The 229230-nt window shown below is 71.3% G+C and carries 199 protein-coding genes and 1 pseudogene (1 of these 200 only partly in view); 124 read left to right on the top strand and 76 right to left on the bottom strand.

The genetic code is table 11. From position 1 onward, the window contains the following. Both ACYVLJ_RS12880 and ACYVLJ_RS12875 read left to right on the top strand, forming a co-directional pair. Positions 1-601, top strand: partial view of a coiled-coil domain-containing protein gene (locus tag ACYVLJ_RS12880; protein WP_460438802.1) — the 3' end only. Its footprint begins 3854 nt before the window's first position; the window shows 601 of its 4455 coding nt (coding positions 3855-4455); its start codon lies beyond the left edge, outside the window; the stop codon is at positions 599-601. Between the two features lie 38 nt (positions 602-639). Then, positions 640-1431: an LLM class oxidoreductase gene (locus tag ACYVLJ_RS12875; RefSeq protein ID WP_460438801.1), complete on the top strand. Its 792-nt coding sequence runs from the start codon at positions 640-642 to the stop codon at positions 1429-1431. Here ACYVLJ_RS12875 and ACYVLJ_RS12870 read toward each other — a convergent pair. Beyond that, positions 1428-1907: a YybH family protein gene (locus tag ACYVLJ_RS12870; RefSeq protein WP_460438800.1), complete on the bottom strand. Its 480-nt coding sequence runs from the start codon at positions 1905-1907 to the stop codon at positions 1428-1430. The two genes, ACYVLJ_RS12875 and ACYVLJ_RS12870, sit on opposite strands and share 4 nt — an antisense overlap. Positions 1908-1946: 39 nt before the next feature. Between ACYVLJ_RS12870 and ACYVLJ_RS12865 the strand changes: the two genes are divergently transcribed. Continuing rightward, on the top strand, positions 1947-2291 hold the full coding sequence (locus ACYVLJ_RS12865; RefSeq protein ID WP_451975510.1) for an ArsR/SmtB family transcription factor: 345 nt from the start codon (positions 1947-1949) through the stop codon (positions 2289-2291). Here ACYVLJ_RS12865 and ACYVLJ_RS12860 read toward each other — a convergent pair. Continuing rightward, positions 2272-2916, bottom strand: a complete 645-nt coding sequence (locus ACYVLJ_RS12860; RefSeq protein WP_451975513.1) for a LysE family translocator — start codon at positions 2914-2916, stop codon at positions 2272-2274. The two genes, ACYVLJ_RS12865 and ACYVLJ_RS12860, sit on opposite strands and share 20 nt — an antisense overlap. Positions 2917-2987: 71 nt before the next feature. Here ACYVLJ_RS12860 and ACYVLJ_RS12855 point away from each other — a divergent pair, with 71 nt between their 5' ends. From ACYVLJ_RS12855 to ACYVLJ_RS12830, 6 genes are all read left to right on the top strand, one after another. Beyond that, on the top strand, positions 2988-4169 hold the full coding sequence (locus ACYVLJ_RS12855; RefSeq protein ID WP_460438799.1) for a winged helix DNA-binding domain-containing protein: 1182 nt from the start codon (positions 2988-2990) through the stop codon (positions 4167-4169). Between the two features lie 527 nt (positions 4170-4696). Next, the gene (gene gap / locus ACYVLJ_RS12850) at positions 4697-5701 is read left to right on the top strand and encodes a type I glyceraldehyde-3-phosphate dehydrogenase (protein WP_308671042.1); all 1005 of its coding nucleotides are present in this window, start codon (positions 4697-4699) and stop codon (positions 5699-5701) included. 5 nt (positions 5702-5706) lie between these two features. Then, positions 5707-6921 carry a phosphoglycerate kinase gene (locus ACYVLJ_RS12845; protein ID WP_451975518.1) on the top strand — a complete coding sequence of 405 codons (1215 nt, stop codon included), beginning with the start codon at positions 5707-5709 and terminating at the stop codon, positions 6919-6921. Then, positions 6921-7706: a triose-phosphate isomerase family protein gene (gene tpiA / locus ACYVLJ_RS12840; RefSeq protein WP_460438798.1), complete on the top strand. Its 786-nt coding sequence runs from the start codon at positions 6921-6923 to the stop codon at positions 7704-7706. Before ACYVLJ_RS12845 ends, tpiA begins: the two co-directional genes overlap by 1 nt. Positions 7707-7833: 127 nt before the next feature. Continuing rightward, positions 7834-8064, top strand: coding sequence for a preprotein translocase subunit SecG (gene secG / locus ACYVLJ_RS12835; RefSeq protein ID WP_451975524.1), 231 nt, complete (start codon positions 7834-7836; stop codon positions 8062-8064). A 107-nt stretch (positions 8065-8171) separates the two neighbouring features. Beyond that, on the top strand, positions 8172-8516 hold the full coding sequence (locus ACYVLJ_RS12830) for an RNA polymerase-binding protein RbpA (RefSeq protein WP_364446706.1): 345 nt from the start codon (positions 8172-8174) through the stop codon (positions 8514-8516). A gap of 210 nt (positions 8517-8726) precedes the next feature. Here ACYVLJ_RS12830 and ACYVLJ_RS12825 read toward each other — a convergent pair whose 3' ends face one another. Together ACYVLJ_RS12825 and ACYVLJ_RS12820 are read right to left on the bottom strand one after the other, a co-directional pair. After that, positions 8727-9926 carry a sensor histidine kinase gene (locus tag ACYVLJ_RS12825; RefSeq protein WP_451975527.1) on the bottom strand — a complete coding sequence of 400 codons (1200 nt, stop codon included), beginning with the start codon at positions 9924-9926 and terminating at the stop codon, positions 8727-8729. A 291-nt stretch (positions 9927-10217) separates the two neighbouring features. Further along, positions 10218-11309, bottom strand: a complete 1092-nt coding sequence (locus tag ACYVLJ_RS12820; protein WP_460438797.1) for an FAD-dependent oxidoreductase — start codon at positions 11307-11309, stop codon at positions 10218-10220. A 125-nt stretch (positions 11310-11434) separates the two neighbouring features. Here ACYVLJ_RS12820 and ACYVLJ_RS12815 point away from each other — a divergent pair, with 125 nt between their 5' ends. Beyond that, a complete protein-coding gene (locus ACYVLJ_RS12815; protein ID WP_460438796.1) occupies positions 11435-12004 on the top strand; it encodes a TetR/AcrR family transcriptional regulator in 570 nt (189 codons plus the stop codon). Between the two features lie 39 nt (positions 12005-12043). Here the strand turns inward: ACYVLJ_RS12815 and pgl are convergent, their stop codons facing one another. Genes pgl through tkt form a run of 6 tightly spaced genes read right to left on the bottom strand, consistent with a single transcriptional unit; the run spans position 12044 to position 20216 of the window. Further along, positions 12044-12823, bottom strand: a complete 780-nt coding sequence (gene pgl / locus ACYVLJ_RS12810; protein WP_460438795.1) for a 6-phosphogluconolactonase — start codon at positions 12821-12823, stop codon at positions 12044-12046. Continuing rightward, positions 12820-13842, bottom strand: a complete 1023-nt coding sequence (gene opcA, locus ACYVLJ_RS12805; RefSeq protein WP_451975538.1) for a glucose-6-phosphate dehydrogenase assembly protein OpcA — start codon at positions 13840-13842, stop codon at positions 12820-12822. The genes pgl and opcA overlap by 4 nt, the downstream gene beginning before the upstream one ends. Continuing rightward, the gene (gene zwf / locus ACYVLJ_RS12800) at positions 13839-15362 is read right to left on the bottom strand and encodes a glucose-6-phosphate dehydrogenase (protein WP_460438794.1); all 1524 of its coding nucleotides are present in this window, start codon (positions 15360-15362) and stop codon (positions 13839-13841) included. The genes opcA and zwf overlap by 4 nt, the downstream gene beginning before the upstream one ends. Continuing rightward, on the bottom strand, positions 15359-16981 hold the full coding sequence (locus tag ACYVLJ_RS12795; RefSeq protein WP_460438793.1) for a glucose-6-phosphate isomerase: 1623 nt from the start codon (positions 16979-16981) through the stop codon (positions 15359-15361). Before ACYVLJ_RS12795 ends, zwf begins: the two co-directional genes overlap by 4 nt. 8 nt (positions 16982-16989) lie before the next feature. Next, positions 16990-18102, bottom strand: a complete 1113-nt coding sequence (gene tal / locus ACYVLJ_RS12790) for a transaldolase (protein ID WP_460438792.1) — start codon at positions 18100-18102, stop codon at positions 16990-16992. Positions 18103-18116: 14 nt separating this feature from the next. Then, a complete protein-coding gene (tkt, locus tag ACYVLJ_RS12785; protein ID WP_460438791.1) occupies positions 18117-20216 on the bottom strand; it encodes a transketolase family protein in 2100 nt (699 codons plus the stop codon). Positions 20217-20500: 284 nt separating this feature from the next. Between tkt and ACYVLJ_RS12780 the strand changes: the two genes are divergently transcribed. The 4 genes from ACYVLJ_RS12780 (at position 20501) to ACYVLJ_RS12765 (ending at position 25020) form a co-directional block, all read left to right on the top strand. Next, entirely contained in the window at positions 20501-21481 is a 981-nt protein-coding gene (locus ACYVLJ_RS12780) for a heme o synthase (protein WP_354849658.1), read from the top strand. A 51-nt stretch (positions 21482-21532) separates the two neighbouring features. Next, positions 21533-22150: a hypothetical protein gene (locus ACYVLJ_RS12775; protein WP_460438790.1), complete on the top strand. Its 618-nt coding sequence runs from the start codon at positions 21533-21535 to the stop codon at positions 22148-22150. A 61-nt stretch (positions 22151-22211) separates the two neighbouring features. Then, a complete protein-coding gene (locus ACYVLJ_RS12770) occupies positions 22212-24443 on the top strand; it encodes a HelD family protein (protein WP_460438789.1) in 2232 nt (743 codons plus the stop codon). Positions 24444-24453: 10 nt separating this feature from the next. Further along, positions 24454-25020 carry an FKBP-type peptidyl-prolyl cis-trans isomerase gene (locus ACYVLJ_RS12765; RefSeq protein WP_451975557.1) on the top strand — a complete coding sequence of 189 codons (567 nt, stop codon included), beginning with the start codon at positions 24454-24456 and terminating at the stop codon, positions 25018-25020. A gap of 58 nt (positions 25021-25078) precedes the next feature. Here the strand turns inward: ACYVLJ_RS12765 and ACYVLJ_RS12760 are convergent, their stop codons facing one another. After that, the gene (locus ACYVLJ_RS12760; RefSeq protein WP_460438788.1) at positions 25079-26047 is read right to left on the bottom strand and encodes a quinone oxidoreductase family protein; all 969 of its coding nucleotides are present in this window, start codon (positions 26045-26047) and stop codon (positions 25079-25081) included. A 92-nt stretch (positions 26048-26139) separates the two neighbouring features. Between ACYVLJ_RS12760 and ACYVLJ_RS12755 the strand changes: the two genes are divergently transcribed. Together ACYVLJ_RS12755 and ACYVLJ_RS12750 are read left to right on the top strand one after the other, a co-directional pair. Continuing rightward, positions 26140-26439: a hypothetical protein gene (locus ACYVLJ_RS12755; RefSeq protein WP_451975563.1), complete on the top strand. Its 300-nt coding sequence runs from the start codon at positions 26140-26142 to the stop codon at positions 26437-26439. Further along, on the top strand, positions 26436-27296 hold the full coding sequence (locus ACYVLJ_RS12750) for an ATP-grasp domain-containing protein (protein ID WP_460438787.1): 861 nt from the start codon (positions 26436-26438) through the stop codon (positions 27294-27296). Before ACYVLJ_RS12755 ends, ACYVLJ_RS12750 begins: the two co-directional genes overlap by 4 nt. Here ACYVLJ_RS12750 and ACYVLJ_RS12745 read toward each other — a convergent pair whose 3' ends face one another. Continuing rightward, entirely contained in the window at positions 27297-27458 is a 162-nt protein-coding gene (locus tag ACYVLJ_RS12745) for a hypothetical protein (protein ID WP_460438786.1), read from the bottom strand. 196 nt (positions 27459-27654) lie between these two features. Between ACYVLJ_RS12745 and ACYVLJ_RS12740 the strand changes: the two genes are divergently transcribed. Continuing rightward, the gene (locus ACYVLJ_RS12740) at positions 27655-28878 is read left to right on the top strand and encodes a hypothetical protein (protein WP_460439127.1); all 1224 of its coding nucleotides are present in this window, start codon (positions 27655-27657) and stop codon (positions 28876-28878) included. 209 nt (positions 28879-29087) lie between these two features. Here the strand turns inward: ACYVLJ_RS12740 and ACYVLJ_RS12735 are convergent, their stop codons facing one another. From ACYVLJ_RS12735 to mptB, 5 genes are all read right to left on the bottom strand, one after another. Further along, positions 29088-30005 (bottom strand): acyl-CoA desaturase, encoded by a 918-nt coding sequence (locus ACYVLJ_RS12735; RefSeq protein ID WP_460438785.1) that lies wholly within the window; start codon positions 30003-30005, stop codon positions 29088-29090. Between the two features lie 75 nt (positions 30006-30080). Then, complete coding sequence (locus ACYVLJ_RS12730) at positions 30081-31040, bottom strand: COX15/CtaA family protein (RefSeq protein ID WP_460438784.1); 960 nt, start codon at positions 31038-31040, stop codon at positions 30081-30083. A gap of 98 nt (positions 31041-31138) precedes the next feature. Then, positions 31139-31924: an ABC-2 transporter permease gene (locus tag ACYVLJ_RS12725; protein WP_460438783.1), complete on the bottom strand. Its 786-nt coding sequence runs from the start codon at positions 31922-31924 to the stop codon at positions 31139-31141. Continuing rightward, positions 31921-32847: an ABC transporter ATP-binding protein gene (locus ACYVLJ_RS12720; protein ID WP_451975588.1), complete on the bottom strand. Its 927-nt coding sequence runs from the start codon at positions 32845-32847 to the stop codon at positions 31921-31923. Before ACYVLJ_RS12720 ends, ACYVLJ_RS12725 begins: the two co-directional genes overlap by 4 nt. Positions 32848-32853: 6 nt before the next feature. Continuing rightward, complete coding sequence (gene mptB, locus ACYVLJ_RS12715; RefSeq protein ID WP_460438782.1) at positions 32854-34581, bottom strand: polyprenol phosphomannose-dependent alpha 1,6 mannosyltransferase MptB; 1728 nt, start codon at positions 34579-34581, stop codon at positions 32854-32856. 63 nt (positions 34582-34644) lie between these two features. On the opposite strand from mptB, the gene ACYVLJ_RS12710 reads away from it, so the two are divergent. The 7 genes from ACYVLJ_RS12710 to ACYVLJ_RS12680 are packed head-to-tail and all read left to right on the top strand — an operon-like array spanning position 34645 to position 41010. Continuing rightward, positions 34645-35424: a helix-turn-helix transcriptional regulator gene (locus ACYVLJ_RS12710; RefSeq protein ID WP_451976175.1), complete on the top strand. Its 780-nt coding sequence runs from the start codon at positions 34645-34647 to the stop codon at positions 35422-35424. After that, positions 35421-36869, top strand: a complete 1449-nt coding sequence (sufB, locus tag ACYVLJ_RS12705; RefSeq protein ID WP_451975590.1) for a Fe-S cluster assembly protein SufB — start codon at positions 35421-35423, stop codon at positions 36867-36869. The genes ACYVLJ_RS12710 and sufB overlap by 4 nt, the downstream gene beginning before the upstream one ends. A gap of 2 nt (positions 36870-36871) precedes the next feature. Then, the gene (sufD, locus tag ACYVLJ_RS12700; RefSeq protein WP_451975593.1) at positions 36872-38044 is read left to right on the top strand and encodes a Fe-S cluster assembly protein SufD; all 1173 of its coding nucleotides are present in this window, start codon (positions 36872-36874) and stop codon (positions 38042-38044) included. 27 nt (positions 38045-38071) lie between these two features. Beyond that, complete coding sequence (sufC, locus tag ACYVLJ_RS12695) at positions 38072-38842, top strand: Fe-S cluster assembly ATPase SufC (RefSeq protein WP_451975596.1); 771 nt, start codon at positions 38072-38074, stop codon at positions 38840-38842. Positions 38843-38882: 40 nt separating this feature from the next. Further along, positions 38883-40172, top strand: coding sequence for a cysteine desulfurase (locus ACYVLJ_RS12690; RefSeq protein WP_460438781.1), 1290 nt, complete (start codon positions 38883-38885; stop codon positions 40170-40172). After that, positions 40169-40618, top strand: coding sequence for a Fe-S cluster assembly sulfur transfer protein SufU (gene sufU / locus ACYVLJ_RS12685; protein WP_451975602.1), 450 nt, complete (start codon positions 40169-40171; stop codon positions 40616-40618). The genes ACYVLJ_RS12690 and sufU overlap by 4 nt, the downstream gene beginning before the upstream one ends. Continuing rightward, entirely contained in the window at positions 40615-41010 is a 396-nt protein-coding gene (locus ACYVLJ_RS12680) for a metal-sulfur cluster assembly factor (RefSeq protein WP_449666424.1), read from the top strand. Before sufU ends, ACYVLJ_RS12680 begins: the two co-directional genes overlap by 4 nt. Here ACYVLJ_RS12680 and ACYVLJ_RS12675 read toward each other — a convergent pair. Further along, on the bottom strand, positions 41000-41794 hold the full coding sequence (locus ACYVLJ_RS12675; protein WP_460438780.1) for a DUF4184 family protein: 795 nt from the start codon (positions 41792-41794) through the stop codon (positions 41000-41002). The two genes, ACYVLJ_RS12680 and ACYVLJ_RS12675, sit on opposite strands and share 11 nt — an antisense overlap. A 17-nt stretch (positions 41795-41811) precedes the next feature. Between ACYVLJ_RS12675 and ACYVLJ_RS12670 the strand changes: the two genes are divergently transcribed. After that, complete coding sequence (locus ACYVLJ_RS12670) at positions 41812-42147, top strand: YnfA family protein (protein ID WP_460438779.1); 336 nt, start codon at positions 41812-41814, stop codon at positions 42145-42147. Here the strand turns inward: ACYVLJ_RS12670 and ACYVLJ_RS12665 are convergent. Next, positions 42136-44082 carry an ABC1 kinase family protein gene (locus ACYVLJ_RS12665; protein ID WP_460438778.1) on the bottom strand — a complete coding sequence of 649 codons (1947 nt, stop codon included), beginning with the start codon at positions 44080-44082 and terminating at the stop codon, positions 42136-42138. The genes ACYVLJ_RS12670 and ACYVLJ_RS12665 overlap by 12 nt on opposite strands. 168 nt (positions 44083-44250) lie before the next feature. Here ACYVLJ_RS12665 and ACYVLJ_RS12660 point away from each other — a divergent pair, with 168 nt between their 5' ends. The 3 genes from ACYVLJ_RS12660 (at position 44251) to ACYVLJ_RS12650 (ending at position 46761) form a co-directional block, all read left to right on the top strand. After that, a complete protein-coding gene (locus tag ACYVLJ_RS12660; protein ID WP_451975616.1) occupies positions 44251-44784 on the top strand; it encodes a snapalysin family zinc-dependent metalloprotease in 534 nt (177 codons plus the stop codon). 106 nt (positions 44785-44890) lie between these two features. Next, on the top strand, positions 44891-46117 hold the full coding sequence (locus ACYVLJ_RS12655) for a sensor histidine kinase (RefSeq protein WP_460438777.1): 1227 nt from the start codon (positions 44891-44893) through the stop codon (positions 46115-46117). Continuing rightward, positions 46114-46761, top strand: coding sequence for a transcriptional regulator (locus ACYVLJ_RS12650; protein ID WP_460438776.1), 648 nt, complete (start codon positions 46114-46116; stop codon positions 46759-46761). The genes ACYVLJ_RS12655 and ACYVLJ_RS12650 overlap by 4 nt, the downstream gene beginning before the upstream one ends. A 24-nt stretch (positions 46762-46785) precedes the next feature. Here the strand turns inward: ACYVLJ_RS12650 and ACYVLJ_RS12645 are convergent, their stop codons facing one another. From ACYVLJ_RS12645 to cysD, 3 genes are all read right to left on the bottom strand, one after another. After that, the gene (locus tag ACYVLJ_RS12645) at positions 46786-46935 is read right to left on the bottom strand and encodes a hypothetical protein (RefSeq protein ID WP_460438775.1); all 150 of its coding nucleotides are present in this window, start codon (positions 46933-46935) and stop codon (positions 46786-46788) included. A gap of 64 nt (positions 46936-46999) precedes the next feature. Then, on the bottom strand, positions 47000-48808 hold the full coding sequence (gene cysC, locus ACYVLJ_RS12640; protein ID WP_460438774.1) for a bifunctional sulfate adenylyltransferase subunit 1/adenylyl-sulfate kinase: 1809 nt from the start codon (positions 48806-48808) through the stop codon (positions 47000-47002). Next, positions 48808-49737 carry a sulfate adenylyltransferase subunit CysD gene (gene cysD, locus ACYVLJ_RS12635; RefSeq protein WP_460438773.1) on the bottom strand — a complete coding sequence of 310 codons (930 nt, stop codon included), beginning with the start codon at positions 49735-49737 and terminating at the stop codon, positions 48808-48810. The genes cysC and cysD overlap by 1 nt, the downstream gene beginning before the upstream one ends. Positions 49738-49776: 39 nt before the next feature. On the opposite strand from cysD, the gene ACYVLJ_RS12630 reads away from it, so the two are divergent. From ACYVLJ_RS12630 to ACYVLJ_RS12615, 4 genes are read left to right on the top strand one after another with little or no spacing between them, the layout of a single operon-like run. Beyond that, positions 49777-50256 carry a nuclear transport factor 2 family protein gene (locus ACYVLJ_RS12630; RefSeq protein WP_460438772.1) on the top strand — a complete coding sequence of 160 codons (480 nt, stop codon included), beginning with the start codon at positions 49777-49779 and terminating at the stop codon, positions 50254-50256. Further along, complete coding sequence (locus tag ACYVLJ_RS12625; RefSeq protein WP_451975630.1) at positions 50253-51443, top strand: hypothetical protein; 1191 nt, start codon at positions 50253-50255, stop codon at positions 51441-51443. The genes ACYVLJ_RS12630 and ACYVLJ_RS12625 overlap by 4 nt, the downstream gene beginning before the upstream one ends. After that, positions 51440-52228 carry an SDR family oxidoreductase gene (locus tag ACYVLJ_RS12620; RefSeq protein ID WP_460438771.1) on the top strand — a complete coding sequence of 263 codons (789 nt, stop codon included), beginning with the start codon at positions 51440-51442 and terminating at the stop codon, positions 52226-52228. The genes ACYVLJ_RS12625 and ACYVLJ_RS12620 overlap by 4 nt, the downstream gene beginning before the upstream one ends. Positions 52229-52236: 8 nt before the next feature. Beyond that, entirely contained in the window at positions 52237-53394 is a 1158-nt protein-coding gene (locus ACYVLJ_RS12615; protein WP_460438770.1) for a sulfotransferase family protein, read from the top strand. Here the strand turns inward: ACYVLJ_RS12615 and ACYVLJ_RS12610 are convergent. Then, complete coding sequence (locus ACYVLJ_RS12610; RefSeq protein WP_460438769.1) at positions 53391-55055, bottom strand: GGDEF domain-containing protein; 1665 nt, start codon at positions 55053-55055, stop codon at positions 53391-53393. The genes ACYVLJ_RS12615 and ACYVLJ_RS12610 overlap by 4 nt on opposite strands. Before the next feature lie 145 nt (positions 55056-55200). Between ACYVLJ_RS12610 and ACYVLJ_RS12605 the strand changes: the two genes are divergently transcribed. The 7 genes from ACYVLJ_RS12605 (at position 55201) to ACYVLJ_RS12575 (ending at position 64049) form a co-directional block, all read left to right on the top strand. Further along, positions 55201-55548 carry an ArsR/SmtB family transcription factor gene (locus ACYVLJ_RS12605; protein WP_460438768.1) on the top strand — a complete coding sequence of 116 codons (348 nt, stop codon included), beginning with the start codon at positions 55201-55203 and terminating at the stop codon, positions 55546-55548. Continuing rightward, entirely contained in the window at positions 55545-56177 is a 633-nt protein-coding gene (locus ACYVLJ_RS12600; RefSeq protein ID WP_460438767.1) for an SRPBCC family protein, read from the top strand. The genes ACYVLJ_RS12605 and ACYVLJ_RS12600 overlap by 4 nt, the downstream gene beginning before the upstream one ends. A 275-nt stretch (positions 56178-56452) precedes the next feature. Then, positions 56453-58024, top strand: a complete 1572-nt coding sequence (locus tag ACYVLJ_RS12595) for a deoxyguanosinetriphosphate triphosphohydrolase family protein (RefSeq protein ID WP_451975646.1) — start codon at positions 56453-56455, stop codon at positions 58022-58024. 228 nt (positions 58025-58252) lie between these two features. After that, entirely contained in the window at positions 58253-61123 is a 2871-nt protein-coding gene (locus ACYVLJ_RS12590; protein WP_460438766.1) for a S8 family serine peptidase, read from the top strand. A 71-nt stretch (positions 61124-61194) separates the two neighbouring features. Beyond that, positions 61195-61866 (top strand): acVLRF1 family peptidyl-tRNA hydrolase, encoded by a 672-nt coding sequence (locus ACYVLJ_RS12585; RefSeq protein ID WP_451975652.1) that lies wholly within the window; start codon positions 61195-61197, stop codon positions 61864-61866. Between the two features lie 167 nt (positions 61867-62033). Continuing rightward, the gene (locus ACYVLJ_RS12580) at positions 62034-63662 is read left to right on the top strand and encodes an ABC-F family ATP-binding cassette domain-containing protein (protein WP_451975655.1); all 1629 of its coding nucleotides are present in this window, start codon (positions 62034-62036) and stop codon (positions 63660-63662) included. A 177-nt stretch (positions 63663-63839) separates the two neighbouring features. Next, a complete protein-coding gene (locus tag ACYVLJ_RS12575; RefSeq protein ID WP_003071237.1) occupies positions 63840-64049 on the top strand; it encodes a helix-turn-helix domain-containing protein in 210 nt (69 codons plus the stop codon). On the opposite strand, the gene ACYVLJ_RS12570 is transcribed toward ACYVLJ_RS12575, so the two are convergent. Both ACYVLJ_RS12570 and ACYVLJ_RS12565 read right to left on the bottom strand, forming a co-directional pair. Beyond that, on the bottom strand, positions 64036-65388 hold the full coding sequence (locus ACYVLJ_RS12570; protein WP_460438765.1) for a glycosyltransferase 87 family protein: 1353 nt from the start codon (positions 65386-65388) through the stop codon (positions 64036-64038). The two genes, ACYVLJ_RS12575 and ACYVLJ_RS12570, sit on opposite strands and share 14 nt — an antisense overlap. 293 nt (positions 65389-65681) lie before the next feature. Then, a complete protein-coding gene (locus ACYVLJ_RS12565; RefSeq protein WP_460438764.1) occupies positions 65682-66533 on the bottom strand; it encodes an LLM class oxidoreductase in 852 nt (283 codons plus the stop codon). Positions 66534-66604: 71 nt separating this feature from the next. On the opposite strand from ACYVLJ_RS12565, the gene ACYVLJ_RS12560 reads away from it, so the two are divergent. Then, entirely contained in the window at positions 66605-67036 is a 432-nt protein-coding gene (locus tag ACYVLJ_RS12560; RefSeq protein ID WP_451975664.1) for a MarR family winged helix-turn-helix transcriptional regulator, read from the top strand. A gap of 97 nt (positions 67037-67133) precedes the next feature. Then, positions 67134-69002 carry an ABC transporter ATP-binding protein gene (locus tag ACYVLJ_RS12555; protein WP_460438763.1) on the top strand — a complete coding sequence of 623 codons (1869 nt, stop codon included), beginning with the start codon at positions 67134-67136 and terminating at the stop codon, positions 69000-69002. Between the two features lie 115 nt (positions 69003-69117). Here the strand turns inward: ACYVLJ_RS12555 and ACYVLJ_RS12550 are convergent, their stop codons facing one another. Then, positions 69118-70284: a serine hydrolase domain-containing protein gene (locus ACYVLJ_RS12550; protein ID WP_460438762.1), complete on the bottom strand. Its 1167-nt coding sequence runs from the start codon at positions 70282-70284 to the stop codon at positions 69118-69120. A gap of 114 nt (positions 70285-70398) precedes the next feature. Next, a complete protein-coding gene (locus ACYVLJ_RS12545; RefSeq protein WP_451975672.1) occupies positions 70399-71127 on the bottom strand; it encodes an SIS domain-containing protein in 729 nt (242 codons plus the stop codon). Between the two features lie 116 nt (positions 71128-71243). Here ACYVLJ_RS12545 and ACYVLJ_RS12540 point away from each other — a divergent pair, with 116 nt between their 5' ends. From ACYVLJ_RS12540 to ACYVLJ_RS12520, 5 genes are all read left to right on the top strand, one after another. Further along, positions 71244-71933, top strand: coding sequence for an alpha/beta hydrolase (locus tag ACYVLJ_RS12540; RefSeq protein WP_451975675.1), 690 nt, complete (start codon positions 71244-71246; stop codon positions 71931-71933). A gap of 93 nt (positions 71934-72026) precedes the next feature. Continuing rightward, the gene (locus ACYVLJ_RS12535; RefSeq protein ID WP_451975677.1) at positions 72027-73280 is read left to right on the top strand and encodes a class I SAM-dependent methyltransferase; all 1254 of its coding nucleotides are present in this window, start codon (positions 72027-72029) and stop codon (positions 73278-73280) included. Positions 73281-73407: 127 nt separating this feature from the next. After that, positions 73408-74601: an LCP family protein gene (locus ACYVLJ_RS12530; protein WP_451975680.1), complete on the top strand. Its 1194-nt coding sequence runs from the start codon at positions 73408-73410 to the stop codon at positions 74599-74601. Positions 74602-74642: 41 nt separating this feature from the next. Then, positions 74643-75176 carry a GNAT family N-acetyltransferase gene (locus ACYVLJ_RS12525; protein ID WP_460438761.1) on the top strand — a complete coding sequence of 178 codons (534 nt, stop codon included), beginning with the start codon at positions 74643-74645 and terminating at the stop codon, positions 75174-75176. Next, positions 75173-75694: a GNAT family N-acetyltransferase gene (locus ACYVLJ_RS12520; protein ID WP_460438760.1), complete on the top strand. Its 522-nt coding sequence runs from the start codon at positions 75173-75175 to the stop codon at positions 75692-75694. The genes ACYVLJ_RS12525 and ACYVLJ_RS12520 overlap by 4 nt, the downstream gene beginning before the upstream one ends. A 203-nt stretch (positions 75695-75897) precedes the next feature. Here the strand turns inward: ACYVLJ_RS12520 and ACYVLJ_RS12515 are convergent, their stop codons facing one another. The 7 genes from ACYVLJ_RS12515 to ACYVLJ_RS12485 all read right to left on the bottom strand — a co-directional run bounded on the left by ACYVLJ_RS12515 (position 75898) and on the right by ACYVLJ_RS12485 (position 85948). Then, a complete protein-coding gene (locus ACYVLJ_RS12515) occupies positions 75898-76359 on the bottom strand; it encodes a peroxiredoxin (RefSeq protein ID WP_460438759.1) in 462 nt (153 codons plus the stop codon). Between the two features lie 81 nt (positions 76360-76440). Next, positions 76441-78258 carry a putative bifunctional diguanylate cyclase/phosphodiesterase gene (locus tag ACYVLJ_RS12510; RefSeq protein WP_460439126.1) on the bottom strand — a complete coding sequence of 606 codons (1818 nt, stop codon included), beginning with the start codon at positions 78256-78258 and terminating at the stop codon, positions 76441-76443. A gap of 236 nt (positions 78259-78494) precedes the next feature. Then, positions 78495-79955 (bottom strand): cytochrome P450, encoded by a 1461-nt coding sequence (locus ACYVLJ_RS12505; RefSeq protein WP_460438758.1) that lies wholly within the window; start codon positions 79953-79955, stop codon positions 78495-78497. 151 nt (positions 79956-80106) lie between these two features. Then, on the bottom strand, positions 80107-81180 hold the full coding sequence (locus ACYVLJ_RS12500) for a ribonucleotide-diphosphate reductase subunit beta (protein ID WP_451975698.1): 1074 nt from the start codon (positions 81178-81180) through the stop codon (positions 80107-80109). Between the two features lie 16 nt (positions 81181-81196). Further along, entirely contained in the window at positions 81197-84085 is a 2889-nt protein-coding gene (locus ACYVLJ_RS12495) for a ribonucleoside-diphosphate reductase subunit alpha (RefSeq protein WP_460438757.1), read from the bottom strand. Positions 84086-84521: 436 nt separating this feature from the next. Further along, the gene (locus tag ACYVLJ_RS12490; protein WP_460438756.1) at positions 84522-85121 is read right to left on the bottom strand and encodes an acetoacetate decarboxylase family protein; all 600 of its coding nucleotides are present in this window, start codon (positions 85119-85121) and stop codon (positions 84522-84524) included. Then, a complete protein-coding gene (locus tag ACYVLJ_RS12485; RefSeq protein ID WP_451975706.1) occupies positions 85118-85948 on the bottom strand; it encodes an enoyl-CoA hydratase-related protein in 831 nt (276 codons plus the stop codon). Before ACYVLJ_RS12485 ends, ACYVLJ_RS12490 begins: the two co-directional genes overlap by 4 nt. Before the next feature lie 141 nt (positions 85949-86089). Here ACYVLJ_RS12485 and ACYVLJ_RS12480 point away from each other — a divergent pair, with 141 nt between their 5' ends. The 11 genes from ACYVLJ_RS12480 (at position 86090) to ACYVLJ_RS12430 (ending at position 98775) form a co-directional block, all read left to right on the top strand. Further along, the gene (locus ACYVLJ_RS12480) at positions 86090-86881 is read left to right on the top strand and encodes a TIGR03084 family protein (protein ID WP_460438755.1); all 792 of its coding nucleotides are present in this window, start codon (positions 86090-86092) and stop codon (positions 86879-86881) included. Next, the gene (locus ACYVLJ_RS12475; protein WP_460438754.1) at positions 86878-88566 is read left to right on the top strand and encodes an acyclic terpene utilization AtuA family protein; all 1689 of its coding nucleotides are present in this window, start codon (positions 86878-86880) and stop codon (positions 88564-88566) included. Before ACYVLJ_RS12480 ends, ACYVLJ_RS12475 begins: the two co-directional genes overlap by 4 nt. Beyond that, complete coding sequence (locus ACYVLJ_RS12470; RefSeq protein ID WP_451975714.1) at positions 88563-89711, top strand: acyl-CoA dehydrogenase family protein; 1149 nt, start codon at positions 88563-88565, stop codon at positions 89709-89711. Before ACYVLJ_RS12475 ends, ACYVLJ_RS12470 begins: the two co-directional genes overlap by 4 nt. Next, positions 89708-91306, top strand: a complete 1599-nt coding sequence (locus ACYVLJ_RS12465) for an acyl-CoA carboxylase subunit beta (protein ID WP_460438753.1) — start codon at positions 89708-89710, stop codon at positions 91304-91306. The genes ACYVLJ_RS12470 and ACYVLJ_RS12465 overlap by 4 nt, the downstream gene beginning before the upstream one ends. Before the next feature lie 7 nt (positions 91307-91313). Beyond that, the gene (locus ACYVLJ_RS12460) at positions 91314-93263 is read left to right on the top strand and encodes an acetyl/propionyl/methylcrotonyl-CoA carboxylase subunit alpha (RefSeq protein ID WP_460438752.1); all 1950 of its coding nucleotides are present in this window, start codon (positions 91314-91316) and stop codon (positions 93261-93263) included. Continuing rightward, positions 93260-94426 carry an acyl-CoA dehydrogenase family protein gene (locus ACYVLJ_RS12455; protein ID WP_460438751.1) on the top strand — a complete coding sequence of 389 codons (1167 nt, stop codon included), beginning with the start codon at positions 93260-93262 and terminating at the stop codon, positions 94424-94426. Before ACYVLJ_RS12460 ends, ACYVLJ_RS12455 begins: the two co-directional genes overlap by 4 nt. Before the next feature lie 10 nt (positions 94427-94436). Then, positions 94437-95270 (top strand): SDR family oxidoreductase, encoded by an 834-nt coding sequence (locus ACYVLJ_RS12450; RefSeq protein WP_460438750.1) that lies wholly within the window; start codon positions 94437-94439, stop codon positions 95268-95270. Then, positions 95267-95863: a TetR/AcrR family transcriptional regulator gene (locus ACYVLJ_RS12445; RefSeq protein WP_451975728.1), complete on the top strand. Its 597-nt coding sequence runs from the start codon at positions 95267-95269 to the stop codon at positions 95861-95863. Before ACYVLJ_RS12450 ends, ACYVLJ_RS12445 begins: the two co-directional genes overlap by 4 nt. Positions 95864-96046: 183 nt before the next feature. Further along, the gene (locus tag ACYVLJ_RS12440; protein WP_460438749.1) at positions 96047-96304 is read left to right on the top strand and encodes a hypothetical protein; all 258 of its coding nucleotides are present in this window, start codon (positions 96047-96049) and stop codon (positions 96302-96304) included. Between the two features lie 86 nt (positions 96305-96390). After that, the gene (gene murJ / locus ACYVLJ_RS12435) at positions 96391-98172 is read left to right on the top strand and encodes a murein biosynthesis integral membrane protein MurJ (RefSeq protein ID WP_451975734.1); all 1782 of its coding nucleotides are present in this window, start codon (positions 96391-96393) and stop codon (positions 98170-98172) included. A gap of 120 nt (positions 98173-98292) precedes the next feature. After that, a complete protein-coding gene (locus ACYVLJ_RS12430) occupies positions 98293-98775 on the top strand; it encodes a hypothetical protein (RefSeq protein ID WP_460438748.1) in 483 nt (160 codons plus the stop codon). On the opposite strand, the gene ACYVLJ_RS12425 is transcribed toward ACYVLJ_RS12430, so the two are convergent. Both ACYVLJ_RS12425 and ACYVLJ_RS12420 read right to left on the bottom strand, forming a co-directional pair. Beyond that, complete coding sequence (locus ACYVLJ_RS12425; RefSeq protein WP_460438747.1) at positions 98733-100100, bottom strand: purine-cytosine permease family protein; 1368 nt, start codon at positions 100098-100100, stop codon at positions 98733-98735. The genes ACYVLJ_RS12430 and ACYVLJ_RS12425 overlap by 43 nt on opposite strands. Positions 100101-100251: 151 nt before the next feature. Continuing rightward, positions 100252-101202: a chitinase gene (locus ACYVLJ_RS12420; protein ID WP_460439125.1), complete on the bottom strand. Its 951-nt coding sequence runs from the start codon at positions 101200-101202 to the stop codon at positions 100252-100254. Between the two features lie 338 nt (positions 101203-101540). On the opposite strand from ACYVLJ_RS12420, the gene ACYVLJ_RS12415 reads away from it, so the two are divergent. Both ACYVLJ_RS12415 and ACYVLJ_RS12410 read left to right on the top strand, forming a co-directional pair. Then, a complete protein-coding gene (locus tag ACYVLJ_RS12415; protein ID WP_460438746.1) occupies positions 101541-102812 on the top strand; it encodes a GGDEF domain-containing protein in 1272 nt (423 codons plus the stop codon). Between the two features lie 98 nt (positions 102813-102910). Beyond that, positions 102911-103390: a hypothetical protein gene (locus tag ACYVLJ_RS12410; protein ID WP_460438745.1), complete on the top strand. Its 480-nt coding sequence runs from the start codon at positions 102911-102913 to the stop codon at positions 103388-103390. Here ACYVLJ_RS12410 and ACYVLJ_RS12405 read toward each other — a convergent pair. Together ACYVLJ_RS12405 and ACYVLJ_RS12400 are read right to left on the bottom strand one after the other, a co-directional pair. Next, entirely contained in the window at positions 103384-104349 is a 966-nt protein-coding gene (locus tag ACYVLJ_RS12405; protein ID WP_460438744.1) for an isopenicillin N synthase family dioxygenase, read from the bottom strand. The genes ACYVLJ_RS12410 and ACYVLJ_RS12405 overlap by 7 nt on opposite strands. A 66-nt stretch (positions 104350-104415) precedes the next feature. After that, complete coding sequence (locus ACYVLJ_RS12400) at positions 104416-104874, bottom strand: nucleoside deaminase (protein WP_451975751.1); 459 nt, start codon at positions 104872-104874, stop codon at positions 104416-104418. Positions 104875-104976: 102 nt separating this feature from the next. Here ACYVLJ_RS12400 and ACYVLJ_RS12395 point away from each other — a divergent pair, with 102 nt between their 5' ends. Then, positions 104977-105933, top strand: a complete 957-nt coding sequence (locus tag ACYVLJ_RS12395; RefSeq protein ID WP_451975754.1) for a helix-turn-helix transcriptional regulator — start codon at positions 104977-104979, stop codon at positions 105931-105933. Here the strand turns inward: ACYVLJ_RS12395 and ACYVLJ_RS12390 are convergent. Beyond that, the gene (locus tag ACYVLJ_RS12390; protein WP_460438743.1) at positions 105930-107018 is read right to left on the bottom strand and encodes a winged helix DNA-binding domain-containing protein; all 1089 of its coding nucleotides are present in this window, start codon (positions 107016-107018) and stop codon (positions 105930-105932) included. The genes ACYVLJ_RS12395 and ACYVLJ_RS12390 overlap by 4 nt on opposite strands. Beyond that, positions 107015-107569, bottom strand: coding sequence for a DinB family protein (locus ACYVLJ_RS12385; RefSeq protein WP_460438742.1), 555 nt, complete (start codon positions 107567-107569; stop codon positions 107015-107017). The genes ACYVLJ_RS12390 and ACYVLJ_RS12385 overlap by 4 nt, the downstream gene beginning before the upstream one ends. A 61-nt stretch (positions 107570-107630) precedes the next feature. Between ACYVLJ_RS12385 and ACYVLJ_RS12380 the strand changes: the two genes are divergently transcribed. Continuing rightward, on the top strand, positions 107631-108551 hold the full coding sequence (locus tag ACYVLJ_RS12380; RefSeq protein WP_460438741.1) for a helix-turn-helix transcriptional regulator: 921 nt from the start codon (positions 107631-107633) through the stop codon (positions 108549-108551). Here ACYVLJ_RS12380 and ACYVLJ_RS12375 read toward each other — a convergent pair. Next, entirely contained in the window at positions 108545-109330 is a 786-nt protein-coding gene (locus ACYVLJ_RS12375; protein WP_460438740.1) for a pentapeptide repeat-containing protein, read from the bottom strand. The two genes, ACYVLJ_RS12380 and ACYVLJ_RS12375, sit on opposite strands and share 7 nt — an antisense overlap. A gap of 57 nt (positions 109331-109387) precedes the next feature. Then, the gene (locus ACYVLJ_RS12370; protein ID WP_460438739.1) at positions 109388-110017 is read right to left on the bottom strand and encodes a TetR/AcrR family transcriptional regulator; all 630 of its coding nucleotides are present in this window, start codon (positions 110015-110017) and stop codon (positions 109388-109390) included. 1375 nt (positions 110018-111392) lie between these two features. Here ACYVLJ_RS12370 and ACYVLJ_RS12365 point away from each other — a divergent pair. Then, entirely contained in the window at positions 111393-112070 is a 678-nt protein-coding gene (locus tag ACYVLJ_RS12365) for a GntR family transcriptional regulator (protein WP_460438738.1), read from the top strand. On the opposite strand, the gene ACYVLJ_RS12360 is transcribed toward ACYVLJ_RS12365, so the two are convergent. The 5 genes from ACYVLJ_RS12360 to ACYVLJ_RS12340 are packed head-to-tail and all read right to left on the bottom strand — an operon-like array spanning position 112071 to position 117816. After that, positions 112071-113207 (bottom strand): ABC transporter ATP-binding protein, encoded by a 1137-nt coding sequence (locus ACYVLJ_RS12360; RefSeq protein ID WP_460438737.1) that lies wholly within the window; start codon positions 113205-113207, stop codon positions 112071-112073. A gap of 7 nt (positions 113208-113214) precedes the next feature. Further along, complete coding sequence (locus ACYVLJ_RS12355) at positions 113215-114966, bottom strand: ABC transporter permease (protein WP_460438736.1); 1752 nt, start codon at positions 114964-114966, stop codon at positions 113215-113217. A 23-nt stretch (positions 114967-114989) separates the two neighbouring features. Further along, positions 114990-116051, bottom strand: a complete 1062-nt coding sequence (locus ACYVLJ_RS12350) for an ABC transporter substrate-binding protein (RefSeq protein ID WP_460438735.1) — start codon at positions 116049-116051, stop codon at positions 114990-114992. A gap of 5 nt (positions 116052-116056) precedes the next feature. Then, on the bottom strand, positions 116057-116905 hold the full coding sequence (locus ACYVLJ_RS12345) for an amidohydrolase family protein (RefSeq protein ID WP_460438734.1): 849 nt from the start codon (positions 116903-116905) through the stop codon (positions 116057-116059). Between the two features lie 32 nt (positions 116906-116937). Continuing rightward, positions 116938-117816 (bottom strand): substrate-binding domain-containing protein, encoded by an 879-nt coding sequence (locus ACYVLJ_RS12340; protein ID WP_460438733.1) that lies wholly within the window; start codon positions 117814-117816, stop codon positions 116938-116940. Between the two features lie 320 nt (positions 117817-118136). Here ACYVLJ_RS12340 and ACYVLJ_RS12335 point away from each other — a divergent pair, with 320 nt between their 5' ends. The 8 genes from ACYVLJ_RS12335 to ACYVLJ_RS12300 are packed head-to-tail and all read left to right on the top strand — an operon-like array spanning position 118137 to position 125514. After that, positions 118137-118691 carry an SRPBCC family protein gene (locus ACYVLJ_RS12335; RefSeq protein WP_460438732.1) on the top strand — a complete coding sequence of 185 codons (555 nt, stop codon included), beginning with the start codon at positions 118137-118139 and terminating at the stop codon, positions 118689-118691. After that, on the top strand, positions 118675-119535 hold the full coding sequence (locus ACYVLJ_RS12330; RefSeq protein ID WP_460438731.1) for an HpcH/HpaI aldolase family protein: 861 nt from the start codon (positions 118675-118677) through the stop codon (positions 119533-119535). The genes ACYVLJ_RS12335 and ACYVLJ_RS12330 overlap by 17 nt, the downstream gene beginning before the upstream one ends. Further along, complete coding sequence (locus ACYVLJ_RS12325) at positions 119532-120572, top strand: amidohydrolase family protein (RefSeq protein WP_460438730.1); 1041 nt, start codon at positions 119532-119534, stop codon at positions 120570-120572. The genes ACYVLJ_RS12330 and ACYVLJ_RS12325 overlap by 4 nt, the downstream gene beginning before the upstream one ends. Further along, entirely contained in the window at positions 120569-122212 is a 1644-nt protein-coding gene (locus ACYVLJ_RS12320; protein WP_460438729.1) for a thiamine pyrophosphate-binding protein, read from the top strand. The genes ACYVLJ_RS12325 and ACYVLJ_RS12320 overlap by 4 nt, the downstream gene beginning before the upstream one ends. Before the next feature lies 1 nt (position 122213). Then, entirely contained in the window at positions 122214-123017 is an 804-nt protein-coding gene (locus ACYVLJ_RS12315; protein ID WP_460438728.1) for a hypothetical protein, read from the top strand. 10 nt (positions 123018-123027) lie between these two features. Beyond that, positions 123028-123984 (top strand): substrate-binding domain-containing protein, encoded by a 957-nt coding sequence (locus ACYVLJ_RS12310; RefSeq protein WP_460438727.1) that lies wholly within the window; start codon positions 123028-123030, stop codon positions 123982-123984. A 10-nt stretch (positions 123985-123994) separates the two neighbouring features. Next, a complete protein-coding gene (locus ACYVLJ_RS12305; protein WP_460438726.1) occupies positions 123995-124843 on the top strand; it encodes an amidohydrolase family protein in 849 nt (282 codons plus the stop codon). Next, positions 124840-125514 (top strand): GntR family transcriptional regulator, encoded by a 675-nt coding sequence (locus tag ACYVLJ_RS12300; RefSeq protein ID WP_460438725.1) that lies wholly within the window; start codon positions 124840-124842, stop codon positions 125512-125514. The genes ACYVLJ_RS12305 and ACYVLJ_RS12300 overlap by 4 nt, the downstream gene beginning before the upstream one ends. Positions 125515-125892: 378 nt before the next feature. On the opposite strand, the gene hxlB is transcribed toward ACYVLJ_RS12300, so the two are convergent. The 9 genes from hxlB to ACYVLJ_RS12255 are packed head-to-tail and all read right to left on the bottom strand — an operon-like array spanning position 125893 to position 134232. Further along, on the bottom strand, positions 125893-126420 hold the full coding sequence (hxlB, locus tag ACYVLJ_RS12295) for a phosphoheptose isomerase family protein (RefSeq protein ID WP_460438724.1): 528 nt from the start codon (positions 126418-126420) through the stop codon (positions 125893-125895). Next, positions 126417-127427, bottom strand: a complete 1011-nt coding sequence (locus ACYVLJ_RS12290; protein WP_460438723.1) for a zinc-dependent alcohol dehydrogenase — start codon at positions 127425-127427, stop codon at positions 126417-126419. Before ACYVLJ_RS12290 ends, hxlB begins: the two co-directional genes overlap by 4 nt. An 11-nt stretch (positions 127428-127438) precedes the next feature. Further along, complete coding sequence (locus ACYVLJ_RS12285) at positions 127439-128218, bottom strand: SDR family NAD(P)-dependent oxidoreductase (RefSeq protein ID WP_460438722.1); 780 nt, start codon at positions 128216-128218, stop codon at positions 127439-127441. Beyond that, positions 128215-129237: an NAD(P)-dependent alcohol dehydrogenase gene (locus ACYVLJ_RS12280; RefSeq protein ID WP_460438721.1), complete on the bottom strand. Its 1023-nt coding sequence runs from the start codon at positions 129235-129237 to the stop codon at positions 128215-128217. The genes ACYVLJ_RS12285 and ACYVLJ_RS12280 overlap by 4 nt, the downstream gene beginning before the upstream one ends. Continuing rightward, positions 129234-129875, bottom strand: a complete 642-nt coding sequence (locus ACYVLJ_RS12275; protein WP_460438720.1) for a beta/alpha barrel domain-containing protein — start codon at positions 129873-129875, stop codon at positions 129234-129236. Before ACYVLJ_RS12275 ends, ACYVLJ_RS12280 begins: the two co-directional genes overlap by 4 nt. Beyond that, positions 129872-131341 carry a xylulokinase gene (locus ACYVLJ_RS12270; protein ID WP_460438719.1) on the bottom strand — a complete coding sequence of 490 codons (1470 nt, stop codon included), beginning with the start codon at positions 131339-131341 and terminating at the stop codon, positions 129872-129874. Before ACYVLJ_RS12270 ends, ACYVLJ_RS12275 begins: the two co-directional genes overlap by 4 nt. A 58-nt stretch (positions 131342-131399) precedes the next feature. Then, positions 131400-132392, bottom strand: a complete 993-nt coding sequence (locus tag ACYVLJ_RS12265; RefSeq protein ID WP_460438718.1) for an ABC transporter substrate-binding protein — start codon at positions 132390-132392, stop codon at positions 131400-131402. 14 nt (positions 132393-132406) lie between these two features. Beyond that, a complete protein-coding gene (locus tag ACYVLJ_RS12260) occupies positions 132407-133459 on the bottom strand; it encodes an ABC transporter permease (RefSeq protein WP_460438717.1) in 1053 nt (350 codons plus the stop codon). Continuing rightward, a complete protein-coding gene (locus ACYVLJ_RS12255; RefSeq protein WP_460438716.1) occupies positions 133456-134232 on the bottom strand; it encodes a sugar ABC transporter ATP-binding protein in 777 nt (258 codons plus the stop codon). Before ACYVLJ_RS12255 ends, ACYVLJ_RS12260 begins: the two co-directional genes overlap by 4 nt. A 171-nt stretch (positions 134233-134403) precedes the next feature. Here ACYVLJ_RS12255 and ACYVLJ_RS12250 point away from each other — a divergent pair, with 171 nt between their 5' ends. The 11 genes and pseudogenes from ACYVLJ_RS12250 to ACYVLJ_RS12200 all read left to right on the top strand — a co-directional run bounded on the left by ACYVLJ_RS12250 (position 134404) and on the right by ACYVLJ_RS12200 (position 146483). Next, entirely contained in the window at positions 134404-135363 is a 960-nt protein-coding gene (locus ACYVLJ_RS12250) for a sugar-binding transcriptional regulator (protein ID WP_460438715.1), read from the top strand. A gap of 373 nt (positions 135364-135736) precedes the next feature. Further along, positions 135737-135982 (top strand): hypothetical protein, encoded by a 246-nt coding sequence (locus ACYVLJ_RS12245; RefSeq protein ID WP_460438714.1) that lies wholly within the window; start codon positions 135737-135739, stop codon positions 135980-135982. 911 nt (positions 135983-136893) lie between these two features. After that, positions 136894-137250, top strand: coding sequence for an FAD-dependent oxidoreductase (locus tag ACYVLJ_RS12240; protein ID WP_460438713.1), 357 nt, complete (start codon positions 136894-136896; stop codon positions 137248-137250). Positions 137251-137478: 228 nt separating this feature from the next. After that, positions 137479-138003, top strand: a complete 525-nt coding sequence (locus tag ACYVLJ_RS12235; RefSeq protein WP_460438712.1) for a hypothetical protein — start codon at positions 137479-137481, stop codon at positions 138001-138003. A gap of 126 nt (positions 138004-138129) precedes the next feature. Continuing rightward, positions 138130-138336, top strand: a pseudogene (locus ACYVLJ_RS12230) (helix-turn-helix domain-containing protein); the annotation flags it as partial. Between the two features lie 6 nt (positions 138337-138342). Continuing rightward, positions 138343-138909, top strand: coding sequence for a hypothetical protein (locus ACYVLJ_RS12225; protein WP_460439139.1), 567 nt, complete (start codon positions 138343-138345; stop codon positions 138907-138909). A 129-nt stretch (positions 138910-139038) separates the two neighbouring features. Then, complete coding sequence (locus ACYVLJ_RS12220; protein WP_460438711.1) at positions 139039-141324, top strand: hypothetical protein; 2286 nt, start codon at positions 139039-139041, stop codon at positions 141322-141324. A gap of 45 nt (positions 141325-141369) precedes the next feature. Then, entirely contained in the window at positions 141370-142029 is a 660-nt protein-coding gene (locus ACYVLJ_RS12215) for a DUF6338 family protein (RefSeq protein WP_460438710.1), read from the top strand. Between the two features lie 135 nt (positions 142030-142164). After that, positions 142165-145698: a CHAT domain-containing protein gene (locus ACYVLJ_RS12210; protein WP_460438709.1), complete on the top strand. Its 3534-nt coding sequence runs from the start codon at positions 142165-142167 to the stop codon at positions 145696-145698. A 231-nt stretch (positions 145699-145929) separates the two neighbouring features. Further along, a complete protein-coding gene (locus tag ACYVLJ_RS12205) occupies positions 145930-146112 on the top strand; it encodes a hypothetical protein (RefSeq protein ID WP_460438708.1) in 183 nt (60 codons plus the stop codon). Next, the gene (locus ACYVLJ_RS12200; RefSeq protein ID WP_460438707.1) at positions 146109-146483 is read left to right on the top strand and encodes a hypothetical protein; all 375 of its coding nucleotides are present in this window, start codon (positions 146109-146111) and stop codon (positions 146481-146483) included. The genes ACYVLJ_RS12205 and ACYVLJ_RS12200 overlap by 4 nt, the downstream gene beginning before the upstream one ends. A 31-nt stretch (positions 146484-146514) precedes the next feature. Here the strand turns inward: ACYVLJ_RS12200 and ACYVLJ_RS12195 are convergent, their stop codons facing one another. Beyond that, complete coding sequence (locus ACYVLJ_RS12195; RefSeq protein ID WP_460438706.1) at positions 146515-148707, bottom strand: CaiB/BaiF CoA-transferase family protein; 2193 nt, start codon at positions 148705-148707, stop codon at positions 146515-146517. Positions 148708-148777: 70 nt separating this feature from the next. Between ACYVLJ_RS12195 and ACYVLJ_RS12190 the strand changes: the two genes are divergently transcribed. Beyond that, entirely contained in the window at positions 148778-149659 is an 882-nt protein-coding gene (locus ACYVLJ_RS12190) for a Clp protease/crotonase-like domain-containing protein (protein ID WP_460438705.1), read from the top strand. Here ACYVLJ_RS12190 and ACYVLJ_RS12185 read toward each other — a convergent pair. Continuing rightward, positions 149646-150395 (bottom strand): SDR family NAD(P)-dependent oxidoreductase, encoded by a 750-nt coding sequence (locus ACYVLJ_RS12185; protein ID WP_460438704.1) that lies wholly within the window; start codon positions 150393-150395, stop codon positions 149646-149648. The two genes, ACYVLJ_RS12190 and ACYVLJ_RS12185, sit on opposite strands and share 14 nt — an antisense overlap. Positions 150396-150493: 98 nt before the next feature. On the opposite strand from ACYVLJ_RS12185, the gene ACYVLJ_RS12180 reads away from it, so the two are divergent. The 17 genes from ACYVLJ_RS12180 to ACYVLJ_RS12100 all read left to right on the top strand — a co-directional run bounded on the left by ACYVLJ_RS12180 (position 150494) and on the right by ACYVLJ_RS12100 (position 167883). Continuing rightward, a complete protein-coding gene (locus ACYVLJ_RS12180; RefSeq protein ID WP_460438703.1) occupies positions 150494-151444 on the top strand; it encodes a PDR/VanB family oxidoreductase in 951 nt (316 codons plus the stop codon). Between the two features lie 9 nt (positions 151445-151453). Then, on the top strand, positions 151454-152959 hold the full coding sequence (locus ACYVLJ_RS12175; RefSeq protein ID WP_460438702.1) for a class I adenylate-forming enzyme family protein: 1506 nt from the start codon (positions 151454-151456) through the stop codon (positions 152957-152959). Then, on the top strand, positions 152959-153765 hold the full coding sequence (locus ACYVLJ_RS12170; protein WP_460438701.1) for an enoyl-CoA hydratase-related protein: 807 nt from the start codon (positions 152959-152961) through the stop codon (positions 153763-153765). The genes ACYVLJ_RS12175 and ACYVLJ_RS12170 overlap by 1 nt, the downstream gene beginning before the upstream one ends. Before the next feature lies 1 nt (position 153766). After that, entirely contained in the window at positions 153767-154963 is a 1197-nt protein-coding gene (locus tag ACYVLJ_RS12165) for an NAD(P)/FAD-dependent oxidoreductase (RefSeq protein WP_460438700.1), read from the top strand. A 76-nt stretch (positions 154964-155039) separates the two neighbouring features. Continuing rightward, on the top strand, positions 155040-156209 hold the full coding sequence (locus ACYVLJ_RS12160) for an aromatic ring-hydroxylating oxygenase subunit alpha (protein ID WP_460438699.1): 1170 nt from the start codon (positions 155040-155042) through the stop codon (positions 156207-156209). Further along, the gene (locus ACYVLJ_RS12155; RefSeq protein WP_460438698.1) at positions 156206-157081 is read left to right on the top strand and encodes a GNAT family N-acetyltransferase; all 876 of its coding nucleotides are present in this window, start codon (positions 156206-156208) and stop codon (positions 157079-157081) included. The genes ACYVLJ_RS12160 and ACYVLJ_RS12155 overlap by 4 nt, the downstream gene beginning before the upstream one ends. A 20-nt stretch (positions 157082-157101) precedes the next feature. After that, positions 157102-158598, top strand: a complete 1497-nt coding sequence (locus ACYVLJ_RS12150) for an aldehyde dehydrogenase family protein (RefSeq protein WP_460438697.1) — start codon at positions 157102-157104, stop codon at positions 158596-158598. Next, complete coding sequence (locus ACYVLJ_RS12145; RefSeq protein ID WP_460438696.1) at positions 158595-158810, top strand: ferredoxin; 216 nt, start codon at positions 158595-158597, stop codon at positions 158808-158810. Before ACYVLJ_RS12150 ends, ACYVLJ_RS12145 begins: the two co-directional genes overlap by 4 nt. Beyond that, a complete protein-coding gene (locus ACYVLJ_RS12140; protein ID WP_460438695.1) occupies positions 158807-160024 on the top strand; it encodes a cytochrome P450 in 1218 nt (405 codons plus the stop codon). Before ACYVLJ_RS12145 ends, ACYVLJ_RS12140 begins: the two co-directional genes overlap by 4 nt. A 26-nt stretch (positions 160025-160050) precedes the next feature. Next, the gene (locus ACYVLJ_RS12135; protein WP_460438694.1) at positions 160051-160440 is read left to right on the top strand and encodes an SCP2 sterol-binding domain-containing protein; all 390 of its coding nucleotides are present in this window, start codon (positions 160051-160053) and stop codon (positions 160438-160440) included. After that, positions 160437-161549, top strand: coding sequence for an NDMA-dependent alcohol dehydrogenase (locus ACYVLJ_RS12130; RefSeq protein ID WP_460438693.1), 1113 nt, complete (start codon positions 160437-160439; stop codon positions 161547-161549). The genes ACYVLJ_RS12135 and ACYVLJ_RS12130 overlap by 4 nt, the downstream gene beginning before the upstream one ends. A gap of 10 nt (positions 161550-161559) precedes the next feature. Then, complete coding sequence (locus ACYVLJ_RS12125; protein WP_460438692.1) at positions 161560-163161, top strand: FAD-dependent oxidoreductase; 1602 nt, start codon at positions 161560-161562, stop codon at positions 163159-163161. Beyond that, entirely contained in the window at positions 163161-164597 is a 1437-nt protein-coding gene (locus ACYVLJ_RS12120) for an acetyl-CoA acetyltransferase (RefSeq protein ID WP_460438691.1), read from the top strand. The genes ACYVLJ_RS12125 and ACYVLJ_RS12120 overlap by 1 nt, the downstream gene beginning before the upstream one ends. Positions 164598-164607: 10 nt before the next feature. Further along, positions 164608-164898, top strand: a complete 291-nt coding sequence (locus ACYVLJ_RS12115; RefSeq protein ID WP_460438690.1) for a hypothetical protein — start codon at positions 164608-164610, stop codon at positions 164896-164898. Beyond that, positions 164895-165305 carry a Zn-ribbon domain-containing OB-fold protein gene (locus ACYVLJ_RS12110; RefSeq protein ID WP_460438689.1) on the top strand — a complete coding sequence of 137 codons (411 nt, stop codon included), beginning with the start codon at positions 164895-164897 and terminating at the stop codon, positions 165303-165305. The genes ACYVLJ_RS12115 and ACYVLJ_RS12110 overlap by 4 nt, the downstream gene beginning before the upstream one ends. Continuing rightward, on the top strand, positions 165302-166459 hold the full coding sequence (locus tag ACYVLJ_RS12105) for a beta-ketoacyl-[acyl-carrier-protein] synthase family protein (protein ID WP_460438688.1): 1158 nt from the start codon (positions 165302-165304) through the stop codon (positions 166457-166459). The genes ACYVLJ_RS12110 and ACYVLJ_RS12105 overlap by 4 nt, the downstream gene beginning before the upstream one ends. Positions 166460-166467: 8 nt before the next feature. After that, positions 166468-167883, top strand: coding sequence for an aldehyde dehydrogenase (locus tag ACYVLJ_RS12100; RefSeq protein WP_460438687.1), 1416 nt, complete (start codon positions 166468-166470; stop codon positions 167881-167883). Here the strand turns inward: ACYVLJ_RS12100 and ACYVLJ_RS12095 are convergent, their stop codons facing one another. Beyond that, positions 167884-168549, bottom strand: coding sequence for a TetR family transcriptional regulator (locus ACYVLJ_RS12095; protein WP_460438686.1), 666 nt, complete (start codon positions 168547-168549; stop codon positions 167884-167886). A 144-nt stretch (positions 168550-168693) separates the two neighbouring features. Between ACYVLJ_RS12095 and ACYVLJ_RS12090 the strand changes: the two genes are divergently transcribed. Beyond that, entirely contained in the window at positions 168694-169341 is a 648-nt protein-coding gene (locus tag ACYVLJ_RS12090; protein ID WP_460438685.1) for a PaaI family thioesterase, read from the top strand. Here ACYVLJ_RS12090 and ACYVLJ_RS12085 read toward each other — a convergent pair. The 4 genes from ACYVLJ_RS12085 to ACYVLJ_RS12070 are packed head-to-tail and all read right to left on the bottom strand — an operon-like array spanning position 169338 to position 173216. Continuing rightward, positions 169338-170744 (bottom strand): alpha/beta hydrolase family protein, encoded by a 1407-nt coding sequence (locus ACYVLJ_RS12085; protein ID WP_460438684.1) that lies wholly within the window; start codon positions 170742-170744, stop codon positions 169338-169340. The two genes, ACYVLJ_RS12090 and ACYVLJ_RS12085, sit on opposite strands and share 4 nt — an antisense overlap. A gap of 58 nt (positions 170745-170802) precedes the next feature. Next, the gene (locus tag ACYVLJ_RS12080; RefSeq protein WP_460438683.1) at positions 170803-171462 is read right to left on the bottom strand and encodes a TetR/AcrR family transcriptional regulator; all 660 of its coding nucleotides are present in this window, start codon (positions 171460-171462) and stop codon (positions 170803-170805) included. Between the two features lie 34 nt (positions 171463-171496). Then, positions 171497-172252, bottom strand: coding sequence for a 3-hydroxyacyl-CoA dehydrogenase (locus tag ACYVLJ_RS12075; RefSeq protein ID WP_460438682.1), 756 nt, complete (start codon positions 172250-172252; stop codon positions 171497-171499). Continuing rightward, entirely contained in the window at positions 172239-173216 is a 978-nt protein-coding gene (locus ACYVLJ_RS12070; RefSeq protein WP_460438681.1) for an NAD(P)H-dependent flavin oxidoreductase, read from the bottom strand. The genes ACYVLJ_RS12075 and ACYVLJ_RS12070 overlap by 14 nt, the downstream gene beginning before the upstream one ends. Positions 173217-173357: 141 nt before the next feature. Here ACYVLJ_RS12070 and ACYVLJ_RS12065 point away from each other — a divergent pair, with 141 nt between their 5' ends. The 21 genes from ACYVLJ_RS12065 to ACYVLJ_RS11965 all read left to right on the top strand — a co-directional run bounded on the left by ACYVLJ_RS12065 (position 173358) and on the right by ACYVLJ_RS11965 (position 196533). Beyond that, positions 173358-174524 (top strand): thiolase family protein, encoded by a 1167-nt coding sequence (locus ACYVLJ_RS12065; RefSeq protein ID WP_460438680.1) that lies wholly within the window; start codon positions 173358-173360, stop codon positions 174522-174524. Between the two features lie 8 nt (positions 174525-174532). Next, entirely contained in the window at positions 174533-175690 is a 1158-nt protein-coding gene (locus tag ACYVLJ_RS12060; RefSeq protein WP_460438679.1) for an acyl-CoA dehydrogenase family protein, read from the top strand. A gap of 1 nt (position 175691) precedes the next feature. Next, the gene (locus ACYVLJ_RS12055) at positions 175692-176702 is read left to right on the top strand and encodes a CaiB/BaiF CoA transferase family protein (protein WP_460438678.1); all 1011 of its coding nucleotides are present in this window, start codon (positions 175692-175694) and stop codon (positions 176700-176702) included. A 12-nt stretch (positions 176703-176714) separates the two neighbouring features. Further along, the gene (locus tag ACYVLJ_RS12050) at positions 176715-176912 is read left to right on the top strand and encodes a hypothetical protein (protein WP_460438677.1); all 198 of its coding nucleotides are present in this window, start codon (positions 176715-176717) and stop codon (positions 176910-176912) included. Between the two features lie 70 nt (positions 176913-176982). Then, positions 176983-177855 (top strand): acyl-CoA dehydrogenase family protein, encoded by an 873-nt coding sequence (locus tag ACYVLJ_RS12045; protein ID WP_460438676.1) that lies wholly within the window; start codon positions 176983-176985, stop codon positions 177853-177855. Next, a complete protein-coding gene (locus ACYVLJ_RS12040) occupies positions 177852-178862 on the top strand; it encodes a phosphotransferase family protein (protein ID WP_460438675.1) in 1011 nt (336 codons plus the stop codon). The genes ACYVLJ_RS12045 and ACYVLJ_RS12040 overlap by 4 nt, the downstream gene beginning before the upstream one ends. A 94-nt stretch (positions 178863-178956) precedes the next feature. Beyond that, positions 178957-179511 (top strand): RNA polymerase sigma factor, encoded by a 555-nt coding sequence (locus tag ACYVLJ_RS12035; RefSeq protein ID WP_460438674.1) that lies wholly within the window; start codon positions 178957-178959, stop codon positions 179509-179511. A 149-nt stretch (positions 179512-179660) separates the two neighbouring features. Beyond that, complete coding sequence (locus ACYVLJ_RS12030; RefSeq protein ID WP_460438673.1) at positions 179661-180575, top strand: MlaE family ABC transporter permease; 915 nt, start codon at positions 179661-179663, stop codon at positions 180573-180575. Between the two features lie 13 nt (positions 180576-180588). Further along, positions 180589-181398 carry an ABC transporter permease gene (locus ACYVLJ_RS12025; protein WP_460438672.1) on the top strand — a complete coding sequence of 270 codons (810 nt, stop codon included), beginning with the start codon at positions 180589-180591 and terminating at the stop codon, positions 181396-181398. A gap of 28 nt (positions 181399-181426) precedes the next feature. Then, on the top strand, positions 181427-182242 hold the full coding sequence (locus tag ACYVLJ_RS12020; protein ID WP_460438671.1) for an ABC transporter ATP-binding protein: 816 nt from the start codon (positions 181427-181429) through the stop codon (positions 182240-182242). A gap of 2 nt (positions 182243-182244) precedes the next feature. After that, positions 182245-183486, top strand: a complete 1242-nt coding sequence (locus ACYVLJ_RS12015) for an MlaD family protein (protein WP_460438670.1) — start codon at positions 182245-182247, stop codon at positions 183484-183486. Next, positions 183483-184778: an MlaD family protein gene (locus ACYVLJ_RS12010; RefSeq protein WP_460438669.1), complete on the top strand. Its 1296-nt coding sequence runs from the start codon at positions 183483-183485 to the stop codon at positions 184776-184778. The genes ACYVLJ_RS12015 and ACYVLJ_RS12010 overlap by 4 nt, the downstream gene beginning before the upstream one ends. Continuing rightward, the gene (locus ACYVLJ_RS12005; RefSeq protein WP_460438668.1) at positions 184778-186061 is read left to right on the top strand and encodes an MlaD family protein; all 1284 of its coding nucleotides are present in this window, start codon (positions 184778-184780) and stop codon (positions 186059-186061) included. The genes ACYVLJ_RS12010 and ACYVLJ_RS12005 overlap by 1 nt, the downstream gene beginning before the upstream one ends. A 1-nt stretch (position 186062) precedes the next feature. After that, complete coding sequence (locus ACYVLJ_RS12000) at positions 186063-187364, top strand: Mce/MlaD family protein (RefSeq protein ID WP_460438667.1); 1302 nt, start codon at positions 186063-186065, stop codon at positions 187362-187364. Next, the gene (locus tag ACYVLJ_RS11995) at positions 187361-188629 is read left to right on the top strand and encodes an MlaD family protein (protein WP_460438666.1); all 1269 of its coding nucleotides are present in this window, start codon (positions 187361-187363) and stop codon (positions 188627-188629) included. The genes ACYVLJ_RS12000 and ACYVLJ_RS11995 overlap by 4 nt, the downstream gene beginning before the upstream one ends. Next, entirely contained in the window at positions 188629-189936 is a 1308-nt protein-coding gene (locus ACYVLJ_RS11990) for an MlaD family protein (RefSeq protein ID WP_460438665.1), read from the top strand. Before ACYVLJ_RS11995 ends, ACYVLJ_RS11990 begins: the two co-directional genes overlap by 1 nt. After that, positions 189933-192218: an RND transporter family protein gene (locus tag ACYVLJ_RS11985; RefSeq protein ID WP_460438664.1), complete on the top strand. Its 2286-nt coding sequence runs from the start codon at positions 189933-189935 to the stop codon at positions 192216-192218. Before ACYVLJ_RS11990 ends, ACYVLJ_RS11985 begins: the two co-directional genes overlap by 4 nt. Continuing rightward, positions 192215-193264: a peptidylprolyl isomerase gene (locus ACYVLJ_RS11980; protein WP_460438663.1), complete on the top strand. Its 1050-nt coding sequence runs from the start codon at positions 192215-192217 to the stop codon at positions 193262-193264. The genes ACYVLJ_RS11985 and ACYVLJ_RS11980 overlap by 4 nt, the downstream gene beginning before the upstream one ends. Then, positions 193261-193452, top strand: coding sequence for a hypothetical protein (locus ACYVLJ_RS11975; protein ID WP_460438662.1), 192 nt, complete (start codon positions 193261-193263; stop codon positions 193450-193452). The genes ACYVLJ_RS11980 and ACYVLJ_RS11975 overlap by 4 nt, the downstream gene beginning before the upstream one ends. 173 nt (positions 193453-193625) lie before the next feature. Further along, the gene (locus ACYVLJ_RS11970) at positions 193626-194006 is read left to right on the top strand and encodes a hypothetical protein (RefSeq protein ID WP_460438661.1); all 381 of its coding nucleotides are present in this window, start codon (positions 193626-193628) and stop codon (positions 194004-194006) included. Between the two features lie 115 nt (positions 194007-194121). Further along, positions 194122-196533: a CaiB/BaiF CoA-transferase family protein gene (locus ACYVLJ_RS11965; protein WP_460438660.1), complete on the top strand. Its 2412-nt coding sequence runs from the start codon at positions 194122-194124 to the stop codon at positions 196531-196533. On the opposite strand, the gene ACYVLJ_RS11960 is transcribed toward ACYVLJ_RS11965, so the two are convergent. Further along, positions 196482-198485 carry a tyrosine-type recombinase/integrase gene (locus tag ACYVLJ_RS11960; protein ID WP_460438659.1) on the bottom strand — a complete coding sequence of 668 codons (2004 nt, stop codon included), beginning with the start codon at positions 198483-198485 and terminating at the stop codon, positions 196482-196484. The two genes, ACYVLJ_RS11965 and ACYVLJ_RS11960, sit on opposite strands and share 52 nt — an antisense overlap. On the opposite strand from ACYVLJ_RS11960, the gene ACYVLJ_RS11955 reads away from it, so the two are divergent. Further along, positions 198416-198973, top strand: coding sequence for a kinase (locus tag ACYVLJ_RS11955; protein WP_460438658.1), 558 nt, complete (start codon positions 198416-198418; stop codon positions 198971-198973). The genes ACYVLJ_RS11960 and ACYVLJ_RS11955 overlap by 70 nt on opposite strands. A 421-nt stretch (positions 198974-199394) precedes the next feature. Here ACYVLJ_RS11955 and ACYVLJ_RS11950 read toward each other — a convergent pair whose 3' ends face one another. After that, entirely contained in the window at positions 199395-200000 is a 606-nt protein-coding gene (locus ACYVLJ_RS11950) for a hypothetical protein (protein WP_460438657.1), read from the bottom strand. 264 nt (positions 200001-200264) lie between these two features. Between ACYVLJ_RS11950 and ACYVLJ_RS11945 the strand changes: the two genes are divergently transcribed. After that, positions 200265-200999 (top strand): transposase, encoded by a 735-nt coding sequence (locus ACYVLJ_RS11945; protein ID WP_460438656.1) that lies wholly within the window; start codon positions 200265-200267, stop codon positions 200997-200999. Positions 201000-201078: 79 nt separating this feature from the next. Here the strand turns inward: ACYVLJ_RS11945 and ACYVLJ_RS11940 are convergent, their stop codons facing one another. Beyond that, positions 201079-203334 (bottom strand): FUSC family protein, encoded by a 2256-nt coding sequence (locus tag ACYVLJ_RS11940; RefSeq protein ID WP_460438655.1) that lies wholly within the window; start codon positions 203332-203334, stop codon positions 201079-201081. Between the two features lie 844 nt (positions 203335-204178). Here ACYVLJ_RS11940 and ACYVLJ_RS11935 point away from each other — a divergent pair. Continuing rightward, a complete protein-coding gene (locus tag ACYVLJ_RS11935; protein WP_460438654.1) occupies positions 204179-206104 on the top strand; it encodes a putative Ig domain-containing protein in 1926 nt (641 codons plus the stop codon). 54 nt (positions 206105-206158) lie between these two features. Here ACYVLJ_RS11935 and ACYVLJ_RS11930 read toward each other — a convergent pair whose 3' ends face one another. The 10 genes from ACYVLJ_RS11930 to ACYVLJ_RS11885 form a co-directional block, all read right to left on the bottom strand. Beyond that, positions 206159-207805: a M16 family metallopeptidase gene (locus ACYVLJ_RS11930; RefSeq protein ID WP_460438653.1), complete on the bottom strand. Its 1647-nt coding sequence runs from the start codon at positions 207803-207805 to the stop codon at positions 206159-206161. 3 nt (positions 207806-207808) lie between these two features. After that, a complete protein-coding gene (locus tag ACYVLJ_RS11925; RefSeq protein ID WP_460438652.1) occupies positions 207809-208756 on the bottom strand; it encodes a hypothetical protein in 948 nt (315 codons plus the stop codon). A gap of 129 nt (positions 208757-208885) precedes the next feature. Beyond that, complete coding sequence (locus ACYVLJ_RS11920; protein WP_460438651.1) at positions 208886-210649, bottom strand: hypothetical protein; 1764 nt, start codon at positions 210647-210649, stop codon at positions 208886-208888. Continuing rightward, positions 210642-215840 (bottom strand): hypothetical protein, encoded by a 5199-nt coding sequence (locus ACYVLJ_RS11915; RefSeq protein ID WP_460438650.1) that lies wholly within the window; start codon positions 215838-215840, stop codon positions 210642-210644. The genes ACYVLJ_RS11920 and ACYVLJ_RS11915 overlap by 8 nt, the downstream gene beginning before the upstream one ends. After that, positions 215837-219172 carry a hypothetical protein gene (locus tag ACYVLJ_RS11910; protein WP_460438649.1) on the bottom strand — a complete coding sequence of 1112 codons (3336 nt, stop codon included), beginning with the start codon at positions 219170-219172 and terminating at the stop codon, positions 215837-215839. The genes ACYVLJ_RS11915 and ACYVLJ_RS11910 overlap by 4 nt, the downstream gene beginning before the upstream one ends. Next, the gene (locus ACYVLJ_RS11905; RefSeq protein WP_460438648.1) at positions 219169-220335 is read right to left on the bottom strand and encodes a Kelch repeat-containing protein; all 1167 of its coding nucleotides are present in this window, start codon (positions 220333-220335) and stop codon (positions 219169-219171) included. The genes ACYVLJ_RS11910 and ACYVLJ_RS11905 overlap by 4 nt, the downstream gene beginning before the upstream one ends. A 20-nt stretch (positions 220336-220355) precedes the next feature. After that, entirely contained in the window at positions 220356-224888 is a 4533-nt protein-coding gene (locus ACYVLJ_RS11900) for a DUF6603 domain-containing protein (RefSeq protein WP_460438647.1), read from the bottom strand. 39 nt (positions 224889-224927) lie between these two features. Next, positions 224928-226859: a S8 family serine peptidase gene (locus ACYVLJ_RS11895; RefSeq protein ID WP_460438646.1), complete on the bottom strand. Its 1932-nt coding sequence runs from the start codon at positions 226857-226859 to the stop codon at positions 224928-224930. Next, a complete protein-coding gene (locus ACYVLJ_RS11890; RefSeq protein ID WP_460438645.1) occupies positions 226856-228802 on the bottom strand; it encodes a S8/S53 family peptidase in 1947 nt (648 codons plus the stop codon). Before ACYVLJ_RS11890 ends, ACYVLJ_RS11895 begins: the two co-directional genes overlap by 4 nt. Further along, the coding region (locus ACYVLJ_RS11885; protein WP_460438644.1) for a Kelch repeat-containing protein at positions 228799-229230 on the bottom strand (432 nt) is incomplete at its 5' end. The genes ACYVLJ_RS11890 and ACYVLJ_RS11885, both read right to left, overlap by 4 nt.

Genomic DNA, 229230 nt, shown 5'->3' with positions numbered 1-229230 from the left:
CGAGGCGGCCGTCGGCAAGACCGCGGACGGCCGCGACGTCAAGCGCGACGGGCTTTCCCTGGTGCTGCGCGGGGTCCGGGCCGCGGCGCCCAAGGGTTTCCGCGTCGACATGCTCAAGCCGGACTCGGTGCTGCGGACCGAACGCCAGCGCGTCTCGGAGATCCGCGACGTCTTCTCCGGCGGCCAGCAGCTGACCGCGGCGATCATCCTCTACTGCACGCTGGCGGCGTTGCGCGCGAACAACCGCGGCAAGGTCCGCAACCGGCACTCCGGCGTGCTGTTCCTGGACAACCCGATCGGCCGCGCGTCCGCCGGGTACCTCCTGGAACTGCAGCGCGCGGTCGCCGAGGCGCTGGGCGTGCAGCTGATCTACACGACGGGCCTGTTCGACGCGGGCGCGCTGTCGGAGTTCCCGCTGATCGTGCGGCTGCGCAACGACGCCGACCTGCGCGCCGGCCGCAAGTACCTGTCCGTGGACTCGACGATCCGCAACTCCCTGGAGGACCTGGGCGAACCCGACGGCGTCGCCCGGCTCTCGGCGACGCGCATGTTCTCGCGGCCCGCGGAGCAGGATTCCGCCGAGGACGAACAACCGGCCTGACGCGGAACACGGCGGCGGCCCCGGCGGTTGACGCGCGCATGACGAAGCTGGGGCCGCTGGGGGCCACCCACACCGCACTGGACACCGAAGCCGCCGTGGCGACCGCGGCCGAGCTGGAGGAGCTGGGCTACGCCACGTTGTGGCTGCCCGGCGGCCAGGGCAACAACCTGCCGCGCATCGCCGAGGTCGTCCGCGGGACTTCGCGGATCCAGGTCGCGAGCGGGATCCTGTCGGTCGACCGGGTGCCGTCGGCGGAGGTCGCCTCGACGTACGCGGACCTGCCCGCCGGCCGGTTCGTCGTCGGTCTCGGCGGTGCGCACGGCGCGCGTCCGCTGGCGACGATGAACGACTACCTCGACGAGCTCGAGGAGACGGTCCCCGCGTCGGCGCGGGTCCTGTCGGCGCTGGGACCGCGGATGCTGGGCCTGGCCCGCGACCGCGCGTCCGGCGCGTACCCGTACTTGGTGACGACGGACTACGTCGCGTCCGCGCGGGAGATCCTGGGCACGGGACCGCAGCTTTCGGTGCTGCTGAACGTGGTGGCGGAGCCGGATCCGGCGCGCGTGCGCGAGGTCGTCCGGGGCGGCTCGCTGAAGTTCCTGGCCGGCGTGCCGGGCTACGCGGCCAACTTCCGCCGGATGGGCTTCACCGACGCGGACGTGGCGGAGTTGTCCGACCGGCTCGTCGACGGCCTGACGGTGTGGGGCGACTTCGACGCCGTCGTGGCGCGGCTGCGGGAGTTCCGGGCTGCGGGGGCCGACCAGGTGGTCGTCCCGCTGTCGGACCTGCCGCGCGAGTGGTGGCCGGGCCTGGTCGAGGCCCTCGCCTAGCGGATCGCGGCCTGGTAGGCGGCGAGGGCTTCGGCGTCGTCGATGCTGCCGTGGTGGTGGACCTGCACCCAGCGGCCCGCTTCGTAGGCGAAGCACCGCGTCGTCCGGATGCTCAGCGGGACGGGTTCGGTCACGCGGTACTCGCCGGTCTCGCGGCCGGCGAAGACCGCGTGGCCGTCACCGGAGTACTCGACGATGTCGCCGAAGGTGACCGTGACGCGCGCCGGGCCGGTGAAGACGCGCTCGTACAACGCGGTGATGGCGTCACCGCCGCGGAGGATGCCGCCGAGCGGGTTGTTCAGCTGGGCCAGGGGATCGGTCGTCCAGACGCGGCGGAACGCGTCGAGATCGCGCTGGTTGAAGGCGTAGTAGAACGACTCGAGGGCGGCCAGCGCGCCTTCGCGGCCGGGGGCGGTGGCGGCGTCCAGGCGGTTGCGGGCTTGACGGCCGAAGCTGACGTCGAGATGCAGGGGCACGACGGCTCCTCGGTAAAGTGTTCGATGGAGGTCGACCAGATGAGTGTACGACAATCATCGAACACTGCGCGGGCCCGCGGGCTCACGCACGTGCTGCCCGGGGAGGTGCCGCTCCAGGACGCCCTCGCCGCGGTCGCCGACCCGGTGCGCCGCAGCATCCTGCGCGAGCTGGCGGCCGTCCCGGAGTGGACGAAGGCGTGCGGCACGTTCGACCTGCCGGTGACGAAGGCGACCCGCAGCCACCACTTCGCGGTGCTGCGCGCGGCGGGCCTGATCGAGCAGCGCGACGAAGGCCCCCGGCGCCTGAACCGCCTGCGCCGCCCCGAATTCGACGCGGCTTTCCCCGGGTTGCTGGACCTGGTGCTCAGTCACCCCGGCCGGTGAAGGCCAGCCCGGTGCCGAGGCCGATCATCACCAGGCCGCCGGTGCCGCCCACCATCTCCAGTCGGCGCGGCGAGCGGGCGAACCACGCGCGTGCCGTGCCCGCGACCAGGGCCCAGGCGCTGTCGGTGGCCAGCGCGATCGCGGGCAGGCACAGGCCGAGCAGCAGCATCTGCGCCGGCACCGACCCGGCCGCCGGGTCGACGAACTGGGGCAGCAGCGCGGCGAGGAACACGATCGACTTCGGGTTCGCGAAGCCGACGACGAAGCCGTCACGCAGGACGGTCACGACGCGGCCCGGCGTCGCGCGCACCCGGGCGGCCATGGCTTCGGTGAGCTTCCGCCGGTGCCGGAACGCCTGGATCCCCAGGTACACCAGGTAGAGCGCGCCGGCGATCTTGATCGCGGTGAACACCGCGGCCGACGTCGTGACGAGCGCGCCGAGGCCGAACGCGACCGCGACGACCTGCGTGTACACGCCCGCGGAGTTGCCGACGACGGTGAGCAGCGCGTCGCGCCGGCCGACCGTGAGCGCGCGGCTGATCGTGAACAGCACGCTCGGCCCGGGGACGACGACCATGAGGAACGTCAGGGCGGCGAAGGCCGCGAAGTGCGCACCGGAGACCATGCCGCGAGCGTAAAGCCGCCCCGGGCAGGCGACCAGCGGTTTTTGTCGGTGCCGGATGGTATCAACGGCGGGTGCCTCCTCCGACGATCAGCATCGAGCAGCGCCGGGCCCGCCTCGGCGTCCGCCACCACCTGGCCGCCCCCGCGGCGACGGTGGCCGACGCGGTCGCGGGTGTCGTCGCGCTGCACGCGACCGACCCGGCGACCGTCCACCTCTCGGCGTGCGCGCGGCTCGCGTCGCCCGCGGTGACGGCCCTCGAAGGCGCGTTGTACGACGACCGCACCCTGCTGCGGCTGCTGGGCATGCGCCGCACGGTGTTCGTCACCGGCCTGGACACCGCGGCCGTCGTCCAGGCCGGGTGTTCCGCGGACATCGCCGTCAAGCAGCGGAAGCTCCTGGAGCAGCACCTCGGGAAGCAAGGGCACCCGGAGAACGTGCCGGAGCCGGGGAAGTGGCTGGCGGACGTCGAAGAGGCGGTCGAGGCGGCCCTGCGCAAGCGCGGCTCGGCGACCGCGCAGCAGCTGAGCGAAGACGAACCCCGGTTGCGCCAGCAGTTGCGGATGGCGCCCGGAAAGCCGTACGAGGCGATCGGGAACGTCACGAGCCGGGTGCTGTTCCTCCTCGCGGCCGACGGCCGGATCGTGCGCGGGCGGCCGCGGGGGAGCTGGATCAGCAGCCAGTACGTCTGGCACCCCCTGGACGAGTGGGCGCCGGGGTTGCCTTCGTGGGACGCGGAGGAGGCGCGGGCGGAGCTGGCCCGGCGCTGGCTGCGCGCGTACGGCCCGGCGCCGGTGGCCGACCTGCGCTGGTGGACGGGCTGGACGGCGGGCCAGACGAAGAAGGCGCTGGCGGCGTTGCCGGTTGCCGAGGTAGACCTCGGCGGCGTCCCGGGTGTGGTGTCGGCGGACGACCTCGAGCCGGTGGCGGCACCCCCGCCGTGGGTGGCGTTTCTGCCCGCCCTCGACCCGACCCCGATGGGCTGGCAGGACCGCGACTGGTTCCTGGGCCCGCACCGCCCGGCCCTGTTCGACCGCAGCGGCAACATCGGCCCGACGGTCTGGCTGAACGGCCGCATCGTGGGCGGCTGGGCCCAGCGTCCGTCGGGCGAGATCGCGTTCCGCCTGCTGGAGGACGTGGGCGCGGAGGCCGAGCAGAGGGTGGCGGCGGAGGCGGACCGGTGCGCGGCCTGGTTCGGTGAGGTCCGGGTGACGCCGCGGTTCCGCACTCCGTTGGAGCGTGAGCTGGCAGGGTGAGGTGCCGGGGCCTGGTTCGGTGAGGTCCGGGTGACGCCGCGGTTCCGCTGGAGCGTGAGCTGGCAGGGTAAGTGCCGCGGCCGGCCGGGGAAGCGCGGCTGGCGCAACCGGCTCGTTCCCGTAACCGGCCCGGGCCCCCGGTTCGGCGGTCGCTGGATCGGTCGAGTCATGGACCTCACGCCCGCGCCGGAGCGCGCCCGGCGCGGCCCGCGAATGCTGTCGAAGCCCTCCAAAACCGGACCGTGGCTGAATCGTTCCAGTCGCCAAATCCGGTCCCGCATCGCCGCCGCGGGCACCCGGCGTGGCCAGCCGGAATGGGGAGACCGAAGAGCCGGCTGGTCCACCGTGGTCCACCCGCGAAGACCCCGGCGGACCCACCCGGCTTCTTAATCGATTCTTGACCCGTTCGCCAAGTGGTGGAAGTCTCGTCAGGGCAGTCAGGGACGCGCATGCCCGCACGCTAGGGTGACCGCGAGCCCGCAAGTCACGGCCGGGTCGCCCGGCCGATCCTCAGAGGAGTGGCAGCAGTGACCGTTCGCGTAGGTGTCAACGGCTTCGGCCGCATCGGCCGCAACTTCTTCCGCGCCGTGCAGGCCAGCGGCCACGACATCGAGGTGGTCGCGTTCAACGACCTCGGCGACGTCGCGACCATGGCCCACCTGCTGAAGTACGACTCCATCCTGGGCCGGTTCCCGGGTGAGGTCAGCGTCAGCGACGAGGGCATCGTCGTCGACGGCAAGACCATCAAGGCCCTCGCCGAGCGCGACCCGGCCAACCTGCCCTGGGGCGACCTGGGCGTGGACGTCGTCGTCGAGTCGACCGGCTTCTTCACCAACGCCGACGCCGCCAAGGCGCACATCGCCGGCGGGGCCAAGAAGGTCATCATCTCCGCGCCCGCCAAGGGCGAGGACCTCACCATCGTGCTCGGCGTCAACGACGACAAGTACGACGGCTCGCAGGTCATCATCTCCAACGCCTCCTGCACCACCAACTGCCTCGGCCCGCTGGCCAAGGTGCTGCACGACGCGTTCGGCATCGAGCAGGGCCTGATGACCACCGTGCACGCCTACACGCAGGACCAGAACCTGCAGGACGCGCCGCACAAGGACCTCCGCCGCGCCCGCGCCGCCGCGCTGAGCGTCGTCCCGACCTCGACCGGTGCCGCCAAGGCCATCGGCCTGGTCCTGCCGGAGCTGCAGGGCAAGCTGGACGGCTACGCGCTGCGCGTCCCGGTGCCGACCGGCTCGGCCACCGACCTCACCGTCACCCTGACCAAGGCCGCCACGGTCGAGGAGATCAACGCCGCCTACAAGGCCGCCGCCGAGGGCCCGCTGGCCGGCATCCTCCGCTACAACGAGGACCCGATCGTCTCGGCCGACATCGTCACCGACCCGGCGTCCTGCATCTACGACGCGCCGCTGACCAAGGTCATCGGCAACCAGGTCAAGGTCGTCGGCTGGTACGACAACGAGTGGGGCTACTCCAACCGCCTCGCCGACCTGGTCAAGCTCGTCGGTACGAAGATCTCCTGAACCCGATGAGCGTCAAGAACCTCGACGACCTGCTGGGCGAGGGCGTTCAGGGCCGGTACGTACTCGTGCGGTCCGACCTGAACGTCCCGCTCGACGGGGACCGCATCACCGACGACGGCCGGGTCCGCGCCGCGCTGCCGACGATCAAGAAGCTCGCCGGCGCGGGCGCGAAGGTCGTCGTCACCGCGCACCTCGGCCGCCCGAAGGGCGAGCCGGACCCGAAGTACACCCTCGCGCCCGTCGCCAAGCGGCTCTCCGAGCTGCTCGGCGCCGAGGTCCCGCTGGCCGGTGACCTGGTCGGCGAGTCCGCGAAGGCGCTGACCGGCGGCCTGGCCGACGGCGGTGTCGTCCTGCTGGAGAACGTGCGCTTCGACGCGCGCGAGACCAGCAAGGACGCCGTGGACCGCTCCGAGCTGGCCGCCGAGCTGGGCGCGCTCGTCCCCGGCGGCGCGTTCGTCTCCGACGGCTTCGGCGTCGTCCACCGCAAGCAGGCTTCGGTCTACGAGGTCGCGTCGGTGCTCCCGGCGTACGCCGGTGGCCTGGTGCTGGCCGAGCTGGACGTGCTGAAGAAGCTGACCGACGACGTCAAGCGGCCCTACGTGGTCGTGCTCGGCGGCGCGAAGGTGTCCGACAAGCTCGGCGTCATCGCGAACCTGCTGACCAAGGTCGACCGGCTGCTCATCGGCGGCGGCATGGCGTACACCTTCCTCAAGGCCCAGGGCCACGAGGTCGGCCAGTCGCTGCTGCAGGCCGACCAGCTCGACCAGGTGAAGGGCTTCCTCGCCGAGGCCGAGAAGCGCGGCGTCGAGCTGGTCCTGCCGGTCGACGTGCTCGCCGCGACCGAGTTCTCGGCCGACGCCGAGCACGAGGTCGTCGACGCCACCGCGATCCCGGCCGACCGCCAGGGCCTCGACATCGGCCCGCGCTCGCGTGAGCTGTTCGCGAGCAAGCTGGCCGACGCCAAGACCGTGTTCTGGAACGGTCCGATGGGCGTGTTCGAGTTCGAGGCCTTCTCCGGCGGCACCCGCGCCGTCGCGGAAGCGCTCGTGAAGAGCGACGCGTTCACGGTGGTCGGCGGCGGCGACTCGGCCGCCGCGGTGCGGCAGCTGGGCCTGCCCGAGGACGGCTTCTCGCACATCTCCACCGGTGGCGGCGCCTCGCTGGAGTACCTCGAGGGCAAGGAACTGCCGGGCGTGACCGCCCTGGAGGAGAAGAACTAGTGGCACGCAAGCCGTTCATCGCCGGCAACTGGAAGATGAACCTGAACCACCTCGAGGCCATCGCGCTGGTCCAGAAGATCGCCTTCGCGCTGCCGGAGAAGTACTACGCGAAGGTCGACGTGGCGGTGCTGCCGCCGTTCACCGACATCCGCAGCGTGCAGACCCTGGTCGACGGCGACAAGCTGTCGCTCACCTACGGCGCCCAGGACCTCGCGCCGCAGGACTCCGGCGCCTACACCGGTGACATCTCGGGCCTGATGCTGGCGAAGCTGGGCTGCAAGTACGTCGCGGTCGGGCACTCGGAGCGGCGCGAATACCACGCCGAGACCGACGAGCTGGTCAACAAGAAGGTCAAGGCCGCGCTCAAGCACGGCATCACGCCGATCCTCTGCATCGGGGAGAAGCTCGAGGTCCGCGAGGCCGGCGAGCACATCCACCACACCACGACGCAGCTGATCGAGGGCCTGAAGGGCCTCAAGGCCGAGCAGGTCTCCGGCGTGGTGATCGCGTACGAGCCGGTCTGGGCGATCGGCACCGGCAAGGTCGCGTCGTCGGCCGACGCCGAAGAGGTCTGCAAGGCCATCCGCGCCACCCTCCAGGAGAAGTACGGCGACGACGTCGCTTCGTCCGTCCGGGTGCTCTACGGGGGATCGGTCAAATCGGGCAACATCAGCGAACTGGTGGGCTGCGAGAACATCGACGGTGCCCTGGTCGGCGGAGCGAGCCTCGACGGCGAGGAGTTCACGAAACTCTGCGCACTCGCCGCGGGCGGGCCGCTGCCCTGATCGAGGCCACGACCGGGTAGCCTGTGTATCCGGTCCGTCACACAGCAGTGGACGAGTCCAGGGGTACGGTGGTGGTCGGAAACGACCATGCCGTGCCCCTGCATTCTCCTAGAGCCCAGAGGATGACATGAAGCTGTTCCTGCAAATCCTGTTGATCATCTCCAGCGTCCTGCTGGTGGTCGCCGTGCTGCTGCACCGTGGCCGGGGCGGTGGCCTGTCGTCGCTGTTCGGCGGCGGGATGCAGTCGAGCCTGGCCGGGTCGAGCGTGGCCGAGAAGAACCTCGACCGGATCACCCTGCTGCTGGGCGCGGTCTGGCTGATCAGCATCGTGGGCCTGGGTCTGCTGCTCAAGGTGTGAGGCGTCCGGCGCCCCGCCGTCGATCGCGACCGGGTCACGACGGCAGGGCGCAGCGATTCGGCGTGCCTATTGGGGGGCGCGCCGCCGATTCCTAGGTGTGAGGATTCATGGTTGGCGGTAACGCGATTCGAGGCACCCGGGTGGGTGCCGGTCCTACGGGCGAATCGGAACGGGGTGAGTCGGCGCCGCGGCGCCGCGTGGCCTACTGGTGTGCCAACGGGCACGAAGCCCGGCCGTCGTTCGCGCTCGACGCGGAGATCCCGGACGAGTGGGACTGCCCCCGCTGCGGTCTCCCCGGCGGGCAGGACGAGAAGAACCCGCCGGCCGCGCCGCGGACCGAGCCCTACAAGACGCACCTGGCGTACGTGAAGGAGCGTCGCAGCGACGCCGACGGCGAGGCCATCCTGGCCGAAGCCCTCGAGCGCCTGCGTCAGCGCCGGGAGATCATCTAAGCGTCCCCAGCCCGAAAGCCACCCCGGGACACCTCGGGGTGGCTTTTCGTGCGCTCGAACGGGCATCACCCGTGATCAGAGGGGCATCACCTGTGATTGGCGAGGCATCACCCGTGATCAGAGGGGCATCACCGTGATGCCCGCTCAATCACGCGTGATGCCCGTCCAATCACACGTGATGCCCCGTCAGTCACACGTGATGCCCCGAGGTCAGCGGTCCAGCGGGTAGCGGGCTCGCACGCGGAACCCGCCGTCCTTCATGCCGGACGTCTCGAAGCTTCCGCCCAGCAGGCGCGCGCGCTCCGCCAGGCCCGTCAGGCCGTGGCCACCCGAGGGCAGGGCCTCCGCCGGCCGGCTGGCCCGCTCGTTGCGGACCTCGATCTTGAGCGCTCCGTGCTCACCCTGGATGCGGATCGTCGCCGTCGCACCCGGGGCGTGCTTGTGGACGTTCGTCAGGCACTCCTGCACCGTCCGGTAGGCCGCCGCCGACACCTGGTTCGGCAGGGCCTCCGGCAGGTGCTCCACGGACAGGTGCACCGGCACCTCGGACGTGCGGATCAGCCGGTCGAGGTCGTTGATGCCCGGGCGCGGGCCGTCGTCGTCCGCGCCCGCGCGCAGCACGCTCAGCAGCGAACGCAGCTCCTCGAGCGTTCGCTTCGACAGCGTCCGGATGACCTGCGCGGTCTCCTGCGCGCGGTCGTCGGCCGTCTGGGCCTGCAGGGCGCCGGCCTGCATCGCGATCAGCGTGATCTGGTGCGAGACGACGTCGTGCATCTCGCGGGCCAGCCGGGCGCGCTCCTCGGCGCGGACGGCGTCGGCGTGGAAGCGGCGCTCGCGGTCGCGGCTCGTGGCCAGCTCGGCGAGCTTGTTCGACACCTCGGCCCGGGCCCCGATGAGCAGGCCGATCGCGATCGGCATGCCGGCGACGAGGACGCCGTAGATGCCGTCGAGGATGTGTTCGCGCCAGCTGAGCTGGGCGAAGTCCTCCAGTGGCCACTGGACGAACCGGCAGATCCAGACCAGCGCCGCGCCGACCCAGACCTGCCAGTGCAGCTGGCGGCGGGTGGCGAGCATGCCGAGCGTGATCATCGACGCGAGCTGGGCCCAGCCGGCCAGGAAGCCGGGGACCGCGACGAGCACGGCGAGGAACGGGAACTTCCGGCGGAACACCACCGCGAGGCAGGCGGCGCCGGAGAGCCAGATCGAATACGGCTGGGCCTTCTCGGGGATCACCAGCCAGACGTCGAGCACGGCCAGGATGACCGCGGCCGCCTCGATGGCGAACTTGACCACAGCCGGGCGGGGGACCGAGCCGAAGATGCTCAGACCGCGCCTTCGCACCCGCTCGGCGGCCGATGGCCCCGAGCCGGCGATCGAGATGCCTGGAATCGAGAGTCCCTCTGTACTCATCGCTGGCGACCCCATTCGTCTTGTGGACTTGGTGGTGAGATGCGCTCAGGGCCCGATCGGGACGCGCAGCGCCAGACAAATGTGCGGATGCTAACGAGGTCGCGTACGAAGACGGTAAGTTTCACCCGTTGTCGGAGTTCGGGCGTCCGAATTCCGCAGTCTTCTGCTCCGTCCGGGGGATACCCACGGAGTGGCGCTACTGAGAGTGGGAGGGCTGCTCCTCAGGGTGCACCCGGACGACCACATCGTGGGAATCATGTTACCCACGTGTGGCCGTCCGGCGGTAGATCGTCAGGCGGCCATCGACCGGAGATCGTCGCTGAGCAGGTCGTGCAGGCCCGAGGCGCACGCCTTCGCGGTCTCGATCGACCGCGGCAGCATCCCGGCTTCGTAAGCCCGGACGGCCTCCTCGACGCTCGAGGACGTCGCCAATGCCGTGGCGAGCTCGGTGCCGTCCAGCATCGCGAGGTTCGCGCCGACGCCCAGCGGCGGCATCAGGTGCGCCGCGTCGCCGAGCAGCGTGAGCCCGGGCGTGTGGGTCCAGGCGTGCGGCACCGGCAGGACGTACAGGGGCCGGTGCGTGAACCCGCCGTCCTGTTCGTCGACGAAGCCGAGCACCCGTGGGTGCCAGCCCGCGTAGCGCTCCAGCAGGTGCGCGCGGACGGCGGCGGGGTCGGCGAAGTCGAGGCCCGCGGCCCAGTCTTCGGCGGCGTAGAAGATGGCGTAGCAGCGGATGTGGCCACCGCTGGTGCGCTGCGCGACGATCGCCTTGCCGTCGATCTTCGTCATCAGCGTCCCCTGGCCGGTCAGTGCGGCCAGTTCCGGGTGACGGCGGTCGGCGTCGTCGAGCCCGAACTCGACGAACGTGACGCCGCTGTACTCGGGCCGGACGCCGGTGAGGGCGCGGCGGACCCGCGACCACGCGCCGTCCGCGCCGACGACCAGGTCGAAGTCCTGGGTGGCGCCGTCGGCGAAGGTCAGCTGCCCGCTCGTGGTGACGTCGGTGATCGACCGGCCCCACCGGACGGTGCCGGGGGCAAGGGAGCCGAGCAGGATCCCGCGGAGCTGGCCGCGGTCGATCTCGGGCCGGAAGTCGTCGCCCTCGGCGGGCATCTCTTCGAAGACGGCTTCCGCGGTGCGCGGGTCGAGCGCGCGCATCTGCTGGCCTTCCGGCCGGGCGAGCGCGCGGAACTCGTCGAGCAGGCCGGCCGTGCGGAGGGCGACCTGGCCGGTGTCGCCGTGCATGTCGAGCGTGCCGCCTTGGGGGCGGGCATCGGCCGAAGCCTCCTGCTCGAAGACGGTGACGTCGATGTCGTGGAGCTGCAGGACGCGGGCGCAGGCGAGTCCGCCGAGGCCGGCGCCGACGATGGCGATGGAGTTCATGGCTTCCCCCGGGAAGTTCGGGGCCGCCGGCTCTTCCGGCGGCCTGAACCCAGAAAAACACAGTGACTCAAAAAGTGCAATGACTAAACTTTTGAAGTGAGTCCACCATCACGTAGGCTGGGTCCATGACCGAAGTGATGGGACGCCGTGAGCGCAAGAAGGCGCAGACCCGCCAGGCCCTGGCCGACGCGGCGCTCGCGCTGTTCCTCGAACGCGGCTACGACGCGGTGGGGGTGAAGGACGTCGCCGATGCCGCGGACGTCTCGGTGACGACGTTGTTCAAGTACTTCCCGAGCAAGGAAGCCCTGTTGTTCGACCAGGACGACGACATCGAGGCGGCCCTGGTCGAGGCGGTGCGCGGCCGGCCGCCGGGGCACACGATCGTGGACGCCCTGCGCGAGCACACCCTGCGGGACATCTCCGACGGCGGCCCGGACGAGGAGTTCCTGCGCCTCATCGAGAGCACCCCGGCGCTGCGCGAGTACGGCCGCCGGATGTGGCTGCGCCACGAGACGGCCTTGGCCCGGGCGATCGCCGAAGAGACGGGCGCTGCGGCCGACGACGTCTCGTGCGCGGCACTGGCCCGCTTCGCGCTGTCCTCGCGGGACTTGATCCTGGCTCAGGAGAACCGCCTGAAGGCGGCGGAGGAGATCTTCGGCCGCCTCGGCCGCGGTTGGCAGCCGGAAAAGCAGTGAAGGCCCCCTGCCGGAGCAGAGGGCCTTCACCGGACCGGCTCAAGCCGTCGGGGGCTGGTACACCTTCGTCAGCTTGCCCGCCGCGGTGCGGTCGAGCAGCCACAGCGTGCGGCGGTGGCCCCGGGCCCCGGCGACCGGGAGCTGGACTTCGCCCGCTCCCGCCAGGGCCAGCGTCACCGCGTCCGCCTTCGCTTCGCCCGCCGTCATCAGCCAGATGTCGCGGGCCTGGCGGATCGCCGGCAGGGTCAGGGAAATCCGGGTCGGCGGCGGCTTGGGGCAGTTGCGCACCGCCACCACCGACCGGTCGGTTTCGTACACCGCCGGCGACTCCGGGAACACCGACGCCGTGTGTCCTTCACCGCCCAGCCCCAGCAGCATGATGTCGAACGACGGGACGTCGCCGTGGTCCTCCGGCCCCGCGTTCGACGCCAGCACCTCGGCGTAGGCCGCGGCCGCCGCGTCGACGTCGTCGCCGAACTCGCCGTCCGACGCCGCCATCGCGTGGACCCGCTTCGGGTCGAGCGGGACGTGGTCGAGCAGGGCCTCGCGGGCCTGCTTCTCGTTCCGCTCGTCCGAATCGGCCGGGACGAACCGCTCGTCACCCCAGTAGATGTCCAGGCGCGACCAGTCGATCGCGTCCCGGGCCGACGACGCCTGGAGCTCGGCCAGCACCGCGATGCCCGTGCCGCCGCCGGTGAGCACCAGCGACGCCGAGCCCTTGGCGGCCTGGACGTCCACCAGCCGCGTGACCAGCCGGGCGGCCGCGGCGGCCGCCAGCAGGTCCTGGTTCGCGTAGACGACGACCTCGGTCTTGCTCATTTCTTGGCCTTGGCGGAAACGGGAGCCGGCTTCTTGGCCGCCTCGTCCGCGGCCGGGGTGGTGACGTCGGGCTTGGCCGGCGCGCCGGTCTTCCCGTTCGTCCCGGACGTGAACTTGCCGAGGCCGTGCAGCGCCGCTTCGTACACCTCGTCGGGGTCGAGCCGGCGCAGCTCCTCGATCAGGCAGTCCTGCGTGGTCCGCCGCTGCAGGGCGATCCGCCGGGTCGGCTGGCCCGGCTGGGTCAGCGTGCCGACGCGGCCGTCCGGCCGGTGCAGCTCCACCGGGCCCGAGCGCCGGTCCAGCGTCACCGAGATGATGCCCGCCGCGCCCGAGCTCTTGACCCGCTTGACCGGCACCTTCAGGTACTCGGCCAGCCAGGCGGCCAGCAGCTCGGTGGACGGCGAGTCGGCCTCGCCGGTCACGGTCGCGCCGGTGACCTTCTCGAACGGCGGCAGGTCCAGCGCCGACACCAGCTGCGCCCGCCAGCGGGTCAGCCGGGTCCACGCCAGGTCGGTGTCGCCCGCGGCGTACACCTTCGCCCGCGTGGTCAGCGCCTTGACCGGGTTCTTCTCCGCGGCCGAGTCGGTGATCCGGCGCTGGGCCAGCTCGCCGAGCGGGTCCTTCTCCGGGTCCTTCGGGCCGGTGCCCGGCCACCAGGCGACGATCGGCGCGTCCGGCAGCAGCAGCGGCACCACCGCGCTCTGGCCCTGGGCGGCCAGCGGGCCGTAGAGCCGCAGCACGATGACCTCGCTCGCGCCGGCGTCGCCGCCGACCCGGATCTGGCCGTCGATCCGTGGCGCCGCGGTGCGCGCGCCCTTGGCCACCACGATCACCCGCGAAGGGTGCTCCCGGCTCGCGCCGTTGGCGGCTTCTATGGCGTCTTCGAGGTTGGCGTCGTCGTCGGCGACGATCACCAGCGTCAGGACCCGCCCGAGCGCGACTTGCCCGCCCTGTTCGCGGATCTCCACCAGCTTCTTGTTGAGCGCCGAAGTCGTGGTGGACGGCAGGTCGATGATCACGGGCGCCTCCATTTCCGGCCGGTGCGCTCCAGCATTTCGTCGGCGGACGGCGGGCCCCACGTGCCCGGCGGGTACTGCTCCGGAGAGCCTCCCTTGGCCCAGTGCTCCAGCACCGGGTCCAGGATCTTCCAGGACAGCTCGACTTCTTCGTTGACCGGGAACAGCGACGGCTCGCCGAGCAGGACGTCGAGGATCAGGCGCTCATAGGCCTCGGGGGAGGACTCGGTGAACGCGTGCCCGTAGCCGAAGTCCATCGTGACGTCGCGGACCTCCATCGTGGTCCCCGGCACCTTCGAGCCGAACCGCAGCGTGATGCCCTCGTCCGGCTGCACCCGGATGACCAGGGCGTTCTGCCCCAGCTCCTCGGTGGACGTCGAGTCGAACGGCAGGTGCGGCGCCCGCTTGAACACGATGGCGATCTCGGTGACGCGGCGGCCGAGCCGCTTGCCGGTGCGCAGGTAGAACGGCACCCCGGCCCAGCGGCGGCTCTGCACCTCGAGGGTCACCGCGGCGTAGGTCTCGGTCTTCGAGTCCTTCGCGAAGCCCTCTTCCTGCAGCAGGCCGGGCACCTTCGTGCCGCCCTGCCAGCCGCCCGTGTACTGGCCGCGCGCGGTCGTCTTGTCCAGCGGCTCCACCGGCTTGGTGCCCGAGAGCACCTTGATCTTCTCCGCGCGCAGGGCCCGCGGCTCGAACGACAGCGGCTCCTCCATCGCGGTGAAGGCCAGCAGCTGCAGCAGGTGGTTCTGGATGACGTCGCGCGCGGCGCCGATGCCGTCGTAGTACCCCGCGCGGCCGCCGAGGCCGATGTCCTCGGCCATGGTGATCTGCACGTGGTCGACGTAGTTGGCGTTCCAGATCGGCTCGAACAGCTGGTTCGCGAAGCGCAGCGCCAGGATGTTCTGCACCGTCTCCTTTCCGAGGTAGTGGTCGATGCGGAACACCGACTCCTCGGGGAAGACGTCGTTGACGATCGCGTTCAGCTCTTCGGCGCTCTTCAGGTCGTGCCCGAAGGGCTTCTCGATGACCACGCGCCGCCAGGTGTTCTCGTCGGCGTGGGCCAGGCCCGAGCGGGCCAGCTGCTTGGTCACCACCGGGAACGCGCCCGGCGGGATCGACAGGTAGAACGCCGTGTTGCCGCCGGTGCCGCGTTCCTTGTCGAGGTCCTTGACCGTCTGCGCGAGCCGGTCGAAGGCGTCGTCGTCGTCGAAGGTGCCCTGGACGAACCGGATGCCTTCGGCGAGCCGGTTCCACACCGACTCCTTGAACGGCGTCCGCGCGTGCTCCTTGACCGAGTCGTGCACGAGCTCGCCGAAGTCCTGGTGCTCCCAGTCGCGCCGGGCGAACCCGACGAGCGAGAAGCCGGCGGGCAGCAGCCCGCGGTTGGCCAGGTCGTAGATGGCGGGCATCAGCTTCTTGCGGGCCAGGTCGCCGGTGACCCCGAAGATCACCAGGCTGGACGGCCCGGCGATCCGCGGGAGCCGCTTGTCCCGCGGGTCGCGAAGGGGGTTGGTCCACGTCATGCGGTGACCTCCTGTACCGCGCGGACGACCGCCGCGAGGCCCGCGGCCCGGTCGGTCAGGTGCAGGCGCAGCACCGGGCGGCCGTGCTCGGCGAGCACCTGCCCGTCGCCCAAGGCCTGCGCGTGCTGCAGCTGGCCCAGCGTGTAGGGCCGCTCCGGCACTTCGAGGTCCTGCTCGACGGCGCCGGTGAGCTGCAGGAAGACGCCGTTCTGGTGCCCGCCCTTGTGGTACTGGCCGGTCGAGTGCAGGAACCGCGGGCCCCAGCCGAACGTCGTCTGCAGGCCGGTGCGCTTGGCGATTTCGCCGCGCAGCAGGGCCGTCGACGCGTCGTCGAGGCGGTCGAGGTAGGCCTGCACCGCGATGTAGCCCGCTTCCGGCGCCGAAGCGAAGAACGCGCGCAGCACGTCGGTCAGGCTGCCCTCGGTGGAAACCCCGGCGGAGCCGAAGATCTCGACCGGACCGTCCACGTTGGACGGTTCCTCGCCGCCCTTCAGCTTCTCCGGGTCGTCCAGCAGCGCGCGGGCCGCCTTCTTGGCCGCCTCGACGTCCGGCTGGTCGAACGGGTTGATCCCGAGCAGCCGCCCGGCCAGCGCCGTGGCGAACTCCCAGAGCAGGAACTGCGCGCCGAGCGAGCCGGTGACGGCGATCTTCGCCGCGCCCTGCGGGCTGCCGACCGCGGTGGGCGTGGCGTCGGACTTGGCGTCGGCGAAGCCGGGCGCCTCCGGGCCTTCGACCGCGACCGGCAGCAGGCCGGTGCCCTGTTTGCCGGTGGACTCCGCGATCAGCTGCTCGGCCCAGTCCGGGAAGCCCTTGATGCCGGAGCCGGTGTCGGCCAGCACGACCTTCTCGGCGCCCGTCTCGTGCGCGGCGGCCCACGCGGCGGCCAACTTGACCGCCGGGTTGTCGGCCGAGTCCGCGGCGAGCTCGTCGGCCACCGAGGCGGCCTGGTCGAGCAGCCGGGCGACGTCCGCGCCGGCGAGACCGGCCGGGACGAGCCCGAACGCGGTCAGCGCCGAGTAGCGGCCGCCGACGTGCGGGTCGGCGAGGAAGGTCTTGCGGTAACCCTCCTTTTCGGACAGTTCCTGGAACGGCGAGCCCGGGTCCGTGACGACCACGATCCGCCGGGCCGCGTCGATCCCCGCGTCGGTGAACGCCTTCGCGAAGATCCGCCGGTGGCTGTCGGTCTCGACGGTGCCGCCCGACTTCGACGACACCACGATCACGGTGCGCTCGAGGTCACCCGCCAACGCGTCGGCGACCTGGCCGGGGTCGGTCGTGTCGAGCACGGTCAGCGCGACGTCGTCGGTGCCGGTGATGACCTCCGGCGCCAGCGACGAGCCGCCCATGCCGGCCAGCACGACCCGGTCGACGCCCTCGGACCGCAGCTCGGTCCGCAGCGCCTCGATCTCGCCGATCAGCGGCCGCGACGACTTGTGCAACGTCGTCCAGGACAGCCGGATCGACGCCTCGGGCTCGGCGTCCGGCCCCCAGAGCGTCGCGTCCTGCGCCGCCAGCTTCGACGCGACCTGGTCGGTGACCAGCTGCTCGACCAGCGGCGCGGCGCGCTCCGCCAGTGCGGCGTCCACGATCTCGACGCCGGTCTTCTCACCTGTCGTCATGTCGTGCTTCAGCCCTTCGCCTTCTCGAGCTGCCCCTGCACGGTCTCCAGAAGCTCGGTCCACGACTTCTCGAACTTCTCGACGCCCTCGTTCTCCAGCACCAGGAACACGTCGCGGATGTCGATGCCGACGGCCTCGAGCTTGTCGAAGACCTCCTGCGCCTCGGCGGCGCGGCCGCTGACCTGGTCGCCGGTGATCTCGGCGTGCTCCGCGACCGCGTCCAGGGTCTTCTCCGGCATCGTGTTGACGGTGTCCTTCACCACGAGCTGGTCGACGTAGAGCGTGGGGGAGTAGTCCGGGTTCTTGACGCCGGTCGACGCCCACAGCGGGCGCTGCGCGTTCGCGCCTTCGGCCGCGAGGGCCTTCCAGCGGTCCGTGGCGGACAGCTCCTCGAAGGCCGCGTACGCGAGCCGGGCGTTGGCGACTGCCGCCTTGCCGCGCAGGGCCTTGGCCTCGTCGGTGCCGATCTCGTCGAGGCGCCTGTCGATCTCGGTGTCCACGCGGGAGACGAAGAACGACGCGACGGAGTGAATGCCACGCAGGTCGTGGCCGTTGGCCTTCGCCTGCTCCAAGCCGGCGAAGTAGGCCTCGATGACCTTCTTGTACCGCTCGACGGAGAAGATCAGCGTGACGTTGACGCTGATGCCCTCGGCCAGGGTCCTGGTGATGGCCGGCAGGCCCTCTTCGGTGGCCGGGATCTTGATCAGCACGTTCGGCCGGTCCACGGTCTTCCACAGGTCCTGCGCCTCGACGACCGTCTTGTCGGTGTCCTTGGCCAGGCGCGGGTCGACCTCGATGGAGACGCGGCCGTCGACGCCGTTCGTGGCGGTGTAGACGTCGCGGAACAGGTCCGCGGCATTGCGCACGTCGGTCGTGGTCAGGTCGCGGATCGTGGCCTCGACGTCGGCGCCCTGGGCGGCTAGTTCGCGGGTCCGCTCGTCGTAGGCGTCGCCCTTCGACATCGCGTTGGCGAAGATCGTCGGGTTGGTCGTGACGCCGACGACGTGCTTGTCGCGGATCAGCGCGGCGAGGTTGCCGGTGTTCAGGCGTTCCCGCGAGAGGTCGTCCAGCCAGATCGATACGCCCGCTTCGGACAGCTGCGCGAGCTTGTCGGTGCTCATTACTGTCATCCCCTTCAGTTCTTGGTGTTGGCGATCGAGCGGCGCGCGGCCTCGACGACTGCTTCCGCGGTGAACCCGAACTCACGGAACAGTGTGGCGGCATCGGCGGAGGCGCCGAAGTGCTCGATCGAAACGTTCACCCCGGCGTCACCGGTGAAGCGGTGCCACGACTGGGCGATGCCCGCCTCGACGGACACGCGGGCCTTCACACCGGCCGGGATGACGGATTCGCGGTAGGCCGCGTCCTGTGCGTCGAACCACTCGACGCACGGCATGGACACGACGCGCGCCTTGACGCCGTCGGCGTCCAGGGTCTTCTTGGCCTCGACCGCCAGCTGGACCTCGGAGCCGGTGGCGATGAGGACCACGTCCGGGGTGCCGTCGCTGTCAGCCAGGACGTACCCGCCCTTGGCGACGCCTTCGGCGCTGGTGCCCTCGAGCACCGGCACGTTCTGGCGGGTCAGCGCCAGGCCCGACGGGTGGTGGACGTCCTCCAGGACGGCCTTCCACGCGTACGCGGTCTCGTTGGCGTCCGCCGGGCGGACGACGTTGAGGCCCGGGATCGCGCGCAGCGCGGAGAGCTGCTCGATCGGCTGGTGCGTCGGGCCGTCCTCGCCGAGGCCGATCGAGTCGTGCGTCCACACGTAGGTGACCGGCGCCTTCATCAGCGCGGCCAGCCGGACCGGCGGGCGCATGTAGTCGGAGAAGATGAGGAACGTCGCGCCGTACGGGCGGGTGCCGCCGTGCAGCGCGATCCCGTTGAGGATCGAGCCCATGGCGTGCTCGCGGACGCCGAAGTGCAGCGTCCGGCCGTACGGGTTGGCCTGCCACATGTCGGTGGCGGCCTTCTCGGGACCGAACGAGTCGGCGCCCTTCATCGTGGTGTTGTTGCTCTCGGCCAGGTCGGCCGAGCCGCCCCACAGCTCCGGCAGCGGGTCGGCGAGCGCGTTCAGCACCTCACCGGAAGCCTTGCGGGTCGCGATGCCCTTGGCGTCCGGCTCCCACTTCGGCAGGTTGTCGGCGAAGCCCTCCGGCAGCGAGCGGGTGGCCATGCGGTCCGCCAGCTTCTTGCGCTCCGGGTTGGCCGCGCCCCACGCTTCGAACTTCTTGGTCCACTCGGCGTGCTCGGCCTTGCCGCGCTCGAGCGCCTGGCGCGTGTGCTTGATGACGTCGTCCTCGACCTGGAACGACTGCTCCGGGTCGAAGCCGAGGATCTTCTTCACCGCGGCGACCTCTTCGGCGCCCAGCGCGGCGCCGTGCGCCTTGCCCGTGCCCATCTTCTTCGGGGCCGGGTAGCCGATGACGGTCCGCAGCGCGATGAACGACGGCCGCTGCGTCTCGGCCTTGGCGGCCTTGATGGCCTCCTCGATCGCGACGACGTCCTCGCCGCCCTCGACGACCTGGGTGTGCCAGCCGTAGGCCTCGTAGCGCTTGACCGTGTCCTCGGACAGCGCGATGTTCGTGTCGTCCTCGATCGAGATCTTGTTGTCGTCGTAGAAGACGATCAGGTTCCCCAGCTCCTGGCGGCCCGCGATCGACGAGGCCTCGGAGGTGACGCCCTCTTCGATGTCGCCGTCGGAGGCGATCACGAAGATGTGGTGGTCGAAGATGCTCTCGCCGGGCGCCGCGTCCGGGTCGAGCAGGCCGCGCTCGCGGCGGGCGGCCATCGCCATGCCCACGGCGTTGGCCAGGCCCTGCCCGAGCGGGCCGGTGGTGGTCTCGACGCCGTCGGTGTGCCGGTACTCCGGGTGGCCCGGCGTCTTGGAGCCCCACTTGCGCAGCTGCTTGAGGTCCTCGAGCTCGAGGCCGTAGCCGGCGAGGTACAGCTGGATGTAGAGGGTCAGGCTCGAGTGCCCGGCCGACAGCACGAAGCGGTCGCGGCCCGGCCAGTTCTGGTCGTTCGGGTCGTGACGCAGCGTGCGCTGGAAGAGCGTGTAGGCCAGCGGCGCCAGGCTCATCGCGGTGCCGGGGTGGCCACTGCCACAGTTTTCGACGGCGTCGGCCGCGAGCACCCGGACGGTGTCCACGGCGCGGGTGTCGGTCTCGGTCCAGTCGGCGGGCACGTTGCGCCGGAGGAGTGGGTTGTTCTCGCTGGTAGGGGCGGTTTCGGACACTGAACTCCAACTCCCGGTCATTCTGGTTGCGGCTGGTCTTCCTCGTTCCGGTTACCCGTACGCGCGGCTACCTATCTCAATCGATCCCGAAGGGACGATATTCCTGCTCGCGGCCATGCGCAGGGGCAATCGCGGCCCGTCGCGGCCAGCCTAGTGCTTGGACGCGTCGAGGACCCGCGATCACCCACGGGATTCACCACGTCTAACATCGTTCGAGGGTTCAGACCGGCGCTCCACCACGGCCTTCCGGCACGGACCCGCCCGAACCTGACGCAGGGAGTGAAATGTCGTTGGTGAACGCTGCGCACGGACGCAGTGAAGACACCAGCGCCGTGCACCCGACCGGTGAACGACCGCACGGTGACCGGCGAAGCATCCGCCGGGTCGTGGGCGCCTACGCCGCCCTCGCGAAGCCCCGGGTGATCGAGCTCCTCCTGGTGACCACCATCCCGGCGATGTTCCTCGCCGGCCGTCAGATCCCCTCGCCGTGGCTGGTCCTGGCCACGCTGGTCGGCGGGACGATGGCCGCGGGCAGCGCGAACGCGCTCAACTGCGTGATCGACGCGGACATCGACAAGGTGATGAACCGCACGAAGCGGCGTCCCCTGGTGAAGGACTCGGTGCCCCGCCGCGGCGCGCTGATCTTCGGCCTGGTCATGGGCGTCGCCTCGGCCGCCGTGCTGTACCTCACGGTGAACCTGCTTTCGGCGATCCTGGCCGTGGCCACGATCCTCTTCTACATCTTCGTCTACACGCTCGGCCTCAAGCGGCGCACGTCGCAGAACGTGGTCTGGGGCGGCGCGGCCGGCTGCATGCCGGTGGTCATCGGCTGGGCCGCGGTCACCGGCACCGTGCAGTGGCCGGCGTTCGTGATGTTCGGCGTCATCTTCTTCTGGACCCCGCCGCACACCTGGGCCCTGGGCATGAAGTACCGCGACGACTACGAGCGCGCGGGCGTCCCGATGCTCCCGGTGGTCGCCACGGCCCAGCACGTCGCGCGCCAGATCGTCATCTACTCGTGGGTGATGGTGGCCTGGACGCTGCTGCTGCTCCCGGTGACGTCGTGGCTGTACGGCACGTTCGCCATCCTGGCCGGCGGCTGGTTCCTCTTCTACGCGCACAGCCTGCAGGCAGCGGTGCGGCGCGGCGAGGAGACCAAGCCGATGGCGCTGTTCCACCGCTCGAACACGTACCTGATGATCGTGTTCGTGGCCCTGGCGGTGGACTCGGCGATCGGCCTGCCCACCCTCGGCCTGCCGTTCTGAGCCCGGCTGGTCACCCGAGCGGGTGGCCGAGGTGCTCCGGAACCCCTTGAGATGATCAGGAAAATCGCGCTCGGCGCGGTCGTGGTCGTCACCCTCGGCCTGCTGGTGCTCCTGGGCCGCGGCCGGGTCGAGCTGGACCAGAACCGGCTGCTCGGCACCGGCTGCGCCATCCCGTCCCGGATCACCGCGATCCCGTCCGCACCGGAGGCGGCCCCGGGCGGCGGCGGGCTGCGGGTCGCCGAGGCGGGCGCGGGCACGGTGCTGGAGAACACGAGCACCCAGTTCGCCTACCGGATCCCGGTGACCGCCGGCTCGGCCCGCGTCGAGGTGCCGGTGCTGGGCCCGGGGGAGCGCACCGGAGTCGACGCCGCCGGCCCGGTGACCCTCGGCCCGGTGGTCTGGCTGACCCCGGAGAGCATGGGCGGCCTCACGCCGGTCACGGCGACCCCGGTGCCGGGCGGCGTCCGCTACACGTCGGCGAACTGCCGGGCCCTGACCAGCCGCGGCGGCGCGGTGCTCTACCGCACGGAAACCGGCCAGCTGACGGGCAGCGACCGGCTGCCCCCGGCGAGCGTGTCGTGCGCACCGGGGGAGCGGGAGCTGCCGGTCCCCCTCCGGCGTGGCTTGCGGGCCGAGGTCTACCCCTACTGCGCCCTCGGGCCGGAATGATCGCGGGGCCGGGGTCGTTAGACTTGACCGGCTCTTTTCCCTTGAGGTGAAAGCAGGATCCTTGTCTTCGGACGGCTTCTCCGCCGAGCTCGCCCGCGAGCAGGCGTACGTGACCACCCTCTACACGAAGCTCGACGCCGAGCGCCTCGACGCCCAGCGCCGTCTCGACGAGACCTTGCGGCAGACCGGCGGCACCCCGCAGGCCCGCACCGAGCGCGACGTCGCCACCACGCTCTACACCGACCGGCTCGCCCAGCTGGGCTCCGTCGAGCAGGGGCTCGCCTTCGGCCGGCTCGACTTCGTCCCCGAGAGCGCCGAGGAGACCACCTACATCGGGCGGCTCGGGCTGTTCGACGAGGACGACGACTACAAGCCGCTGCTCGTCGACTGGCGGGCGCCCGTCGCGCGGCCGTTCTACCTCGCCACCGCCGCGTCGCCCGAGGGCGTGCGACGGCGGCGGCACCTGCGGTCGCTGACCCGCAAGGTCACCGGGTTCGACGACGAGATCCTCGACCTCACCGCCGCCGACCAGGGCCAGGACCTCGGCCTGGCCGGCGAGGCCGCGCTGCTCGCCGCGCTGGAGCAGCGCCGCACCGGTGAGATGAGCGACATCGTCGCGACCATCCAGGCCGAGCAGGACCGCATCATCCGCGCTCCGCTCGGGGGCGTCATGGTCGTGCAGGGCGGGCCGGGCACCGGCAAGACCGCCGTCGCGCTGCACCGCGCCGCCTACCTGCTCTACACGCACCGCCAGCAGCTCACCACGCGCGGCGTGCTCGTCGTCGGGCCCAACAGCACCTTCCTGCGCTACATCGGCCAGGTCCTGCCCTCGCTCGGCGAGACCGGCGTGCTGCTCGCCACGATCGGGCAGCTCTACCCGGGCCTGGACGCCGACGGCGCCGAGTCGCGCGAAGCGACCGAGATCAAGGGCCGGCTGGTGATGGCCGAGGTGCTCGCCAACGCCGTCCGGGACCGCCAGCGCGTGCCCGAACCGGTCATGGAGATCGACTACGAGCACGACGTGCTGCGCCTGGACCGCAAGACGTGCACGGACGCCCGCACCCGGGCCCGCCGCTCGCGGCGCCCGCACAACCCGGCGCGGCGGCTGTTCGTCTCCGACGTCCTCGACGCGCTGACCCGCCAGGCCGCCCGGAAGCTGGGGGAGGACCTCCTCGACGGGCAGGACGTCGCCGACATCCGTGCCGAGCTGGCCGCCGACGAGCACGTCGCCGCCGCCCTGAACGAGCTGTGGCCCGTGCTGACGCCCGAGAGCGTGCTCGACGACCTGTTCGCCGACCGCGAACGCCTCGCCAAGGCGGCCGGGAAGCTGCTGTCCGCCGAGGACCGGGCCCGGCTCGAGAGCGGGCGCGACGCGAAGTGGACGCCGGCGGACGTGCCCCTGCTCGACGAGCTGGCCGAGCTGATCGGCGTCGACGACACCGAGGCCCGCGTCGAGCGCAAACGCCGTGAGCGTGAGGACCGCGCGTACGCCGAGGGCGTGCTCGACATCCTCGAGCAGGACGAAGAGATCATCGACGAGGAGCTGCTGCGCGTCTCCGACGTCCTCGACGCCGAGCTGTTCGCCGAGCGCCAGGTCGCGCGCAGCGAGCTGACCGCGGCCCAGCGCGCGGCGCAGGACCGGACGTGGACGTTCGGGCACGTGATCGTCGACGAGGCCCAGGAGCTTTCGGCGATGGACTGGCGGCTGCTGATGCGCCGGTCGCCGAACCGGTCGATGACGCTGGTCGGCGACGTCGCCCAGACCGGGGCGGCCGGCGGTGCGCGGTCGTGGGGCGAAGTCCTCTCGTCGTACGTCGAAGACCGGTGGCGCCTGGAAGAGCTGACCGTGAACTACCGCACGCCCGCGGAGATCATGGCCGTCGCGGCCCGGGTTCTCGCCGAGGTCGATCCGGCGTTGTCGGCGCCGTCCTCGGTGCGGGAGACGGGCGTTCCGCCGTGGTCCGTGCGCGCCACCACGGCGGAGCTGCCCGGGCTGGCCTCCGCCGAACTGTCCGCTGTGGACGGTGGGACGGTCGCGGTCCTGGTGCCCGCCGGCCGGCTCGACGAGGTGTCCGGGCTGCTGGCGTCGTTCGACGAACGGCTGAGCGTGCTGACCGTCGAGCGTGCGAAGGGCCTGGAGTTCGACTCGGTGGTGCTGGTCGCGCCGGACGAGATCGTGGCGGGCTCGCCGCGCGGGCTCAACGACCTGTACGTCGCCCTGACGCGGGCGACCCGGCGGCTCGGCGTGGTCCGGACCGGTGACGAGGTTCCGGCACTCTCCGTGCTTGGCTAGTCTGCGCGGCATGCAGAAAATCGGGAAGATCGTGGTCGTCGCCGCGGCGGCGCTGTCGCTGGCCGCGTGCGGCCAGGACGCCAAGACCGAGACGGCCGCCCCGGCGGGGCCGCCGGTCCCGTCGTCGGCCGCCGCCCAGGCGACCCAGAGCAAGGGCCGCGAGTGCACGGCGGACGACATCAAGACCACGGGGAAGTTCGGCGAGAAGCCCGAAATCACCATTCCCGACAGCTGCGACCCGCCGAAGAAGCTGATCACCAAGGACCTGTCCGAGGGCACCGGCAACGGCGCGAAGGCCGGCCAGAAGCTGAAGATGAACTACCTGCTGGTGACGTGGTCGGACAAGAAGGTCCTGGACAACTCCTACGACCGCGGCGAGACGTTCGACCTGAACCTCGGCGCGGGCGAGGTCATCCCGGGCTGGGACCAGGGCCTGGCCGGCATCAAGCAGGGCGGCCGCCGGCTGCTGATCATCCCGCCGGACCTCGCCTACGGCCAGGGCGGCCGCGGCATCCAGCCGAACGAGACGCTGGTCTTCGTCACCGACGCCGTCTCGGTCCCGACCGACAAGGGCTGAGCCCCGGTCCGTGAAGGCCGCTGTCGAGGGACGTCCTCGACAGCGGCCTTCACGGCGTTCAGGGGATGAGCAGGAGCTTGCCGGTGGTGCGGCGGCCCTGCAGGTCCTCGTGGGCCCTGCGGGCGTCGGCGAGCGGGTACTTGCCACCGATCCGGACGGTCAGCCGGCCCGCCAGGATGGCGTCGAACAGCTCCTTCGAGCGCCAGTCGATCTCTTCGCGGGTGCGCGTGTAGTGCGCCGACGTCGGGCGCGTCAGGTACAGCGAGCCGCCCGAGTTGAGGCGCTGCGGGTCGATCGGCGGCACCGGGCCGCTGGACGCGCCGAACAGGGCGAGCAGGCCGCGGATCTTGAGGCTGGCGAGGCTGCCGTCGACGGTGTCCTTGCCGACGCCGTCGTAGACCACGTCGACGCCCTCGCCGCCGGTCAGCTCGCGGGTGATCTTGGCGAAGTCTTCGCGGTCGTAGCGGATGACCTCGTCGGCGCCGGCCTCGCGGGCGAGCTTCTCCTTCTCCTCGGTCGAGACGGTGCCGATCACGCGGGCGCCGCGCGCCTTCGCCAGCTGCACCAGCAGCAGGCCGACCCCGCCCGCGGCGGCGTGCACCAGGACGTCCTGGCCGGGCTTGACCTCGAACGTCGACGCGACGAGGTAGTGCGCGGTCATGCCCTGCAGCATGATCGCGGCGGCCGTCTCGAGGGAGACGCCTTCGGGCACCTTCACGGCCATCGACGCGGGGAGGATCTTGCGTGCCGCGTAGCTGCCGAGCGACCCCTGCCAGGCGACGCGGTCGCCGGGCGCGAAGCCCGAGCCGGGGCCGGCCTCCAGGACCGTGCCCGCGCCCTCGAGGCCGAGCACGACCGGCAGCTCCATCGGGTAGATGCCCTGGCGCTGGTAGGTGTCGATGTAGTTGACGCCGGCCGCGGCGACCTCGACCAGCAGCTCGCCGGCCTGCGGGGCCTGGACGTCCACTTCGGCCGGTTCGAGCACTTCCGGGCCGCCGGTCTTCGTCACCTGCACTGCGGTGGGCATGCGTCCTCCTCGGGTCGGGTTCTCCCTCGCACAACTATGGCCGACGCCACGCTGTTCCGCGTTCCGGCCGGTCTTCCGTTAACGTTCCGGACGTGTCTGATTCCGAAGAGACTGTTTCGCCGACCAGCGCCCAGCTGGGCGCGGCGCGCAAGTTCGTGAAGGCGCACGGCAAGCCGTCCCGCGCGGTGGTGGAGAACATCGGCCGGGCGGGCGCCCGCGTGGTGCTGGTCGGCGCCGACGGCGCGCTCGGCGACGTCGTGGTGCCCTCGGTCGCGACGGGCGAAGCCCTGGTCGAGCAGGTCGAGGACCTCGAAGCGGCGTCGTGGGACGCGGAGACGGTGAAGGCGACGAAGATCGGCGCGGAGCACCGCCGCAAGATGGCGGGCCGGTGACCCGCAGCGCGATCCTGGTCAGCTGCGCGGAGCTCCCTTCCGGCGACGGCGACGACGACGCCGTCGTTCCTGCCCTGGAATCGCTGGGCTTTGCGGTGTCGTGGGCACCCTGGGACTCTTCGGCCGACTTCGCCGCGGCGGACGCGGTGATCCTGCGCGCGACCTGGGACTACGCGTCCCGCCGTGCGGAGTTCCTTTCGTGGTGTGAGTCGGTCCCGGCGCTGTTCAATTCGGCGGCGGTGGTCCGGTGGAACACGGACAAGTCGTACCTGACCGAGCTGCTCGACGCGGGTCTCGCGGTGGTCCCGACGTCGCTGGTCGCGCCGGGTGACACCGCCCGGTTCCCGGCCACCGACTTCGTGGTCAAGCCCTCGGTGGGCGCGGGCTCCCGAGGGGCGGCCCGCTTCGCCGCGGGTGCGGACGCGTCCGAGCACCTCGCCGCTCTGCACGCCGAAGGCCACACGGCGCTGGTCCAGCCGTACCAGTCCAGTGTGGACACCTCGGGCGAGCTGGCCTTGGTGTACCTGGGCGGAACTTACTCGCACGCGTTCTCGAAGGGCGCGATGCTCGGGTCCACAATGGATTCATCGGGCCTGTACCTGTCGGAGAAGCTGGCCGCGGCCTCCCCGCCGGCGGACGCGGTGGCGCTGGCGGAGGACGTCCTGGACGCGTCGACGGCGCTGCTGGGGATCCTGCGCGCCGAACTGCTGTACGCCCGGGTGGACCTGGTCCGCGGCGCGGACGGCAAGCCGTTGCTGCTGGAGCTGGAGCTGACAGAGCCCTCACTGGGCTTCCGCCAGACAGACCCAGGAGCGGCGACGAGGTTCGCCTCGGCGGTGCGGCAGCAGCTGGCGTAGTCAACGCACGGCCCGCTCTGTGACGGCCAGCGCGAGGGCGACCGCCGCGCCGATCAGGGTCACGGTGATCGAGCCGGTGAGCACGTAGAGCCCGCCGACGCCGGTCATGGCGACTTTGACCAGCTGCCGTGTGCCCGTTCTGCCGCCGGTCTCCTTGGGCATTGCTGCGCTCCTCTGCTTCGTGTGTACTAGTACACCTCGGGGTCAATGGTGACCTCGGTGTCCGTTGCCGGGAACGATCTTTTGTTTCCGGCAATGGTTTCTCGATGCCGAGGGGTTGTTTCCGCTCACCGCGCCGTTGTCCCGGCTTGTTCGATCGTTGCCGGACGCCACAGCGGAGTGGAGGACCGTCTTGACGATGCAGTGGGATCGTGCATTTGTTGCCGACGACGAAGCGAATTCCGCAGTCGAGTCCGCATTGCGCTGGCTGGCCAGGCGCAAGGACGGCGAGCCGCTTCGGTTTCTGCGGTATGCGATCGAAGACTCGACGAGCGGCTCCGCGACCGCGCTCGGCTGCTTGGCCGCACCGACCGCGTCCCTGGTCCCGGGTACGTCGGAAACCCGCGCGCTGGCGATCTGGGGACTCATCGTCCAGGAGGTCGGCAAGATCGGTTCCGGCGACGACTCCCGGCGGCGTAACACCCTGAAGGCGGCTTTCCGAATGACACCGGTTCCCACTCCGGACGCGGTGTGGAAGGGCACCCTCGAGGACCGTTTCCGGCAGTTGATGACTCTTCCGGGAGTCTTCGGTGATCGGCCGCCCACGACGACGGCCCCGATGCACAAGGCTTGGAAGCGGGCGATCGCCCGCCTGGCGTTCTCGATGGAGCAGCGGTTGGTGCTGCTCGAAAACGACGGCGAAGGGTGGCAAGAGCGGGTAAAGATCGGCAAAGCGGTGAACAACGACGGTTCGCGGGTCCGGTCAGGTGGCTGGACGAACCGGATCCCCTGTCACCGGGCGCCGTCCCGGGGCGCGCAACCGGTCTTCATGGAACGGATGATCGTGCGGGTCGTGATGACGCGGAGAACCGCGACGAGCCGGATCACCGAGCGCACGGTCACCGCCCGGGAAGACGGCGTCGACGGCTATGACGTGCAAGCGTTGACGGGTTGGGCGAACGACCTCGCCGATATCCCGGTGAAAGCGATCTGGAACTGCCGACTCGTGACGGTGCCCGGCGACCATCCCGGAGATCCGGTTCTCGCGAGGCTGCGGTTTCGGGAGAAGCTGCGCCTGGACCAGCGGTACACGTTTCTTTCCGAAGCGACGGACGACCGGCTCGACCAGGAACGGAACTGGATCAACGTCGACGTCGACCACTACGGCATCGCGCCCGGCGAAGTCGATCGAGACGGCGAGCCCGTCGCCGGGCTGACCATTCAGATCAGCTTCGACAAGAGCTGCCTGCCCGAATCCTGTTGGTGGTACGCGGAGCAGACCGATCACGAGCGGTTGCGGCGCCCGCCTGCCGGCGATCTGCGGTTGCTGGCCGTGCAAGACGGTTTCGTGCAGCACACCTTCACGGCGCCCTGTCATCCGCGAGAAGAATACGGGATCGTTTTTCGGTGGCCGCGATCCTGACTGGAGGCGGAGCCGCACAGCTATGCGGCTCGCTCCCTGCGTTGCGAACGAGGACGAGCTAGTTGCCGGTGTTACCGCCACCGTTGCCGCTGCCGTTTCCTCCGCCACCGTTGAGCTTCACGCTGAACTTCCCATCCTTTCACCTGAGGTGACGGGAAGTTACCGTGAGTTGTCGGACACCGAAGAGCAGCCTTGGCTACCCAGAGTCATCAGACCCGCTTCGCGGCCAGCCGGTCGGCCCGCGGCCACCGCACGTCCGTCGCCCAGCCCAGTTGCTCGAACGTCCGGATCACCCGCGCCGAGACGTCCACCTGCCCCCGCAGTACTCCGTGCCGGGCGCACGTCGGGTCCGCGTGGTGGGAGTTGTGCCACGACTCGCCCATCGACAGCACCGCCAGGGGCCAGAAGTTCGCCGCCTTGTCTCGGGAGGCGAAGGGCCTCTCGCCGATCAAGTGGCAGATCGAGTTCACCGACCACGACACGTGGTGCAGGAACGCGATGCGGACCAGGCCGGCCCAGAAGAACGCCGTCACGACGCCCCACCACGACCACGACAGCAGGCCGCCCAGAGCCGCCGGCAGGGCCAGGCTCAGGGTGATCCACAGCCAGAAGAAACGGTTCACCACGCGCAGGTCGCCGTCCGCGACGAGGTCCGGGGCGAAGCGGTCCGCGTTCGTCACCTCGCGGGAGAACATCCAGCCCATGTGCGCGTGCCAGAAGCCGCGCAGCAGGGCCGCCGGGGAGGTGCCGTACAGCCACGGCGAGTGCGGGTCGCCCTCGCGGTCGGCGAACGCGTGGTGACGGCGGTGGCTGGCCACCCAGAAGATCACCGAGCCCTGCACCGCCATGCTGCCCGCGATCGCCAGCGCCACCCGCAGGGGACGCGACGCCTTGAACGCGCCGTGGGTGAAGTAGCGGTGGTAGCCGACCGTCACCCCGAGCGTCGCGAGGACGTAGAACACCGCCGCCAGCACCAGGTCGACCCACGTCATGCCCCAGCCCCACACCAGCGGGACCGCGATGAGGAGCGCCGCGAACGGCACCAGCAGGAACGTCTTCAGCACGACCATCTCGCCGGTACCGCGGCGGTGGGAGATGAGCGGCTTGGGCGCGGAGCGCGTCGTCATGACCCGAAGGTAGGCGCGCTGAGCGACCGAAACGCCGACAGTGAGTTACGGCCGTGTGGCCGTGCGGCGACGTCCTCAGGCCGCGGCGAGCTCCTTCGGCGCGGGCGTCAGCGAAGTGGCCGGGCCGCGGTCGCGGCTGCCGGTCCACAGCGTCGCCGTCGCGATGATCACGGCCATCGCGCCGAGCACGTGGAACGACACCATCGCCTCGGGCACGCCCAGCGCGTACTGCAGCGAACCGAGCCCACCCTGCGCGACCGCGACGACCCAGACCGCGACGTAGCGCTGCCACAGGCTCTTCGGCGCGCCGACGCGCATCAGCTGCAGGCCGAACACCGCGAGCAGCAGCAGGTAGAGCACGAGCAGTCCGCCGTGGACCTGGGCGAGCGTCTCCACCGGGACGGCGAGGCGGTGGGTGTTGATGTCGCCGCTGTGCGGGCCGGCGCCGGTGACCGTCGTGCCCGCCGCGAGCACCAGCCACATGACGACGGTCAGCGCGACCAGGACCGAGCGGCCGGGCACCAGCGGCCGCGCGGGCTCGTCGCCTTCGCGGAACGCGCGCAGCAGCAGGACGGCGAGCCAGACGAGGGGAGTGGTGGCGAGGAAGTGGATCGCGACGGTCCACCACTCGAGCTTGGCGAGCACGGTCATCCCGCCGACGACGGCCTGCAGCACGACGCCACCGGGCATCGTCCAGGCCAGCTTGACCAGCCGGGTGCGGCTCGGGTGGTCGATCTGCACGCGCCACGCCGTGATGACGGCGATCGCGGCGACGGCGATGACGACGCCGGTGAGCATCCGGTTGGAGAACTCGATCCACTGGTTGACCGCGTCGATCCCGGAGTCGTGCTTGGGCACCAGGCTGCCGGAGACGCACTGCGGCCAGGTCGGGCAGCCGAGGCCGGACCCGGTGACGCGCACGACGGACCCGGTGACGCCGATCAGCGCCTGCGCGACGACGGCGGCGATCCCGACGGCCCGTTGCACGGCGGCGGACGGGAACGGCAGACGGGCGACAAGGCTGGTGAACGGCACGCCACCGATGGTAGAGCGCGCGGAAATCGGGCTTTCGGCAGGTCCCGGCGCCCAGAGCGACGCCGCGGGCGCAAGGGACCTAGGTCACGCGCCGGGCCTCAGGTGAGCTTCGTCGTGCGGGAAGCCAGGGCGCCCGCGAGAACCGCCCAGACGGCCAGGACCGCGAGCGGCCCGGGCGCGAAGGAACCGTCCACCAGGGCCGCCCGCATCCCCTCGGCCAGCGCGCCGGAAGGCAGCAGCTCCACCACCACCGCGAGCCCGGAGGGCAGCGAAGACGGCGCCAGGAGGATCCCGCCCGCCAGCAGCAGCACGAACCACACGATGTTCGCCAGCGCCAGCACCGCCTCGGCCCGCAGCGCGCCACCCAGCAGCACGCCCAAAGCGCCGAAAGCCAAGGTTCCCAGCACCAGCAGCAGAATCGCCGACGCGAGCCCCGACAGGGACGGCGACCAGCCGAGGAACGCCGCCACGACCCCGATGATCACCGACTGCAGGGCGACCACGACCAGCGCGGCGATGAGGCGCCCGGCCACCAGCAGCCACCGGGGCAGCGCCGTCGCCGAGAGGCGCTTCAGCACGCCGTAGCGCCGGTCGAAGCCGAGCGCGATCGCCTGGCCGGTGAACGCCGACGACATCACCGCCAGCGCCAGGATGCGCGGGGTGATCCAGTCCACTTTGGACGTCGAGCCCAGCGACGACGCGGGCAGGATGTCCAGCAGCGACAGGCCGATCAGCAGCGCCAGCGGGATGAGCAGGGTCAGCAGCACCTGCTCGCCGTGGCGCAGGGTGAGGCTGGCCTCGACGCGCGCGTGCGTCCGCAGCATCCGGCCGAGCGACCCGCGGCCGGGCGCGGGGGTGAACACACCGGGCTCGAAAACGGTCATGCCCGCAGCTCCCGTCCGGTCAGCTCCAGGAAGACCTCTTCGAGCGTCCGCTTGCCGACCTGCAGTTCCTCCGGCAGCACGCCCTGCTGCGCGCACCACGCCGTGACCGTCGACACGACCTGCGGGTCGACCAGGCCCATCACCACGTACGTCCCCGGCGCCGACTCGCGCACCGCGTAGCCCTCCGGCAGCGCCGCGGTCAGCAACGCCGTGTCGAGCCGCGTGCGGGCTTTGAAGCGCAGCCCCGCCGTGCCACTGTCGTCCACGGTCAGGGACTGGGGCGCACCCGAGACGACGACCTTGCCGTGGTCCACGATCACCACCGTGTCGGCCAGCGCCTCGGCCTCTTCCATCAGGTGCGTGGTCAGCAGCACCGAGACGCCGTCGCGGCGCAACGCGGACAGCAGGTCCCACACCAGTCGCCGGGCCTGCGGATCCATACCGGCCGTCGGTTCGTCGAGGAACACCAGCTCGGGGCGGCCGATCAGGGCGCAGGCCAGGGACAGCCGTTGCTGCTGCCCGCCGGAGAGGCGCTTGAACGGCGTCCGGCGCACCGGCGACAACCCGAGGACGTCCAGCAGCCAGGCCTGGTCCAGCGGGGCCGCCGCGCAGGAGGCCACCAGCCCGAGCATTTCGTCGGCGCGGACGCCGGGGTAGGCGCCGCCGCCCTGGGGCATGATCCCGACGCGGGGGCGCAGCGCGGCCGACTCGCGCACCGGGTCCAGGCCGAGCACGCGCACGGTGCCCGCGTCAGGCTTGAGAAAGCCTTCGCAGACCTCGACGGTGGTGGTCTTGCCGGCCCCGTTCGGGCCGAGCAGGGCGAGCAGGCTGCCGCGCTCCATCCGCAGGTCGAGACCGTCGACCGCGCGGGTGGAGCCGTAGCTTTTGACCAGCCCGGTGATCTCGACGGCGGGGGCACTCACATCGGGTCACGATACGGGCTCGGCCCGCGCGGGCAGCCGCGGGGACGGCCTGGACAGCAACACCGGAGCCAGCCGCCGCACGACCAGCACCCCGCCACCGCAGACGACGATCGCCGCGACGTAGGCGAACGGCAGCACGTACGGGCGGCCGTCGAAGGTGCTTCCGGTGGGCGGGAGCAGGAACGGCAGGGCGGCCGACAGCACCGCCGCGGCCACCCGGAAGCGCGACGTCCCGGCCGCGGCGGCGAGCGGGATCACCGCCCACAGCACGTACCAGGGCTGCAGGTTGATCTGCAGGATCATCACCGCGCCGAGGGAGACGCCGAGGCCGATGATCGGCCGGTAGCGCCACTTGAAGCTGTCCCAGAGGAACTTCGCGGTGATGGCGACCGCGATCAGGTAGCCGAGCGCGCCGAGGATCGGCACCAGTCCGTTGGTGTGGTTGCCCAGGCCCAGCGCGATGCCGAGGACGCCGGAGAGGTTGGCCAGCTCGGCGGTCGGGGAGATCCAGGAGCGGACGAGGCCGGGGGTGTTGAACGTCGCCCCGACCCAGCCGAAGCCGAGACCGGTGCCGAAGCACACCGCCACCAGCACCACGCCGAACCACGCCGCCATCGGCGCGCCGGCGTAGAAGAGGTCCTTGAGCCGGCCGTGCCAGCGTCGCGCCACCATCACGGCGAAGAACGGCAGCGCGAACACCGCGGGGAGCTTCACCGCGACGCCCAGGGTGATGATCGCGACACCCAGGCCGATGTACAGCAGTTCGCCGCGCGCCAGGGGCGGGGGAGTGTCGCCCTTCACGCGGATCGGCAGCCTCCGGATGCCGACCTCCAGCCCGGCGAGCATGAGGCCGATGGCGAGCGCGTCGTTGTGGGCGCCGGCGACGAAGTGGAAGATCAGCAACGGGTTCAGCGCGCCGAGCCACAGGGCCGTCGCGGGCTGGACGCCGAAACGCCGGGCCAGCCGCGGCAGCGCCCAGACGATCAGCACCACGCCGACCAGGGCCAGCACGCGCTGCAGCAGCACGCCCATCGCGATGCTGTTGCCCGAGATCGGCGCGAGCCAGCCGCCGAGGCGCAGCACCAGCGGCCCGTACGGCGCCGGCGTCTCGCGCCACATGTTCGACACGCCCGCGGTGAACGGGTCGGCGACGCCGAGCGCCTGCGCCGGGCCCAGCACGTACGGGTCCATGCCGCGGTGCACGATCTCGCTCTGGGCGAGGTAGCTGTAGACGTCGCGGGAGAACAGCGGCGGGATGACCAGCAGCGGCAGCACCCACAGCGCGATCGTGCGCGCCAGCTGGCCCTGCGACGCGAGCCGCGTGCGGCTCGGCTGGGCGAACCGGCCCAGCATCAGCCAGCTCAGCACCAGGATCCCCATCCCGGAGATCGCGATGGCGAGCGACACCGTCGGGATGCGGGTGAACAGCCGCAGCACCGGGATCTCCTGCACCGGGTTGATCACCGGGGCGGCGCCGGCGCCGAGGGAGCCGAGCGCGAGGAAGAGGGACCCGACCGTGCCGAAGCGGCGGACGACGTTCAGCCCCCGCAGCTCGTCGGCCTCGAGGGGCAGCGGTTCGCGGGGGTGGACGGGCGAAAGCGTGACAGCGTGCGCACTTTCGGTCGCGACGGCCGCCGCCTGCTGGTCCTGTTCACCCACTGCCACGGGAGCAGGGTATCGGTCCGCCCCGGAGTGAGTCGGGTCACTGCCGGACACCCCGCCTTTGCGGGTCATCCGGAAATAAGACACACTTGTGTTGTGAAAAAGACGGAGGCGGGTGACCAGGCGGGCGGCGACATGCCCCGCGCCCCGCACCCGCACGTCCCGTCGCAGGTCAGCGCCGAGGGCAAGACCCGGCAGGAAGTTGCCCGGCTGTTGCTGGAACAGGGTCCCATGACCGCGGTCGTGGTCGCCGAGCAGCTCGGGATCAGCCCGACGGCCGTCCGCCGGCACCTGGACGCGCTCCTCGCGGACGGCGAGGCCGAGACGAGGGACGCGCCGCGCCGCGGACCCCGGGGCCGGGGCCGTCCGGCGAAGCTCTTCCTGCTCACCGAGCCCGGTCGCGCCCGCTTCGGGCACGCCTACGACGACTTGGCCGTCTCCGCCATCCGCTTCCTCGCCGAGCACGCCGGTGAAGACGCCGTGCGCGCCTTCGCCGAGCAGCGCGTCGAGAAGCTCGTCGGCCCGCACCGCCCTGCGATCACCGGATCGAGTGATCCCGCGGCGCGCGCCGAGGCCCTCGCGACCGCGCTGAGCAGGGAAGGCTACGCTGCGTCGACCCGTCAGGTCGGTGCTCCGGCGCCCGGTCAGACCGTCGGGGCGCAGCTCTGTCAGCACCACTGTCCGGTCGCCCACGTGGCCGCGGAGTTCCCGCAGCTGTGCGAGGCCGAGACGGAGGCGTTCGCGAGGCTGCTGGGCACCCACGTCCAGCGCTTGGCGACGATCGCACGCGGGGACTCCGCGTGCACCACCCACGTTCCCGTCACGACGGGGAACAACCCGGCCCATCCCGAGCCGGGAAGCACGGTGCCCTCTGGGCGCACAGCACGGATCCCGAATGGAGGGAAACCCGCATGACTGCCGCTGCCGAGCAGCGCACTCCCACCACCGCGCCACTGAGCCAGGAAGAGACCATCGAGTCCCTTGGCAAGTACGCGTTCGGCTGGGCGGACTCCGACGAGGCGGGCGCCAGCGCCCGTCGCGGGCTGAACGAGGACGTCGTCACCGACATCTCCTCGAAGAAGTCCGAGCCGGAGTGGATGCGCGAAGCGCGACTGAAGGCGCTCAAGCTCTTCGAGAAGAAGCCCATGCCCAACTGGGGGGCCGACCTCTCCGGGATCGACTTCGACAACATCAAGTACTTCGTGCGGTCCACGGAGAAGCAGGCCACCTCCTGGGAGGACCTGCCCGAGGACATCAAGAACACCTACGACAAGCTCGGCATCCCCGAGGCGGAGAAGCAGCGCCTCGTCGCCGGTGTCGCCGCGCAGTACGAGTCCGAGGTCGTCTACCACCAGATCCGCGAGGACCTGGAGGAGCAGGGCGTCCTGTTCCTGGACACCGACTCCGCGCTCAAGGAGCACCCGGAGCTGTTCCAGGAGTACTTCGGCTCGGTCATCCCGGCCGGCGACAACAAGTTCTCCGCGCTGAACACGGCGGTGTGGTCCGGCGGCTCGTTCATCTACGTGCCGAAGGGCGTGCACGTCGAGATCCCGCTGCAGGCCTACTTCCGGATCAACACCGAGAACATGGGCCAGTTCGAGCGCACCCTGATCATCGTCGACGAAGACGCCTACGTGCACTACGTCGAGGGCTGCACGGCGCCGATCTACCAGTCCGACTCGCTGCACTCGGCGGTCGTGGAGATCATCGTCAAGAAGGGCGCCCGCTGCCGCTACACGACCATCCAGAACTGGTCGAACAACGTCTACAACCTGGTCACCAAGCGCGCCAAGTGCGAAGAGGGCGCGACCATGGAATGGATCGACGGCAACATCGGTTCCAAGGTGACGATGAAGTACCCGTCGGTGTTCCTCATGGGCGAGCACGCCAAGGGCGAGGTCCTGTCGGTCGCGTTCGCGGGCGAGGGCCAGCACCAGGACGCGGGCGCCAAGATGGAGCACCTCGCGCCGCACACGTCCTCGACCATCGTGTCGAAGTCGGTGGCGCGCGGCGGCGGCCGCACTTCGTACCGCGGCCTGGTCCGCGTGGCGAAGCGCGCCCACCACTCGCGCTCCAGCGTGGTCTGCGACGCGCTGCTGGTGGACACGATCTCGCGTTCGGACACGTACCCGTACGTGGACATCCGCAACGACGAGGTGTCCATGGGCCACGAGGCGACTGTGTCCAAGGTCAGCGAGGACCAGCTGTTCTACCTGATGTCGCGCGGGCTCGACGAGGCCGAGGCGATGGCGATGATCGTGCGCGGCTTCGTGGAGCCGATCGCCCGTGAGCTGCCGATGGAGTACGCGCTCGAGCTGAACCGCCTGATCGAGCTCCAGATGGAAGGGTCCGTCGGCTAGTCATGTCGGTTACCGAGAACAACGTTTCCGAAGCTCTTCGCGAGGGGGCCGTCATTCCGGCGGCCTCCCGCGCGGAGCGCTTCACCTCCTACGACGTCGAGGCCTTCGAGGTTCCGGGCGGTCGTGAGGAGAACTGGCGCTTCACGCCGATGAAGCGCCTTCGCGGCCTGCACGACGGCAGCGCCGTCGCCACCGGCGAGATCACCCTCGAGACCGAGGCCGCCCCCGAGCTGAAGATCGAGTCGGTCGGCCGGGACGACGAGCGGCTGGGCGCCGCGGGCGTCCCGAGCGACCGGATCGCCGCGCAGGCGTACTCGTCGTTCCAGAAGGCCACCGTCGTGACGGTGCCGAAGGAGACGAAGGCGTCGAAGCCGTCCGTGCTGCGGATCCACGGCCCGGGCGAGGGCCAGGTCGCCTACGGGCACCTGCAGGTCCGCGCCGAGGCGTTCGCCGAGGCCGTGATCGTGCTCGACCACGTCGGCTCCGGCACGTACGCCGACAACGTCGAGTTCGTCATCGGCGACGGCGCCAAGGTCACCGTGGTCAGCGTCCAGGACTGGGCCGACGACGCGGTGCACGTCTCCGAGCAGCACCTGAAGCTGGGCCGCGACGCCGCGCTGCGGCACACGGTCATCACCCTCGGCGGCGACCTCGTGCGCGTCTCGCCGACGGCGACCTTCGCGGACAAGGGCGGCGACGTCGAGATGCTCGGCGTCTACTTCGCCGACCAGGGCCAGCACCAGGAGCACCGCCTCTTCGTCGACCACGCGGTCCCGAACTGCAAGTCGCGCGTGATGTACAAGGGCGCGCTGCAGGGCGACGACGCGCACGCGGTCTGGATCGGCGACGTCCTGATCCGCGCCGCGGCCGAGGCCACCGACACCTACGAGCTCAACCGCAACCTGGTGCTGACGCCCGGGGCGCGCGCGGACTCGGTGCCGAACCTCGAGATCGAGACCGGCGAGATCGAAGGCGCCGGCCACGCGAGCGCGACGGGAAGGTTCGACGACGAGCAGTTGTTCTACCTGCAGTCGCGCGGGATCGCCGAGGAAGCCGCGCGCCGCTTGGTCGTGCGCGGGTTCTTCCACGAGATCCTGGTGAAGATCGACGTCCCCGAGGTGCGCGAGCGCCTCGAAGCCGCGATCGAGGCCGAACTCGAAGCCGTTGGCGCCTGACCGCTCTCTGACTTAGGAAACGAAGAAATGGCTACCCTGGAAATCAAGGACCTGCACGCCTCGGTCACCACCGACGAAGGCGCCAAGGAGATCCTCAAGGGCGTCAACCTGACCATCAAGTCGGGCGAGACGCACGCGATCATGGGCCCCAACGGCTCCGGCAAGTCCACCCTGTCCTACGCGATCGCCGGTCACCCCAAGTACGAGGTCACCTCGGGCGAGGTCCTGCTCGACGGCGAGAACGTGCTCGAGATGAGCGTCGACGAGCGCGCCCGCGCCGGCCTCTTCCTGGCCATGCAGTACCCGGTCGAGGTGCCCGGCGTGTCCATGTCCAACTTCCTCCGCACCGCGGCCACCGCGGTCCGTGGCGAGGCCCCCAAGCTGCGCCACTGGGTCAAGGAGGTCAAGGAGGAGATGGGCAAGCTCGAGATCTCGCAGGAGTTCGCCGAGCGCTCGGTCAACGAAGGCTTCTCCGGCGGCGAGAAGAAGCGCCACGAGATCCTGCAGCTGGCGCTGCTCAAGCCGAAGTTCGCCATCCTCGACGAGACCGACTCCGGCCTGGACGTCGACGCCCTGCGCGTCGTCTCCGAGGGCGTCAACGCGTACAAGGACAGCAGCGAGGTCGGCGTCATGCTGATCACGCACTACACGCGGATCCTGCGGCACATCACGCCGGACTTCGTGCACGTCTTCGCCGGCGGCAAGATCGTCGAGTCGGGCGGCAAGGAGCTGGCGGACGAGCTGGAGGAGAACGGCTACGTCAAGTACGTGGGCAAGCCCGAGCCCGCCGCGCTCTGACTTTCGCCAGTACACACCGAGAATGAGAGGAGTCGGCCCGATGACCACCACCTCGGCCAGCTCTTTGCCACTGGACGTGGCGGCCCTGAGGGCCGACTTCCCCATCCTGTCGCGCACCGTCCGCGACGGGAAACCCTTGGTGTACCTGGACTCCGGGGCGACCTCGCAACGCCCGACCGCGGTGCTCGACGCCGAACGGCACTACGTCGTGACGTCGAACGCGGCGGTCCACCGAGGTGCCCACCAGCTGTCCGAAGAGGCCACCGACGCCTACGAGTCCGCCCGGGCGAAGATCGCCGAGTTCGTCGGCGCCGACCCCGAGGAGCTGGTGTTCACCAAGAACGCCACCGAGGGCATCAACCTGGTCGCCTACTCGTTCGGCAACGCCGCCACCGCGGGCCCCGAAGCCGCGCGCTTCGTCGTGGGCCCGGGTGACGAGATCGTCGTCACCGAGATGGAGCACCACGCGAACCTCGTGCCGTGGCAGCAACTGTGCCAGCGCACCGGGGCGACGCTGAAGTGGTTCAAGGTCACCGGAGACGGCCGGCTCGATCTGTCCAATGTGGACGAACTGATCACGCCGCGCACGAAGGTGGTCGCGTTCGCGCACCAGTCCAACGTGCTCGGCACGGTCAACCCGGTTTCGCTGCTGGTCGAAAAGGCCAAGGCCGTCGGCGCGTTCACCGTGCTCGACGCCTGTCAGTCGGTGCCGCACTTCCCAGTCGACTTCCACGCGCTGGGTGTGGACTTCGCCGCGTTCTCGGGGCACAAGATGCTCGGCCCGTCCGGCATCGGTGTCCTGTACGGACGCACCGAGCTGCTCGAAGCGATGCCGCCGTTCCTCACCGGCGGGTCGATGATCGAGATGGTCCGCATGGAGGGCTCGACCTTCGCGCCGCCGCCGCAGCGGTTCGAGGCGGGCGTCCCGATGACGTCGCAGGCCATCGGCCTCGGCGCGGCCGTGGACTACCTCTCGGCGATCGGCATGGACCGGATCGCGGCGCACGAGCACCAGCTCGCCGCGGCGGCCCTCGAAGGCATCGGCGCGATCCCGGGCGTCCGGATCGTCGGGCCGACGGACCTGAAGGACCGCGGCGCGACCGTGTCGTTCGTGATCGACGGCGTGCACCCGCACGACGCCGGCCAGGTGCTCGACAGCCTCGGCATCGCCGTCCGCGTCGGCCACCACTGCGCGTGGCCGCTGCACCGGGCCTGCAACGCGCAGGCGACCGTGCGCGCGTCGTTCTACCTGTACAACGACCTGTCCGAAGTGGACGCGCTCGTGGCCGGGGTGCGCGAGGCGCAGAAGTTCTTCGGGGTGGCCCAGTGAACCTCGAAAGCATGTACCAGGAGATCATCCTGGACCACTACAAGCACCCGCACGGGCGCGGCCTGCGCGACCCGTTCGACGCCGAGTCGTTCCAGGTCAACCCGACCTGCGGCGACGAGGTGACGTTGCGGGTCAAGATCGACGACGGGAAGGTCGCCGACGTCTCCTACGACGGCCAGGGCTGCTCGATCAGCCAGGCGTCGACGTCGGTCTTGACGGATCTCGTCGTGGGCCACACGCTTGAGGAGGCGTTCACCACCATGGACGCCTTCGTGGAACTGATGCAGGGCAAGGGAAAGATCGAGCCGGACGAGGACGTGCTGGAAGACGGGGTGGCCTTCGCGGGTGTCGCGAAGTACCCGGCCCGCGTCAAGTGCGCCCTCCTCGGCTGGATGGCTTTCAAGGACGCCGTCGCCCGGACCACCAGTGGAGATGGGAAAGCATGACCGAAGAGACCGCCACTCGCGAGGGGCGCACCGCCGCCGACCTCGACGCCGAGACGACTGCAAAGCAGGACCTCGACCTCGCGAAGATCGAGGACGTCGAGGAGGCGATGCGCGACGTCGTCGACCCGGAGCTCGGCATCAACGTGGTCGACCTCGGCCTGGTCTACGACATCCGCGTGGAGCCGGACAACACGGCGACCCTCGACATGACCCTGACGTCGGCGGCCTGCCCGCTGACGGACGTGATCGAGGACCAGACTTCGGCCGCGCTCACCAGCGGCGGTCTCGTCAAGGACTTCCGCATCAACTGGGTCTGGATGCCGCCGTGGGGCCCGGAGAAGATCACCGAGGACGGCCGCGAGCAGCTGCGCGCCCTCGGCTTCACCGTCTGACGCTCTTCGCAGGAAGGCCGCTCTTCGGAGCGGCCTTCTTTGCGTATAACGACCTATACCGCGCGTGCCAGGCCAGCGCGTAGAGCCCGAGGGCCGCGGCGAACCCGCTGCCGGCGCCGGTGACCAGGAGATACGTCGCGTTGCCGACCACGCCCGCGTCGGTCATCGGGTCGTGGTGGGCCAGGAACGGCAGCACTTCGGCGGCCACGCCGGTCAGCGCGCCGAGCCCCAGGAAGATGAGCACCGGCTTGCGGTGCCGGGTGCCTGGTGGCGCCGGCGTGCGGGGTGTCCTGCGGTACCAGCTTCGCAGCCACCCGGCCAGGATCGCGGCGCCGGCGATCGTGCTGACCAGCTGGACCAGCCGTCCGACGTCGACGCCGGTGACCAGCGGGATCCGCAGGAACGCGAACCCGCCGCTCTCGTGGGTGAAGGCGTCCCATCCGACGTGCGTGGCGGCGCCGATGACCAGCGAGAGCGCGATCCAGCCCGGCTTCCGCCAGCTGAAGCCGTTGTGGGGGAGCCGTTCGGCCAGGGGCTGGGGTGCCAGAGCGAGCAGCGGCCGCCTGAGCAGGACGTGGAACACCGCGAGCAGGACCAGGGCGATGAGCGGGTCGAGCCAGAGGACCGAGGCGAACTCGTGGGTCTTGGTGAGGCCGATGCCGGGCAGCCGCGGCACGAACCAGAAGACGTCCGGCGCGACCGATCCGGCGACGAGCGCGGAGGGCACGAGCGGACGTCTCGCCAGCGGCAGCACGGCGGCCGGATGACTCAGCGTGAACGGCACCTGGTTAGTATCCCGAGGTGGTCCTGCGCTCGATCCTCCTGTTCCTCGCCGCGGCGGTCTGCGAGATCGGCGGCGCGTGGCTGATCTGGCAAGGCATCCGCGAAAACCGGGGCTGGCTCTGGATCGGCGGCGGTCTCCTGGCGTTGGGCGCCTACGGTTTCGTGGCGACATTGCAGCCGGACGCCCACTTCGGCCGCATCCTCGCCGCATACGGCGGCGTGTTCGTGGCGGGTTCACTGGCCTGGGGAATGGTGGCGGACGGTTACCGCCCGGACCGCTACGACGTCCTCGGCGCGCTGCTGTGCCTGGCGGGTGTCGCGGTGATCATGTACGCACCCCGGTCAGCGGGCTGACCGCGGCCGCCGTCCGGAGCGGCGGAAGACGACGAAGAGCAGGCGCAGTCCCACCAGCGCGCTGATCACCAGCAGGTTGTAGCCGAACACCTGGTGCAGCGTCAGGTCCGCGGCCACGCGCGGGCCGCCCGCGCCGGTCAGCAAGAACACCGCCATCAGGCCCGTTGCCGCGCCGACGAACGCCAGCAGGACCTCGTGCACCAGGTCCGTGACCACCGACCGGTCGCGCTCGTCGGAGAACAGGCGGACGTTCACCGACAGGCGGCCCTCCTCGAGCGCCGCGCCGATGCGGTCGATGCGGCGGGGGAGGCGGCGCAGGACCGGGAGCAGCGCCATGACCTCGTTGACTGCCGTGTGGCGCAGCGAGTCCGGTCGCAGGCGGGCGCCGACCTGTTCGACGGCGAACGCGCGGGATTCGGCCATGACGTCGAAGCCGGGGTCGAGGGCCGCCAGCGGGCCTTCGACCGTCGCCAGGGCCCGGAACACCGCGGCCACCGGTGACGGCACGCTCAGCCGGAAGTCGGCGACCACCCGGAACAGGCCGGTGAACAGGTCGAGCCCGGGGCTGCGGCCGGGGCCGAAGTGCCGGGCGACCAACGCGCCGAGTGCGCGTTCGAGACGCTGCTCGTCGATGTCGCCGGTGCGGTCGACGATCTCCAGGAGCCCGTCGCGCAGGCCCGCCGGGTCGCCGCGGTCCAGGGCCAGCACCAGGTTCTGCAGCCCGCCGCGGAGCCCGGCGTCGAGCCGGCCGACCGAGCCGAAGTCGAGCAGGCCGAGGCGGCCGTCGGCCAGGAACATCAGGTTGCCCGGGTGCGGGTCGGCGTGGAAGACGCCGCCGATCATCACCTGCTCGAGCAGGCACCGCAGCAGTGACCGCGCCAGCCGGCTGCGCTCGGCGGCCGGTGCCGTCTCCAGAGGCCTACCGTCCAACCGCGACATCACCAGTACGCGCTCGGTGGACAGTGCTTTGTGGACTGCCGGGAGCGCGACGTCCGGGCACGAAGTCGCGGCCACCGCGGCGATGTTGCGGGCCTCGACGGTGAAGTCGAGCTCCTCGGCCAGTGCCTGGGCGAACCCGCCGGCGAGCTCGGTGACGCCGAGCGAGTGCGCCCAGCCCGCGCGGTCCTCCAGCGCCGCGGCGACGCGCCGAACGATGTCGATGTCGCGTTCGGCCTGCTCCCGCACACCGGGGCGCTGGACCTTGACCACGACGTCCTCGCCGGTGCGCAGCTTCGCCCGGTGGACCTGCGCGACCGACGCCGCGGCCAGGGGCTCGGGGTCGAACTCGGCGAAGACGTCGTCGGGCGAGCTGCCGAGCTCTTCGGTCAGCAGCGCCCACACGGCCTCGGCACGCGCGGGTGCCACCTGGTCCTGGAGCTTGCCGAGCTCGTCGACGAACACCGGCGGCAGCAGGTCCGCGCGGGTCGAGAGCAGCTGGCCGAGCTTCACGAACGTCACGCCGCCTTCCTCGAGCGCGCGGCGCAGCGACCGGGCGAGCTTGGCGTGGCGCCCCGGGGCGAGGCCGGGTTCGCGGCGGCCGGCGAGGTAGCGGCCGAGGCCGTGCTTGACCGCGATCCGGCTGATCTGCGAGTACCGGCGGGCGCGCGCCAGGCGCGCCCGCACCGACCGGAGCCTGCCGAGCAGGCCGAACCCGCTCGGCAGCGCCATCTCGGCGACGAACACGAAGCTGAGCGTCGCGAGGAAAGCGCTGCCCGCCAACGGAATCAGCAGGCCGAGAGCCGCGCCGCCGTGGTGCAGCAGCGAAACCGGGAACGCCTGCCCGATGGCGCTCGCGACGAGCCAGCCGAACGCGGCGCCGCACAGCGCGCGGACGGTGCCGATCCGGACCCCGAGCACGCGCCGCGACGCGACCACGAGCGGCCACAGCAGCAGCGCGTACAGCGGGAGGGTCAGCAGGCCCAGCAGGATGTCCATGCCGCGGAGCAGACCACGGCCACTCGGCCGGACGGCTCACGCGGCGGCGGGACCGGCCTCCCTCCGGCGAGGGAGCTACTTTCGGCCGTGGCCCGCAGGTCGGTGGACTTCTAACGTGATCGCTCGTACCACGGTGAAGTGTTCTCTGAACCGGACGAAGGAGACACGATGGACGCACGCGTGATCGGCCGGATCGCGGCCCTGGCCCTGGCGGCCCCGCTGGGCCTGGGGATCGCGGTCGCCCCCGCTTCGGCGGCAGCGGTCACGACGCTCTACTACAGCTCGTCGGGCGCGCCGGACTACCTCGCCCAGATCGACCAGGGCGCGGCCAACTGGAACGCCGCCGTCACCGACGTGAAGCTGGTCAAGCGGACCACGAGCGCGACGATCAAGTTCCACGAAATCCACAGCGGCGGTTCGTACACGAACACGGACGGCCACGGCCACGGCGACATCTACCTCGACACGAGCCAGGTCGCGGAGGGCTTCGACCCGACCCGCATCGCCGCGCACGAGCTGGGCCACAACCTCGGCCTGCCGGACCACTACAGCGGCCCGTGCACCGAGCTGATGTCCGGCCACGGCCCGGGCACGTCCTGCAAGAACGCCAAGCCGAGCGCGGCGGAGGCGGCGAAGGTGCAATCCCTGTGGGTGAACGGCTTCACGGCGGCCCGCACGGAGACGCGCGCCGTGGCCTACTAGCCCGGTCGTGAGTGTTCGGGGCGGTTCCAACCGTCCTGAACACTCACGACGGCCTTCCACCGCGAGAGGGAGGCGACTGACCCCCGCCGCCTGCGAAGATCGGTATGTGCGCGTATTCCGGCCCCTGACGAGCAAGGCGACCTACCGCCGCTGGGTCTACCTCGTGCTCGGTGGCGCCATCAGCGTGCCCTACCTGCTGTTCTCCGTCGTCGCCGTGCCGTCGCTGCTGCCGTTCGTCACCACCGTCGGGCGGGCCACCGTCTTCGGTGGGCTGCTCACCCTGCTCGTCATGGCCGGGACCGCCTTCCTGCCCGCGGTGCACGTGCTCGAATCCACCGCGGTCCGGGAGCTGCTCGACGATCCGGTGCCCGGCGCGCCGCCGAAGCCGCGCACCCGCCAGGGCCGTCTGCGCGCCGCGGCGATGTTCCTGCTGCACGTCGTCGCCGGGTTCGTCGTCAGCCTCTTCAGCCTGCTCGCGCCCGTCGCGATCGGGGTGTCGATCAGCGCCGTGTTCACCGGGCAGCTCGTCCAGACCGGCGAGGGCGACGAGGTCCGCGTGCCGACCGGCTGGGCGTCGGCGTGGCTGCCGGTCGTCTTCGTGGCCGGGACCGTCCTGCTCGGGTACGCCGTCTGGGCGGTCGGCGGGCTGTTGCGCCGGGCCGCCGCCGGGCTGCTCGGGATGTCCGCCGCCGACCGGATCGCCGAGCTGGAACGGCGGACCGGGCAGCTCGCCGAGCGCAACCGCCTCGCGCGCGAGCTGCACGACTCGGTCGGCCACGCGCTGAGCGTCGTCACCGTCCAGGCGGGCGCGGCCCAGCGCACCCTGCGCACCGACCCGGACTTCACCGAGCGCGCCCTGGGCGCCATCGAGGAGTCCGCGCGCACCGCGCTCGACGACCTGGACCACGTGCTCGGCCTGCTGCGCGAAGAAGCCGCCGGCCGCACGCCACAGCCGGCGCTCACCGAACTGCCGACCCTCCTGGAAACGACCCGCCTGGCCGGCACCGACGTCACCGCCGACATCGGCGGCGACCTGGCCGTGGTACCCGCGGTGGTGTCGCGCGAGGTGTACCGGATCCTGCAGGAATGCCTGACCAACGCGGTGCGCCACGCCGGTAGGGTCCCGGTGACGCTGGCCGTCGACGTCGCCGCGCACGGCCTGGTCGCCCGGGTCGCCAACCCGCTGGGGACCGGCTCGGCCCGGTCCGGCGGCGGCCGTGGCCTGCGCGGGATGACCGAGCGGGTGACGGTCCTGGGCGGCGAGCTGTCGGCGGGGCGGGTGGACGAGCGGTGGGAGGTCGTGGTGCGGGTGCCGTGGGGGAGCGGGCGATGAGCGTCGGGGTGCTGCTGGTCGACGACGAGCCGCTGATCCGCGCGGGCCTGCGCGCGATCATCGACAGCGAGGACGGCCTGGGCGTGCTCGGCGAGGCCGCCGACGGCGCCGAGGTGCCCGGCCTGGTGGCCCGGCTGCGCCCGGACGTCGTGCTGATGGACGTGCGGATGCCCGCGGTGGACGGGATCCGCGCGACGGCGCACCTGATGTCCACTGTGGATGATCCACCGAAGGTGATCGTCGTGACCACGTTCGAGAACGACGACTACGTCTACGACGCGCTGGTCGCGGGCGCCAGCGGCTTCCTGCTCAAGCGCGCCCGGCCCGAGGAGATCGTCGCGGCGATCCGGACCGTCGTGACGGGCGAGTCCCTGCTGTTCCCGGCGGCGATCCGCCGGCTCGCCGCGCACCACGCGCCCGCCGGCGACGGCCTGGCGAGCGCGAACCTGACCGAGCGCGAACGCGAAGTCCTCCGCCTGATGGCGGGCGGACTGTCCAATGTGGAGATCGCGGGCGAGCTGTACCTCGGCATCCAGACGGTGAAGACGCACGTCGGCAACGTGCTCGCCAAGCTCGGCGCGCGCGACCGGACCCAGGCCGTGATCCGGGCCTACGACTCGGGGTTCGTGACGCCCGCCGGTTAGGCGCCGCTGCGCACGGGCTGTGTCTCAGAGCCGGTCGGCCAGCAGCTTCGCGAGGGTGGGGTAGCTGTCCGCGCGGCCCTCGGAACCCAGGAACAGGGTCGCGGTCCGCAGCCGGCCGTGGCTGTGCTTGGCGACGGCGAGTTCCTCACCGGCGTCCTTCGTCCTGTAGTGCATCGCTCCGGTAATCCAACCGTTGATCACCCGCGTGCGGTCTCGATCTTGCAACGCGGCGGTATCGTCACAGCAGGTCGTCGAGCAGCTCCTCGATCGCCGCCGCCATGGTCGCCGGGTCGCCGTCGGCCGGGCGTAGCACCAGGTCCGGCGAAGACGGCCGTTCGTACGGCGCGTCGATTCCGGTGAACCCCTTGATCTCGCCCGCCCGGGCCTTCGCGTACATCCCCTTCGGATCGCGTGCCTCGCACACCTCCAGCGGCGTGTCCACGAACACCTCCACGAACGGCAGATCCCCCGAAACGGCCCGCGCCGAAGCGCGGTCCGTGGCGTACGGGCTGATCAACGACGCGATCGCCACCACGCCCGCGTCCGCGAACAGCCGGGCCACCTCCGCCACCCGCCGCACGTTCTCGGCGCGGTCCTCCGGGCTGAACCCCAGCCCGGCATTCAGCCCGTGGCGCAGGTTGTCGCCGTCCAGGAGGTACGCCGGACGTCCCGCCGCCACCAGCCGGCGCTCCAGCTCCACCGCCACCGACGACTTGCCGGACGCCGACAACCCCGTCAGCCACACCGTCGCGCCGCGGGACGGGCGGTCTTCGCGGCGGACCGCCGCCGTGTGCCAGACCACCGGGGACGGCGGAGCGCCCGTGATCATGCCCGCCGCGACCGTGTCGCCCGTGTGCTCGTCCACCAGCAGGAAGCCGCCCGTCGCGCGGTTGCGGTGGTACGGGTCGAACAGCAACGGCGCCCGCGTGCGCAGGCGGATGCGGCCGATGTCGTTCAACGCCAGCGAATCCGCCTCGGACCGGTGCAGCGTCGTCACGTCGAGGCGGTACTCCAGCCGCTCGACCGTGCCGCGCGTCTCGGTGGTCGTGTGCCGGACCGCGTAAGAAGCGCCGGGCGTCAGCGAAGAGCGTGACGAGAACCAGCACACCATCGCGTCGACCTCGCGGGCGGACTCCGCGCGGTTGCCCGGCCGGCACAGCATCGCGCCGCGGCCCAGGTCGAGGTCGTCGGCCAGCTCGACCGCGACCGCCTGCCCGGTGAACGCCTCGGAAAGCGGTTTCCCGCCCGGGCCCCACACCGCGCGCACCCGGGACGTGAACCCCGACGGCAGCGCCACGACCTCGTCGCCCGGCTTGAAGACCCCGCCGGCGATGGTGCCCGCATAACCGCGGAAGTCGGAGCGGCGGATCACGTACTGCACCGGGAACCGCGCGTCGATCAGGTTGCGGTCGGACGCGACGTGCACCTCTTCCAGCTGGTGCAGCAGCGAAGTGCCTTCGTACCAGGGCATGCTGGCGCTGCGGTGGACGACGTTGTCGCCGTGCAGCGCCGAGACCGGCACGAACGTCAGGTCCGGGACGTCCAGTTTCATCGCGAACCGGCGGAAGTCCTCGCGGATCTCGTCGAACCGCTCCTGCGACCAGCCCACCAGGTCCATCTTGTTCACGCACACCACGAGGTGCCCGATCCCGAGCAGCGAAGCGAGGAACGCGTGCCGCCGCGACTGTTCGAGAACTCCCTTGCGCGCGTCGACGAGGATCAGCGCCAGGTCCGCCGTGGACGCGCCGGTCACCATGTTCCGCGTGTACTGCAGGTGCCCCGGCGTGTCCGCGATGATGAACTTCCGCTTGGGCGTGGCGAAGTAGCGGTGGGCGACGTCGATGGTGATGCCCTGCTCGCGTTCGGCGCGCAGGCCGTCGGTGAGCAGCGCGAGGTCGGGGTAGTCCTCGCCGCGGTCGCGGCTGGCGCGTTCGACGGCGGCGAGCTGGTCGGTGAAGATCGCCTTCGAATCGAACAGCAGGCGGCCGATCAACGTGGACTTGCCGTCGTCCACGCTGCCCGCCGTGGCGATCCTCAGCAGCTGCATCAGAAGTAGCCCTCCCGCTTGCGATCTTCCATGCCCGCTTCGGAAATCCGGTCGTCGGCCCGGGTCGCGCCGCGTTCGGTGACGCGGGTCGCGGCGACCTCGGTGACCACTTCGGACGGTGTCGCCGCCGAAGACTCGACACAGCCGGTGCACGTCGCGTCGCCGACGGTCCGGAACCGCACGGTCGCTTCATACGGTTTCTCCCCGTCCACAAGGGACAGGAACCGGGTCGCCGCGAGCAGCATGCCGTCGCGCTGGACCACCGGGCGCCGGTGCGCGTAGTACAGCGGCGGCAACGCGATCCGCTCGTCGCGGATGTACTGCCAGATGTCCAGCTCGGTCCAGTTCGACAGCGGGAAGACGCGGATGTGCTCGCCGCGCCGGTGCCGGCCGTTGTAGAGGTTCCACAGCTCCGGGCGCTGCGCGCGCGGGTCCCACTGACCGTGCTCGTCGCGGAAGCTGAACACGCGCTCCTTCGCACGGGCCTTCTCCTCGTCGCGGCGGGCGCCGCCGAACACGGCGTCGAACCCGCCCTCGCGGATCGCGCGCAGCAGCGTGACGGTCTGCAGCCGGTTGCGGCTGGCTCCCGGCCCGGTCTCCTCGGTGACGCGGCCGGCGTCGATGTCGTCCTGCACGCTCGCCACTTCGAGGCGCAGGTTCAGCGCGGCGACGGTCTCGTCGCGGAAGCGCAGCACCTCGTCGAAGTTGTGGCCGGTGTCGACGTGCAGCACGGGGAAGGGCAGCGGCGCCGGCCAGAACGCCTTCGCGGCGGCGTGCAGCATCACCACCGAGTCCTTGCCGCCGGAGAAGAGCAGCACCGGACGGTCGAAGGTCGCCGCGACTTCGCGGAAGACGTGCACGGCCTCCGCTTCGAGCGCGGCCAGGTGCGACAGCTCATAAGCCACGGACACCGGAAAAAAGTAGAACATGTTCTTGTCATCGGTCAAGCGGTGCGAGACCCTAGGACGATGGACCTGGTCGTACTCGAAGAGATCCGCCGGCTGAAGTACCGCTACCTCCGCGCGGTCGACCTGAAGCAGTGGGACGAAGTCGCCGACACGTTCACCGCCGACGCCACGGCCGACTACGGGACCCGCGCGACCGGTGAGGAGGGCAAGCACTTCGAAGGGCGTGACGCCATCGTCGCGTTCCTCACCGAGAGCCTCGGCAACGGCATCATCACCGTGCACCACGCAGGTCAGCCCGAGATCGAGGTCGACGGCGACACCGCGACCGGGCGCTGGGCGTTCACCGACAAGGTCATCGTGCCCGAGCACAAGGTGATCATCGAGGGTGCCGCGTTCTACGAGGACACCTACCGCCGCGAGGCTGACGGCGCCTGGCGGACGACGCACATCGGGTACGTCCGGACCTACGAGTCGATGCAGTCGTGGGCGACGGACCCCGGCTTCCGGCTGCTCGCCAACCGCTGGGCCGTGCCCGCATGATCGAGAACGAGTTCTCGTTGACGCGGCCGTTCGCCGACGCGATCGCCGAGGCCGAGAAGCTGATCGCCGCGGCCCCTCCCGCGCAGACCGAGCTGGGCCTCCTGGAGGGCTACGACTACCTCGCCGGCAGCATCCGTGCGTCGCTGCAGATGGCCTGGGCCTACCAGCGCGACTTCCCGTACTTCACCGCGTCCACCGGGCCGTACACGAAGATGGGCCTGGACAACCCGGACACGCTCTACTTCAACGCGAACATCCGCGCCGACCGCGAGTACGTCGTGACCGGCGTCCGCGGGACCACCGCCGACCTGAGCTTCCAGATCCTCAACGGCGACTACTCGCCGGTGGTGGTGCCCGACAGCCTCGCCGCGTTCGACGACCGCGCCCTCGAAATCGGTCCCGACGGGCGCTTCGAACTGCGCTTCGGCCCGGCTCGCGAGAACCCGGGACCGAATTACTTCGTCCTCGGCGAGGGCTCGTCGATGCTCGTGGTCCGCGAGGTCCACAGTGACTGGGCGACCGAGAAGCGCGGCGAGATCCGCATCCGGTGCGTCGACACGGCGGGCCAGGCGCCGCCGGTGCCGGACCGGTCGGCCATGGCCAAGCGCTACGGCGTCACCGGCAAGATCCTCCTGAGCCGGCTCAAGACGTTCCTCGCCTTCCCGAAGTGGTTCTACGACAACCTGCCGGTGAACACGATGACCGAGCCGCGCTCGACGCCGGGCGGGCTGACCACGCAGTTCTCCTCGGCCGGGCACTACGAGCTCGGCGAGGAAGAGGCGATGGTCGTCACCGTGCCGCGCTGCGCGGACGCGCCCTACCAGGGCATCCAGCTCGGCAGCCTCTGGTACGTCTCGCTCGACTACATCAACCACCAGACGAGTCTCACCGCCGACCAGGCGCGCGTCGACCCGGACGGCAGGATCCGGTTCGTCATCAGCGAGCGCGACCCCGGCGTGGCGAACTGGCTGGAGCGCACCGGCCACGACCGCGGCTACGTCCAGATCCGCTGGCAGCGCCTCGCCCGCGACCTCGGTCCGGCCGACGGGCCGGTCGTCGAGGTGGTCAAAGTGGACGAACTGCCGGACCGGTTGCCGTACTACGACGACGCACGCGTGACGCCGGCCGAGTGGGCGGCGCGGATCGCGGCGCGGCAGGACGCCGTCGCCGCCCGGATGCTGGGGTGAGCGTGGAGAACCTGCTGCGGGACAAGGTCGTCGTCGTTTCCGGCATCGGCCCGGGACTCGGCCGGTCGATCGCGGTGCGGAGCGCGATGGCCGGCGCGGACGTCGTGGTCGCCGCGCGCACCGAGTCGCGGCTGACCGAGGTCGCGAAGGAGATCACGGATCTCGGCCGCCGGGCCGTCGCGGTCCGGACCGACATCGACGACGAGGACTCCGCGGCGAACCTCGTGAGTGCGGCGGTCGAGGCGTTCGGCCGCGTGGACGCAGTGGTGCACAACGCCTTCGCGGTGCCGCCGCTGACCGATCTGGCCACTGTGGACCTCGACGCCGTCCGGGCCGGGTTCGAGACGGCCGGGATCTCGGTGTTGCGGCTGACCCGGCTGTTCCTGCCCGCGCTCAAGGAAAGCAAGGGCTCGCTGGTGATGATCAACTCCGCGGTGCTGCGGCATTCACGGCGGACGTTCGGCGCCTACAAGATGGCCAAGTCGGCGTTGCTGTCGCTTTCGCAGAGCCTCGCGAGTGAACTCGGGCCGGACGGCGTGCGCGTCAACACCGTCGCGCCCGGCTACATCTGGGCGCCGAACCTGAAGTGGTACTTCACCTACCTGGCCAAGGAACGCGGCATCACGCCGGAAGAGGTGTACGCCGAAACGGCATCCACAATAGACCTGCGGAAGCTGCCGGAACCCGACGAGATCGCCGACGCCGTGGTGTTCCTCGCCTCGCCGATGGCGCGCGCGATCACCGGGCAGTGCCTCGACGTCAACGGCGGCGAGTACCACCACTAGGAGGATCCATGCTCCCCGGCCGGGAAGACGTCGGCACCGTCGAGGACCTGCACGCGTCGGCCACGAAGCTCACCGGGCTCGACGACTTCGGCGGCGACGAGTACGTCGAAGGCTTGCGCGTGCTGCTGGAGTCCTACGACGCCGACGAGGAGCTGACGCTGTTCGGCAACAAGGTGCACCGCGCGATGCTGCGCGGCGCGCTCGTGGCGCGGCTGCTCAGCGAGGCGGGCTGGAAGCAGCACCCGGAGTCCGAGTCGGTGCCCATCGAACGGCCGGTCTTCGTGACCGGCCTGCCCCGCACCGGCACGACGGCGTTGCACCGGCTGCTCGCCGAGGACCCCGGGCACCAGGGCCTGGAGGTGTGGCTCGCGGAGGTCCCGCAGCCGCGGCCGCCGCGCGAGACGTGGGCGGAGAACCCGGTGTTCCAGGGGATCCAGGCCGGGTACGAACGCCACCACGTCGAGCACCCGGAGTTCATGGGCGTGCACCACATGTCCGCCGACCAGGTGGAGGAGTGCTGGCAGCTGCTGCGCCAGTCGATGCGGTCGCTGTCGTTCGAGTGCCTCGCGCACGTGCCCCGCTACTCGCGGTGGCTCGCGAAGCAGGACTGGACGGACGCGTACGCCCGGCACCGGCGGAACCTGCAGCTCATCGGGCTGCCGGACGCGGGCAAGCGCTGGGTGCTGAAGAACCCCAGCCACCTCTTCGCGTTGGACGCGCTGATGGCGGCCTACCCGGACGCGCTGGTGATCCAGACGCACCGCGCACCGCGGACGATCATGGGCTCGATGTGCAGCCTCGCCGAAAAGGCCGCGGACGGCTGGTCGACGAAGTTCCGCGGCGAGGTGATCGGCCGAAGCCAGCTGGAGCTGTGGGGCCGTGGCGCCGACGAGTTCCGCGAAGCCCGCACTCGCTACGACGCGGCCCAGTTCTGCGATGTGGCGTACGAGGATTTCGTGGCGGACCCGATCGGGACGGTGTCCACTGTGTACGACCACTTCGGACTGACCCTCACCCCGGAGGCCCGCGCGGCGATGACCGCGTTGCACGGCGAAAGCCGTTCGGGCGAGCGGAAACCGGCCCACCGGTACACCCTCGAAGAGTTCGGCCTGACCGCGGCGGAGGTCGACGAGCGTTTCGCGGGCTACCTGCGCGAGTACTTCTAGCCCGCCGCGGCCTGCAGGCCCCTCGTCCCGATACCGCGCAGCACTTCGACGCGGTTCGAGCCCGGGCGGCCGAGCACCCAGCTCGATCCCGGCACCGCCTTCGCGCGCTTCTTCAGCGGGGCCAGCAGCCGGGACGCCTCCTGGTACGAGCGGATCGAGCCGCTCGCGCAGACCAGGGTCGCCAGGGAGACCGTCACCGGCATGCCGTCCGCCGACCAGCGGCGGTCCAGCAGGGCGCCCGCCACCGTCGCGATCTCGTCGACGTCGCAGACCACCAGGAAGTCGTCGCCGCCGACGTGGCTCACCCGCAGCCGCCGCAGCCGGCCGGTCAGCTCCGTGAGCGCGCCGCCCAGTTCGCGGATCAGGTCGTCGCCCGCGGCGAAGCCGGCCGTGTCGTTGACCGCCTTGAAGGAGTCGATGTCCAGCCACCCGGCGACGAACGGCTCACCGATCGTGATCCGGCGGGCGACGTCGCGCGCGACCGTGTCGCTGCCCGGCAACCGCGTGAGCGGGTTCAGCGACGCCGCGGCTTCGACCTTCGCTTCGGCCACGCCGCGCACCACTTCGGTCACCAGCACCACGCCGAGGCAGCGGCCGACGTCGTCGACCACGACGACGTCGTCGCCAGTGCGGCCCCAGTCGGCGTCGGTGACCAGCTCGAGGAACTCCATCGCGCCCGCGCGGGCCTCGATCGTGTGCGGGGTGTCGGCGAGCCGCGCCGCCGGGCGCTTCGCGTGCAGCGCGTGCCCGTACGGCCCCGTGACGGCGACCAGGAACCGCGTCCGGTCGACCGACCAGCGCGGCCGGTTCAGCTCGTCGACCCCGACGACGCCCGAGGGCGCGTCGGCCGAGGCGAGCTTCTCGCGGACGTCGTCGCAGGTGGCCGTCTCCGGCAGCGTCGTGGCGGGGCGCAGGAAGTCGCCGACGCACTGCGCCGGACCCGGCGCGCGCGTGGTGGTGTGGGTCCGCGTGAGCAGCGCCGGCGCGGGGCCGGCCGCGGTCGGCGGGGCGAGCAGGTTGCCCTGGGCGATCCGGATGCCGAGGCCGCGGACGGCGTCGAGCTGGGCGTCGGTCTCGACGCCGGTTGCGACCAGCCGGGTGCCGGTGCGGTTGGTGTAGTGCAGCAGGGCCTCGACGAGCGCGGCCGACGCCGGGTCGTCCGGCAGCCCGCGCAGCACCGTGCGGTCGAGCTTGACCAGGTCGATCGGCGCCTCGACGAGCAGGCCCAGAGGCAGGTCGCCGCGGCCGAGGCCGTCGAGCGCGAGCCGGAAGCCGTGCTCGGTGAGCGCCCGCATCCCGGCGAGCGCGCGGTCGGCGGGCACCGCGGCGAACGGCGGGCCGATCTCGAGGACGACGTCGCGGGTGCGGCGACCGGCGTCGCCGAGCTCTTCCAGCAGGTCTTCGTACATGGCCTGTGGTGCGGCGAGCGTGCGGGCGGAGAGGTTGAGGTGCAGGGGGAGCGGCGACTCGGCCTGCCGGACGGCGGCGATCGCGAGCCCGAGGTCGACGTCGGCGAGCCGGCCGTCGCGGCGCGCCTGCGCCAGCAGTTCGGGGACGGTGCCCTGGCCCGGCCTGGCCAGCGCTTCGTGAGCCACGACGCCTCCCGTGTGGAGGCTGTACAGCGGCTGGTAGGCGAAGCGGACCGCGCGTGGCGACTTCACGCCCCGATCGTCGCGGGTCGCCCGGCGAAACGAAACGGATGTCGACTGATGTTCACCGCCATTACCCACATCGGGCTAACACGCGGTGACGTCGGCCACTTGTTCAGTGTTGACTTATATAAGTAGCGGCTTGTAGCTTGACGAGGTGCACGCGTTCGACGTCCTCGGCGACCCGGTCCGCCGCCGGATCCTCGAGCTGCTGGCCGACGGCGAGCGGGCCGCCGGCGCGGTGACCGAGGTGATCCGGGCCGAGTTCGGCATCTCGCAGCCCGCGGTGTCCCAGCACCTGAAGGTGCTGCGCGAAAACGGCTTCGCGGTCGTCCGGCAGGACGGGACGCGGCGGCTGTACGCGGTCGGGCACGTCCCCCTGCGGGACGTCGACGACTGGCTGGGCCGGTTCCGCCGGTACTGGACCCCGCCGTTGGACGCCCTGGCCACCGAAATCGCCCGCGGCAAGCGCGAACGGCGACTGAACGAAGGAGACTCCCCGTGATCGACGTCAGCCACCAGATCAGCGCCGTCCGGCGGACGCTCGGCGACCGCGTGCTGGAGGGCAAGGAGGCGCGCGTCCTGACGATCAGCCAGGTCTACGACACCGACCTCGACGACCTGTGGGACGCCTGCACGAACCCCGAGCGCATCCCGCGCTGGTTCCTGCCGGTCTCCGGCGACCTGAAACCGGGCGGGAAGTACCAGTTCGAGGGCAACGCGGGCGGCACGGTCGAACGCTGCGACCCGCCGAAGAGCTTCGCCGCGACCTGGGAGTTCGGCGGCAACGTCAGCTGGATCGAGGTCCGCCTCACGCCCGAGGGCGAGGGCACCCGGTTCGAGCTGGAGCACGTCGCGCACGTCGACGACCGCTGGGACGAGTTCGGCCCGGGCGCGGTCGGCATCGGCTGGGACGGCGCGCTGGTCGGCCTGGTCCTGCACCTGTCCTCGGGCTCGGCGGTCGACCCGGAAGCCGCGATGGCCTGGATGACGTCCCCGGAGGGCATCGAGTTCATGACGGCATCGGGCGAAGCCTGGTACGCGGCCGACGTCGCGGCGGGCACGGACCCGTCCCAGGCCCGCGCGGCCGCCGACCGGACCCTCAAGGCCTACACGACCCCGCCACAGACCTGACGCCGTGTCGTCCCCCTGATCACGCGTGATGCCCCTCCGATCACGCGAGATGCCCCCGCAGTCACGCGAGATGCCTCTCCGATCACGGTTGTGACCCGTCCGTGCACGGACGCCGAGCGGCCTGACGCGTGGTGGGGCAGGCTTCACGTGTGATCAGACGGGCATCACTCGTGATGGGGCGGGCATCTCGCGTGATTGGAGGGGCATCATGCGTGATGGGAGGGTCGACACGGTCTCGGCGGCTGGTCGCGGCACCTCCGGATAGGGTCGGGCGCATGGATCAGGGCAGCGAGCAGACCGACCCGCGGGCCGCGCGGCGGGATCCCGTGGCGAACGTCGGTGGGTTCACCGACCTGGCGACCAGCCCGTTCCGGATCGACCGCGACCGGATCGCCGCGTCGCCGTTCTTCGCCCGGCTCGGCGGGGTGACGCAGGTGGTCAGCGCCGGCGGTGCCGGGCTGCTGCACAACCGGCTGACCCACAGCCTGAAGGTCGCGCAGGTCGCGCGGGCCATCGCCGAGCGGATCACCGCCGGGACCGACGCCGGTCTCGCCGACAAGCTGGGTGGCTGTGACCCCGACGTCGCCGAGGCCGCGGCGCTCGCCCACGACCTCGGGCACCCGCCGTTCGGGCATCTCGGGGAGCAGACGCTCGACCGCATCGCCCGGCACCGCTTCGGCCTCGCCGACGGCTTCGAGGGCAACGCGCAGACCTTCCGCATCCTCACCACGACCGACGTGCGCGGGCCGTCGGCGATCGGGCTCGACCTGACCGCTGCGGTACGTGCGGCCGTGCTGAAGTACCCGTGGCTGCGGCTGCACCACCCGGCGCCGCACCCGTCCGCGATGGCCGTGCCGCCCCGCGGCGCCGGCGAGCCGGACGGGGCGCCCGGCACCGGCGCGGCCAAGTTTTCCGCCTACGCCACCGAACTCGACGACTTCGAGCAGGCGCGCGCGGCCTTCGCGGGCCGCCTCGAAGGCTGGCAGCAGACCGTCGAAGCGTCCGTGATGGACACCGCCGACGACATCGCCTACGCCATCCACGACCTCCAGGACTTCCACCGCATCGGCGTCCTGCAGCACGCGCCCGTCGCGGCCGAGCTGGGGCAGTGGCTCGAGCACGCGGGCGAACTGGCCGCGCTCGACGACGAAACCCTGCACGCCGGGCTGCGCCGGCCCGGCCGGTCGCTGGAACGCCTCCGCCGCCGCATGCACGTGAAGGACGCGTGGATCGTCGACGACGACGCGTTCGCCGCCGCGGTCGCGCGGGTGCGCGCGGAGCTGGTGGACGGCCTGCTCGCGGCCGAGTTCGACGGCTCGATCGAGGCCGAGCAGGCGACGGCGGCGTTCTCCGCGAACTGGACGTCCCGGCTCGTCGACGGTGTGTTCGTGCTGGCGTCGCCGTCCACGCGCACCGGGCACGTGTCGCTGCGGCCCGCGCAGTGGCACGAGGTCCAGGTGCTGAAGTTCGTGCACCGCCGGTTCGTGCTGCTGCGGCCGGACCTGGCGCTGCACCAGCGCGGCCAGGCCGGGGTGGTGTCGAGCCTGGTCGACGCGCTCGACGCGTGGCTGCTCGACCGCGACGAGGTTTCCCGGCTGCCGCGGCGGCTGCACGACCTCGTGGAGCTGGCGCACGCCGAGTACACGGAGCTGGCGCGGACGGCGCCGGAACTCCTGATCGGCGCGACGGGGGAGCCGGTGACCGGCGCGGACGCGGTGCGCGGCCTCGCGCGGGGCCGCGCGGTGGTGGACTTCGTGGCTTCGTTGACGGACAAGCAGGCCGTGACCCTTTTGGACGCGCTGTCGGGCCGGGCCGCGCAGCCGTGGTCGGACTCGTTTGTCCTGTAGCTGTCCGGTGGGAAATTCACCGTTGCGCTGAACGGCCTACGACCTCCGGCCGGTTGGGGAAATTATCCGTCCTTTGTCACTCCAACGGCCGCTTTTTACGGAGAACTCACCGTACTTAGCTTGATCCAGCCGGTGATCACCGGCGTCGGTCAGCGTGAGTCGGGGCACGCGCCTGGAGAATCGGAGGCGCACGTGCGTCGTACCCGTTCCACGAGATCGAGAACCACCGTGCTCACCGCCGGGGCCGCGGCACTGCTCGCCGCCCTCGGCCTGGTGTCGCCGCCCGCCGCGGGCGCCGCCACCGCGTCCACACCGGACACCTTCAGCGAAACCGCGCAACAGCAGATCGCCGCCCTGCAGGCGGTCAAGGCGGGCCGCACCGCCACCGAGTCCAAAGTGGACAGCAAGCTGCTGGTCGCCGAAAAGGGCCTGGGAAAGCAGCTGAACGCGCTCCAGTCGGGCGTCTCGTCCGCCGGGACCGCCCTCGTCGACATCCGCGCGAGCAAGGTCTCGCCGGACCTCGTCTCCTCGCTCACCAAGGCCGGGGCGGGCATCCGCGCCGTGTCCGACCGGTACGCCAGCATCCGCGCCGAGGTCCCGGTGGCCAAGGTCAGCGAGATCGCCGCCCGCGGTGACGTCCAGCGCATCGAACAGGCCGACGGGGCGATGACCGCCCACGAGCTGGCCACCCCCTCGACCACGCCCGCGAAGACCGAAACCAAGCAGCAGAAGGCCGACCGCATCGCGGGCGAGCTGCAGAAGGCGGTTTCCGCCAAGTCGCAGCGCAGCAGTGCCGCCGCCGCGACCGTCACCAGCGAAGGCGACCGCGCCCACAACGCCGACATCGCCCGTCAGCAGTTCGGCGTCACCGGCGTCGGCGTCAAGGCGTGCGCCCTGTCCGACGGCGTCGACTCCCTGGCCTCCTCGGTCGCCAAGGGCGAGCTCCCGCCGGACGTCGACGTCATCGCCGGCCAGGAGGGCGACGGCGACGAGGGCACCGCGATGCTCGAGATCATCCACGACCTCGCGCCCAACGCGAAGCTCGGCTTCGCCTCGGCGTTCAACTCCGACGCCAGCTTCGCCGACAACATCCGCAAGCTGCGCTTCGAATCGCACTGCGACGTCATCGTCGACGACGTCATCTACTTCAAGGAATCCCCGTTCCAGGACTGGATCATCGCCCAGGCCGTGAACGACGTGACCGCGAACGGCGCGCTGTACTTCTCCTCGGCGGGCAACGAGGGCAACGTCGCCGACGGCACGGCCGCCCACTGGGAAGGCGACTTCGTCGACTCGGGCAAGTCGGTCGGCAAGTTCGCCGGTGCCGCGCACAACTTCGCCGGCGCCGCGGGCAACCAGATCTACGAGCCCATCTCCGACGCGTCCTCGGCCGGCGTCCCGGTGACGCTGCACTGGTCCGACCCGCTCGGCCACTCGGCCAACGACTACGACCTCTACCTGCTCAACTCCGCGGGGGCCGTGGTCAGCTTCAGCCAGAACGTCCAGGACGGCACCCAGGACCCGTACGAGATCCTGCAGACGCCGGCCTTCGGCGGCACCGGGCTGCGCCTGGCCGTCGTGAAGTTCTCGGGGCAGAACCGCTACCTGTCGCTGTCCGCGCTGCGCGGCCGGTTCAAGGACTCGGCGGACGGCCTCAAGGCCTACAACACCCCGGGCGTGACGGTCGGCCACTCGGCCGCGCGGGACGCCTTCAGCGTCGCGGCCACGCCCGCGGCGGCGGCGTTCGGCCGTCCCCTCGAGCCGGGTGACCCGGCCAACCCGGCCGGCCCGTACCCCGGTTCGTTCAGCGGCGCGTCGAAGGCCGAGCGGTTCACCTCGGACGGCCCGCGGCGCATGTTCTACGAAGCCGACGGCACCCCGATCACCCCGGGCAACGTCTCCTCGACCGGCGGCGAGGTCCGGAACAAGCCGGAGATCACCGCGGCCGACGGCGTGAAGACCAGCGTCACCGGCTTCAGCCCGTTCTTCGGCACCTCGGCCGCCGCCCCGCACGCCGGCGCCATCGCGGCGCTGGTCCTCTCGGGCAACCCCGGCCTGCCGCCGTCGGAGGTCCGTGAAGCACTGCTCAACACCGCGGTCGACATCGAGGCCCCGGGCCGCGACAACTTCACCGGCGCCGGCGTCATCCTCGCGGACAAGGCGCTCGCCTACACCGGCGCCAGCCCGCAGCCGCTCGCGGTGGCCAAGCAGCCGACCGTCACCCCGGCCGACGGCGGCTCGTCGCTCGACCCGGGCGACACGGCCAAGGTGACGCTGCCGGTGACCAACGACGGTGACGGCACCGCGGTGTCCACCAGCGTCGTGCTCACCAGCCCGACCCCGGGGGTCACGGTGGCGCCGCGGTCCAAGTCCTACGGCACCATCAGCCCGGGGCAGACCGGCGTCAACGACTTCACCATCACCGTGCCGGCGACGCAGCAGCTCGGCGTGCCGGTGGTGCTGAACGCCCGCGTCACCTTCGCCGGCGCGCACTCGCCGACGACGTCGACGTTCTCGCTGCCGGTCGGCACCCCGTCGCCGGTCTCGCAGACCTTCGCCTACACCGGGGCGCCGGTGGCGATCCCGGACAACAGCCCGGTCGGCGCGTCGGTGACGATCCCGGTCACCGGGGTCGGCCGCGCGTCCAAGGTGACGTTCTCCGTCGACGGCACCACCTGCAGCACCGATCCGACCTCGACGACGGTGGGGCTCAACCACTCCTACGTCGGTGACCTGGTCGGCACGCTGACCGCGCCCTCGGGTGCCAAGGCGACGGTGTTCCAGCGCAACGGCGGCTCCGGCAAGAACCTCTGCCAGGTCGTCTTCGCCGACACCGCCGCGGCCGCGTTCAGCACGGTGACTTCGGCCAACGCGCCGTTCACCGGCACCTGGCGCCCGACGCAGTCGCTGACCGGCAACCTGACCGGCGCGGCCGTCGACGGCACCTGGACGTTCTTCGTGGTGGACGCGGCCGGCGGCGACGTCGGCTCGATCCGCTCGGTCGCCCTGCACATCAACGGGTTCGTGCAGCCCCCGGCGCCCGGCGCGCCGTCGAACGTGCGGGGTTACACGAACAACGGCCCGGTGCACCCGCTGTAACGCTCCTCGCTGAACCGAACAACCCGAACGGGGCCGTCGCGGTGACGCGGCGGCCCCGTACCGTTTTTTCCATGGCGAAGCCACGGCAGGTCGCGGGCGGCGGTCGCGCGGTCGAAGTGCCGCCGGACCGCCTCGCCGGCTGGTTCGACCGCTTCTCCGCGCGGCACGACGGTGTCGTGACGACCGAGGTCGCCGCGTACGCGGTCCGCGCGGCGGCGGCCGACGGCGCCTCGGCGACCGCGACCGTCCCCTTCGGACCGCTGGAAGCGCCGCCGGGCACCTACGACGGCCTGGTCGTCGACGCGCTCGTCGCGCACGCACTGGTGCCCCGCCGGATCGCGCTCGTGCTCCTCCGGCGGGGCGCGCACAGCGTCGGCGTCGCGTGGAACGGCCGGATCGAGCTCTCCCGCACCGACCGCCGGCTCGTGCAGGGCCGCTCCGCCGCGGGCGGCTGGTCGCAGCAGCGCTTCGCACGCCGTCGCGGCGGACAGGCCCGGCAGGCGGTGCAGGCGGCCGCCCAGGACGTCTTCGAAGTGCTCGTGCCGCTGCTGTCCGAAGTGGACGCCGTGGTGCTCGGCGGTGACCGGCGGGCCCTCGACGAGCTGCGCGCGGACCGTCGGCTGGCTCCGCTGTTCGACCGCGCCGAACCCCGCGTGCTGGAGATCGGGGAGCCCAGTCGCGCGGTCCTCGACGAGGCCGCCAGACGGGCCATCGCCGTGCGGATCACCCTGCGCGACGGGTGAGACCGCACACGTCCGGAAAATCCTGTCGACAGCGCCCCGTACACTGGGTTCCGTGGATATCCAGCTGGAGTGACGCCGCTGCCGGACGAACGAGCCGAGTAGCCGCCTGCCTTGGTCGACTGGTAGGCACTGTCCCTCTGTACGCCCCCTTTCCACGGGAGTTTCCCTTGATCACGGCCACTGGCCTTGAGCTGCGCGCCGGTTCGCGCATCCTGCTCGACGGCGCCACCCTCCGCATCCAGCCCGGCGACCGCATCGGCCTCGTCGGCCGCAACGGCGCGGGCAAGACCACCTCGCTGAAGGTCCTCGCCGGCGAAGGCGAGCCGCACGCCGGCGAGGTCCGCCGCACCGGCGAGCTCGGCTACCTGCCGCAGGACCCGCGCGAAGGTGATCTTTCGGTCACCGCGAAGGACCGCGTGCTCTCCGCGCGCGGCCTCGACAAACTGATGCGCGACATGGAGAAGGCCCAGGCCTCGATGGCCGAGCTGGTCGACGACGCCGCGCGCGACAAGGCCATCAACCGCTACGCCCGGCTCGAAGAGCGCTTCGCGTCCCTCGGCGGGTACGCCGCGGAGAGCGAAGCCGCGCGGATCTGCTCGAACCTCGGCCTCGCCGACCGGATCCTCGCGCAGACGCTGCAGACGCTTTCCGGCGGCCAGCGCCGCCGCGTCGAGCTGGCGCGGATCCTGTTCGCCGCGGCCGAAGCCGGGGCCGGCGGCAAGTCCGAGACGATCCTGCTGCTCGACGAGCCGACCAACCACCTCGACGCCGACTCCATCAACTGGCTGCGCGGGTTCCTCAAGCAGCACGACGGCGGCCTGGTCGTGATCAGCCACGACGTCGAGCTGCTGGCCGACGTCGTCAACAAGGTGTGGTTCCTCGACGCCACGCGCGGCGAGCTCGACCTGTACAACATGGGCTGGCAGCGCTACCTCGACGCGCGCGCGACCGACGAGAAGCGCCGCCGCCGCGAGCGGGCCAACGCCGAGAAGAAGGCGTCGGCTCTGCAGGCGCAGGCCGCGAAGCTGGGCGCGAAGGCGACGAAGGCCGTGGCGGCCAAGAACATGGCCCGCCGCGCCGAGCAGATGCTGAGCTCGCTCGAGGACACCCGGCAGGCCGACAAGGTCGCCCGGATCAAGTTCCCCGAGCCCGCGCCCTGCGGCCGGACCCCGCTCACCGCCGAGGGGCTCTCGAAGTCGTACGGCTCACTGGAAATCTTCACCGGCGTCGATCTCGCGGTCGACCGCGGGTCGAAGGTGGTCGTGCTCGGGTTGAACGGCGCGGGAAAGACCACTTTGCTCCGGCTGCTCGGCGGAATGGAAACTCCGGACACCGGTTCCGTCGTTCCGGGTCACGGAATGCGTTTGGGCTATTACGCACAGGAACACGAAACTCTTGATCATGATGCGTCGGTGTGGGAAAACATCCGACACCTCGCGCCGGACACCGGTGCTCAGGAGTTGCGGAACCTGCTCGGCTCGTTCCTCTTCACCGGCGAACAGCTCGACCAGCCGGCCGGCACGCTTTCCGGCGGCGAGAAGACCCGGCTCGCGCTCGCGGGCCTGGTCTCCAGCGCTGCCAACGTGTTGCTGCTCGACGAGCCGACGAACAACCTGGACCCGGCCAGCCGTGCCCAGGTCCTGGACGCTTTGCGCAGCTTCGCGGGCGCCGTCGTACTGGTCACGCACGACCCCGGCGCGGTCGAGGCCCTGGAGCCGGAGCGGGTCATCCTGCTGCCCGACGGCACCGAGGACCACTGGTCGGCGGACTATCTGGAACTTGTCCAGCTTGCGTGATCGATGCGTCCATTCGGGTGCAAGATCACTACCGCCCGGCACTGGAATGGCCCAATGTGATCGCAATTTCGGTCGTTTTACGTCTGTCGTCTGGCAATCCGGCGCTCAGTGTTCGATCATTGCCCCGGCAGGGGCCGATATGTGGCCCAGAACACTCTCGGCGGGAAGGCGATCGACGTGGCTGATCTCAAGAAAGGCGCGCGGATCACCGGCAACACGCGCGACAAGCTGGCCGCTGACCTGAAGAAGAAATACGAGAAGGGCTCGAGCATCCGGGCCCTCGCGGAGTCGACGGGCCGGTCCTACGGGTTCGTGCACCGGGTGCTGTCGGAGTCCGGAGTCCAGCTGCGGGGGCGCGGCGGGGCCACCAGGGTCAAGAAGAAGTAATCGCGGACTGCTGCGCGGGGGGCGCAGCGGGATCTTCGGCCGCCAGGAACGCCAGGTACGCCCCGAGCAGGACCAGGGGATACACCAGGTAGCCGTAGCGGGTGGCCGGGGTGAGCAGGATCAACGCGCCGAGTCCGACGGCGATGCGCAGGACTGCGCCGGAGCCGTTCGCGGGGGGCCGGCGCACCAGCCAGACCAGCACGGCCACGGCCGCGGCGCCGAGGAGCACGAACGCCGCCACCTGGCCGAACTTCCCGGTCTCGGCGATCAGGTGGCCCGGCAGCGGGCTCGCCGCGGGCGACCGCACGACGCCCATCCCCAGCGGGAAGCGGAAGACGTGCTCGACGAACGCCGCCGGATCCACCAGGTAGACGGGCAGGTGCAGCGCGGCCGTCGTCGCCACCAGCGCGGACGCGAACCGTCCCAGCGCGGGCCAGTCGAGCCCGTTCCCCCGCCGTACCAGCACGAACACCGCCAGCACCGCGGCCGCGGGCGCGACGATGAGCTTCGCGCTGATCACGAGCGCCAGCACCAGCCCCGACCAGGCGATCCGCCCGGTGGCGGCCAGCGCGCAGGAAAGCACGAGCAGCCCGACGATCGCGAGGTCGGGGCCGGCGACGGCCCAGGTCAGCGCGGTGAGCGGGCAGGCGAGTGCGAGCTGCGCGGCGCCCACCGGGACCTTCGGCCACTTCAGCAGCTTCAGCGTGCCCAGCACGCACGCGCAGGCGGCGAGGGCGAACATCCAGCGGGCGTCGGTGAGCGCGTTCGTCAGCGGCGTGCCGCCGAACAGCGCGCGCGGCAGGCCGAAGACGGTCATCACCGGCCCGTAGGGGGTGTAGTCGTTGACCACCGGCGCCCGCCCGAGCGCGGTGACGTCGACGTACGGGGTTCCGTGGTGCAGCAGCAGATCCGCCGAGCGCTCGATCACCCAGACCTCGGGCTGCGCGGCCCACGAGACCGGCGTGACCAGCCAGTCCACTCCGGTCAGTCGGCGAATCACCAGAACTGCCAACGGAAGGATCATTGCCAACAGGGCGACGGCGGCGATCCCGCACCAGCGTGAGCCGAGCACCCCGTGCGGCGTACGGCCTTTCCGCGCCGACCACAGGAGCCACCCGCTGTGCAGCACGCCGAAGCCGTACGCGACGGTCGCGAAGTTCCCCCAGACGCGATAGCCGTAGAACTCCGAGACGAGCGCGGTCGGCAGCGCGAAGGCCAGGCAGGCGAGGTAAAAACCCAGGTCCCAGCGCAGGGGTGCGCGTTCGAGGGTGCTCGCGGGTGCCGTGAAGAGCCGTGCCGCGCGCCGCCATGCGGGCGCCCGGCCCACCTCCGTTCCCACCCGGCCAGGCTACCGAGCACGCCGGAATCGTCGCCGACCGCCCGGTTCAGTCAGGCTCTCACCGGGCAAGACGGCGTTGCTTTGCCGTGGGCTGGTGGCCAGGTTCGGCCGGGGCACGCCGCTTGCGCCGGTGGGACGGCGGCCGAGTTCAGCCGGGCTTTCACCGGGCAAGACGGCGTCGCTATGTCGTGGGCTGGTGGCCGAGTTCAGCCGGGCTCATCGGTGGTGGTGCGCCCGCCCGGGCGAGCAACGCCCACGTCAGCCCGTCGACCCCGGCACCGTCCGCAGCTCCCTCAACCCAGCTCCCGCAGGCGGGGGAGCAGTTCCGCGGCCGCCTCGGCCGCCTTCACCGGGTCGTCGTGGCCGGTCGCCATCAGGACCAGCTCCGTGAACCCCGCCTCCAGGTGGCTCCGGGCGAGCCGCAGCGCGGTGTCCGGATCGGACGGCAGGCGGAACTGCGTGGCACGGCGGATCGTCGCCGGGTCGCGGCCCACCGCCGCGCAGTGCTCGTCGAGGACGCGGGAAAGCCGCTGCAGTTCGGCGATTTCGGTGCCCGGCAGGGCCGCGTTGAGCCAGACGTCGGCGTGCGACGCGACCACCCGCAGGCCGAGCTTCTCGCCGCTGCTGCCCAGCCACAACGGCGGCTTCGCCTGCCGCGGCTTCGGATCGCTGACCGCGCCGGTCAGGGTGTAGTGGCGGCCGCGGTAATCGGTTTCTCCGCGCGTCCACAACAGACCGAGGATTTCACAGGTCTCGGCGAGTCTTTCGACGCGTTCGACGGCCGGCGGCGTCGGGGTGCCCATCATCGCGTCGGTGAGCGCGTCGCCGCCCGCGCCGAGGCCGACGTCGAGCCGGCCGCCGGACAGGTGGTCGACGGTCGCGGCGATCTTCGCGAGCGTGCCCGGGTGGCGGTTGGTGGTGCCCGACACCAGGCAGCCGATCCGGACGCGCTTCGTCGCCTCGGCCATCGCCGCGAGGAGGCTCCAGCCGTCGAAGACGTCGCCGGTGCGGTCGCGGCCCATCGGGGCGAGGTGGTCGAACACCCAGCAGCCGTCGAAACCGGCGTCGTCGGCGATGGCCCAGATCTCGCGGAGCGCGCCGACGCCGACGTGCTGCTGGGGTGGCTTGAGCCCGATCGTGGTCATAGGTACTCCTGATTATCAGTGTGACAAATCATCAGTAAGACTGACGATCAGCGTAAGTGTAGAGTTCTCGCGTGTCCAGTGACCTCGGAGCCGTCACCCGCCGGCTCGGCTACCTGCTCAAGCACGCGCAGCTGCGGCTGGCCGAGCTGGCCGAGCCGCTGTACGCGCCGCTCGGGATCACCGGGCGCCAGCTCGCGCTGCTCACGCTGTTCGGCGAGGGGCCGGCCCTGTCCCAGCAGGACGGCGCGGCCCGCCTCGGCATCGACCGGACGACGATGGTCGCGCTCGTCGACGAGCTGGAGGCCAAGGGGCTGGTCCGGCGCGAGGTCGCGCCGGGCGACCGTCGGAAGCGGCTGGTGACGCTGACCGCCGAAGGGGAGCGGGTCCGCGAAGCGGGCGAAGAGGTCACGAGGCAGGCCGAGGCGCTCCTGCTGGCGCCGCTGGCCGATGATGACGCGCAACGGCTGCGCGCCGCCCTGCACCGGGTTGTTCGCGGGGAGTGAACGGCGGCGGGAAGCAATCGGACGACGAGGGCGTTGTCCAGGTCATATCAGGAGAAAACCTCAGCTATAGTAGAGGTTTTGACACTGGGGGTTTCCCATGGACAACACCTGGGCGCTGCTGAGCTCGGCGATGCGCGCCAACGACGTGCCGAAGGGGCTCACCCGCGGCACGCTCAAACGCGTCGCGCGGTTCGCCCGGCCGCACTGGCGACGGCTGCTGGCCTTTCTCGTGCTGACCGTCGTCTCGGCGGTCCTCGCGGTGACGACGCCCGTGCTGGCGGGCAAGGTCGTCGACGCGATCGTCGCCGGGCGTGACCTGCCGCTCGTCGTCTGGCTCGCGGTCGTCATCGCGCTGCTCGCCGTCGCCGACGCCGGCTTCGGGCTCATCGAACGGTGGCAGTCCGCCCGCATCGGCGAGGGCATCATCTACGACCTGCGCCGCGCGGTGTTCGAGCACGTGCAGCGGATGCCGATCGCGTTCTTCACCCGCACACGCACCGGCGCGCTGGTCTCGCGGCTGAACAACGACGTCATCGGCGCGCAGCGGACGTTCACCGCGACGCTGTCGGGCCTGGTCACCAACACCATCCAGCTGGTGCTTTCGCTGGCCGTCATGCTCACGCTGTCGTGGCAGGTCACGCTCATCGCGCTGGTGCTGCTGCCGATCTTCGTGGTGCCCGCGCGCCGGCTCGGCCGCCGGATGGCCGGGCTGCAGCGCGAGGCCGCGAACCTGAACGCCGGCATGACCACGCAGATGACCGAGCGGTTCTCCGCGCCGGGCGCGACGCTGGTGAAGCTCTTCGGCCGGCCGGTCCAGGAAGCCGACGACTTCGGCCTGCGCGCGGGGCGCGTCCGCGACATCGGCGTGCGCACCGCGATGCTGACCCGCTGGTTCATGACCAGCCTGACCCTCGTTTCGGCGCTGGCGCAGGCGCTCGTCTACGGCCTGGGCGGGTACCTCGCGCTGACCGGCGTGCTCGCACCGGGCACCGTCGTCGCGCTGGCACTGCTGCTGACCCGGCTCTACGCGCCGCTGACCGCGCTGGCCAACGTGCGCGTCGACGTCATGACCGCGCTGGTGTCGTTCGAGCGGGTCTTCGAGGTGCTGGACCTGAAGCCGATGATCGAGGAGAAGCCGGCCGCGCGGGCGCTCGAGTCCGGGCCGGTCTCGGTGGAGTTCTCCGACGTCCGGTTCGGGTACCCGGCGGCGGACCGGTACTCGCTGGCGTCGCTCGAAGACGTCGCGACGCTCGACCACCGCGGCGGGGAAGAGGTGCTGCACGGCATCTCCTTCCGCGCCGAGCCGGGCCAGATGGTCGCGCTGGTCGGGTCTTCGGGGGCGGGGAAGTCGACGATCGCGTCGCTGCTGCCGCGGCTCTACGACGTCGACTCCGGCTCGGTGCGGCTGTCCGATGTGGACGTCCGGGACCTGACTTTCGCTTCGCTGCGGGAAACCGTCGGTGTCGTGACGCAGGACGGGCACCTCTTCCACGACACGATCCGCGCGAACCTGGCCTACGCGCGTCCCGGCGTCACCGACGACGAGATCTGGGAAGCGCTGGAGCGGGCCCGGCTCGGTGAGCTGGTGCGGTCCCTGCCCGACGGTCTCGACACGACGGTGGGCGAGCGCGGCTACCGGCTGTCGGGCGGCGAGCGTCAGCGGCTGACCATCGCGCGGCTGCTGCTGGCCCAGCCCAAGGTCGTCATCCTCGACGAGGCGACCGCGCACCTGGACTCCGAGTCCGAGGCGGCGGTCGGCGAGGCGCTGACGCACGCGTTGGCCGGCCGCACGGCGTTGGTGATCGCGCACCGGCTGTCGACGGTCCGCGCGGCCGACCAGATCCTGGTCCTGGAGCACGGCGAGATCGTCGAGCGCGGCACGCACGAGGAACTCCTGGCCGCGAACGGCCGCTACGCAACCCTCCACGCCACCCAGTTCGCGGAGGAAGAACCCGCGGTGGCGTGATCAGAGAGGCATCACGCGTGATTGAGCAGGCATCACACGTGATTGAAGAGGCATCACACGTGATTGGCGGGGCATCACGGTGATGCCCCGCCAATCACGGGTGTGTCCCCTCGAATCACGCGTGATGCCCCTCGACGCACGTGTAGAGGGCGGTGACCAGGGCCATTTTGCGGGGGTCGTCGCGGATCAGGGGGCCCAGCTGGTTGAGGGTGTAGCCGAACGAGAGGCCGTTTTCCGGGTCGGCGCCGCCCGTTGAGCCGCCCAGGCCGTCGTGGCCGAAGGCCGCCGGGTTCGGGCCGAAGCCGCGGGCGTCGCTGCCGAGGTAGAAGCCCAGGCCCCACTCGTTCGGCAGGCCCAGCACCGCGTCGATCTCCTTGCCCTGGCTTTCGCGGGCGCGGGCCAGTGTCGGCGCGGACAGGAGGTCGCCGGTGGCCAGCCCGCCGTAGATCGTCGCGATCGCGCGGGCCGTGCCGTGGCCGTTCAGCGCCGGCAGCACAGCGCGGCGGAACGCCGGGTCGTTCGCGTGGTGGCCTTCGAGACGCGGGTTCGTCAACGCGGCCTGCGCGACCGGGCCAGCGGCGGCGAACGCCGAGGCCAGCGCGTTCGCCATCTCCTCCGTCATCACCGGGTCGACCAGGGTGGCGCACCGGGCCAGGTCCGCGTCCGAGGACAGCCCGATCGAGAAGTCGGCGCCGAGCGGCCGCGCGACCTGCTCGGCGAAGAACTCCCGGACGCCCTGCCCGGCCACCCGCCGGACGACCTCGCCGACGAGCCATCCGTACGCCAGGGCGTGGTACCCGCCCGCGGAACCGGGCTCGTACAACGGTTCCTGGGCCGCCAGCAGCGACGTCATGAGGTCCCAGTCGTACAGCTCCTCGACCCGCACCGGCCGGTCGAGGCCGATGCCGGGCACGCCGGAGCGGTGGGTGAGCAGCCACCGCACCGGGACCTCGGCCTTGCCCGCCGCGGCGAACTCGGGCCAGTACTTCGCGACCGGCACGTCGACGTCCAGCTCGCCGGCGTCGACGAGCTTGTGCGCGCAGATCGCGGTCATGCCCTTGGTCGTCGACCACACGTTGGCGAGGGTGCCGGGCTGCCACGGCGTCGTGCGGTCCGGCCCGGTCCAGCCGCCCCACAGGTCGGCGACGACCTCGCCGTCGCGGATGGCCGTGAACGCGGCGCCCAGTTCGCCCCGCTCGCGGAAGTTCGCTTCGAAAGCCTCGCGCACCGGCTCGAACCCGGGTGCGCACTCGCCCTGCACTGTCGCGGTGGAACCGGTCATGGGACCTCCTCCGAGCGCCTCGACCGATCCACACCGACCAGTCGGTATGCAGACGCTAAAGCGGCCGGGCACGCCCGTCAAGGCGTGCCCGGCCGGTGCTTTTTCACGAACCGGCTAGCGCAGCCGGGGCACGATCGCGGAGTACTTCTCGAGCAGCGCCGCGTTCGCCTCGTCGCCGCCCTCCACATTGGAGCTGCGCCACAGCGGGACGTCGAGGCCCTCGGCCGCGCCGCGGTCGTAGACCTGCGCGAGGACCAGGTTCCACAGGAACGCGTTGACCACAGTGGACAGCGGCGCGGTGCGCGGCGCGTCCGGCGGGTAGCTCGCGTCGCCGGGGATCACCAGTGAGTCCAGCACCACCGTGCCCTGCTCGACCAGGGTGCTGGACGACCGCTTCGGCGCCGCCGCCACGCACGCCCGCGACGTCACCGCGATGACCGCCGCACCCCGCTTCCGGGCCTCGACGCACAGCTCGACCGGGTACGGGTTCGAACCGGACGTCGAGAACACGACCAGCACGTCGTCCGGGCCCGGCGCGCGCTCGGCAAGGACCTCCGCGGCGAGCCCGCTGCGCCGCTCGGTCTTCGTGCTGGACACCGCGCCGTGCAGCGGCAGCAGGTCCGGGTGGTACAGCGGGTAGACGCACGCCAGGCCGCCCGCCCGGTAGAACGTCTCCGCGACGGCCGCCAGCGAGTGCCCGGCGCCCGCGGTATAGACCAGTGCGTCGGCCCGGATCACCCCCAGCACCAGGTCCGCCGCCGCCCGTACCGCTTCGGCGTTGGCCTGCTCGACGTCCGCCAGCTGCTTGGCGACACTGCCCGAGATGTCCGTGGCGCTCACCACACCCACCCTTCCGTCGGGGATCGGGCGCCGAATCTACCGCGAGAATGGGGAGACGCGGTGGAATAGCCCGGTGGGCGGGCGGGGTTGGTCCTGATGCGGGCGAGGAGGAACCAGGGGTGAGCGGAGAACCGGCGGTGTCCGTGTGGCCGGCACGCGGGCGGACCGAAGCGGTGGTGCTCGTGCTGCACGGCGGTGCCGAGCACGGCACGGGCCGGGTGCCGCCCTGGAAGCTCGCGTTCCTGCGCATGGTCCCGATCGCGCGCGCCCTGCACCGCGCGGGACGGCGCGACGGCGTCGAGGTGCGGCTGCTGCGCAACCGCCGCTACGGCTGGAACGCGCCCGTGCTGGACCCCGTCGAAGACGCCCGCTGGGCCCTCGAGCGCATCCGCGCCGACCACCCGGGCCTGCCCGTCGTGCTGGTCGGGCACTCCATGGGCGGGCGCGTCGCGCTGCGCGTCGCCGACGACCCGGCCGTGCGCGGGGTCTGCGCGCTGGCGCCGTGGACGCCGCGGGGCGAGCCGGTCGAGGCCGTCGCCGGGCGGTCCGTGCTCATCGTGCACGGCACCCGCGACCGGATGACCAGCCCGGCCGAGTCCCACGCCTTCGCCGAACGCGCCGAGGGCGTCGCCGCCCGCGTGGCGCGGTTCGAGATCGCCAACGAGGGCCACGCGATGCTGCGCCGGTCTTCGGTGTGGACCCGGCTGACGACGGCTTTCACACTGGAAGTGTTCGCCGGGGACATCGGTGACGAACTCCGTGGCGCCTGGGCCGAGCCCGGGCCGCAGCGGCTGCGAATACCGGTGTGAAAGGCTTCCGAACAGGGCATTCGACGAAGCGCGCCGCGGGGGTGCGGCGACTAAAATCGATCACCGGCGCACCTGGCCGGCGGAGGGAGAATCGTGACCACCTCGAGTGTTGACCGGGCGTCGGCCCAGGACGTGCCCGACGAGTCCCGGTGGCCGGGTCTGGCCACCCCGCCGCATTCGGCGCTGCGCGCGCGGATCGCCGTCACGCTGTTCCGTCGCGCGGTCCGCCCGCTCGACCTCCGCGTGACGTTCCCGGACGGCACCGTCCTCGGCGCCGGCGGGCCCGAATCGCCCGAAATGCGCATTCTGCGTCCCGAAGCGTTCTTCCACCGCCTCGGTGTCGACGCCAAGATCGGCTTCGGCGAGTCCTACATGGCCGGCGACTGGACCGCGTCCGACCTGGCCGAGGTGCTGACCCCGTTCGCCGAGCGGATGGCCACGCTCGTGCCGCCGGTGCTGCAGAAGTTCCGCCGGATCGCCGAGCGCACGCAGCCGCCGTCGGAGGAGAACACGCTCGAAGGCGCGCGGGCCAACATCCACCGGCACTACGACCTGTCCAACGACCTGTTCGGCGCCTTCCTCGACGAGTCGATGATGTACTCCTCGGCGCTGTTCGGCCCGGCCGACGACCTCACCGCCGCCCAGCACCGCAAGATCGACAGCGTGCTCGACTACGCCGGCGTCCGCGACGGCAGCGAGGTCCTCGAAATCGGCACCGGCTGGGGCGAGCTCGCCATCCGCGCCGCGGCCCGCGGCGCGCACGTGACGTCGCTGACCATTTCGGAGGAACAGCGCGCGCTGGCCACCGAGCGCATCGCCAAGGCCGGGTTCTCCGACCGCGTCGACGTGAAGCTGTGCGACTACCGCGAGTCGAGCGGCCAGTACGACGCCGTCGTCAGCGTCGAGATGATCGAGGCCGTCGGCGCGTCCTACTGGCCGACGTTCTACGCCACGATCGGGCAGCGGCTGCGCCCGGGCGGGCGGTTCGGCCTGCAGGCCATCACGATGGACCACGATCGGATGATGGCGGCCTCGCGCGCCTACACCTGGATCCACAAGTACATCTTCCCGGGCGGCATCATCCCGTCCGTGCGCTCGATCGAAGAGGGCGTCGTGGCGAACACCCGGCTCAAGCTGGCCGGGATGCGCGAGTTCGGCCAGGACTACGCGCGCACGCTACGGTTGTGGCGTGAACGGTTCCTGCACCGCTGGGCCGACGTCGCCGGATTCGGGTTCGACGACGTCTTCCGGCGGATGTGGGAGTTCTACCTGGCGTACTCGGAAGCCGGGTTCCGCTCCGGGTACCTCAAGGTCCACCAGTTCGGCTACGAGGTCCCGAACCGGTAGCGAGCTGCGTCACACCTGTTCGCGTTGCCGCGGTCGAACAACCGTGTCAGGGTGCCGCACGTCTTCTTCTTGAGCGCGTGCGATCGGCCTGGGACGCCCGCACCGCATGACCGGATTGGGTGATGTGATGACGTACCGAGGCGACGACGGTGGCCGCCGCATGCCGCCCCGGCCCGCCGGCCGCCCCCGGGACCACCAGCGCGCGCAGATGATGCCGCTGCCCGGGCGGGGCCGCAGCCCGTACGACGAGCGCACCCGCCCGATGGGGGAGCCGGAGCCGCAGTACGCGCCGCCCCCGCCGCCCCGGCGTGACCCTCCGCGCCCGGACGACGACTACCCGCCGTCCCGCCCGCCCCGGCGCCGCCGTCGCTGGGGCTTCGGCCGGATCCTGATGACCCTGCTGCTGGTGTTCGTCGTGTTCCTCGCCGGCATCTGGGTCTACCTGGAGTTCTCGATCAAGCGCGTCGACGCGCTCGCCGACTACTCCGGCCGCCCGGTCGCGGCGGCCGGCACCAACTGGCTGATCGTCGGCTCGGACAGCCGCGAAGGCCTCACGGCCGACGACGAGGAACGCCTCGCCACCGGCGACGTCGCCGCGGCCGGCGGCGGGCAGCGCACCGACACGATCATGGTCGCGCACCTCCCGGACAACTCCACCAAGCCGACGCTGCTCTCGCTGCCGCGCGACTCGCAGGTGTCGATCCCCGGCCACGGCAAGAACAAGATCAACGCGGCGTTCTCGCTGGGCGGGCCGAAGCTGCTCGCGCAGACCGTCGAAGGCGCCACGGGCCTGCACATCGACCACTACGCGGAAATCGGCTTCGGCGGCTTCGCGAAGATCGTCGACGCGATCGGCGGCGTCGACATGTGCATCGACAAGGACATGAACGACACGGTCACCGGCATCAGCATCAAGGCGGGCTGCCAGTCGCTCGACGGCCGTTCGGCGCTGGGCTTCGTGCGCATGCGCCACAGCGACGCGACGCCGCGCTCGGACCTCGACCGCGTCGTCAACCAGCGCAAGTTCATCGGCGCCCTGGTCAGCCAGATCGCGAGCCCGGGCACGCTGCTCAACCCGTTCCACTTCTTCCCGCTGCTGGGCTCCGGGCCGGACGCGCTGACGATGGACTCCGGCGACCACGTGCACAACCTCGTCGGGCTGGCGTGGGCGATGCGCGGCATCTCCTCGGGCGGCGTCGTGACGACGACGGTCCCGGTGACGAGCGCGTCGGCCGAGAACTGGGACAAGACGAAGTCGAAGCAGCTGTTCGACGCGCTGAAGAACGACACGGAGATCCCGGACAGCGTCATCGTCAATTAATGGCTCGCGGGACGGGTCCCGGCCGGGGCACCATGAAGCGCATGGAGATCCCGGCCGAGACCCTGACCCGCGAAGAGTTTTCGCTGACCCGCTGGACGTCCGCCGACGCCGGCGCGGTCCAGGCCGCGGTTTCCGGGTCCGGCGCGCACCTGGCCGACTGGGTGCCCTGGGCCGCCGGCGGCTACACCGGCGAGGACGCGGCGGCGTTTCTCCGCCTGACGCACGAGAACTGGGAAGCCGGCCGGGCGTACGAGTGGGCGATCCGCGTGGACGGCTCGCTCGCCGGGGCCGTCGGCGTGATGGCGCGCGAGGGCGGCGTCGAGATCGGCTACTGGCTGGCTCGTGACTTCACCGGACGCGGTTTGGTGACGCGCGCGGTTTCGCTGCTGGTTTCGGACGCCTTCCGGCGCGGCGCGGGGTACGCCGAAATCCGGCACGACGAGGCGAACGTCCGAAGTGGAGCGGTGCCGGCGCGGCTGGGGTTTTCGCCGGTGCGCAAGGAACCCGCCGAAGACGGCGTCCGGCCGCCGGCGTGCGTGGGCGTCAAACAGGTGTGGCGGAAGGAGAAGCCGTGAACGAGACGTATGCCGGGGACGGCTTCACGCTGGCCCGCTGGCAGCCCGAGGACGCGGCCGCGCTGCTCGCGGCGGTCACGGGCTCGCTCGAGCACCTGGGTGCCTGGCTGATCTGGGCGACGGGCGGCTATTCGGCCGACGACAGCGCCGAGTTCCTCCGGCTGACCGCGAAGCGCTGGGAGAGCGGGGAAGCGTACGAGTACGCGATCCGCGTCGACGGCTCGCCGGTCGGCGGCGTCGGCGTGATGGCGCGCGAGGGCGGCGTCGAGATCGGCTACTGGCTCGCCCGCGAAGCCACCGGCCGCGGCCTGATGACCCGCGCGGTTTCGCTCTTGACGACGGAGGCGTTCCGGCTGGGCGCGGGGTACGTCGAGATCAAGCACGACGAGGCGAACGTCCGGAGTGGAGCCGTGCCGGCTCGGCTGGGCTTCGAGAAGGTGCGCGAAGAGCCGGCGGAGAAACCGCTCGCCCCGGCGTGCACGGGGACCGATCACGTGTGGCGTAGGGAGCCGCGATGACCATCACCTGGGGGACCGAGCTCAGTCACCGGTGGCTGTGCGAGCGACGCGAATCCGGGAACCGGGCCCAGAAGCGCGGGAACCGGGCGGAAGCGCACGAGTACGCGGTCCGGCGGCGCCGGCGGGACCGCCCGCGCGGCTGGCCGGCGGCCGGAGTGCGCCGGCCGCCGGGGTGGCCTCCGCGCGGGTGGCGCCGGTGACGCTCAGGACACCTTGTCGTGCTCCCGCAGCACCTTGAGCGCCTGGTCGGCGTGGACCGTGAAGTTCAGCTCGCTCTTGATCTTCTCGAGCACCTTCCGGTCCTCGCCGATCACGAACGTGACGCGCTTGGCGTGCAGCGGCACCAGTTTCCGCCAGACGCCGAACTGCTTGGCGACCACACCCTCCACATCGGACAGCAGCGGGTAGTCGAAGTCGTTGGCCTCGGAGAACTGGCGCTGCTTGGTGACGCCGTCCGGGCTGATGCCGATCCGGTGCGCGCCGACCTCGGCGAACTCCGCGGCGAGGTCGCGGAAGTGGCAGCTTTCGGCGGTGCAGCCGCCCGTCATCGCGGCGGGGTAGAAGAACAGCACGACCGGGCCGGTGGCCAGGAAGTCCGACAGCGTGCGGTCGCGGCCCTGGTCGTCGGGCAGCGTGAAGTCGGGGGCGAGGTCTCCGGCGTCCATGGAGGTCCCTTCTCGTCGGCGGCAGAACCCATCTTGCCGGGGGTTCGGAGCCGCCGCCGCATCGGCTTGGTCACCCCGGGGTCAGCTGCCGGGGTGGCGGGCGATCAGTTCGTCGACCTCGTCGCCGGTGGCCGAGTCGAGGACGAAGGGCCCGCGCGCCGCCAGGACGCCCAGCTGACGCAGCCGCGCCGCCTGCTCGTGCGTGCGCACCCCCTCCGCACCCACCTTCAGCTTCAGCTCGCGGGCCCGCGTGACCAGCTGGGTCACCAGGCGGATGGCGGAGTCGGGCGGGTCGTCGGTGTCCAGGGCGTCGACCACCGCGCCCGAGAGGATCACGTGGCGCACCGGGAGGTGGTGGCGGGGGATCAGCTCCAGGTCCGCCGAGCCCGTGATCGTCAGCACCAGCTGCGTCCCCAGGTCGGACAGCACGGCGAACGAGTCCAGGACCTCGCCGCGCGGGTCGAGGATCGAGTCGCGGTCCGTGCACAGCCGCAGCACGTTCGCCGGCAGCTCCTGCTTGTCCAGCTGCTCCTTCACCAGCAGCACCAGGTCCGGGTCGATCGCCAGCCGCGGGGGGAGCTTGACGCAGACGTCCGGGGTCGCGTCGCCGAAGCGGGCGCGCCAGCGGGACGTCGCCGCCAGGGACTCCGCCAGGAGCCAGCGGCCGAGCGGGACCGTCATGCCCGTCGTCTGGGCCAGCGGGTAGAACTCGTCCGAGTCCAGCTCGCCCTTCTCCGGGTGGTTCCAGCGCAGCCCGGCGTTGACCGCGGCGAGCCGCTCGGGGTCGGCGAGCCGGACCGTCGGCTGGTAGACGAGCGAGAACTCGCCGTTCTCCAACGCCCCCGCGATCACCGCGCCGAGCTGGTAACGGCCGCGGTCGCGCGCGTCCAGCTCGGGGTCGAACAGCATCCACTGCGCCTTGCCGGCCTCCTTGGCCCGGTGCAGCGCGATCTCCGCCGCCCGCAGCAGCTCCGCCGCACCGCCCTCGACGGCCGCGCGCACCACGATGCCCGCGCTCGCACTGACGCCGATGCCGTGCCCGCCCAGGTAGATCGGCTCGTTGAGGTCCTCCAGCGCCCGTTCGACGAGCTCGACTACCTCGGCGGCGGACAGCTCGCCGCGCAGCAGCACCGCGAAGCCGTCGCCGGACAGCCGCGCGACGAACCCGTCGTGGTGGCCGGTGAACACCGCCGACAGCTTGCCCGCGACCCCGCGCAGCACCTGGTCGCCGACGCCGGCGCCGAGGCCGTCGTTGACCACCTTGAAGCCGTCGACGTCGAGGTAGATCAGCGCGATGTCGTCGCGCGCGCCGGCGCCGAGCGCGGCCTCGAGCTTGGTGGTGAAGGATGACGCGTTCGGCAGCCCGGTCAGCGGGTCGTGCACGTTCTGGTGCAGCAGCCGCTCCTGCAGCAGGTGCAGCTCGTTGGCGTCGGACACCATCAGCACCGGGTAGACCGAGCCCGGCCGGTCGCCGGGCAGCCGGGCGAGGGTGACGTCGGTCCAGAGCTGCCCGTCTTCGGTGTGGTCGAGCAGCATCCGCTCCTGGTAGCGCTCGCGCCCGTTGCGGACCTGCTCGAGCCCGGCCTTGAGCCGCGAGACGTCGTGGTCGGTCGAGCCGAGCTCGGTGATGTGGCGGCCCCGGAACCGGTCCGGCGAGCTGCCGAGCAGCTGGCCGAGCGCGATGTTGGCCTCCACGATCTCGCCGTCCGGGTCGGCCAGCGCGATCCCCATCGGTGACGCGGCGTAGAGCGCGGTGAACCGCAGCAGCGCGCCGTCGCGCCCCGAGCCGGCGTGGCCGACCGCGTCGTGCGCGATCTCCAGCAGCAGGGGTTCGAGCTCCTCCGGGGGAAGTGTTACTCCTTTGGTGTCGGCCAACGTCGCCGCCCACCGGCGAGCCACGTCCAGCAACCCTGGCGCGGCACCGGGCTCAGGCACACTCCACCTCTTCACGCACAGGTCAGGCCAGCTCAGACGCGGTGTCGGGGATCATGACGCCACACTAGGTACCCCTCGGCCGCGATCGATGCCACGCCATCATGCGCGTCACGGGGTGTCTACCGGCTGAACGAGTGAACGAATCTCCACATGCGGTGACATTTTGTCACGGCGTGTGCGTGTGCGCGGACGGGTGATCGTCAGCGGCGGGCCAGGCGCACCGGAAGACCGTCGGCGGGGACCGGCAGGGACACGTAATCCCACTTCGCGGTGTAACTCTCCGGAACCGACCAGCGGTAGGCCCGCAGCATTTCGTGCATCAGCAACTTCACCTCGAGGCTGCCGAAGTGGAGCCCGATGCACTTGTGCGCGCCGCCGCCGAAGGGCATCCACGCCATCCGGTGCGACTTGTCCTCGCGGCGCGGTTCGGCGAACCGCTCGGGGTCGAACGCGAACGGGTCCGTCCAGCACTCGGGGGCGAAGTGGTTCACCGTCGGCGAGACGCCGCAGAGGGTGCCGGCGGGGATGTAGTGCCCGAGGACCTCGGTGTCCTTGACCGTCTGGCGCGTCAGCGTCGGCACCGGCGCGACCAGCCGCAGGGCCTCCTTCATGACGAGGTCGAGGGTTTCCAGCTCGTCGACCGCGTCGATGTCGAGGACGTCGTCGCCGAGGGCGAGGGACTCCTCGCGGGCGCGCTCCTGCCACTCCGGGTGCTTGGCCAGGTAGTACGCCATGGCGCTGCTGGTGATGGTCGTCGTGTCGTGCGCGGCCATCATCAGGAAGATCATGTGGTTGACGACGTCGGTGTCGGTGAACCGGTCGCCGTCTTCGGTCCTGGCGTGGCAGAGGGCGCTGAACAGGTCGTCGCCGTCGGAAGCCCGCTTCGCCGGGAGGTTCTCGCCGAAGTAGCGCTCGAGGACCTTCCGCCCGTGCAGCCCCGCCGACCAGCGGCCGCCGGGCACCGGGAAGCGCATGAACGCGGTGCCGGCGCGCACGGAGCTGACGAACGCGCGGTTGATCCGGTGCGCGTCGGCGCCGCTGCGCATGCCCATGAACACGCGCGTCGCGACGTCGAGGGTCAGCTGCTTGAGCGCCCAGTACAGCCGCGGCCGCTCGCTCTCGCCCCAGCTCCCGACGCCTTCGCGCAGCGCCGGGCCCATCTCGTTGACGTAGCCGGTGAGCCGCGGACGGGTGAACGCCTCCTGCATGATCCGGCGGTGCAGGTGGTGCTCGCCGAAGTCCATCAGCATCAGGCCGCGCTCGAAGAACTTCTCGATGAAGAACTTCCAGCCCTCCTGCGAGAAGGCCTTGTCCTTGTTGACGAGCGCGATCTGCGTGGCTTCGGGCCCGGACAGCGCGACGATCCGCCGCCCGAAGCCGGCGGTCCACGAGACGGGGCCGTAGAGCTCGTAGCGGCGCAGGCCGAAGGCGGGGCCGAAGCGCATCATCTCGAGCATGTGCCCGACGACGGGCGGGCCTTCGTCGCCGAGCACGGGCTTGAGGCCGCTGCCCGCGGGCGGCGTCGCGAGCTCCTTGACGGGCCAGCGCGAGGCCAGCCAGCGTTCGTCGAGCTTGTGGGGGAGCGGCAGCGCGGTCAGGGGCGGAACGCGTTCGCGCAGCGCTTCGGCGGCTCGGCTGACAGTGCTCGGCAAAGTGACCATCTCCCCGCTGAGATCGGCGACCCCTTCACGATGCACCCTTGTTGACGACCTGACAACAGCTGGGCTGTCCTCTTTTCGGGTGGCTTCCCGGAACGCAGCTCGGCCACGCCCCCGGGGGAACCGGGGGCGTGGCCGAGCTCAGCGGTGCGGGTCAGTCCCAGTCGAGCGCGCCACCCGACTGGTACTCGATGACGCGGGTCTCGAAGAAGTTCTTCTCCTTCTTCAGGTCCATCGCCTCGGACATCCACGGGAACGGGTTCTCGGTCTCGCCGAAGATCGGCTGGAGGCCGATCTGCTGCGCGCGCCGGTCGGTGATGAAGTGCATGTACTGCTCGCACAGCTGCGCCGACAGGCCGAGCATGCCGCGCGGCATCGTGTCGCGCGCGTAGTTGACCTCGAGCTCGCACGCTTCCTTCAGCATGCCGCGCACCTCGGCCTGGAACTCTTCGGTCCACAGGTGCGGGTTCTCGATCTTGATCTGGTTGATGCAGTCGATGCCGAAGTTCAGGTGGATCGACTCGTCGCGCAGGATGTACTGGTACTGCTCGGCGATGCCGACCATCTTGTTCCGGCGGCCCAGCGACAGGATCTGCGCGAAGCCGGTGTAGAACCACATGCCCTCGAAGATCACGTAGAACGCGACGAGGTCACGCAGGAACGCCTGGTCGGCCTCCGGCGTGCCGGTCTCGAACTCCGGGTTCTCCAGGTTCTGCGTGTACTTCAGCGCCCACGCGTCCTTCTCCGAGATGGAGGGGACTTCGCGGTACATGTTGAACAGCTCGCCCTCGACCAGGCCGAGGCTTTCGCAGATGTACTGGAAGGTGTGCGTGTGCACGGCCTCCTCGAACGCCTGGCGCAGCAGGTACTGGCGGCACTCGGGGTTCGTGATCTGGCGGTACACCGCGAGGACGATGTTGTTGGCCACCAGGGACTCCGCGGTCGCGAAGAAGCCCAGGTTGCGCTTGAGCATCTGCCGCTCGTCCTCGGTGAGGCCGTCCTTCGACTTCCACAGCGCGATGTCGGCCTGCATGGCGACCTCGGTCGGCATCCAGTGGTTGTTGCAGCCGGCCAGGTACTTCTCCCAGGCCCAGGTGTACTTCATCGGCAGCAGCTGGTTGACGTCGGCGCGCGCGTTGATCATGCGCTTGTCGTCGACGTTGATCCGGGCGGCGCCGACCTCGATCTCCCCGAGGCCGGTCGCGTCCGTCGTCTCCACGTTGGTCATGTCTGCAGGGATTCCTTTACTGGCAGGCTTCGCAGTCGGGGTCGTCGATGCGGCAGGCGGCGCCTTCGGTGGCCACGAAGTCGACGTCCGGCGCCGGCTTCGGCTCGGGGGCCGGCGAAGGCGACGGCGCCGCGGCCGGGACCGCGGCCGGAGCCGGGGTGGCCGAGACGGCGTTCAGCTTGCCGTCGGTGCCGCGCAGGGTGCTCTTCTCCACGTGCGTCGCGGACTGCGCCCGCAGGTAGTACGTGGTCTTGAGGCCCTTGTGCCACGCGTAGCGGTACAGCTCGTCGAGCTTGCGGCCGCTCGGCGCCGCGATGTACAGGTTCAGCGACTGCGCCTGGTCGATCCACTTCTGGCGCACCGAACCGGCGTCGACGATCCACTTCGACTCGATCTCGAACGCCGTCGCGTACAGCGCCTTCAGGTCGTCCGGCACGCGGTCGATCTGGCCGAGCGAACCGTCGAAGTACTTGAGGTCGCTCACCATGACCTCGTCCCAGAGCCCGCGCTCCTTGAGGCTCTTGACCAGGTGCGGGTTCACCACGGTGAAGTCGCCGGACATGTTCGACTTGACGAACAGGTTCTGGAACAGCGGCTCGATCGACTGGCCGACGCCCGAGATGTTGGAGATCGTCGCGGTCGGCGCGATCGCCATCACGTTCGAGTTGCGCATGCCGACGGTCTTGACGCGCTCGCGCAGCGGCGCCCAGTCGAGCGTCGTGGAGGTGTCGATGTCGAGGCCGTCACCCTGGCGGGCGTCGATGAGCAGCTGCAGCGAGTCGATCGGCAGGATGCCCTTGCTCCACAGCGATCCCTCGAACGACTGGTACTGCCCGCGCTCCTCGGCGAGGTCGGTCGAGGCCGAGATCGCGTAGTAGGAGAGGTGCTCCATGGAGACGTCGGCGAACTTGACGGCCTCTTCGGAGGCGAACGGGACGCCGATCTCGAACAGCGCGTCCTGGAAGCCCATGATGCCCAGGCCCACCGGGCGGTGACGCAGGTTGGAGCGGCGCGCCTCCGGGATCGTGTAGAAGTTGATGTCGATCACGTTGTCCAGCATGCGGACGGCCGTGCGCACGGTCTTCTCGAGGCGCTCGGTGTCCAAACCGGACGGAGTGACGTGCTTGAGCAGGTTCACCGAGCCGAGGTTGCAGACCGCGACCTCGTCGGTGGTGGTGTTCAGCGTGATCTCGGTGCACAGGTTGGACGAGTGCACGACGCCGACGTGCTGCTGCGGCGAGCGCAGGTTGCACGGGTCCTTGAACGTGATCCACGGGTGGCCGGTCTCGAACAGCATGGTCAGCATGCGGCGCCACAGGTCCACCGCGCGCAGGCGGCGGAAGACCTTGATCTCGCCGCGGTCGGCCATCGCCTCGTACTCGCGGTAGCGGGCGGCGAACTCGTTGCCGTAGAGGTCGTGCAGGTCCGGCGTCTCGTTCGGCGAGAACAGCGTCCACTCGCCGTTCGCCTCGACGCGGCGGAGGAACTCGTCCGGCACCCAGTTCGCGGTGTTCATGTCGTGGGTGCGGCGGCGGTCGTCACCGGTGTTCTTGCGCAGGTCGAGGAACTCCTCGATGTCCACGTGCCAGGTCTCGAGGTACGCGCACGCCGCGCCCTTGCGCTTGCCGCCCTGGTTGACCGCGACGGCGGTGTCGTTGGCGATCTTGAGGAACGGCACGACGCCCTGCGACTGGCCGTTGGTGCCCTTGATGTGCGCGCCGAGGCCGCGGACCGGCGTCCAGTCGTTGCCGAGGCCGCCCGAGTACTTCGCCAGCAGCGCGTTGTTCTTGTACGCCTGGAAGATCGAGTCCAGGTCGTCGTCCACCGTGGTCAGGAAGCACGACGACAGCTGCGCGCGAGTGGTGCCCGAGTTGAACAGCGTCGGGGTGGACGCCATGAAGTGGAACGTCGAGAGCAGCTCGTAGAACTCGATCGCGCGGGCTTCGCGGTCGTCCTCGCGGATCGCGAGACCCATGGCGACGCGCATGAAGAACGCCTGCGGCAGCTCGAACCGGGTGCCGTTGTGGTGCTGGAAGTACCGGTCGTACAGGGTCTGCAGGCCGAGGAAGCCGAAGTCGAGGTCGCGCTCGGCGTGGATGGCCGCGGTGATCTTGTCCAGGTCGAAGCGCAGCAGCTCGCCGTCGACCAGCTCCAGCTCGACCGCGCGGCGCAGGTAGGCGCGGAAGTACGCCGGGTACTCGGCGGCCATCTCGTCCTGGCTGGCCTGGCGCGGCTTCTTCGCGAGGTAGCTCAGGGCCTCGCCGCGCAGCTTGTCCAGCAGCAGCCGGGCGGAGACGTAGGAGTAGTTCGGCTCCTGCTCGACCAGCACGCGGGCGGCCAGGACCTGGGCCAGGGCGAGCTCGTCGGCGCTGATGCCGTCGTAGAGGTTGCGCCTGGCTTCGGCCAGCACCGGCTCCGCGGAGACGTCCTCGAGCCCGGCGACGGCCTCGCCCACCACGTGGGAAACGCGGGCCCAGTCGAGCGGGCGCAGGACGCCGTCGGCGCCCTTGACGTTCAGGGCGGACTCGGTCGCGACCGGCTTGGCGGCCTCGCGGGCCTTGCTGCGCTCCTCGCGGTAGAGGACGTAGGCGCGGGCGACCTTGTGGTGCTCGCCGCGCATGAGGGCGAGCTCGACGATGTCCTGGATCTGCTCGATGTGCAGGGCGGTCTCGGGGCCGGCGTGGCGCAGCAGGGTGGTCTCGACCTGCTGGGTCAGCTCCGCGACGACGTGGTGCACGCGGGAGGACGCGGCGGCGTCGCCACCCTCGACCGCGAGGAACGCCTTGGTCAGCGCGACCGAGATCTTCCCGGCGTCGAACGGCGACACGCTGCCGTCCCGCCGGATGACCCGGATCGCGGTGGGTGCGTCGGCGGCGGACGGCCGCTGACCGGTATCGACTGACATGCGTGTCTCCAAGTTTTGGGCGCGTTGGATCGCCGCACGGCCTCACGAGGCCGTGCGCTGCAGGTTCTTCAAAGCTGCCCGGCAGTACTCTGCAGCGGTCTCCCCGTCGCTGGGCCCTCCCGGTCACCAGAGACTACATGTAGGGGTCGACGCTCGCACGGGCCCCAAGGGGTGGCGTGTCGCGCCCTCACCCTGGCGGGTTACGTGATCACCCAGAGGTGCAGTTCAAGAGGTGGGCGCGGGTTTTCGGGGGTACGTTCCAGGGCTGTTTTCCGACGGCAACGGACCGCGGCGGCCGGGTGGTCCGCTGCGGGCGCCGGGAGCCGGAGCGCACCGTCGAAGAAGGCCCGGCGGAGCCGCGGCAGGGACCGCCGGTGCCGGGCGCGAGCGTCGAGCGCCGGAGCACACTCGAAAGAGGGTGCCCGGCGGGCGCGCGTCAGGCGCCGAAGCGCAATCTCGAAGAAGGCAGCTCCAGGCTCGCGACGGGACGTCGCCCGGCGAGGTAGCCCAGCGGGCCGTCCGGGTTGAAGCTCCAGTCCGCCGATGCCGGGCGAGGGCGGATCTTCGCGGCCACCGGGGTGCGCAGGAGGCCGTCGCGTTCCTGGACCACCTCGAACGTCGTCGGCAGCCGCAGGGGCACCGCGGCGCGGCGGGTGAAGGCCGCCGTCGCGATCCAGTCGTCGGCCGTGGCCGCCGTGGCCTGGAACGTGCGGCCGCCCGCGAAGGTCAGCGTGGCCAGGTCCTTCGGGATCGCCCACAGCTCGCGGCCGCCCGCCAGGGACGCCTCGCTGTCCACCCAGATCTCCGTGATGGAACAGGAAACCCGGCGTGCCTTGACCGGCACCGCGGCCAGCAGTTCGTGGTAGGACAGCTCGCCCGGCGGGGTGTAGTCGATCCACGCCGTGAACACCGACGCGTGCCCGGCGATCACCAGCGGCTCGGCGGGAACCGCGGGCAGGTCCGGCACGGGCACGCGCCAGACCGACACCCGGGCGTCGGCGGTCAGGTTCCAGGGCTGCGGTGGGTAGCTGCTCATTTCTCCAACCAGGGCAGGTAACCGGGCAGGTCCTTGTCGACGCGCATGCCGAACGACGGCGGCCGCTTCTGCAGGAACGACAGGACGCCTTCGACGGCGTCCGGGTTCGCGCCCAGGCCGCCGATCAGCTTCGAATCCAGTTCGTGCACCGGGAACGGCGAGCCGGCGCTCGCCATCCGGTAGAGCAGCTGGCGGGTGACCGCGACCGACACCGGCGCGGTGTTCGTGATGATCTCCCGGGCCAGCCTGTACGCCTCGTCGAGCACGGTCCCGGTCGGGAAAACCTGGTGCACCAAGCCCTTTTCCAGGGCTTCGGCCGCAGGGAACACCCGCCCGCTGATCATCCAGTCGAGCGCGGTGCCCATCCCGACGAGCCGGGGGAGGAACCACGCCGACGCGCCCTCGGGGTAGATGCCGCGGCGGGTGAACACGAAGCCGAACCGCGAGTCCTCGGCGGCGAGCCGGTAGTCGCAGGGGAGTGTGATCGTGCTGCCGGCGCCGACCGCCGCGCCGTGCAGGGCCGCGATCACCGGCTTGTTCATCGTGAAGATCCGCTTCGAGCAGCGGCCGGCGGGCTCCTGCCACGCCGCGTCCGGGCCGGTCGCCGGGTCGAAGTCGAAACCACCCTGCGACAGGTCTGCGCCGACGCAGAAGTCCTTGCCCGCGCCGGTCAGCACGACCACCCGGACGTCCTCGTCGCGGTCGGCGCGGTCCATGGCCGCGCCGAGCTCGTCGGCCATCCGGATCGTGTAGCCGTTGCGCGCCTCGGGGCGGTTCAGCGTCACCGTGGCGATCCGGTCCGCGACGGCGTAGGTGGTCTCGGCCATGGCGATGAAACTAAGGCAGTCCGCCACTACTGGCAAGATGTCAATAGTGGGTCCGCAGCGTCCGGGGCGAAACAATCAGGCGTGCTTGATTTTTCCGGCGGCCGGTGCGACGCTGGGCGCCAGGACGCAAGGAGGCGGCGGATGGCGGACCTCGGCGTGATCCTCGGGGATCTCGACGCGGAAACACGGACGATCGACGACGTGGTGGCGAACCTGCCCGCGTCGGACTGGGCGCGGGCGACACCGGCCGCGGGGTGGACGATCGCGCACCAGATCGCGCACCTGGCCTGGACCGACCGGAAGGCCCTGATCGCGGCCGCGCACCCGGAGGACTGGCAGGCCGAGGTCGAGGAGCTGCTCAAGACGGGGGAGACCTACGTCGACGACGGCGCCGCGGCCGGGGCCCAGCGACCACCGCGCGAGATCCTCGAAGACTGGCGTGCCGGGCGAGCCGCCCTCGCCGAAGCCCTCGGCGCGGTGCCGGACGGGCAGAAGCTGCCCTGGTACGGCCCGCCGATGAGCGCGGCTTCGATGGCGACCGCGCGGTTGATGGAGACCTGGGCCCACGGGCAGGACGTCTTCGACACCCTCGGCCTGCGCCGCGAGCCCACCGCCCGCATCTGGCACATCGCCCGCTTCGGCACCCGCACCCGCGACTTCGCCTACAAGGTCAACTCGCTGGCGCCACCGGTCGACGAGTTCCGCGTCGAGCTGGCCGCGCCGGACGGCACCACCTGGGCGTTCGGCCCGGAAGACGCCGAACAGAAGCTCACCGGCAGCGCGCTCGACTTCTGCCTCGTGGTCACGCAGCGACGGCACCCGGACGACACCGACCTGGTCGCGCAGGGCGCCGACGTCGAGGAGTGGTTGACGATCGCGCAGGCCTTCGCCGGACCTCCTGGGGAAGGCCGGAAGCCGGGGCAGTTCGCATGACCTACCGCATCGGCAACGCGTCCGGTTTCTACGGCGACCGGTTCTCCGCCGTACGCGAGATGCTCACCGGCGGCCCCCTCGACGTCCTGACCGGCGATTACCTGGCCGAGCTGACGATGCTCATCCTCGGCCGCGACCGGATGAAGGACGCCAACCGCGGCTACGCCAGGACCTTCCTGCGCCAGATGGAGGAAAACCTCGGGCTGGCGAAGGAAAAGGGCGTCAAGATCGTCGCGAACGCGGGCGGGCTCAACCCGGCCGGGCTCGCGGACGCCCTGCGCGAACTGGCCGCGAAGCTCGGGCTCGACGTCAAGATCGCGCACGTCGAAGGCGACGACCTCGTGGCGCGCGCGGACGAGCTGAGCCTCGGGAAACCGTTGACCGCCAACGCCTACCTCGGTGCGTGGGGGATCGCCGAGTGCCTCAACGCGGGGGCCGACGTCGTCGTGACCGGGCGCGTCACGGACGCCTCGGTGATCGTCGGCCCGGCCGCCGCGCACTACGGCTGGGCCCGCGACGACTACGACGCCCTGGCCGGCGCGGTCGCGGCCGGGCACGTCATCGAATGCGGCGCCCAGGCCACCGGCGGCAACTACGCCTTCTTCACCGAGCACTCCCTGGGCGTGCCCGGCTTCCCGATCGCCGAGATCGAGGCCGACGGCTCCAGTGTCATCACCAAGCACCCGGGCACCGGCGGTGTCGTGAACACGGGCACGGTCACCGCCCAGCTCCTGTACGAGATCACCGGCGCCCGGTACGCCGGACCCGACGTCACCACCCGGTTCGACACGCTCTCGCTGACCGAGGACGGGCCCGACCGCGTCCGCATCTCCGGCGTCCGCGGGGAGGCGCCGCCGCCGACGCTGAAGGTCGCGCTGAACACCCTGGGCGGGTTCCGCAACGAAACGATGTTCGTCCTCACCGGACTCGACATCGAGGCGAAAGCCGCTCTGGTCAGGGACCAGCTCGAACTGTCCTTGAAGGACCGGCCGCCCGCCGAGGTCAAGTGGACACTGGCGCGCACCGACCACGCCGACGCCGACACCGAGCAGACCGCGAGCGCGCTGCTGCACGTCGCCGTCAAGGACGCCGACCCCAAGGTGGCGGGCCGCGCCTTCACCGGCGCCGCGGTCGAACTGGCGCTGGCCAGCTACCCCGGCTTCCACGTCACCGCGCCGCCGTCGGACGCGTCGCCGTTCGGCGTCTACACCGCGGCTTTTGTGGCCGCGGAGGAGGTTCCGCACGTCGCGGTCCTGCCGGACGGCATGCGTGTCGACATAGCGCCACCGGTGTCCACTCGGGACCTGTCCGATGTGGACGAGCCCGCCCTGCCCGAGCCGCTCGACCACGGCCCGGTCCGCCGCGCGCCCTTGGGCACGATCGCCGGGGCGCGCAGCGGGGACAAGGGCGGCAACGCCAACCTCGGCGTCTGGGTGCGGTCCGAAGCGGCCTGGCGGTGGCTGGTGCACCGGCTGACCGTCGCCGAGTTCAAGCTGCTGCTGCCCGAGACCGCCGACCTGCCGGTGACGCGCTACCTGCTGCCGAACCTGCGGGCGATGAACTTCGTCGTCGAGGGCATCCTCGGCGAGGGCGTCGCGTCGCAGGCGCGGTTCGACCCGCAGGCCAAGGCCCTCGGCGAGTGGCTGCGGTCCCGTGAGATCGACATCCCCGAGGTGCTCCTGTGACCGACCCCTTCCGGACGCCCGAACGGGCCGAACTGCGCAAGACCGTGCGGAAGTTCGTCGAGCAGGAGGTCCTGCCGCACCTCGACGACTGGGAGCGCGCCGGCGAGCTGCCGCGCGAGCTGCATCGCACGGCCGGGGACCTCGGCCTGCTCGGCGTCGGCTTCCCCGAAGAGGTCGGCGGCGGCGACGGCAACTACCTGGACGCCCTGGTCATCGCCGAGGAGATGCACTACGCGGGCGGGTCCGGCGGGCTGTTCGCCTCGCTGTTCACCTGCGGCATCGCCGTCCCGCACATCGCCGAGGCCGGCGACCCGGTGCAGGTCGAACGCTGGGTCCGCCCGACGCTCGCCGGGACCAAGATCGGCTCCCTTGCGGTCACCGAGCCGGACGGCGGCTCGGACGTCGCCGGGATCCGCACCACCGCCGTCCGCGAGGGCGACGAGTACGTCATCAACGGCGCCAAGACCTACATCACTTCCGGCTGCCGCGCCGACTTCGTCACGACCGTGGTGCGCACGGGCGGCGACGGCGCGCACGGCATCTCGCTGATCGTCGTCGAGCGCGGGACGCCCGGGTTCACCGTGTCGCGCAAGCTCGAGAAGATGGGCTGGCTCTGCTCCGACACCGCCGAACTGTCCTACGTGGACGTCCGCGTGCCGGTCGAGAACCTCGTCGGCACCGAGAACAGCGGGTTCGCGCAGGTGGCCACCCAGTTCGTCACGGAACGGCTTTCGCTGGCCGTGCAGGCGTATGCGCACGCCCAGCGCGCGCTCGACCTGACGCTGGACTGGTGCCGGCTGCGCGAGACGTTCGGCCGCCCGCTCATCTCGCGGCAGGTCGTGCAGCACAAGCTCACCGAGATGGCGCGTCGCGTGGACGTGGCCCGGACCTACACCCGGCAGGCCGCGATCCGGCACGTCTCGGGCGAAGAAGTCATCGCCGAAGCCTGTTTCGCCAAGAACACCGCCGTTGAAGCCGCCGAATGGGTGGTGAACGAGGCCGTCCAGCTGCACGGCGGGCTCGGCTACATGCGCGAGGCCGAGGTGGAGCGGCACTACCGCGACGTCCGGATCCTCGGCATCGGCGGCGGCACGAACGAGATCCTCACCGGCCTGGCCGCGAAGCGATTGGGATACACCTCGTGACAACCCTGAGGTCCACAGTGGACACGCGGGCCGCCGAGTTCGGCGCCAACCGCGAAGCGATGCTGGAGAAGCTCGCCGAGATCGACGCCGAGCAGGCCAAGGCGGTCGCGGGCGGCGGCGAGAAGTACGTCGAGCGGCACCGCAAGCGCGGCAAGCTCCTCGCCCGCGAGCGGATCGAGCTGCTGCTCGACCAGGACTCGCCGTTCCTCGAGCTGTCGCCGCTGGCCGCGTGGGGCACCGACTACCGCGTCGGCGCGAGCCTGGTCACCGGCATCGGGGTCGTCGAAGGCGTCGAGTGCCTGGTCTCGGCCAGCGACCCGACGGTCAAGGGCGGCGCCAGCAACCCGTGGACGACGAAGAAGTCCTTCCGGGCCGCGGACATCGCCGCGCAGAACCGGCTGCCGTCGATCAACCTCGTCGAGTCCGGCGGCGCGGACCTGCCCACGCAGAAGGAGATCTTCATCCCCGGCGGCCGGATCTTCCGCGACATCACGCGCGCCTCGGCCGCGGGCTGCCCGACGGTCGCACTGGTCTTCGGCAACTCCACCGCCGGTGGGGCCTACCTGCCGGGCATGTCGGACTACGTCGTGATGGTCAAGGAACGCGCGAAGGTGTTCCTCGGCGGGCCGCCGCTGGTCAAGATGGCCACCGGCGAGGAGTCCGACGACGAGTCGCTCGGTGGCGCCGAGATGCACGCGCGGACGTCCGGCCTGGCCGACTACCTGGCCGTCGACGAACAGGACGCGATCCGCCTGGGCCGCAACATCATCAAGCGGCTCAACTGGACCAAGCAGGGGCCGACGCCGAAGCCGGACTACGAAGAGCCGCTGTACGACGCCGAGGACCTGCTCGGCATCGTGCCGCCCGACCTCAAGGTGCCGTTCGACCCGCGCGAGGTGATCGCCCGCGTCGTCGACGGCTCCGACTTCGACGAATTCAAGCCGCTCTACGGCTCGTCGCTCGTCACGGGCTGGGCGAGCATCCACGGCTACCCGGTCGGCATCCTGGCCAACGCCCAGGGCGTGCTGTTCGGCGAGGAGTCGCAGAAGGCCGCGCAGTTCATCCAGCTGGCCAACCAGATCGACACCCCGCTGGTGTTCCTGCACAACACCACCGGCTACATGGTCGGCAAGGAGTACGAGCAGAGCGGCATCATCAAGCACGGCGCGATGATGATCAACGCCGTCTCGAACTCGAAGGTGCCGCACCTGTCCGTCCTCATGGGAGCGTCCTACGGCGCCGGGCACTACGGCATGTGCGGCCGCGCCTACGATCCCCGCTTCCTGTTCGCCTGGCCGAGCGCGAAGTCCGCGGTGATGGGCCCGGCGCAGCTGGCCGGCGTGCTGTCCATCGTGGCCCGCGCGGCCACCGAGGCGCGCGGCCAGGAGTACAACGAGGACAACGACAAGGCCATGCGCGCCATGGTGGAAGGCCAGATCGAGGCCGAGTCGATGCCGATGTTCCTCTCCGGCATGCTCTACGACGACGGCATCATCGACCCGCGCGACACCCGCACGGTGCTGGGGCTGAGCCTGTCCGCGATCCACAATGGACCAGTGAAGGGCGCCGAGGGCTTCGGCGTCTTCCGGATGTGAGTGAGCGATGATCCAGAACCTGCTGGTCGCCAACCGCGGTGAGATCGCCCGCCGCGTCTTCCGCACCTGCCGCGACGCCGGGATCGGCACGGTCGCGGTGTTCTCCGACGCCGATGCCGCCGCGCCGCACGCCCTCGAAGCCGACGCCGCCGTGCGGCTGCCCGGCAACGCGCCGAGCGAGACGTACCTGCGGGCGGAGCTGCTGGTGAAGGCCGCGGCCGACACCGGTGCCGACGCCGTCCACCCCGGCTACGGCTTCCTGTCCGAGAACGCCGCGTTCGCGCGGGCCGTCCTCGATGCCGGGCTCACCTGGGTCGGGCCGCCGCCGGAGGCCATCGAGACCATGGGCTCCAAAGTGGAGTCCAAGCGGCTGATGGCCGCCGCGGGTGTCCCGGTGCTGTCCGAACTGGACCCCGGGAAGGTCACCGCGGAGGACCTGCCGTTGCTGGTCAAGGCGTCCGCCGGTGGTGGCGGACGCGGGATGCGCGTGGTCCGCTCGCTCGACGAGCTGGCCGAGGCGGTGGAAGGCGCGAGCGCCGAGGCCGGGTCCGCGTTCGGCGATCCGACGGTTTTCTGCGAGCGGTACCTGGAAACCGGGCGGCACATCGAGGTCCAGGTGCTCGCCGACCGGCACGGCACGGTGTGGGCGGTGGGGGAGCGGGAGTGCTCGATCCAGCGCCGGCACCAGAAGGTCGTCGAGGAGGCGCCGTCGCCGTTCGTCGACGACGCCATGCGCGAGGAACTGTTCGACGCCGCGCGCAAGGCCGCCCAGGCGATCGACTACGTCGGCGCGGGCACGGTCGAGTTCCTCGCCGGGCCGGACGGCCGGTTCTACTTCCTCGAGATGAACACCCGCCTGCAGGTCGAGCACCCGGTCACCGAGAACGTCACCGGCCTCGACCTGGTCGCCCTGCAGCTGCGGGTCGCCGAGGGTGAGCGGCTGCCCGCCGGCCCGCCGCCGACCGGGGGGCACTCCATCGAGGTCCGGCTCTACGCCGAAGACCCGGCCGCGGGCTGGCAGCCGCAGAGCGGCACGCTGCACACGTTCGAAGTGCCCGGCGTGGACCGTGCGTTCACCCACGGGCCGGGGCTGCGGCTGGACTCCGGGTTCGAGACCGGCTCGGTGGTGGGTGTCCACTACGACCCGATGCTCGCCAAGGTGATCACCTGGGCGCCGACCCGCGCCGAGGCCGCCCGCCGGCTCGCGAAGGCCCTCGCGGCCACGAAGATCCACGGCGTCGTCACCAACCGCGACCTGCTGGTGAACATCCTCCGTCACGAAGCCTTCCTGGCGGGCGAGACCGACACGGCGTTCTTCGACCGCCACGGCCTCGGCACCCTGGCCGCGCCGCTGGCCACAGTGGACACCGAGCGGCTGTCCGCGCTCGCCGCCGCGTTGGCCGACGCGGCGGGAAACCGGGCCTCGGCGACCACGCAGCGCAGGCTGCCCAGCGGCTGGCGCAACGTCCGCTCGGCCGGGCAGCGCAAGGTCTTCACGGCGGGTGACCGCGAGTACGAAGTCAGCTACTCCCTCACCCGGGACGGGCTGAAGGCCGACGGTTACGAAGCCGAGCTGGTCAAGGCCGAACCGGGGCGGGTCGTGCTGGACGTCGCCGGGGTGCGGCGCGTCTTCGACGTCGCCCGCCACGACGGGGTGTCCTACGTGGACTCACCGCTCGGGTCGGTGGCACTCAGGGCCGAGCCGCGGTTCGCCGACCCGGACGCGGCCCTGGCCGCGGGGTCGCTGGTCGCGCCGATGCCGGGCACGGTCGTCCGGCTCGCGGTGCAGGCCGGGGACCCCGTGAAGGCGGGCGACCCGTTGCTGTGGCTCGAAGCGATGAAGATGGAACACCGGATCGCCGCGCCCGCCGACGGCGTGGTCGCGGAACTGCCGGTGACAGTGGGACAGCAGGTCGAAGTGGGCACGATCCTCGCGGTGGTGGGAGAAGCAGAATGAACGCGATGAACTTCATCGAGCCGGAGGAGCGGATCGCGCTTCGCAAGGCCGTCGCCGAGCTCGGCGCCAAGTACGGGCACGAGTACTACGCGAAGAAGGCCCGTGCGGACGAGAAGACGCACGAGCTGTGGGACGAGGCCGGGCGCCTCGGCTACCTCGGCGTCAACATCCCCGAGGAGTACGGCGGCGGGGGCGCGGGCATCGCCGACCTCGCCGCGGTGCTCGAAGAACTGGCCGCCGCGGGCTCGCCGCTGCTGCTCATGGTCGTCTCGCCGGCCATCTGCGGCACCGTGATCTCCCGCTTCGGCACCGACGAGCAGAAGAAGCAGTGGCTGCCCGGCATCGCCAACGGCACCAAGCGGATGGTCTTCGCGATCACCGAGCCGGACGCCGGGTCCAACTCGCACAAGATCACCACCACCGCCAAGCGCGACGGCGACGGGTGGGTCCTCAGTGGACGCAAGGTGTACATCTCCGGCGTCGACGAGGCCGACGCCGTGCTCATCGTCGGCCGCATGGAGGACTCGAAGACCGGCAAGCTCAAGCCGGCGCTGTTCATCCTGCCGACGAACACCGAGGGCTTCGAGTACACGAAGATCCCGATGGACATCGTCGCGCCGGAGAACCAGTTCTCGCTGTTCCTCGACGACGTCAAGCTCCCGGCCGAGGCGCTGGTCGGCGAGGAGGACGCGGCGATCGCGCAGCTGTTCGCGGGCCTCAACCCCGAACGCATCATGGGCGCGTCGTTCTCCCTCGGCATCGCCCGCTACGCGCTGGCCAAGGCCGTCTCCTACGCCAACCAGCGCCAGGTCTGGGGCACGCCGATCGGCGCCCACCAGGGTCTCGCGCACCCGCTGGCCGAGATCAAGGTCGAGCTGGAACTGGCGAAGCTGATGACGCAGAAGGCCGCGTCGCTCTACGACTCCGGCGACGACTTCGGCGCGGGGGAGTCGGCCAACATGGCCAAGTACGCCGCCGCCGAGGTCGCCATCCGCGCGACCGACCAGGCCGTGCAGACCCACGGCGGCAACGGCCTCGCCACCGAGTACGGCCTCGGCACGCTGGTCACGGCGGTGCGGCTCGGCCGGATCGCCCCGGTCAGCCGCGAGATGGTGCTCAACTTCGTCGGCCAGCACAGCCTCGGCCTCCCCAAGTCCTACTAGGAGGGTCGATATGTCCACACTGGACGGCAAGACGATCATCATGTCCGGCGGCAGCCGGGGCATCGGCGAGGCGATCGCACTCCGGGCCGCCGCCGACGGGGCGAACGTCGCCCTGCTGGCCAAGACGGCCGAACCGCACCCGAAGCTGCCCGGCACGATCTACACGGCGGCCGAGGCGATCGAGAAGGCCGGGGGGCACGCGCTGCCCATCCTCGGCGACGTCCGCGACGACGACGGGGTCGCCGCGGCCGTGGCCAAGACGGTCGAACAGTTCGGCGGCATCGACATCGTCGTCAACAACGCCAGCGCGATCGACCTGACGCCGACCGAGCACGTCAGCATGAAGCGCTACGACCTCATGCAGGACATCAACGCGCGCGGCACGTTCCTGCTGTCCAAGCTGGCCATCCCGCACCTGAAGAAGGCGGCGAACGCGCACATCCTGACGCTCTCGCCGCCGATCAGCCTCGACGAGAAGTGGTTCACCGCCGGGCACCTCGCGTACAGCATCGCGAAGTACTCGATGAGCCTGGTGACCGTCGGGCTCGCGGCCGAGCTGAAGAAGGACGGCGTCGCGGTCAACTCGCTCTGGCCGCGCACGACGATCGACACGGCGGCGATCCGCAACGTCGTCGGGGCCGAGCTGGCCGACCGCAGCCGGACGCCGGAGATCATGGCCGACGCCGCGTACGCGATCCTCACCAAGCCGAGCCGCGAGGTCACCGGGAACTTCTTCCTCGACGACGAGGTGCTGCGCGCCGAGGGGGTCACCGACTTCGCGAAGTACCGGATCGGCGGCTCGGAGGAAGACCTCCAGCTCGACTTCTGGGTCGACCCGGCTTGACCGGCGTCCGCGAACCCCAGCAGGAACGCAGCCGCACCACGCGGCGGCGGCTGATCGAGGCCGCGCTCGACAGCTTCGGCGAGCGCGGCTGGCACGGCGTCACGGTGGCCGGCATCGCCGAGCGCGCGGGCGTCTCCCGCGGCGCGGCCCAGCACCACTTCCCGACGCGGGAGGACCTCGTGGTGGCGGCGGTCGACCTGCTCGGCCAGTCCCAGATCGACGAGCTGCGGGCGCAGGCCGCGGACCTGCCGAGCGGCGCGTCCCGCATCGAGCGCGTCGTCGAGATGGTGCTGAACCTCTACACGGGCCCGCTGTTCCGCGCGGCCCTGCAGCTCTGGTCGGTCGCGGCGACCGACGACGCCCTGCGCGCCGTACTGGTGCCGCTGGAGGCCCGGGTCGGCCGGGAAGCGCACCGGGTGGCGGTGGAGCTGCTGGGCGTCGACGAGTCCCGCCCGGGCGTCCGCGAACTGGTCCAGGCCACCCTCGACCTGGGCCGCGGCCTGGGCCTGGCGAACCTGCTGACCGACGACACGCGGCGGCGGCGCCAGATCGTCCGGGAGTGGGCCCGCACCCTCGAGCTGCGGCTGAACTGAGGGGCGCGCTCCGCCGTTCGCGACGCCCGTGCCGCCTGTCGGCGCAGCTCGCACACCGTTCGGCGCGTCTTCGGCGTGCCGCGGAACCTCACCCGTGGTCAAAGCGTCATAGTGCTGTAAGTAACACAATCGGCCCAATGGGCGAATGACTATTAGTAGCGGATCTCAGAGGAAGGCAGTCCGGTGTCCGGTTCAGGAGTCGAGCTCACCCACCGCGCGATGGCGATGCTGAAGGCGGTGGCAGCAGGCCGCGCGCAGATGTCGTGCAGCTGCGAGCCCGACCTCTTCATCGACGGATTCGCCTGTTGCGATCAGATCACGGCCCACGCGCTGGCCCACGGCGGCTACCTGCGGCCCGCGGTCGAAGGCGCCACCGGCCGCGTCCCGGCCGAGCTGACCGAGGCCGGCCGTGCCGCGCTGGAGATCACCGCCGCCGCCTGACCGGCCGCATCCGATGTCACGCACTGTCGTGACGTCGAACAGGTGTTCGAATTCCCATGGCTCGCCCGACCTGGCAGGCTTGAGCCATGGCGGAACCCCCACCACCAGTGGACAACGAGGCGACGGTCTTCCTCCCGAAGGAACTGCGCGGCCCGCACTGGCCGACCCGTGACCTGGACCTTTCCCGGCGGCCCTACGACGAGTTCGCCACCCAGATCGTCGCCCGGCCGCCCGCCTCGCCCGTCACCGCCGGCCGCGGGGAAGGCGCCGGCTCGTCGCTGGCCCGTTCGAGCGGCCGGATGGCCGTCGCCTCGACCGTCAGCCGGATCACCGGGTTCGTCGCGAAGCTGCTGCTGGCCGCGGTGGTCGGGACCAGGGTCGTCAACGACTCCTTCACCGTCGCGAACACGCTGCCCAACATCGTCTTCGAACTGCTCTTCGGCGGCGTGCTCGCCAGCGTCGTCGTGCCGCTGCTCGTCCGCTCCCAGGACGACCCGGACGGCGGGCGTGCCTACACGCAGCGCCTGATCACCATGGGGCTCGTGCTGCTCACGGTCGGGACGGCCGTCGCGGTCGCGATCGCGCCGCTGTTCACCGCGCTCTACGTCGACAAGTCCTCTCCGACCGCCAACCCCGCCCTCACCACCGCGCTGGCCTACCTGCTGCTGCCGCAGATCCTGTTCTACGGCCTCTTCGCGCTGCTCTCGGCGATCCTCAACGCCCAGAACGTCTTCGGCCCGCCGGCCTGGGCGCCGGTGCTGAACAACGTCGTCGTCACCGCCACGCTCGTCGTGTTCGCGCTGATGCCGGGGGAGCTGACGCTCGACCCGGTCCGGATGAGCGACCCGAAGCTGCTCGTGCTCGGCCTCGGCACCACGCTCGGCATCGTCGTGCAGGCGGTCGTGCTGATCCCGGCGTTGCTGCGCACCGGGTTCCGCTTCCGCTGGCGCTGGGGCTTCGACCCGCGCATCAAGGAGTTCGGCGGGCTCGCCGCGTGGATCCTCGGCTACGTCGTGGTGAGCCACGTCGGGTTCGTCGTGACGACCCGGGTGCTGACCGGCGGGACCAGCGGTGGCGTGACCGCCTACAGCTACGCGTCGCTGCTTTTCCAGCTGCCGTACGGCATCCTCGGCGTCTCCCTGCTGACGGCGCTCATGCCGCGGATGAGCCGCGCGGCCGCGGACGGCGACACCGTCGCGCTCGTCGGCGACCTCTCCCTGGCCTCCCGCATCTCGACGGTGCTCTTCGTGCCGATTTCGGCGGTGCTGGCCGTCGTCGGCACGCCGGTCGGCATCGCGATCTTCACCTGGGGCCGCGGCACCCTCGACGACGCCGAGCGGCTCGGCCAGACCCTCGCGGTCTCCGCCGTCGGCCTGCTGCCCTTCGCGCTCGTCATGTTGCAGCTGCGCGTGTTCTACGCGATGAAGGACGCGCGCACGCCCACCCTGATCATGCTCGTGATGACCGCCGTGAAGATCCCGCTGCTGTTCCTGTGCCGCGGCCTGCTCGACGGCGAGCACATCGTCTACGGCGTGATGCTCGTGAACGGCGCCGGGTTCGTCGTCGGCGCCGTGCTCGGGCAGGTCTGGCTGTGGGTCCGGCTGGGGCACCTGCGGAGCAAGCGGTCCCTGCGGGTCGGGCTGATCACGCTCTCCGCGAGCGCGCTCGGCGTCGGGGCCGCGGTGCTCGCCGGCTACGCCGTGCCCGGCTCGCTCGGTGCGATCCCCGCCGCCTGGGTGAAACTGCCGGTCCAGACCTTGCTCGGGATGGCCGTCCCGTTCGGGGTGCTGGCCCTGGCGAAGCTCCCGGAGTTCACCCCGGTGACCCGCCGCGTGGGCGGTCTCCTGCGGCGGTTCGCCGCTCGTTGACGACTACGGCCGGGAGGCCGATCCGGTTGTCTCGAAACGGTAACGAGACCGCTGCGATCAGCGCGTTTACAATTCCGGCGCCGCTTCCTAATATCCACCCGGTCAGCGAAGGGGTGGTTCATGACGCGCAGCGCGCGCAGGCGCCGGGACCGGGTCGCGGTCGACGAACTGCTGCGGCAGGCCGGCCTGCGGCCGCGGCGGCCCGGCTCGCGGTCGGCCGAGGCGGCGGCCCGGCGAGGTCCGGAAGCCGAGGCGCGCGGCGGTGCCGCGGGCCGGATCGCGTTGGCCTCGGCGGTTCTCGTGGTGCTCGGCGGGCTCGTACTCGCCTTGGCGACCCGGCAGGACCCCGTCCCGGGCACGACGCAGTTCCCGCAGCTGCAGCCGGCGACCGGCGTGCCGACGTCCACCGCGATCGCCGCGCCGACCCGGACGACGACGCCGTCCCCGGTGGTCATGCACGCGCGTGAGACCCCGACGGCGACGCCCACGCCGACGGTGACGGTGAACCTGCCGCCGTCCCCGACGATCACGATCACGCTCCCGACGTCCCCGTACCGCTGCTACCCCTCCGGCTGCCGTCGCGACGGCACACCGGTGCGCTGACGCAGCAGCAGGTAGATCCCGGCCGCGAGGACGAACCCGGCGGCGAACGTCAGGTCGCCGGTGGCGGGCACGGCCTTCGGGAACGGCGCGGTGTAGAGCGCCTGGTTCGCGAACAGCCCGACCGACGCCACGAGCGCGACGGCGAACGCGGTGAACCCGGCGACGTTGCGGTGCCGCCGGTCGGCCAGCAGCTCGCCGAACTCCGTGCCGCGGCGCAGGTGGTGGTCGGCCAGCAGGACACCCAGCCACGGGCCGATCCAGTACGCGATGACCAGCAGGAAGTTCTCGTAGGCGTGGCCGGCGTCGGCCAGCCCGAGCCAGGCGAGCACGAACCCGACCGCGCCGAACGCCAGCGCGACGACGGCGCGGCGCCAGGCCAGCGGCAGCCGGACGCCGAGCGCGAGGAAGGCGAGCGCGCCGGAGTAGACGTTGAGGACGTTCGCGGCGACCGCGCCCAGCGCGATGGCCAGCAGCGTCGCGGCGGCGAGGTACCCGGGCAGGTGGCCGGTGAACGCCGTCGCGGGGTTGTCGTCGGCCGGGCCGCCGAGGGTCGTCGAGGCGGCGCCGGCGAGCATCAGGACGGTCGTCGAAAGGAACAGGCCACTGCCCGCGTAGAGGCCGATCGCGCGTCTTGACGCGGTTTTCGGGAGGTAGCGCGTGTAGTCGGCGGCGTACGGGTTCCAGCCCGCGGTGTAGCCGAACGCGGTGCCGACGGCGAGCAGGAACCCGCCGGTGCTGCCGGTGTTGGCCGTCGGCCCGGCCTTCGCGAAGACGACGACGCTCGCGGCGCCGAACACGACGGCCAGGACGGCGAAGACGTACTTTTCGTAGGCCTGCACGAGGTTGTGCCCGAAGAAGGCGATGACGATCTGCAGCGCGACGACGAGCACGAGGCAGGCGACGGTCGGCAGCCCGGTGAGGCTGGCGAGCGCGAAGGCGCCGCTGACGCTGTTGACGGCGAACCAGCCGACCCCGGCCATCACCGACATCAGCGCGGCGGGCAGCAGGTTCCCCCGGTAGCCGAAGGCGGCCCGCCCGAGCACCATCTGCGGCACGCCGTAGCGCGGGCCGCGGGCGGAGAGGACGCCGTGCGCGAGCGCGCCGAGCCCGTTCCCGATGACGGCGGCGAGCGCGGCTTGCCAGAACGAGAGCCCGAAGGCGGTGACGGCGAGGACGCCGACGAAGACCGTGGCGAACTCGAGGTTGGGGGAGGCCCAGGTCCAGGCCAGCTGCCGCGGGGTGCCGTGCCGGTCGGCGTCGGCGACGGGTTCGACCCCGCCCGGCTCGACCGCGACCACCTTGCCGCCGTAGGTGGGGTTCGCCATGGGAAGACAGTAGGCGACGGAGATTGCGCCGGTGTGACGTCCGGGTTCCCGCTCACCGGCACGGGTTCCGGTCGCCGGTACCCGCGAAGGCCCCCTCACCGGCCCCGATGCCGGTGAGAGGGCCTCCGACAGCCCCACTACGGGTCTGGTGTCAGCCGGTGTACCCGGCGACGATCTTGGTGAACGCGTACTTGTCCTGCGAGATCCCGCTGCACTCGCCGCCGCCGCTGCAGTCGCGGTTGGTGGCCCAGAACGTGAAGCGGGCCAGGTGGTGGCTCGTCGCGTAGCCGCGGATGGAGGTGAAGTTCGCGACCGTGACGGTCTCGCCCGCGTTGTCGGTCTTGCCGTTCATCGAGGAGAGGCCGCTGTGCCGGTAGGCGGTGTCGTCGCTCCAGCCGAACGTGGTCTTGAGCTGGTTCTTCAGCCCGTCGACCGCGGACTTCGTCATGGCGGCCATGTCGCCGCCGCTGGAGAAGTCGAACGGCATGACCGACCAGACGTCGACCGGCGCGCCGATCGCCTTGGCCTGGTTGATCAGCCGCTTGCCCCACGAGTCGGGGCCGGTCGTCGTGGTGCCGATGGTGATGACGACCTTCAGGTTCGGGTTCTTCTGCTTGGTCAGCTTGACCGCGTTGAGGATGCGGTCCTGCACGGTGTTGTTCTGGAACTCGTCGGTGTTCTCGATGTCGAGGTCGATCGCCTTGAGGCCGTAGGCGTCGATCACCTTCTGGTACGCGCCCGCCAGCGCCGAGGCCGAGGTGCACTTCGAGCCCAGCTTCGTGCCGGACCAGCCGCCGAACGACGGGATGACGTCCCCGCCCGCGTTCCGGATGTTCTGGATCATCGTCTTGTCCGAGCCGGTCAGCGACCGGCTGCCGTCCCACTTCGGGTTGCAGGTGCCGTCGGACAGGACGAACGCGAGGGTAAACGCTTTCACGCCGGTCGCGGACATCGCCGCGGTCGGACTGGTCTGCCCGGCCCACTGGTACAGGTACGGGGAAGCGAGCACGGGGTCGACCGCGGCCATGGCCTGCGGGGCGAAGCCGACCGCCGTCGCCATCGCGGCTCCGGCCGCGAGGGCGAGGGTGACCAGCCGGCGCACGGGGGTCGCCGATCCGGCCGGAAGCAGGCCACCCCGCGAGCGGCGGGCGACCTTCCCGCCGAGGTCGTTCGGCCGTGACTGCGGTCGGATCGGCGGCAAGCGGTGCAGCATGGGGTCCTCCAAGGAGCAGGTTGGAGCACCTCCGGTTTGAGGCGGCGGGATCATCCCGGGAGGAGCGCTGTGTGCCACCACACAGTGGACTAGACCAATGTGGTGTGTCAACCCTTCTTCGGTCGGAAAAATGACTTACCGTGCGCGCACGGCTCCGGTGCGTCGGCGGTGTGAGATTCCCCTGAAGGCGGAGTGACACCGCCCCGCATTCCGGCTACTTTGCCGAAATGGTGGGGGATTCCACGGTCGCCGCCGGCGGGGGACGCCGCCCGGGCCGGTTCCTGCCCGCCGTCGTCCTGCAGCGGTGGGCCCTGTGGCGGTTGCCGCGCCGGGCCCAGGTCTGCTACCTCGTCGCGGTCGACGTCCTCGCCGTGGCCGCCACCGCGCTGGCCGCCGTCCGGTACCCGCCGTTCGCCGCGATGCTGACGCCGTTCGCGCTGCTGCTCGGCGGGATGCTGGTGTCGGCCGAGCTCACCCGCGGCGTGGAGCGGCACCGCGAGGACACGCTCCTCGGCCCCGGCGTCGACACGCCGTGGATCTTCGCCGGGGTGCTCGTGCTCCGGCCGGGCCTCGCCGTCGCACTGGTCGTGCTCTCCGCGCTGCACCAGTGGTTCCGGGTCCGCAGAAGACCCGTGTACCGGCAGGTGTTCGGCGCCGCGGCCACGGCGCTGGCCGGGCTCGCCGCCGGGGCGTTCCTCACCGCGACCGGTGTCCGGCCGCTCGGCGAGGTCCTCGACGCCCGCACCGTCGTCCTGCTGGCCGTCGCCGGCGTGGTCTTCCTGGCCGTGAACGCCGCGCTCGTGACCGCCGCCGACGGTCCCCGCCGCCTCCGCGAAGCCCTGCCGGGCCACGCCTTCGACGCCGCGATGACGACGTCCGCCCTGCCGCTCGCCTGGGCCGTCGGAGCCGCGCCGCTGCTCGTCCCGCTGCTGGCCGGCGCCACTGTCGTGCTGCACCGCGGCGGGCAGGGCCACGGCCGCCGCGACCACGTGACCCTCGACCCCGGCACCGGGGTGCTGACCGCCGCGTCGTGGCGGGGAGCCGCCGAAGCCGAGCTGACCCGGCTCGGCCGCCACGGCCCCGGCCAGGCCGTGCTGCTGCTCGATCTCGACCACTTCCGCCAGCTCAACGACCGCTACGGCGCCCGCATCGGCGACGCCGTCCTGCGCGCGGTCGCCGACACCCTGCGCGACGAGGTCCGGGCCGCCGACCTCGTGGGCCGCTCCGGCGGCGAGGAGTTCGCGGTGCTGCTGGCCGGCACGGGCCCCTTCGACGCGATGGCGATCGCGGAGCGCATCCGGCTGCGGGTCGCGGCGACGCTGGTGGCGCTCAAGGCGTCGGGCGACGGGCCGCACTTCGTCGGCGTCACGGTGTCGATCGGCGTGGCGGGCTGCCCGGACGGCCTCCTCGCGGACGCCCTGCTGGCGGCGGAAGCGGCCCTGCTGCGCGCGAAGGCGGCGGGCCGCAACCGGACGATCTGCGCCGAGCCGAGGCCGTGATCCTTCCGTTAGGCACGGCGTGCAACCGGGAATACCGCCGGGCGTCTTGAACGGCAGGAAGGCGGCGAGGGGCCGCCCGGGGGAATTCAGGGGGAACAATGCGGGTATTCCGTCGTGCCGTCGGGGCCGGTGCCATTGTGGTGGCGGGCGTGATTCTGTCGGCGTGCACCGCCCAGCCGGATTCGCCGGTCGCCACGCCGGCGCCGACGACCGCGACCACCACACCGGCCACCGCTACCACCACGCCGACCACCGTTCCCGTGGAGGTCACCCCGTCCGCGCAGGCGGCGAAGCCCGCGCCGGCCAAGGTGAGCGCGTGTGCCTCGGCGACCAAGGCCACGCTGGAGGCCGCGGTCAAGGCGAACAAAGGTATGGCCGACGCGCTGCTCATCGACGGCAAGGGGCTGCAGGGCATCAACTGCGCCGAATCGTGGGCGTACGCGCATTTCACCAACGAAATCGACGGCGGTCACATTCTCTTCGCCTACCGGAACGGAAAGTGGGTCGCGGCCCGCGGGGGCACCGCGGAAGTGTGCGACGAAATTCCGGCCGCGATCGCGAAAAAGATCTGTCAGTGAGTGACCGTGATCGCGGTCAATTTCTCGCGGAGGTAGTCCGAAGCGATCACTTCCGGGTACGTCGTCCTGCCCAGGGGCGGGGCCAGTGACGTGATCCGCGCGTCGTGGTCGGTTTCGTAGAAGAAGATCAGCGACACCAGGTCCTCGTCCGGGGCGGTGGCCGCGGGCGGGAGGACGCGGTGGCGCGTCAACCGCCAGCGGTCACCCGTCCAGCGGGCCATCAGGTCGCCGATGTTCACCGTGAACGCGTCCGGGTGGAACGGCGCGTCCTCCCACTCGCCGTCGGCCGTGTGGATCTGCAGCCCGCCGACGCCGGCCTGGCGGTCGAGCACGGTCACCGTGCCGAAGTCGGTGTGCGGGCCGATCCGGAACTGCTCCGGCTCCGGCGTCCCGACGTGGGACATCGGCGGGTACCAGTTGATGTTGAACGTGTACGTCGGGTGCGCGGTGTGCCGCGTGAAGTGGCTCTCCGCCAGGCCGAGCGCGGCGGCGAAGATCTCCAGCAGGTGGTCCGAGAGCGCGCGCATCCGGCGCATGTACTCCGTGGCCGTCTCGGCGAGGCCCGGCACTTCGTCCGGCCAGACGTTGGGCTGGAACCAGAACCCGTCGATTTCGGCGACGCCCACGCCGGAATCCGCGCCCGCGGAGTACGACTCCTTGAGGTCCGGCGGGGTCTCGGTGCCTTCGGCGTAGCCGTTGGCCTCGACGCCCGGCGGCAGCCAGCCGCGGCCGCCGACGGTGACGGCGTAGCGCTGCTTGACGTCCTCGGGCAGCGCGAAGAACTCCCGCGCCAGCTCGCGGGTCCCGCGGCGCAGCTCGTCCGGGACGCCGTGCCCGGTGACGAGCAGGAACCCGGACTCCCGCAGCGCGCGGTCGATCCGCGCGGCCACGTCGGCCCGGCCCTCGGAGGTGCCCGCGAACCACGGCGAAAGGTCCACGAGCGGAACGGTTGACGGCATACCGGCTCCTCGTCAGGGACTGTCGGGACAATACTGTCGGGACAGCACTGTCGGGACAACACTGTCCTATTCGGACTTCTCGACCCCGATGTCCTCGAACCACAGGTCCGGGCGCGCGGCGATGAACTCCGTCATCAGCGCGGTGCAGGCGGGGTCGTCGAGCAGGGTGATCTCCACGCCGAGCCCGGCGAGCCAGTCGTGCCCGCCGTGGAACGTCTCCGCTTCGCCGATGATTACGTGCCCGATCCCGAACTGACGGACGAGACCGGAGCAGTACCAGCACGGTGAAAGCGTCGTGACCATGATCGTGTCGCGGTAGTGCGGGCGGCGCCCGGCAGCGCGGAAGGCCGAGGTCTCCGCGTGCATCGAGGGGTCGTCGTCCTGCACCCGCCGGTTGTGCCCGCGGCCCAGCAGGGTGCCCGCGGTGTCGAACAGGGCGGCCCCGATCGGCACGCCGCCCTCGGCCTTGCCCAGTTCGGCTTCTTCGCGGGCGACGGCGAGCAGGGTGTCCGGGTCGATCGGCATGCGCCACTCTTTCCGCCGGACGTGGTCCGTGGCAAGTGGCCGGCCACCTCCCAGGTGGATCGAGGACCGGAACTGTCCGCGATGTCTGGCACACTGCGTGCCATGTACGGGACATCGGAACGCCTGCTCAGGCTGCTTTCGCTGCTGCAGGCCCGGCGCGACTGGCCGGGCGCCGACCTGGCGGCGCGGCTCGAGGTCGACGTCCGCACGATCCGCCGCGACGTCGAACGGCTGCGCTCCCTGGGCTACCCGGTGCACGCGACGCCCGGCGTGGCCGGCGGGTACCGGCTCGGCGCGGGCGCCGCGCTCCCGCCGTTGCTGCTGGACGACGACGAGGCCGTCGCCGTCGCGGTCGGCCTGCGCACGGCGGCGAGCGGCACGGTCAGCGGCATCGAGGAGACGTCGGTGCGCGCGCTGGCGAAGCTCGAGCAGGTGCTGCCGGCCCGGCTGCGGCCGCGGGTCGGCGCGCTGCACGCGGCCACGATGTCGCTCCCGGGCGGCGGCCCGACGGTCGACGCGTCGGTGCTGACCGTGATCGCGGCGGCCTGCCGCGACCACGAGCGCCTGCGCTTCGGCTACGGCGACCGCTCCGGCGCGGAGACCGAGCGCTCGGTCGAGCCGCTGCGGCTGGTCCACACCGGACGGCGCTGGTACCTCGTCGCCTACGACCTCGACCGCGCCGGCTGGCGCACGTTCCGCGTCGACCGGATCACCGGCGTCCCGGCGCCGAGCTTCCGGTTCACCCCGCGCGAACCGCCGGCCGAGGACCTGGCGGCGTACGTCTCCCGCCAGATCTCGACGGCGCCCTACCCCCACCGGTTCGTGCTGCGCGTGGCGGCGCCGGCCGAGGTGCTCGCCCGGCGCATCCCGCCGACTTCCGGGGCCGTCGAGGCGATCGACGAGCACAGCTGCCGCGTGCGGACCGGAGCGAACACCCTGGACACGGTGCCGTACTACCTCGCGCAGTGGGGGTTCGACTTCGTGGTGGAGGAGGCACCGCCGGGCCTGGTCGAGCGGCTGCGGACGGTGGCCGAGCGCTTCGCCCGGGCTGTCGGCTAGCCCGGCTCGACGCGGACGCGCTCGCTTTCGCCGTCGGAGAGGAACGCCGCCAGCTCGCCTCCTTCCGCGGTCACCGCGGCGCGTTCGGGCCGGGTCAGGCGCCGCAACGGCCGCACGGTCACCGTGCCGTCGTCGGACGTCCAGGTCGCCGAGACGCGGCCGTCGACCAGGACCACGCGCTCCCCGGCCACCGACAGCCCGCGGTGGGCGTCGTCGATGATCCGGCCGCGGTCGTCGTAGCCGAGGATCGCGTTGTCGAACGCGGGCAGGAACCGCACCGGGGCCGGCGTGCCCGCGTCGGGGCGCGGGGCGTCCGGCAGGTCGAGGAGCTCGCGGCCGCGCTCGTCGCGGAAGACCACCAGCTCGTCGCGGACGGCCTTCACCGCCGCCGGGAGCCCGGCCAGGCCGCTCCACATCCGCAGGTCGGCGGTCGCCGCCGGGCCAAACGCGGCCAGGTAGCGCTTCACCAGCGCCTGCCCGACCCCGTCGGCCGCGTCCGGCGGGGCGACGTCGCGGCCCAGCCACGACGCGAGCGGCAGGTTCCGGACCCCGCCCTTGGCGCGCCACAGCCCGCGCGGCGGCAGCTGCGCGACCAGGATCAGCGCGGCGACCAGCATCTCGCCGAGCGGTCGCGGCCCGGCGGCCGGCCACCGGTCCGCGACCGCGCGCGCGAGGTCGCCCATCGACCGCGGCTCGCCGTCGGCCAGCACCGCCCGGCCCGCCGCCGCGAGCTCGTCGAGGTCCACGCCGTCGAGTTCGCGGCGGTAGGTGCCGAGGACGCGCTGGCGCAGCATGCCGTCGAAGCGCGCCCGCCACGCCAGGACGTCCTCGGCGGTGAGCAGGTGGACGGTCCGGCGCATCAGGTGCGTCCGCACCACCCGCCGCCCGGTGAGCAGGCCGGACAGCTCCGCCGGGTCGAACGCGCGCAGCCGCGACCACAGCCCCGTGAACGGCTCCTGCGGCTCCTGCGCCTGCAGCCCGCCCAGGTGCGCGACGGCGTCGTGCACGGGCAGCTCGGCGCGGTCGAGCAGCAGCTGCCGGGCGAGCGTGGCGCGGTTGAGCGCTCGCGTGCCGAGAACCGTCACGTCGCCTTCCGGCCGTCGAGCGTCTCGCGCAGGAGGTCCGCGTGGCCGGCGTGCTGGGCGGTCTCGGCGATGACGTGGATGATGGCGCGCCGCGCGGTCCAGACCGTGCCGGGGCGGTTCCACGGCGCGTCCGGCAGCGGGTGCGCCGCGGACAGGTCGGGCAGGGTGCGGACGACGTCCTCGCTGCGCTTCGCGACGTCTTCGTAGCGCGCGAGCACGCTCGCGAGGGTCTCACCGGGCTGCATGGCGAACTCGTTCTGGTGGTCGACGGCCCACTGCGGGTACTCGCGGGCGGTCCCGGCCGCCATGTCCGCCCAGGTCACACCGTCGGGCAGGTCGTACTGCATGGCCGACGGGCCTTCGACGGCGAAGCGTAGCCAGTTCTCCTCCATGGATGCGACGTGCTTGACGAGCCCGCCGAGGCACAGCGCGCTCACGGTCGGCCGCGCGCCGGCCTGCTCGTCGGTGAGGCCGTTGGTGGTGCCGACGAGGGCGGCGCGGGCCGCCGCGAGCTCGGCGATGAGGTCGTCGCGTTCGGTTTCGTGGGTCATGCGACCAGCATGGCAGCAGTAGCGGACAGGGAGTGTCCGCTACTTCGGGCAAGATCGGGGGATGCCGAAAACTTCCGCGCGCCTGCTGGCCCTGCTCTCGCTCCTCCAGGCGCGGCGCGACTGGCCGGGGCCGCTGCTGGCCGAGCGCCTCGAGGTCAGCGCGCGCACGGTCCGCCGCGACGTCGACCGCCTGCGGGAACTCGGCTACCCGATCGCGACGACCAAGGGTCCCGACGGTGGCTACCGGCTCGGCGCGGGCACCGAGCTGCCGCCGCTGCTGTTCGACGACGAGCAGGCGGTCGCGCTGGCGGTGGCCCTGCGGACGGCGACCGGCGCGGGCATCGAGGAAGCCGCCGCGCGGGCGTTGACCACGGTCCGGCAGGTGATGCCGGCCCGGCTGCGCCACCGCGTGGACGCACTGCACGTCACGACCGTTTCGCCCGCGGGGCCGCCGGTGGACCCGTCGGTGCTGGCGACGCTCAGCGCTGCGGTCCAAGCCCGCGAAGTCCTGCGGTTCGGCTACGCCCCGGCCGGCGTCCCGCGCCGGGCCGAGCCCCACCACCTGGTGACCCGCGGCGGCCGCTGGTACCTGGTGGCGTGGGACCTAGACCGCGCGGACTGGCGCACGTTCCGCGTGGACCGGATGACCCCGCGCATCCCGACCGGCCCGCGGTTCGCGCCCCGGGAGCTGCCGGGCGGCGACGTGGCGGCGTTCGTGGCGGACCGCTTTTCGGGCAAGGACGAGTGCCGCGGCGAGGTGATCCTGGACCTCCCGGCGGGCGTGGTGTCGACGTACGCCCGCGACGGCGTGGTGGAGGAGCTGGGCCCGGACCGCTGCCGCCTGGTGCTGGGCGCGTGGTCGTGGGTCGGCCTGGCGGCGTCGATCGGGCGCTTCGACGCGGACGTCGAGGTCGTGGGGCCACCGGAGTTGAAGGACGCCTTCGCGCGCCTGTCACGGCGTTATGCCGCGGCCGCTCAGTGAGAGCCGGGTCCGGGCCACCAGGTGGTCTCGTCGGCGAGGGCACCCGCCAAGTCGGCGTCCTCGAGCACGGTTTCCTCCAGGTCGGCGCCGCGAAGGTCGGCGCCACGGAGGTTGGCCTGGGCGAGGTTGCTGCCGTGGAGCCGGACCCGCCACAGCCGGGCGTTCTCGAGGTTGCCCAGCCGCAGGTCGGCGTGGCTCAGGTCGGCGGTGGGCCAGGACGCGCCGGCGTCTTCGCCCGGGCCCCACCGGCCCAGGACGGTGAGCGCGGCCTGGACGTCCATGGCCCGGACCCGCAAGGGTGGTGTCGCGTCGATCGGCTGGTCGGCAGGGTGGCCGGAGCCGTCCGGGGGTGGCCACGGCGACCGCACCCGCACGTAGGCGGCGAGGACGTGGACGATGGCCTCGCGATCGCGCGCCGATTCCGAGGCGATCCGGTCGAGCGCGTGGATGCCGCCCAGCCGGGCCGACGAGTTCTCGTTCCCGAGGAGCTCGACCGAACGCCCGAACCGCTCGGTGAGCTGGCCCTGCCGCTCGATCTCCCGCTGCTCGCGGCTGTCTTCGACGGTGTGCCGCAGCTGGCGCCACGTGCCGTAGGCGCCCAGGAGCAGCACCGCGCCGGCGATGCCCTGCAGCAGCGCCAGCCGCGCGTCGTTGACGGCCTTCACGTAGTCAGCCGGCGAAAGCGCCGCGAGCTGAGCGCCGGTGAGCTCGGTCCGCACGATCACCACGGGGAAGACCGTCGTGCAGGCGGTCAGGAAGGCGAGGCCCAGCACCGCCACGAGGACGATCGGTCCCCGCCGCCGTCGTCGATTGCCGGGCGTCGGCAAAACGACCGCTTAGTCTGTGACCGGCGTCTCAGGCCGGGCGCCGAGCATCCGCAGCACGAGTTCGCCGTACTCCTTGCCGAGCGCGGTCGGCGTCTGGCGCGCGCGTTCGGAGTACCAGCGGGCGACGTCGACGCCCAGCGAAAGCACCGCGCGGGCCGAAACGTGCGGGTCGGAGACGGTGAACACGCCGTCCTCGACGCCGTCCGCGATGACCTTGCGGACGATCCGCTCGATGCGCCGCCGCAGCTCGGCGACCACCTCGAACTCCTGCTCCGGCAGGGCCTGCAGCTCGTACTGGACGACCCGCGCCACGGTGTGCCGCCGCGCGTGCCAGGCCACGAAGTCCTCGACGATGAGCCGGATCCGCTCGACGGGGTCGGACTCCTTGGCGACGACGTTCTCGACGAGGGCGAGGGTCTGCTCGTGGCCGTACCGGCTGATCGCGAACAGCAGCGCGGCCTTCGAGGGGAAGTGCACGTAGAGCGCGGCGGGACTCATCCCGGCGGCCCCGGCGATGTCCCGCGTGGTGGTGGCGTGGTACCCCCGCTTGGCGAAGGCCTCGACACCGGCGAGCATCAGCCGCCGAGCGGTCTCCGGCTGAACGTCCGGCCACAGTTCGGCCGACAGCGACATCGTCATCCGGTGATCCTCCCAGATAGCACCGCCCGCGGTGGCCGGCTCCGACCGTGCCCATTGTAAGCGGGCGCTAAGTCAGCGAATCTGGGGATACATCCCCAAAATGGGGATGTCATGCCAGCAGGCCAGCGCCACTGGTGTCGTTCACGCCGTGCCGCCCTTCGGCGCACCGGACACCGGTAGTCCGGCCTGGCGGCACGGCGCGCACGTACCGGGAGCGCCGTGCAGCGCGCGCAACGGCAGCTGCCCATCGATTCGCCCGCGCGCCGCGCGGCCGGGCGGCACGCCCTGAGCTGAGACCGGCAGCTGCCTCGGGAGCGGCTGACACGGATCGCGGCCCCGCGGGCGACAACGTCACGCTCGCCTTGCGCCTTCTGAAAGGGGCCGGCCCAGTAACTCGCCGCCTGCCCGCAGGCCGCCGAGGTATTGGCCAAGTTATGCGAGCCGTGCAGTTATCTGCGCAACGGAGCCAATGACACGTTCGAGGTCTCCGACGACGCAGTGCACCACGTAGTCTTCGCCCATCTCAAGAAGGCCGGCTCCGGGAATTCATCACGCGGCGACGGCAGTCCGAGAGCTACCGAGCCGCGCAGCGCGGCTGAGCCACAGCACCGAGGACAAGCAGGGGAAAGCCGACAACGCAGAACGTGACCATGCCAGCGTCAGGAAGCCAGTGGATGCGGCTCACCCGTGAGAGCCGCGACCACAACCGCCATTTCGTCGACGGTTGCGCCCACGTAGGTCATCGTCGTGCTCGTCTGGTAGCCCAGCGAGACGTGACCCGCGAACGACGCCGCCATGGCGTAGCCTCGACGCCGGTGCCCTACCCGGCCTCACACGGCTGTCGAACCTCGTGCGAAGCGTCCGGACACCGGATTCCACGGCGTCACGTTCCACGAGGTTCACGCCAAGAGCGCGCTCAACCACGTCCCGGTGACCGCGCGGATGCTGCCGGATAGTGGGCGATCGACCCCTACCGCGGTTGCACCCACGCCTGCCGGTACTGCATCGCCCGCAATACCCTCGGCGGCTCGCGGCCGCACTTCCGCGAACTCGTCGCGACCAGCCGCGGTCACGGTGCTGCAACGCAGGTAAGCGAGCTGCGGCTGTACACCGTGGGACGCGACGGGACCGAGCACTGCCAGGTTTTCGACGATCCGCGGATGGGCGAGGTGCACTGGTCGTGGTCGAGTTGCCGGGTGACCATCGAGCACTGGCGGCGGCCACTTCGTGACGAAGCCGTTCAGCATCGAGGAGCTCGTGCTGCGTGCCCGGCACTCCGGCGCGCGACCCATCTCGCCGGTGCCGGCCGGTCGCCCGTCGTAAGATCCCCGGGTCCGGAGTGGTGCACTCGACGAAGGCGGAGGTGGTCCCGGCCATGGCGGTGGAAAGCGGCAAGCTCGCGCCGCCGGGCGACAGCCCGGACACCACCCGGGCCTCGCGTGCCTACGCCGACCTCCGCGCGCAGATCCTGGCGGGCGAGTACGAGCCGAACTCCCGGCTCACCGAGTCCGACCTCTCGGCGCGGTTGGAGATCTCCCGGGGCACCCTCCGCTCGGTCCTGGCGCGCCTCGCGCAGGAAGGGTACGTCACCGCGGAGGCGAACCGCAGCGCGCGGACCAGGTCGTTCTCCGAGGAGGAGGCGCTCGAGATCCTCGAGACCCGCGAGGTGCTCGAGGCGGCGCTGGCGGCCAAGGCGGCCGAGCGGGCGACCGACGAAGACATCGCCGCGCTGACCGAGACCTGCGACCGCATGCGGGCCGGCCGGGAAACCGACGGGCGGGACGAGTCCTCGGCCCACAACCGCCGGTTCCACGAGCTCGTCCGGAGCATGGCGCGGCAGGCGACGCTCATCCGGTTCGTCGACAGCCTGCTGTACCCGATGGTGTTGCGGCAGTACCGGGACATGGAACGCCCGCGCTCGCGAGACACCATCCTGCACGAGCACGAGGCGATCCTCGCCGCCATCGTCACCCACAACCCGGACGCCGCCGCGGCCGCGATGCGGCATCACCTGTCCGCGGTGCGGCGCGCACTCCAGCTGGGCCCGGCCTAGCTAAGACCACAACGCGATCGTCCACCGTGGATCCAGCACGACCCCGACCTCGTCGCCGGGCCGGACGTCCAGGTGCGCGTCGGCGTGGGCGCGGAGCACGACATCGTCCGCGGTGACGACGACTTCGCGCCGGTCGCCGAGGTATTCGGTGGCCGTCACGCGCGCGGTGAGCCGGTTCGGCTCAGTGGCGTCGGGCGGGCCGGGGACGACGCGGACGTGCTCGGGCCGGACGCACACCTGCAGCTCCCCGCCCGGGGCCGGCGGCTCGGGCGGCTCGGTGAACCGTTCGCACCGCAGTACGCCGATCGACGTCTTGGCCTCGACGAGGTCGCCGGTGCGGCGGTCGAGCACGGCGGGGATGAGGTTGGCGCTGCCGACGAAGTCGGCGACGAACCGGGACGCGGGCGAGTCGTAGATCTCGCCGGGGGTGCCGATCTGCTCGACGCGGCCGCGGTTCATCACGACGATCGTGTCGGACATGGCCAGCGCCTCGCCTTGGTCGTGCGTCACGTAGATCGTCGTGACGCCGAACTTCTGCTGGAAGGACCGCAGTTCCGCGCGCAGCTGGGCGCGGAGCTTGGCGTCCAGGTTGGACAGTGGTTCGTCCAAGAGGAGGACCTCCGGCTCGCACAGCAGGGCCCGGGCCAGCGCGAGCCGTTGCTGCTGCCCGCCGCTGAGCTGCGTGGACCACCGGTCCGCGTAGCCGTCGAGCCCCACCTGCTCCAGCATCGCGGTGACGCGGGTCCGCACATCGCCGCGGGAGCAGCTCTTCCGGCCGTACCTGAGCGGGAACGCGGCGTTGTCGAACACCTTCATGTGCGGCCAGATCCCGTAGGACTGCGGCACCATCGCGATCGGCCGGTCCTCGGGCGCGACGTCGCGGCGGTCCTGGCTGGAGAAGACGGCGTGGCCGTTCATGGAGATCTCACCGCGGTCGGCGCTCTCCAGCCCGGCGAGGCAGCGCAGGGTGGTCGTCTTGCCACACCCGCTCGGGCCCAGCAGCGTGAAGAAGTCGCCGCGCGGGACGGTGAAGCCGACGTTGTCGACCGCGAGGCTGTGGTCGTCGGTGCCACGCCGGGTGAAACGCTTCTGCAGGCCGGAAATCGTCACGGCGGAGTCGGGGTTCTGCGGGGACATGGGCACCTCAAATGTGTTGTTGGAAGCCACGGCGGTTCACCCACCAGACGGAGCCGGCCGACAGCGCGAGCAGCAGGACCGCCAGCGCGCTGGCCTCGGGGTAGTTGGCGCTCTCGCCGATCATGTCCCACAGCAGCACCACGATGGTGCGGTTGTCGGAGCTGGAGAGCAGGAGCGCGATGGGCAGCTCGCCGAGCGCGTTCGCGAAGACCCACAGCCAGGTGCGGGTGACGGCGGGTGCGGCGAGCGGGAGCACGATGCGGCGCAGCACGGTGCCCCGGCGTGCGCCCGAGACGCGGCCGACCTCTTCGAGTCCGCCGTCGAGCTGCAGCAGCGCGGTCTGGATCATGCGGGACGCGCGGGGGATGTAGCGGGTCGTCAGCGCGATGACGATGATCCAGATCGTGCCGTAGACCGGGATGGGCAGGAACAGGTACAGGAACAGCACCGCCACGCCCAGCACGACGCTGGGGACGGCGAACACCAGGAACGACAGGTCGAACAGCGCCTGGCCCGCGCGGCCGCCGCGGGTGGCGGCCAGCGCGAGCCACAGGCCGAAGCCCGCAGTCAGCGTCGCCGTCACCAGGCTGATCACCAGGGTGTTGACGACCGCGTGGGTCAGGCTGGGGTTGGTGAAGATCGCGCCGTAGTTGCCGAACCCGAGGTCGCCCAGGTTCTTCAGGCTGATGGGCTGCAGGAACGGCGTGAGGCTCGTCCAGATGAGACTGAGGATCGGGATGACGATCGCGATGAGCACGTACAGCCCGACGAGGCCGGCCACCGGGAGCCGCCAGCGGCCGAGCTTGACCCGGGTCGTGCGGTAGCCCTTGCCGCTGACCACGCGGAAGCGGTGCGACTCGCGGGTCTGGCGGCGGTAGACGGCGATCATCACCAGCGACAGCAGCACCAGCAGGACGCCGTAGGCGCTGGCCCGCCCGTAGTCGGACTGGCCGGACGGGGGCTGCAGGGCGGCCTGGACGAGGCTGCTGAACACGAAGATCTGGTCGGGCGTGCCGAGGATGGACGGGATCGCGAACTCCTCGAGCGCGATCACCGCCAGCAGCATCGCCGCCGCGCTCATCGCGGGCAGCGTGAGCGGGAGGACGACCTTGCGGGTCCGGGTGAACCAGCCGGCGCCGGACGTGGCGGCGGCTTCTTCGAATTCGACGTTCAGCCGGGCGAACGCCGGTGCGAGCATGAGGTACATGCCGGGAACGCCGAAGATACCGGCCACCAGGATCATGCCGGGCAGCGAATAGATGTCCACCGACAGCCCGAAGACGCGCCTGACGAGGATCGCGATCGGGCCGTTGGCCGGGTTGGCGGCCAGCACCCACGCCACCGCCATCACCGTCGCCGGCACGGCCATCGGCGCCAGGGTGCTCGGCGCGAGGAACCGGCGGCCGGGGATGTCGGTCCGTTCGAAGAGGTAGGCCAGGCTGACGCTCACGACGAGCGCGAACGCCACCGTGCCGACCACGAAGATCGCGGAGTTCACCGCGACCTGAAGCACTCGCGGCGAGGAGAAGATCTTTTCGAAGTTCGCGAGCGTGAACCCCGGGATCTGGAACGGGAGTTTCAGCTCGCTGTCCTTGAGGCTGCTGTAGACCAGCATGCCCAGCGGGAACAGCACGAGGTAGGCCAGCAGCACGCCGATGGCGATGTTGACGGCGGTGAGCACGCGGTCCCGGCGGTGCGGGCGGGGTACTTCTTCGGGAGGGGGAGGCGCTGGGGGAGCGACCCGGGTGGCGGACTGCATCGTCGGAGTCTCCAAAGAGGGCGTCAGTTGACGTCGGTGCCCAGCGCCTGCTCGACCTGGGGGAAGAAGTCGGAGAACTGCTGGTACTGCTGGATGTTCGTTTCGCTGAACCACTGGACGCCGGCCTGGCAGAGCGCCGCGACGACCTTGTTCGCGCCGGGTTTCGCGCAGTCCGTGTTCTCCGGGATGATCGAGTTGTAGCTGCCGACCAACGCGGCCTGGCCTTCCTTCGACGCGAGGAACGCCGTGAGCAGGCGGCCGGCCGCCGGGTGCGGGGAGCCGGTGGGCACGAAGAGGTATGCCTTGTTCGCGTTCGTCGGGCCGACCGGGGCCACGGCGATCGGGGCGCCCTTGGCGCGGTCGGCGAGCACGAGGTTGATCAGGTCGGTGCCGGCCGGGGTCTGCCCGGAGATGATGTTGGTGTGCGCCTGCGTGGTGTTGTCGGTGTAGTGCGGGCTCAGCTGCCGCAGCCGGGAGGCGTAGTCCAGCCCGGCTTGGGTGCCCAGCTTGGGGTCCTGGGCCCACACCGTCATGAACGAGCCCCGCGACTCGACGGTCAGCTTGCCGCCGTTCCACCGCGGCGAAAGCAGGTCGTCCCAGCTCTTCGGCGCGGAACCGGCGGGGACGGCGTCGGTGTTGTACGCCCAGACCTTCGGCACCGCCCAGACGTAGACGAAGTTGCCGTTGAAGATCTGGTCGCCGGGCACCTTGAAGGACGCCCAGTCGACCGGCGCGGCCATGTCGAGGGACGGCAGCACGGTGAGGCCGCCGGCGTTGGAGACGTCGAAGCTGACGCGGCGCGCGGCCTGCTCGACGTTGAGCTGCGTGACGAGGTCCGGGGCCTTCTTGTTGGTGTACTGGACGGTGATTCCGGGGTACTTCTTCTCGAACGCCTTGATGGCCGGCCGCATCTGCGCCTCGGGTTTCGGGGCGAACCAGATGACCTGGCCTTCGGCCTTGGCGGCCTGGTACAGCTCGTCGAGGTTCTTGGTGTCGGGCACCGGCGGTGCGGAGCTGCAAGCCGCGCCGAGGAGGGCGACCACAGCGGCTAGCGCGGCCAGGCGGAGCTTCCGGGTCGTGGTCATGGGCATCACTGTCCCTCCGCGACGGTGACGCCGTAAAGCCGAGCGGCGTTCCCGCCCTTGACCAGGGGCAGGTCCGCGTCGCCCAGTTCGGGCAGCTGCGCCTGGACGAGCTCGGCCAGCTCGGCCAGCGTGCCCGCCGACGCGGGGAAGTTGGACCCCCAGAGCACGTGATCGGCACCGAAGGCCCGGACCAGCTTGGCGAACAGCGGCGCCGCTTCCTGCCCAGCTCGCAGTACAGCCGGCGGGGTGAGCTTGACGAACACACGGCCGGTCCCGCTGAGTCGGGACAGCTCCGGGTACGGCTCGACATCGCCGAGCTGCGGCCGGGCGGCGTGGTCGAGGATCACGGTGAGCCCGGGGTAGCGCTCCAGCAGGCCGGCCAGGATCGGGGCGTGCTTCGCGTGCATCTGGACGCACACCGGGACTCGGCGCTGGGAAAGGAACTCCCAGACCGGCGTCATGCGCTCGTCGTCGAGTCCGCGGCCGGGCGTCGGGACGGCGGTCGTGCCGTCCGCGGCGCGGATGCGCACGCCGCGGAAGCCGCGTTCGTCGATCCAGTGGCCCAGGTCGTCGACGGCTTTCGGGGAGAGGAAGTCCACCGAGCAGACGCCGCTGAGCCGGTCAGGGTACTGGGCGAGCTGGTCGGCGACGTAGCTGTTGTCGAACCCGTAGACGGTCGACGCCTGGACGAGGATCAGGTGGTCCACCCCGGCGGCATCGGCTTCGCGCAGCAGCGCGTCGATGTCGGCCGGGCGCTCGCGCGACCACTCCGAGCGGTGGCCGCCCAGCGGCGCGGCGGGGTACGCGGTGGTGTCCGGGGAGATGATGTGGGTGTGCGTGTCGACGCTGAACATGGCACCTCGGGTCTGGGAAAAATGAGCGGGAATCAGGCGAAGTCGCCGAGCAGCTCGGCCACGGTCACCGGGGTCCGGATCACGTTCTGCTGCAGCGCGTAGTCGATCGCGACCTGCAGCCCGGCGACCAGCTCGTCGGTGACCCCGAACCGCAGGGCACGCACGCGCGGGCCGTCCCCGGCCGCCTTGCGCTCCTCGATGCGGGCGCCGAACGCCCGGTAGAGGTCGCTGACCACCTGCGGCTCGCGCTCGAGGAGGTCCTGCCGGACGGTGAGCATGTGGTTGATCGGCACGGTCCCGTGCCGGACGCCCCACGCCTCTTCGGCGGCGCGCCAGTCGGGGATGATCGGGACCAGCGGGCCCTCGGCGTTGTCGAGCGCGGGCGGACCCAGTACAGCGGCCGAGACGTCGCCGCGGCGCAGCACGTCGAGGAGCTTGCCGGTCGTGCGCTCGACGTTCGGCGGCTCGACGTACTCGGCGACGTGCGGCTCCTCGGTGGTCACCCAGGTGACGTCCTTGGCGTCGAGGCCGTACTCCTCCTGCAGGATCCCGCGGACCCACAGGCCGGTGGTCTGGCTGTAGGCGCGGACGCCGATCCGGCGGTCGGCCAGGTCGCCCGGTGCGATCTCCGGCGAGCCGGGCCAGCGGGTCAGCGAGTGGTGGTGGAAGTCGCCGCTGAGCACCACCGGGAGCAGGGCGATCGGCGCCCCGGCCTCGTGGGCCTGCAGGAACGTGGCGATCGCCAGCTCGCTGACGTCGTAGCGCAGCTCGCGCACCATCGGGGCGAACGCGCGGTAGATGGGGTCGGCCGCGTCGACGGACACGGGGCGGCCGCCGGCGGTGAAGGCGGGATCGGTCAGGAACGCCGTGTGCGGGTAGGACTTCACCGCGATGGACAGGGGCCCGGCCATGGACAACTCCTCCGGAATGTTCAACAGTGTTGGCGAACGTACGCGGCGTCTCCTGGGGTTTCAAGGGCTCCGACGGCCAGATCGTAGAACAATCTGGGCGAATCTGCCCTGCTCGCCTGGTCGCTCGCTCGAGGACGCCCAGGTCGCGGGCGGTTTCCGGGTCGACGCGAAGATCGGCAAAAATTGTTTAACAAGTTGGTTGCGGGCGCCGGTGACCGAAGTCGTTCACCTGCACGTCTTGTCGATTCGTCGGAGACGCTGCTACGTTGCCGGAGAAAGTTGTTAAACAATCAGACCCACCGCCAAGCGAGGTCGCTGCTGTGATCGAAATCGACGAGAAGATCCCCGTCCCCGCGTCGCCGGGACGGGTGTGGGAGGTCGTGTCCGACCCCGCCGAAGTGGTGTCCTGCATCAGCGGCGCCGAACTCGGCGAGTCCCACGAAGACGGGTCCTTCGACGGCACGCTCGTCGTCAAGTTCGGCGCCGTGCGCGTGCGCTTCGGTGCCCGCGTGTCGCTCGACCTGGACGAGCCCGCGCGGGAAGGGCGCCTGTCGGCGAAGGGCCGGGACGGCCAGGGCGCCACGCGCTTCTCCGCGCACGCCACCTTCCACGTGACCGAGGACGCCGGCGGCTGCTGGGTCCGCGTCACCGGCGAGGTGGCCCTGGCGGGCAAGCTCGCGTCGCTGATCGAAGCCGGTGCCGGGGCCGTGGTTTCCCGGATGACCAAGGAGTTCGCGGCCGAACTGGTGCGCCGGTGTGCCGGTGACGTCGTCGTGGCCGAGCCGCGCCGCTCGGTGTGGGCCCGGGTGAAGGCCTGGCTGACGACCGTCCTCAAGCGACAGAAGAGCGAGGTGCGCAGTGGCCAGGCTCAATAGCGTCATCGGCGCGCTGGAATCGGGGCAGCACGCCTTCGCGGCGTTCGCCGCCCCCGAACCCGCCGCGGCCCTCGACTTCGCGGGTTCGGACTACGACGGCCTGGTCTTCGAGGCCGAGCACAAGCCGTGGGACGCCGCGAACCTGCGTGACAGCCTCCAGTACCTGCTCGACCGCCGCCGCATCTTCGAAGGCGACACGCTCGCGCCGTCACCCACGCCGTTCGTCCGGGTGCCGGTCAACGGCGCCGAACACGGGCAGTGGCACGCGAAACAGGCCCTCGACCTCGGCGCGTACGGCATCGTCTGGCCGCACATCTCCCGCGTCGAAGAGGCCCGCAACGCCGTCGCGGCCTGCCGATACCCGCGGCTGCCGGAGGCCGGCCGCTTCGAGCCCGCGGGCCTGCGCGGCGACGCTCCCGCCGCGGCCGCGCGGTACTGGGGTCTGTCCACACAGGACTACTACGCCAAGGCCGACGTCTGGCCGCTCGCCACGGACGGCGAAATCCTGGTCGTGATCCAGATCGAAGACCAGCTCGGCATCGAGAACCTGCCCGCGATCCTCGACGAGGTGCCCGGCATCGGCCTGATCCTCATCGGCGAAGGCGACCTGAGCCAGGAGCTCGGCGTGCCGCGGCAGCTCGAGCACCCGCTGATGGTCGAGGCGCGGGCCCGGATCGTGAAGACGTGCCTCGAGCACGACGTCGTCGTCGGGCACCCGCACGTCACGGCCCGCAACGCGCAGCAGGTCGTTGACGAGGGCTACCGCTTCCTCATGACCGCGCCGGTCCGCAGCTTCCCCGGCCTCGAACGGGGCCGGGTACTCACCGGGAGGACCTCTTCATGATCATCGACTGTCACGGTCACTTCACGACCGCGCCGCCCGCGCTCGGGCAGTGGCGCGAACGCCAGATCAAGGCGTTCGAGGACTCGGGCGCGCGCGTCTCGCCCGACGAGCTGCGCATCGGCGACGACGAGATCCGCGCCGCGATCGAGAACGGCCAGCTCAAGCTGCAGCGCGAACGCGGCACCGACCTCACCCTGTTCTCGCCCGGCGCCGGGAAGATGGCGCACCACTACGGCGACGCCGAGACCAGCGTCGTGTGGTCCCGGGTGAGCAACGATCTCATCGCGCGCGTCTGCGGCCTGTTCCCGGACAACTTCGCTCCGGTCTGCCAGCTTCCGCAGTCGCCCGGCGCGGCGTTGACCGCGTCGGCCGCCGAACTGGAGCGCTGCGTCACCGAACTCGGGTTCGTCGGCTGCCTGCTCAACCCGGACCCGTCCGACGGCTACTGGCAGGCGCCGCCGCTGACCGACCGCATCTACTACCCGCTCTACGAAAAGCTGGTGGAGCTGGACGTCCCCGCGATGGTGCACGTCGCGATGTCGCGCAACGACGCCGTCCAGGGCACGTGCGCGCACTACCTCAACGGCGACACGACGGCGTTCATGCAGCTGTGCCAGTCGGACCTCTTCCGCGACTTCCCCACGCTGCGGCTGATCCTGCCGCACGGCGGCGGCGCGGTGCCCTACCACTGGGGCCGCTACCGCGGCTTCCTGCTCGACCGGGGCCGGCCGCCGCTCGAAGAGTCGTTGCTGGGCAACGTCTTCTTCGACACCTGCGTCTACCACAAGCGCGGCCTTGAGCTGCTCACCGACGTCGTCCCGGCCGCGAACATCCTGTTCGCCTCGGAGATGATCGGCGCCGTCCGCGCGGTCGATCCCGAGACGGGCCACCGGTTCGACGACACCAAGGCCCTGCTGGACGCCATCCCGTCGATCGCCCCGGACGACCGGCGCGCCATTTACGGCGGCAACGCGCTGCGCGTCTTCCCGCGGCTCGCGGCCCGCATCCAGGACAAGGAAAAGGAGGCCGTGCGATGAAGGTCTACGAAGCACTGGCCGCGGCGTTCGCCGCCGAGGGTACGACGGATGTGTTCGGCATGATGGGCGACGCCAACATGCACTGGATGAACGCCCTCGCCCAGCATGGCACCCGCCTCTACGAGGTGCGCCACGAAGGCGCGGGGCTCAGCATGGCGCACGGGTTCGCCCGCGCGTCGGGCCGGCCCGCGGTCGTGACGACCACGAGCGGACCGGGCGTCGCGCAGCTGGCGACGTCGATGATCGTGGCGGCCCGCGCGCGCATCCCGCTCGTCGCGTTCTGCGGCGAAACCCCGCTGGGCGACGAGTCGGCCGTGCAGTACCTCGACCAGCGCCGGTTCGCCGCCGCGATCGAGTGCGAGTTCCTCCGCGTCACCAAGGCGGACGCCGCCGAGGAGGTCGTGCGCCGCGCGTTCCACCTGGCCCGCACCGAATCCCGGCCGGTCATGATCAGCGCGCCGATCGACGTCCAGCTGCAGGAGTTCGAGGACGTCATGCCGTACTCGCCCTCGACCGAGCTGCTGCGCACGTCGGCGATCCTGCCGCACCCGGACCGGATCCGGCAGGCCCGCGAGCTGATCGCGGCGAGCAAGCGCCCGGTGATCATCGCCGGCCGCGGCGCACGCCAAGCCGGGGCCGGCGACGAGGTCCTCGCCCTCCAGCAGCGGACCGGCGCCCTGCTCGCGACGACGTTGCAGGCCAAGAACTGGCTCTACGGCCGGACGGACTACCACGTCGGCATCGCCGGGCTGTTCGGCAGCAAGGTCGCGATGGAGCTGTTGCAGGAAGCCGACTGCGTGATCGCGGTGGGCGCGAGCCTCAACCACTACACCATCGAGAGCGGCTACCTGTTCCCCGACGCGACGTTCGTGCAGATCGACACCGCGCCGCACGTCGTGATGGGCAACGGCCGCGTCGCCGACTGCTACCTCCAGGCCGACGCGATCACCGGGCTCACCGCGTTGACCGACGCTCTCGACGGCGCAGCCGCAGAAGGTTTCCACACCCCTGACGTGCGCAGCCGGCTCACCGCGCCCCTGGTAGACCCCGCGGACTACCGCCGCGAGCCCGGCCTGATCGACCCGCGCGAGGCGATCGCGGTCATCGACGCCGAGTTGCCGGGCGAGATCGGCCTGGTGCTCGGCAGCGGGCACCAGACCGACTTCGGCACCATGCTGTTCCAGCGGTCCCGCGAGGTCACCTCGAACTACGGCATGTTCGGCGCGATCGGCCAGGCCCCGCTGCTGACCATCGGTGCGGCGGTCGCCACCGGTGAGCCGACGTTCGTCGTCGAGGGCGACGCGAGCTTCCTCATGCACCTGCCGGAATTCGAGACGGCCTGCCGCTACGGACTGCCCGTGCTGGTGGTGGTCATGAACGACGAAGGCCTCGGCGCGGAGTACCACAAGGCCGCCGCCAAGGGCCTCGACCCGGCCCTCGCGGTGATCCCGACGCCCGAGCTGGGCTCGGTGGCCCGGGCGCTGGGCGGCGGGGGAGCGACCGTCCGCACGGTCGAGGAACTGCGGGCCGCGCTGGGCGAGTACGTCCGGGCGCCGCGGCCGACCGTCATCGACGTCCGGATCACCCGTGACGTGCTCAGCGTGCCCTATCGGCGGATCCAGTACGGCGAGGACGTGTGACATGAAGATCATCCTGGGAAACGACACCCTCGCGGCGGCCGCCGGCGGCGAACGCCTGGACATCCGGCCGGTGCACAAGGCGTCGCGCCCGTTCCTCGACGACGGCATCGCCGACGTCTGCGAGCTGGCCATCGTCACGCTGCTGCAGGCGGTCGCCTACGAGAAGCCGGTGGCGCTGCTGCCGATCGCCGCGCTCGAACGGCACCAGCACCAGACCCTCGTCACGTTGGGCAGCGCCGGTGTCGAAGGCGTGCGCGGGCACACCGTCGGCGTGCGCTCGTGGAGCCAGACCACCGGGGTGTGGGTGCGCGGGTTCCTCGCCGAGCAGTACGGCGTCGATCTGTCCGAAGTGGACTGGATCACTTACGAAGACGGGCACCTTCCCGAGTACACCGATCCCGGGTGGGTGCGACGGGCGCCGGAGGGCGTGAAGCTGCCCGCCGAGTTCTTGGCCGGGAACGTCGACTTCGGGATCCTCGGCAACGAACTGCCCGCCGACGACCGGATCCGCACGGCCATCCCGGACGCGCTCGACGTCGCGGAGAAGTGGGCCGCACGCAAGGGCTTCACGCCGGTCAACCACGTCGTCGCTCTTTCGCCGGAGGCCGACGCCAAGGAGGTGCTCGCGGTCTACGACGCGCTGGCGACGAAGGTCCTCGCCGGGTTCGAGGCGCTGCGCGGGCCCGTCACCGAGGTCGCGCGCTACGCGTGGGAACAGCAGGTGCTGCCGCGCGAGGTCTCGTTCGGCGAACTGGTGGACCGCACTTGCTCAGTCCTCGGTGTCAGCGCTTCCCGCCTCAGCTGAAAGGTAAGACATGGAAAAGCTTTCGATGGTCCTAGGGGACTACGCGCACGGGCGTGCCCTACTGAGCGGCGACGTCGAAATCCCCGGCTACGCGGTGGAACCGGTGGAGGTCAGCCCGGTGATCGGCGCGTACCGCCGGATGATCCGCGACCTCGAGTTCGACGTCTGCGAGCTCGCGCCGACGTCCTACTTGATGGCGCTGCAGGCCGGGGTGCCGCTGACCGCGATCCCGGTGTTCCTCAACCGCCGGTTCCACCACGCCGACGTCCAGTGCGCGGATGGTTCCGGGATCCGGTTCCCGCGCGATCTCGCGGGCAAGCGGATCGGCGTGCGCGCCTACACCGTCACGACCGGGGTGTGGGTGCGCGGCATCCTGCACGACGAGTACGGCCTCGATCTCGGCTCGGTGACGTGGGTCGTGGACGACGAGGACCACATAGGGGGCCGGGCGCCGTCGAACGTCGAGCGCGTCCCCGACGGACGCTCGCTCGGCGCTCTGCTGCGTGCGGGCGAGATCGACGCCGCGTTGAGCGGCAACGCCGGCACCGGACGGGCGGGCGCGCCCCGGGCCGGGTGGACGGCCGAGCAGCTCGACGACGGCCCGTACCCGCTGTTCCCCGACCACGAGGTGCTCGCCACCGACTGGTACCTGCGCACTGGGATCTACCCGCTGCACTCGGTCATTGCCGTGCGCCGCGGACTCGTCGAGAAGGACCCCGGACTACCGAGCGCGCTGTACGCCGCGTTCGCCGAGGGCAAGCGACGTCAGGTCGAAGCCGATCCCGAGTGGACGGCGTTGCCGCGGCTGGGCAAGCAGGCCCGGCAGCTCGGCGGCGATCCGATCCCGTACGGCCTGGCGGCCAACGAGCGGAGCCTGCGGGCACTGGTGGCGTTCTCGCGGCAGCAGGGCCTGCTCGACGCCGAGCCACCGCAGCTGTTCGCCGCCGGCGACTACCCCGACGCCTGAGAGGAACCCCATGGACATCGTCGACACCCACTGCCACATCGTCTCCGACGACCTCACCCGCTACCCGCGTTCACCGTTGGGCGGCAAGCAGTCCGGCTGGGCCACCACCCGGCCTGTCACCGCCGACGGCATGGCCGAGCGGATGGACGCGGCGGGTATCGCCCAGGCCGTCCTGGTGCAGGCCACCACGGCGTACGGCTACGACAACTCCTACGTCCTCGACAGCCGTGCGAAGCGGCCTGACCGGTTCCTCGCCGTGGGGACCGTGGACCCGCTCCGGCCGGACGCGCCCGAGCACCTCGCGGATGTCACCGGCGGCGGCCTGTCGGGGGTGCGGTTGTTCACCAGCGGCAGCACGGTCCCGACGCAGGGGGAGTGGTTCGCGGCGCCGGAGTCGTTCCCGTTCTGGGAAAAGGCCGCCGAGCTGGGCGTGACGGTGTGCCTGCAGATGCGGCTCGGCCCCGCGACCGCGCAGCTCGTCGCGCTGCTGGAGCGGTTCCCGACGGTCCGGGTGCTGCTGGACCACCTGGGCTACCCGGCCGTCGCGGAGTCCCCGGCCGACGCCGGCGCCGACGTCGCGAAGCTCGCCGTCCACCCGGGACTGCACCTCAAGCTGACGCACCGCACCCTCGAACCGCTCCACGCCGCGGGCAAGGAGGCCACCGCGTTCCTCGACCAGGTGCTGGCGTCCTTCGGCGCCCAGCGGATCGCGTGGGGCTCCAACCTGCCCGCGGCCGAGCAGTCACTGCCCGAGCTGGTGGCGCTCGCCCGGGAGGTCCTGACCGAGGTCCCGGAGGCCGAGCAACGCGAGATCTTCGCGGGCACAGCGCGCCGGCTGTACCCGGGGCTGCCGGGGTGACCACGCGCTACAGCCAGGTCTACGAGGACCTGCGGACGCTACTGCTGTCCGGGTCCTACGAGCCGAACACCCGGCTGACGGAGTCGGACCTGACCAGCAGGTTCGCCGTGTCGCGCGGGACGATCCGGTCGGTGCTGGTGCGCCTGGCGCAGGAGGGGTACGTCACCAGCGAAGCCAACCGCGGCGTCCGCACCAGGAGCTTCAGCCTGGCGGAGGCCGCGGACATCCTGGAGGCCCGCGAGACCCTGGAAGCCGCGCTGGCGGGCAAGGCCGCGGAGCGCGCGAACGACGAAGAGATCCTCGGCCTGCGCCGCACGCTGGAGGAGATGGAACAGGCGCAGGAACGCGGCGACCAGGCCGCGTACTCGAAGGGCAACCGGGCGTTCCACCAGCAGGTCAAGGCGGCGGCTCACCAGGCGACACTGGCGCGCACCTATGACACGCTGCTCTATCCGCTGGTGATGCGCCAGTACCGCAACATCTCGGCCCGCCACCCCCGCGCGGGTTCACTGGCCGAGCACCGGGCGATCCTGCTGGCGATCGTCACGCGCAACCCGGAGGCCGCGTCGGCGGCGATGCGCCACCACGTCGGATCGGCCCGGCGGGCACTGCTGCTCGAACAGCCCGGAGGTGACCGAGTCGTAGTCCCGGCCGGCGACGGCTCGGAGTGATCGGGCGGTTCGAAGGGCACGGATGGCGGTACCAGGAGTCATCCGCGACGGCGCGCACGATTCGATCAAGATGCCGCCACGGCGTCCGGATGACCGGCCGGGATGACGCTGGAGTGTGGCGCTGTCCAGCAGGACGGGCAGCAGTACTGCCGAAACACCACCGGAGCGTCCACGCGGTCGGCGGCGCGGCCTCCACTTCGGCGCCGCGATCACCGAAGGCGACTCCACTGGCAATGAACTCGCAGCCGCGAGGATTGCCGACTGGCTCGGCAAACGCTTCCCGCTCGCCTGACGCATCGGCCGCGGGTGGCCGAGCCGGGTGGCCGGCCTGCTGGTCCCGCTGCGCCGGTTGACCGCCGTGAGGCTTGGTCGGCCGGCTCACTGCAGGTTCGTGTGCCGGGCTCGCATCAGGGCGTAGGCGCCGGGGTCGTCGTCGGTGAGGTCCAGGACGACGGCATCGAGCAGCAGCAGGGCGCTCTGCTCGAACAGGGAACCGCCGAACTGGCCCGTCCCGGCCGCGGGGACTTCGATCACGGCGTCCGCGAGGTGGGCCAGGGTGCTGTCGGCTCGCGTCGTCACCGCCAGCACGACGGCGCCGAATTCCCGGGCCAGCCGCGCGAAGTGGAGCGTCACGGGAGTTTCGCCGGAGCCGGAGAGCATCACCAGGCCATCGCCGGTGGAGATCGACGGGGCGGTCGCTTCGCCGACGGCGTGCGCGTCGAAGCCGACGTGCATCAGGCGCATCGCCGCCATCTGCGCGACGAGGCCGGAGCGGCCCTGACCCGAGCAGAACCAGCGGCGGCCGCGGTCGGTGAACAGCTTCGCCGCGCGGGCCATCTGGTCGCCCGAGACCGCCGACAGGACGCCGGCGACCTCGTCGCGGACCGCGAGCCAGGGCGTGCTCATGGCCGGATCAGCACCTTGCACTCCTCGGGGTCGGTCGTGGCGCGAAACGCCGCGGCCGCCGTGTCCAGGCCGTCGAAGACGGAGGTGACGATGTCCTCGGCGCGCACAGCGCCCTCGGTCAGCAGCCGCAGTGACCTCGTGAAGTCCTCGGCCACGAACATCAGCGAACCGCGGACGACGATTTCGCGGTCCTGCACGAGATCGAGCCGGACCGCGGTCTCGCCCGGGGACCCGACGCCGACGACGACGATCTCGCCGCCCTTCACCACGAGGCTCACGGCCTGGGCCAGCGAGGCACGCCGGGCCACGCAGTCGAAGACGACGTCGGCGGAGCCGGCGAGGTGGGCGAGGGAGCCGGCGCCGTCGGCCACGACGTCCGCGCCGAGTTCCGCCGCCCGGTCCCGCTTGCTCGCCCGCAGGTCGGTGACGGCGATGCGGGCCGCGCCGGCCGCGCGGGCGGCGGCCAGCACGAGCAGGCCGATCGGCCCCGCGCCGAGCACGGCGATCGACTTGCCGGTGAGGTCGCCCGCCGACCGGACGGCACGCACCGGCGTCGCCAGCGGCTCGGCCAACACGGCGTCCACGTCGGACAGTGAGTCCGGCACGGGGTGCAGCCGGCCGGCGTCGATCACGAACCGGTCGGCGAGTCCGCCGGGCGTCTGGCACCCGAAGACCTTCAGCTCCGCGCAGATGTTGTAACGCCCGGCCCGGCACTGCACACAGCGGCCGCAGGCGAGGTTCGGCTCGACGACCACCCGGTCGCCGGGCGTGAACCCGCCGACGTGCTCGCCGACGAGGTCGACGACGCCGACCACTTCGTGGCCGGGCCGGTACGGCAGGTCGATGAAGGGGTGCGAACCGAGGCAGGCGTGGGTGTCCGAGCCGCACACGCCGACGACGGTCGGCCGCACCCGGACCTCGCCCGGGCCGGGCCGGGGCACCGGCTCGGCGACGACCTCGATGTCGTCGAGGCCGCGCACCACCACCCGGCGGTTGTGCTGGTTCATCGCTGAGTCCTTCAGTAGACGGTGTAGCCGCCGTCGATGACGACGACCGAGCCGGTGACGAAAGCGGCGGCGGGGGAGCAGAGGTAGACCACGGTCGGCGCGATCTCCTCGGGCATCGCGTACCGCCGTTGCGGGGCGTCGTCGATCCACATCCGCCGCAGCTCCGGCCGGTCGACCGGCGCCATCTCGGTCTTGACGTAGCCGGGCGCGACCGCGTTGACGCGGATGCCGTCCGGCGCCCACTCCGCGGCCAGCGACTTCGTCAGCTGGTGCACGGCCGCCTTGGACGCGTTGTAGGGCGCCTGGGACTGGGGACGGTTGACGATCAGCCCGGAGATCGAGCCGATGTTGACGATCGCGCCGCCGCCGGCGTTCTTCAGGTGCGCCCCGGCGGCGAGGCTGACCTTCCAGACGGCCCGGACGTTGAGGTCGAAGACCTGCTGCCACTGCTCGTCGGTCGCGGTCCACGCGGGGTTGTGGAAGCAGGTGCCGGCGTTGTTCACCACGATGTCGAGCCCGCCGAGGACGTCGGCGGCTTCGTCGACGCCGCGCCGGACGTCGTCGTCGCGGGCCAGGTCGGCGCTGATGCCGTGGGCTTGGATTCCCTTGTCCGCCAGGCGTTTCACCGCCGCGTCGTTGGCATCGGCATCGCGGCTGAGGAACGCGACCGAAGCGCCGCAATCGGCGAGCGCCTGGGTGAAGGCGAATCCCAGGCCCCGGTTCCCGCCGGTGACGAGCGCCTTCCGGTCGTCCAGGGAGAACGCGGCCAGGCCGCGGGGCACGGCGGTCACAGCCGCACCACCGACTTCAGCGAACCGGGCGTGCGGTCGGCGTTGAGGGCGTCCTCGGCGTGGTCGAGGTCGAACACACCGGTGACCAGCGAAGCGAGGTCGACCTGCCCGGTCGCGGCCAGGTGGGCGGCGACGGGCCAGGTGCCGGTGTAGCGGAAGACGCCGGTGATCTTCAGCTCCCGGTTCTGGATCACCGGGATCGGCAGCGCGATCTCGTCGGCGCCCATGCCGACGAGCACGACCGTGCCCGCGCCGCGGACCGCGGTGATCCCCGACCTGACCGCGGGGGTGGCGCCGGAGCAGTCGATGAACGCGTCGACGCCGAGGTCGGCGAGGGAGTCGCGCAGCGGGTCGAGGGTGGTGGTCGCGCCGAAGCGCTCGGCCATCCCACGGCGTTCGGCGACGGGGTCGCTGACGATGATTTCGGCCGCGCCGAAGGCTTTCGCGGCCTGGGCGGCGATCACGCCGATCGGGCCCGCGCCGGCGATCAGCACCCGCGAGCCGGGCACGACCTGGGCCTTGCGGCTCGCCCAGATGCCGACCGAGAGCGGTTCGAGCAGCGCGGCGACGTCGTCGGAAACGCTGTCGGGCACCGGATGCGCGAACGGTGCCTGGATGGTCACGTATTCCTGGAAGGCGCCGTCGACCGGCGGGGTCGCGTAGAACTCCATGTGCGGGCAGAGGTTGTAGCGGCCCGCGGTGCACTGCGCGCAGACGCGGCAGGGTCGTTGCGGTTCGATCGCGACGCGCTCGCCGATCCGGGTCCCCGGGACGTCGTCGCCGGCGGCGACGATCCGGCCGGACACCTCGTGGCCGAGCACAAGCGGTTTGTCAACGACGAAGTCGCCGATCCGGCCTTCTCGGTAGTAGTGCACGTCGGAGCCGCAGACGCCGACCGAGGCGACCTTGATCAGGACCTCGTCGTGCGCGGGAACGGGGACCGGGCGTTCGTCGAGCCTGATCTCGGCCTTGGCGGCCAGGACCGAGGCACGCATGGTGCGGGGGATGTCCGTGTTCATCGGCGTTCCTCCTTCGTGGGTGGGGGCGTGGCGAGCAGCCGCCGCCCGATGACTACGTACGTGGCGCCTGCGGCGAGGACGGCGTCGAGGTTGTCCTCGCCGACACCGCCGTCCACGCCGACCGGCAGGGTGGCGCTCGCCCGGCGAACCTTCTCCAGCTGCGCGGGATCCGCCTCGCCGCGGGTGCCCGGTTCGAGCAGCATCACGAGCAGGCCGTCCACCTGGGACATCGCCGCCGTACAGGCGGCCAGGCCGGTGCCGGGCGAGATCGCCAGCCAGGGGGAGGCGCCCGCGGCCCGGATCCGGGTCGCGACGCCTGCCGGGTCGGCGACGTCCTCGAACGGGAACGTCACCCGCGCGACCCCGGGGAGGCAGGCGGCGTCCAGCGCGGGCACGGCCCCGGCGGTGAGCAGGTGGACGTCGAGCAGGGCGCCGCGGTCGGCGAGCCTGGCGATCAGGCCCGGGTCGACTCCGGCGTCCGGGTCGGCGAAGAGGTCGGCGTGGACGCGGATCTTCTGTTCGGTCAGCAGGTCCGCGAGCGCGGGCCGGTCGCCGGGTGGGGCGGCGTAGAGGCTTGCGGCGAGTTCGGCACCGCTGTGCTGGATCCGGTGGACCAGCTCGGTGTTCAGCGCGATCATCGGCGGGCCCGCCCGTCGAATCCGGTCCAGTCCGCGACGGTGGCGTAACGGTCGAGCAGCCTTTCGCGCAGGCCGTCCGTTCCGGGCCGCGGCGTGGCGACGACCTCGGTGCGGGGCGCCCACGCCCGGCGGACGTCTTCGACCCCGGTGCCGGTGAGCACGGCCGCGGCCTGGACCGCGGCGCCGCGGGCGGTGGCCTCGTCGGCGTCGGCGACGCGGACCTCCCGGCCGGTGAGGTCGGCGAGCAGCTGCCGGTAGGCCGCGGAGCGGGCACCGCCGCCGGTGATCAGCACCCGCCCGCCGGTCGCGACTCCGGCGGCGTTCATGTGGGCTTCGCCGCGCAGCAGGCCGAGCAGGACACCGTCGTGGGCGGCGCGGGCGAGTTCTTCACGAGTCGTGGACGACGTGATCCCGGCGAGCAGGCCGCTCGCGCCGGGGCGGTCGGGCTTGCGTTCGCCGTCGAGGAACGCGGCGAGCACGGGGGAGCGCAGCGGGTCCGCGGCCAGCGCGAGCCGGGCCAGCTCGTCGTGGCCGACGCCGAGGATGCCCGCGGCCCAGTCGGTGACGCGAGCGGCGTTGAGGGTGGACACCAGCGGCAGGTAGCCGCCGGCGCAGTCGGCGACGCCGTCGACGATGCCGGTGAGGTCGAAGACCGGCTCGGGTGCGGTGGTGAAGACGACGCCGGAGGTCGCGATCGTGTAGACGACGTCGCCGGGTTCGACGGCGAGGCCGAGCGCGGCCGCGTGCTGGTCGCCGCCACCCGGTCCGACCACCGCGTCCGCGCGCAGGCCCAGGTCCCGGGCGGTCAGCGGGCCGGCGGGCTCGTCCGGGCCGAGCACCTCGGGCAGCAGCGGCGCCCAGTCGCGGTCCGGGTCGACGAGCGACAGGTACTCGGGCAGGTAGCGGTGTTCGGCCGCACTCCAGTAGCCGGTGCCCGACGCTTCCGAGCGGTCGGTGACGTGCCGTCCGGACAGCCGCAGCGTCAGCCAGTCGTGCGGCAGGCAGATCCGGGCGAGCCGGGCGAACGCGGCCGGCTCCCGCTCGGCGAACCAGGCGAGCTTGCCGAGGGTGAAGGCGGCCGTCGGCAGCGAGCCGACCGTCTTGATCCAGGCTTCGGCACCGATCCGCTCCCGCAGCCGGTCCAGCTGCGGGGCGCTGGTGGTGTCGTTCCAAAGCTTGGCCGCGCGCAGGACGGCGTCGCCGGCGTCGAGGGCGACGAGGCCGTGGCACTGCGCGGCGACGGAGATCGCCGCCACGTCGGTGCGGGCGATCCCGGCGGCCGCGATCGCCTCGTCGAGGGCGTGCTCGAAGGCGTTCCACCAGTCCGCCGGGTGCTGTTCGCTGCACGGGGCGAACGCGGGCGGGTGCGGTGCGGAGCCGGTGCCCAGCAGCCGGCCCTCTTCCGCGTCCCGCAGCTCGACCTTGCACGACTGGGTCGAGCTGTCGACGCCGGCGACGACAGGCACGGCGGACCTCCTTCGTTGTGTGGGGGCGGGGCGGTCAGGGGGCCGCCCCGCCCGGGTGTCAGCAGGACTTGTAGATGTAGGGCTCGGCTTCCGGAGACCCCACATTGTCCTTCGTGATGGCCAGCAGGCCGGTGATCTTCTTCGCCGGCACCTGCTCGCCCTTGCCGAGCGCGACCGCGTAGTCGACACCTTGCACGCCCATGTCGTACGGGTTCTGCGAGATGATCGCGTCGATGTCGCCGGCCTTGAGCCCGTCGACCTGGCTCGGCTGGGCGTCGAACGCGACGATCTTCACCTTCGAACGGGCGTTGGCGTTGCGGACGCCGATCGGCGCGCCGTCGCCGGTGAAGTTGTCGACCGCGAAGACGCCGGTGAGGTCCGGGTTGGCTGCCAGGATCGCCGACACCTTGGACGCCGTCTCCTGTGCGGAGTGGTCGGCGAACTGGGTGGGCAGGACCTGGATGTCCGGGTACTTCTGCTTCATCCGGTCGACGAAGCCATGGACGCGCTGGTCGTCGGTGCTGCTGCCCGGCGGCTCGCTGAGCACGACGACCTTGCCCTTGCCGCCGATGAGCTTCGCCATCGTGTCCGCGCCGAGCGCGCCGCCGGCGACGTTGTCGCTGTTGACCTGGCTCGAGAGGTCGGCGGTGTCGTCGAGCTGGGTGTCGACGGTAATGAGGTTGATCCCGGCGGCCTTGGCCTGGTGCATCGGCGCGGCCATCGCGGTCCGGTCGGTCGGGGCGATCAGGATCGCTTGCGGCTGCTGCGCGATGACCGAAGTGAGCACCGGCTGCTGCGCGGCGGCGTCGAAGGTCGGCGGGGCCGCGTAGCTGTAGTCGATGCCGAGCTTCTTCGCCTGGGTCTTGGCGCCGCAGTCGATCGCCGAATAGAAGGGGCTGTTGAGAACGCCGCCGATAAGAGCGACGCGGCTGACCGGCTTGGCGTTGGTACCGCCGGACGCGACGTCGGCGCTGTTGCTGCAGGCGGTGAGTCCGAGGGCGAGGACGGCCGCCGCAGCGAGCGTACCGGTGCGCGAGGTGGTGGGGGACATGGGTTCTCCTTGTTCTAGCGCCGGTTCTGGGCGCCGCGGCGCAGCTGGTCGAGGAAGACGGCGGCGACGAGCACCGCGCCGACCGCGAAGGTCTGCCAGAACGGCTGGACACCGACGATGACGAAGCCGGCCGAGAGGGTGACCGGGACGAGGATGCCGATCACGGTGCCGAACATCGTCGCGATGCCGCCGAAGAGGCTGGTGCCGCCGAGGACGGCACCGGCGATCGTGGTCAGGTTGTCGGCGGTGTGCCCGCCGATCGTCGTCGTGGAGAACTCGGCGAGGCTCATGATCCCGGCGACGCCGGCCAGTGCGCCGCTGATCGTGTAGACGATCACGAGGTGGCGGCGGACGTTCAGCCCGGAGCGCAGCGCGCCTTCGGGGTTGGAGCCGATGGCCTTGGTGTGCACGCCGAACCCGGTCTGCCACATGACCAGCCCGGAGATCGCGGCGACGACCAGCGCGATGATCACCAGCACCGGCACTCCGGCGAAGTTCTCCGAGCCGATGTCGTGGCTGAGCACCTGGGGGACCGAGCGGATGTCGAGGCCGTTGCTGACGATCTGGGCCGCGCCCAGCGCCATCCCGAGCGAGCCGAGCGTGGCGATCAGCGGCGGCACCCGCAGCACCGCCACGATGAGGCCGTTGACCAGGCCCCAGAACGCGGTGGCCGCGACGCAGACGACGGTGCCGGCGAGCACGGTGCCCCAGCCGCCGGTCTGGCCGCCCAGCCCGGCCATCACCTTGGCCGAGATCACCGTGCCGAAGACGAGCACCGAACCCACCGAGAGGTCGATGCCTCCGGTGGCGAGCACGAAGGTCTGGCCGATGGCCATCACGCCGACGACCGCCGCGGCGAGGGCGATGCTGCGGAAGTTGTAGGCGCCGAGGAAGGCGTCGGGCCGCATGAAGGAGAAGATCGCGACCAGCACGAGCAGGATCACGACCATGCCCATGCTCGGGCGGCGCAGCAGCCGCTTGACCAGCGATGGGGCGCGCGTGGCGCCGGCGTCCCCGGTCACCCGGGAGATGGTGGCGCCGACGGAAGTGGTGTTCTGGACGGTCATGACGCCTTCGCCTCCGCGGGGGTTCCGCTGGTCATCGCCTGGACGAGGTCGGGGACTTCGGCTTCCCCGCGGGTGAACGTGGCGACCCGCTGCCCCAGGCGCAGCACCTGGATGGAGTCGGCCACCGAGAGCACGTCGGGCATGTTGTGGCTGATCAGGATCACGGCGATGCCCTGGTCGGCGACGCGGCGGATGAGCTGGAGCACGCTGCGCGTCTGGGCGACGCCGAGCGCGGCGGTCGGCTCGTCCATCATCACCAGGTGCTTCGCCCACATGGCGGCCCGGGCGATCGCGACGCTCTGTTGCTGGCCGCCGGAGAGGGACGCGACCGGCGAGCCGAGGTCCTTGATCTTGACGTCGAGGCTCCGGAAGGTCTCTTCCGCTTTGGTGCGCATCGCACCGCGGTCCACCAGGCGCAGTGGGGCCAGCGCACCGCGGCGGAAGATCTCGCGGCCCATGAACACGTTCTCGTAGGGCGTGAGGTCGGTCGCGAGCGCGAGGTCTTGGTAGACGGTCTCGATGCCGTGTTCGCGCAGGTCGGCCGGGGAGGTGAGCCGGACCGGCCGCTCGTCGATCAGCAGTTCGCCGTCGTCGGGGATGTAGACGCCGGACAGCACCTTGACCAGTGAGCTCTTGCCGGCCCCGTTGTCCCCGATCAGCGCGGTGACTTCGCCGGCCTTGGCCTCGAAGTCCACGCCGCGCAGGGCCTCGACGTGGCCGAACGCCTTGCGGATGCCCCTGGCCTGCACGACGTACTTGTCAGCGGTTTCCACTCCTCCTCCTTCGTTGGGGGATCTCGTGCCCATGTGCCAAATTGGCCGCCCATGTGGGCACTGTGTTGTGGTGGGAAACATGACAGCTCGTGCCTGCCCATCTGTCAAAGGGGGTGCCCATATGGGCGCCAGGTGGCTAGGGTGAGGGCACGCGAAGGCAGAGGGGGCCGAATGGGGCCGGCAGAGCTCATCCAGGCGACGACGATCGCCCGGCAGTACTACCTGGACAACATGCCCAAGACGGAGATCGCCGACTACCACGGCATTTCCCGGTACAAGGTGGCCCGGATCCTCGACGCCTGCGTGGCCGAGGGCATCGTCCGCATCGAGATCAACGGCGGCGCCGCGGTGGACACCGACCTGTCCGACCGGCTACGCCGCCACTACCGGCTGCACAACGCCTTGGTGGTGTCCGGTCCGTTCGCCGACACCCCGGCGCTGCGGGACGCGCTCGGCCGCGCGGCCGCCGACCTGCTCGCCGAGATCCTCACCGAGGACGACGTGCTCGGCGTGGCCTGGGGTCGGACCCTGGACGCGATGGCGCGGCAGGTCAAGGGGCTCCCGCCGTGCCCGATCGTGCAGATGACGGGCATCGCGGGCGCCGTCCAGGCCAGTTCGGTCGACCTGATCCGCCAGCTGACCTCGGTGACGCGCGGGCCGCACCACCCGATCTACGCGCCGCTGGTGCTCTCCGACCGCCAGTCGCTGGTCGCGCTGCGCCGCCAGCCGGGCATCCAGGCGGCGGTGACGCGCTGGCCGGCGATCACGGTGGCGGCGGTGGCGGTCGGCAGCTGGACCCCCGGCGGTTCGCAGGTGTACGACATCCTGACCGATCAGGACCGCGCCGAGCTGGACGGGCTGGAGATCGTCAGCGAAAGCTGCTCGATTCCCTTTGACGCGCAAGGCAATCCGGTGGCCACGGCGTTCACGCAGCGGACGATGGCGATTCCGTACGCGGAGCTCGAGCGCATCCCGGAGGTGATCGCGGTGGCGGGCGGCGAGGCGAAGACCGAAGCGCTGCGATCGGTGCTGCGCGGCCGCGCGGTGACGTCGGTGGTCACCGACTCGGCAGTGGCGGCGGCTCTGCTGGCCGACGAGCCACCAACAGCCCATGCCCGCCGACGATCGTGAACCCGGTCGCCCGGGAACGTTGGAACCTGCTTCCCGCAAAGGTCTGCGAGGTGGTTATCGCGCGGTGGTGTCGGGTTGTCGGTGGACGAACGACGGTCTGGCAGGTGGGTAAGGGATGCGTGAGCGGAAGGCCCGCGCGACGACGCCGTCGGGCAGCGGCGCGGTCCACCGGTACCGGGGCGCCCCTGCGTGGGCCGCGGCGACGAGGGTACGGCCATAGCCGAGCCGCCGGTACCCGGCGACGACGTGGACGTAGTCGAGGCTCGCGGTCCGGCATGCCGGACAACAGCTGACGGTCGCGGTAGAGACGACGGTGCCGTCGAGCTGCAGCTCAATCCGCTCCGGCCTCGCTCCGGCTGCGGCAGGATGGGCGATGAGTACGAGTCTCTACTGCGGCGCGGTGGTCGGAGCGTGCTGGACCCAGCGTTCCCTGGAGTACCTGGCTGCTGCCTACCTGGTCGAGCAAGGAATCAAGATTGGCCAGGTTCCGATGCTGCTCGGTGTGCACGCCAACGGCCTGTCGCCGACCGAAACGCTCGGCTGGTCGCGCCCCCGGACGCTGCACCAGCTGGGCAATGTCAGGGTTCGCTCGGGAACGCGATCGGACCTTCATTTCTAGAGGTCTGCTCTTTTACCTGCCTGGAAATCTACACTGGATCATTTTTGTCGATCGCGTAGGATCGCGGCGCTAACCGAGGTGGCGGCCGGTGGTTATGACGCCGGCCGCCACTTATGGATGTTCAACGAGGATTACCGATGTGCCAGCTTGGCAGCCATCCGGAGTCCGATTGCTACAAGCCTGGCAGTCTTTGCCGTCAGGCTGTTGCCGTCGTCGAGATAGTCGGCCGAGGCTGCCATCTCTAAGAGTAGCGCGAGACTCTCAAGGAGTCCCGCCAATTGAACCCAGAAACACTTACGGCCCTCGTTCGCATTCATGCCAGTCATGACTTTCCCCTTACTCGGCGCAGGTGGCCTTGTGATACAAGGTCGACGACCCTGCGCCGGATCCGGATGCGCGGGGGCGGCTCCGAGCAATTGTGAAACGATCATTACGGCTTGATGCTTGATGCTGCCTGAAGAATACACGTCTCAACGCTCATTGAGTATTGCTCAATAAGCGGAGAAAAAAAAGGGCACAGTTATCGCCAAGTCTGATTCTTTTCTTTTGGAAGGCCTGCACTTAAGGCGATTCCCTGGCCATGGTAAGTAGTCTATTGCGGCAAAGTCAAGATTTCAACGAGCAATCCCCCGGTTGCGCAGTGATTGTTATGAATACGAAGTGATCCTTTCTGCTTCGTGGAAGATATTTCTCGATTTCGGCAAGAAGAGAACCCGGATGGAGTATCGAGAACGCTTGTCTGCCACAAGGCTCAGCGTCACTAGTGGCAAGAGGTGTCCGTCGCTGCGAAACGCGCTGTGCATCTTCGGCTCGGCGCGCGACATGGAGGGATCAGGTGGTCGGAGCGAACCGCGTTCAGGTCGTCGACGAGGCCGATTGCGGACACCCTCAAGGCGTATGTCCTGCGCCGGTTGAGCACATGGCACACCGCGTTGGTCGAGACGGTCCAGTTGCGGGACACCGCCACGGTGCAGGCGCTCGGGTTGCGAAGCTGCCTCCCGGCCACCGCCTGGGAGCCGTCCCGTGTCACAGTCATGGGCGACGCCATCCACGTCATGAGTCCTGCGCTGGGGATTGGGGCGAATACTGCGCTTCGCGAAGCTCGCACGCTCGGCGAGCGGCTGGTTGCGGCCTGGCGCGGTGAGGAAGCCGTCGTCGAGGCCATCGGGATGTACGAGCAAGACATGCGGGACTACGGCTATCACGCCGTGCGGACTTCGGCTGCGGTCGGCGAGAAGATCATTGGGCACGAACCACTGCCCGAGTAGGTAACTGATTCCCGGTGGTGTCGGGCACGCCGATGTGCCCGACACCCACGCAAATCCGACTTCGCCAAGGCATCCCTGCTTGGGATCGCGACCCGCGAGCCGTCCCGGTTCCCTGATCGGCTGCGGTCGTCGTCCCGGGGATGTCCCGGGGACGACGGGATCGCGCCACCGGGGCCGGTTTTCCCGCCAGACTCGGTTGCGTTTCGCAGTTCGTTCGAGGGAGGAATCATGGAACGCAAACGCTTGCTCGCCGCGATCGCTCTCGGTCTCGCGGCTGTCTTCGTCCCGGCCACGGCGACCGCGGCCACGGTGCCGTCCGGGGAACCGGGCCTGCAGCACGAGATCGACCGGATGCTCCACGGTCGGCCCGGTGGCCGGCAGATCAGTCCGAACCAGGTGTCCTGGGACGACGGGGCCGCCGTCGTCACCGTGTCGTCGCCGGGCAGCACCGCCGACTACATGCCGTGCAGCTACGGGCACCTGTGTGCCTGGGACGAAACCTACGGCTACGGGCACCGTGCGGACTTCTTGCGTTGCGTGTTCTGGGACGTCCGGACCATCGGCCTGTCGCGCATCGCTTCCTACAACAACAACCAGTACACCGGCACACAGGCCGAGTTCGACGGTCAGTACCTCAACCCGGAGACCCACCGGTACGGGTGGTACGTCCAGTTCACATCGACGGCATGGAAGCTCGGTGAGGTGAACCCGTATTCGAACACCTACGGCGTCCAGGTCTGCAGGGAGTCCTAGGCGTCGGCCGGGCGGCGGGCGGAGAAGGCCCGTCGCCCGGACGGGTGCCGGGACTGCCCGGATGGCGGATGCACCGGTCCGGGCGGATGGTGCGAGAGTGGACCCTCGTTCTGGCGAGGGTGGGAAATGGATCCGCGGAACTCGACGACGTCGGCGCGTGAACAACTGGGCGAACGACTCCGGGCATTGCAGGTGCGATCGGGCAAAAGCCTCAAACAACTCGAAGTGACCGTGCACGCCAGCGATTCTTCGTTGTCGCGCTATCTCGCCGGTACGACGGTGCCGCCGTGGCCGGTCGTGGAATCGCTCTGCGAAGAAGTCGGCGAAGATCCTCAGGCATTGGAAAGTCTCTGGGAGCGTGCGGGCGCCCGTGGCAAGGAAGCCCCGTCCGAGCTGCCGGGTGACCGGCCGGGCTCGTGGCGGTCGAGGCACCCGCGCTGGGCGATGGCAGGGGTCGTGGTCGTGACGGCGGTGCTCGCCGGTGGCGCGGGCGTCCTGGCCGGGGCTCGCTGGTTCCCGACGGTGATCGTCGCGAAACCGACGACCCAGGACCAGGCGTGCGCGAGCTGGCCGTGGCCGGCCGACGCGGGGCAGGCGGTGGAGAAACCCGCGCTGCCCGCCGCGACCGACCACGCGCCGGCCGTCGCGCTGGAACAGGGGACGGCGAACGGCACCGAGCTCGTCTGGGCCCACTTGACCGGAGCCAATTACGGCGACCGCGTCTGGCTCGACTTCAGCGACAACGACGGCCGCACCTGGACGCAGTGCGGCCCGTTCCTCGCCACCGGTGCTTCGGCGGTCACTCGCGCGCACCCGCTGGACCCGAGCCTGCGGTTCCGGGCCTGTGCCGACGTCCTGCACTACCGCGCCGGGTTCGCGCGCAACGCGTGCACCGACTTCTGGTGAGCGCATCCCGGGTTCGGCCGCGTCCCGGCTGGTCAGCGCCCTGGGATGGGCCGGGATGCCCGGTGCGCCCTTGGCCGGCGAGCCGGCTGCGGCCAAGCTGATCACGACGCGGACCGAGGGGGATCGGGAATGGGGTACTGGCATGTCGCGGCGAAGGCCGCACTGGCGACGGCTGTCCTGGCCGGGGCGACCATGGCGGCGCCGGCCGTCGCGCCCGCGGTGACCGCCGCAGCGGTGACGGCGGCGCCGAGCAGGATCTACGAGCACGCCCACGCACACAACGACTACCTCAACAACCCGCCGCTGGCCGGTGCGCTGAGCCACGGGTTCACCAGCGTGGAAGCAGACGTCTTCCTCGAGGGCGAGCACCTGGTGCTCTGCCACGAGCTCTCCGGCGGAACGTGCTACGACGACAGTTCGCCGAAACGGGAGATCACTAAGCGAGAGCTGGCGGCCACCTATCTCGGGCCGCTCGCTCAGCAGGTCGCCGACAACGGCGGCCACGTCTATCCGGGCTACGACGGGCGGTTCTTCCTGTTCGTCGAGATCAAGGACAGCGCGGCCGGGCGACCGTACACCGCCTACCAGGCGATCGAAGCTCTCCTGCAGCGCTACCAGCAGGACTACCGCGGTGCCGGACGGCTTTTCACCCAGCGGGTGGACGGCGTGCGCGCGCCGGGCGCGGTCACCGTCGTGCTGACGGGTGGGCACAACAACGACTTTCCCGACGGCACGCAGCCCTCCGGCTGCGGGAGCGCGGCCGGCTCGGTCGACTACGCCGTCCGGTACGGGCCCGGCCTGCGCATCGCCACCCTGGACGGCCACTCCTGCGACGTGGCCGCCACGCCCGGCCGCGCCTGGGGGCCGGAGGTCACGCCGGTGATCAGCTACGGCTGGACCGACACCGATCCCGGCGACGGAAGCACGTGCTGGTACGACCCGGCCGGGATCGACGGCGCGAAGACGTCCATGGAGAGCGCACACCGGGGCGGGTTCCTGACACGCGTCTACGGCGAGCCCGACTGCCCCCACCGGCACCCGGGTTCCCGGGACCCGACGGACCAGCCGCACCCGGGTGATCCGTCGACGCCCACCGCGTCTTCGGAGCGCATCGCCGCCTGGGACCACCTGTACGGCATGGCGGACGCGGCGAAACGGTGCGACGTCGACTACATCGCCAGCGACCACCTGCAGTGGCTGCCGGAGTGGGAGGACGCCCGCGACTGGCACGGCGACACCTGCGACACCGGCGGAGGCGGTGCTGGCGACCCGGTGCCGTCCGCGCCGTCGATCACCTATACCGGGCCGGTCACAGCCGCCTACCACGACGCGTTCTCCGCGTCCGCGACGCTGACGTCGGACACGAGCGCGGTCACCGGCGTCCCAATGCGCTTCACGCTCGGCGACGGCCCGAGCTGCATCGCTACAACCGGCGACGACGGGGCCGGGTCCTGCGTCCTCACGCCGAACCAGGTTCCCGGCGCCACCGACCTGGTGATCGAGTTCGCCGGCGACGCCTGGCACACCCCGGCCCGGCTCGTCGTGCCGTTCACCGTCACGCGCGAGCCGACCGTGCTCGCCTACACCGGCCCCGCCCACGTCGCCAACGGCGAACCCACCCGGCTGAGCGGCTCACTGAAGGCCGACGACGGAACCGCGGTCGCCGGCCGGACGGTCACCCTGGCCCTCGGCAGCGGCACGACCCGGCAAAGCTGCTCCGGCACCACGGCCGCCGACGGGATCGCCACGTGCACCGTCACGGTCACCGGGCAGCCGCTGACGACGTCCGCCACCGTGCCGGTCGAGGCCGCTTTCGCCGGCGACGCCTACTATCTGCCTTCCCAGGCGACTGCGAGCGTGCGCCTGCAGTACTACACCGGCAGAGCTTTCGGGCTCGCCGCCGACGTGCCGCTGCCCCTGGTCCCGATCCGCTACGGCCCGGCGCCCGACACCGGATCGGTCCGCACCGCCACGGCGACCGAGAACGCCCCGCCGTGCATCGCGGAAGCCGTGGTGCTCGCACTCATCCGGGCCGACGCCCTGTGCGCCCGTTTCGCGACGACCCTCGCACCCGGAACAGCGACCGCAAGCGCGACCGCGGCGGACGTCACGCTCGGCCTGCCCGGCCTGCCCACCCTCGGCTTCACCGGGATCACCGCCACGGCGATCGCCACGTGTGCCGCGGCCGGCGGCTCGGCCACGGTCGCCGTGACCGTCGGCGGCACACCGATTCGCGTTCCGCCGGTTCCCGGTTTCACGGTCGACCTCGGTGTCGCCCGGCTCGTCGTCGACGAGCAGGTCCCTGATCCGACGGCCGACCGGGGCATCACCGTTCGCGCGATACACCTGACGGCGGTCACCGGTCTCGACGTCGTACTGGGCTCGGCGACAGCCGGCACGCACAACTGCTCGTGACCGGCAGGCCTGATCCCGGCGGTTCCGCCGGGCGGAAGGAGACAAGTGGGCCAGGCGCCATCGACCTGGGTACAGGTCCTGCTGGTCGTGCTGTTCGTGCTGCCCGGGGTGACATACCAGTTCCTCCGGGAACGGTGGCGCGGCCCGGTGCCGGGAGAACGCGACCTGGGCGAGCGGGTCCTGCGGGCCCTGACCGCTTCGGTGGCCTTGGACGCGGTGTACCTCGTGGTGGCCGGGCCCGAGCTGGTCCGCCTCGGCGCCGACGGCGCGTTCCTCCGTTCGCCGCGGACAGCGGGAGTCACGGGCCTGCTGCTGTTCGTCGTGGTCCCCGCGGCCGCGGCGGCCGCCGTCTCGGTGGTGCGGCGCCGCCGGGCCCGGACCCGGTTCCGGCGCACACCGACCGCGTGGGACCACGCCTTCCGCGACCGGGGGCCGTGTTTCGTGCGCGTGCGGTTCAAGGACGGCACGTGGGCCGGGGGCTGGTACGGCGTCCACTCGTACGCGACGTCCTTTCCGCAACCGGGCGAGCTGTTCCTGCAAGCCGCGTGGCGGATGAACCGGGACGGCAGCTTCGCCGGCCGGGTGGACGGAACAGCCGGGCTTCTTCTGCGGGCCCAGGACATCGACGTGCTCGAACTGCTGGAACCACCGACCGGAGAGGCGACCGATGACCGAACCGAACCCACTGACCCCCTTCGAGCGTGACTTCCTCGCCGGCCGTTCGGCAGAGCGCGGATTCACGCCTCGCGGCGACGACGAAGAACCGAAGGAACCGCCGACCGGGCCCGGAGCCGCGTCCCCGCCGGCCGGCGAGACCGGCGAAGACTGAGGAGGTACGGCATGCGCGTGTTTCGCCGCCGTTCCCCGGCGGATCCCGAGCGTGTCGACGCCCTCGTCCGGCGCGCCTTCGATGCCTTGTCGGTGGCGCGCATGGCTGTCACGGCCGGTGCGGTCGAGGAAGCCGTGACCGCTCACCGGGCGGCCATCGAGGTCCTTCCCGCTCACGATCCTGACCGGATCAGCCTGCTGATGAACTTGGGCGGTCTGCTGCGCACGCGGTTCGAGCAGACCGGTTCGGTGACACCACTCGACGAAGCGATCGCGGCCGTCAAGGAGGCACTCAAGGGCCGGGAGACCGAAGCCGGTGACCGCTCGCGCCTTCTCGGCAACCTCGGCATTCTGTGGGCCACCCGCGCCGAACACGGCGACGCCCCTCGCGCCCTGGACCGGGCGATCGAAGCAGGGCGAGCGGCGGTGGCGGCCGCGACCGACCCGGTGGAGCGCGGCGAGCACCGATTCAACCTGGGCATCAGCCTCGGCAACCGGTTCAGCCGTGACGGGGACGTCCGAGCGCTCGAAGACGCGTTCGCCCACGAACAGGCCGCGACCACGGAGCTGCCGCGGGATCACCGGATGTACGCCGCTGTCTGCAGCGACCTTTCCGTTCACGGCAAGGACCTCCTGGTCGTCACCGGCGATTTGGAGGCGGGGGTCGCGGCGGTCAGGGCCGGCCGGGCCGCGGTCAGCCAAACCGTCCGGGGCCACCCCGCCCTCGTCCGACGGCTGGCGAACCTGGCCGAAGCCCTGAAGACGGTGTTCGAGCGCACGGGCGAGCTCGAGCCGCTCGACGAGCTGATCGACACCTACCGAGCCGCCGCCGCGGCGGTTCCCCGCAGCGATCCGGCGCACCACAGCTACCTGGCCGACGCACGGGCCGCGGCGCGCACGCGGACCCGCGTCTTCGGTCTACCGCCCTCACAGACGGAGGACGAGAAACCCGCCGGACCCGATGCGGCGTCCCTGGCCGCCGACCGGTGTGGCAGGTTGCTCGACCGATACACCCACGGGGGAGACCGGGCCGATCTGGACGAGGGGATCCGCTACGGCCGGTCAGCGCTCGCGGCCACCTCACCAAGGCATCCCGAGCGTCCCGTCCGGCTGTCCAACCTGGGGGGCAGCCTGGCCGAACTGTTCGCTCTCACTGGCCGGTCCGAGGTGATCGACGAGGCGGTTTCGCTGTTGCGGGAAGCCGTTGCCGGGAACCATCCCAAGCGGGCGATGCACCTGGCCAACCTCAGCACCGCGCTGCTTTCCCGGTACCGGGTCCTCAACGACATCGCCGCGCTGGAGGAGGCGGTCTCGGTGGCGCGGACCACGGTCGCCGTCACCGGGGACGGCGCGGCCGACCGGTCGCTCGGCTTGTTCGCCCTCGCCGTCGCCCTGGACGCGTGGGCGGTGCGCACCGGAGAACTCGACGCTTTCGCGGAGGCGGTGCGTACTCAGCGCGCCGCGATGGCGACGCTGGCCGCCGGATCGCCCCGTCTCGGGACCGGCCTCGCGAATCTGGGCGCGCTCCTAGTGGGCTGGGCCAGCCGGCTCGGCAGCCCCGACGCCGATGTCGTATTGAGCGAGGCCATCGAGACCCATCGAGCCGCGGTCGCGGCGACTCCGCAGGCCCACCCCGAACTGGCGACGCGGCAGAGCAACCTGGCCGGGGCGTTGATGGCGCGCTATGACCGTACCGGTGAGCTGGACCTGCTCGGCGAGGCGATGAACCGCGCTCGTGCCGCGGTCGCCGCCACCCCGGACGGTCACGCCGACCGGCGGCGATGGCTGGCGAAACTCAGCGACATCCTTCAATCGGCCTACGAACGCAGCCACGATCGAGCGCAGCTGGACGAAGCTCTCGCGCTGGCCCGCACGGCGATCGCGGCGGGCGGATCACCCGGGGCACGAATGATGATGACGTTGGGCAACGCACTGAGGCTGGCGTATCTGGCCGGCGACGTGGATGTCCTGGACGAAGCGCTGAACGTTTATGACAACGCGGGGGTGGTGCCCGGTTCGAGCTTTTACCAGCGGATCGCGGCCGCCGACTCGCTCGCCGGACTTGCGGCGCGAGTCGGCCGGACTCAGCAGGCTGCGCGCGGCTACGCCGATGCCGTCCGGCTGCTGCCGCTGCTGGCCGGCCGGGCGCTGGCGCGCGAGGACGCCGAACACTGGCTCCGGCGGACGAGCGGCCTCGCAGCCGACGCGGCAGCCTGGGCCATCTCCGCCGGTCACCCCGACGACGCCGTCGCTCTGCTGGAATTGGGGCGAGGCGTACTGCTGACCCAAGCGTTCGACGCGCGCAGCGACCTGACCGAACTGCGCGAACGCGATCCGGAGCTGGCCGCCCGGTTCACCACCTTGACGACCACTCTCGGCACCGATGACGAAGACAGCGAACGCCGCCGGCGCGCCGCCGCCGAGCTCGACGAGGTGCTCGACCGCATCCGAGAGTTGCCGGGCCTGCAGCGGTTCCTGCGACCGCCATCGCTCGACGCGCTGTGCGCGGAAGCCGCAGCCGGTCCGATCGTGCTGCTGAACGTCAGCGACCACCGGTCTGATGCGCTGATCCTGACCGCGGACGGCGTCGTGGTGCAGCCGCTGCCGACCTGTTCACGCGCGGCGGTGGCCGAGCAGGCACGGGCGCTGGCCGCGGCTCAGCGACCCGGAGCCGATCGCCGGGAAGCGAACCGGGCCGTGGTGCCGATCCTGGTCTGGTTGTGGGAGAACGTGACCGAGCCGGTGTTGCGGGCGCTCGGCCTCGACGTTCCGGCCGTCGGTGAACCTCCCCGGATCTGGTGGGTCCCCGGTGGGCTCCTTGGCCTGCTACCGCTGCACGCGGCGGGACACCACGACGGCAGCGGACGAGCGGTGCTCGACCGGGCGACTTCGTCGTACACACCGACGGCCCGTGCACTGGCGCACGCCCGTGCCCGCGTGCGGCCCCGGACCGGACGTCCGGATCCGCGCCTGCTGGTGGTGGCCGTCGGCCGGACCGCGAACGCCGACACGGAGGCTTTGGCCGGGGCGCGACGGGAAGGGGAGGCTCTGGCCGCGAAGATCCCGAATCACCGGCTGCTCGCCGACGGCGACGCCACCCGGGACCGGGTGCTGGCCGAGTTGCCGGCCGCGACCTGGGTGCACTTCGCCTGCCACGGCCGGACGGACGCGGCTTCACCGTCCCGCAACGAGCTGGTGTTGTACGACCGCGCGCTGCCGGTACGGGACATCATGGAACTCCGCATCGAGAACGCCGAACTGGCGGTCCTGGCCGCGTGCGACACCGCGCGAACCAGCGGCGAACTTGCTGACGAAGCGATTCACCTGGCCAGTGCCTGCCAGCTGGCCGGCTACACCCACGTGATTGGCACGTTGTGGCAGGTCTACGACACCGTCATGAGCGACCTGACGGCGACGGTGTACGAGACCCTCCTGACCGCCGAGGGCACACCCGCGGCCGCGGTGCACGGCGCTACGCTCGCCACCCGGCGGATGGCTCCGAACCTGCCGTTGGTGTGGGCCGGGCTGGTTCACTCGGGAAACTGAGGAGACCAACCGGCGGACGCGAAGGCCAGCCGACTGGGGAACGCATCGTCACCGATCCGGTTCCCCCGAGCGCGTCGTCCAGACGACCGGACTTGGATCCAGCTCGGCAGATCAGGCCGGATTGGGTCGTCGCGGACAGGCTTTGGTGAGCACGTACGCGTCGGCGCCGGTGACTGGTCCGGTCTACGAGGGCTTGATCGACGTGAATACCGATGTGTCCTCCGTCGTGCCTTGGACCAGCGCCGTGCCGTCGAGGCGACGGATCGATGGTGGACACGCTACGGGCAGGCCAGGGCCGCGATCCACCATCACGTCCTGCCCAAGTTCACCCCGGCCGAAGTCGAGCACGCCCGCGGCCGCGCCGGCCCAGCCACCTGGCTGGACCTGGTCGAAGACCCGTGGGAGCACCCGTGACCTCGACCGCCCGCGTCGTCGGCTCCCCGGCGGATGACCTGTTCGTGCTTGCCGGCCGCGCGTTGCGCCCCGGGGTCTCCGTCGAGACGACATCGCGGTTCACGGACCGGATCTGGGATCTCGGACCGGCGATCCTGCAGCACCACGTCGGACGGGTCCGCCTCGACTTCACCCGTGTCCCACCGTCCTATTGCGACATCGCCAAGCAGCTCTGCCACGCCCTGCTGTCCGGACAGCTGCCGCCGGACGAGCGCCGTCCCGCAACCAGCACGGTGAGGCGCACCTTCGATTACCTCACGCGGTTTCTGGCTTGGCTCGACACACAGCCGCCGGACGGTGGCACTCAGGCGCCGGTCCGGCTCGCCGCGTGACCGGAGGGCAGGCAGAGGCACTGGCACTCGGTCACGTCGAATCCTCGGCAGCTCGGGGGTGGGCATCGTGGAGCACGCGCTTTTCGATGAGGTCGTCGACTTGCCTGATCGTCAGGCCGAGCACCTCGGTGCAGATTTCCGCGGTGTGTTCTCCGCTCATCGGAGCAGGCCGAACTGCCGGTGACGTCAGCCTGCTGAACGGCGCCGCCACGTTCTCCGCGGGCAGTTCGTCTTCGAGGAGGGGGTGCCGCATGGTCGTGAACGTCTGCCGTGCGTGCAGCTGCGGATCGTCGAGCAGTTCGGGGAGCCGGACCATCGGGGCGGCCGGGATGCCCTGGGCCTGCAGGGATTCGGTGACTTCGGCGGGAGAGAGCCCGGCCGCCCACTTGGCAAGGTGATCGCCGTCGTCCTCGGGGGTGTCGATCACGCACCACTCGTCGTCGCCCGCGCAGGCGAACACTGTGTCCGCGTTGCCCGCGGCTGCGGCTCCCCGGCGTAGTCCCTCCAAGGCCGCGAGGGCGGCGAACTGGTGCAGGACGACGTCCGACTGCGCGATCTCCAGGTGCGCGCCGCGGCCGGTGCGGTCGCGGGCCAGCAGCGCGGCGGCGACGGTCAGCGCGCCGAGCTTGGCCGCGACGTGGTCGGGGTAGACCGTGACGCCGTCCCACGATTCGACGTCGTCGGGTGCGTACTTCCACAGGCTGGTGACTCCACATGCCGCGCGGACGAGCGGGCCGTAACCCAGGCGGTTCGCCCATGGGCCCTTCGCGCTGAACGCCGCGCTCTCCAGGACGATGATGCCGGGGTTGAGCGCCGCGAGGTGGTCGTAGCCGATGCCCAGGGAATCCAGGGTGCCCGGCTTGAAGTTCGCCAGGACGACGTCGCTGTGCCGGACCAGGTCCTCGAACAGTGCCTGGCCTTCGTTGCTGCGCAGGTCCAGGCCGAGGCTGCGCTTGCCGCGGTTGCCCCAGGCGAACGATGCGTTCATCGGCTCACCCCGGCGGGTCTGGCGCAGGCCGTCCGGGAACTTCGTGCTCTCGATCTTGATGACGTCCGCGCCGAAGTCGGCGAACGCCCGGCCCGCCTCGGCGCCGAACACGATCACGCCCAGGTCCAGCACCCGGAGTTCGCTGAACGGCGTGGGAGTGACCGGGGCGCCGCGGGGGCGCCACTCGAGGTCGTCGGTAACCGGGACGGCCGGGCTTGGCGTGCGGATGCCGAGGCGATGGCCGTCGACGTCGGCGAACCCGACCGGGAGCCTGGTCACGACGCCGGGAGCGATCTCCCGGGACGCCACGGTGCCGGCAGCGGTGAAATGATCGCTCGCCAGCGCCTCGCCGAGCGTGAGCACCTGCGCCAGCGGCACGCCCCGGCGAGCTGCCTCGTCGACCAGTTCGGCGGCCTGACGCGCGGCGAACAGTGCGGTGATGAGCGGTTCGAGACGGTCCGCGGCCGCCACACGGGCGGCGATCGATTCGTAGGCCGGGTCGGCGAACTCCGCCGGTTCGCCGAGCCACGAGAACATCCCGCGCCACTGCCGGCCGCTCAGCAGGCAGAGCCGGACGAACCCGTCGGTGCAGCGGTACACCGGGTAGACGTCGGCGGGCGGACGGCCGCGCCGGAGCTTGCCCGACCGGCCGGCTGCGGCCGAACCCTGGGCGCCGAACGCCGGATCCAGTCCTGTCACGAGGGCTTCCTGGTGGGACAGGTCGATCACCTGACCCCCGCCGGTGCGGTAGGCGACCAGCGCGGTCCACGCCGCGTGCGCGGCAGCCGTCGCCTCCACGATGCCTTCGGGCGGGAGCAGGGGAGCGCTGCCCGGACGTCCCGAGCGGGACAAGGAACCGTTGAGCGCCAGCAGAGTTCGCGGAGTGGCCTGCCAGTCGCTCCGCGGGCCGGTGCGGCCGAACGGTGAGCAGAGCACGACGACCAAATGATCGAGCGGGGCGAACTCCTCGAAGGCTTGCGGTGTCAGGAAAGCGATGTCGGCGTCGGCCAGCAGCTGCGGGACGCACAGGCTGTCCCGGGACACCGAGCGCTTGTTCGCGTTGCGGACGGCGAAGGGAAGGGACACGCCGTCGACCACGGGTTCCTGGTGCCGCAGGGGAGATCCGCCGGGCGGCTCGATCTTCACCGTGTCCGCGCCCAGGTCGGCCAGCAGACGCGCGGCCGCTTCGCCCACGGCATCGCCGAGGTCGACCACGCGCACGTCGTCCAGCAGCATCCGGATCCTCCTCGATCGGCTACTGTTAATCTAATGCCATTCGGTTTATTTGCCAATCCCTGGAGGCAGGATGTCCCCCGTGGTCACCTATGACGTCGCCCACCGCGTAGCGACGGTCACCCTCGATCGCCCGGGCCGCGGCAATGCCATGACCCTGGAACTGTGCGAAGAACTCGTCGACGCGATCGACCGCGCGGAAGCCGACGACGAGGTGGCCGTCGTCGTGCTCACCGGCGCCGGGCGCAACTTCTGTGTCGGCGCCGACCTCGACGAAGGCTTCCACCACGGCGGCCGCGAGCCGAGTCCGCGGTTCACGGCGTTCGTTGAGCGCTTCGGCGAGATCGACGGCGTGCCGCGGGACGCGGGCGGTGTCGTCACGCTCCGGCTCGCCGCGATGCTCAAGCCCTTGATCGTCGCGGTGAAGGGCGCCGCCGTCGGTGGTGGCGCGTCGATGATCCTGCCCGCCGACATCCGGGTTGTCGGCGAGTCTTCGCGAATCGGGTTCGTGTTCGCGCGCCGCGGGATGCTCACCGAGTCCGCGTCGAGCTGGTTCCTGCCGCGCCTGGTCGGGATGGCGCACGCCACCGAATGGGTCCTGACCGGACGGCTGCTCGACGCCGCCGAGCTGGTCGGCTCCGGGCTGGCGAGCCGGGCCGTGCCGGACGACCAGGTGCTCGACACCGCGCTCGGCATCGCACGCGAGATCGTCGCGAATACGTCGAGCGTGGCCGTGTCCCTGTCACGGCAGCTGTTGTGGAGCATGCTCGGCGCCGCCTCGCCGTGGAACGCGCACGCCGTCGAATCCCAGGGTGTCTACGACCTGCCGACGCGGGCCGATGTGGGGGAGGGGGTGCGGGCGTTCCTGGAGAAGCGCGCGCCGGACTTCCCGCTGCGCGTGCCGCGCGACTACCCGAACTACGGCCCGCGCTGGCCCGGTGTCAGTACGCGGTGAGCCCGCCGTCCACGGTGAGCGTCGTGCCGGTGACGTACGACGACGCCGGGCTGAGGAGGAACAGCAGCGCCGGGTCGAGCTCGGACTGTTCGCCGAACCGGCCCAGCATGCTCTGCCGCGCCACCATTTCCCGCAGGACTTCGCTGCCGTCCGCGGTCATCTCGGAGTCGAAGTAGCCCGGGCACAGGGCGTTGACCCGGATGCCGCGGCGGCCGGACCACTCGGCCGCGAGGTCGCGGGTCAGCCCGAGGACGCCCGCTTTGCTCGCCGCGTAGGCCGCCTGCGGGAATCGCGGCGCGATCAGACCGAGGACGCTCGACACGTTCACGATGGCCGAGCCGCGCGGCATCAGTGGCGCGCACGCCGCCGCCATCCAGAAAACACCGTTCAAGTTGACGTCGATCAGCTTCCGGAACCCCTCGGGCGTCTCCTTGAGCGCGGACACGGCCGAGCCGAGGCCCGCGTTGTTGACGAGCCCGTCGAGGCGGCCGAACGCGTCCATCGCCGCCTGTGCCGCCCGTGCGCAGTCGTCGGGATCGCTGACGTCGGCGACCACGACGGTCGCGTTCCCGAGCTCCTTGGCCAGTAGCCGCAGCGGTTCTTCGCGGCGGGCCACCAGGACGACGTCGGCGCCGGCCTGGCTCAGAGCGCGGGCGAATCCCGCGCCGAGGCCGCTGCTCGCGCCCGTGACGAGGACGGTGCGGCCGTCGAGGCGGAACAGGTCGAGCGGGTTCATGTCGGGACCTCCGGGGTGGGACGAGGGGGTTCACAAAACTAACATGATTAGTTAAAGTCCGGTGAGTACCGACGGGCGACGACGCTGGAGGTGGGCCGATGGAGCGTGAGACGACGCTGCGGATGATGGTCGTCGACCGCCGTCCGCTTGCCGACGGGGTCGTCGGGCTCGCCTTGGCGTCACTCGATCGAGTGACGTCGTTGCCCGGGTGGCGGCCCGGCGCGCACATCGACCTCGAACCCGACGGCGGCCCGGTGCGCCAGTACAGCCTGTGCGGCGATCCCGCGAGCGCCGACCGCTGGCACGTCGCCGTCTTGCGCGTCGAAGACGGGCGCGGCGGCTCGGCCTGGATCCACGACAAGCTGGAAACCGGGCACGAGCTGCGGGTGCGCGGCCCGCGCAACCACTTCGGGCTCGAACCGGCCGAGTCCTACCAGTTCATCGCCGGCGGCATCGGTATCACGCCGATCCTGCCGATGATCCGCGCGGCCGAGGCCAGCGGCGCCGACTGGCGGCTCGCCTACGGTGGCCGGAACCGCGCGACCATGGCGTTCCTCCCGGAACTCGCCGAGTACGGCGACCGCGTGACGGTCCTTCCGCAGGATGAGACCGGCCTGCTCGACCTCGGCGAGATCCTGGGCGAGCCGTCGGACGGCCGCCGTGTCTACTGCTGCGGCCCGGAAGGCCTGCTGTCGGCCGTGGAGCAGGTGATGGCCGACCGTCCCGGCGAGACGCTGCACCTCGAACGCTTCGCGCCGAAAGAACTCGTCGGCACGAGTGGCGAAGCTTTCGAAGTCGAGATCGCGTCGAGTGGGCAGCGAGTGACCGTCCACGAAGGACAGAGCATCCTCGAAGCCCTCGACGAAGCCGGTGTCCAAGTCGACTTCTCGTGTCGCGAAGGAACCTGCGGCACCTGCGAAACCGGGGTCCTCGAAGGAATTCCCGAACACCGCGACTCCGTGCTCACGGCCGAAGAACAGGCCGGAAACGACTGCATGATGATCTGCGTCGGCCGCTGCGTCCGCGGCCCGCTGGTCCTGGACCTGTGAGGAGAAGCCATGAGCGCCACCGTCGGTGCCGCCCTCGCCTGGTGGGCGAGAAACCGGCCAACGGCCGCCGCCTTCGTCTTCGACGACGAGACGCTCGACTACGCCACCGTCGAGTCGTGGTCGAGCCGGATCGCGGAGCACCTGCGCTCCGAGGGCGTGCGTGCAGGCGACCGCGTCGGCCTGTTCGCGCCGAACAGCGTCCCGTGGCCGGTCGCGGCGCTCGGCGTGATCAAGGCCGGGGCCGTGCTGGTGCCGCTGAACAGCCGCTTCAAGCCCGCTGAGCTGCGCAAGGTGCTGGACGACTCCGGCGCGGAAGTGGTCATCGCCGGCGACGCGCTGAAAGGCGTCGCCGAAGAAGCCGGTGTCACGACTGTCGTGCCGTTCAGCGCGGTGGACGTCCTTCGGTCCGGCCCGGCGACGGCGTTCCGCATCGACCGCGCGGAGGACGAGCCCATCGCGGTCATCTTCACCAGCGGCTCGACCGGGCGCTCCAAAGGCGTCGTGCTCACCAACCGGACCCTGCTCAACATCGTCTTCGAGGCGAGCCTGGTCGAAGAAGGCTTTCACCGCGGCTCCAGCACGTTGCTGGTGCTGCCGCTCGCGTTCACCCCGGGCCTGGTCTGGGGCATGCTCATGACGACCGTGCTCGGCGGCAAGCTCGTGATCGAGAAGGAACTGGCCCCCGGCCGGGCGGTCCGGCTGATCGAGGAACACCGCATCGAAGCCATCTTCGGCGTGCCGCTCGTGTACCAGGCGCTGGCGTCCGCGCCGGAGTTCGCCGACGCCGACCTCTCCTCCCTGCGCAGCGCCGTCGTGGGTGGGGCCGCGGTCCCGCTGCCGCTGCTGCGGGCCTGGGCGGCCAAGGATGTCGCGCTGCGCCAGATCTACGGGATGACCGAAGCGGGCGGGATCGCCACGTCGACGCCGGTGCACGAGTTCCGCGAGCACCCCGACAAGTGCGGGAGCGGCCACGTCTTCACTGAGGTTCGGGTGGTCCGGGACGACGGCACGCCGTCCCCGGCGGGGGAGCCCGGCGAACTGGTCATCCGCGGCCCGGGCGTCACCCCGGGCTACTGGGACTCACCCGAGGTCAACGCCGAGGTCTTCCGCGACGGCTGGCTGCACAGCGGCGACCTCGGGGTCGTCGACGAGGAGGGGCGGATCCGGTTCGTCGACCGCCTCAAGGACCTCATCATCACCGGCGGCATCAACGTCTCGCCCGTTGAGCTGGAGCAGGTCGTCGACGCGATCGACGGAGTCGCCGAGTCCGTGGTCATCGCCGTGCCCGACCCGAAGTTCGGCGAGACGCCCGCCGTCATCGCGCACGCGACGCCCAGCCTCACCGAAGCCGACGTCGTCGCCGCGTGCGCGAAGGTACTCGCCGACTTCAAGGTGCCCCGGTACGTCGTCCTGCGCGAGGAGCCGTTGCCGCGGATGCCCAGCGGGAAGATCAGCCGCACCGAGGTCCGCGCGCAGTACGCGGATCTGACCGAGCGCTACGCCAAAGTCCGCTGATGACCGCACAGGGAGCCGAAGACATGCCGGAAACGGTCACGCTGGAACGGCACGGCCACGTCGGGGTGGTGACCCTCCGCCGTCCCGAAGCCATGAACGCGGTGAACGCCGACCTCGCGGGCGGCCTCGGGAACGCCCTCGCCGAGGCCGACGCCGACGACGCCGTCCGCGTAGTCGTGGTCACCGGCACCGGCCGTGCGTTCTGCGCCGGCGCGGACCTCAAGGCTCTTTCCCGCGGCGAGGACATCTCGGCGCCCGGCCACCCGGAGTGGGGATTCGCCGGGTATGTACGGCACTTCGTGTCAGTACCGACCATCGCCGCGGTCAACGGCTTCGCGCTCGGCGGTGGCACGGAGATCGTCTTGGCCTCCGACCTGGCCGTCCTCGACGAAGGTGCGGCGCTCGGCTTGCCGGAGGTGAAACGCGGCCTGCTCGCCGCGGCCGGTGGCGTGATCCGCACGCAACGGCAGATCCCGCTCAAGCTCGCGCTGGAGATCGCGCTGACCGGGGACTCCGTCAACGCCGAGACGGCCGTCCACTGGGGACTCGCCAACCGCGTCGCTCCGGCGGGCAAGGCCCTGGAAGTCGCGCTCGATCTCGCCGAGCGGATCGCGGTGAACGCGCCGTTGTCCGTCCGTGAAACGAAGAAAACGATCCACCGGACCGCCGCGCTCGGTTCCGAATGGGACGACGCGCCGTGGGAGGTCAACGACCGCGCGATGGGCCGCATCCTGCGCTCCGCCGACTTCGCCGAGGGCACCCGCGCGTTCGCCGAGAAGCGCGCGCCGCAGTGGACGGGCCGCTGACGTGGCCGGCATCGACCGCCTGGTCATCGTCGGAGCGTCGCTCGGCGCGGCGCGCGTCGTCGAAGAGGCGCGCCGGATCGGGTTCACCGGCTCCATCGTCGTCATCGGCCGTGAGGACCACGCACCCTACGACCGGCCACCCCTCACGAAGAACTTCCTGACTTCCAAAGCGGAACCGGAGCTGGTCGAGCACCTGCCCAATCCGGAGTCCCTCGGCGTCACGCTGATGACCGGGACCACCGCGCTGTCCCTCGACACGCGCAACCGGGTGGTCCGCACCGAGCGCGGTGAAGTCGGTTACGACGCCTTGGTGATCGCCACCGGCGGGCAGCCGCGACCGCTCACCGTCCCCGGCGGCGACCTGCCGGGCGTGACGACGTTGCGGTCGGTGGAGCAGGCCCGGATGGTCCGCGCGGCGCTCGAACCCGGCGCCCGGGTCGTGGTCGTCGGAGCCGGGTTCATCGGCTGCGAGATCGCCTCCAGCGCGCGAGCGCGCGGCGCGGACGTCACGGTCGTGGAAGCGCTTCCGCTGCCGCTGGTCAACGCCGTCGGGCCGCTGGTGGCCGAGCGTCTCGCTTACCTGCACCGGCAGTACGGTGTCGAGCTGAAGACGCGCACCAAGGTCCGGGAGATCACCGGGAACGGCGCGGTGGAAAAGGTCCGGCTCAACGACGGCAGTGTCATCCCGGCCGACCTCGTCGTCGTCGGAATCGGCGTGGACCCGATGACCGGCTGGTTGCGGGGTTCCGGTGTCGCGGTGAGCGACGGTGTGGCGTGTTCGCCCTACCTGGAAAGCACTGTGCCGGGCGTCTATGCCGTGGGCGATGTCGCGCGCTGGGTGAACCAGTGGAATGGCCGGTCGAGCCGGCTGGAGCACTGGACGTCCACTGGGGAACAGGCCGTCGCCGTGGTGCGCAACGCCCTCACGCCCGACCGGAGCCCGTGCGGGATCGTGCCGTACTTCTGGTCCGAGTGGTACGGGCACAAGCTGCAGCTGCTCGGCGAACCGGCCGACGAGGTCGAACTCCTCGGCGACGCCGGGGAAGCCACGGAACCGTTCCTGGCCCAGTACCGCTACGACGGCGACCTGGTGGGCGCGTTCGCGTTCGACCGCACCGGGCCGCTGATGAAACTCCGTGCCGCCGTGCAGAAACGGACGTCTTGGCAGGCGATGCTCGGGAAACCGGCCCCAGCCTGATCGAAACCCCGCGAGCTGTTGCGCACAGCCATGTCGACGTTTATCTTATGGCTTTAGATTTAGTGAGGTGATGGTGGTGGACGAGACGGGCACCGACCGCGAAGCGCGGATCAGGAGGGCGCTCGAGCACCTGAAGAACGACACGACCGACCAGTTCGAGAAGGTGGAGTCGTTCGAGGCGGCCGAATTCACCGACCCGGAACTGGCGGCCCGCGAGCGTGACCTCGTGTTCGGCCGGGTGCCGACGATCGTCGCGCACGGCTCGGAGATCCCGAAGGCCTTCGACTTCAAGACCGTGCGGATGCCGCGCAACAACGTGATCATCGCTCGTCAGCGCGACGGCGGTGTCAAGGCGCTGGTGAACCTGTGCCGCCACCGCGGTGCGCTGCTGGAGTGCGAGGCGAGCGGACGGCGCCGGCTGTTCTCGTGCCCGTACCACCGCTGGTCCTACGACATCGACGGCAAACTGCGCACGGTCACCCGCGACAACACCTTCGGCGACCTCGACCGCGGTGAAGCCGGCCTGATCGAGCTGCCGTGCGAGGAACGCCACGGGTTCGTCTGGGTGGTCGACCGGGCCGGCGCTGACATCGACGTCGCCGGCTGGCTCGGCCCGGAGATGGACACGATCCTCGCGGGGTACGACCTCGACCGGCTCACCTGCGTCCGCGAGGAAGGTTTTGAGGAGCCCACCAACTGGAAGATCATGCAGGACGCCTTCCTCGACGGCTACCACGTGCAGTACGCCCACCCGAACACCGCCGCGAAGTACATCCACACCAACGTGATGGTGTTCGAGGACTTCGAGCGGCATTGCCGGTTCGTCGCGCCGCGCAAGAGCATCGACCGCTGGCTCGAAGAGGACCCCGGCGACCACAGCCTCGTCGAGGACGTCACCGAGACGCACTTCCTCGGCCCGAACAGCACGCTCCTCAAGCAGCCGGACCACTTCCAGTTGCTGACCTTTCGGCCGCACCCGGAGTCGCCCACGCATTCGGTGATGGAGATGCGGCTCATCGTGCCGTCGCCAGAGGAGGCGGGCCTGACGCCGGAGCGTTGGGAACACCTTTGGGAGAAGAACTGGCAGATTCTGCTGTCGGTGCTGCACGCCGAGGACTTCCCGGTGCTGCGCGACTCCCAGGCCGGGATGGCCAGCCGCGACGCCGGCCCGATGCTGCTCGGCCGCAACGAGGTCGCCAACCAGGTGTTCCGGCGGCTGCTCAAGCGCCTGCTGGCGGACGCATGATCGGCTACCGGTGGCGGGAGTCGCTGGACGACGAGGAAGCCCGTCAGGTCGAAGAACTCCTCGACGCGGCCATCGACTTCGACGCCGAGGCGGGCTTCTCGACGGCGCTGCCGGTCGCCCGCAGCACCGGAGCCACCCGGCACGTCGTCGTCACCATCGCGCCGCGGGGCGAGCGTGGCAGTGCCGAACTCGACAAGCTGCCCGACGTCGCGATCGTCGCCTACCTGCGGCTGGAACTGTCCGGTGAGGACGGTGAAATCCAGTTCGTGGTACGGCCGGAGTTCCGCTCGCACGGCGTCGCGACCCTGCTCGCCGAGCTCCTTGACGAGCGGCCGGATGGCTGGGCGGCGGTGCCGGGCCTGCGCCGAGTGCACGCCTGGGCGCACGGCAACCACCCGGCCGCCGAGCGGCTGGCCCGCCGGCTCGGGGCGACCGCCGAGCACGGCGTGTTCAAGACGCTGCGCCTGGTCGGCGGCTCGCGGCCGTACCGCGGTCCGTCGCTCGAGGTGCGGCGGGCCCCGGCGCCTGAACGGCCACCGGAGGTCGTCCCCGGGCACCGAGCGGCCATGGCGCCGGACGAGCGGGCCCTGCTCGGGCACTCCCTGAACCGGCTGTCCGAGGGCGCCGGCAGCGTTCTCGTCGGCGTCGACGAGAAGGAGCCCGCCTGCGTGATCGTGGAAACCCCGGACATCGACCGGGAGCAGCTGAGAGGCCTGCTGAGCCAGGCGTTGCTCGACGTGCAGGACGCAGGCGCGCGCCAGGCCGTGCTCTACGTCGACGCACTGCGCGAGGACTTCGTCAACGTCTCGCGTGAGCTGGCCTTCGAACACGACCACTCGGACCTGCGGTACGGCCTGGCCCTGACCCACTGACCAAACGGAGGACTGCGACGATGCGTTCTTTCCGCAATTTCATCGGCGGCCGCTGGGCCGACGCCGAGGGCGTCCTGCCGGTGGACGACCCGTCGACCGGCGAAGTGTTCGCGCGAGTGCCGGACTCGCCCGCGTCGGCGATCGACGAAGCCGTGCAGGCGGCGCGCAAAGCGTTCGACGGCCCGTGGGCCCGGATGTCGCCCGGCGACCGCGCCGACGCCCTGCGGCGGCTGGCTTCCGCACTGGAGAGCCGGTTCGACGTACTGGTCGACGAGCTCATCGCCGACACCGGCGCCACCGCGCGCTTCTGCCCGATGCTGCAGGTCGGCGCCCCGATGGCCCACCTGCGCGACTTCGCCGACATGGCCCCGTTGCTCGCCGAGCCGGCGAGCTTCCCGCTGCAGGCGAGCCCCGCGCTCGGCCAGTGGGAACTGCACCGCGAGCCGGTCGGGGTCGTCGGCGCGTTCACGCCGTACAACTTCCCGCTGTTCATGTGCGTCTGGAAGATCGGTCCCGCGCTGCTGGCGGGCAACACCGTCGTGCTCAAGCCGTCGCCGCTGACCCCGGTCGGCCCGGACGCCCTCGCCGCCGCCGCGATCGAGGCCGGGCTGCCGCCGGGCGTGCTCAACATCGTGCACGGCGATCGGGTCGCCGGGGAGGCGCTGGTCGCGCACCCGGACGTCGACCTGATCAGCTTCACCGGCAGCACCGCGGTCGGCACCCGCGTGATGGCGTCGGCCGCCGCGACGGCCAAGGAGATCATCCTCGAACTGGGCGGCAAGTCGCCCGCCCTGGTGCTGCCCGACGCCGACGCCGAACTCGCCGTGCGCGGGACGTTGTTCAGCAGCCTGATGCACGCCGGGCAGGCCTGCGTGGCCACCACGCGGATGCTGGTGCCGGACGAGCGCTACGACGAGTTCACCGAACTCCTGAAGGAACGTGCGTCCGTGCTGCAGCTCGGCCCGGCGGCGGAGTTCACCACCGACGTCGGCCCGGTGATCTCGGCGGCGGCCCGGATGAAGGTCGAGAAGTTCGTCGCGGCCGGCATCGAGCACGGTGCCCGGGCTCTGGTCGGCGGCGACCAGCCCAAGGACGTTCCGGAGGGCGGGCACTACGTGAACCCGACCGTCCTGGTCGACCTGGACAACGACAACCCGGCCGCGCACGAGGAGATCTTCGGCCCGGTGCTGTCGGTCATCCGATACGGGAGCGTCGAGGATGGCATCCGCATCGCCAACGACACCCGGTACGGGCTGGCCGCGGCGGTGTGGGGCTCGGACCTGGTCAGGGCCCGGGAGGTCGCGCTGCGCCTGCGTGGCGGCCTGACCTGGATCAACGACGTCGCCCAGGCCGACGTCGCCCGCACGCCGCTGGCCGGGCGCGGGTTGAGCGGCGTCGGTGCGGAGAACGGCGTCGAAGGGCTCTTCGCCTACACGAAGACCCGCAGCCTCTACACGGCCCTCGACACGAACCTCGACGTCCGCGCGTACGGCGTCGTGGGAGGGGAGTGGGGATGAGCAAGATCGCGACCGTCGATCGCACGCTGTGTAAGGGACACGGGCGCTGCTACCTCTCCGCGCCCGACGTCTTCGACTGCGACGACGAGGGGTTCGCCCTGGTCGCCGACGAAGCCACGACGCCCGAGCAGATCGCCGAGCTCGACCGGGCCGTCAGCAACTGCCCGGAGCAGGCGATCACCGTCACCCACCACGGAAAGGACGCCCGATGACCGACCTCAAGGACGCGGCGAGCGCCGACGTCCAGTACGACTTCGACATCCATTCGCCCGACATCGCCGACACGGTCTACGACGTCTACGCCGAGATGCGGCAGAAGTGCCCGGTGGCGCACAGCCCGCGCTACGGCGGCCACTGGATCGCCACCGAGTACGACACGATCCAGGAGATCCTGCGCAACCCCGGCGTGTTCTCCAGCGAGTCGGTCAACGTGCCGAACACCATCGGCCAGGACGGCCCGATGGTCCCGATCGAGGTCGATCCGCCGGACCACGGCGTCTACCGCAAGATCATCAACCCGCTGTTCTCGCCCAAGCGGATGGCCGACCTCGAGCCCCGCATCCGCGAGATCGCCGGTGAGCTGATCGACGAGATGCTGAAGCACGACAAGGTCGACTTCATCGACGCGTTCGCGAAGGCGTTGCCCAGCCGGGTGTTCCTCGCGCTGATGGGCTGGAACGTCGAGGACGCCGACAAGTTCAACAGCTGGGCCGACACGATCGTGCTCGGCGAGCCGGGGGCGAGCGAGGAACGCGCCACCGAGGTCCGGATGGGCGCGGCGATGGAGGTGTACGCCTACTTCGCGGAGATGATCGACGATCGCGCCGAGTCCGGCGACGCCGAGGACATCACGCAGATCCTCATCAACGGCAGGTTCGAGGACCGGCCGCTGACCCAGTTCGAGGTCCTCAACATCCTGTTCCTGTTCCTCATCGGCGGCCTGCACACCGTCCAGGGCCAGCTCGCGCACACCGTCATCTACTTCGCCGAGCACCCCGAGGTCCGCAAGCAGCTCGTCGACGACCTCGGCCTGGTGCCCACCGCGGTGGAGGAGATGCTGCGCTGGGAGTCCGCGGTCTGCCCGGCGCGCGTCGTCAAGGAGGACCACGTCCTCGACGGCGTCCAGCTGAAGGCCGGGGACAAGATCCTCATCCCGTTCGCCTCGGCCAACCACGACGCCGCCAAGTTCGACGCGCCCGACGACGTCGACCTGACCCGCGACCCCAACCCGCACCTGGCCTTCGGCGCCGGCAACCACCGCTGCGTCGGCTCGCACCTGGCCCGGCTGGAGCTGCGCGTCGCGTTCGAAGAGCTGCACCGCCGGGTCCCCGACTACCGGCTCGACCCCGCCGACCCGCCGGTCCGGCACCTCAGCCAGGTCAAGGGCGTGCTCAAGCTGCCCCTGGTCCTCGGCGAATCCCTCTGAAATCCCGCGCACAAAGGAGTGTAGAGATGACCGTGAAACTCGGGAGTGTCGAGTTCTACGAAGCGATGGCCGACGCGCTGAACAACGACCCGGAATGGGCCGAAAAGGGCAAGAACATCGACTTCGACATGGCCTACAAGTACGAAGCGCCGGTCGAGGGCCAGTTCTTCGTCAGCTTCGACAAGGGCAAGGTCGTCGACGTCCGCGTTGCCTCCCAGGAGGACCTCGACAAGGCCGACTTCCTCATCAGCGGCAGCAGCGACGTCTGGCGCGGCTGCTTCGACGGCAGCATCAACCCGACCGTCGCGATGACCCGGGGCAAGCTGCGCGTGCGCGGGAAGATGGCGCAGATGCTGAAGAACATGCCGGCCTTCATGTACATCCAGCAGACGATGGCCGAGGTGGAGTTCGAATGAAGTCGCGCGCCGCAGTCCTGTTCGAAGCACCCGGCGAGTGGGAGATCGTCGAGGTCGACGTCGACGACCCGAAGGAGTTCGAAGTCCTGGTGCGCTTCCAGCACGCCGGGCTCTGCCACTCCGACGACCACTACGCCAAGGGCGACGTCCCCGCGATGGCCTACCCGTTCTGCGGCGGCCACGAAGGCGCGGGCGTCGTCGAAAAGGTCGGCCCCGGCGTGCGCGACCTCGAGGTCGGCGACCACGTCGTCGCCGCCTTCATCCCCGGCTGCGGCCGGTGCACGTGGTGCGCCCGCGGCATGCAGAACCTGTGTGACAACGGGGCCTACATGATGCTGGGCACCCAGCTCGACGGCACCTTCCGGCTGCACACCGACGACGGCCGCGATGTCGGCCAGTGCTCGCTCGTCTCGACGTTCTCCGAGTACTCCGTGCTGCCCGAATGGGGCGCGGTCAAGATCGACAAGGAGATCCCGCTTTCGGTCGCGTCGCTCGTCGGCTGCGGCGTGCCGACCGGCTGGGGCTCGGCGGTCAACGCGGCCGCCGTCCGGCCCGGTGACGTGGTGATCGTGATGGGCGTCGGCGGCATCGGCGTCAACGCGGTGCAGGGCGCCAAGTTCGCCGGCGCGTCGCGGATCATCGCGGTCGACCCGGCGCCGTTCCACCGCGAGATGGCGCTCAAGCTCGGCGCGACCGACGCGTTCGAGAACATGCAGCAGGCCACCGACCTCGCCCAGGCGCTCACCAACGGGCAGGGCGCGGCTTCGGCGATCGTCACCGTCGGGGTCGTCACCGGCGAACACGTCGCGGAGGCGTTCGCCTCGATCCGCAAGGCCGGCACGGTCGTGCTGACCAGCATGGGCAACGTCGTCGAGTACGGCATCCCGGTGAGCCTGTTCGAGCTGGCGATGTACCAGAAGCGGATCCAGGGCTCGCTGTTCGGCATGATGCAGCCGACCCGCGCGGTCGAGGACCTGCTGCGCCTCTACCAGGACGGGCACCTCATGCTCGACGAGTTGATCACCCGCCGCTACAGCCTGGAGGAGATCAACCAGGGCTACCGGGACATGCACGCCGGCGTCAACCTGCGCGGCGTCGTCGACTTCTGAGGACACTGCCATGACCCACGTCGTCACCCGCGCGTGCTGCAACGACGCTTCGTGCGTCGCGGTGTGCCCGGTGAACTGCATCCACCCCACCCCGGACGAGCCGGACTACGCCACGGCGGAGATGTTGTACATCGACCCGGCCACGTGCGTGGACTGCGGCGCGTGCGTCGAGGTCTGCCCGGTCGGCGCGATCAGCGCCGACTACGACCTCACTGACGAGGACCTGCGGTTCGAGGACCTCAACGCCCGCTGGTACGACGGCCCCGGCCGGCGTGACTACCCGGAGGAACAGCAGGTCGCACGGGTCCGGGAGTGGGCGGGTGGCGACCTGCGGGTGGCCGTGGTCGGGTCGGGCCCGGCGGCGTTCTACGCGGCCGAGGAACTGCTGGCCCAGCGCGGCTTGGACGTCCGCGTCGACGTGTTCGAGCGGCTGCCGACCCCTGGTGGTCTGGTGCGCTTCGGTGTCGCGCCAGACCACCAGGACACCAAGGACGCCGCCAAGGCGTTCGCGCACACCATGCGGCGTAAAGGTTTCCGGTTGTTCCTCAACACCGAGATCGGGGTCGATCTCTCGTTGGAGGGGTTGCGGGCGCGGTATCACGCCGTGGTCGTGGCGGTCGGGGCGCTCACCGACCGTCCACTCGGGATTCCCGGTGAGGAACTGCCGGGCAGCCATTCGGCGACGGAGTTCGTCGGCTGGTACAACGGCCATCCCGACTTCGCCCACCGCACGTTCGACCTGTCCGGGGAGCGTGCGGTGGTGATCGGCAATGGCAACGTCGCCCTCGACGTCGCCCGGATCCTGGCCACCGATCCGTCACGGCTGGCTTCGACCGACATCGCGGACCAGGCTCTTTCTCAGCTGCGGTCGAGTAACGTCCGCGAAGTCGTCGTGGTGGGTCGGCGGGGACCGGCCGAAGCCGCGTTTACTACGAAGGAACTCCTTGGTTTGGCCCGGACACCCGGGGTGGACATCGTGGTCCGGCCGGAGGAGCTGCCGGAATCATCGATGTCTAAAGTGGACTTACTTGCAGAGTTGGCCGGTAAGCGGCCCGGTGCCGACCGCCGCGTCACCCTGCGGTTCCTCGCCGCGCCGACGGAGATCACCGGCGACGGCTGGGTGGAAGGCGTGCGGTTGTGCCGGACGCGGCTGGTCGCTGAAGGTGACTCGGTGCGGGCGATTCCCACCGACGATTTCGAGGAGCTGGCCTGCGGGCTGGTGTTCCGCTCGGTCGGCTACCGCGGCTCGCCGGTGCCCGGGCTGCCCTTCGACGACGCGCGCGGGGTCATCCCCAACGACGCGGGCCGGGTCGACGTGCCCGGCGTCTACGTGGCGGGGTGGATCAAGCGCGGGCCGTCGGGCGTGATCGGGACCAACCGCAAGTGCGCCCGCGACACCGTCGAGATGCTGCTCGACGACTACCGCGACGGCCGGCTCCCGGCGCCGGCCGAGGCGGGAGACGTCGCCGACGAGCTGCCGAGGCACATCGGCCTCGGCGGCTGGCGGCTGATCAACGACCACGAGCTGGACGCCGGTCGGCAGCAGCGACGCCCCCGGGTGAAGCTGGTGGACGTGGACGAAATGCTCGCCGTGGCCAGGCAGGACGGCTGATGGATCCCCGCACCCCGGTGCTGGTCGGTGGCGGCCAGCTGAACCAGCGCGACGACCCGCGTGAGCCGGTCGACATGATCGTCGAGGTCGCACGTCTCGCCGCCGTCGATGCCGGTGCGCCCGGGCTCGCCGAAGCCGTCGAGTCGGTCCGGATCGTCGGCATGCTGTCGTGGCGTTACCGCGATCCTGGGCTTTTGGTGGGTGAGCGGCTCGGTGCGCCGGTCCGGCACACCGTCTACACGGGCAACGGCGGCAGCCATCCGCAGGCGCTCGTCAACGACGCCGCCGAGGACATCGCCGCGGGCCGGTGCGACGTCGTGCTCGTCGGCGGAGCGGAGGCGTGGCGCACTCGGATGGCGTTGAAGGCGGAGGGTCGGCGTCCGGAGTGGACGGTGCAAGGAGACGGTCCCGAGCCGGAACGTCGCCCGGACGTGCCGATGCGTGATCCGCTCGAAGTGCGGGCCGGCCTGGACCGCCCTGCCTTCGTCTACCCGTTGTTCGAGCAGGCGATCCGGCTGAGCGCGGGCCGTGGGGTGGCTGAGCACCGTGAGCGGATTGCGGCTCTCTGGTCCCGGTTCAGCGAAGTCGCCGCCGCGAACCCGGCCGCGTGGACTCCGCGCGTGCACACGCCCGAGGAGATCGCGACGCCCGGGCCGAAGAACCGGGTCATTTCTTGGCCGTACACGAAACTTATGAACTCCAACAACAACGTCGAGCAGGCAGCGGCAGTGCTCGTCTGCTCGGTGGAGGCGGCGCGACGCTTCGGCGTGCCCGAGGACCGCTGGGTCTTTCCCCGTGCCGGAGCCGAAGCCTCCGACACCGCGGCCATCGCGGCCCGGCCGCGGCTCGACGGGTCCCCGGCGATCCGCGCCGCCGGTCGTGCGGCGATGGAGCTGGCCGGGGTCGACGATCTCGGGCCGGTGGACCTGTACTCGTGCTTCCCGTCGGCGGTGCAGGTCGCGGCGGCCGAACTCGGTCTGCCGATCGACGAGCCGCTCACGATCACCGGCGGACTCACCTTCGCGGGCGGGCCGTGGAACAACTACAGCACGCACGCGATCGCGGCGATGATCAGCGAAGTGCGCCGCACCCAGCGCCCGGGACTGATCACCGCGAACAGCGGCTACCTGACCAAGCATTCGATCGGTGTCTACGCGCCCTCGCCCGGCGATGGCTTCCGCCGCCGCTCGGTGGCGGTCGAGGCAGACCCGGTGCGGGCGACCGAGCACGTCGGACCGGCCGAGCTGGAGGCTTGGACGGTCTCCTACACCCGCGACGGCGAACCCGAAACGGCCATGGCCGCCCTGCGCACACCCGACGGAGCCCGGACGCTGGCCCGCAGCACCGAGCCCGAGGTCGTCGCCCGGCTGGTCCACGAAGAAGAAGCGGGCGCGAAAGCCGACGTCCACGACGGCGGCACGTTCTCGCCCCGATGAGGAGGTCTCGATGACCGCGGAATTCGAAACGACGTACCGGCAGCACGTGGCCAAGGTGGTCGACGGCGACATGAAAGGCGTGCTCGCGGACCTGGCGCCCGGCTCGGTGCCCAAGATCTTCGAGGGCGTCACGACGCCGGACAAGGTCAGCTCGGCCGAGGTCCTGAGTGTCCGGGTCGACGGCGAACGCGCCACCGGTGAAGCCGTCTACACGACGCCCGAGGGCGAGATCCGCCTTCGATCAGGCTGGGGTCTCGTCGACGGCGAGTGGAAGGCCGATGCCCTGGAGAACTTCGAGTGATCACCACGGAAACCCTGCCCACCGGTCCGGCGCTCGACGACAGCGACCGCCCGTTCTGGGAAGCCCTGCGCGACGGCCGGCTGGTCCTCCCGCGGTGCGAGGCATGCGGGACCTGGCGAGCCCTGGGCCGTGCGCTGTGTGCCGAATGCTGGTCGTTCGACGTGGTTTGGGAGGCCGTCGAGCCCGAGGGCACGGTCTACACCTGGATCCGCACACACCGCGCGTTCATGAGCGAGCTGGACGTCGAAGTCCCTTACGTCACCGTGCTGGTCGAGCTGGATGCGGCGCCCGTCCGGTTGCTGGGGATCCTCGTCGAGGGTGAAGCGGCGATCGGCGACCGCGTGCACGGCGTGATCCAGCAGCCGGCCAGCTCCGAGTGGCCGGTCCTGCGCTGGCGGGCGGCATGACGTTCCGAGGCGCGACCGCGGTCGCCGGCATCGCCGAACTGCACTACCCGCGCGGCGGCGCGCCCGCGGGGGAGCGGGCCCTGGTCCTGGAAGCGATCCTCGCCGCGTGCGCGGACGCCGGGATCTCCCCGCGTGACATCGACGGCTTCACCTCCTACGCCGGCGGAGAGCACAGCGGGCCGGTGCTCGCCGCCGACCTCGGTGTCCGCGAACTGCGGTGGTCGAGCATGGTGTGGGGCGGGGGCGGCGGAGGGGTCGCCGCCGCGATCGGCGCGGCCGCGGCGGCCGTCGCGACCGGGCAGGCCGAGTGCGTCGTCGCCTTTCGCGGCATGGCCCAGCGCGACACCGGACGCCTCGGCTACGCGAAGTACTACTTCGACAACAACTACCTGCCCCACGGCGTCGCGACCCCGGCGCACATCTGCGCATTGCGGACACAACGGATGCTCGAACACGACGGCGTCCCGCGCAGTGCGTTGCGGAACCTCGTGCTTGCCGCGTACGAACACGCGCAGCGGAACCCGGACGCGGCGGGCTACGGCAAGCCGCTCGACGAGGCGAAGTACAACGCGTCGCCGCTGATCGTCGAGCCGTTCCACCTCTTCGACTGCTCGCGCGAGAACGACGGCGCGGTCGCCCTGGTGATCACCTCGGCCGAGCGAGCGGCCGGGCTCGCGCAGAAACCGGCTTACCTGCTCGCTGCGGCCCAGGGCGCGCCTGGCGGGTACTCGGCGCTCAACGAGAACGACCACCACTACACGTCGGCGGGCTTCACCGGCGTCGCGTCGCGGCTATGGGCCCAAGCGGGCGTGAAGCCCGGCGAGGTCGACGTCGCACAGGTCTACGAGAACTTCAGCGGCCCGGCGGTCGCGTCCCTCATCGACCACGGCCTCTGCCCGCCCGGACCCGAGGCCGGCGAGTTCATGACGCTCGAAAACCTCACCGCGCCCGGCGGCGTGCTGCCGGTGAACACCTCCGGCGGCAACATCGCCGACGCGTTCATCAACGGCATGGGCCTCGCGGTCGAGGCCGTCCGCCAGGTGCGCGGCACATCGTGCAACCAGGCCGCGACGGCCGACACGTCCCTGTTCGTCGGCGGCCCGATGGCGCCGCTGGTCAGCTCCGTGCTCTTCGGCAGCGACCGCACCCTTTAGGAGGAACCGTGCTCGATCGGCCCGCGCTGTACATCGACGGCCGCTGGACCGACCCGGCCAAGCGCACCACGTACGACGTGGTCGAGGCGGCGACCGGCGAGATGTTCGCGACGACCGCGCTGGCCGGCACCGACGACGTCGACCAAGCCGTCGCGGCCGCCCGCCGGGCCCTGCCCGGCTGGGCAGCGCTGCCCCCAGCCGAACGGGCTCAGCTGCTGAACGCGTTCGCGAGTGAGCTGACCGCCCGGCGCAAGGAGACGGCGACCCTGGTCAGCCGCGAGAACGGCATGCCGATCTCGCTGTCGCGGGTGGTCAACGGCAGCGCGCCCGGCTTCATCACGCAGTACTACGCCGGTCTGGCCGAATCGCTGGCTCTCGAAGAGACCCGGCCGAGCCCGACCGGCGGCAACACGCTGGTCACGCGGGAACCGGTCGGGGTCGTGGCCGCCGTGACGCCGTGGAACTACCCGCAGTCGCTGGCGATCATGAAGGTCGCTCCCGCGCTGGCGGCGGGCTGCACGGTGGTCCTCAAGCCACCGCCGGAGACCGCCCTCGACGCGTTCGTCCTGGCCGACGCGGCGCGCGTGGCCGGGCTGCCCGCGGGCGTGCTGAACGTCGTCCCGGGTGACCGCGAAGCCGGCGCGCACCTGGTCGAGCACCCCGACGTCGACAAGATCGCCTTCACCGGCTCGACCGCCGCCGGACGCGCGATCGGCGAGGTCGCCGGCCGGCTGCTGCGGCCCGTCACCCTCGAACTCGGCGGCAAGTCCGTGTCCCTGGTCGCCGAGGACGCCGACCTCGACCTGTTCGCCGCAAAGCTGCTGGAAGTCTCCCTGCCGAACAACGGGCAGACCTGCCACGCGGCCACCCGCATCCTCGCCCCGGCGAGCCGCTACGACGAGGTCGTCGAGGCGGTCACGGCGACCGCCGCGGGTCTTACCGTCGGTGATCCGCTGGACCGGGAGACCCAGGTGGGGCCGCTGGTGTCCGCGGACCAGCGTTCGCGCGTGCTGGACCACATCGCCCGGGCGTCGGCCCGCCTGACCACCGGTGGCGGTACGCCTGACCGGCCGGGCTGGTTCGTCGAGCCGACGGTCTTCGCCGACGTCGACAACGCCTCGCCGCTCGCCCAGGAGGAGATCTTCGGGCCGGTGCTCTGCGTGCTGCGCTACCGCGACGAGGACGAGGCGATCGCGCTGGCCAACGACAGCGCGTACGGCCTCGGCGGCGTCGTCTGGAGCGCCGACGACGAACGCGGCCTGGCGCTGGCCCGCCGGATCCGTACCGGCACGGTCGGGGTGAACCACTACGAACTGCACGTCAACGCGCCGTTCGGCGGGGTGAAGGCGAGTGGTCTCGGGCGCGAGCTCGGTCCCGAGGGGCTCAGCCCGTACCTGGTACCGAAGTCGGTCTACCGGCGCTGATCAGGCGGTGACGTCGAGCCGGGCCTCGGTGGAGGGCGTCGTCTCGATGCTGCCGAAGTGCGCGATGCCCAGCAGGTAGCTGCGGACGGTGTGCTCGAAGATCTGCCGCGCGTTCAGCTGGTTGGCGCGGTCGGCGGCCGCCAGGACCGGGTGCCGCTCGGGGTCGGCGTGCTCGAACTGGACCCGGGTGCGCGACGGCGGCCGCATCGCCTCGGCGATCGTCGCGCCCAGCGACAGCTTCTCGAGGCCGTCGAGGATCTGGACGTGCAGCTCGACCGGCACACCGCACTCCGCCAGGTACTTCGCCGCGCTCTCGTACAGGTCGGTCAGCAGGTCGCGGGGCAGGAACTGCAGCAGGATCGGCGCGGCCCGGCGGTGGCGCAGGACGGCCGCGCGAAAGTTCAGTGCGAGCTGGGTGAACCACTCCGCCCAGTCGCCCGAGACCGGCTTGCGCGGGAAGACCGTCTTGGCGACGATCGCGCTCGCGACCGCCGTGAGGATCTCGTTCTTGTCCGCGAAGTGGTAGTACAGCGACGGGGCCTTCACGTTCAGCTCCCGCGCGAGGCGCGGCAGGCTCATCGACTCCGGGCCGTCTTCGTCGATGATCGTCAGCGCCGCCTCGATCGTCGCCTCGCGGCTGATCAGTGGTGTGCTCGGACGCGGCACCCCGTCCTCCTCGTGTCGACCCGTTACCGTCTCCCTTTAGATTGTGGCACGGTCGGCGGAGTGCCGGTTCCCGTTCGTCACCCAAAACTGTTAATCTAACGGTAGAAGATTTATGGCCACTCGCCCGTTCGGGGGAATCAGCGCATGTCCGTGGTTCGCGGCGCCGAGTCGTGGGAGACCCGCATCGGGGTGCCCGAGTCCTTCGTCCCCGGCGGCTACGGCGACGCCCGGGCCCTGCCCGGCGGCGCGGCGTACGGCCCGCTGATGACGGAGATGCGCGGCTTCCTCGACGACCTCGCGGGCGCCGTCCCCGACCCGGACCTCGCGGCCGAGCTGGCCGCGGACCTCGCGAAGTGGCGTGCGCGGCTGCCGGCTGTGCCGGAGCGGGAGCAGGCGTTCGGGCACCGGATGGACCTCCCGGGCCGCGGCCAGGTGATGGCGCCCGCGTTCACGATGACGTCCCGGGGCCCCGGCAGCGTCGAAGGCACTGTCCGGTTCGGACGGTTCTTCCTGGGCGGCAACGGCGCCGTCCACGGGGGAGCGGTCGCGTTGCTGTTCGACGAGGTTCTCGGCCGCCTGTCCGACACGTCCGGGCGGTCACCGGCGCGGACGGCGTCCCTGACGGTGAACTTCCGCTCGATCACGCCGGTCGACGAGGACCTGGTCGTGCGCGCGTGGTTCGCGGAGGAGGCCGGCCGCAAGCGCCACATCGCCGGCGAGATCCGGCGGGGCGACGTCCTGTGCGCGGACGCCACCGGGCTGTTCATCAGGCTCAACGCCGGCCAGTCCTAGGCGCAGCCGGCGCGCAGCTGCTCGCACGTCCAGTTGGAGCCGTCGGCGAGCCGGATGTCCAACCGGGACGGATACCGGGCCGAGAAGAGGTTGCCGTCGTGGACGGGGTCGACCGCCGCGGTCGCGGGGTCGTCGTGCCAGCGGGTCGTCCGCAGCCGGGCGTCCGCCGAAGCGTCGTGGGCGAGGTACTTGTCGAACCAGGCCGTCGTGTACCAGATCGTCAGATCCAAGCCGCGCAGCGTGGCGGGCAGGACCGGGACCGACGCGTCGAAGGTGAAGTCGGCGTGCGTGCCGCCCTGGATGACGAGCTGTCCGGTGTCGACGTTCGCGGCCGAATATGCCAGCGAGGCGTACGACTTTCCCCGCGGATCGGAGTTCTGGAGCAGGCCGGGCAGAACGAAGTCGGCGCTGATCCCCAGCGCGGGCTTCGCCAGGCGGGGTGCGATTCCCCGAGGCGCGCCGAAGCAGTCGCGCGGGATCTGCGGGGCGAGCGGCAGGTTGCCGGGCTGCCCTTCGAGGAACAAGCCCGTCACCTCGTCGGGGGCGGGCTGAACGGGCACGCACAGGCTGTCCCACGCAACCACGGCCTTGACGCGCGGATCGTTCTGGGCGACGTAACTCGCCGCGACGGCACCGTAGGAATGTCCGGCCAAGCCGACCGCGGTGGGGTTGACGAGATTCCACAGAGGGTTGAAGGCGTTGTCGAACCCCGCGGCCACGCGCGTTCGCTGCTTGGCGGCGTGGCTGGTGTTCGACGACCGGCTCGGCACCGGAATATACGGGTTCGCCGGTGTCGACAGCGCGAAGCTGAGCGCGTCCTTGGCGCCGTCGTAGAACCGCCATCCGTTGTCCGGCAGGCCCGGCGTGCCCGCGCCGGCGCTGTCGAGGGTGTCCGGTGCTTCGCCGAACTGGTCCGACATCCCTTCGCCCTGCGCGTCGAAGGTCAGGACGACGTACCCGGCCGTCGCGAGCGCCTGCGCCTGCGGCCAATAGCCTTGTTCGAAGCCGACGATCGAGCCGGTGACGATCACGACGAGCGGCCGCTTGGCCGGGCCGGACTTCGTGGCCCGGACGTGCCCGGACAGCGTCGCGCCGCTGCGGGCGGTGAAGACCACTGGGCTCCCCAGACCGTCCCCATGGGACAGCCGGGGATCGCCGACACACGCGACCGCCACGGTGCAGGCGTTGGGATCGGGATGCCTTCCCGGGTCGGCGCGGAGAACGCGGTGCCGCTCGGCCATGGCCGCCAGCCCGGCCTGGAGGACCTGAGCCTGGAACTGCGGAGTCCCGTAGACGGCGGGGCGTTCCAGCGTGCGCAGCGTGTTGACCGGTTCGGCCGGCGCCGCGGCTCCCAAAAGGACGACGATCACGAGGACGAGCCACGGCACCCGGCGAACGGTCATCGTTCAGCTCCCCCTGCGGCGACGGAGAAATAAAACTTACGCCTTTAGGCTGAGCTGGTCAACGCGCGCGACGGCGGCGCACCGGCCGCGGTCCCGGACGCTTCTCGATGCCCACGGTCAGCAGGGCGATGTCGATGTACCGCTCCGCCACCTCGTCGGGTGTCAGCGGGCCGTCGGGGGAGTACCAGCGCCCGACCGACTGGCACATCCCGAGCAGCGCCCGCGCCGTCTCGCGGGCGTCGCGCGGCAGGAAGTAACCCTCCTCGATCCCGGCCCCGACGATGTCGACCAGGGCGGTCTCCACCTCCTTGCGCCGCGCCGCGTACCGCTTGCGGTTCGCCGGCGAGAGATAACGCAGCTCCTGGTCGAGCGCGGCCAGCCGGGTGTGGTGGGTCATGTGCAGCACGACCGCGCGCACGACGTTCACGAACTGCAGGTCGGGCCGGCCGGGCGCCTCCGCCGCGGCCGCGCGGACCCGCCAGGCGACCTCACCGGTCCCGACCTCGAGTAGTGCGACGAACAGGCCTTCCTTGCTTTCGTGGTGGTAGTACAACGCGGGCACGGTCAGCCCGACGCGACGGGCGATGTCCCGCACCGTCGCGCCGTGGAAGCCGTGCTCGTACATCACGTCGAGCGTCGCGGCCAGGATCGGGCTCAGGTCGGGCGCGCCGAAGTCGAGCCAGTCGTCCCGGGTGTCCGGCTCGGCCGAGCCTTGCATCGCGTCCTCCCTGTGCCGGCCGTCAGGATATCCGTCAGCGCGGGGCCATCCGGATGGCGCCGTCGAGGCGGATGGTTTCGCCGTTGAGCATCGGGTTCTCGACGATGTGCCGGGCCAGCGCGCCGAACTCGGCCGGGTCACCCAGCCGCGAGGGGTGCGGGACCTGGGCGCCCAGGGAAGCGATGGCTTCTTCGGACAGCGTCGCGAACAACGGCGTGTGGAAGAGCCCCGGCGCGATCGTGACCACCCGGATCTGCAGGCTCGCCAGGTCGCGGGCGATCGGCAGCGTCATGCCGACGATCCCGCCCTTGGACGCCGAATAGGCGGCCTGCCCGACCTGGCCGTCGAAGGCGGCGACCGAGGCCGTGTTGACGATGACCCCGCGTTCCTCGCCGACCGGGTCGGTCGCGGCGATGCGTTCGGCGGCCAGCCGGATCACGTTGAACGTGCCGATCAGGTTGACGTTGACGACCTTGGTGAAGTCGGCGAGCGGGAAGACGCCTTTCTTGCCGACGGTCTTGATCGCGTTGCCGATGCCCGCGCAGTTCACCGCGATCCGCAGCGGCCCCAGCTCGGCCGCCTTGTCCAGCGCCGCCGACACGGTCGCTTCGTCGGTGACGTCCGCAGGGGCGAACACCGCGCCCAGCTCCTTCGCCACCGTCTCGCCCTCGGAGGAGGGCAGGTCGACGATGACGACCTTCGCGCCGTGCGACTGCAGTTCCTTAACCGTCGCCAGGCCGAGGCCCGACGCTCCACCGGTCACCACCGCGACCGCGTCACTGATGTCCACTTGTCATTCCCTTCAATCGGTCGTTCACGATCACTTCGGCCTCATCGACGATCCGCGCGATCAGCTCGGCGACCGTCGGGACGTCCGTGATGAGCCCCTGAGCGAGCCCGGCCGACCAGATGCCGACGTCCAGGCCGCCGGTCTCGAACACCTTCCGGCCCCGCGCGCCCGCCACCAAGTCGCGGACGTCCGCGAACTCGCCGCCGTCGTCCAAAAGGGACACCACCTCGCGGGAGACCACATTGCTGGCCACGCGGGCGGTGTTGCGCAGCGGCCGGAAGATCAGCTCCGTGTCGCGTTCGGATGCGGACACCAGCCGCTGCTTGACGTTCTCGTGCACCGGGGCTTCCACCGTGGCCAGGAACCGGGTGCCCATGTTGATCCCGTCCGCGCCCAGCGCCAGCGCCGCGACGAGCCCGCGTGCGTCGGCGAACCCGCCGGACGCGACCATCGGAATGGTGATCTGGTTCGCCGCGGCCGGGATCAGGATCAGCCCCGGGATGTCGTCCTCGCCGGGGTGGCCCGCGCACTCGAAGCCGTCGATCGAGATGCCGTCGACGCCGAGCGCCTGGGCCTTCACCGCATGCCGGACGCTGGTGCACTTGTGCAGCACCTTCACCCCGCCCGCGCGGAACGCCGGCAGGTGCTCGGCCGGGTTGAACCCCGCCGTCTCCGCCACCGGCACGCCGGATTCCACGATGACGTCCCGGTACTCCGCGTACGGCGGCGGATTGATCGACGGCAGGATCGTCAGGTTCACCCCGAACGGCTTGTCCGTCAGCTCGCGGCAGCGCGCGATCTCCTTCGCCAGATCTTCCGGCGTCGGTTGCGTCAGCGCGGTCAAGAACCCCAGCCCGCCCGCGTTCGCCACCGACGCCGTCAGCTCGGCGCGGCCGACCCACTGCATGCCGCCCTGCACGATCGGGTGCTCGACCCCGAACACCTCCGTGAACCTGGTTCGCATCGCTCGTCCCGCCTCCGGTTGGCGTCTTCCGACGATAACACCGTACTTAGCGAGCGCTAGGTAAAGTCGTGACCTCGGTCTCCCTTGACGGCGCAAAACCACTTAGCGATCGTTAGGTAAGGGAGAGCGAGGAGGACCCTCATGACCACCGCAGTCATCGTCGACGCGATCCGCACCCCGTCCGGCAAAGGGAAACCAGGAGGCGGCCTCGCCGGCACGCACCCCACCGAACTGCTCAGCCACGTCCTGCGCGAGCTGGCCCGGCGCACCGGCGTCGACCCGGTTCTCGTCGACGACGTCATCGGCGGCTGCGTCGGGCAGGCGGGGGAGCAGGCGCTCAACATCGCCCGGTCGGCCGTGCTCGGCGCCGGATTCCCCGAGTCGGTCCCCGCGACGACGATCGACCGGCAGTGCGGTTCGAGCCAGCAGGCCGCCCACTTCGCCGCGCAGGGCGTCTTGGCGGGCAGCTACGACGTCGTCATCGCGTGCGGCGTCGAGTCGATGAGCCGGGTCCCGATGGGCACGGCGAGCATGGGCCAGGACGCCGCCGGTCCGGCCGTCGCCGCCCGGTACCCGGACGGGCTGGTCAACCAGGGCGTCTCGGCCGAACTGATCTCCGCGCGCTGGAAGCTGAGCCGCGAAGACCTCGACGAGTACGCGGCCCGGTCCCACGCCCGCGCCGCCGCGACCGCGGCCGCCGGCGGGTTCGCCGCCGAAATCGTCGCCGTCGGCGAGCACGCGGCCGACGAGACGATCCGCCCGAGCACGACCGCCGACGGGCTTGCCGGGCTCCGGCCGTCCTTCCGCGACGAGGCTATCGGCAGCCGGTTCCCGGAGATCGACTGGAAGATCACCCCGGGCAACTCGTCACCCCTGACCGACGGCGCCTCCGCCGTGCTCATCATGAGCGAGGAGAAGGCGAACGCGCTGGGACTGCGGCCGCGGGCCCGGTTCCACAGCTTCGCCGTCACCGGCAGCGACCCGCTGCTGATGCTGACCGGCGTCGTCCCCGCCACGCAGAAGCTGCTCGCCCGCGCCGGGATCGGCATCGACGACGTTGACGCCTACGAGGTCAACGAAGCTTTCGCGCCGGTGCCGCTGGTGTGGCAGCGGGAGCTGGGCGCCGACCCCGAGCGGCTCAACCCGCGCGGCGGCGCGATCGCCCTCGGGCACCCGCTCGGCGCGTCCGGCACCCGGCTGCTGACCACGCTGCTCAACCACCTCGAAGCCACCGGCGGCCGCTACGGCCTGCAGACCATGTGCGAAGGCGGCGGCATGGCCAACGCCACGCTGATCGAACGTCTCTAGGAGCCCCCATGGACCGCACCCTGTTCACCGACGACCACCACGCCTACCGCGAGCTGGTCCGGGAGTTCGTCGCCCGCGAGGTCACGCCGAACCTGGAACGCTGGGACGAAGACCGCCTCATCGACCGCCCGGTCTGGCTCGCCGCGGGGAAGCAGGGCGTCATCGGCCTGGCCGTCCCCGAGGAGTACGGCGGCGGCGGGCAGCCCGACTACCGCTACCAGGTCGTCGTCATCGAGGAGTTCGCGAAGGCTGGCGCGACGTCGCTGATCTCAAGTTTTTCATTGCAGGACAACATCATCGTGCCTTACATCGCCGACCTCGGCACCGAGGAGCAGAAGCGGCGGTGGTTGACCGGCATGGCTCGCGGCGAGCTGATCGGCGCCATCGCGATGACTGAGCCCGGCGCCGGCAGCGACCTGCAGGGCGTGCGCACCACCGCCGTCCGCGAGGGCGATGAGTGGGTGGTCAACGGCCAGAAGACGTTCATCACCAGCGGCATCAACGCCGACTTCGTCATCGTCGTGGCCCGCACCGACCCGGACGCCGGGTCGCGCGGGTTCAGCCTGATCGTCGTGGAGACGGGCACGCCGGGCTTTACCCGCGGCCGCAAGCTGGACAAGGTCGGCCTGCGCGCGCAGGACACCGCCGAGCTGTACTTCGACAACGTCCGGGTGCCCGCGGCGAACCTGCTCGGCACCGAGGGCCGCGGGTTCGTCCACCTCATGGAACGGCTGCCGCTCGAACGGCTTTCCATCGGCACGGCGGCGCTGGCGAGTGCCGAGGCGATCTTCGCCGAGACCAAGCGGTATTGCTTCGAGCGCAAGGCTTTCGGCAAGGCGATCGGCGACTTCCAGAACACGCGGTTCGTGCTTGCCGAGATCGCGACCGAGCTGGACGTCACCCGCGCCTACCACGACTCCGCCGTCCTCGCGCTGAACGAAGACCGGCTGTCGGTGGTCGACGCCGCCAAGGCCAAGTGGTGGATGACCGAGCTGCAGAAGCGCGTCATCGACCGGTGCGTGCAGCTGCACGGCGGCTACGGCTACATGCTCGAGTACCCGGTCGCCCGCGCGTTCGTCGACTCGCGCATCCAGACGATCTACGGCGGCACGACCGAGATCATGAAGGAGATCATCGGCCGCGACCTCGCGCGATCGGAGGCCTGAGGTGGCCGGACCGCTGGCCGGGCTGCGGGTCGTCGAACTCGCCGGCATCGGCCCGGGCCCGCACGCCGCCATGGTGCTCGCCGACCTCGGTGCCGACGTCACCCGCGTGGAACGGTCCGGGAGCACGGACCGCGACGCCCTGCTCCGCGGCCGCCGTTTCGTGGCCGCGGACCTCAAGACCGCCGAAGGCCTCGAGCGGGTCCAGCGGCTCGTCGAGCAGGCCGACGTGCTCATCGAGGGCTACCGGCCCGGTGTCGCCGAAAGGCTGGGCCTCGGCCCGGACGACTGCCTCGCGCGCAACCCGCGGCTCGTCTACGGCCGCATGACCGGCTGGGGCCAGGACGGCCCGCTCGCGCAGCGGGCCGGGCACGATCTCAACTACCTCGGCATCACCGGCGCCCTGCACGCCATCGGCCGCGCCGGCGAACGCCCGGTGCCGCCGCTCAACCTCGTCGGCGACTTCGGCGGCGGGTCGATGCTGCTGCTCACGGGCATCCTCGCCGCGCTCTGGGAACGCGAGCGGTCCGGGCAGGGGCAGGTCGTCGACGCGGCGATGGTCGACGGCGTCAGCGTGCTGCTGCAGATGATGTGGGCGATGCGCGGGCGAGGGGAGTGGTCCGACGAGCGCGGCACCAACCTCCTCGACGGCGGCGCGCCCTTCTACGACACCTACGAGTGCGCCGACGGCCGGTACGTCGCGGTCGGCGCGATCGAGCCGCAGTTCTACGCCCAGCTGCTCGCCGGGCTCGGCCTGGAGGCCGACCTGCCCGACCGGCTCGACCGGACCGGCTGGCCGGCGTTGCGCGCCCGATTCGCCGAGGCGTTCCACAGCGCGCCCCGCGACCACTGGGCGAAGGTCTTCGACGGCACCGACGCCTGCGTGACGCCGGTGCTGACGTTCGAAGAAGCCCGCGAGCACCCGCATCTCGTCGCGCGCGGCACCCTCACGGTGGTCGACGGCGTCCCGCAGGCCGCGCCCGCACCAAGGTTCTCCCGGACCGTGCCCGACTGAAGGAGAAAGACGGTGGCAGTTTCGTTCGACCACGGCACCGACGTGGCCGAAGTGGTCCGGCGGACCGAAGCACTCGTCCGGGACGTCGTGCTCCCGGCGGAGGCCGAGCACCGCGGATCCGCGCACGACGCGCCCGACGACCTGCGACGGCACCTGCAGGACGCGGCCCGAGAGGCGGACGTCTTCAGCTCGCACGTCGGCACGCAGTAGGGCGGCCTCGGCCTGGACATGCGTGACCGTGCCCCGGTGTTCGAGGCGGCGGGCGCCGGACGAAGGCAACATGCACCTGCTGGAACACGTCGCGACCGAGGCCCAGCGGGAGCGCTACCTGCGTCCGCTGGCCGCGGGCGAGGTCCGGTCCTGCTTCGCCATGACCGAACCGGCACCCGGCACGGGATCCGACCCGACAGCGCTGGCCACGACGGCCGAGCGGACGTCCGCGGGATGGGTGATCAACGGGCACAAGTGGTTCATCACCGGCGCGACCGGCGCGGGGTTCGCGATCGTCATGGCCCGCACCAGCGGCGAACCCGGCTCGCGCGGCGGCGCCACTATGTTCCTCGTCGACACCGACACGCCCGGCTTCCGCCACCTCCGCGACCTCGACACCTTGGACGAGAGCTTCTTCGGCGGCCATGCGGAGCTGTTCTTCGAGAACCTGGAAGTCCCGGACGACGCCGTGCTCGGCGAGGCCGACAAGGGCTTCGAGTACGCCCAGGTCCGGCTCGGGCCCGCCCGCACGACGCACTGCATGCGCTGGCTCGGCACCGCCCGCCGCGCCGCCGACATCGCCCTCGGGCACGCGTCGACGCGGCAGGCGTTCGGCAGCCGGCTCGGCGACCTCGGCATGGTGCAGCAGCACCTGGCCGACAACGAGATCGACATCGAGGCGAGCCGCGCGCTGATCCTCAAGACGTGCTGGGAGCTGGACACCGGGGCGCGCGCCGCGCAGAGCACGTCGATCACCAAGACGTTCGTCGCCGAGGCCGTGAACCGGGTCGTCGACCGGTCGCTGCAGGTCTGCGGGGCGCTCGGCATTTCCGGGGACGCGCCGCTGTCCCGCCTCTACCGCGAAGTCCGGCCGTTCCGGATCTACGACGGGCCGTCCGAGACGCACCGCTGGTCCATCGCGCGCCGGGCGCTGCGCCGATGACCCCGCCTGGAATCGATCTCGGGAAACTTCGCCGTTACTTCGCCGGCCACGTTCCGGACTCGGCGGGGGACATCGACGTCAGCCTGATCACCGGCGGCAAGTCCAACCTGACCTACCTCGTCGCCGAAGGCACGCACCGGTGGGTGCTGCGCCGCCCGCCGCTGGGCCCGCTGACCCCGACCGCGCACGACATGGCCCGCGAGTACCGCGTCGTCGCCGCTCTCCAAGGAACTCGGGTGCCCGTCGCGGACGCGGTGGCGCTCTGCGAGGACACCGGCGTGCTCGGCGTCCCGTTCGCGGTTGTGTCCTTCGTGGACGGACGGACCCTGCAGGACGGCGACGACGCCGAGACCCTCTCCGAAGGGGATGCGCGCAGGTGCGGTGAAGCACTCGTCGACACGCCGGCCGCGCTCCACGCCGTGTCGCCCGCGGACGTCGGCCTGGCGGACTTCGGCCGGCCGGAAGGGTATCTCGAGCGGCAAGTCCGGCGCTGGCGTGAACAGTGGGACAAGGTCGCCACCCGTGACCTTCCAGACCTTCTGACTCTCCACGCACGACTGGCGGGATCGGTACCCGGGCACGGCGACGCGAGCATCGTGCACGGCGACTACCGGCTCGACAATACGATCCTGGCCAAGGACGACCCGGGCCGTGTGCTGGCCGTCGTCGACTGGGAGATGGCCACCCTGGATGACCCGCTCGCCGATTTCGCGTTGCTGCAGGCGTACTGGGACCCGGCCACCGAGCCGGTGCTCGGCGTCCGGCACGCGCCGAGCGCCAACCCCGGGTTTCCGGGCATGTCCGAACTGGCCGAACGCTATGCAGCGAAGACCGGGCGCGACCTGGATGAGCTGCGGTTCCACCGTGGACTCGCGCACTTCAAGCTCGCCGTTATCGCCGACGGCATCCACCAGCGTCACCTCGCCGGCGAAACCGTCGGCTCCGGCTTCGACACGATCGGCACCGCCGTGCCCGCCCTCGTCGCCGCCGGACTCCGGTTCACCTGATCGGACTAGCGGTGTAGGCCGAGTTTATCTATTACCATTAGATAAATCGGTCCATTGAGGATCGTGTACCCGGATCGCAAGGAGGCGACGGGGCATGAAGCGCTGGGAGTGGAAGCCGGAAGACACCTGGGCGTGGGTGCATGCGGTCCAGGATGGCGACTCGTCGGCTTTCGAGCACATCTACCGGCGCTACTCAAGGACGTTGATCACCTACTTCCTCGGGCGACCCTTCGACCTCGCCACGGCGGAAGATCTGACGAGTGAGACGTTCATCCGCGCGCTGCAGGCGATTCGCGACGTCCGCTACCAGGGCAAGGACATCGGGGCCTGGCTGCTGACGATCGCGCGCAACCTGGCCTACGACTACTGGAAGTCGAGTCGGCAGCGTCGCGAAGTCGTCGCCGAAGACGTCGCGCTGGAGCGGGCGGTGGATGGGCCGGAAGACCGGGTGCTCGCCGCTTTGGATCTCGACGCCGTCTCCCGAAGGCTGGCCGAACTGACCGCCGAGCAGCGGCAGTGTCTGCTGCTGCGGCGCGTGCACGGCTACTCCGTGACGGAGACCGCGTCCTTGATGAGCCGGTCCGAAGTGGCCATCCGGCAACTGAACCACCGGGCGGTGCGCCAGCTGGCCGCCGCCGTCTGCGCCTGATCGGCGCAATATACCCCCCTGTTCGGGTTGACGAAGGCGTGAGCCTTGTGTTTAAACTAACGCCCATAGATTTAACCTAACGTTTGTAGATAACTGGTCCGCAACGACGCGACGAACCGGCGACGGAGCCGGTGAACCAGGAGACGAGAATGGCGAACTCCGACGGCCGGGTGTCCCGGCCCGGTGATCCCGCGGTCAGCGGGCTCGGGTCCGCGGCGGTGCTCGCCGACCTGCCGCCCGGGCCGCCGCCGACGTTCGAGAAGCCGCCCGTGGCGGCGAAAGTCCCGAAGCCGGTCTTCGGGCCGCTGGAGCAGGCGGGCGCGATGGCGCAGCTGCTCGGCAAGGTCGTGTGGAGCGCGATCCGGCACCCGGTCGGCTACTGGCGCGCGGTCCGCGACGAGATGTACACGCTGCTGAAGCTCTGCTGGTTCCCGATGATCCTCGCCGTGTTCACCTTCGGCGTGATGGTGGCGATCCTCGGCATCAACTTCACCACCCTGATCGGCGCCAACAACCGGTACGGCCAGTACTTCTTCATCGCCAGCGTCCGCGAGTTCTCGCCGTGGATCAACTCCATGGTGGTCGCCGGCATCATCGGTGCCGCCCTCGCCGCGGACCTCGGCGCCCGGCGCGTGCGCGAAGAACTCGACGCGCTGCGCGTGCTGGGCATGGACCCGGTTCGCGAGCTCGTGCTCCCGCGCGTGGTGTCCGCCGTGTTCATGACCGCGCTGCTGAACCTGGTCGCCATCATGATCGCCGTCCTTTCCGGACTGTTCGGCATCATCGTCTTCGGTGGTGTCTCGGGCGGCGAATACTTCTCGACGCTGTATGCGAACCTGACCCCGATCGAGGTCTGGGGCAGCTTCGTGAAGAGCGCTGTGTTCGGCCTCGTCATCGGCGTTGTCTGCTCCTACAAGGGATTCACCGCACAGGGTGGCGCCATCGGTGTCGGCCGGGCGGTGAACCAGGCCGTGGTGATCTCGTTCGTGGTCATCTGGCTGGTCGACTTCGCGTTCAGTTCGATCATGCTCGGCCTCAACCCCGAAATGCAAACGGTCCGCTGAGAAAGGGCGTTCGATGACCAACGTGGTGCACCGGCGCGCGTCCCTCGGACGGGTCGGCCAGTTCCTCGAAAACACCGCGGACGTGGTGCGGTTCTCCGCCGGCGCGATCCGCAGCGTCGGGAAGACCCGGTTGTACACCTCGGAAGTGCTGCGCCAGGCCGGAATTCTCGTGCTGTCCAGCGGCCTGGTGATCTGGGGGATGGAGTTCGTCATCGGCGGTGTGTTCGCCGTCGAAGGCCACTACATCAGCCGCCAGTTCGGTGCCCAGGGCCTGGTCGCGGTGTTCCCCGCGCTCGGCGGGTTGCGCACGTGCGCGCCCGAGATGTGGGGGTGGATCCTCGCCGCGAAAGTCGGTTGCGGCATCGTCGCCGAACTGGGGTCGATGCGGATCACCGAGGAGATCGACGCCCTGCAGGTGATGGGCATCCGGCCGAAGCCCTACCTCGTCGGCACCCGTGTGCTCGCCGCGTGGATCGCCATGCCGTTCCTCTATCTGGTCGGCCTCGGCCTGATGTACGTCGCGTCCTACCTCATCCTCGTCCCGATGCTCGGAACCGTGTCCGAAGGCGGTTTCTCCGCGGTGCTCTGGGCGTTCCAGAGCCCGCTGGACATCCTGTTCTCGCTGCTGTGGACGATGGTCGCGGGCACGCTCATCGTGCTGGTCGCCTGCTACTACGGCTTCAACGCCCGCGGCGGCCCGGTCGGGGTCGGCATGAACACCGCGAAGTCGATGCTCGTCAACATGGTCCTGATCAGCGTGGTCGGGATGATCTGCCAGCAGCTGTTCTGGGGTGGCTTCCCCAACGCACCCATCGGCAACTGAACGCCGCCCACCCGTTCCCGGAGGTCCCATGCCCGCTCCAGTCAACGACGCCACGCTCACCCAGCCGCTGCACCGAGCCGCCGGGACCGGCGGCGCGACCGTCGAAATCCGCAACGTCTACAAGTCGTTCGGCTCGTTCGACATCCTGCGCGGGCTGAACCTGAGCTTCGCCGACAACGCGATCACCACGGTGCTCGGCCCGTCCGGCACCGGGAAAAGCGTGCTGCTCAAGCACATCGTCGGCCTGCTCGAGCCGGACTCCGGCGAGGTGCGCGTGTTCGGCGACGACATCTGGCAGGCCGGCGAGGACCACCGCTACGAGCTACGCAAGCGCTTCGGCGTGCTGTTCCAGGACGGCGCGCTGTTCGGGTCGATGGACGTCTTCGACAACGTGGCCTTCCCGCTGCGCAAGCACACCGACCTGCCCGAGTCGGAGATCACCGAGATCGTGATGAACCGGTTGAGCGAGGTCGGCCTCGAGGCCGCGAAGAACAAGGAGCCCGGCTCGATCTCCGGCGGTATGCGCAAGCGCGCCGGCTTCGCTCGGGCGCTGGTGATGAACCCCGAGGTCGTCCTGTTCGACGAGCCCGACTCCGGGCTCGACCCGGTGCGCACCAGCCTGCTCAACGACCTGATCCTGCAGATGCACGCCGAGCACGGCGGCACCTACGTGCTGGTCACCCACGACATCCGGACCGCGCGCAAGGTCAGCGACTACGTCGGCCTGATCTGGAAGGGACGGTTGATCCACTACGGGCCGACCGAAGAGGCCTTCGCCTCCGACGACCCGTTCGTGCGCCAGTTCCTCGCCGGGGACTCGGCCGGGCCGCTGGGGATGGACTGACCATGCTGCGCAGGAGGATCTTCGCGTTCGGCGGCCTCGTGGTCGTCGCGGCCGCGGTCGCGCTCGGCTACACGTGGTGGTCGCGCGACACCGTCGGCGGCTACCAGGTCCGGCTCGTCATGCCGTCCGCGGCCGGGCTCGTCGGCGGCGCGCCCGTGCGGGCCAACGGTACCGACGTCGGCCAGATCCAGTCGATCGAAGCCAAGGACAACCAAGCCGTGATCACGGTGTCGATCGACGCCGCCCACGCCCCGCTGCACACGGGCACCACCGCCACCGTCGAGACGCGTTCGGTGCTGGGGGAGCGCAACATCGAGATCAAGCCGGGCCCTTCGGTCAACCCCGAGATCCCGGCCGGCGGTCTCGTCGAAGCCCGGCCGCAGGTGAACGTCGAAGACGTCCTCGAGGTCCTCGACCCGCAGACGCGGTCCCATGTGGACGGTGTGGTCAAGCAGCTGGACCAGACGCTCAAGGACCGCCAGCCAGACCTCAACGCGACGATCAAGACCGCCGGGCCGACCGTGCAGGCGCTCGGCGAGGTCCTCGGCGCCATCGGCCACGACGGCCCGGCGATCCACGAGCTGGTCGGAAAGCTCAACGACATGACGACGGTCCTGGCCAACCGGCAGGACAAGCTCCGGAACACCGTCGGCAACCTCGCGACCCTGGCCGACAAAGCCGCGGGCCAGCAGGAAGAACTCGCGAACGCCCTCGGCGCGTTGCCCGGCACGCTCCAGGACGCCAAGGCAGGCCTGGACAAGATGCCCGCGGCCACCGACGCCACGAAGCCGCTGCTCGACGACCTCCGCCCAGCCGCGGACAAGCTGCCCTCGGTCGCGGGGAACCTCGGCCCGCTGCTGCAGGACCTGCGGCCCACCATTGCCGACCTGCGGCCGACCCTGGACGCGGCGAGCACGCTGCTGAACTACACGCCGGGCCTGCTGGACGGCGTCCACAACACCGCGCCCGGTCTCAACTCCGCCGTGCAGGGGCTCGCCCCGACGCTGCGCTATCTACGTCCGTACACGCCGGAACTGGCCGGGTTCCTCGCCAACTGGGGCTCGGTGTTCGCCGACTACGACTCCACCGGCCACTACATCAACGGCCTGGTCGTCGCCTCGCCGACGAGCGTGAACGGGCTCCCGGTGCACAGCCTGCCCGGGTTCACCCGGCAGATCGCGCCGAAGCCGGGCGAGGCCGGCGGGCAGCCGTGGGCCGACGCGAACGGGGAGGGCATGCGATGAAGAAGCTGCGCATTGCCGTGACGGTGGTCGTCGTGGCCGCGGTCGCCACGGCCGGAGTGCTGGTTTGGCAAGGGAAGAAGGACGACGGCAAGGCCACCGTGGTCGCGTTGTTCGCCGACGCCTCGCCGCTGATCCCCGGCAACACCGTCAACCTGCGCGGGATGCAGATCGGCACGATCACCGGCATCGCGCTCGACCACGGGCAGGCCCGGGTCGAGATGGCCGTCGACCGCGGCGTGCTGCCGCTGCACCAAGACGCCCGCGCGACCGTCCGCCCGGTCAGCCTCCTCGGCGAGCGGTATGTCGAGCTCGACCCCGGCACGGCCGCGGCGCCGGAACTGCCCGCCGGGGAGGCGATCGCCGTCGACCACACCAGCGCGTCGGTGGACCTCGACCAGGTCCTCAACTCCCTCGACGACCCCACGTCGACCGCCCTCGCGGCGCTCGTCACGACGCTCGGCGAGGGTACCGGCGGCCGCGCGGGCGACATCGACGCCGCACTCAAGGCCCTCCAGCCCGCGATGACCCAGACTGGCGAGCTGAGCAGGATCCTCCAGGAGCAAAACGGCGTCCTGACCCAGTTGCTCGACCGCGTCCAGCCGGTGGCCGGGGCGCTCGCCGCGAACGGCGGGAAGAACCTCGACCAGCTCGTGGAGTCCTTCAGCCGCACGCTGACGACGATCTCGTCGAACCGCGAAGCCCTGCAGGCCACGCTCACCGAGCTGCCCGGCTTTCTCTCCAACGCCCGCCGGGCAGTCCAGCAGCTGGCCGGGGTAGCCCAGCAAGCGACGCCGATGCTCGCCGACGTCCGCCCGACGACGGACAACCTGACCCAGATCAGCCAGGAGCTGAAGTCCTTCGCCGACACCGCCGATCCCGCGCTGGCCGCGGCCCGCCCGGTGCTCGACCACGCGAAGACGCTCCTCGACCAGGCCGCGCCGCTGGTCAAGGCGCTGCAGCCACAGCTAGCCGACCTTCACAAGGCGTCCGTGGCTTCAATCCCGCTTGGCCGCGACCTCGCGGACAACATGGACGGCCTGCTGGCGACCATCACCGGCTGGGGCCTGGCCTGCACCGGCTACGACTCGGTGTCCCACTACTTCCGCGGCATGCTGGTCGCCACTCCGAAGCCGCTGCTGCAGACCGTCCAGGCCGAAGCGCTCGGCTCTCCCGGCGGCGGCAAGAGCGCGCCTGAACAGGCCCCCGCCGTCCCCGACCCCGGCAACGCCACCGGGCTCACCGTCGACCAGGAGAAGTCGTTGATCGGACAGCTGCTTGGCGGGGGGTCGTGATGGCTCGCGTCTCCCGCGCCCAAGGCTGGTCGTTCTACCTCGGCCTCGTCATCCTCGCCCTCGCCGGCGTCGTGACCTACGTGTCGCTGACGGCGGACCAGGGCCTGCCCGGTTCGTCCCGGACCGAGGTGAAGGCGGCGTTCGACGACGTCGGCAGCCTCACCGCGGGCGCCGACGTCCGCCGCAACTCCGTGCGCATCGGCCGGGTCGCCTCGGTCGATCTCGTCGACGGGCGCCCCCAGGTCACCATGGAGCTGGACGGCACCCAGGCGGTCTACCGCAACGCCCGCGCGGCGATCTGGGACCAGTCGGCGCTGAGCCAGAAGTTCGTCGAGCTGCTGCCCGGCGACGCGTCCCAGCCCACGCTCGGCGACGGCGTCATCCCGCCGTCGGCGACCGAAGGCTCCGCGGACATCTCGCGGCTGTTCGACGTCTTCGACCAGCCCACCCGCGACGCCACCACGAGTGCGGTGCGGCAGCTCGGCACCGGCATGGCCGGGCACAGCCAGGACCTGCACGATCTGCTCGGCGCGCTGCCGGACCTGCTCGGAGACACCGGTGTCGTCAGCTCGGCGGTCTCGTCCCGCGAAGCCGACCTACCCGCGCTGCTGGCCAGCGCCGACCGCCTGGCCGGTCGCTTCGAAGGGCGCCAGAAGGATGTCGAGTCGCTGGTCAGCCAGCTTGACCAGACGCTGCAGGCGATCAACGTCGACGACGGCAAGCCCCTGGCGGACACCCTCAAGGCTGCTCCGGACCTCCTGAAGCACGGGACCGCGGCCGCCGCTTCCCTGACGCAGCCGCTGGCCGACGCGCGCGCCGCCGTCACGGACCTGCGGACCGGTGCAAAGTCCCTCGGTAACGCGATTCCCGACGTTCGCGGGGTACTGAGGGAAGCACCGGTGCAGCTGCAGAAGGTTCCCGGCTTCGCCAGCCAGGCGACCCCGGCCGTCGACAGCCTGACGCAGACGTTTGCCGACCTCCGGCCCCTGGTCGCCCGCCTCGGCGACGGCCTGCCCGCGCTGACGTCGCTGCTGCAGACGCTCGCGCCGTACGCGCCCGAGATCGGCGACTTCGCCTACCACGGTGGGCTCGTCTTCGCCGGGCACGCGGGCGACCGCCACTACATGCGCGTCGAACTCGTCCTGCCGGGCCTGGCCGGGCTGACCGCGGGCGTGACGCCGCTGAACGCGCTGACGCCGGTGGCCCGCAACCCGTACCCGGCCCCGGGCCAGGCCACGCAGGACCGCGCCCAGGGCCCGGGCCTGCTCGGTGGGAGGAACTGACATGCGCAGGCTGAAGAAGATCCCACCCGTGTGGCAGGGCCTGGCGTTCGTGGTGCTGCTCGTACTCGCCATCGCGCTGCTGTTCGGCAAGCAGTCGATCGTCACCGCGCTGCGGCCGGGCGACGAGATCGCCGTCCAGTTCGCCCGCGACTACAAGCTCCAGGCCGACGACAGCGAGGTCAAGGTGGCCGGAGTGCCGGTCGGGACGGTCTCGGACATCGACCGGTCCCACCCCGGCTCGGTCACCGTCACGGTCAAGGTCGACTCTGCCACCCTCGAGAAGCTCGGCACCGAGCCGAGCGCGGCCATCCGGCCGACCACGATCCTCGGCGGCCGCTACTTCGTCGAGCTGATCCCGGGCGGCGCGCACGGCACGTTCGACGGCGGCAGCATCCCCGCCCAGCGCACGTCGACCCCGGTCGAGCTGGACGAGGTGCTCTCCGCCGTGCAACCCCGGGCGCAGCAAGGCCTCCGCGGCAGCGTCGGCGAACTCGACCAGACCCTCAGTGCCGGAGGCAAGGACGCGATCCGCAATCTCGTCCACGACGCCCCGGGCGCCCTGGCCCCGACCGGCGACGTCCTGAACGCGGCTCTCGGCACGCGGCCGGGAACCGACCTGCAGAGCCTGGTCAGCGACGTCGACACGATCGCCAACGACCTCACCCACGACGACGGCCAGCTCGAGTCCATCGTGGACAACGCCGACACGACGGCGTCCGTGCTGGCCAAGCGGAGCGACCCGCTGGCGCGCACGGTCCACGAGCTGCCCTCGACGCTCAGCTCCCTGCGTTCGGGACTGACGGCGCTCGGCGGCAGCCTCGACCGCCTGACCACGACCGCCCCGCAGCTGCGGCCGGCGATCCAGCAGGCCGGACCGCTGCTCACCAAGCTCGACCCGGTCCTCGCCCAGGCCCGGCCGCTGCTGGCCGACCTGCGCCCGCTCCTGCACGACGCCCGGCCGCTCGTCGACCAGCTCGTGCCCACCAGCCAGCAGACCACCGCCGTGCTGAACGACGTCGACGGCGCCCCGCTGGAGCGGCTCAAGGGCCCGGTCGTCGACAAGCTCAACGAGAAGTGGGTCGGCACCGGCTCCTACCGCGGCGGCGGCAACGACGGCTACACGCTCGGCCAGGAGGTCGCGCACATGATCACCAACCTCGACATGGACGGCATGCGCACCAACGCCAACGGCACCACCCTCGGCATCCAGGCCGGGTTCGGGCCCGGCTCCGTGTGGGGCCTGCCCGGCGGCCTCGACGACCTGGCGGCCGCGCTCGGTGAGCTGGGAGGTGCGCCGAAGTGAACCCCCGCAAGACGTGGCAGCGCGTCCGCACCGTCCCCGGCCTCGGCCGCGACGTCCTCGCGACGACGCTCGTCATCGCACTCGGCGTCGTGTCGGGCGCGATCATCCTGTCCCACCTGAACATCCATGCGCCCTGGTCGGACCGCTACGAGTTCGCGGCCGACTTCGACTCCGCGCCGGCGATCAGCCCCGGCAACAACCAGGAGGTCCGGATCGCGGGCGTGCGGGTCGGGGAGATCACCGCCGCCGAGGTCACCTCGGACGGGCACGCGCGGGTCACGATGGCGATCGACCCAGGCCACACCGTCTACGACAACGCCCAGCTCGTGCTGCGCCCGAAGAACCCGCTGAACGAGATGTACATCGAGGTGAACCCCGGCGGGCCGCCCGGGAAGCCGCTGCCCGAGGACGGCGTCGTCCCCCTTGCCCAGACCAAGCGGCCGGTGCAGCCGGACGAGGTGTTCGACCACCTCGATGACCGCAGCCGGAACGCGCTCACCACGCTGCTGTCCGAATCGGACATCGCGTTGGCGAACGCGCCGCAGACGCTGCCCGGCGGCCTGCAGGCCAGCGACGACACCCTGCTGAAGCTCAAGCCGGTCGTCGACGCCCTGCGCACCCGCCAGGACACGATCAAGCAGCTCGTCACCGCGTTCAGCCAGATCGCCACCTCGGTCGGCGGCAACGACGCGCGGCTGTCCCAGCTCGCCGACTCCACGCAGCAGACGCTGTCCACTTTGGCCGGGCGCCAGGACGACCTCAGCAAGTCCCTCGCCGACCTCCCCGGGTTCGCCGGCGACCTGAAGTCCGCGATGGACGGCGTCGGCACACTGACCACCCAGCTGAACCCGACGCTCGACAACCTGTCCGCCGCGTCGAAGGACCTCCCGCCGGCCCTGCAGCGGATGTCCGACACCGTCGACCAGCTCGGCCAGACCGTGCGGTCCGCGGGGCCGGTGGTCAACCAGGCGCGGCCCGTCGTGGCGGACCTGCGGCCGCTGGTCGACGACCTGCACGGCGCGATGGACGCGCTCAAACCGACGACCGCCCGGCTCGACGACATGACCCGCAAGGTCGTCGCCGCGCTCGACGGCGGCATCCAGGGCTTCGTCTACAACACCAACTCCGTGTTCTCCGTCCGCGACAACACCGGCACGTTCCCGCGCGGCAACTTCGGCGTGCAGGTGGACACCCTCGGCACCGGCTACGTGCCGGACCAGGTGCCGGACTGGGCGAAGAACCGGCCTGAGCGTGGGGGAAACTGATGAACCTCAAATCCCGCCCCGCCGTGCTGCGGTTGAGCCTGGTGCTCGCCTTCGTGCTGGCCTGTGTGGTGTTCCTCGGCTTCCTGCTCGCGCAGTCCGGGGCGAACGTGCCGCTGCTGGGGAAGTCCGCCGGCTACCGGGTGTCCGTCCGGGTGTCCGATGTGGACAACCTGGTTTCCTTTTCCGACGTCCAGCTCGCGGGCCTCAACTGCGGCAAGGTCGCCGGGATCGAGCGCGAAGGCGACAAGGTCCGGCTCGACCTCGACCTGGACGACGCCGCCGCGCCGCTGCACCAGGGCGTCACCGTGCAGGTCAGCGAGAAGTCCCTGGCCGGGCAGTCCTATGTCAAGCTCGTCGACGGCTCCGGGCCCGAGTTGCCCGGCGGCACCGTGCTGGCCGACAGTGCGGCGAAGCCGAGCGTCCAGCTGCACGACGTCCTCGCGAGCCTCGACCAGCCGACCCGGGACGCCCTGGGCTCGACGCTGCGGTCCCTCGGCCAGGCCACGAACGGCAGTGCCGACGACATCGGCCGCGGCATGACCGGCCTGGCCAAGCTCGGCCGGGACGGCCACACCGCGCTGGACGCGCTGTCGGCGCAGTCCACCGACCTGCGGGCCCTCATGGCGCAGTCCACGACGTTGCTCAACGCGCTGGACACCGGCCAGGGCCAGATCGCCGACCTGGTCACCGACGCCAACCGCCTCACGACGGCGACGGCGGGCCAGCGGCAGGCGGTCGAGGCGGCGCTGCGGCAGCTGCCCGGCGTCGTCGGCAGCACGCAGACCGCGGCGGACAAGTTCACCGCGCTGTCCGGCTCGCTGGCCCCGGTAGCCGCCGACCTCAAGGCGGCCGCACCGGCGCTGAACACGGCGTTGAACCAGCTTCCACAGTCCACAAAGGACCTCCGCGCGCTGCTGCCGTCGCTGGGCACCACGCTGGACCGCTCACCCGCGACCCTGCAACGGATCCCGGTGGCGGGCCAGGACCTGCGGGCGCTCGCGCCGACGCTGGGGGAGACCCTGCGCGACGTCAACCCGATGCTGCGTTACCTGCAGCCGTTCGGGAAGGACATCACCGCGTTCTTCGCCGGCTTCAACTCGGTGTGGGCGTACAAGGCCGAGGACGGGCTGACGGTGCTGCGGCTCGCCGCGGTGAACATCACCAGCCAGATCCTCAAGACCGGCCTGCCGCTGCCCGCCGACGTCGGCCCGCTGATCAAGAGCAACCCGTACCCGCTGCCCGGCATGTCGGGCACGCCGACGCTCTACACCGGCCCGTACCCGCACGTCGAAAGGGATCCGCAATGAGGCGCCTCCCCAGCCGGCGGCAGCTCGGCGCGTCCGTCCTGATCGCCGTCGTCGCGGTGGCCGTCGGTGCCGGCCTGCTGCGGGTGCGGCTGGACACCAGCACCGAGTCGTTCCTGCCGCACGACGACCCCGCCGTCACGGCGATCCAGGACAAGGCCCGCGCCTTCGGCGGCGACCCGATCGTCACGGTCGTCGAGTCGAAGCTGCCGACCAAGCTGCTCACCGACTCGAACCAGCTGCCGAAACTCCTGGAACTGGAAGGGAAACTTGCCAAGCTGCCCGACGTCGCTTCGGTGTACGGCCCGGCCTCGGTACTGAACCAGATCGCGGCCTCGGCGCAGAACCTCCTGGCCCAGATCGCCGGTCGCCGCGATGCGCTGCGCAACGAAGCCGAGCAGAGTGCCAAGGCGGCCGGGAAGTCCGGGACCAGGGTGACCGAAGCCGGGCAGGCCGCGGTCCGCGACTTCGACCTGCGCTACGGAACGCTGCTGGTCCAGGGCCTGCCCGCCGGGCTGCCGACGCTGAGGAACCCGGCGTTCGTCAACAACGTCGTGTTCGACGACCAGCAGAACCCGCGTCCGCAGTGGCAGTTCGTGGTGCCCAACTCGTCGGCGGTCGCCGTGCTCGTCCGGCCGCGCGAAGGTCTCGACCAGGAAGGCACCCAGCGGCTCGTCTCCGCTGTGCGCACCGCGGTCGACGCGGCCGGGCTGGACAGCCGCCAGCAGACGGTCACCGGCGCACCGGTGCTCACCGCGAGCCTCGCCGACGGCGTCCGCGGCGAACTGCCGCTGCTGGCCGGGCTCGCGATCTTCGTCTGCGGCCTGTGCCTCGGCTGGGTGCGCTGGCTCGGCGGCCGGGTCAAGCGCCTGTGGCCGCTGCTGGTGGCGCTGACCGGGACCGCGGCCGTGCTGTCCGGGTTCGGCTGGCTCGGCAAACCGCTGTCCCTCGGCGTCCTGGCCTTCCTGCCGATCCTGCTCGGCCTCGGTTGCGGTTATCCGCTCTACCTGGCGCAACGGCCGGCGAGCCGGCGTCGGATCGTCGTCACCGGGCTCTCCAGCGCCGCGGCCGCCGCCGCGCTGGCGTTGTCGCCACTGCCGTTCGTCACGCAGCTCGGGATCGCGCTGTCCGCGGGGATCGTGCTGACCCTGCTACTGGCGCTGCTCGTGCACCCGAAGGTCAGCGTCGCGCAGCCGGAGACGCGCTGGACGCCGCCGACGTTGCCGCGGCGATACCGCGTCGGCGCGCTCATCGCCGGTCTCGCGGTCGCCGGGCTCGGACTCGCCGCGCTGCCGGGCATGAACGTCGAGGCCCAGCCCGAAAAGCTCGCCCAGGGGCTGCCCGCGGTCGACGATGCGCAGTACGTCGAGGCGCTGCTGGGCTCGTCCAGCGAGATCGGCTTCGTCGTGCACGGCGACGTCCGGACGCCCGCCGCGCTCGCCTGGCTCGGCCAGGTCCAGCAGAAGCTGATCACGGCGCACGGCGACCAGGTCCGCCCGGTCCTGACGCTGCCCGACCTGCTGGCCTTCCTCGGCAGGCAGCCGACGGCCGACCAGATCAAGGCCGCGCTGCAGATCCTCCCGCAGTACCTGACGTCCGCGGTGATCCGCCCGGACGGCAGCGAGTCCGTGCTGATCTTCGGCTCGAAGCTCGACGACGTCGCCCAGCAGGCGAAGCTCGTCGACGCCCTCAAGACCGACCTGCCTCCGGCCCCGGCGGGCCTGAGCATCGAGCCTGCTGGACTGCCGCTGGCCGCCGTACGCGGCTACGAGCTGGTGTCGGCCGATCGCTACCTGGCGAACCTGGCCGGGGTGGCCGCCGCCGGGCTGATCCTGCTCATCGGCCTGCGCCGCCGGGCCGACGCCGGCCGCGCGGTGCTCGCGGCGGTCCTGTCCACGGGCTGGGGACTCGCCGCGCTGTGGGTGGCGGGCGGCACGCTCAACCCGCTGACGGTCGCGCTCGGCTCGCTCGCCACCGTGACCGCGTGCGAGTTCACCGTGGTCCTCGCCGATGCCTGGCGCGAGCGACGGCCGTGGCTGCGCCGCGCGGTCGGCGTCACGGCTTTGCTTGCCGCACTCGGCTATTCGGTGCTGCTGGTGTCTCAAATCGCGCTGCTTAGGCAGTTCGGGCTGCTCTTGGCCACCACGACGGCGTTGTCGCTGCTTTCGGCGATCGTCGTGGTGACCACCCTGGCGCCGAAGCCGCGTGCCCTGCTCGTGCCGAGCCCGCGCCCGCGGGTCCGGCCCAGCCCCCGACCGCGCGAAACCGCGGAGGTGACCGCATGAAGATCCCGTTCCCCCGGTGGAAGATCCGCCCCAGCCTGGTGCCCGCGCACCCGAAGGTCCAGCTGTTCAGCGGGGCCCTCGTGGCGGTGGTGCTGGCCGGCTCGGCGACCCAGATCGTCTACGACCGGGTCACCGCGCTGCCCGACGACGCCGTCCTGCGCGTGGCCGGAAAGGTCGTCTCGCAGCAGGACTATCAGCAGCGGGTGCACCTGCTCACGGCGCTTTACGGCGTCCAGGCGCCGCCCGACGGCAGCAAGGCGGACGAGTTCGCCCGAGCCAGCGCCAAAGCGATCGCCGTGTCGATGGTGCTCGATGCGGCCTCCGCGCAGAAGGGCGTCGTCGTCGCGGACAAGACCGCGAACGACCAGCTGACCAAGATCATCCAGGAGGATTTCCCGCTCGGCCGGGACGCGTTCGTCCAGAAGCTCGGCCAGAACGGCGTGTCGGAAGGCGACGTCCTCGCCGAGGTCAAGCGCCAGATCGCGAACCAGCAGCTGTACGAGCAGGTCACCGACGGCGTCGCCGCACCGACCGATGCCGAGGTCGATCAGGCATATGCGGCCCGCAAGGCCCAGCTCGTCCAGCCCGAGACCAGGCACCTGCGCAACATCGTCGTCGCCACCGAGGCCGAGGCTTCGGACGCCGCGCAGCAGCTGAAGTCCGGAAAGGACTTCGCCCAGCTGGCCGGTGCCATTTCACTGGACGGCAAGACGAAGACCGCGGGTGGCGACCTCGGCACGCTGGCCGCGAGCCAGTTGCAGCAGGCCTACGCGAAGGCCGCGTTCGCCGCGCCGGCCAACAGCGTGTTCGGCCCGGTCCAGACGGAGAACGGCTGGAACGTCGGCCAGGTCGCAGCTGTCACCCCGCAGAAGCAGCTGTCGCTGGCCGAAGCGCGCGACCAGCTGAAGAACACCCTGCTCGACGAGCGGCGGCTGAAGGTCTGGAACGACTGGCTCGGCGGCCAGATGAAGGCCGACGAGATCGCCTACGCGGAGAAGTACCTGCCGCCGAACCCGGACACCCCGGACGCGGCGGTGCGGCCGTGACCGTGGTGCTGCTGCTCGCCGGGGCTGTCGTGCTCGCGGCCGTGGGTGTCGTGGGCTCGGTCAACCTCGACGCGCTCAGCAGCGACGGCGAACGCTTCCACCGCCGCGACGTGCTGAGACGCGGCTGCCTCACCTGTTACGTCGTCGCCGCGTTCTTCGCGGTCGGCGGGATCGTCCGGATGTTCTGAGAGGAAGTCCGTGAGCCTGCTGGTCGTCGTGGTCGCGATCGTCGCCACCGGAACGGGCAGCAGTTGGCCGACCGCCGCGGTGCTCACGGTGATGCTGGTGATCCTCGTCCCCAGCGTCGTGGTCGACGTGCTCGTCTTCGTCGGCCCGAAGACGAAGTCGGAAGGAGAAACAGATGATCGTCCTGGTTCTGGTCGTCCTCTCGCTGGGGAGCCTGGTGACGGGCTACCTGACGGACGAGATGGTGCTCGTCGAGGTGTCGTTCGGCCTGAGCGTGCTCGGCGCGGCGCTCCTCGTCGTCGACGCGATCCGCAAGCGCCGGGCGAAGAAGAAGGAAGCCACCGTCATCGACGAGCCGGTTGAAGACGCCCCGGCACTGGTGGTCGTCGTGCCCGGTCGTCGCCGTTACCACGAGCCGGACTGCGAGTCGGTGGGTGAAGCCGACGTGGAGGAGCTGACCGCCGAGGAAGCCGCCGACGAGGGCTTCAGCCCGTGCTCGCGCTGCCACCCGACCGAGGACCAGGAGGAAGAAGAGCTGGTGAGCGCGCAGGGCTAGGAGTTTCCGGTACCGGGTGGTTCCGTGGTGTGTGCGGCCGCCACCTTCGCCGGGACACGGACCCGACCCGCACACCCCGGGTCCGTGTCCCGGCGCCCGAGCATCGGGGAAGACGATGACGTTTCTGGACGGGGTCCGCGTCCTGGACCTCACCGACGAGCGCGGCCTGATGGCCGGGCGGATCCTCGCCGACCTGGGTGCCGACGTCGTACAGGTCGAGCCACCAAGCGGCAGTTCCGCACGGCAGCGCCTGCCCCGTCCGGCCGGCGAGCCCGCGACCTCCTACGAGTGGGAGGCGTACGCGGCGAACAAGCGCGGCGTTCTCGTCAACCCCGACACCCCGGCGGGACAGCGGCGGATCCGCGACCTCGCCGCCGCGGCCGACGTGCTGATCGAGAACGACGGCCCAGCCGTCCAAAGCCCGCGAGGCCTGGACTACGAGGACCTGCGACGGGCCAATCCGCGGCTGGTGTACGTCTCGATCACGCCGTTCGGACGCACCGGGCCGAAAGCCGGCTACGCCGCCTCGGACCTCACGCTCTGGGCCGCCGGCGGACCGCTGGACGAACACCGCGACGGCGGCCGGCCCCCGCTGCGCATCTCCATCCCGCAGGCGTGGCGGCACGCCGCGGCCGACGCCGCCGCGGGTGCCCAGCTGGCGCTGTTGGCCCGTGGCCGAGGGCAACTCGTGGACGTCTCGGTGCAGGCGAGCCTGGGCGCCGCCACCCTGGGGCACGTCCTGGCGCACGCCGTCGGTGACCACCCGCGTGGCCCGGACGCCGGCGCCACGCTGATCGACCAGTCCGGCAGCGGGGCGGCCACTGACCCCGCCCTGAAGAAGTGGCGCTGCCGGGACGGCCTCGTCGAGTTCCACCTGGGGATCGGTTCGGCGGCGGGTGCGTTCACCGGCAACTTCGTGCGGTGGATGGCCACCGAAGGTGTGCCGCTCGGCCGGTTCGCCGACGTCGACTTCCGCACCCTGCCGAAGGCGATCGCCGCCGGTGAGTTCACCGACGAGGACACCCGTGAGCTGCGTGCCCTGATTGCGGAATTCTTCTCCGGACGCACGAAAGCCGAGGTCCTCGCGGCCGCCGTGAAGCACAAGCTGCTGTGTGTCCCGATCTTCGACACGACCGACGTTCGGACGAGCGGACAGCTGGCCCACCGGCAGTTCTTCACGGAAGTGGGAGACCGGCTTCTGCCGGGACCCTTCGCCCGCGTCACCGGCGCTCCCGGACCGGCCGTGCGCCGCCCGGCCCCACGGCTTGGCGAGCACACCGAAGAAGTCCTCGCCGAATGGCAGCCCATCGGGTCCACAGTGGATGGTCCGGCCCGGCTTCCGCTACGGGGCCTGAAGGTGCTCGACTTCAGCTGGGTCGTCGCCGGACCGGTCATCGGCCGGGCACTGGCGGACTTCGGCGCGACGGTGGTCCGCGTCGAGTCGTCGACCAAGGTCGAGACGGCGCGGTACATGCAGCCGTTCATCGGCGGCAAGCCCTCGCGGGAGGGTTCCGCGCTGTACGGCACGTGGAACGCCGGGAAGCTCGGTGTCACCGTGGACCTGAAGTCCGGGGAGGGCCAGGCGGTGGCCCGCGACCTGGCGGCCTGGGCCGACGTGGTCATCGAGTCGTTCTCACCGGGCTTGATGGCGCGCTGGGGCCTCGACTACGCGAAGCTGGCGGCCGGGCACCCGGACCTGGTCATGGTGAGCACGTCGATCAACGGTCAGACCGGTCCGCTGGCCCAGCTCGCCGGCTTCGGCAACATCGGCGCGGCCCTCTCGGGTTTCCAGGCCATCGCCGGCTGGCCCGACCGGGAGATGTTCGGTCCGTTCGGCCCGTACACGGACTACGTGGCACCGCGGTTCTCGCTGTGCACCCTGCTCGGTGCGCTGGAGTACCGCAGACGGACCGGAGCCGGATGCCACATCGACGTCGCACAGGTCGAGAGCGGGGTGTGGTTCCAGGCACCGGAGATCGCCGACAACGCCGACAACGGCAGAGTCGTACGGCGGCTCGGCAATGCCGACCGCGAGTTCGCCCCGCACGGCGTGTACCCGACCGCGGATCCCGGCCGGTACGTCGCGGTCGCGGTCACCACCGACGAGCAGTGGCACGCCCTGGCCGCCGTGCTGGGCTACGAGGACTCGCTCGAGACCGCGGCGGAACGGCGGGCATGTTCCCGCGAGCTGGACGTCGCCGTCGCCGCTTGGACTCGCCGGCGGACGGCTGAAGATACCGAAGCGGCACTGCAGGCAGTCGGCGTTCCCGCGCACGTCTCATCGTCCAGCAAGGACTTCTGCGAAGATCCGCAGCTGCGCCACCGCGGCCACCTGGTGACCCTGCCGCACCCGCGGCACGGACGGACGGTCGTCGAAGGACCCCGCTACCTGCTGTCGGCCACCCCCGGAGTGGTGACCACGGCCGCGCCGATGTTCGGCCAGGACAACCGCCAGGTGCTGGCCGAACTGCTCGGCTACGACGAAGGGACGATCGACCGGTTGACCGATTCCGGCGTTCTTACGTGACTCTGCCACGCACGACAGACGAATAGAGGCTGTAGCCGTTGGTCGATGTCGAGGGAGTCGAGCCAGGCGGGGCGAATTGGGCGATGGTGGTGCGGCCGTCTTCGGGGGCGACCCAGGTTCCGTGCTAGCACCTCGACTGTGACGATGAGGGTGATCGGCCAGACTCCGGCGCCGAGCTGGGGGCCTAGGCCTGGCGTCCACCCTGGTGGTTGCGAGCTGGCGGGTAACCAGGTGTGGAGGACGTTGGCGGCGATCGAGGTGACCGAGCCGAATGCGAAACCCAGCCAACTGACCGCGGTGCCGCCCGCGCGGGCGCCAGTCTTCGGCGAGGTCGGCCGCGAGTCCAGTTGTGCTCCGTCGGGAGCGGTGACCTGGGCGTGAGGCGGTGGTGTCGCCAGGGCCTGGGGTGGGCTGGCGGTTGGCGACGAGGTTCGCTGGGCTGGTTGTCGCGGGCTGGCGCTCGACGGCCGATCGCCAGCCCGGCTGGCGGGCTGGCGGTCGCCAGGTGGGCTGGAGATCTGGCGATCGCCGGGTACCGCACGGGTGCTGGCGTGGCCCTGGCGGTGGATCGGGCTGGCGGTTGCTGCGACTTCTTCCTTGATCCTCTCCAGTGCCGTTCGGACGGCGTGTTCGAGGTGTGAGCGGACCAGCGCCACGGCATCGACCTCGGCTGCCGCGGTCATGATGTCGCCGGCGAGCATGGAGCTGACGAACCCGGCATCGACGACCCCGTGGCCGTCGGCCAGCGTGAGCTTGATCGTGTTGACGGCGTCTTGGACGACCTCTTTCGGCAGTCCGGTAGCCACAGTCGGCGTGCGCTGACTGGGACGCCTCATCCCGTATCGTTCGGCCTGCTCGAGCTGGTGGCGAACCCGTCGGACGGCGTCGACGGGATCGGAGGTTGTCGTCTTGCCTCCGGTCGCGACGGGACCGCTGACCAGGTAGCGCTCGAGTTCTGCTCGCCAACGAACCTCGTCGTCGACTGGCAACAGCGCTCGAGGTTCCCGCACAGGCAATGCGAAGTCTCCGTCGTCGCCTAGCTGGTGGCCGACTGCGGCCAGCGGGTGTGGTTCGCCGACCAGTATCGCGAGCGCTGTCGCGAGTTCCTCCATCGTCGGGGTGACGTAGGTGAGCGTGTTGCCGCTCCGTTTGCCGCCGGGCGCATGGCCGGCATATGCCGTTGCCGTCGCGTAGCCGAAGTTGCGCTCGGCCCAGGTCAATGTCGTGTATCGGAGCCAGTGCGCGGAGACGCCCAGTCGGTCGGCCCAGTCCACGTGTCGGCGGAGTCGCTGCCAGCGTCCCTGGTAGTAGTTGTTCCCTATGGGGCGGCCACCGGCGTACCTGAAGATCAGGTCGTCGGGTTCGCCGAAGCGGTTGCGGATGTCGAAGTGTTCGATCAAGGCGGCCAGCAGCGTGGGCGACACGGGTTGCTCCCTCGCCCGGCCCTTCTCGCGCAGCCAGATGGTGCAATCCTCCTCGTTCAGGTCGCGGCGACGAAGGGAGAGGACGCCGCTGCGCCGACAGGCTGTCTCGGTGTGCTGGCGCAGGACCAGCGTGTCCAATGCAGGGTCGGGTCCGGTGGTCCCAGCGGCCTGATTGATTCCGTCAGCTGTGCGACGGTCAGTGCGCGTCGGCGGGGCTGGGCTGAACTGGATCGGCGCAGCTTGGCTGCGGGGTTGCGGTTGGGGCGGACGTACTCGTCGTCGACAGCGTGGCGGTAGAGGCACGACGAGGTGGTCCCCTCGACTGTCATCCTGCTCGTCGGGTAGTAGTGGGCATCGTGACCGAGCGGAGCGACGGACCACGCCTCGAGGCCGCTGATGCCGGATCGATCGGGGCTCGCGCGGCAGCGCACGACACGGCTGGACCGGCGACGGAGGCGATGTCGCAGGAGCTGCCCAGCGGACTGACTGGCTCACTGCACACCCAGCTGGTCGTGCTCCGGGGTCCATCCGGCGCCGGCAAGACCACGGTCGCTACCGCTGTGCGCGCCCGCCTCGGCCGCGGCGTCGCGCTGGTCCAGCAGGACGTCCTACGGCGCGTTGTCCTTCGCGAGCACGACGTCCCCGGCGGGCTGAACATCGCGCTCATCGCGACGGTCTGCCGATTCAGCCTCGACGCCGGCTACCACGTCGTCCTCGAAGGCATCCTCACCGCAGCCCGGTACGGGCCGATGCTGCGCCAGCTCGCCGCGGACCACCAGGGCCGCACCAGCTTCTTCTACCTCGACGTGCCCTTCGCCGAGACCGTGCGCCGCCACGCCACCCGCCCCCAAGCCGGCGAATTCACTCCTGCGGACATGCGCGGCTGGTACGCGGCGAGCGGGCGCCTCGACATACCCGGCGAGCAGGTCATCGCCGCCACCTCGTCAGCCGAGGACTCGGTGGGCCGGATCATGGTGCACCTGGCCGGCGGCGAGCGGGGCGCGTGCGGCACCTGACCGGTATCGCCCTCGGCCTGCACTGGTGCAGTGCTTCATGTGGGCGGGCAAGCCGACACCGGGCCGGGTTCCTGGCCGCCCTCGCGCGATCATGCCGGCCGACGTGTTGATCATCGTTTTGATCGGGCCGGCGCCGCACTGCCGCGACCGGTGATCGTTCTCGCCACGCGGAACGGCGTCCCTGCTCCCCGGCTTTCCGCCACTCCCACCGCCCGACGGCCAGCCCGTGTCACGGAGGCGGGCCCGGTCATCGAGGGGGAGGTAACGACCGGGCCCGCGCGCAGAACATACCCAGGTCCACGCCCAAAAATGCCTCGTCTTCGGAACTTCCTCCACCTGGACGCAGAACAGCGTCACGGTTCTGCGGCGGGTAGACCGCACGCCACACGAACTGTCTGATCAGGAACTGCACAACAGCGGGCTAGCGCCGATGCTCTCCGACCGAGGGATCGCACACCTCGATCACGATCGGTGCGTCGCCGCCCGCGTCCTGGAGCCGCCATACCCGCGCACGCGCGCCGGCCTCCGGCACCTGAGCCTGGAAAAGCATCGGCGATCGCGACGTCGCGCGCTCCCACGTCGCGCACATCGGTCCCTTCGCGGTGTCGACGATGAGCGTGAAGCTGTCGACACCGCCATCCTCGATGGTCGAGACCGTGCGAGCGGAGACGGTACCGTCGAGCAACTCCACTCGACCGTTCGCTTCCGCCCAGCGAGAGCGGGCGCGCAGGCGCTCGGCGCTCCGGGCGACGGCGGCGAAATACGCGATCCACAGCACGACAACGAGGGCCGTGAACACGAGGGTGAACAGGAGAGAGAACCACCAGCCGGGGGACGGCTCCGTCCACAGCAGGACGATCGCCCCGACGCCCACGGCCGCAGCAAGGACGAGGAGCGTCACCACGACGACGCGGCTGATCGTTCGCAGAGGGCCACGGACCGGCAACTCGACGGGCGGCACCGGATCCGGCCAGCGGTCGACGAGTACCACGACCTGCCCGGCAGACACGGTGGTCGATTCGGCCATGGCGTGAGTCTACGGCCAGTACCTGGACAACAACTCCACCAGCCAATACAACATGGCAAGCAGCCCGTCCCCACACCCCCGATGACGAGAGCAACCTGCCGGCAAATGAAGCGCACATTGACCCTGACCGCCGCACTGTGCCTGATGTTCGCACTGATGTCCGGCGTCGAGAAAAGTCCGAGACCGGGCTGGACGGCCTGGACGAGCAACTGGTGGCGTAGCTGACCAAACGGCTGCCGGAGTCCGCGCTTCGAGCCGAAGATCGTGGCCAAGCGGCAGAAACGCCTGGGCGGGGTGGACGCGATCCACGTGAAGATCCGTGATGGGCAGGTGGCCAACCGGCCGATCTACGTCGCGTTGGCGGTGACCCGTGAGGGCCGCCTCGACATCCTCGGGTTGTGGGTCGGGGACGGCGGCGAGGGGGCCAAGTACTGGCTGAACGTACTTACCGAGCTGAAGAACCGCGGTGTCACCGACGTGCTGATGGTCGTCTGCGACAGGCTGGCCGGGCTGCCGGACGCGATCACCGCGGTCTGGTCGCAGACGATCACCCAGACCTGCATCGTGCACTTGCTGCGCAACAGCTTCCGTTATGCCGGCCGTCAGCATGGGGACGCGATCGCCAAGGCACTCAAGCCGGTCTGCACCGCGGCCACGGAGGCCGCCGGTATCCGGCGATCGTGCGGTTGTGGGACAACGCGTGGGGGAGTTCGTGCCGTTCCTGGCCTTCGCCCCGGAGATCCGGCGCGTGATATCCGCTCGACCAACGCGCTCGAGAGCGTCCACGCCCGTATCCGCCGCGCGGTGAAGGCCCGGGGGGACTTCCCGAACGAACCGCGCCACGTGCGACCCGTCGGCGGGGCTTTGTCGGAGGGCCGGGCGGGCATGAAGATTTGGTTGATCACCAGGATGTCCCGAGGGTTCGGCTTGGAGATCGCGTGGCAGGCCCTGGACGCGGGCGACACGGTGGTGGCGACTGCGTGCGAGGGTGGTCGATGACACGCCGGCTACTGATGCGCAGGAGGATCGTGGACGATGCGGGGTGCTCGTCGATCCTCGAGGACGCGGTCGTGGCGGGCTATCGCCACCAGGGCCGGTGGCGTTGGGCCGCGACCACGCCTGCCGGCTCGACGAGCTCGGCGAGCCGCGGCGTGATGTGCTTGATGTGCTCGTGAACCCAGAGCGCGCAGGCGAGGTCGTGGACCGAGGCACCATGGGTCTGGAGGGGGTCGGCGAACTCGGGTGGGGCGAGCATGGGCACGTCGCCGTGATCGGTGCGGTCCAGGCGGGAGGCCAGGTGGTCGTACCAGGCGGCGAGCTGGCCCGCCTGTTCGCCGAGCATCCGGCGGAACGGGTCCGGGGCAACGTGGGGGTTGGGCAGGCCGGCCAGGGAGTGCGCGGTCAGCCGGGCCCGGAGCGTCCCCATGACCAGCCGCCACAAGTCGGGCTTGGGCACGTGCTTGGTGCCCTGTTCGCTGAGGAATCCGCGGAGCGCGTCGTCGAGCCGGGCGCCGGCTGCGGTCGCCGCGGCTGGAGCGGGCGGGTCGCGGCGCAGGCCCAGTGCCCAGTTCGCGGCTGCGGCCAGGTACACCCCACCTGTGCGGAAGGCGTCGGCGAGGTCGTCGGCGACCACGGCTCCGGCGCCGCGGGGCCAGAACAGCGTGCCCACCACGAGGCTGACCGCACAGCCGATCGCGACGTCTTCGATCCGTACGACCCCGATTTGCCACCCGGCGGGGGCGAGCAGGTTGAACAGCACCGATACCGTCAAGGTGAAGGCTGCCTGGCCGACGGTGAAAGGCAGCGCACCCGGTGCGTAGGCGGCGACCAGCACCGCGACCGGGAGGGCGATCCACAGCGCGGGCGCGCTGGTGCCGATGACCAGCAACAGCAGCGCGCCGATGACGACACCCAGTGCGGTCCCCGCCAAGGCGCGCAGGGCAGTCGACCCGGTCGCTGCCGCGTTGCCGCGCAGGACCGACAACGTCCCGAGCACCACCCAGAACCCGTGCTCGACGCCGCTCACCCCGGCGACGACCACCGCGGCGGTCAACGCCGCGGCACCGCGGAGGCTGTTGACGAACCAGACGGACCGGATGCTGGCCTGAGGGGACGCGACCCGCGTCAATGAGGCCAAAGAGAGGCCGCCGGGCCGGATGACGCGCGTCCGGCCTGGTGTCGCGGCGAGTGCCTCCACGATCGCGGTGCCGACGGCGAAGGCCGTGGTGCGGGCGTGGAAGGACAGGTGCACCGCGTCGGCGTAGCGCGGATCGTCGGAGCTCAGGTCGCGGAGCCATTCCACGCTCCGCTGGACGCTCCGTTCGAGTTCCTCCGGATCGGGCGTGGCCGGTTCACCGGAGAGCAACCGGTCGACCGTTCGCAGGCCGGCGGCGGCGTCGGCCAGGAGTTTGCGCTCGACCTCGGGCGCCCCGCTGAGGTCCGGGTACTCGTGCAGGGCGTCGGCGATGACCGAACCGCACCACTCGAGCAACCCGACCAGGCTGTTGAGGGCCTGGTCGGCGGTGGCCAGGCCGGTGGGGCGGTAAGGCGTCGCGGTGAACTCGTCGATCAGGCGGTGTTTGGCCTCGATGGCCGCCTCACGCGCCGTGCTCACGCCGGGGTCACCGCGCAGGGCCGCGTCGAGGTAGCCGGCCATGGTGCCGGCGGCGCGGGCCGTCGCGTCGCGAAGGGCCGTGGCTGGGGACCGTGGGGACAGCAGCAGGACGGCGGCCGTGCCCACCACCGACGCCAGCCACCATCCGCCGAGGCGGGCGGGCACCATGCTCATCGTGCCGGGTGAGGCGGCCGGGAGAACGTAGGCGAGCAGGGCGGCGGTGCCGCCCGAGGCCGCGTTGGGGCCCGCGACGCCGCCGAAGAGCACCAGGAAGGTGACGATCAGCGTCACCACGGCCGCCAGCGGCAGTGACGCACTGGCGGCGGTGCCGACGACCAGCAAAACGCTGCCGGTGACGGCGAGCCCGAAGTGGGCTCGCAGCTTGGCCGCCCGGTCGCCGCCGAACGATGCCAGGACCAGCGTGGCGAACCCGCCGAACGCGGCGAACGTGGCCACCTGCAGGTCGCCGAGCACCTTGATGCTGAACGCGAACAGTGCGGGCACCACGAGGGTGGCGCGGACCGCGCGCAGAGCGGCGGGCGTGGACCACTGTGGAACCCAGTCCCTGGGCCGTGCCAGGCGGGTCTTCAGCGCGGGGAAGTCGATCGCCACCGGCAGAGCATAGACCGGGCCGGCACCGCGGAACTGCTCGTTCTCCGCAGGTCGGAGGTCCGGGCAGCCGCAGCCGTTGAGCGCGCGCAGCGCGTCCGGATGCCGCACGTTCTTGGTGATGACGGTGAGCTCGATGGCGGGGTGGCGCGTTGGGCGTGGCGGCCGACGTCGTCCGGTGCGGCGGCGGCCAGGCGCGGCAGGCTCGTTTCATCGACGGGTGTCCTCGTCGATGAGGACGAGGTGTCCGACGCCGAGCCGAGCGAGAAGCGATATCGGTCCGATCGACTGAATCCGTGCTTGCAATGTGCGTCGGCACCACAACGGGGCGACTGGGGTCGAGTGTGGCTGCTGGTTGCGCTGGTGATCGCCGTTCTCGTGGGTTTGGGAGTCGCTCCGGCGGCATCGGCTTGGACGGATGACTACCCGTCGCCATGGCGTACCGCAGCCCAAGACTCGGCGTACGACTCGTGGGGCTACTACAACCGGGAGTGCACGAGTTCATGTTCGCCCACAGTGGACCGTGGCCCGCCGAGGGAACTCGATGCGGTGGGCAGCGTGTCGGGTCGGGTGCCTGGCGCAGCCGCGGGACGCCTCGGCCTGGATGCGGTCGCGGATGTCCGCGGGGTCGCCGTCCTGGTCGATCGAGGCGAGCGCTTGCAAGGTCGGGTGGCCGGGCGGACTCCTGGGTGGGCGCGCAGTTCGTCCGTGAAGCGGTGACCGGAGGTTCCCCCGACTAAAGTATGTCCTTTCCGGTTTCGGATTCGTCCCCTTTGCCGGCGAGCGTCATGAGATAGCCGATTGGTTCGTGCTCCATTCGGTCGCTTTTCCGGAGGCTTGGCTCGCGACTTCGCGTCACCGTCCGAAGGTCGCTACCCGGGCGCGATCGCGCCGGGTAGACAGTGGACCGACCGATGGGTCAAACCCGTTCGCATGCATCTCTCTGGGAGGGATCGTGTCCCGTTCACCCCGAAGAATCCTCGCCGTCGCCGGTCTGTCGGCGCTGGCACTGATCATGCCCGCAGTACAAGCCGGCACCGCCTCCGCGGCTGTCGTGCATCCCACCGCCCGTGTCTGCGCCCAGACGGCAAAGCCCGGCATGGCAACGTGTTTCGCCGAACGCCAGACCGACACGATGCGGGCCTTCCTCGCGCCGAACGCCCTGCCGAGCGGGTTCGGTCCCTCGGGTCTGCGCTCCGCCTACAACCTGACCGCCAGTGGCAGCTCGTCCGCCACCGTGGCCATTGTGGACTCCAACGACGATCCGAACGCCGAGTCCGACCTCGCCACGTACCGGTCGACCTACGGCCTGCCGGCCTGCACCACCGCCAACGGTTGTTTCAAGAAGGTCAACGAAAACGGCCAGACCAGCCCGCTGCCCACGGCGGACTCCGGCTGGGCCGGTGAGATTTCCCTCGACGTGGACATGGTTTCGGCGATTTGCCCGAACTGCCACATCCTGCTCGTCGAGGCGAACCAGCCGAGCATGGCGGACCTCGGCACCGCGGTGAACACCTCGGTCGCCATGGGCGCGAAGTACGTGTCCAACAGCTACGGCGGCAGCGAGGACGGCACCGAGAACAGCTCGGACTCCAGCTACTTCCACCACCCGGGCGTCGCGATCACCGCCAGCACCGGCGACTCCGGTTACGGCATCAGCTATCCGGCGTCGTCGCAGTACGTCACCGCGGTCGGTGGCACGTCGCTGACCCAGGGCGGGGGCACCCGCGGCTGGACCGAAACCGCGTGGAGCGGCGCCGGCAGCGGCTGCTCGACCAGCGTGGCCAAGCCGTCGTTCCAGAACGTCACCACCGGATGTGCCAAGCGCGCCAACGCCGACGTCTCGGCCGTGGCCGACCCGCAGACCGGCGTCGCGGTCTACCAGACCTACGGCGGCAGCGGCTGGGCCGTCTACGGTGGCACCAGCGCCTCTTCTCCGATCATCGCCTCGGTCTACGCGCTGGCCGGCACGCCCGGCGCGTCCGACACGCCGGCCGCGTATCCCTACTCCCACACCGGAAACCTCAACGACGTGACTTCCGGCAGCAACGGCAGCTGCTCGGTCACCGTGCAGTGCAACGCCGGCGCCGGCTGGGACGGCCCGACCGGGCTCGGCACCCCCAACGGCACCGCCGCGTTCACCGCGGGCGGTTCCGGTCCCGGCCCGGTCACCGCGGCCAACCCCGGCAACCAGACCGGCACCGTCGGGACGGCCGCGAGCCTGCAGCTGTCCGCTTCCGGCGGCAGCGGCGGCTACACCTGGACGGCCACCGGCCTGCCCGCCGGGCTGTCGATCAGCACGTCCGGGCTGATTTCCGGCACCCCCACCACCGCGGGCACCTCGTCGGTGACAGCGACAGCGAAGGACTCTTCGGGGGCCACCGGCAGCACCACGTTCAGCTGGACGATCAACCCGTCCGGCGGCGGTGGCTGCTCCGGCCAGAAGCTGGGCAACCCCGGCTTCGAGGGCAGCGGTTCGTGGACCGCGACCAGCGGCGTGATCACCGATTCGTCCTCCGGTGAGGCCCCGCACGCCGGCAGCCACCTGGCCTACCTGGACGGCTACGGCAGCACGCACACCGACACCCTGTCGCAGTCGGTGGCCATCCCGGCCGGCTGCCACGCGACGCTGACCTACTACCTGCACATCGACACGGCCGAGACCACGACCACGACGCAGTACGACAAGCTGACCGTCAAGGCGGGCTCGGCGACGCTCGCGTCCTACTCGAACCTCGACAAGGCCACCGGCTACCAGCTGCGCACGGTGGACGTGTCGGCGTTCGCCGGGCAGACGGTGACGCTGACCTTCACCGGTGCCGAGGACTCGTCCCTGCAGACGTCGTTCTGCATCGACGACACGGCGTTGACGTTGAGCTGACCACGGTGCGGGAGTGCCCCCTCGCGGTGGCACTCCCGCACACGGCGCCGGCGTTCAGATCCGCCGTCGCCGGATCGCCGTGAACACGAACAGGCCGCAGAGGAGCCACAAGCACCCCGCACCGACCCAGCCGCCGGCGTCGGGTGGGTCCATCGCCATGCCCGCCGTGGCGAGCAGGGCGATCGTGCCGAACAGCGCGGCCACGATGAACAGGACCCTCGACGCGCGTTTCTGCGGTGACGCCGCCGGCCGGGCTGCCGGGGCCGGTACCTCCTGCGGCTGACGCGGTGCCTGGGGGAGTGTCCGATGGGGACCCACGGCCGCGTCGATCGTGGCGGTTGCCGCCGGGGACAGGCCGGCGAACAGTGTCGGCTCGACCTGGACCGACTGGCCGTCGGTGCCGATGAGGCGGCGGCCGCCGTCGGGCCAGGCGAGCATGGCCACGCAGTCGGCGAACCGCACCGTCGACACGCCTTCCGCAGTCACCACGCTGCACCCGTCGGCGCCCAGGACCAGCTCCGCGTCCGCCTTGTTGTGCGCCGGGAAGCGGTTTCCCGCGACCGCGGCCGGGGAAAACCGGGGCACCGCCCGGTATCCGGCCCAGTCCGCCGAACGGCCGTGCGGCGTGCGCAGCAGCACGGACGCGCCGGCCTCGACGGCGATGGCGTGAACTTCGGCCGGGCCGACCGCGCGCAGCTCGGCGATCCGGGCTTCGGCGGTCGGGAGCGGCGCGCCGGACAGCAGCGCGGCCGCGTGCTCGGGCAGCCGCGCCACCTCCGCGTCCTCGCCGTAGAGCGCGGATTCGGCCTGCGCGCGGACCGTTTCGACGTCGCGGGGGTCGATCCGGCCGACCTTGAACCGGGCCAGGACGTCGACGACGCCGCCGAGCACCGCGGCCTGCTTGTCCGGCAGCGCGTCGGCCAGCCCGTAGATCTCCGCGAAGCCGTCGCCGCGGACCTGGTACGCCGTCGACACCTGGTAGGAGTAGCCGCCTTCCTGCCGCAGCTCGCGGAACAGCTCGCGTTCGAGGACCTTCGTGAAGACCTGGGCCGCGGGGCCCCGGCGCACCACCGTGCTGAAGCCGACGCTCCCTTCGCCGTGGGCGAAGTAGGCCGGTCCGTCGCCCAGGATGGCGGGCCGCGGGGGTACCGGCCGCCGGACACCGGCCGGGAGCGGCAGCCGCAACCCCGCCGGGACGTGCTCGCCCGCGATCCAGAGCGCCGCGTTCTCGCGGGTGAACCACGTCCGGGCCCAGTGGGCGACCTCCGCGGGGCCCAGCCGGGGGAGGCCGAGCTCGAGGTAGTCGGCCAGCCCGTAGCCCTGCGCCCCGTAGCGGTGGCGCAACAGCAGGCCACCCCCGCCGCGGCGGGCCTCTTCGGTGCGCAGGATCGACTTCTCGGTCTCCAGCCGGTCCATCGGGAGTTCGTTCAGCGACGCGCAGACGCTGCCGAGGAACGCGACGACCTCGGCTTCGGTACCCGCCATTTCGAAGTACGTGTGGTCGGCGGCCGTCGCGCCGCCGAAGTGGTGCTCGCCGACCCCGAACCGGTGCAGCGCGAGGTGTTCGACCAGGTGCGTGACGCCGGCCGTCGCGAGGGTCTCGTCGGCCCGGCCGACGCGGAAGACCAGGCCGGCGCTCAGCGGCCCGGATCTCTTGACCGCGACGGCGGGAACCCCGTCGACCTCGAAGGTGGACAGCATGGTTCAGCCTTTCGCGAGGGCGCGGGCGCGGTGCTGCGCGTGCGCGGCGACCGGGTCGGGCAGGTACTGCCAGGGCAGTTCGCTGGCGTGCCCGTCGAGGGCGCGGAAGTGCACGGCCGCGCGCGGCAGGTCGCCGATCAGGCTGAACGCCATGGCGAACGTGCTGTGCCCGGCCACCCAGCCGAACCGCGAGCGGTAGGCGGGGTGCAGCACCGACGCCGACGCCGCGGCGATGATCTCTTCCCGCACGGCGGGCTGGCGGAGGTAGTCGTCGCCCGCCTTGGCGCCGAGCTCCAGCCGGCGCTCCAGGTACAGCTCCGGGACCAGGACGCCCTGGGGGCCGCCGGGACGCGCGGCGGTCGTGCATTCGCGGACGAACGCGTGCGCGGCTTCCCAGGAACCGCCCCATTTCGGGCACACCTGCTGGAGCAGGTTGCGTTGCGCGGCCAGGAAATCGGGGTGGTGGGCGGTCAGCCGGTCGTAGCGGCGCCGTGCCTCGCTCTGGCCCAGTCCCAGCCCGCGCGCGGTGGTCAGCCGCAGCCACCAGGCCGTCTCGTTCTCCGGTTCGCGGGCGGTGACGTCGATCAGCAGCTGCTCGGCCTGCCGCAGGTGGTCGTGCAGGGCGGCGAACTGCTCGCGGCTGACCCCGCTGGCCCGGCCCGAGCCCCGGATCGTCCACCCCCGCTGGACGAGCTGGGCGGCGAGCAGTACCCGGGCCAGCGTGGCGCGGGGTTCCCGTTCCACGACGGCGCGGAGCATCGGTTCGGCCGCCGGGACCGCCATGGTGATGCTCACGCCGAAACTGCGTTCGTCCGGCTCGGTGAACCGGGCGAAAAAGCCCGAAACGGTCGGCCAGTCGCCCGCCTCCGCCGCGGACCTCAGCACACCGGCTTCCGGGTAGGCCGCGGCCGGGTCGAAAACCGGCGCCGACGCCAAGCCGGTGGAGTTCATGGGAATTCCTTTACCAAACGGGAAGGAGTGAGCTCTGGACTCTACTTCGCCCCATCGGCCCGGCCGACAGGCGGCCGGACCAACGATTTCCCGTGCTGGTGGGGAATTTTCCGATGCGACCGACCCCGGTCACGCCTCCTTCGTCAGGTCGAACGACAGGCCGGAAGAGCGTTCGCCGCGGCCGACGTCGCGGTGGACGCTCAGCCAGAGGGCCACCCGGCCGGTCTTCGTGCGGGTGCGGTTGTACGCGACCGTCAAGCGGGTGCCCGATCTCGGGACCTCTTCCTCGTTGACGAAGTACCGGTCGCCGCGGTCGAACCCTTCGCGCAGCAGGGCGGTTCTCGGACGGATCAGGCTCGCGTCCACCTCGCTCGGCATCGCCGCGCGCTGCAGCTGGACCGCGCGGGTGTCGCCCGGTACGTGCACCGGGATGAACGGGATCCAGTTCTCCGGCACGGAACTGATCGCGTCGTACGCGATCGGCGCGCGCGGGGCGTCCGGTGCGGGCTCCTGGTGCTGCCGGCGGCGGAAGGCGAGCGATTCGGCCGCCATCTCGTCGCCCGAACGGCCTTCGCCGGTCGTCGTGCGGACGGTCTGCTCGATGCCCCACACCAGGTTCGCGCTCTCGTCGCGCACCAGGGCGACGTCCTCGAGCGCCGGGCCGGTCGCCACCTTCGGCGTCCCGGGTGGCAGCAGCAGGCCGGGGTCCCCACCCAGGCGGTACATCGACCAGTGCTCGGCGGCGCCGGCCGGGGTGATCCAGCGCCGCTCGCCGAACACGTCGGTCACGCACAGGCCCTGGACCGTGGCGAACGTCCCGGCCGGCAGGTCGCACGGCAGCTGGTACCAGTCGTTGCTGAAGACCAGCGCGAACTCGAGGAAGATCAGCCGGGCCAGGTCGGTGCTGTCCGGGGTGACCGCGGCGAAGTTCGTCTTGCCGTCCTCGACCGCCCACCAGCGCGGCAGCGGCATGCCCGAGTACCGCACCGGGGAGGGGAACACGGTCCGGTTCAGCGTGACCGGCGCCGGAGTGGTGCCCAGGGACCCCGGCGCGGCGGAGAACGCGTGCCAGTCCAGCTCGCCGCCGGGGTATTCCGGGGCGGTCAGCACCCGGTCACCGGCGCCGACGGAGAACCGGTGCTCCAGCCGCCGGGGATCCCACGCCGAGTCGCCCGACGGCCGGTCGGCGGTGATCCCGCCGGGCTGGTCGATCAGGTCGTCGAACCACCCGGTCAGCCGGGGGCCCAGCGCGTCGAGCTGGGTCCGGCGCTGGCGCGACTGGTTCTTGATCCCGTCGGAGGCGTGCCCGCCGCCCTTGAGGTGCTGGTAGAGCAGGTACCCGTCCATCCGGCGACCGGCCACCGCCTGCGTCGCCGCCCAGACCTCGGGGTGGGCGAGCTGGGACGCGTCGGCCGGGCCGGGCAGCGCGATCGGGTACAGCGCGACGAACTGGTCTGCGGTGTCGTGCAGCCCGGACGCCTTGGCGAGCAGCCGCAGCCACCGGCGGCCCAGCGCCAGGCGCAGGTCGAACGAGATCGGCTCGGCGCCGAACGCGAACGGCAGCGGCCGCCGCTCGGCGACCGTCTCGAGGGGACGGTCCGGCGGCAGCGGGCCCGGGGTGCCGTCCGGGTCGGCGTCGGTGCGGAACTGCCCCGGCGTGCTCGCGGTGACCGAATAGGTGGCGGTCACCGGCGAACCGGCGTCGCTGCCGCGGAACTCGCCGAGCTGCCACTGCCGGGCCAGCAGCCACAACGGGTCGCGCACCTCGGCGCGCAGCGCCCGGCCGAAGTCGGTCGTGCGCGGCCGGCCTTCGAGGCGGTTCCAGACCCCGACCGCCGGGTTTTCGCGGCGGGTCAGCGCGCCGGCGAGGTCGGCGATGCGAAGCTCACTCATGGTCTGCCTTCCAGCGGGAGTTGGCGATCGCCAGGTCGGTGCTGATCGTGATCGGCTGCACGGTGGCCGACAGCACGGTGGCCGGCAGCAGGTGCGCGTACCCGGTGTCGTCCAGGTGCACCGGTTCGACGAGCCGGGTCTTGGCCAGGTCGAAGGTTTCGTTGACGGCGGCGACGAGGTCGTCGGCCGCCCAGGTCCCGGTCTTCACCGGCGGGGTCACCAGCAGCATCGCCTGCGGGGGCTCGGAGTCCGGGCTGTCCGCGTGGACGGCGATGCTCGTGGTCTCCTTGTCGGCGGGGATCACTTCGGTCCACTCATCGAAGAGCAGGCCGCATTCGCTGTCGGCATTGCGCGCCGGTTCGGTCGCGTAGTGCGCGGTGAACAGCAACCGGTCCTCGGTGAGGTCGGCGCCGGCCGCGAACTCCAGGCCGAGCCAGTGGTCGTTCGACCGCAGCGGCAGCTGGATCGGCTGCAGGAGCGTGGTGCCGTCGTCGAAGTCGTCGTCGCCGCGCAGGGCTTCGCTGAGCACGACGACGCGTTCCCAGAGCCGCGGCATTTCGCGGACCCGGGCGATGCCGTGCAGCCAGTCGTCCACCGGGAAGTCCCGGTTGAGCGGGGCCTGCGTCAGGTGCTTCACGAGGTCGTCGCTGTCGTCGAGGGCGTCGTGCAGGTCCGCGGCGAGCTGGCCGGGCAGCGCGTACTCGGGCACCACGAGGACGTCGGTGCCGAGCATCGCCCGCAGGGCCTCGATGGCGGACTTCGTGCGGTCCGCCGGCGTCACGGCCTGGTCGAAGGCGGCGAGCGCGGTGGCCGCCGCCGCCAGCCGGCCGGTGACCTCGGTCTGCAGCGCGCGGGCCCGGGTCAGCAGCTCGAGGCCGAAGGCCACGACCTGGTCCTGGACCGGGGTCAGGTCCAGGCCGGTGGGGTCGAAGGCGGTCAGCGGCAGCAGACGCGCGACGTCGTGGAGCAGGTCGGACAGCGTCGACGTGCCGGTGCCGGCGATGCCCTGGAGGTCGTGGAGCTTGTCGGCGAAGTCGTCCCGCTTGTGGCGGACCGTCGAGCGGAACTCGTTCGGGGTCTTCGGGTCGAGGACCGGGGTGGTGGCGACGAGCCGTTCGGCCTGCCGCAGCAGCCGGATGCGCTCGGCGTCCGGAGTGGACTTCGGCAGCGCGTCGTACGCGGTGAGCAGCGCGTTGGCGGCGGCGAGCGCGCCGGCCATCCGGTCGGCGACGGCGGCCACCGCGGCCAGCACGGCCGAGAAGACCCCGCGCCGCCACGCCACCAGCTCGCCCCAGCCGCTGCGGACCACGCCGAAGCCGGCCGCGGTGGTGACCAGTTCGGCGTACCGCGTCAGCAGTGTGTCGATGCGGTCGAGCACGTCGGCGCGCTTCGGCGGTGCGGGTGAGGGCGGGTACAGCCGCGCGACGTCCCCGATGTAGGCCGCGACGTCGTCGCCCAGGTCGCCGAGCGCGTCCCGCACCGCTTCCGGTCGCCGGCGCGTGACCGTGACGGCGTCGTCGAGGGTCCGGTCCACCGCGGCGGTCCCGGCCGCCGGGACGAGGTCGGTCGGGCGCAGGGGACGCCCGGTCGTCAGCAGCGTCCGCAGCGCGGTGATCAGCGGGGACAGCTCGAAGAAGGTGATCTTGCCGTCGATCCGCTGGGTGTGGTTGATGGTCAGTTCGGCGTCGGGACGCGGGTGGTCGTGCTCGACGACGACCCCGACGATCCGGTCGTCGAGCTCGGCCATCGCCGGGTCGCCGGTCGGCCGCACCGCCCAGAGCAGGTCGATCGGCGAGAGGCCCAGCTCGTCCTGGGTGACGTCGTGGTGCTGCGGGTGGCCGTCCTCGTCGGTCCAGGTGACGTGGACCGCGACGTTTCTCGGCGCCGGCAGCAGGCTCGGCAGCCAGTCGTCGACGGCGGGTTCGGCCTTTGCGCGGGGCGAGCCGCTGCCGCCCGGGTTCAGCCCGGTGCGCAACCGGAGACCGAACCGGTGGGTGAGCGTCGTGCCGCTGCGCGGGGTTTCGATCACCGCGGGCTCGGGCGGCAGGCCGTCCTTGGCGTAGGCGTCGAGCGTCGCCGAGGCCCGCTCGGCGTTGCCGGCGAGCGCCTGGTGGGCGGACTCGGCGACGGCGAGGTCGGCGACGGCGTCGTTGGCGTCGAGCAGAAGGGCGGCCTCGTCGCTGATGGCCTTCTTCTGGTCGGCGTCCGCGACGGGCAGGCCGTCGAGGCCGAACGGGTAGGTCTGCGACACCCCCGCGGTGTTGAGGTGCCGCACCAGCGCGAGCCCGTCGACGACGTTCCCGGCCTCGACCTGCGTGATCTTGTCCGGCTCGGCCGCGGTCTCGGTGATCTTCCCGGCGCGCAGCGGGAACGCCAGCCGCAGCCCGGCGATGAACCGGTCGACCTCGGCCTGGGCGTGGCGGTCGTGCAGCCCGCGCTCGAACCGGTAGCCGAGCAGCGCGCCGAGCGACTGGCCCTGCCGCAGCCCGCCCAGGATCCCCAGCGCGACGCGGACGCGGTCGGAGCCGAGGTTCACCGCGAACGTGCCGGGGTTTTCGGGGGTGCGGTTGGCGGCGTAGCCGGCGCGCAGCACGGCCGCGGTGCGGGCGTGCGCCGGCGACGGCGTGTGCACGAAGCCTTCGTTCTTTTCGTCGTGCAGCAACGGTTTCCCGCCGGCGAACACCGTGGCGAGCGGGCCGGTGAGGGTGACCGGGGTGAGCGGGTCGGTGCTCGGGCGGACGTCTTCCAGCCAGCCGTACGCGCCGAGGTGCAGCCCCGGCTTCGCGGTGCCGGTGCCGCCGGGCCCGAACCGCAGCTCGGCCAGCCGTTCGGTGGCCAGCCCCAGCCGCCACGCGTCGAGCCGGTACGCGGCCAGGTCCAGGTGCTCGGCGAGCACCCGCTCCAGCTTGGCCGTGGGCAGCCCGGCCAGCAGCCCGAGCGCGGTGACCTGCTCGGCCAGCGCGGCGGTCGGCCCCGGCTGGTGCAGGACGCCCGGGATGAAGTCGACGAGCAGCTGCTGCGGGTCGCCGGTGACGGCGGGCGCGGGGGAGTACAGCAGCCGGAACCGGCTCTCGCTCAGCGTCTGTTCGCCGGCGGCCGGGAGGTGGACGTGGATGAACGGCGAGTCCGCTGTGGACAGTCCGGGCACGCCGGCGGCGCGGGCGAGGGCCCGGGCCGCGTCGTCCCAGCCGAGCAGGACGGCGTGCCGCAGCAACAGGTAGCACACCGCCGCCGGGGGTGTGTCGTCGGTGAAGCCCAGCTCCAGCCGGATGGCGTCGAGGTCGGTGCCGGCCAGGTCCGCCAGCCGGCGCACGTAGTTCTTGTGGTCCGGCGTGTAGTCCCGGATCGGGTCGGTCTCCGACAGCGGGCGGTCGTCGACGAGCGGCGCCAGGATCGGCTGCTGGAAGTCGGTGAACAACCGGCGCAGCAGGTCCGGGTCCCGGCCGGGGCCGGTGTCCGCGCCGAAGCGCGCGAGCAGGGCCCGCACGGGTCCCGTGAGCCCCAGCCCGTCGAGCGCCGGCTGCACGGTCGAGCCCAGCCCGCCGAGGTTCTCCCGGTTGAAGAGGTCCTCGACGCTCTGGGCGTACCGCTGGTGGTACTCGGCCGAGGTCGGCTGCAGCGCCACGAGGTCCAGGAGGCGCTGGTGCGGGTCGGGCGCGGCGGGGTCCAGGCGCGGCACCCGGGCGACGGCCGCCGTCCAGTCCGCGCCCGCCGCGGTGAGCACCTTGTTCAGCGCGCGGCGGTGGGTGGCCGTGTCGGGGTAGGCGAGCTTGGAGAACACCGTCGTCGGCAGGATGCCGTAGGGCTGGCGCCCGATCTTGACGGCGGGCAGCGGGCCGCGGCCGGACACGTACTTCAGGAAGAAGTCGCGGGTGGCGGCGACGGCGTCGGGGCCCAGCAGCGGGTTGAGCGCGGTCTGCAGGAAATAGCCCCAGGTCGCCGGCCACAGCGCGGTGTTGGCGGCCCGGGCGTCGCGCTGGTCGGTGCCGTCGGCGTTCGGCATCCCGGTGAGCACGCCGGCGTCGAGGCCGAGCAGGTCGGCGAAGATCCGGCCGTCGGTCCGGCTCGTCCAGTCCGCCGCGGCGGCGGTCGCGGCGGCGCCGGTGCTGCTGCGCAAGGCCGCGGCTGCTTCGTCCTCCGCGGCCTGCCCGGCGTCCTGGGTGTCGGTGTTGTTCGTCGGGGTGCCCTGCGGCAGCAGGGCGAACCCGTCCGGGCCGCGCAGCTGCCGGGTGATGAGGCCGGCGAGGTCGGTCGCGGTCTTGGCCGGCGCGGACTGCTCGCGCAGCCCGAACACGACGAGCCGGTCGAGCCCGCCGCGGATCTCGTCGGTCAGCGGGATCCGCACGCCCATCCCGACCGCGACCGCGCGGTCGAAGTCGGTCAGCCACCGCAGGTCGTCCGGGACGTGCAGGGCGCCGGTCTGTTCGTTCACGCTGATCTGGTCGGCGGCGTTGGGGTCCGGGCTGACCGACAGTGTCGCCGGCACCGCCGCCCCCGTCACGGACACGACCTGGCGGCTCCCGAGGTAGCCGCGCACCTGGAACCGGTCCGGCAGCAGCTGGGCGCGCGCCGGCTGCGTCCACGAGTCCGCCGCGGTGCTGCCGGCCGGCGGCGGGGCGAGCACGAGGAAGGCGACCGCGACGTCGTCCACCGCGCTCACCGCCGCACCGTCCACTCCGGACGGACGGCGGGCGCGGATCGCGTTCGCCCGCGTGTCGTTGTTGCCCACCGCGGCACGCAGGGCGGCGTCCGCCTGCCGCAGCTCCAGCCGGTCGCCGTGCGCCCGCCACACCGCGGTCCAGTACGCGATCGTCGGCGCCCTGTCGTTCGCGGCCACCGCGGCGGTGGTCCGCACGACGAGCACGACGGTGGTGTCCGGCAGCCCGCCCGGCTCGTCGGCGGGGTTCGCGGGCACCCGGGTGGTCAGCAGCCAGGCGGCGCGCCCCGGGGAGACGCGCCGGGTCAGCTCCTGCCACGCGGCGTCCAGGGGGACCGGCCGGTTCGCGGCGGCCCACCGGGCGGTCCAGTACGCGTCGACCGCGCCGATCTCGGCCGTCGCGGGCTTCGTTTCGAACTTGTCCACCGACCACTCGTCCGGGAACACCCGGACCAGCAGCTCGGTCGCCGTGAACCGGGTTTCCAGCCGGACCGGGCCGAGCAGCACCGGGAAGTCGTCACTCAAGGCGGTCATCGCGGCAACATCTCCTGAGCGTGCACGGCCACCATGACGGGGACCTGGAAAAGGATGTAGGCGAGGTCGGCCGAACCGAGGCCCGAGAACCACAGCGGCAGGTTCTCGTCTTCGGCGCGCTGGTCCTTCTTCTCGCGGTCGTCGCCGGAGTGGTCGAAGTCGCCGAGGGCGACCTGGACGGCCGGGTCCAGCTCGAGGAACCCGGTCCGGCCGGGGTCGACGTCGTCCCAGGTGAGGTCGTTCCACACCTCGACGTGGGTGGGCGGCCCGTCGTCGACGCCGAAGCGCGGGTCGCCGGGGCGTTCCTTCAGCACGAAGAACCAGCCGGGGTCGACCCCGGGCGTGCCCAGGGCTTCGTCGGCGTCGAGGTCGAAGCCGAGCAGGTAGATGTCCGGCTCGACCTTGGCCTCGTACCGGGGCAGCCGGACCAGCTCCGGCGACGGCAGCCCGTCGAGCGGCAGGTCGGCGAGCTCGCGGGGCTGGGACGGGTCGTCGCCGGGGAACTGCGCGCGCTGCGCGTAGATCGCGGCCGTCGGGTACTTCTTGAGCAGCTCGCCGCGGACGACCAGGACGAGGTCGTCGCGTTGCGGGCCACCGGGACGCGGGTCGTCCGGCTTCCGGTTTTCGTTGTCCCCCAGCCGGGTCGTGGTCGGCCACTCGTGGATCGGCGGGATGTCGTAGCCGCGTTCCCGCCGCTGCGCCGGGGTCTCGTCCGGCACGGGCAGCGTCGCGACCGGGTCCCAGAACTGCCGGAACGGCGTCCCGCGCTGGTCGGTCGGGTACTCCCGCCACAGCAGCTCGCGGGCCATTTCGTGGTTGAGGCCGACGAGGAAGGACTCGATGAACTCGCGGTTGTTCGCCAGCAGGGTGATGGAGTTCGGCGGCAGCAGGCTCAGGTTGGGGACGAGGCTGTCGACCGAGACGTCCAGCAGCGTCTTGTAGGCCGGGACGTCGAACACCGGGTAGGCCATGGCCTCGATGAACTGCGCGGCGAAGGGCCGCAGCCGTTCGGGCAGGCTGACCGAGCCTTCGAGCAGCGCGCGGGGCACGGTCTCGTCGGCGTTCAGGCCGGCGAGCACCGAGGTGGTGGTCTCGACGACGTCCAGTGCCGGCGCGGGTTTGACGTGCCCGGCCGCCACGCCCGCGTCGAAGCCCTGGTGCAGTTCGCGCAGGGCGGCCTTGAACCGCTGGGCCTCGGCGCTGTCGGCGGTGCCGGGGTGCGGCGCGACCGGGTCGCCGAGGGCGCGCAGCACGAAGTCCGGGCTCTGCGGAAGCGAGTCGACGGGATCGGCGTCCGGTGGCCGGGTCGGGTGCAGTGTGGCGGCGAGGTCCCGGGGCGTGACGAGCGCGCCGGGGGTGACCTTCACCGGCGCGGCGACGACCGGGTCGACGGCAGCGTCCATTCTGGACAGCAGCGCGCCGGCCTGCCCGGCGAAGGGCAGGGTCCGCATCAGCCGCGAGCCGGGCCGGGTGATGCGGCGCATCGCGGGCGACACGGGCGCGGCGGCGACCCGGCTGCTCGCCACCCGGAACCCGACGGCGACCTGGTCGCCGGGATCGGCGACCAGCCCGGCGGCCACGCGACTCCCGCGGCTTGCGGGGCCGCCGTCGCGCGCGCCGCCCTCGGTGGCCCCGCGACCCCCGTCGCTCGCGGGGCCGCCGCTGCTTGCCGGGTTGCCGTCGCGCGCGCCGCCCTCGGTGGCCCCGCGACCCCCGTCGCTCGCGGTGCCGCTGTCGGCTCCCGTGGCGGAGGGGGCGTTGCTCGCCGCCGTGGTCACCCGTGAATGCGCCGGGGCCGTGAGCGTCAGCGACCGGCCCGGTGCCGACGCCGGGGCGGCGGCGAGCGCGGCGAACCCGCTCCCGGCCGGCGGGTCGATGTGCTTGGCCTGCAGGACGTTCCCGACCTCGCGGGCGAGCTGCGCGGCCCGGATCCGGGCGTTCGCGACCAGGACGTCGCCGACCTGGGCCCAGGCCGCGGCCATCAGCTCCTCGTCGTGGGCGCGGACGACGCCGGTGCCGAGGTTCGCCGCGATCCGGAACCGCGGGTCGAGGTTGAGCCGGTGCAGCCAGCCGCGCAGGACCTCCGGGGAGACCGGGGTGCCGTCCTCGTCGTTCAGCAGCCGGGTGGTCAGCGCGTGCCAGCGCCCGTACAGCGGCGGCGTGATCACCGGGTCCGGGCCGGTCGTGGCCGCCGGGCTCGCCGCGTGGGCCGCCGTGGGCTCGTGGCGCTGGTAGTCGTCGGCCAGGTTGACCAGGCCGGCCATGGCCACTTCGAACGGGTGCGGGTACGGCGGTGCCTCGCCGGTGTCGATGAAGTGGTCCCAGTTGTCCGCCGGGTCGACCGGGTCGCCGGTGCGCTCGGGCACCTTCAGCGCGCCGCGCAGCGGCAGCACGCCGCCCTGGTCCGTGATCGGCGGCAGGGCGAGGCCGGGCGGCCGGTGGACGTCGAGGTCCCGGCGGCCGATCCGCGGGTCCGGCGCCTGCGGGCGCAGCAACCGGACCAGGAACTCGAAGTCGCCCGCGGTGCCGGTCGAGAAGGCCCAGCGGTGGTAGTACGGCAGGACGCCCTCGAGCGGGCGGTTCGCGTAGTGCGGGCCCCAGCTCGAGTACAGCGCGTTCGGCGCCACCGCCGGGTCCAGCCCGAGCCCCGCGAGCCGGCCGGACTCGAAGGCCGGCACGAGGAACGCCTCGTACGCCGTGTCCGGCTGGAGGTGACGCGGGCAGATCAGCCGGGAGCAGGCGTTGTCGGCGTTGGTGCGCACCACTTCGGTGAACGCGGCCAGCGCGGCGGCCGTGCCGTCGGTGGCGACCGGATCGGCCAGCGAGCCGTTGACGTGCACGTGCGCCCAGGCGCCGAGCTGGTCCGGCGGCGGCAGGGTGCCGGCCGGGTCCGCGACGGTGATCGCGGGCAGCGGCCCGCCGGTCTTCGGGACTTCGGTGAACTCCTCGCCGGTGGCCAGCACGACGAGCGCCAGCCACGGCGTGAGCCGCGCGGTGTGCCCGTCCGCGGCGGCCGGGCTGTAGCGCCAGAGGAAGTCCTCTTCGGAGAACTCGATGTGCGCCAGGTAGTTCGGCTCGAAGTTCGGCACGCCGGCCCGCGGTTCGGTGCGGGAGATCGCCCGCGGGTCGACGCCGACGACGTCGCCGGGCCCGTACAGCTGGACGTCGCGGTTCACCGGCTGGGTCAGGGTTTCGTGCCCGCTGACCGGGTCGCCGGAGACCAGCAGCCGCACCTGGACGGTGGCCCGCACGCCGGCCTGCGGCGGGGCCGTCACCTGGGTGCTGATCCCCGTCCGCAGCCAGGGCAGGAAGGTGTAGGCGTTCGTGCTCACGCGTCACCCCCGGCGAACAGTTCCGCGGTGGGGGTCAGCTCGGTGACGGCCGGGTCGGCGGCGGCCAGCCCGGACCGGACGACGCCGCCGGCGATCGCCGCCCCGCCGTCGCCGAGGGGTGCGGCGGCGAAGGCCCACCGCCCGGTCTCGAGCCCGGCGGCCGCCGTCCACTCGTCGTGGCCGGCGTCGTAGACGAACGCGCTGCGGTAGCCGGCCTCGTCGCGGTCGCTCGCGGCTCCGCCGACGACCAGCACCCGGCCCTCGCCGACCGGGACGGCCCGGTGGAACGCCCGCCCGGCCGGCATCGGGGCTTTCTCCGTCCACTTCCCGTCGCCCAGCACGAACACCTCGGTGGACCGCTGGCTGAACGGGTCGTACGGCGCGGTGCCGGGCGAGCCCGGCGCGGTCCCGCCGGTGACGAGCACGGTGGTGCCGGACAGCCGGGTCGCCTGGTGGTGCCGGCGGGCCCGCAGCAGCGCGCCGGTCGGGGCCCACACCTTCTTGCCCGAGTCGTACAGCTCGCAGAAGGCGAGCGCCGGGTCGTCGGGGACGCCCACCGGCACGACGCCGCCGACGACCAGGACCATCCCGTTGTCGAGCGCGACGGCGGTGTGCCCGGTGCGGGCGTCGGTCATCGCGGGGGCTTCGTGCCACTTCCCGTCGCTCGGGGTGTAGCGCTCCGCCGACCGCAGGGCCGTGGTGCTCCCGCCCGGGCGGGCCGCGCTGCCGCCGGCGACGAGCACCGAGCCGTCGTCCAGCAGCACGGCGCTGTGGCCCCAGCGGGGCGTGAGCATCGTGCCCGTGGTGGTCCACTGGTTGGCGGTGTCGCCGTCCGGGTGGTAGATCTCGGCGCTGCCGAGCCCGGGCCCGGTCGGGGACGAGCCGCCGAGACCGCCGGCGGCGAGGACCGTCCCGTCCTGCAGGCGGGTGAGGGTGTGCAGCTGCCGGGGCGAGCGCATCGTGCCGGTCGGGGTCCAGGTGCCGGCCGTGCCGAGCGTCGCGGCGGTGCTGAGCGCGGCGCCGGTGGCGTCCGTGCCGCCCGCCACGAGGACGACGCCGGCGCCGAGGGCGACCGCGCCGTCGTGCTGGCCGTACCAGGCGGCGGGGGTGGGCAGGTCGTGGGCGTCGGTCCAGGTGCCGAGAGCCGCGGTGAGCGTGGTCATCGTGGGTTCCTTCGTTGACGTCATGGGATGAGCACCTCGCCGGTGGCGGCGGGGTCGGGACCGGCGACGCCGGCGGCGACGAGCACCCGGTCGTCGGGCAGTGCGGCGACGGCGTGCGCGGACCGGCCGGTCAGCAGCCCCGAAACCGTTGTCCAGGTGTCGGTTTCCGGGTGGTAGAGCAGGGCGGAGCGGTAGCCCGCCGTCCGTTCCGGGGTGCCGGTGCCGCCGGTCACCAGGACCAGCCCGGAGCCCAGCAGCAGGGCCCGGTGGCCCGTGCGCCCGCCGCCCGGCATCGGGGCCGCCGGGCGCCACGTCCCGTCCTTCGGGTCGTACCGCTCGGCGGTGGCGAGGCCGTGCGGGTCGAGCGTGCCGTCGGGCGCGACTACCGGGTCGCCGCCGGTGACCAGGACCGTGCCGTCCGGCAGCAGCGTCGCCTGGTGGCCGGTGCGGGCCTGGGCGAGGCTGCCGGTGACGACCCAGTCCTCCCGCGTCCGGTCGAACACCTCGCAGTACGCGAGCTGCCCGCTCCGGCCGTTCCCGCGCGGGACGGCACCGCCGACGACCAGCACGTCGCCGTTCTGCAGCAGGACCGCCTGGTGATCCGTGCGCGCGTCGGTCATCGGCGGCAGCGGTGCCCAGGTGCCGGTGCCGGGGTCGAACGCCTCGCACGCGGTGAGGGCGCCGTCGTCCTGACCGGGCCGCACCCCGCTGCCGCCCGCGACCAGCACCCGGCCGCCGAGCAGCTTCGTCGCCGAATGGCCGTGCCGGCCGACGCCGAGCGCCGCGGCCGGCCGCCACGCGCTCGCGGCGGGGTCGGCCACCTCGGCCGTCGCGAGCACGGCGTCGGTGCCGCGGCCGCCCGCGGTGAGCAGCCGGCCGTCGTCGAGCCGGGTGGTGGTGTGCCGGCGGCGGGCGGTGCCCAGCGCCGCACCGGCGGTCCACGAGTCGGCGGTCGGGTCGAACAGCGTGGTCGTGGCGACGGCCTCGCCGTCCGGGCCGGTGCCGTCGGCCAGCAGCACGCGCCCGGTGGTGAGCGGCACCGCGTCCACAGTGGACACCGGAGCCGGCAGCACGCCCGCGGGGGACCAGGTGCCCGGCACGCCGGGGGTGCCCACCGCCTCGGCCGCGGGGATCACGTGCAGCAGGCCGTCCAGGGTCCGGTCCGCGGCGACGAAGTCGGCGAGCGCGTCTTCGGCGGTCGCGCGGCTGCGGAACGTCGTCACGCTCGCCCGGGCGAGCGAGCCGGGCGGGAAGGCCTGCCGGTTGCTCTTGACGTAGGCGACCACGAACCGCTGTTCGGTGACGCGGACGGTGTCCTGCGCGGCGAACGGCTGTTTCTGCGAGGCTTGCCGCGCCGACAGGGTGGCACGGCTGGTGCTGCTGCCCTTGGTGAGTTCGTCGAAGACCGGACCGCTGACGCTGTGGAACCGTTTCTGCGGCGCGGCCAGCCGGATCGCCTGCGGGGTCGCGGCGCCGTCGATGACGTGCAGTTCGTACCGCGCGCTACGGCGCACGACCCGGGCGGTCGCCAGGGCCGTGTCGGCGGTCAGTTCGAGTCCGGCGTCCTGCGTCTCGTACGACGGCCGCGACAGCGCGGCGGCGTCGGACAGGGTCTGGAACTGGCCCATCGCGAACCGGTCGCCGGTGAACGACACCCGCTTCAGCCCGGTGCCGTCGACCGGGTTGACGGTGAACCGCTTGCCGTCCCCGGCTTTCTGCCCGCCGACGCGGTCCAGCCGGACGCCCAGCGGCAGCGCGCGCTGCCGGACGAACAGCGTGCCGAGCGGGTGCAGCACGATCTCGCCGGTCTCGGGCAGCTGCCGGAGGGTGACCAGCGTCCGGTTGTCGCCGGACGGCAGCCGGGTGTCCCACCCTTCGAGCTTGCCGATTTCGTTGGCCAGCAGGGGAAGTACGGCCACCGGGGGAAGGGTGGTGTCGCGGTCTTCGCCCCAGGTGATGTCGAAGTTGGCCGAAATCGAGAAGAAGAGGAATCCGATCGAGCCGCGGCCGTGTGCTCGCCAGGGTGCGGGCCCTTCGAGTTGGAAGTCGAGGTCGATGCCGAACGCGCCGACGCCGAAGGCCTTCAGCGACACGTGGGCGTTGATGTGGATCGTGAACCGGAACGGCGACAGCTGGAACAGCGCGTCGAAGCCGAGGTGGCCTTCGACGCGGAAGGCGCTGAATCCCAGTCGCAGTTCGGCTTGCGCTCCGAATTGGACGGTGTTGCTGGTGACGGCGAAGTAGCCGGCGACGCGGATGAGCTGGTTGCTGCGGTTGAGGATGTCCACCGAGAGCCGGTCGGGGATCGGGAACGGCAACGGCGGTGGCCGGTAGGCCGGGTGGAACCCGCCCACCGTCAGCACCAGGTCCGGGTTGTCGCCCCACGCCACCAAGACGCCCATGCCGCCGTCGATGGTCATCGTGAGAATGCGGCTGTCGAACAGCTTCGCGAAGAACCACAGCCGTGACTTGTCGAGTTCGAGCGCGCCGACGAACTGGGCCTGCACCACCAGCAGGGGATCGTCCTCGGTCGGGAGCGCGGCCTTGAGGACGCCGAGGACCGCGATGGCGCCGGGGATTTCGATGATCACGCCCAGGGAGAGGCTCACGAGCGTCGGCGTGCCCCAGCCGATCTTCGCCATCGGCCCGATCAGGAATGTGCCCTGTTCGGGCGGGAAGAACCGCGCCAGGTCCGACAGGATCCGCGGCGCGTTGGCGATGACGTCCTTCGGGAACGCGACGGACTCGATCGAGCCGGTGCGGACGCCTTCGACCAGCGCCTGCAGGTTCATCCCGCGGTTGAGCCCGACGAGCCCGCCGACCGCCAGCAGCCGGAAGCCGTACCCCAGCTGGATACCGCTGCCGAACTCGGCGGTGAGGACCATCAGGAGCGAGAAGCCCGGCGAGCCGTCCGGTTGGCGCGTCGTGATCAGTCCGATCGCCTTCAGCGCGAGGAAGTCCGCGAACTCCAGCTCCAGCGAACCGGAGTACTCCCCGCGGTCCGGGTCGAACGACAGCGTGCCGCCGCCGGAGATCCCGCCCGCGTCGACCGACAGGCCGGCCCCGGTGGGCGGCTTGAAGCCGACGGAGAAGTCGGCCAGCCCCAGGCTGCCGTCGCTCGAGGGCTGCGTCACGCGCACCACGGCACCGAGCCGGTCGACGGCCGCGAAGACCGGGCCGAGCTGGGCGGAAACCGACGCCGACGCTTCGAACGTGAGGCCGCCGCTCGCCAGCACCAGGGCCAGGTGCAGGCTGTTCAGGGTCACCGGGCCGACGCCGATGTCGACCGGCAAGTCCACTTCGGTGCCACCGGATCCCTTGAACCGCAGCCCGGTGGCCGACGACCACGTCAGCACGAAGTCGACGTCGAACTCGAGCTTGCCGGCGGGCAGGAGCGCGCTGATGAAGCCGTCCGCGTCCGCCAGGTCCAGGATGATCTTGCCGCCCTCGACGGCGGCTTCGAACACGAGCGCGCCGTCGGCCCGCCGCTCGGTGGGGTTCCACACGAGGTCGGCGCCGACGGTCGTGCTCAGCCGCCGTGCTTCGATCCGCGAGCCGCCCGCCGTGCCCAGCACGACGATCGGCGGTGCCCCGTCGGCGTAGGGCGCCTGCAGGCCGAGCCGGACCCCACCGCGCACTTCGGCGGTCGGCGGGACGACCCGGAGCACGGCCGGCGGCAGCAGTTCGACGGCGGCCTTTTCCTCCAGTGCCGCGTCGGCCGTCACGACCAGCGCGACGGTGTCGCTGATCGGGATGGTCAGATCCAGGCGTTCGTCGGTGGCCAGGCGCAGCTGGGCCTCGACGCCGGGCACCGGGTCGTCGGTGACCCCGACGTCGACCGCGGCGATGCGCAGGAACGGCGGCGGGCCGGCCTGCACGAAGGCGAAGTCCGTCACCGAGACGAGGAAGATCGAGAGCCGCCGCAGCAGCAGGTCCCAGTCGAACTCGGGACTGCCCCAGGCGTAGACGTCGGAAAGCACGCCGACCGGGTCGCGCAGCAGGGCCGTCACCCGGTCCACGCGCAGCACGCGGCGCACGTGCGCGGGCGCGGCGGGCGTCGCGGCCAGCGGCGTCGATTCGAGGACCCCGAGCAGGCCCAGCAGGTACCCGGCGACCGGGATCCGGTCCTCCAGGTAGGTGATGAGCGCGAAGCCGAACAGCCGCTGCGCCAGTTCGGCGGCGAACGCCTCGACCTCGGCCTGGCCCGGCCCGGCGGCCCGCGCCGCCGCGGTGATCGCGGTCGACACCACGTCGACGGCCGTGGCGACGGCCTTGACGATCGGTGCCGCGGCGGCCACGGCCGCGCTGATCCGGGCGGTGTCGCGGGCGTCGATCGCGGCGGCCAGGTCGTCCACCACCCGCGGCAGCGAGCTGAGCGCGGTCGCCGCGCCGCCGACGGCGGTCTGCACGGCCTGCGCGCCGAGCACGACGTCCGGTGCCGGCAGCCCGATCTCGGCGAACAGGAGCGGGATTTCGGCGCCGCGCAAGCGCTGTTCGAGCGGCGCGAACGCGCGCCCGGCTTCGAGCAACAGGGTTTCGACGGTCAGTGCCATCCGGTGCCTCCGACTGACGCGGTGCTGGGGTCGTTCATGTCACACGCCCGTCACGACGAGGGCGTAGCCCTGCTTGCCGAAGACGACGGTCCCGCTGACGGTGATGGTCCACCGGCCCTTGAACGGCCGGGTGACGACGATCATCTGGACGTTGTTGAGCACGTCCGGCCTGCCGGGCGCGCCTTCGCGGGATTCGCCGGTCGCGGCGTCGAAGTCGTTGCCCTGGTAGGTGATCCCCAGCGGATCCTGGGCCGTCAGCTTGAGGACGTTGCGCGAGGGCTGGGTCGCGGATTCGGCCGCGGGCGGGTCCGTCCACACGAGCGTGATCTTGAGCTCTTCGTGGTCGTCGCCGACGAAGAAGCGTTGCGGGGCGCTCGCCGCCACCGTCAGCCCGGCGCTGTGCCGCACGTCGTTCACCAGCAGCCGGCGCCGGCGGCCGTCCTTGAAAACGAGCGTGCGGTCGAGCTGGATCTGCCCCCAGCCTTCGACGTCGGACGGGTAGCCGGGGACACCGGTCAGGTTCGTCGTCGAGTTGAGCAGCACCGCGCGGATCAGGGCACCGGTCGGGATGATCCGGCGATCGGCGCGTTTCTCGCCGTGGGGGTACCACCCCTCGGTGAAGTACTGGCGCACCAGGGTCGCCGCGGCCGCCGCGTTGGGGGTCGCCCAGCTCGTCGCCGCCAGGTCGGGATCCTTGAAGTAGGGACCGGTTTCGCAGTAGAGGGCGGTCGAATTCCGTTTCAGGGACGCGGACTGGATGCCGTTGCCCACCGCCATGAGGTCGGGTTTGCGACGTCCGTCCGCGGTGGGCCCGGGCTTTCCGCTGCCGAAGCTCATCTGGTCGGGCGGGCCTTGGGAGGCGACGACGCACAGCACGTTCTTGGCGATCCCGGGCGCGCCGTTGCCGGACCGGTCCTTCGTGTTGCCCCCGGCGGCGAGGACCACGTGGTTCTCGTTCTCGAAGCTGAACCTGTCCGCGTCGATCGCGTCGGTGTTGTACACGGGGAGGCCGCCCGCCCAGCTGTTGGTGTGGATGAACGCTCCCGCGGCCTTGAGCCGGTCGAGGATCACCTGGAACTTGACCGCCACCGAACCGAACATGTCGTTCAGGCTGTGGCAGGCGATCTTGGCGGCCCAGGCGCCACCACGGTGCTCATGGGTGCCGTTCTTGTCGAGCGAGTTGCCGGCGGCGATACCGGCGACGAACATGAAGTGCTCCGAAGCCCCGACGTCGTTCTGGTCGATCATGGCGAGCACCTTGCGGTGGTCTTCGCCGGCCTTGGCGTGGCCGGGATCGTTGAAGAAGCAGTGGTTCAGGTCGAGGTGCCCCTCGTCGATGAGCCCGATGACCTGCTCCTCGCCGTGCAGGTCGTGGTCCCAGACCGGCGTGGTGTTCAAGCCGGCGACCCCCGACTGGAAGACCTCGGCCGCGGGGACGTCGGTGACCTCGCGCTCCGGCACCGGTTCGACCAGGACGACGTCGTCGATGGCCGCGACCCGGGGCAACTCGGCGGGGTCGTCGAGGGTGAAGCCCGCGTACTGGCGGCCGCCGGAGGGCCGGTCGTCGGTGAGCACGACGTCGTGCGCGCCGAGTGCGCCCAGCGCGGCTCCGACGGCCGTGAGGTCCGCGTCGTCGAACAGGGTCGCGATCAGGGTGAGCGGGGCTGCGCCCGCGGAGAGCCAGGGAGCGAGCTTCAGCGTCGGGTCGAGCGGAACGCACGTGCGCACCAGGAAGTCCGCGCGCACCCGCGCGGCCGTGTCGTCGTCGAGCCGTTCGAGGAACGAGAAGTTCGGCACGAACCGGTCGAGGCGCAGCCCGTACGCGGCCGTCACGCGCGCGGCGTCGGGCTCGTTCAGCGACGCCCGGAACTGCACGAGCGTCGCCTTCCGGCTCGGCGCAAGCGCTTCGGTGGCCGGCACCTCGGCGGGGTCGAACGGCTCGGGGCCGAGCCACACGCGGAAGTCGGTCATTTCAAGCCTCCCGACACCACCAGTGCGTAGCCCTGGGTGCCGAAGACAGCGGAGCCGCGGACGCTGACGGTCCAGTCGCCGACGGCCGGCTCGTCGACGATGACCATCTGGACGTTGTTGGCGGTGTCCAGCGGACCGGCCCCGTTCGGCTTCGAAAGGCCCGTCGGCACGTCGATGTCGTTGCCGAAGTACCGGGTGCCCTGGGGGTCCTGCACTTCCAGCCGGAGCACGTTCCACGCCGGGTGCTGGAAGGAGCTCTCGGCGGGGGGCCGATCGGTCCACACCAGCGTGATCTTGAGCTGTTCGGCCAGCCGTTCGACCCGCACCTTCTTCGACTGCACCTGGGCCAGCGTCACGCCGGCGAGGTGCCGCACGTCGGTCACGAACAGCCGGCGAGGACTGCCGGGGAAGAAGAGGGTGCGATCGAGCCGGACGAGTCCCCAGCCCTCGGCGTTCGTCGGGTAGCCCTTGACACTGGTGTTGGGGAGGTCGGTGCTGGTCACGTCGACGGTCGAGTTGAGCAGCACGGCCCGGATCAGCGCACCGGTCGGGAAGAACGGCCGGTTGCCCAGCCGTTCCCCGCGGGGGTAGTACCCCTCGGTGAAGTACTGGCGCACGAGCGCGGCCGCGGCCGCGACGTTCGGGGCCGCCCAGCTCGTCGCCGCCGGGTGGAACACCTTCGGCGGACCGGTCTCGCAGTAGGGCCCCGGGGCCGGCGAGGACCTCGGCAGCGCCGAGCTGATCCCGGCCCCCACGGCCAGGATCTCGGGCTTGCGGCGCCGGTCGGGGCTCGTCGGCCCGGGAACCCCTTCGGTCAGGTGCAGTTCGAGGGGGAAGGCGTCGGTCGCCGCGACGCAGAGCACGTTCTTGGCGATGCCGGGCGGCGTGTTGTCGGGGTCGTGGAAGTCGGCGCCGGCGCCGACGACGACGTGCTCCTCGTTGCGGAAGCTGAAGTCGTCGGCGTCCCGCGCGGTCTTGTCGTAGGCCGGTTTTTCGACTCCCCAGCTGGTGTTGTGGATGGTGGCGCCGGCGGTCTTCCCGTCTTCGAGCATGTTCACGAGGTGGTCGTCCCGGGTGCGGAAGACGATCTTGGCCGCCCACGCCCCGCCCCGGTGCGGGTGCGTGCCCGGTTCGGTGAAGGAGTTGCCCGCCGCGATGCCCGCGACGAACATGCAGTGCTCGTTCACCAGGGCGCCGTTCTTGGAGGTGATCTTGAGGACCTTGCGGTGGAGCGGGCCGGGCACGGCGACCTGGGGGTCGAAGAAGAAGCAGTGGTTCAGGTCGATCGTCCCGTCCTTCTCGATGATGTCGATCACCTGGCCCTCGCCGTGGATCTGCCGGTCCCAGATCGTGCCCGCGTGCTCGCCGACCCCGCCGGACTGGATCGTCTCCGCCGCTTCGACGTCGAAGGACACGGCGTCCTGCTCCGGCTCGACCCAGACGACGTCGTCGAGCGCCGCGATCGTGGCCAAGGCCGCCCGGTCGTCGATCGTGCACCGCGCGACGGGGTGGCTGCCGATCTCGCGGTTGTCGAGGACCTCGACATCCCCGGCGCCGGCCGCGGTCAGCGCCGTCCGGGCGGCCGGGAGGTCCGTGTCGTCGAACAGGGTCACGACCAGCTCGAGCGGGGTGCCGGTGGCGGGGATCCACGGCGCGAGCTTCAACGCCGGGTCCAAAGCCGTGCACGAGCGGACGAGGAAGTCGGCCCGCACCCGGGCGGCGCTGTCGTCGTCGAGGTGCTCGAGGTAGGCCAGGTTCGGGATGAACCGGTCGAGGACCAGGCCGTACGCGGTCTTCAGGCGAGCGACGTCGGGCTCGGTCAGGGCGGCGGTGAACTGGACGACGGTCGCCTTCCGGCCCGCCGCGGGCGCGCCGGGTGCGACGTCGAGCGGGTCGAACGGCTCCGGGCCGAGCAGCAGGCGGAAGTCCTGGGACTGCGTCATGGGATGAGCACCTCGCTGCGTCGGGCCGGGGTTCCGGCTTCCGGGTTGTCCGCGGCCGCGCCCGCACCGGCGATCCCGCCGGCGACCAGGACGCGGTCGTCCGCCAGCTCCACGACGCCGAAGCCGGACCGGCCGGTGCCGAGACCGTCCACTGTGGACCACGAGTCGCCGGTGTGGTCGTAGGCGAGGACGGACCGGTAGCCCGCCGTCGCCTCCGGCGCGCCGGTCCCGCCGAGCACGAGGACGAGCTCCGAGCGCAGGAGCAGGCTCCGGTGGCGGGCGCGCCCGCCGGGCAGGTCCGCCGCGGGGGACCACTCCTGCTTGCCGGGGTCGTACCGCTCGGCGGTGGCGAGGCCGTGCGGGTCGAGCGTGCCGTCGGGCGCGACTACCGGGTCGCCGCCGGTGACCAGCACCGGCCCGGTCGGCGT

This window comes from Amycolatopsis stemonae (assembly GCF_054781455.1).
The sequence above is the reverse complement of the archived record's forward strand: the minus strand, read 5'-3'. Positions and strand labels throughout refer to the sequence as shown.

Coding starts and splice junctions, on each gene's coding strand:
- ACYVLJ_RS12875 (WP_460438801.1), top strand. CDS start 640: ATGACGAAGCTGGGGCCGCTGGGGGCCACCCACACCGCACTGGACACC.
- ACYVLJ_RS12865 (WP_451975510.1), top strand. CDS start 1,947: ATGAGTGTACGACAATCATCGAACACTGCGCGGGCCCGCGGGCTCACG.
- ACYVLJ_RS12860 (WP_451975513.1), bottom strand. CDS start 2,916: ATGGTCTCCGGTGCGCACTTCGCGGCCTTCGCCGCCCTGACGTTCCTC.
- ACYVLJ_RS12845 (WP_451975518.1), top strand. CDS start 5,707: ATGAGCGTCAAGAACCTCGACGACCTGCTGGGCGAGGGCGTTCAGGGC.
- secG (WP_451975524.1), top strand. CDS start 7,834: ATGAAGCTGTTCCTGCAAATCCTGTTGATCATCTCCAGCGTCCTGCTG.
- ACYVLJ_RS12830 (WP_364446706.1), top strand. CDS start 8,172: ATGGTTGGCGGTAACGCGATTCGAGGCACCCGGGTGGGTGCCGGTCCT.
- ACYVLJ_RS12825 (WP_451975527.1), bottom strand. CDS start 9,926: ATGAGTACAGAGGGACTCTCGATTCCAGGCATCTCGATCGCCGGCTCG.
- ACYVLJ_RS12820 (WP_460438797.1), bottom strand. CDS start 11,309: ATGAACTCCATCGCCATCGTCGGCGCCGGCCTCGGCGGACTCGCCTGC.
- ACYVLJ_RS12815 (WP_460438796.1), top strand. CDS start 11,435: ATGACCGAAGTGATGGGACGCCGTGAGCGCAAGAAGGCGCAGACCCGC.
- pgl (WP_460438795.1), bottom strand. CDS start 12,823: ATGAGCAAGACCGAGGTCGTCGTCTACGCGAACCAGGACCTGCTGGCG.
- zwf (WP_460438794.1), bottom strand. CDS start 15,362: ATGACGTGGACCAACCCCCTTCGCGACCCGCGGGACAAGCGGCTCCCG.
- ACYVLJ_RS12795 (WP_460438793.1), bottom strand. CDS start 16,981: ATGACGACAGGTGAGAAGACCGGCGTCGAGATCGTGGACGCCGCACTG.
- tal (WP_460438792.1), bottom strand. CDS start 18,102: ATGAGCACCGACAAGCTCGCGCAGCTGTCCGAAGCGGGCGTATCGATC.
- ACYVLJ_RS12780 (WP_354849658.1), top strand. CDS start 20,501: ATGTCGTTGGTGAACGCTGCGCACGGACGCAGTGAAGACACCAGCGCC.
- ACYVLJ_RS12775 (WP_460438790.1), top strand. CDS start 21,533: ATGATCAGGAAAATCGCGCTCGGCGCGGTCGTGGTCGTCACCCTCGGC.
- ACYVLJ_RS12765 (WP_451975557.1), top strand. CDS start 24,454: ATGCAGAAAATCGGGAAGATCGTGGTCGTCGCCGCGGCGGCGCTGTCG.
- ACYVLJ_RS12760 (WP_460438788.1), bottom strand. CDS start 26,047: ATGCCCACCGCAGTGCAGGTGACGAAGACCGGCGGCCCGGAAGTGCTC.
- ACYVLJ_RS12745 (WP_460438786.1), bottom strand. CDS start 27,458: ATGCCCAAGGAGACCGGCGGCAGAACGGGCACACGGCAGCTGGTCAAA.
- ACYVLJ_RS12740 (WP_460439127.1), top strand. CDS start 27,655: ATGCAGTGGGATCGTGCATTTGTTGCCGACGACGAAGCGAATTCCGCA.
- ACYVLJ_RS12735 (WP_460438785.1), bottom strand. CDS start 30,005: ATGACGACGCGCTCCGCGCCCAAGCCGCTCATCTCCCACCGCCGCGGT.
- ACYVLJ_RS12725 (WP_460438783.1), bottom strand. CDS start 31,924: ATGACCGTTTTCGAGCCCGGTGTGTTCACCCCCGCGCCCGGCCGCGGG.
- mptB (WP_460438782.1), bottom strand. CDS start 34,581: ATGACCCGCAAAGGCGGGGTGTCCGGCAGTGACCCGACTCACTCCGGG.
- ACYVLJ_RS12710 (WP_451976175.1), top strand. CDS start 34,645: ATGCCCCGCGCCCCGCACCCGCACGTCCCGTCGCAGGTCAGCGCCGAG.
- sufB (WP_451975590.1), top strand. CDS start 35,421: ATGACTGCCGCTGCCGAGCAGCGCACTCCCACCACCGCGCCACTGAGC.
- sufD (WP_451975593.1), top strand. CDS start 36,872: ATGTCGGTTACCGAGAACAACGTTTCCGAAGCTCTTCGCGAGGGGGCC.
- sufC (WP_451975596.1), top strand. CDS start 38,072: ATGGCTACCCTGGAAATCAAGGACCTGCACGCCTCGGTCACCACCGAC.
- ACYVLJ_RS12690 (WP_460438781.1), top strand. CDS start 38,883: ATGACCACCACCTCGGCCAGCTCTTTGCCACTGGACGTGGCGGCCCTG.
- ACYVLJ_RS12680 (WP_449666424.1), top strand. CDS start 40,615: ATGACCGAAGAGACCGCCACTCGCGAGGGGCGCACCGCCGCCGACCTC.
- ACYVLJ_RS12665 (WP_460438778.1), bottom strand. CDS start 44,082: ATGGACATCCTGCTGGGCCTGCTGACCCTCCCGCTGTACGCGCTGCTG.
- ACYVLJ_RS12660 (WP_451975616.1), top strand. CDS start 44,251: ATGGACGCACGCGTGATCGGCCGGATCGCGGCCCTGGCCCTGGCGGCC.
- ACYVLJ_RS12650 (WP_460438776.1), top strand. CDS start 46,114: ATGAGCGTCGGGGTGCTGCTGGTCGACGACGAGCCGCTGATCCGCGCG.
- ACYVLJ_RS12645 (WP_460438775.1), bottom strand. CDS start 46,935: ATGCACTACAGGACGAAGGACGCCGGTGAGGAACTCGCCGTCGCCAAG.
- cysC (WP_460438774.1), bottom strand. CDS start 48,808: ATGCAGCTGCTGAGGATCGCCACGGCGGGCAGCGTGGACGACGGCAAG.
- cysD (WP_460438773.1), bottom strand. CDS start 49,737: ATGTTCTACTTTTTTCCGGTGTCCGTGGCTTATGAGCTGTCGCACCTG.
- ACYVLJ_RS12630 (WP_460438772.1), top strand. CDS start 49,777: ATGGACCTGGTCGTACTCGAAGAGATCCGCCGGCTGAAGTACCGCTAC.
- ACYVLJ_RS12625 (WP_451975630.1), top strand. CDS start 50,253: ATGATCGAGAACGAGTTCTCGTTGACGCGGCCGTTCGCCGACGCGATC.
- ACYVLJ_RS12615 (WP_460438770.1), top strand. CDS start 52,237: ATGCTCCCCGGCCGGGAAGACGTCGGCACCGTCGAGGACCTGCACGCG.
- ACYVLJ_RS12595 (WP_451975646.1), top strand. CDS start 56,453: ATGGATCAGGGCAGCGAGCAGACCGACCCGCGGGCCGCGCGGCGGGAT.
- ACYVLJ_RS12585 (WP_451975652.1), top strand. CDS start 61,195: ATGGCGAAGCCACGGCAGGTCGCGGGCGGCGGTCGCGCGGTCGAAGTG.
- ACYVLJ_RS12565 (WP_460438764.1), bottom strand. CDS start 66,533: ATGACCACGATCGGGCTCAAGCCACCCCAGCAGCACGTCGGCGTCGGC.
- ACYVLJ_RS12555 (WP_460438763.1), top strand. CDS start 67,134: ATGGACAACACCTGGGCGCTGCTGAGCTCGGCGATGCGCGCCAACGAC.
- ACYVLJ_RS12550 (WP_460438762.1), bottom strand. CDS start 70,284: ATGACCGGTTCCACCGCGACAGTGCAGGGCGAGTGCGCACCCGGGTTC.
- ACYVLJ_RS12530 (WP_451975680.1), top strand. CDS start 73,408: ATGACGTACCGAGGCGACGACGGTGGCCGCCGCATGCCGCCCCGGCCC.
- ACYVLJ_RS12525 (WP_460438761.1), top strand. CDS start 74,643: ATGGAGATCCCGGCCGAGACCCTGACCCGCGAAGAGTTTTCGCTGACC.
- ACYVLJ_RS12515 (WP_460438759.1), bottom strand. CDS start 76,359: ATGGACGCCGGAGACCTCGCCCCCGACTTCACGCTGCCCGACGACCAG.
- ACYVLJ_RS12505 (WP_460438758.1), bottom strand. CDS start 79,955: ATGGTCACTTTGCCGAGCACTGTCAGCCGAGCCGCCGAAGCGCTGCGC.
- ACYVLJ_RS12500 (WP_451975698.1), bottom strand. CDS start 81,180: ATGACCAACGTGGAGACGACGGACGCGACCGGCCTCGGGGAGATCGAG.
- ACYVLJ_RS12495 (WP_460438757.1), bottom strand. CDS start 84,085: ATGTCAGTCGATACCGGTCAGCGGCCGTCCGCCGCCGACGCACCCACC.
- ACYVLJ_RS12490 (WP_460438756.1), bottom strand. CDS start 85,121: ATGAGCAGCTACCCACCGCAGCCCTGGAACCTGACCGCCGACGCCCGG.
- ACYVLJ_RS12485 (WP_451975706.1), bottom strand. CDS start 85,948: ATGGCCGAGACCACCTACGCCGTCGCGGACCGGATCGCCACGGTGACG.
- ACYVLJ_RS12480 (WP_460438755.1), top strand. CDS start 86,090: ATGGCGGACCTCGGCGTGATCCTCGGGGATCTCGACGCGGAAACACGG.
- ACYVLJ_RS12475 (WP_460438754.1), top strand. CDS start 86,878: ATGACCTACCGCATCGGCAACGCGTCCGGTTTCTACGGCGACCGGTTC.
- ACYVLJ_RS12460 (WP_460438752.1), top strand. CDS start 91,314: ATGATCCAGAACCTGCTGGTCGCCAACCGCGGTGAGATCGCCCGCCGC.
- ACYVLJ_RS12455 (WP_460438751.1), top strand. CDS start 93,260: ATGAACGCGATGAACTTCATCGAGCCGGAGGAGCGGATCGCGCTTCGC.
- ACYVLJ_RS12450 (WP_460438750.1), top strand. CDS start 94,437: ATGTCCACACTGGACGGCAAGACGATCATCATGTCCGGCGGCAGCCGG.
- murJ (WP_451975734.1), top strand. CDS start 96,391: ATGGCGGAACCCCCACCACCAGTGGACAACGAGGCGACGGTCTTCCTC.
- ACYVLJ_RS12430 (WP_460438748.1), top strand. CDS start 98,293: ATGACGCGCAGCGCGCGCAGGCGCCGGGACCGGGTCGCGGTCGACGAA.
- ACYVLJ_RS12425 (WP_460438747.1), bottom strand. CDS start 100,100: ATGGCGAACCCCACCTACGGCGGCAAGGTGGTCGCGGTCGAGCCGGGC.
- ACYVLJ_RS12415 (WP_460438746.1), top strand. CDS start 101,541: ATGGTGGGGGATTCCACGGTCGCCGCCGGCGGGGGACGCCGCCCGGGC.
- ACYVLJ_RS12410 (WP_460438745.1), top strand. CDS start 102,911: ATGCGGGTATTCCGTCGTGCCGTCGGGGCCGGTGCCATTGTGGTGGCG.
- ACYVLJ_RS12405 (WP_460438744.1), bottom strand. CDS start 104,349: ATGCCGTCAACCGTTCCGCTCGTGGACCTTTCGCCGTGGTTCGCGGGC.
- ACYVLJ_RS12400 (WP_451975751.1), bottom strand. CDS start 104,874: ATGCCGATCGACCCGGACACCCTGCTCGCCGTCGCCCGCGAAGAAGCC.
- ACYVLJ_RS12395 (WP_451975754.1), top strand. CDS start 104,977: ATGTACGGGACATCGGAACGCCTGCTCAGGCTGCTTTCGCTGCTGCAG.
- ACYVLJ_RS12385 (WP_460438742.1), bottom strand. CDS start 107,569: ATGACCCACGAAACCGAACGCGACGACCTCATCGCCGAGCTCGCGGCG.
- ACYVLJ_RS12380 (WP_460438741.1), top strand. CDS start 107,631: ATGCCGAAAACTTCCGCGCGCCTGCTGGCCCTGCTCTCGCTCCTCCAG.
- ACYVLJ_RS12370 (WP_460438739.1), bottom strand. CDS start 110,017: ATGACGATGTCGCTGTCGGCCGAACTGTGGCCGGACGTTCAGCCGGAG.
- ACYVLJ_RS12365 (WP_460438738.1), top strand. CDS start 111,393: ATGGCGGTGGAAAGCGGCAAGCTCGCGCCGCCGGGCGACAGCCCGGAC.
- ACYVLJ_RS12360 (WP_460438737.1), bottom strand. CDS start 113,207: ATGTCCCCGCAGAACCCCGACTCCGCCGTGACGATTTCCGGCCTGCAG.
- ACYVLJ_RS12355 (WP_460438736.1), bottom strand. CDS start 114,966: ATGCAGTCCGCCACCCGGGTCGCTCCCCCAGCGCCTCCCCCTCCCGAA.
- ACYVLJ_RS12350 (WP_460438735.1), bottom strand. CDS start 116,051: ATGACCACGACCCGGAAGCTCCGCCTGGCCGCGCTAGCCGCTGTGGTC.
- ACYVLJ_RS12345 (WP_460438734.1), bottom strand. CDS start 116,905: ATGTTCAGCGTCGACACGCACACCCACATCATCTCCCCGGACACCACC.
- ACYVLJ_RS12340 (WP_460438733.1), bottom strand. CDS start 117,816: ATGGCCGGGCCCCTGTCCATCGCGGTGAAGTCCTACCCGCACACGGCG.
- ACYVLJ_RS12325 (WP_460438730.1), top strand. CDS start 119,532: ATGATCATCGACTGTCACGGTCACTTCACGACCGCGCCGCCCGCGCTC.
- ACYVLJ_RS12320 (WP_460438729.1), top strand. CDS start 120,569: ATGAAGGTCTACGAAGCACTGGCCGCGGCGTTCGCCGCCGAGGGTACG.
- ACYVLJ_RS12315 (WP_460438728.1), top strand. CDS start 122,214: ATGAAGATCATCCTGGGAAACGACACCCTCGCGGCGGCCGCCGGCGGC.
- ACYVLJ_RS12310 (WP_460438727.1), top strand. CDS start 123,028: ATGGAAAAGCTTTCGATGGTCCTAGGGGACTACGCGCACGGGCGTGCC.
- ACYVLJ_RS12305 (WP_460438726.1), top strand. CDS start 123,995: ATGGACATCGTCGACACCCACTGCCACATCGTCTCCGACGACCTCACC.
- hxlB (WP_460438724.1), bottom strand. CDS start 126,420: ATGAGCACGCCCTGGCTCGCGGTCCGCGACGAGGTCGCCGGCGTCCTG.
- ACYVLJ_RS12290 (WP_460438723.1), bottom strand. CDS start 127,427: ATGAACCAGCACAACCGCCGGGTGGTGGTGCGCGGCCTCGACGACATC.
- ACYVLJ_RS12280 (WP_460438721.1), bottom strand. CDS start 129,237: ATGAACACGGACATCCCCCGCACCATGCGTGCCTCGGTCCTGGCCGCC.
- ACYVLJ_RS12275 (WP_460438720.1), bottom strand. CDS start 129,875: ATGATCGCGCTGAACACCGAGCTGGTCCACCGGATCCAGCACAGCGGT.
- ACYVLJ_RS12265 (WP_460438718.1), bottom strand. CDS start 132,392: ATGTCCCCCACCACCTCGCGCACCGGTACGCTCGCTGCGGCGGCCGTC.
- ACYVLJ_RS12260 (WP_460438717.1), bottom strand. CDS start 133,459: ATGACCGTCCAGAACACCACTTCCGTCGGCGCCACCATCTCCCGGGTG.
- ACYVLJ_RS12250 (WP_460438715.1), top strand. CDS start 134,404: ATGGGGCCGGCAGAGCTCATCCAGGCGACGACGATCGCCCGGCAGTAC.
- ACYVLJ_RS12245 (WP_460438714.1), top strand. CDS start 135,737: ATGAGTACGAGTCTCTACTGCGGCGCGGTGGTCGGAGCGTGCTGGACC.
- ACYVLJ_RS12235 (WP_460438712.1), top strand. CDS start 137,479: ATGGAACGCAAACGCTTGCTCGCCGCGATCGCTCTCGGTCTCGCGGCT.
- ACYVLJ_RS12220 (WP_460438711.1), top strand. CDS start 139,039: ATGGGGTACTGGCATGTCGCGGCGAAGGCCGCACTGGCGACGGCTGTC.
- ACYVLJ_RS12210 (WP_460438709.1), top strand. CDS start 142,165: ATGCGCGTGTTTCGCCGCCGTTCCCCGGCGGATCCCGAGCGTGTCGAC.
- ACYVLJ_RS12195 (WP_460438706.1), bottom strand. CDS start 148,707: ATGCTGCTGGACGACGTGCGCGTGGTCGACCTCGGCGATGCCGTGGGC.
- ACYVLJ_RS12190 (WP_460438705.1), top strand. CDS start 148,778: ATGTCCCCCGTGGTCACCTATGACGTCGCCCACCGCGTAGCGACGGTC.
- ACYVLJ_RS12185 (WP_460438704.1), bottom strand. CDS start 150,395: ATGAACCCGCTCGACCTGTTCCGCCTCGACGGCCGCACCGTCCTCGTC.
- ACYVLJ_RS12180 (WP_460438703.1), top strand. CDS start 150,494: ATGGAGCGTGAGACGACGCTGCGGATGATGGTCGTCGACCGCCGTCCG.
- ACYVLJ_RS12175 (WP_460438702.1), top strand. CDS start 151,454: ATGAGCGCCACCGTCGGTGCCGCCCTCGCCTGGTGGGCGAGAAACCGG.
- ACYVLJ_RS12170 (WP_460438701.1), top strand. CDS start 152,959: ATGACCGCACAGGGAGCCGAAGACATGCCGGAAACGGTCACGCTGGAA.
- ACYVLJ_RS12155 (WP_460438698.1), top strand. CDS start 156,206: ATGATCGGCTACCGGTGGCGGGAGTCGCTGGACGACGAGGAAGCCCGT.
- ACYVLJ_RS12150 (WP_460438697.1), top strand. CDS start 157,102: ATGCGTTCTTTCCGCAATTTCATCGGCGGCCGCTGGGCCGACGCCGAG.
- ACYVLJ_RS12145 (WP_460438696.1), top strand. CDS start 158,595: ATGAGCAAGATCGCGACCGTCGATCGCACGCTGTGTAAGGGACACGGG.
- ACYVLJ_RS12140 (WP_460438695.1), top strand. CDS start 158,807: ATGACCGACCTCAAGGACGCGGCGAGCGCCGACGTCCAGTACGACTTC.
- ACYVLJ_RS12135 (WP_460438694.1), top strand. CDS start 160,051: ATGACCGTGAAACTCGGGAGTGTCGAGTTCTACGAAGCGATGGCCGAC.
- ACYVLJ_RS12130 (WP_460438693.1), top strand. CDS start 160,437: ATGAAGTCGCGCGCCGCAGTCCTGTTCGAAGCACCCGGCGAGTGGGAG.
- ACYVLJ_RS12125 (WP_460438692.1), top strand. CDS start 161,560: ATGACCCACGTCGTCACCCGCGCGTGCTGCAACGACGCTTCGTGCGTC.
- ACYVLJ_RS12120 (WP_460438691.1), top strand. CDS start 163,161: ATGGATCCCCGCACCCCGGTGCTGGTCGGTGGCGGCCAGCTGAACCAG.
- ACYVLJ_RS12115 (WP_460438690.1), top strand. CDS start 164,608: ATGACCGCGGAATTCGAAACGACGTACCGGCAGCACGTGGCCAAGGTG.
- ACYVLJ_RS12105 (WP_460438688.1), top strand. CDS start 165,302: ATGACGTTCCGAGGCGCGACCGCGGTCGCCGGCATCGCCGAACTGCAC.
- ACYVLJ_RS12090 (WP_460438685.1), top strand. CDS start 168,694: ATGTCCGTGGTTCGCGGCGCCGAGTCGTGGGAGACCCGCATCGGGGTG.
- ACYVLJ_RS12085 (WP_460438684.1), bottom strand. CDS start 170,744: ATGACCGTTCGCCGGGTGCCGTGGCTCGTCCTCGTGATCGTCGTCCTT.
- ACYVLJ_RS12080 (WP_460438683.1), bottom strand. CDS start 171,462: ATGCAAGGCTCGGCCGAGCCGGACACCCGGGACGACTGGCTCGACTTC.
- ACYVLJ_RS12070 (WP_460438681.1), bottom strand. CDS start 173,216: ATGCGAACCAGGTTCACGGAGGTGTTCGGGGTCGAGCACCCGATCGTG.
- ACYVLJ_RS12065 (WP_460438680.1), top strand. CDS start 173,358: ATGACCACCGCAGTCATCGTCGACGCGATCCGCACCCCGTCCGGCAAA.
- ACYVLJ_RS12060 (WP_460438679.1), top strand. CDS start 174,533: ATGGACCGCACCCTGTTCACCGACGACCACCACGCCTACCGCGAGCTG.
- ACYVLJ_RS12045 (WP_460438676.1), top strand. CDS start 176,983: ATGCACCTGCTGGAACACGTCGCGACCGAGGCCCAGCGGGAGCGCTAC.
- ACYVLJ_RS12040 (WP_460438675.1), top strand. CDS start 177,852: ATGACCCCGCCTGGAATCGATCTCGGGAAACTTCGCCGTTACTTCGCC.
- ACYVLJ_RS12035 (WP_460438674.1), top strand. CDS start 178,957: ATGAAGCGCTGGGAGTGGAAGCCGGAAGACACCTGGGCGTGGGTGCAT.
- ACYVLJ_RS12030 (WP_460438673.1), top strand. CDS start 179,661: ATGGCGAACTCCGACGGCCGGGTGTCCCGGCCCGGTGATCCCGCGGTC.
- ACYVLJ_RS12025 (WP_460438672.1), top strand. CDS start 180,589: ATGACCAACGTGGTGCACCGGCGCGCGTCCCTCGGACGGGTCGGCCAG.
- ACYVLJ_RS12020 (WP_460438671.1), top strand. CDS start 181,427: ATGCCCGCTCCAGTCAACGACGCCACGCTCACCCAGCCGCTGCACCGA.
- ACYVLJ_RS12015 (WP_460438670.1), top strand. CDS start 182,245: ATGCTGCGCAGGAGGATCTTCGCGTTCGGCGGCCTCGTGGTCGTCGCG.
- ACYVLJ_RS12010 (WP_460438669.1), top strand. CDS start 183,483: ATGAAGAAGCTGCGCATTGCCGTGACGGTGGTCGTCGTGGCCGCGGTC.
- ACYVLJ_RS12005 (WP_460438668.1), top strand. CDS start 184,778: ATGGCTCGCGTCTCCCGCGCCCAAGGCTGGTCGTTCTACCTCGGCCTC.
- ACYVLJ_RS12000 (WP_460438667.1), top strand. CDS start 186,063: ATGCGCAGGCTGAAGAAGATCCCACCCGTGTGGCAGGGCCTGGCGTTC.
- ACYVLJ_RS11990 (WP_460438665.1), top strand. CDS start 188,629: ATGAACCTCAAATCCCGCCCCGCCGTGCTGCGGTTGAGCCTGGTGCTC.
- ACYVLJ_RS11985 (WP_460438664.1), top strand. CDS start 189,933: ATGAGGCGCCTCCCCAGCCGGCGGCAGCTCGGCGCGTCCGTCCTGATC.
- ACYVLJ_RS11980 (WP_460438663.1), top strand. CDS start 192,215: ATGAAGATCCCGTTCCCCCGGTGGAAGATCCGCCCCAGCCTGGTGCCC.
- ACYVLJ_RS11970 (WP_460438661.1), top strand. CDS start 193,626: ATGATCGTCCTGGTTCTGGTCGTCCTCTCGCTGGGGAGCCTGGTGACG.
- ACYVLJ_RS11965 (WP_460438660.1), top strand. CDS start 194,122: ATGACGTTTCTGGACGGGGTCCGCGTCCTGGACCTCACCGACGAGCGC.
- ACYVLJ_RS11955 (WP_460438658.1), top strand. CDS start 198,416: ATGTCGCAGGAGCTGCCCAGCGGACTGACTGGCTCACTGCACACCCAG.
- ACYVLJ_RS11960 (WP_460438659.1), bottom strand. CDS start 198,485: ATGGACCCCGGAGCACGACCAGCTGGGTGTGCAGTGAGCCAGTCAGTC.
- ACYVLJ_RS11950 (WP_460438657.1), bottom strand. CDS start 200,000: ATGGCCGAATCGACCACCGTGTCTGCCGGGCAGGTCGTGGTACTCGTC.
- ACYVLJ_RS11930 (WP_460438653.1), bottom strand. CDS start 207,805: ATGCTGTCCACCTTCGAGGTCGACGGGGTTCCCGCCGTCGCGGTCAAG.
- ACYVLJ_RS11925 (WP_460438652.1), bottom strand. CDS start 208,756: ATGAACTCCACCGGCTTGGCGTCGGCGCCGGTTTTCGACCCGGCCGCG.
- ACYVLJ_RS11920 (WP_460438651.1), bottom strand. CDS start 210,649: ATGAGTGAGCTTCGCATCGCCGACCTCGCCGGCGCGCTGACCCGCCGC.
- ACYVLJ_RS11915 (WP_460438650.1), bottom strand. CDS start 215,840: ATGACCGCCTTGAGTGACGACTTCCCGGTGCTGCTCGGCCCGGTCCGG.
- ACYVLJ_RS11905 (WP_460438648.1), bottom strand. CDS start 220,335: ATGACCACGCTCACCGCGGCTCTCGGCACCTGGACCGACGCCCACGAC.
- ACYVLJ_RS11900 (WP_460438647.1), bottom strand. CDS start 224,888: ATGGCACTGACCGTCGAAACCCTGTTGCTCGAAGCCGGGCGCGCGTTC.
- ACYVLJ_RS11895 (WP_460438646.1), bottom strand. CDS start 226,859: ATGACCGACTTCCGCGTGTGGCTCGGCCCCGAGCCGTTCGACCCCGCC.
- ACYVLJ_RS11890 (WP_460438645.1), bottom strand. CDS start 228,802: ATGACGCAGTCCCAGGACTTCCGCCTGCTGCTCGGCCCGGAGCCGTTC.